The sequence below is a fragment of the Pseudoalteromonas rubra genome (genome assembly GCF_001482385.1).
Taxonomy (GTDB): domain Bacteria; phylum Pseudomonadota; class Gammaproteobacteria; order Enterobacterales; family Alteromonadaceae; genus Pseudoalteromonas; species Pseudoalteromonas ardens.
On sequence record NZ_CP013612.1, the window covers coordinates 115,343 to 346,028 of the forward strand.

General features: G+C 47.1%; 174 protein-coding genes and 5 pseudogenes (1 of these 179 only partly in view). 94 read left to right on the forward strand and 85 right to left on the reverse strand.

Annotated elements, in window-relative coordinates; translation table 11 throughout:
• Positions 1 to 326 precede the first annotated feature (326 nt).
• On the reverse strand, positions 327 to 1,316 hold the full coding sequence (locus tag AT705_RS19990; protein ID WP_058798141.1) for a tetratricopeptide repeat protein: 990 nt from the start codon (positions 1,314 to 1,316) through the stop codon (positions 327 to 329).
• A 90-nt stretch (positions 1,317 to 1,406) separates the two neighbouring features.
• Positions 1,407 to 1,862, reverse strand: coding sequence for a DUF6326 family protein (locus AT705_RS19995; protein WP_058798142.1), 456 nt, complete (start codon positions 1,860 to 1,862; stop codon positions 1,407 to 1,409).
• Between the two features lie 209 nt (positions 1,863 to 2,071).
• On the opposite strand from AT705_RS19995, the gene AT705_RS20000 reads away from it, so the two are divergent.
• Positions 2,072 to 3,262: a helix-turn-helix domain-containing protein gene (locus AT705_RS20000; RefSeq protein ID WP_058798143.1), complete on the forward strand. Its 1,191-nt coding sequence runs from the start codon at positions 2,072 to 2,074 to the stop codon at positions 3,260 to 3,262.
• Positions 3,263 to 3,295: 33 nt separating this feature from the next.
• Here the strand turns inward: AT705_RS20000 and AT705_RS20005 are convergent, their stop codons facing one another.
• The 6 genes from AT705_RS20005 to AT705_RS20025 form a co-directional block, all read right to left on the reverse strand.
• Positions 3,296 to 3,709, reverse strand: a complete 414-nt coding sequence (locus AT705_RS20005; RefSeq protein WP_058798144.1) for a GNAT family N-acetyltransferase — start codon at positions 3,707 to 3,709, stop codon at positions 3,296 to 3,298.
• On the reverse strand, positions 3,702 to 5,657 hold the full coding sequence (locus AT705_RS20010) for a methyl-accepting chemotaxis protein (RefSeq protein WP_058798145.1): 1,956 nt from the start codon (positions 5,655 to 5,657) through the stop codon (positions 3,702 to 3,704). Before AT705_RS20010 ends, AT705_RS20005 begins: the two co-directional genes overlap by 8 nt.
• 194 nt (positions 5,658 to 5,851) lie before the next feature.
• Complete coding sequence (locus AT705_RS25375; protein WP_156202323.1) at positions 5,852 to 6,007, reverse strand: hypothetical protein; 156 nt, start codon at positions 6,005 to 6,007, stop codon at positions 5,852 to 5,854.
• Between the two features lie 192 nt (positions 6,008 to 6,199).
• Positions 6,200 to 7,540, reverse strand: a complete 1,341-nt coding sequence (locus AT705_RS20015; protein WP_058798146.1) for a sigma-54-dependent transcriptional regulator — start codon at positions 7,538 to 7,540, stop codon at positions 6,200 to 6,202.
• A complete protein-coding gene (locus AT705_RS20020; protein ID WP_058798147.1) occupies positions 7,540 to 8,079 on the reverse strand; it encodes a hypothetical protein in 540 nt (179 codons plus the stop codon). The genes AT705_RS20015 and AT705_RS20020 overlap by 1 nt, the downstream gene beginning before the upstream one ends.
• Positions 8,076 to 9,542: a HAMP domain-containing sensor histidine kinase gene (locus tag AT705_RS20025; protein WP_058798148.1), complete on the reverse strand. Its 1,467-nt coding sequence runs from the start codon at positions 9,540 to 9,542 to the stop codon at positions 8,076 to 8,078. Before AT705_RS20025 ends, AT705_RS20020 begins: the two co-directional genes overlap by 4 nt.
• 227 nt (positions 9,543 to 9,769) lie before the next feature.
• Between AT705_RS20025 and AT705_RS20030 the strand changes: the two genes are divergently transcribed.
• From AT705_RS20030 to AT705_RS20040, 3 genes are read left to right on the forward strand one after another with little or no spacing between them, the layout of a single operon-like run.
• Positions 9,770 to 9,994, forward strand: a complete 225-nt coding sequence (locus AT705_RS20030; protein ID WP_237113863.1) for an EF-hand domain-containing protein — start codon at positions 9,770 to 9,772, stop codon at positions 9,992 to 9,994.
• Between the two features lie 26 nt (positions 9,995 to 10,020).
• A complete protein-coding gene (locus AT705_RS20035; RefSeq protein WP_058798150.1) occupies positions 10,021 to 10,248 on the forward strand; it encodes a hypothetical protein in 228 nt (75 codons plus the stop codon).
• Positions 10,249 to 10,258: 10 nt separating this feature from the next.
• Positions 10,259 to 10,465, forward strand: a complete 207-nt coding sequence (locus AT705_RS20040; RefSeq protein ID WP_058798151.1) for an EF-hand domain-containing protein — start codon at positions 10,259 to 10,261, stop codon at positions 10,463 to 10,465.
• 109 nt (positions 10,466 to 10,574) lie between these two features.
• Here AT705_RS20040 and AT705_RS20045 read toward each other — a convergent pair whose 3' ends face one another.
• Together AT705_RS20045 and AT705_RS20050 are read right to left on the reverse strand one after the other, a co-directional pair.
• Complete coding sequence (locus tag AT705_RS20045; RefSeq protein ID WP_058798152.1) at positions 10,575 to 11,132, reverse strand: GNAT family N-acetyltransferase; 558 nt, start codon at positions 11,130 to 11,132, stop codon at positions 10,575 to 10,577.
• A gap of 20 nt (positions 11,133 to 11,152) precedes the next feature.
• Positions 11,153 to 12,319: an MFS transporter gene (locus AT705_RS20050; protein WP_237113864.1), complete on the reverse strand. Its 1,167-nt coding sequence runs from the start codon at positions 12,317 to 12,319 to the stop codon at positions 11,153 to 11,155.
• Positions 12,320 to 12,426: 107 nt separating this feature from the next.
• On the opposite strand from AT705_RS20050, the gene AT705_RS20055 reads away from it, so the two are divergent.
• Positions 12,427 to 13,302: a LysR family transcriptional regulator gene (locus AT705_RS20055; RefSeq protein WP_058798154.1), complete on the forward strand. Its 876-nt coding sequence runs from the start codon at positions 12,427 to 12,429 to the stop codon at positions 13,300 to 13,302.
• Positions 13,303 to 13,393: 91 nt separating this feature from the next.
• On the opposite strand, the gene AT705_RS20060 is transcribed toward AT705_RS20055, so the two are convergent.
• Complete coding sequence (locus AT705_RS20060; protein WP_058798155.1) at positions 13,394 to 13,984, reverse strand: outer membrane beta-barrel protein; 591 nt, start codon at positions 13,982 to 13,984, stop codon at positions 13,394 to 13,396.
• A gap of 194 nt (positions 13,985 to 14,178) precedes the next feature.
• On the opposite strand from AT705_RS20060, the gene AT705_RS20065 reads away from it, so the two are divergent.
• Positions 14,179 to 16,362 (forward strand): OsmC domain/YcaO domain-containing protein, encoded by a 2,184-nt coding sequence (locus tag AT705_RS20065; RefSeq protein WP_058798156.1) that lies wholly within the window; start codon positions 14,179 to 14,181, stop codon positions 16,360 to 16,362.
• 128 nt (positions 16,363 to 16,490) lie between these two features.
• Here AT705_RS20065 and AT705_RS20070 read toward each other — a convergent pair whose 3' ends face one another.
• The 5 genes from AT705_RS20070 to AT705_RS20090 form a co-directional block, all read right to left on the reverse strand.
• Entirely contained in the window at positions 16,491 to 18,497 is a 2,007-nt protein-coding gene (locus AT705_RS20070; RefSeq protein ID WP_082669088.1) for a YcaO-like family protein, read from the reverse strand.
• A gap of 13 nt (positions 18,498 to 18,510) precedes the next feature.
• Entirely contained in the window at positions 18,511 to 19,263 is a 753-nt protein-coding gene (locus AT705_RS20075; RefSeq protein WP_058798158.1) for a phytanoyl-CoA dioxygenase family protein, read from the reverse strand.
• On the reverse strand, positions 19,256 to 20,404 hold the full coding sequence (locus tag AT705_RS20080; RefSeq protein WP_058798159.1) for an amidohydrolase family protein: 1,149 nt from the start codon (positions 20,402 to 20,404) through the stop codon (positions 19,256 to 19,258). The genes AT705_RS20075 and AT705_RS20080 overlap by 8 nt, the downstream gene beginning before the upstream one ends.
• A gap of 63 nt (positions 20,405 to 20,467) precedes the next feature.
• A complete protein-coding gene (locus AT705_RS20085; protein WP_058798160.1) occupies positions 20,468 to 21,193 on the reverse strand; it encodes a hypothetical protein in 726 nt (241 codons plus the stop codon).
• Between the two features lies 1 nt (position 21,194).
• Positions 21,195 to 25,322 carry a TOMM system kinase/cyclase fusion protein gene (locus tag AT705_RS20090; RefSeq protein ID WP_082669090.1) on the reverse strand — a complete coding sequence of 1,376 codons (4,128 nt, stop codon included), beginning with the start codon at positions 25,320 to 25,322 and terminating at the stop codon, positions 21,195 to 21,197.
• A 450-nt stretch (positions 25,323 to 25,772) separates the two neighbouring features.
• Here AT705_RS20090 and AT705_RS20095 point away from each other — a divergent pair, with 450 nt between their 5' ends.
• The 10 genes from AT705_RS20095 (at position 25,773) to AT705_RS20140 (ending at position 59,309) form a co-directional block, all read left to right on the forward strand.
• Positions 25,773 to 26,504 carry a beta-propeller fold lactonase family protein gene (locus AT705_RS20095; RefSeq protein ID WP_157576930.1) on the forward strand — a complete coding sequence of 244 codons (732 nt, stop codon included), beginning with the start codon at positions 25,773 to 25,775 and terminating at the stop codon, positions 26,502 to 26,504.
• A gap of 94 nt (positions 26,505 to 26,598) precedes the next feature.
• Positions 26,599 to 27,837, forward strand: coding sequence for a hypothetical protein (locus tag AT705_RS20100; RefSeq protein WP_058798162.1), 1,239 nt, complete (start codon positions 26,599 to 26,601; stop codon positions 27,835 to 27,837).
• A 9-nt stretch (positions 27,838 to 27,846) separates the two neighbouring features.
• Entirely contained in the window at positions 27,847 to 28,818 is a 972-nt protein-coding gene (locus tag AT705_RS20105) for a methionyl-tRNA formyltransferase (protein WP_058798163.1), read from the forward strand.
• A gap of 173 nt (positions 28,819 to 28,991) precedes the next feature.
• Positions 28,992 to 29,465: a hypothetical protein gene (locus AT705_RS20110; protein ID WP_058798164.1), complete on the forward strand. Its 474-nt coding sequence runs from the start codon at positions 28,992 to 28,994 to the stop codon at positions 29,463 to 29,465.
• A 165-nt stretch (positions 29,466 to 29,630) separates the two neighbouring features.
• Positions 29,631 to 30,245 carry a phage tail protein gene (locus AT705_RS20115; RefSeq protein ID WP_058798165.1) on the forward strand — a complete coding sequence of 205 codons (615 nt, stop codon included), beginning with the start codon at positions 29,631 to 29,633 and terminating at the stop codon, positions 30,243 to 30,245.
• Positions 30,246 to 30,382: 137 nt separating this feature from the next.
• Complete coding sequence (locus AT705_RS20120) at positions 30,383 to 51,448, forward strand: Ig-like domain-containing protein (RefSeq protein WP_058798166.1); 21,066 nt, start codon at positions 30,383 to 30,385, stop codon at positions 51,446 to 51,448.
• 263 nt (positions 51,449 to 51,711) lie between these two features.
• On the forward strand, positions 51,712 to 53,382 hold the full coding sequence (locus AT705_RS20125) for an O-antigen ligase family protein (protein ID WP_157576932.1): 1,671 nt from the start codon (positions 51,712 to 51,714) through the stop codon (positions 53,380 to 53,382).
• A gap of 156 nt (positions 53,383 to 53,538) precedes the next feature.
• Positions 53,539 to 53,859, forward strand: coding sequence for a hypothetical protein (locus tag AT705_RS20130; protein ID WP_058798168.1), 321 nt, complete (start codon positions 53,539 to 53,541; stop codon positions 53,857 to 53,859).
• Positions 53,860 to 53,875: 16 nt separating this feature from the next.
• Positions 53,876 to 58,252, forward strand: a complete 4,377-nt coding sequence (locus AT705_RS20135) for a hypothetical protein (RefSeq protein ID WP_058798169.1) — start codon at positions 53,876 to 53,878, stop codon at positions 58,250 to 58,252.
• Positions 58,253 to 58,373: 121 nt separating this feature from the next.
• The gene (locus AT705_RS20140) at positions 58,374 to 59,309 is read left to right on the forward strand and encodes a class I SAM-dependent methyltransferase (protein ID WP_058798170.1); all 936 of its coding nucleotides are present in this window, start codon (positions 58,374 to 58,376) and stop codon (positions 59,307 to 59,309) included.
• Here AT705_RS20140 and AT705_RS20145 read toward each other — a convergent pair.
• The 3 genes from AT705_RS20145 to rtcR all read right to left on the reverse strand — a co-directional run bounded on the left by AT705_RS20145 (position 59,306) and on the right by rtcR (position 62,730).
• Positions 59,306 to 60,049: a substrate-binding periplasmic protein gene (locus AT705_RS20145; protein ID WP_082669092.1), complete on the reverse strand. Its 744-nt coding sequence runs from the start codon at positions 60,047 to 60,049 to the stop codon at positions 59,306 to 59,308. The two genes, AT705_RS20140 and AT705_RS20145, sit on opposite strands and share 4 nt — an antisense overlap.
• A gap of 145 nt (positions 60,050 to 60,194) precedes the next feature.
• Positions 60,195 to 60,956, reverse strand: a complete 762-nt coding sequence (locus AT705_RS20150; RefSeq protein WP_058798171.1) for a hypothetical protein — start codon at positions 60,954 to 60,956, stop codon at positions 60,195 to 60,197.
• A gap of 178 nt (positions 60,957 to 61,134) precedes the next feature.
• Positions 61,135 to 62,730, reverse strand: coding sequence for an RNA repair transcriptional activator RtcR (rtcR, locus tag AT705_RS20155; protein WP_058798172.1), 1,596 nt, complete (start codon positions 62,728 to 62,730; stop codon positions 61,135 to 61,137).
• A gap of 316 nt (positions 62,731 to 63,046) precedes the next feature.
• Between rtcR and AT705_RS20160 the strand changes: the two genes are divergently transcribed.
• From AT705_RS20160 to AT705_RS20185, 6 genes are all read left to right on the forward strand, one after another.
• Complete coding sequence (locus AT705_RS20160) at positions 63,047 to 64,273, forward strand: RtcB family protein (protein WP_058798173.1); 1,227 nt, start codon at positions 63,047 to 63,049, stop codon at positions 64,271 to 64,273.
• 12 nt (positions 64,274 to 64,285) lie between these two features.
• A complete protein-coding gene (gene rtcA / locus AT705_RS20165) occupies positions 64,286 to 65,332 on the forward strand; it encodes an RNA 3'-terminal phosphate cyclase (RefSeq protein WP_058798174.1) in 1,047 nt (348 codons plus the stop codon).
• A 68-nt stretch (positions 65,333 to 65,400) separates the two neighbouring features.
• Positions 65,401 to 66,246 carry a nucleotidyltransferase domain-containing protein gene (locus AT705_RS20170; RefSeq protein WP_058798175.1) on the forward strand — a complete coding sequence of 282 codons (846 nt, stop codon included), beginning with the start codon at positions 65,401 to 65,403 and terminating at the stop codon, positions 66,244 to 66,246.
• A gap of 146 nt (positions 66,247 to 66,392) precedes the next feature.
• Positions 66,393 to 68,408, forward strand: coding sequence for a tetratricopeptide repeat-containing sensor histidine kinase (locus AT705_RS20175; protein ID WP_058798176.1), 2,016 nt, complete (start codon positions 66,393 to 66,395; stop codon positions 68,406 to 68,408).
• Between the two features lie 336 nt (positions 68,409 to 68,744).
• Positions 68,745 to 70,973, forward strand: a complete 2,229-nt coding sequence (locus AT705_RS20180; protein ID WP_058798177.1) for a M14 family zinc carboxypeptidase — start codon at positions 68,745 to 68,747, stop codon at positions 70,971 to 70,973.
• A gap of 360 nt (positions 70,974 to 71,333) precedes the next feature.
• Positions 71,334 to 72,392 (forward strand): hypothetical protein, encoded by a 1,059-nt coding sequence (locus AT705_RS20185; protein WP_058798178.1) that lies wholly within the window; start codon positions 71,334 to 71,336, stop codon positions 72,390 to 72,392.
• Positions 72,393 to 72,422: 30 nt separating this feature from the next.
• On the opposite strand, the gene AT705_RS20190 is transcribed toward AT705_RS20185, so the two are convergent.
• The 3 genes from AT705_RS20190 to AT705_RS20200 form a co-directional block, all read right to left on the reverse strand.
• The gene (locus AT705_RS20190) at positions 72,423 to 72,779 is read right to left on the reverse strand and encodes a gamma-glutamylcyclotransferase family protein (RefSeq protein WP_058798179.1); all 357 of its coding nucleotides are present in this window, start codon (positions 72,777 to 72,779) and stop codon (positions 72,423 to 72,425) included.
• Positions 72,780 to 72,919: 140 nt separating this feature from the next.
• Entirely contained in the window at positions 72,920 to 75,094 is a 2,175-nt protein-coding gene (locus AT705_RS20195; RefSeq protein WP_082669093.1) for a DUF6351 family protein, read from the reverse strand.
• A 62-nt stretch (positions 75,095 to 75,156) separates the two neighbouring features.
• The gene (locus AT705_RS20200; protein WP_237113865.1) at positions 75,157 to 75,375 is read right to left on the reverse strand and encodes a response regulator; all 219 of its coding nucleotides are present in this window, start codon (positions 75,373 to 75,375) and stop codon (positions 75,157 to 75,159) included.
• Between the two features lie 49 nt (positions 75,376 to 75,424).
• Here AT705_RS20200 and AT705_RS26025 point away from each other — a divergent pair, with 49 nt between their 5' ends.
• The gene (locus AT705_RS26025) at positions 75,425 to 75,760 is read left to right on the forward strand and encodes a GAF domain-containing protein (RefSeq protein ID WP_208856793.1); all 336 of its coding nucleotides are present in this window, start codon (positions 75,425 to 75,427) and stop codon (positions 75,758 to 75,760) included.
• Positions 75,761 to 75,779: 19 nt separating this feature from the next.
• Here AT705_RS26025 and AT705_RS20210 read toward each other — a convergent pair whose 3' ends face one another.
• From AT705_RS20210 to AT705_RS20235, 6 genes are all read right to left on the reverse strand, one after another.
• A complete protein-coding gene (locus AT705_RS20210; protein ID WP_058798182.1) occupies positions 75,780 to 76,562 on the reverse strand; it encodes a substrate-binding periplasmic protein in 783 nt (260 codons plus the stop codon).
• An 18-nt stretch (positions 76,563 to 76,580) separates the two neighbouring features.
• The gene (locus AT705_RS20215) at positions 76,581 to 77,318 is read right to left on the reverse strand and encodes a substrate-binding periplasmic protein (RefSeq protein WP_058798183.1); all 738 of its coding nucleotides are present in this window, start codon (positions 77,316 to 77,318) and stop codon (positions 76,581 to 76,583) included.
• A 142-nt stretch (positions 77,319 to 77,460) separates the two neighbouring features.
• The gene (locus tag AT705_RS20220) at positions 77,461 to 78,078 is read right to left on the reverse strand and encodes a hypothetical protein (RefSeq protein ID WP_058798184.1); all 618 of its coding nucleotides are present in this window, start codon (positions 78,076 to 78,078) and stop codon (positions 77,461 to 77,463) included.
• 157 nt (positions 78,079 to 78,235) lie between these two features.
• Positions 78,236 to 80,671, reverse strand: coding sequence for a TonB-dependent receptor (locus tag AT705_RS20225; RefSeq protein WP_058798185.1), 2,436 nt, complete (start codon positions 80,669 to 80,671; stop codon positions 78,236 to 78,238).
• 259 nt (positions 80,672 to 80,930) lie between these two features.
• Entirely contained in the window at positions 80,931 to 81,641 is a 711-nt protein-coding gene (locus tag AT705_RS20230; protein ID WP_058798186.1) for a helix-turn-helix transcriptional regulator, read from the reverse strand.
• Positions 81,642 to 81,698: 57 nt separating this feature from the next.
• Positions 81,699 to 82,016, reverse strand: coding sequence for a hypothetical protein (locus AT705_RS20235; protein ID WP_058798187.1), 318 nt, complete (start codon positions 82,014 to 82,016; stop codon positions 81,699 to 81,701).
• Between the two features lie 251 nt (positions 82,017 to 82,267).
• Between AT705_RS20235 and AT705_RS20240 the strand changes: the two genes are divergently transcribed.
• The 5 genes and pseudogenes from AT705_RS20240 to AT705_RS20260 all read left to right on the forward strand — a co-directional run.
• Positions 82,268 to 82,747, forward strand: a complete 480-nt coding sequence (locus tag AT705_RS20240; protein ID WP_058798188.1) for a DUF1203 domain-containing protein — start codon at positions 82,268 to 82,270, stop codon at positions 82,745 to 82,747.
• Positions 82,748 to 83,056: 309 nt separating this feature from the next.
• Positions 83,057 to 83,356 (forward strand): annotated as a pseudogene (locus AT705_RS25775) (transposase); the annotation flags it as partial.
• 91 nt (positions 83,357 to 83,447) lie between these two features.
• Positions 83,448 to 83,747, forward strand: a pseudogene (locus tag AT705_RS25780) (transposase); the annotation flags it as partial.
• A gap of 91 nt (positions 83,748 to 83,838) precedes the next feature.
• Positions 83,839 to 84,810 (forward strand): hypothetical protein, encoded by a 972-nt coding sequence (locus tag AT705_RS20255; RefSeq protein WP_058798190.1) that lies wholly within the window; start codon positions 83,839 to 83,841, stop codon positions 84,808 to 84,810.
• Positions 84,811 to 85,139: 329 nt separating this feature from the next.
• Positions 85,140 to 85,499: pseudogene (locus tag AT705_RS20260) on the forward strand (transposase); the annotation flags it as partial.
• 374 nt (positions 85,500 to 85,873) lie between these two features.
• On the opposite strand, the gene AT705_RS20265 reads toward AT705_RS20260, so the two are convergent.
• Both AT705_RS20265 and parS read right to left on the reverse strand, forming a co-directional pair.
• A complete protein-coding gene (locus tag AT705_RS20265) occupies positions 85,874 to 86,365 on the reverse strand; it encodes an RES family NAD+ phosphorylase (RefSeq protein ID WP_058798191.1) in 492 nt (163 codons plus the stop codon).
• A 19-nt stretch (positions 86,366 to 86,384) separates the two neighbouring features.
• The gene (gene parS, locus AT705_RS20270; protein ID WP_058798192.1) at positions 86,385 to 86,810 is read right to left on the reverse strand and encodes a type II RES/Xre toxin-antitoxin system antitoxin; all 426 of its coding nucleotides are present in this window, start codon (positions 86,808 to 86,810) and stop codon (positions 86,385 to 86,387) included.
• 348 nt (positions 86,811 to 87,158) lie between these two features.
• Between parS and AT705_RS20275 the strand changes: the two genes are divergently transcribed.
• On the forward strand, positions 87,159 to 87,779 hold the full coding sequence (locus tag AT705_RS20275) for a LysE family translocator (RefSeq protein ID WP_058798193.1): 621 nt from the start codon (positions 87,159 to 87,161) through the stop codon (positions 87,777 to 87,779).
• A gap of 3 nt (positions 87,780 to 87,782) precedes the next feature.
• Here AT705_RS20275 and AT705_RS20280 read toward each other — a convergent pair whose 3' ends face one another.
• Both AT705_RS20280 and AT705_RS20285 read right to left on the reverse strand, forming a co-directional pair.
• Positions 87,783 to 88,436, reverse strand: a complete 654-nt coding sequence (locus tag AT705_RS20280) for a hypothetical protein (RefSeq protein WP_058798194.1) — start codon at positions 88,434 to 88,436, stop codon at positions 87,783 to 87,785.
• Positions 88,437 to 88,512: 76 nt separating this feature from the next.
• Entirely contained in the window at positions 88,513 to 89,901 is a 1,389-nt protein-coding gene (locus AT705_RS20285; protein ID WP_058798195.1) for an aminotransferase-like domain-containing protein, read from the reverse strand.
• Between the two features lie 86 nt (positions 89,902 to 89,987).
• Between AT705_RS20285 and AT705_RS20290 the strand changes: the two genes are divergently transcribed.
• Positions 89,988 to 91,367, forward strand: coding sequence for a pyridoxal phosphate-dependent decarboxylase family protein (locus AT705_RS20290; protein WP_058798196.1), 1,380 nt, complete (start codon positions 89,988 to 89,990; stop codon positions 91,365 to 91,367).
• 50 nt (positions 91,368 to 91,417) lie between these two features.
• On the opposite strand, the gene AT705_RS20295 is transcribed toward AT705_RS20290, so the two are convergent.
• Positions 91,418 to 94,912 (reverse strand): PKD domain-containing protein, encoded by a 3,495-nt coding sequence (locus AT705_RS20295; protein ID WP_058798197.1) that lies wholly within the window; start codon positions 94,910 to 94,912, stop codon positions 91,418 to 91,420.
• Positions 94,913 to 95,308: 396 nt separating this feature from the next.
• Between AT705_RS20295 and AT705_RS20300 the strand changes: the two genes are divergently transcribed.
• Positions 95,309 to 97,357, forward strand: coding sequence for a winged helix-turn-helix domain-containing protein (locus AT705_RS20300; RefSeq protein ID WP_058798198.1), 2,049 nt, complete (start codon positions 95,309 to 95,311; stop codon positions 97,355 to 97,357).
• 49 nt (positions 97,358 to 97,406) lie between these two features.
• Here the strand turns inward: AT705_RS20300 and AT705_RS20305 are convergent, their stop codons facing one another.
• The gene (locus tag AT705_RS20305; RefSeq protein ID WP_058798905.1) at positions 97,407 to 99,593 is read right to left on the reverse strand and encodes a carbohydrate binding family 9 domain-containing protein; all 2,187 of its coding nucleotides are present in this window, start codon (positions 99,591 to 99,593) and stop codon (positions 97,407 to 97,409) included.
• Positions 99,594 to 99,762: 169 nt separating this feature from the next.
• Between AT705_RS20305 and AT705_RS20310 the strand changes: the two genes are divergently transcribed.
• The gene (locus AT705_RS20310) at positions 99,763 to 100,803 is read left to right on the forward strand and encodes a S66 family peptidase (protein WP_058798199.1); all 1,041 of its coding nucleotides are present in this window, start codon (positions 99,763 to 99,765) and stop codon (positions 100,801 to 100,803) included.
• 155 nt (positions 100,804 to 100,958) lie between these two features.
• On the forward strand, positions 100,959 to 102,173 hold the full coding sequence (locus AT705_RS20315) for an alkaline phosphatase family protein (protein WP_058798200.1): 1,215 nt from the start codon (positions 100,959 to 100,961) through the stop codon (positions 102,171 to 102,173).
• Positions 102,174 to 102,310: 137 nt separating this feature from the next.
• On the opposite strand, the gene AT705_RS25380 is transcribed toward AT705_RS20315, so the two are convergent.
• The 3 genes from AT705_RS25380 to hutH form a co-directional block, all read right to left on the reverse strand.
• Positions 102,311 to 102,457 (reverse strand): hypothetical protein, encoded by a 147-nt coding sequence (locus AT705_RS25380; protein WP_157576934.1) that lies wholly within the window; start codon positions 102,455 to 102,457, stop codon positions 102,311 to 102,313.
• 429 nt (positions 102,458 to 102,886) lie between these two features.
• The gene (locus AT705_RS20325; protein WP_058798202.1) at positions 102,887 to 104,899 is read right to left on the reverse strand and encodes a urocanate hydratase; all 2,013 of its coding nucleotides are present in this window, start codon (positions 104,897 to 104,899) and stop codon (positions 102,887 to 102,889) included.
• Positions 104,900 to 104,912: 13 nt separating this feature from the next.
• The gene (gene hutH, locus AT705_RS20330) at positions 104,913 to 106,406 is read right to left on the reverse strand and encodes a histidine ammonia-lyase (protein ID WP_058798203.1); all 1,494 of its coding nucleotides are present in this window, start codon (positions 106,404 to 106,406) and stop codon (positions 104,913 to 104,915) included.
• Between the two features lie 152 nt (positions 106,407 to 106,558).
• Here hutH and AT705_RS20335 point away from each other — a divergent pair, with 152 nt between their 5' ends.
• Entirely contained in the window at positions 106,559 to 107,494 is a 936-nt protein-coding gene (locus tag AT705_RS20335) for a LysR family transcriptional regulator (protein ID WP_058798204.1), read from the forward strand.
• A gap of 72 nt (positions 107,495 to 107,566) precedes the next feature.
• Here the strand turns inward: AT705_RS20335 and AT705_RS20340 are convergent, their stop codons facing one another.
• The 3 genes from AT705_RS20340 to AT705_RS20350 are packed head-to-tail and all read right to left on the reverse strand — an operon-like array spanning position 107,567 to position 109,170.
• Positions 107,567 to 108,166, reverse strand: a complete 600-nt coding sequence (locus AT705_RS20340; RefSeq protein WP_058798205.1) for a hypothetical protein — start codon at positions 108,164 to 108,166, stop codon at positions 107,567 to 107,569.
• Positions 108,167 to 108,169: 3 nt separating this feature from the next.
• Positions 108,170 to 108,874 carry a hypothetical protein gene (locus AT705_RS25385; protein WP_157576936.1) on the reverse strand — a complete coding sequence of 235 codons (705 nt, stop codon included), beginning with the start codon at positions 108,872 to 108,874 and terminating at the stop codon, positions 108,170 to 108,172.
• The gene (locus AT705_RS20350) at positions 108,871 to 109,170 is read right to left on the reverse strand and encodes a helix-turn-helix domain-containing protein (RefSeq protein ID WP_335339077.1); all 300 of its coding nucleotides are present in this window, start codon (positions 109,168 to 109,170) and stop codon (positions 108,871 to 108,873) included. The genes AT705_RS25385 and AT705_RS20350 overlap by 4 nt, the downstream gene beginning before the upstream one ends.
• A gap of 309 nt (positions 109,171 to 109,479) precedes the next feature.
• Here AT705_RS20350 and AT705_RS20355 point away from each other — a divergent pair, with 309 nt between their 5' ends.
• Positions 109,480 to 109,773, forward strand: a complete 294-nt coding sequence (locus AT705_RS20355; protein ID WP_058798207.1) for a helix-turn-helix transcriptional regulator — start codon at positions 109,480 to 109,482, stop codon at positions 109,771 to 109,773.
• Positions 109,774 to 109,884: 111 nt separating this feature from the next.
• Here AT705_RS20355 and opgC read toward each other — a convergent pair whose 3' ends face one another.
• From opgC to AT705_RS20380, 5 genes are all read right to left on the reverse strand, one after another.
• Entirely contained in the window at positions 109,885 to 110,991 is a 1,107-nt protein-coding gene (gene opgC / locus AT705_RS20360) for an OpgC domain-containing protein (RefSeq protein WP_058798208.1), read from the reverse strand.
• A gap of 662 nt (positions 110,992 to 111,653) precedes the next feature.
• On the reverse strand, positions 111,654 to 112,904 hold the full coding sequence (locus AT705_RS25785; RefSeq protein ID WP_237113867.1) for a M12 family metallo-peptidase: 1,251 nt from the start codon (positions 112,902 to 112,904) through the stop codon (positions 111,654 to 111,656).
• Between the two features lie 59 nt (positions 112,905 to 112,963).
• Positions 112,964 to 113,662 (reverse strand): hypothetical protein, encoded by a 699-nt coding sequence (locus AT705_RS20370; protein ID WP_058798210.1) that lies wholly within the window; start codon positions 113,660 to 113,662, stop codon positions 112,964 to 112,966.
• Between the two features lie 130 nt (positions 113,663 to 113,792).
• Entirely contained in the window at positions 113,793 to 115,208 is a 1,416-nt protein-coding gene (locus AT705_RS20375; protein ID WP_082669095.1) for a coniferyl aldehyde dehydrogenase, read from the reverse strand.
• Between the two features lie 243 nt (positions 115,209 to 115,451).
• Entirely contained in the window at positions 115,452 to 116,366 is a 915-nt protein-coding gene (locus AT705_RS20380; protein ID WP_058795072.1) for an IS5 family transposase, read from the reverse strand.
• A 684-nt stretch (positions 116,367 to 117,050) separates the two neighbouring features.
• On the opposite strand from AT705_RS20380, the gene AT705_RS20385 reads away from it, so the two are divergent.
• From AT705_RS20385 to AT705_RS20405, 5 genes are all read left to right on the forward strand, one after another.
• Positions 117,051 to 118,271, forward strand: a complete 1,221-nt coding sequence (locus tag AT705_RS20385) for an ABC1 kinase family protein (RefSeq protein WP_237113878.1) — start codon at positions 117,051 to 117,053, stop codon at positions 118,269 to 118,271.
• Positions 118,272 to 118,374: 103 nt separating this feature from the next.
• Positions 118,375 to 118,710 carry a hypothetical protein gene (locus AT705_RS20390; RefSeq protein ID WP_058798211.1) on the forward strand — a complete coding sequence of 112 codons (336 nt, stop codon included), beginning with the start codon at positions 118,375 to 118,377 and terminating at the stop codon, positions 118,708 to 118,710.
• A gap of 157 nt (positions 118,711 to 118,867) precedes the next feature.
• Positions 118,868 to 119,530, forward strand: a complete 663-nt coding sequence (locus AT705_RS20395; protein ID WP_058798212.1) for an ABC transporter ATP-binding protein — start codon at positions 118,868 to 118,870, stop codon at positions 119,528 to 119,530.
• Positions 119,521 to 122,049, forward strand: coding sequence for an ABC transporter permease (locus AT705_RS20400; RefSeq protein WP_058798213.1), 2,529 nt, complete (start codon positions 119,521 to 119,523; stop codon positions 122,047 to 122,049). The genes AT705_RS20395 and AT705_RS20400 overlap by 10 nt, the downstream gene beginning before the upstream one ends.
• Positions 122,050 to 122,267: 218 nt before the next feature.
• Positions 122,268 to 124,892, forward strand: coding sequence for a serine hydrolase (locus tag AT705_RS20405; protein ID WP_058798214.1), 2,625 nt, complete (start codon positions 122,268 to 122,270; stop codon positions 124,890 to 124,892).
• A gap of 45 nt (positions 124,893 to 124,937) precedes the next feature.
• Here the strand turns inward: AT705_RS20405 and AT705_RS20410 are convergent, their stop codons facing one another.
• The 3 genes from AT705_RS20410 to AT705_RS20420 are packed head-to-tail and all read right to left on the reverse strand — an operon-like array spanning position 124,938 to position 126,243.
• Positions 124,938 to 125,342: a hypothetical protein gene (locus AT705_RS20410; protein ID WP_058798215.1), complete on the reverse strand. Its 405-nt coding sequence runs from the start codon at positions 125,340 to 125,342 to the stop codon at positions 124,938 to 124,940.
• Positions 125,339 to 125,863, reverse strand: coding sequence for a GNAT family N-acetyltransferase (locus tag AT705_RS20415; protein WP_082669096.1), 525 nt, complete (start codon positions 125,861 to 125,863; stop codon positions 125,339 to 125,341). Before AT705_RS20415 ends, AT705_RS20410 begins: the two co-directional genes overlap by 4 nt.
• Positions 125,860 to 126,243 carry a DoxX-like family protein gene (locus tag AT705_RS20420; protein ID WP_058798216.1) on the reverse strand — a complete coding sequence of 128 codons (384 nt, stop codon included), beginning with the start codon at positions 126,241 to 126,243 and terminating at the stop codon, positions 125,860 to 125,862. Before AT705_RS20420 ends, AT705_RS20415 begins: the two co-directional genes overlap by 4 nt.
• Positions 126,244 to 126,348: 105 nt before the next feature.
• Between AT705_RS20420 and AT705_RS20425 the strand changes: the two genes are divergently transcribed.
• Positions 126,349 to 127,566, forward strand: a complete 1,218-nt coding sequence (locus tag AT705_RS20425) for a serine hydrolase domain-containing protein (protein WP_058798217.1) — start codon at positions 126,349 to 126,351, stop codon at positions 127,564 to 127,566.
• Here the strand turns inward: AT705_RS20425 and AT705_RS20430 are convergent.
• Both AT705_RS20430 and AT705_RS20435 read right to left on the reverse strand, forming a co-directional pair.
• A complete protein-coding gene (locus AT705_RS20430; RefSeq protein ID WP_058798218.1) occupies positions 127,550 to 128,125 on the reverse strand; it encodes an FMN-binding negative transcriptional regulator in 576 nt (191 codons plus the stop codon). The two genes, AT705_RS20425 and AT705_RS20430, sit on opposite strands and share 17 nt — an antisense overlap.
• Positions 128,122 to 128,697, reverse strand: coding sequence for a GNAT family N-acetyltransferase (locus AT705_RS20435; protein WP_058798219.1), 576 nt, complete (start codon positions 128,695 to 128,697; stop codon positions 128,122 to 128,124). Before AT705_RS20435 ends, AT705_RS20430 begins: the two co-directional genes overlap by 4 nt.
• A 130-nt stretch (positions 128,698 to 128,827) precedes the next feature.
• Between AT705_RS20435 and pdxR the strand changes: the two genes are divergently transcribed.
• From pdxR to AT705_RS20450, 3 genes are all read left to right on the forward strand, one after another.
• Positions 128,828 to 130,267, forward strand: a complete 1,440-nt coding sequence (gene pdxR, locus AT705_RS20440; protein ID WP_058798220.1) for a MocR-like pyridoxine biosynthesis transcription factor PdxR — start codon at positions 128,828 to 128,830, stop codon at positions 130,265 to 130,267.
• Positions 130,268 to 130,594: 327 nt separating this feature from the next.
• Complete coding sequence (locus AT705_RS20445) at positions 130,595 to 130,966, forward strand: hypothetical protein (protein WP_058798221.1); 372 nt, start codon at positions 130,595 to 130,597, stop codon at positions 130,964 to 130,966.
• 96 nt (positions 130,967 to 131,062) lie between these two features.
• Positions 131,063 to 131,434 (forward strand): hypothetical protein, encoded by a 372-nt coding sequence (locus tag AT705_RS20450; RefSeq protein WP_058798222.1) that lies wholly within the window; start codon positions 131,063 to 131,065, stop codon positions 131,432 to 131,434.
• Positions 131,435 to 131,465: 31 nt separating this feature from the next.
• On the opposite strand, the gene AT705_RS20455 is transcribed toward AT705_RS20450, so the two are convergent.
• Positions 131,466 to 131,939 carry a SixA phosphatase family protein gene (locus tag AT705_RS20455; RefSeq protein WP_058798223.1) on the reverse strand — a complete coding sequence of 158 codons (474 nt, stop codon included), beginning with the start codon at positions 131,937 to 131,939 and terminating at the stop codon, positions 131,466 to 131,468.
• 336 nt (positions 131,940 to 132,275) lie between these two features.
• Here AT705_RS20455 and AT705_RS20460 point away from each other — a divergent pair, with 336 nt between their 5' ends.
• The 6 genes from AT705_RS20460 (at position 132,276) to AT705_RS20485 (ending at position 139,644) form a co-directional block, all read left to right on the forward strand.
• On the forward strand, positions 132,276 to 133,532 hold the full coding sequence (locus AT705_RS20460; RefSeq protein ID WP_058798224.1) for an efflux RND transporter periplasmic adaptor subunit: 1,257 nt from the start codon (positions 132,276 to 132,278) through the stop codon (positions 133,530 to 133,532).
• A gap of 14 nt (positions 133,533 to 133,546) precedes the next feature.
• Positions 133,547 to 134,260, forward strand: coding sequence for an ABC transporter ATP-binding protein (locus tag AT705_RS20465; RefSeq protein ID WP_058798225.1), 714 nt, complete (start codon positions 133,547 to 133,549; stop codon positions 134,258 to 134,260).
• A 1-nt stretch (position 134,261) separates the two neighbouring features.
• Positions 134,262 to 135,575, forward strand: a complete 1,314-nt coding sequence (locus AT705_RS20470; protein WP_058798226.1) for an ABC transporter permease — start codon at positions 134,262 to 134,264, stop codon at positions 135,573 to 135,575.
• Positions 135,576 to 135,587: 12 nt separating this feature from the next.
• Positions 135,588 to 136,793, forward strand: coding sequence for an ABC transporter permease (locus tag AT705_RS20475; RefSeq protein WP_058798227.1), 1,206 nt, complete (start codon positions 135,588 to 135,590; stop codon positions 136,791 to 136,793).
• 196 nt (positions 136,794 to 136,989) lie between these two features.
• Positions 136,990 to 138,327: a sigma-54-dependent transcriptional regulator gene (locus AT705_RS20480; protein ID WP_058798909.1), complete on the forward strand. Its 1,338-nt coding sequence runs from the start codon at positions 136,990 to 136,992 to the stop codon at positions 138,325 to 138,327.
• Positions 138,328 to 139,644 carry a sensor histidine kinase gene (locus tag AT705_RS20485; RefSeq protein ID WP_058798228.1) on the forward strand — a complete coding sequence of 439 codons (1,317 nt, stop codon included), beginning with the start codon at positions 138,328 to 138,330 and terminating at the stop codon, positions 139,642 to 139,644.
• Here the strand turns inward: AT705_RS20485 and AT705_RS20490 are convergent.
• Positions 139,606 to 139,956 (reverse strand): hypothetical protein, encoded by a 351-nt coding sequence (locus tag AT705_RS20490; protein ID WP_058798229.1) that lies wholly within the window; start codon positions 139,954 to 139,956, stop codon positions 139,606 to 139,608. The genes AT705_RS20485 and AT705_RS20490 overlap by 39 nt on opposite strands.
• A gap of 104 nt (positions 139,957 to 140,060) precedes the next feature.
• On the opposite strand from AT705_RS20490, the gene AT705_RS20495 reads away from it, so the two are divergent.
• Positions 140,061 to 140,366, forward strand: coding sequence for a hypothetical protein (locus AT705_RS20495; protein ID WP_058798230.1), 306 nt, complete (start codon positions 140,061 to 140,063; stop codon positions 140,364 to 140,366).
• Positions 140,367 to 140,400: 34 nt separating this feature from the next.
• Entirely contained in the window at positions 140,401 to 140,664 is a 264-nt protein-coding gene (locus tag AT705_RS20500; RefSeq protein ID WP_058798231.1) for a response regulator, read from the forward strand.
• Positions 140,665 to 140,721: 57 nt separating this feature from the next.
• Here the strand turns inward: AT705_RS20500 and AT705_RS20505 are convergent, their stop codons facing one another.
• The 5 genes from AT705_RS20505 to AT705_RS20525 all read right to left on the reverse strand — a co-directional run bounded on the left by AT705_RS20505 (position 140,722) and on the right by AT705_RS20525 (position 145,825).
• On the reverse strand, positions 140,722 to 142,314 hold the full coding sequence (locus tag AT705_RS20505; RefSeq protein ID WP_058798232.1) for a hypothetical protein: 1,593 nt from the start codon (positions 142,312 to 142,314) through the stop codon (positions 140,722 to 140,724).
• Between the two features lie 245 nt (positions 142,315 to 142,559).
• Positions 142,560 to 143,048 carry a low molecular weight protein-tyrosine-phosphatase gene (locus AT705_RS20510; RefSeq protein WP_058798233.1) on the reverse strand — a complete coding sequence of 163 codons (489 nt, stop codon included), beginning with the start codon at positions 143,046 to 143,048 and terminating at the stop codon, positions 142,560 to 142,562.
• A 96-nt stretch (positions 143,049 to 143,144) separates the two neighbouring features.
• The gene (hmpA, locus tag AT705_RS20515; RefSeq protein ID WP_058798234.1) at positions 143,145 to 144,323 is read right to left on the reverse strand and encodes an NO-inducible flavohemoprotein; all 1,179 of its coding nucleotides are present in this window, start codon (positions 144,321 to 144,323) and stop codon (positions 143,145 to 143,147) included.
• A gap of 60 nt (positions 144,324 to 144,383) precedes the next feature.
• The gene (locus AT705_RS20520) at positions 144,384 to 145,601 is read right to left on the reverse strand and encodes an NnrS family protein (RefSeq protein ID WP_058798235.1); all 1,218 of its coding nucleotides are present in this window, start codon (positions 145,599 to 145,601) and stop codon (positions 144,384 to 144,386) included.
• A complete protein-coding gene (locus AT705_RS20525; RefSeq protein WP_058798236.1) occupies positions 145,601 to 145,825 on the reverse strand; it encodes a hypothetical protein in 225 nt (74 codons plus the stop codon). Before AT705_RS20525 ends, AT705_RS20520 begins: the two co-directional genes overlap by 1 nt.
• A 168-nt stretch (positions 145,826 to 145,993) precedes the next feature.
• On the opposite strand from AT705_RS20525, the gene norR reads away from it, so the two are divergent.
• From norR to AT705_RS20580, 10 genes are all read left to right on the forward strand, one after another.
• Positions 145,994 to 147,574: a nitric oxide reductase transcriptional regulator NorR gene (gene norR / locus AT705_RS20530; RefSeq protein ID WP_167552014.1), complete on the forward strand. Its 1,581-nt coding sequence runs from the start codon at positions 145,994 to 145,996 to the stop codon at positions 147,572 to 147,574.
• A 198-nt stretch (positions 147,575 to 147,772) separates the two neighbouring features.
• Positions 147,773 to 148,243 carry a bacterioferritin gene (bfr, locus tag AT705_RS20535; RefSeq protein ID WP_010380638.1) on the forward strand — a complete coding sequence of 157 codons (471 nt, stop codon included), beginning with the start codon at positions 147,773 to 147,775 and terminating at the stop codon, positions 148,241 to 148,243.
• 3 nt (positions 148,244 to 148,246) lie between these two features.
• Positions 148,247 to 148,732, forward strand: coding sequence for a bacterioferritin (gene bfr / locus AT705_RS20540; protein ID WP_058798238.1), 486 nt, complete (start codon positions 148,247 to 148,249; stop codon positions 148,730 to 148,732).
• Between the two features lie 151 nt (positions 148,733 to 148,883).
• A complete protein-coding gene (locus AT705_RS20550; RefSeq protein WP_082669097.1) occupies positions 148,884 to 149,720 on the forward strand; it encodes an ATP-grasp domain-containing protein in 837 nt (278 codons plus the stop codon).
• A gap of 42 nt (positions 149,721 to 149,762) precedes the next feature.
• Positions 149,763 to 151,019 carry an adenylate/guanylate cyclase domain-containing protein gene (locus tag AT705_RS20555; RefSeq protein ID WP_058798241.1) on the forward strand — a complete coding sequence of 419 codons (1,257 nt, stop codon included), beginning with the start codon at positions 149,763 to 149,765 and terminating at the stop codon, positions 151,017 to 151,019.
• Between the two features lie 83 nt (positions 151,020 to 151,102).
• Positions 151,103 to 152,317, forward strand: a complete 1,215-nt coding sequence (locus AT705_RS20560; protein ID WP_058798242.1) for an ABC transporter substrate-binding protein — start codon at positions 151,103 to 151,105, stop codon at positions 152,315 to 152,317.
• On the forward strand, positions 152,314 to 155,637 hold the full coding sequence (locus tag AT705_RS20565; protein WP_058798243.1) for a response regulator: 3,324 nt from the start codon (positions 152,314 to 152,316) through the stop codon (positions 155,635 to 155,637). Before AT705_RS20560 ends, AT705_RS20565 begins: the two co-directional genes overlap by 4 nt.
• Positions 155,638 to 155,788: 151 nt before the next feature.
• Positions 155,789 to 156,481 carry a hypothetical protein gene (locus tag AT705_RS20570; RefSeq protein WP_058798244.1) on the forward strand — a complete coding sequence of 231 codons (693 nt, stop codon included), beginning with the start codon at positions 155,789 to 155,791 and terminating at the stop codon, positions 156,479 to 156,481.
• Between the two features lie 78 nt (positions 156,482 to 156,559).
• Positions 156,560 to 158,740 (forward strand): exonuclease domain-containing protein, encoded by a 2,181-nt coding sequence (locus tag AT705_RS20575; RefSeq protein WP_058798245.1) that lies wholly within the window; start codon positions 156,560 to 156,562, stop codon positions 158,738 to 158,740.
• A 78-nt stretch (positions 158,741 to 158,818) separates the two neighbouring features.
• Positions 158,819 to 159,199, forward strand: coding sequence for a DUF1294 domain-containing protein (locus AT705_RS20580; RefSeq protein ID WP_058798246.1), 381 nt, complete (start codon positions 158,819 to 158,821; stop codon positions 159,197 to 159,199).
• Positions 159,200 to 159,266: 67 nt separating this feature from the next.
• On the opposite strand, the gene AT705_RS20585 is transcribed toward AT705_RS20580, so the two are convergent.
• Positions 159,267 to 161,402, reverse strand: coding sequence for a cation:dicarboxylate symporter family transporter (locus AT705_RS20585; RefSeq protein WP_208856798.1), 2,136 nt, complete (start codon positions 161,400 to 161,402; stop codon positions 159,267 to 159,269).
• Between the two features lie 253 nt (positions 161,403 to 161,655).
• Positions 161,656 to 162,147, reverse strand: a complete 492-nt coding sequence (locus tag AT705_RS20590) for a malate synthase (RefSeq protein WP_010380653.1) — start codon at positions 162,145 to 162,147, stop codon at positions 161,656 to 161,658.
• A 309-nt stretch (positions 162,148 to 162,456) separates the two neighbouring features.
• Here AT705_RS20590 and AT705_RS20595 point away from each other — a divergent pair, with 309 nt between their 5' ends.
• Positions 162,457 to 163,950, forward strand: coding sequence for a DUF3612 domain-containing protein (locus AT705_RS20595; protein WP_058798248.1), 1,494 nt, complete (start codon positions 162,457 to 162,459; stop codon positions 163,948 to 163,950).
• On the opposite strand, the gene AT705_RS20600 is transcribed toward AT705_RS20595, so the two are convergent.
• The 4 genes from AT705_RS20600 to soxR all read right to left on the reverse strand — a co-directional run bounded on the left by AT705_RS20600 (position 163,947) and on the right by soxR (position 168,321).
• Positions 163,947 to 164,408, reverse strand: a complete 462-nt coding sequence (locus AT705_RS20600; protein WP_058798249.1) for a GyrI-like domain-containing protein — start codon at positions 164,406 to 164,408, stop codon at positions 163,947 to 163,949. The genes AT705_RS20595 and AT705_RS20600 overlap by 4 nt on opposite strands.
• Before the next feature lie 454 nt (positions 164,409 to 164,862).
• Positions 164,863 to 165,837, reverse strand: coding sequence for a hypothetical protein (locus AT705_RS20605; RefSeq protein ID WP_157576938.1), 975 nt, complete (start codon positions 165,835 to 165,837; stop codon positions 164,863 to 164,865).
• A 172-nt stretch (positions 165,838 to 166,009) separates the two neighbouring features.
• Positions 166,010 to 167,797 (reverse strand): DUF885 domain-containing protein, encoded by a 1,788-nt coding sequence (locus tag AT705_RS20610; RefSeq protein WP_058798251.1) that lies wholly within the window; start codon positions 167,795 to 167,797, stop codon positions 166,010 to 166,012.
• Positions 167,794 to 168,321: a redox-sensitive transcriptional activator SoxR gene (gene soxR / locus AT705_RS20615; protein WP_420492126.1), complete on the reverse strand. Its 528-nt coding sequence runs from the start codon at positions 168,319 to 168,321 to the stop codon at positions 167,794 to 167,796. The genes AT705_RS20610 and soxR overlap by 4 nt, the downstream gene beginning before the upstream one ends.
• Positions 168,322 to 168,389: 68 nt before the next feature.
• On the opposite strand from soxR, the gene AT705_RS20620 reads away from it, so the two are divergent.
• Both AT705_RS20620 and AT705_RS25595 read left to right on the forward strand, forming a co-directional pair.
• Positions 168,390 to 168,851, forward strand: coding sequence for a flavodoxin family protein (locus tag AT705_RS20620; protein WP_058798252.1), 462 nt, complete (start codon positions 168,390 to 168,392; stop codon positions 168,849 to 168,851).
• 135 nt (positions 168,852 to 168,986) lie between these two features.
• The gene (locus AT705_RS25595) at positions 168,987 to 170,996 is read left to right on the forward strand and encodes a hypothetical protein (protein WP_058798253.1); all 2,010 of its coding nucleotides are present in this window, start codon (positions 168,987 to 168,989) and stop codon (positions 170,994 to 170,996) included.
• 297 nt (positions 170,997 to 171,293) lie between these two features.
• Here the strand turns inward: AT705_RS25595 and AT705_RS20630 are convergent, their stop codons facing one another.
• Complete coding sequence (locus AT705_RS20630; RefSeq protein ID WP_058798254.1) at positions 171,294 to 171,812, reverse strand: hypothetical protein; 519 nt, start codon at positions 171,810 to 171,812, stop codon at positions 171,294 to 171,296.
• Positions 171,813 to 172,040: 228 nt separating this feature from the next.
• Here AT705_RS20630 and AT705_RS20635 point away from each other — a divergent pair, with 228 nt between their 5' ends.
• From AT705_RS20635 to AT705_RS20660, 5 genes and pseudogenes are all read left to right on the forward strand, one after another.
• Positions 172,041 to 172,499, forward strand: coding sequence for a DUF4920 domain-containing protein (locus AT705_RS20635; protein ID WP_058798255.1), 459 nt, complete (start codon positions 172,041 to 172,043; stop codon positions 172,497 to 172,499).
• A gap of 84 nt (positions 172,500 to 172,583) precedes the next feature.
• Positions 172,584 to 173,795, forward strand: a complete 1,212-nt coding sequence (gene codB / locus AT705_RS20640) for a cytosine permease (protein WP_058798911.1) — start codon at positions 172,584 to 172,586, stop codon at positions 173,793 to 173,795.
• Between the two features lie 89 nt (positions 173,796 to 173,884).
• Positions 173,885 to 175,093, forward strand: coding sequence for a multidrug effflux MFS transporter (locus AT705_RS20645; RefSeq protein WP_058798256.1), 1,209 nt, complete (start codon positions 173,885 to 173,887; stop codon positions 175,091 to 175,093).
• 123 nt (positions 175,094 to 175,216) lie between these two features.
• Positions 175,217 to 176,184: pseudogene (locus AT705_RS25790) on the forward strand (sterol desaturase family protein).
• The gene (locus AT705_RS20660; RefSeq protein ID WP_058798259.1) at positions 176,181 to 176,438 is read left to right on the forward strand and encodes a hypothetical protein; all 258 of its coding nucleotides are present in this window, start codon (positions 176,181 to 176,183) and stop codon (positions 176,436 to 176,438) included. Before AT705_RS25790 ends, AT705_RS20660 begins: the two are co-directional and overlap by 4 nt.
• 99 nt (positions 176,439 to 176,537) lie before the next feature.
• Here AT705_RS20660 and AT705_RS20665 read toward each other — a convergent pair whose 3' ends face one another.
• Complete coding sequence (locus AT705_RS20665) at positions 176,538 to 177,224, reverse strand: LipL32 family surface lipoprotein (protein WP_058798260.1); 687 nt, start codon at positions 177,222 to 177,224, stop codon at positions 176,538 to 176,540.
• Positions 177,225 to 177,515: 291 nt separating this feature from the next.
• Entirely contained in the window at positions 177,516 to 179,579 is a 2,064-nt protein-coding gene (locus tag AT705_RS20670) for an alpha/beta hydrolase family protein (RefSeq protein WP_058798261.1), read from the reverse strand.
• Positions 179,580 to 179,763: 184 nt separating this feature from the next.
• On the opposite strand from AT705_RS20670, the gene AT705_RS20675 reads away from it, so the two are divergent.
• Complete coding sequence (locus AT705_RS20675; RefSeq protein ID WP_058798262.1) at positions 179,764 to 180,240, forward strand: methyltransferase family protein; 477 nt, start codon at positions 179,764 to 179,766, stop codon at positions 180,238 to 180,240.
• Positions 180,241 to 180,456: 216 nt separating this feature from the next.
• Here the strand turns inward: AT705_RS20675 and AT705_RS20680 are convergent, their stop codons facing one another.
• From AT705_RS20680 to AT705_RS20695, 4 genes and pseudogenes are all read right to left on the reverse strand, one after another.
• The gene (locus AT705_RS20680; protein ID WP_058798263.1) at positions 180,457 to 181,089 is read right to left on the reverse strand and encodes a hypothetical protein; all 633 of its coding nucleotides are present in this window, start codon (positions 181,087 to 181,089) and stop codon (positions 180,457 to 180,459) included.
• A gap of 141 nt (positions 181,090 to 181,230) precedes the next feature.
• Positions 181,231 to 182,457, reverse strand: coding sequence for a threonine/serine ThrE exporter family protein (locus AT705_RS20685; RefSeq protein WP_082669099.1), 1,227 nt, complete (start codon positions 182,455 to 182,457; stop codon positions 181,231 to 181,233).
• Between the two features lie 135 nt (positions 182,458 to 182,592).
• Positions 182,593 to 183,828 (reverse strand): glycosyltransferase, encoded by a 1,236-nt coding sequence (locus AT705_RS20690; protein ID WP_058798264.1) that lies wholly within the window; start codon positions 183,826 to 183,828, stop codon positions 182,593 to 182,595.
• Between the two features lie 66 nt (positions 183,829 to 183,894).
• Positions 183,895 to 184,842: pseudogene (locus tag AT705_RS20695) on the reverse strand (LacI family DNA-binding transcriptional regulator); the annotation flags it as partial.
• Between the two features lie 325 nt (positions 184,843 to 185,167).
• On the opposite strand from AT705_RS20695, the gene AT705_RS20700 reads away from it, so the two are divergent.
• Positions 185,168 to 187,618 (forward strand): alpha/beta hydrolase family protein, encoded by a 2,451-nt coding sequence (locus AT705_RS20700; RefSeq protein WP_157576939.1) that lies wholly within the window; start codon positions 185,168 to 185,170, stop codon positions 187,616 to 187,618.
• A gap of 2 nt (positions 187,619 to 187,620) precedes the next feature.
• Here the strand turns inward: AT705_RS20700 and AT705_RS20705 are convergent, their stop codons facing one another.
• A complete protein-coding gene (locus AT705_RS20705; RefSeq protein WP_058798267.1) occupies positions 187,621 to 188,469 on the reverse strand; it encodes an EamA family transporter in 849 nt (282 codons plus the stop codon).
• Between the two features lie 260 nt (positions 188,470 to 188,729).
• Here AT705_RS20705 and AT705_RS20710 point away from each other — a divergent pair, with 260 nt between their 5' ends.
• A complete protein-coding gene (locus tag AT705_RS20710; RefSeq protein WP_237113868.1) occupies positions 188,730 to 189,470 on the forward strand; it encodes a metalloregulator ArsR/SmtB family transcription factor in 741 nt (246 codons plus the stop codon).
• Here AT705_RS20710 and AT705_RS20715 read toward each other — a convergent pair.
• From AT705_RS20715 to AT705_RS20730, 4 genes are all read right to left on the reverse strand, one after another.
• Positions 189,467 to 190,252, reverse strand: a complete 786-nt coding sequence (locus AT705_RS20715; protein ID WP_058798268.1) for a class I SAM-dependent methyltransferase — start codon at positions 190,250 to 190,252, stop codon at positions 189,467 to 189,469. The two genes, AT705_RS20710 and AT705_RS20715, sit on opposite strands and share 4 nt — an antisense overlap.
• A gap of 97 nt (positions 190,253 to 190,349) precedes the next feature.
• A complete protein-coding gene (locus tag AT705_RS26030; protein ID WP_058798913.1) occupies positions 190,350 to 191,432 on the reverse strand; it encodes a methyl-accepting chemotaxis protein in 1,083 nt (360 codons plus the stop codon).
• A gap of 381 nt (positions 191,433 to 191,813) precedes the next feature.
• The gene (locus AT705_RS20725; RefSeq protein WP_058798269.1) at positions 191,814 to 192,650 is read right to left on the reverse strand and encodes a GGDEF domain-containing protein; all 837 of its coding nucleotides are present in this window, start codon (positions 192,648 to 192,650) and stop codon (positions 191,814 to 191,816) included.
• Positions 192,651 to 192,712: 62 nt separating this feature from the next.
• Complete coding sequence (locus AT705_RS20730; RefSeq protein WP_058798270.1) at positions 192,713 to 193,135, reverse strand: DUF3429 family protein; 423 nt, start codon at positions 193,133 to 193,135, stop codon at positions 192,713 to 192,715.
• Positions 193,136 to 193,355: 220 nt separating this feature from the next.
• Here AT705_RS20730 and ahpC point away from each other — a divergent pair, with 220 nt between their 5' ends.
• The 4 genes from ahpC (at position 193,356) to AT705_RS20750 (ending at position 199,781) form a co-directional block, all read left to right on the forward strand.
• Positions 193,356 to 193,925 carry an alkyl hydroperoxide reductase subunit C gene (gene ahpC / locus AT705_RS20735; protein WP_058798271.1) on the forward strand — a complete coding sequence of 190 codons (570 nt, stop codon included), beginning with the start codon at positions 193,356 to 193,358 and terminating at the stop codon, positions 193,923 to 193,925.
• 109 nt (positions 193,926 to 194,034) lie between these two features.
• Positions 194,035 to 195,606 (forward strand): alkyl hydroperoxide reductase subunit F, encoded by a 1,572-nt coding sequence (ahpF, locus tag AT705_RS20740; protein WP_058798272.1) that lies wholly within the window; start codon positions 194,035 to 194,037, stop codon positions 195,604 to 195,606.
• A gap of 295 nt (positions 195,607 to 195,901) precedes the next feature.
• Complete coding sequence (locus AT705_RS20745) at positions 195,902 to 196,435, forward strand: hypothetical protein (RefSeq protein WP_058798273.1); 534 nt, start codon at positions 195,902 to 195,904, stop codon at positions 196,433 to 196,435.
• 10 nt (positions 196,436 to 196,445) lie between these two features.
• Complete coding sequence (locus AT705_RS20750; RefSeq protein WP_058798274.1) at positions 196,446 to 199,781, forward strand: carboxypeptidase-like regulatory domain-containing protein; 3,336 nt, start codon at positions 196,446 to 196,448, stop codon at positions 199,779 to 199,781.
• A gap of 119 nt (positions 199,782 to 199,900) precedes the next feature.
• On the opposite strand, the gene AT705_RS20755 is transcribed toward AT705_RS20750, so the two are convergent.
• Both AT705_RS20755 and AT705_RS20760 read right to left on the reverse strand, forming a co-directional pair.
• Positions 199,901 to 200,092, reverse strand: coding sequence for a hypothetical protein (locus AT705_RS20755; RefSeq protein ID WP_010380704.1), 192 nt, complete (start codon positions 200,090 to 200,092; stop codon positions 199,901 to 199,903).
• 156 nt (positions 200,093 to 200,248) lie between these two features.
• Positions 200,249 to 200,839 (reverse strand): hypothetical protein, encoded by a 591-nt coding sequence (locus AT705_RS20760; RefSeq protein WP_058798275.1) that lies wholly within the window; start codon positions 200,837 to 200,839, stop codon positions 200,249 to 200,251.
• Positions 200,840 to 201,093: 254 nt separating this feature from the next.
• On the opposite strand from AT705_RS20760, the gene AT705_RS20765 reads away from it, so the two are divergent.
• The 4 genes from AT705_RS20765 to AT705_RS20780 all read left to right on the forward strand — a co-directional run bounded on the left by AT705_RS20765 (position 201,094) and on the right by AT705_RS20780 (position 205,993).
• On the forward strand, positions 201,094 to 202,167 hold the full coding sequence (locus AT705_RS20765) for an SGNH/GDSL hydrolase family protein (RefSeq protein ID WP_058798276.1): 1,074 nt from the start codon (positions 201,094 to 201,096) through the stop codon (positions 202,165 to 202,167).
• A 92-nt stretch (positions 202,168 to 202,259) separates the two neighbouring features.
• Positions 202,260 to 202,700: a carboxymuconolactone decarboxylase family protein gene (locus AT705_RS20770; protein WP_058798277.1), complete on the forward strand. Its 441-nt coding sequence runs from the start codon at positions 202,260 to 202,262 to the stop codon at positions 202,698 to 202,700.
• A complete protein-coding gene (locus AT705_RS20775; RefSeq protein WP_058798278.1) occupies positions 202,693 to 203,430 on the forward strand; it encodes an AraC family transcriptional regulator in 738 nt (245 codons plus the stop codon). The genes AT705_RS20770 and AT705_RS20775 overlap by 8 nt, the downstream gene beginning before the upstream one ends.
• A 304-nt stretch (positions 203,431 to 203,734) precedes the next feature.
• Positions 203,735 to 205,993: an ATP-binding protein gene (locus AT705_RS20780; protein ID WP_157576940.1), complete on the forward strand. Its 2,259-nt coding sequence runs from the start codon at positions 203,735 to 203,737 to the stop codon at positions 205,991 to 205,993.
• A 37-nt stretch (positions 205,994 to 206,030) separates the two neighbouring features.
• On the opposite strand, the gene AT705_RS20785 is transcribed toward AT705_RS20780, so the two are convergent.
• From AT705_RS20785 to AT705_RS20800, 4 genes are all read right to left on the reverse strand, one after another.
• On the reverse strand, positions 206,031 to 206,540 hold the full coding sequence (locus tag AT705_RS20785) for a 2TM domain-containing protein (protein WP_420492127.1): 510 nt from the start codon (positions 206,538 to 206,540) through the stop codon (positions 206,031 to 206,033).
• Positions 206,541 to 206,762: 222 nt separating this feature from the next.
• Complete coding sequence (locus AT705_RS20790; RefSeq protein WP_058798281.1) at positions 206,763 to 207,995, reverse strand: hybrid sensor histidine kinase/response regulator; 1,233 nt, start codon at positions 207,993 to 207,995, stop codon at positions 206,763 to 206,765.
• Entirely contained in the window at positions 207,988 to 210,390 is a 2,403-nt protein-coding gene (locus AT705_RS20795) for a hybrid sensor histidine kinase/response regulator (protein ID WP_058798282.1), read from the reverse strand. Before AT705_RS20795 ends, AT705_RS20790 begins: the two co-directional genes overlap by 8 nt.
• A 253-nt stretch (positions 210,391 to 210,643) precedes the next feature.
• Positions 210,644 to 211,099: a GNAT family N-acetyltransferase gene (locus AT705_RS20800; protein ID WP_058798283.1), complete on the reverse strand. Its 456-nt coding sequence runs from the start codon at positions 211,097 to 211,099 to the stop codon at positions 210,644 to 210,646.
• A gap of 342 nt (positions 211,100 to 211,441) precedes the next feature.
• Here AT705_RS20800 and AT705_RS20805 point away from each other — a divergent pair, with 342 nt between their 5' ends.
• The 4 genes from AT705_RS20805 (at position 211,442) to AT705_RS20820 (ending at position 216,015) form a co-directional block, all read left to right on the forward strand.
• Entirely contained in the window at positions 211,442 to 211,741 is a 300-nt protein-coding gene (locus tag AT705_RS20805; RefSeq protein ID WP_125557352.1) for a helix-turn-helix transcriptional regulator, read from the forward strand.
• Between the two features lie 3 nt (positions 211,742 to 211,744).
• Entirely contained in the window at positions 211,745 to 212,287 is a 543-nt protein-coding gene (locus AT705_RS20810) for a hypothetical protein (RefSeq protein ID WP_058798284.1), read from the forward strand.
• Between the two features lie 282 nt (positions 212,288 to 212,569).
• Positions 212,570 to 214,306, forward strand: a complete 1,737-nt coding sequence (locus AT705_RS20815) for a hypothetical protein (protein ID WP_058798285.1) — start codon at positions 212,570 to 212,572, stop codon at positions 214,304 to 214,306.
• Positions 214,303 to 216,015: a hypothetical protein gene (locus tag AT705_RS20820; RefSeq protein WP_058798286.1), complete on the forward strand. Its 1,713-nt coding sequence runs from the start codon at positions 214,303 to 214,305 to the stop codon at positions 216,013 to 216,015. Before AT705_RS20815 ends, AT705_RS20820 begins: the two co-directional genes overlap by 4 nt.
• Before the next feature lie 410 nt (positions 216,016 to 216,425).
• Here AT705_RS20820 and AT705_RS20825 read toward each other — a convergent pair whose 3' ends face one another.
• The 3 genes from AT705_RS20825 to AT705_RS20835 are packed head-to-tail and all read right to left on the reverse strand — an operon-like array spanning position 216,426 to position 219,011.
• The gene (locus AT705_RS20825) at positions 216,426 to 216,887 is read right to left on the reverse strand and encodes an NfeD family protein (RefSeq protein ID WP_058798287.1); all 462 of its coding nucleotides are present in this window, start codon (positions 216,885 to 216,887) and stop codon (positions 216,426 to 216,428) included.
• Complete coding sequence (locus tag AT705_RS20830) at positions 216,884 to 217,843, reverse strand: slipin family protein (RefSeq protein ID WP_058798288.1); 960 nt, start codon at positions 217,841 to 217,843, stop codon at positions 216,884 to 216,886. Before AT705_RS20830 ends, AT705_RS20825 begins: the two co-directional genes overlap by 4 nt.
• A 58-nt stretch (positions 217,844 to 217,901) precedes the next feature.
• The gene (locus tag AT705_RS20835; protein ID WP_058798289.1) at positions 217,902 to 219,011 is read right to left on the reverse strand and encodes an alanine racemase; all 1,110 of its coding nucleotides are present in this window, start codon (positions 219,009 to 219,011) and stop codon (positions 217,902 to 217,904) included.
• A 286-nt stretch (positions 219,012 to 219,297) separates the two neighbouring features.
• Here AT705_RS20835 and AT705_RS20840 point away from each other — a divergent pair, with 286 nt between their 5' ends.
• Positions 219,298 to 219,918, forward strand: a complete 621-nt coding sequence (locus AT705_RS20840; RefSeq protein WP_082669101.1) for a class I SAM-dependent methyltransferase — start codon at positions 219,298 to 219,300, stop codon at positions 219,916 to 219,918.
• Here AT705_RS20840 and nudB read toward each other — a convergent pair.
• On the reverse strand, positions 219,905 to 220,345 hold the full coding sequence (gene nudB / locus AT705_RS20845) for a dihydroneopterin triphosphate diphosphatase (RefSeq protein WP_058798915.1): 441 nt from the start codon (positions 220,343 to 220,345) through the stop codon (positions 219,905 to 219,907). The genes AT705_RS20840 and nudB overlap by 14 nt on opposite strands.
• A gap of 540 nt (positions 220,346 to 220,885) precedes the next feature.
• Here nudB and AT705_RS20850 point away from each other — a divergent pair.
• The 8 genes from AT705_RS20850 to AT705_RS20880 form a co-directional block, all read left to right on the forward strand.
• On the forward strand, positions 220,886 to 221,926 hold the full coding sequence (locus AT705_RS20850; protein WP_058798291.1) for a tetratricopeptide repeat protein: 1,041 nt from the start codon (positions 220,886 to 220,888) through the stop codon (positions 221,924 to 221,926).
• A 217-nt stretch (positions 221,927 to 222,143) separates the two neighbouring features.
• The gene (locus AT705_RS20855) at positions 222,144 to 224,012 is read left to right on the forward strand and encodes a M6 family metalloprotease domain-containing protein (RefSeq protein ID WP_058798292.1); all 1,869 of its coding nucleotides are present in this window, start codon (positions 222,144 to 222,146) and stop codon (positions 224,010 to 224,012) included.
• A 254-nt stretch (positions 224,013 to 224,266) separates the two neighbouring features.
• On the forward strand, positions 224,267 to 226,576 hold the full coding sequence (locus AT705_RS20860; RefSeq protein ID WP_058798293.1) for a TonB-dependent receptor plug domain-containing protein: 2,310 nt from the start codon (positions 224,267 to 224,269) through the stop codon (positions 226,574 to 226,576).
• Entirely contained in the window at positions 226,563 to 226,853 is a 291-nt protein-coding gene (locus tag AT705_RS20865) for a hypothetical protein (RefSeq protein ID WP_058798294.1), read from the forward strand. The genes AT705_RS20860 and AT705_RS20865 overlap by 14 nt, the downstream gene beginning before the upstream one ends.
• Positions 226,854 to 226,951: 98 nt before the next feature.
• A complete protein-coding gene (locus AT705_RS20870; RefSeq protein WP_058798295.1) occupies positions 226,952 to 227,773 on the forward strand; it encodes a substrate-binding periplasmic protein in 822 nt (273 codons plus the stop codon).
• Positions 227,774 to 227,800: 27 nt separating this feature from the next.
• Complete coding sequence (locus AT705_RS25805) at positions 227,801 to 228,871, forward strand: cache domain-containing protein (protein WP_237113869.1); 1,071 nt, start codon at positions 227,801 to 227,803, stop codon at positions 228,869 to 228,871.
• A gap of 125 nt (positions 228,872 to 228,996) precedes the next feature.
• Positions 228,997 to 229,464 carry a methyl-accepting chemotaxis protein gene (locus AT705_RS25810; RefSeq protein ID WP_237113870.1) on the forward strand — a complete coding sequence of 156 codons (468 nt, stop codon included), beginning with the start codon at positions 228,997 to 228,999 and terminating at the stop codon, positions 229,462 to 229,464.
• A 49-nt stretch (positions 229,465 to 229,513) separates the two neighbouring features.
• Positions 229,514 to 230,686 carry the 5' portion of an Nramp family divalent metal transporter gene (locus AT705_RS20880; RefSeq protein WP_058798296.1) on the forward strand. It continues 45 nt past the right edge of the window, so only the first 1,173 of its 1,218 coding nucleotides appear in the window; it begins with the start codon at positions 229,514 to 229,516; its stop codon lies off the right edge, out of view.

Below are 230,686 nucleotides of genomic sequence, written 5' to 3' on the forward strand. Positions count from 1 at the left end.
TTCAGAGCCCGAATCAATTGTTGTCGAATTGTAGTCTGAACATTAATAAATGGTCAAAGTGGCTGAGATAAACCGAATAGTTTTGCGATTAGCGACATAAAACAGAAAAAGTGGACAAGACTTATACGGAGATGACTGATGTCCCGCTGCCGAGTCGAGCTCTGTTTAAATTCCTCAAATGTGCACGAAGTGGATGGTTGCGGTTGGGGTCCTTTTGATTGTGAATTAGCACTCTTATCAATGTTTTGGATGTCTGATACCTGCATGTGTGGCTGATACTGGGGCTCTTTTGGAGCCCGTTGTGTTTTAGCATCAATCGGTGGTGGCTAGGCTCTGACTAACTTTTTCAATACGGAGCGCGCTTTTTTCTTCAGCTTTTCACTCAGCGTTTCTGTTATGACTTCGTTTAGCAGTCGTTGCGCGAGCGTGGTTTTCTTTTGTGCCATGGCTATCGAAGCTAACCTGAATTTGACCTGGTTTTTATCGGGCAGGTCGTAGTGATAGGCAGCCTCATTCAGATATTGCTGAAGCGCGTTTTGCCCCTCGTCGTAATTGCTCTCCAGTTGCTGGCTTAAGGTGCCAATCAACACCAGAGACTGATATCGGGCTTTTTCTTGTTTCAGGTTTTTTGCCCGTATATTAGCTGCACGTCTGAACTGATTTAACGCCATTTCAGGCTCTTCCTGATCAAGATAGATTTGGCCTAAAGTATAAAAAAAGCGGGGATCGGCGGAAAAGTTTTGCTGCCCTATCTTTATCAGGCGAGCAAACTCTTCTGGTTCATTTGACTTAGCGGCCAGGTGTAAGCGAGTCAGAAAAGCATCAAAGGGCGAGACTTTTTCCAGTGCCTGAATGTGCGTTAAAGCAGCCTGTTTATCACCACCAAACATGCTGGGCGCGTTGATGTAAAACTTGATCAGCGTACTGCGGTATTTACTATTGTCCGGTGCCAGTTCAACTGCTTTGATGAATGAGGCTTTGAGTTTTTTGATATAACCGGACACGCTGAAAATACTGGCTTGTTCGGCAATTTTAGCGACGACTTCGGCGTGTGCAAAATAGAGCTCCGGATTGTTTGGGTGCTGCTCTATGGCTGCTTCTAAGTGTTGTAGTGCCGTTTCGTCCTGATCGCTTCTAAGTGCTATGCGGGCCAGAAGCAGTGATTTTTGATAATCAGAGGTTTGCTGTTGCGACAAAATGGATTGCGCAAGGCGCAGATTACCTTTGTCGAATTCTGCCAGGCCCAGTTCAACACTGGCTGTGGTTATGTTGCAATAAACAAGCAGAGTAAGGGGAATAAGCAGTTTGCTTTTCATGAGTCTGTTTCCTTCTTAAATGTTCTAAATACAAATGTAATCTGCTGAATCCTTGGGTGTTTATGGTTCAGAGTCCTGTCATCTATCGATTCAACTTTGAGCTGTGCTTAACACTGCCGCTTCAGGTGCACGCCACCGTATGACCATCCAGGCTATGCTTAAAAGCAGGGTGAGCTGTATGCATGCCAGAAACAGGTAGAAAGGATCTGTTTCAATACCACCTAGTACAAACAGGAAAGTTAACGGGACAGCCACCAGGTTACACAGGCGGTTTAATCGATAGCTGAGACATTGGGACAGGAAAATCATCACGATGGGGATCTCGATGAGTATGGCTGAGACCAAAAGTAACTCCTGGGTGAGTTTAACCGAGCCTGAGTATCCGCTCATCAGAGTGTCTATTACCCCCGGAGTGATAAAGGCTGAAACAAAGGCCAAAATATCGGCATAAATCATATTCAGCATAACTAACAGCCACAGTGTCGCGATTTTGATGCGAGTGCTTTTATCCTGTGATGCGCCAGTGGTTAAAATTGCGTTTGTCATAAGCGATTCCTTAAGTCATATTGGATGTCCCTGCAAGGTGTGCCAAAAGGCATATGCCCTGTTTTATCCAGGTTATCGTCAGACTAGTCATTTTGTGGGGATACGTCGTCCTGGCGTAAAGGCGCGGACAGTCTTGGTGGGAAGGGAAATTTAAAAGCAGATAAAACAAAATATTATGGAAAAGTTTATTTTGATGTCAGGGGAGTTAGGTGACTGAATCTATCGTGATGGTGCTGATTGCTATGCTCATTGGGCAAATTGTGTTGAGTGTCCCTGTGCTGCTACTACCGCGAGCGACACGTGTTTATCGTATGCCTTTGGTACTTTTTCTTTGTGCCAGTGGAGTACTCGCACTCAATGCAATCGTGCCGGTGTTTTTACCCAGCTGGTATCAGGTATATACCGTTTTGGGTTTTCCCATGCTCTTTGTGTTGTGTCCGGCGCTTCGCTTGTACATTGAAGGTATTACCACACAAAAAAAGTGGGTACTTAACAGAGCTAAGTTAAACAAGTTTGTTTTGTTCTGGCCTGCCGTGCTGATTTCCGGTGCGGTTGCGTTTTTGCCTGCACAGCATCACAGGGCACTGTTCGTGACAGATGACATGCCAGCGGGTCCGTATGTTGTGGTTTTGGCTTGTGCGATGCTGGCTTTGATGTGTTTATGGCTGATTGAATGCGGGTTTACGCTACTGGTGATTATCAGGCGTCTGGCCAGATTCAATGCGCAGCTAAAAGAAAGTTATTCTAATCTCGACAGTCCCCAGCTCTCTGTTATCAGGAAGCTTATTTATATCGCCGTCTGTATTTGGGTTTTTGTTTTTGTGTCAGCTTTTGTATCTAGTCTATTTGATCATGCAATACTGTCGCGCAGCGCCGAAGTGTTTGTTGCACTGGTGCTTATCTGGAGCGTGACCTTTTTTGCAATGCAGCAGAGCGCGCCAATACTTCAATCACAACCTAATAGCAAAGTTGTTAGTATCGACGTTCCGCGCTTGTCACGTAGTGAAGGGACAGGGAACAAGTACCATAAATCAGCACTGGATGAGCTTCAGTCTACACGGATAGTTGAAAAAATTACGCAGGTTATGCAAAACAGTGAGCTTTATCTGGATGCCGATCTGACTCTACAAAAGCTATCACAGGCAAGTGGGATATCACCTAATTACCTGTCTCAGGCTTTAAACGAAACGCTGAAGATGAACTTCTTTGATTTTGTTAATCACTGGCGTATCAAAGCTTCGAAGTCCCGTCTATTGAGCAGCGATGAATCGGTGTTGAATATTGCCCTTGAAGTGGGGTTTAATGCGCGCTCTTCGTTTTATAAGGCGTTTAAGAAAGAAACAGGTATGACACCGGGTCAGTTCAGGCGTGAATATGCAAATCCACCAACATGCGATTAGTGTATCGATGCAGGCACCAGTTATAGTCAACAGCTAGTAAAACTTACACATCCCTAATCCCAGTTTTTCGCCGTCTCTCAGTGAATAACCGTAGCGCTGGTAGAAGGTTTCTTTGCCAGTTGCAGCCAACAAAGCGGCGGTCGCGCCGCTTTGGCAATGCGCCGCCAGATATTGCTCTATATTATCCATAATAAGGTGACCAAGGCCCTGGCCCTGGTGGCTCGGGTGCACAATGATATCCTGAATGTAAAAGTACATGTGCCCGTCGCCTACAATCCGGCCACAGGCAATCAATCTATCTGCCTTACGACACTGCACCCAGTAAAGTGACGCCGTAATGCTGGCCGCAATGATATCGGGCGCAGGATTTTGCCAGCCAGCACTTTCGCGCAGCGCGCTGAACTCCAAAGGAGCAGGAGGGGTATGCAAGATCTTTAGTTCAGTCATCGACATCAAACCTGTCAACCAGTTGATCCAGGTTGCGCGCCAGCTCAACCAATTGTGTTGCACCTGTATGCAGCGCATCGGCAGAGTTGCCCACTTGTTGTACTGACTGACTCACACCGTGAATACGAGATTGGGTGTCCTCGGCAGCCTGCCCTTGCGCATTGGCCTGCTGGGAAATGTCAGCAATGATCCCCTTAACGAGGGAAACCGAGCTGGCAATATCATCGAATGCCTGATGGGCCAGCTCCGACTGGTCAATGGCATGTTTTGATTCACCTACACTGGCAGTCATGCGCTCAGACACACTGCGAGTTTGCTCAATCAGCTTAGTTAACACCTGTTCAATATCCTGAGTGGCGTCGTGAGAGCGCTGTGCCAGCGTTCGTACTTCGTCGGCCACAACCGCAAACCCCCGGCCTTGCTCACCGGCACGGGCCGCTTCAATGGCGGCATTGAGGGCCAGCAAGTTAGTTTGTTCGGCAATGGTGCGGATCACCTCCAAAATATTGGTGATGTTGTTACTTTCATTTTCAAGCTTGCTCATGGCCGTCGCTGAGTCGCCCAGAGAGTCGTTAAGTTTAGCGACCTGAGCCACAGTGCTTTGGATCATCTGGTTACCAGTCTGAGTGTGTTGCTCCGTCGTCGAGATTTCGTTGAGTGCATCACCACAGTTGTCGCTTACTGTCATGGCCATGCTTGCCATGGATTGCGTGGTATCCGTCGCGGTTTGGGATGTTTTTTCCTGATGACGGCACTGGTTACGAATATCATTGATCCGCGACTGAGAGTTCTGGGCTTCACTATTCAGGGTTCGTGCATTGCCCTGAATGTCTTTCACCAACGCATTAATGGAGTTGAGGAATTGGTTAAACCAGGTTGCCAGCTCGCTTATTTCATCATTGCCAATGACCTGGAGCCGTTTTGACAAATTACCTTCACCCTGGGCAATTTCTTTTAGCCCGTCCGATACCATTTCAATGGGGTAAACGATTTTGTTGGCCAGCACAATGGCAATGACCACAAACAGCGCCAGCATGATGACGGCGATGATACTGATGCTATAGGTCATATTATAAGAGGAAGCAAGGATTTCATCCTCTTCAATGATGGCGATAAAGGTCCAGCCCAGCTCTTCAGAGCGATAAAACTTGGCATAAAAGGCTTTGTCCTGATACTCCAGCGTAATAAAAGCAGCATTCCCCGCGTTTCGTATAGCCTGATACCGGGCATCATTCAAATCACGAATGTTCTTAAAGTTACTGTTGGCGTTTTTCGGATCTGCCAGCACGGTGCCTTGGTTGTCGAGTAACAACAAATAGCCTGTGTTACCCAGTTTGATGTTGCTGACAATGTCTGTCAGTGTCGACAAGGTTACATCCAGAGACTGAACGCCGAACATTTGGCCGCTTTTCATAATCCCGGTTGCCACAGATACCATTGCCTGTCCGGTAACGCCTTGATAAGGCTCAGTGATCACCACCTGAGATGGATTGGAGCTGACTTGCTGATACCAGGGCCTTTTGCGTGGATCATAGTTGCCCAAAGGCTCGGCAGGATACTGAATAAAGCCACCCTCACGGGTGCCCAGATATACGAACAGTAACTCGGGGTGAGTTTTGCCAAAGGTGGTGTACAGGTCAAAAATTTCTGCTTCTGCCTGACCTGAGGCCTCCGGCGTCATCATTTTTTCTGTACCGAAATAGGTGGTTGTGTCCTTGCTAACGGATTGCACAGTTTTACTTTGCGCTAGGAATCGGGCATTACTTTTCATCTGGTCAAAAAAGATGATAAATGCATTCTCAATTTGTCTGATCTCGTTAACCGATGTCTCTAAGAATCGATCCAGTGACTCCTGTTTGGTGCGCGAGATACTCATGATGGATATTGCAAGAATAGGAATGATAACGGTCAAAACAAAGCTTAAGATCAGCTTTTTACGCATTCTCATGGGCAACCACCTCGTTTTTTATTCTAATAATAGTGTAGTTGTGAACGGAGCATGTTGCTCTGATATGATGTCAATTTATGACATTAATTCGAAGATACTATTGCAAACTTTGCACGTGAGGACAAGGGACATGGCTGAGGGATGTGCTGTTTTATGAACAAAACAGAGTTCTGAACTCAGAACTCTGTTTTGGCTTAACGGCAATAGTGGTACAAGGAAAACATATCACAAATTTTGCCTGATAATGAGGCGGCTACATCACCACCCGCGATTTGCGGCGTCGCCTGCTGAGGAAGTGAATTAGACTCCGAAAGGCGTTTTAAATTGGTTTTCTTTACCTTTATTTTCATGTTGTTATCCAGTTTTTGTTGTATTGGAGATCATAGGTTTTCAATCCCTGTATGATAATGATAAATAATCAGGCTCACTCAAACGTACCAAAAGTAAGCAGTGGTCCTGTGATTGAAGGGCTAAGCACTCCTTGCCTGCCTTCATATTCATTTAAGCGCATGCATAATAATTGGTCAAATGTTTATACTAATTTATTTTATATCGTGTTTTTTCATTAGCTTATAAAAGTCAGACCGATTTCTTTGAGCCAGTTTGGCGGCTTGAGGGACTCTGTTCTCGCACAGGGCGAGCACTTTTATCAGATAATCGCGCTCAAACTGACGCTTCGCGTCATTCAGTCCGACAAAGCCTTGCTTGTCGTCTTGTTCTGGCAGTGCGCTGATAATACTCTCTGCAGTGATTAATTTGCCGGGTGTCATTGCCACACAGTATTCAACTACGTTATGTAGCTGACGAATATTGCCTGGCCAGGCATAACTTAACAGCGCCGTAGTGGCGTCCAAAGAGAGGCGTTTTTGCCCAGCGGCGAGTTGCCTGATAAACAAATTTGCCAGTAGGGGAATGTCTTCCACTCGCTCACGCAGCGCAGGCAACTGAATGGCGACGACGTTGAGGCGATAATACAGGTCTTCTCTGAATTTTCCTTCGCTGACAGCCTGCGCCAGGTTTCTATGGCTGGCCGAGAGAATACGCACATCAACTGTTTGCTCATGCTGGCCACCGATAGGGCGGACCGTTTTTTCCTGCAATACCCGTAGTAGCTTGACCTGCAGGTCAAGCGGCATGTCTCCTATTTCGTCCAGTAATAATGTGCCTTTATCGGCACTTTGGATAAGCCCCTGTTTATCCGAAATTGCGCCGGTAAATGCGCCCTTTTTATGGCCAAACAGCTCGGATTCAAGCAAGTGTGCGGGCAGGGCACCACAGTTGATGGCGATAAAGGGACCCTGAGCATGACTGCTCGCCTGATGAATGGCGCGTGCGGTGACTTCCTTACCCGTGCCACTTTCCCCCTGGATCAATATATTGGCCTGGCTGGGAGCGATGGCTTTAATCTGCTGTACCAGCTGGCGCATGCTCAGGCTTTGGTGATACAAGCCATGAAAGTTATCGGGGTCTGTGAGCTGTGTCGCTCTGTTTTCAGGTAATGCTTTGTCGATCGCTGTCAGTAGCTCTTCGCTGTTTATTGGTTTGGTAATAAAAGCGGTGATCCCTTGTTCAATGGCATCTACAGCATCGGGGATCGAGCCATGCGCAGTCATCATGATCACAGGCAGGCCTGGGTATTGAGCTTGTAATTTCTGGTTCAGTGCCAGGCCGTCCATGTGTTCCATACGTAAGTCGGTGATCACCACATCAACGGGCCCATTTGCCAGTTGCCGTAGGGCCGCATGTCCACTGCTGGCCAGGGTGACGTCAAAGCCATGACTTTCGAGGCGTATTGCTAGCAGCTCGCTTAATGCCGGGTCATCGTCGACCAACAAAACAGAGGCTGCGTGAGTATCTGAGATAGACGGTGTTGTATAGGACATTATGGCTGCTCCGATGGTGTTTGAAGGGGGGAGTTCAGGGGAATGTCCTGAAGTCTTTGCTGCTCTATGTCGGCCAGCGCCTGTTTGAGCGTGAGTAGTGCCTGATTGGTTTGAGTCAGCTGCGTTTGGATCTGGCTCAATTTGGCATTGCTACGATGCAAGCGGATCTTTTGTCCCCGCAGTACTTGTGTCTGTTGTTTCAGGGTATCGAACCACAGATGGTAGTGTTCGGGCCAATGCTGACTTTGTTTGATCTTTGCAATTGCTTGCAATTGTCTGGTTGTTGAAACGGTATTGCAATAGCTATGTATGAAGGTCTCAATAGCGATCTGGCCGATATAAGGTTCAGGCTTTTGTTGCTCAACAACTTGATTGTTTTGACACAGCGTCAGGTAGCGTTGCAGTAGTAGCGCCAAAGAGGCGTAATCCGGCTCAAGCGTTTTACGTGGCCCGACAAATTGTGTGTTTTTCTGTGTCGGGCTCAGTTGGCAACCGCTCAGGCTGATAACGAGTGTGGTGATTAAAAGGAAGAGTTTCATCTGCTTTCTCCGTGTTTTGGCAGTGTCAGAGTAAATTCGCAGCCAGGCTGATTGTTTCGCCACTGTAACTGGCCACCGCACTGGCTGATACATTCGTGGGCAATGGCCAGGCCTAGCCCACTGCCTGCTATTTTTTGGCTGCTGCGGCCTCTGACAAAGGGTTTGAACAAGTGACTGGCCTCCTGGGGATCGAGCCCTGGCCCATCGTCCCGGATACTGATCTGCCAGTGGCTTGAGGTAGCCAAAAAGTCGATGCGGATCTGGCTGTGTGTATATTGAATTGCATTGCTGAGCAGGTGTGTCAGAGCCAGTTTGACAGGTAGCTCAGGTAAGTCTGTTAGCTGCTGCTCAAAGTGCCAGTGAACAAGGATACCCCGCCGCTGCAGCCGTTGTGCAAAGTGGTCTTCCAGTTGCGCTTTGATTGACCGGGCACTGCAGCGTGCCTGTTGGCTGTGCGGGTGGCTGGCAGCGCTAAACGTAAGCAGGTCGTCAATGAGCTGAGTGAGCTTGGCGACAGAGGTGTGGAGAATATCGGTTACGCGTCGTTGTTTGTCATTGAGTTGCCCGAGGTGCTCGGTATTCAGTAAGTCTGTGCCTTCTTTAATCGAAGCCAACGGGGTTTTCAGCTCGTGTGATACGTGGCGTAAAAAGGTTTCTTTTTGATGTTTACTGGCAGCGAGCTCCTGGCGCAATTGCTCAAGGCGCTCACCCAGCTGGCTGAACTCTCGGCTACCTGTCAGCTGGATTGGCGTAGTAAAGCTGTCTTCACCAATGACTTCTATGGCTCGCTCCAGCTGAAATAGCTGACGGGAGATCCGCCGGATCAGCCAGATACTCATGCCGACTAGGATAGGTAACAGAATGCTAAGTCCAATTAAAAAGCGCTGCCGGATGAGACTTTGTTGCAAGAGCGCATCCGTCAGTTGTTTGTCTAGGGTCTGTTGTAGCGGTTGTGACTGGCGAGTCAGGGCGTTGACCAGTGCCGACAGGGTGCTACTGTCTGGCGTTTGGGTGTGTTGGAGCAGGTGTTGCCAATTAGCAACTGTTGCATCTTTCTCAAGTCTCGCAAGCAGTGATATAAGCCTATTTTTTTGCACCTGCCAGCTTTTATTGATGCTTATTCTTAGTTGTTCGCTTTGTAGTAACTGATTGTTTTGCTGTGCTTTTAGAAGCGCCTGAAAGGCGTTTTTCAATTCACTGAATTCTGACTTAACCTTCTGATTATTAGTATAAATATCCTGAACTGTATGCTGCTGATATGCAACTGACTGAATAAACCACAAGGTTAACAGCAACAGAGGAACCAGGGCCAGCATTAATGCCATAAGTGCCTGTTTCCACAATGCCTGAGAAAAAAAGGGGTTGAGTGGCGCGTGTGAGCGTAATTCTGAGCTGGCATGGAGCATAAAGAGCCTGATAGTTTGCGCGCTTTTAATTGTCTGTTGCCAATTAGCGACAGCCATAAGTAACTGATTTTAAATAGTAAGCTAAAAACGCGAGTTGAATTTTGTCGCCATTTAGCAACAAATCGCCTTAATGTCCCCTGAACTTTTTTACCCAATAAAAACTAACTTATTGAAAATTAATATCTAATTAAACCTGGCACCAAAGTTGGAATAGTCTTGTCAAACGCAGCCTGCAAGCTCAGAACAGTTTCGCGGCGGCACACATTCAAAAACAGAAGGAAAATATGATGAAAACAGCAATGACAATGATGACAGCTATGGCTCTGACGGTGTTGGCGACACAGGCAATTGCAGGCGAGGGTTTTGAAAAGTATGACACGGATGGTGATGGCACCATTAGTTTGAATGAGGCGACGGCAAACTCCGCGCTCATGGGCCAGTTCAAAGTGCTGGATAGTAATGGTGACGGCTTGCTGAGCAGAAAAGAGTTCTCTGAGTTTAACGGCTAAGTCGCGTTTGAACCGGAGGATCTAATATGCAAATTACGTACGTTTTTGCGTTGACCCTGGGAATGTTCACCTGTGCATTAGCGTTTGCCTCTGAAGTCGATTTTGCACTTTTGGATGATAACAGCGATGGCCTGATCAGTCGCTCAGAAGCAGCTAAGGTCTCTCTGGTCGCTGACGCATTTAAACGCCTGGATACAAACCGGGATGGCGCGCTGAGTGCCAAAGAATTTAGACATTTTAACAAGCATTTATGAGGAACTTGATATGTACAAGCTTATGTTAAGCACCATTTTAATGGCAGCCAGTATTGGCGCGCATGCTGCGGACAGTTCGTTTTCAACTTTTGATGCCAATGGCGATGGGTTTATCTCTAAGTCGGAAGCGGCGGGATCGGATACATTGACGGTTATTTTCGATAAGCTGGACAGCAATGGCGACGGCAAACTATCGGAGCAGGAATTTAGTCAGTAGGACATTATCCTGACACCGTTTTCCTCTCCCAATTTTGTATTTTTACGCAACGATCTTCATGGGTCCTTCCATGAGTCAAGGCACCTGATAAGGGTGCCTTTTTCGTTTATCAGGCTGTTGCTGCCATGATATGTTCACTACGTAACAGGCCGTACATATAGCCATCATAGTAACCATGGCTAAATTTAAAGTGCTGACGTAAATGGGCCTCACGTTGCATGCCGAGCTTTTCCATCAAGCGCCAGGAAGCCTTATTTTCGACCGCACAAAATGCACAGACTTTATTGAGTCCAAATTGCGCAAAGGCAGCTTCAATCAGCCCGTTTGCAGCTTCAAACGCATAACCCTGGCCAATATATTTTTCATTCAGACGATAACCGATTTCGGCTGTTTTGGCGTTATGGCACAAAAACTTATACATGAGTTCCCCAACCAGCACATTGTCTTCACGTCTGATGATGGCCAGCAGCAGTCGTTCATGTTCTTTCGCCTGCCAGGGCGCAGTAGCCCGATCTATTCTGTCCTGAGCATCTTTTAGGGTTGCAGGCTCACCAATATACCTGGAGGTATCCGGATTACGCCTGCTCTCGTAAATGGCATGAAGGTCACTTTGTTGAAGCGGCCGGATAGTAAATCGGGCAGTGTTAAAGTGGAGTTTTTCGAACATGATTGATCCCAATATTATACTTATGTGTGTTCAAAATGAGGTCGCTGAATACGGATAGTACGCCAGCAAAGTAGCAACAGGGCGGCGCATACAGCAATGAGTAGTGCAATGGCTTGCGTGTTATCTGGCAGCCATTGATTCACCAGCCAGGCAATGACAGAAAATATCAGTAACTCAATTGCCCCGACCAAAGCGTTTGCGGTGCCCGCGTGAGTCGGGTGCAGTAAGCCAATCAGGTGCATATAGCTTGGAAAATATCCGCCAAATACCAACATAATGGCGGCATAGGCCAGTAATATCGCTATGGCGTTGTCGCTGGCTAATACGAAGGTCAGTGTACTCAGTAATAGTGAAGGCCACAGCCACAAAACAATTTTCATATAGCTAACGTGGCGCTGTAAGACTTTGGCAAACACAGCGCCCAACAAAAGACCAACCATAGGCAGCATCATGGCTTGTCCGGTCTGGCTGGTGGTGAAGCCAAAGCGGTCTTGAAGTAAAAACGGCAAATGCAGCTGGAGTGTCAAATACAAAAAGGTTGGCACCCATTTGAGACTGGCCAGCGATAAAAAGACCTGACAGCGAACCATGTTTTGATAGTGCCGGACCAGGCTCATTGGGTTAATCACAAAAGGTTGAGGTTCGCTGGCTTTGAGCAGACTTAGCCCGAATATGGTGATGAACAGGTAGTATGTAATGAGCACCAGCGACAAACCCTGCCAGCCAAACCAACTGCTTAGCATACCGCCGAGCAGGGGGGCAATAATTGCGGTGACGCTTGCCGAGATGGCCACGGTTGCCATGGCACTTTTTAATCTGGCCCCCGACAGTCGTTGAGCCAGTAATGTGCGGCTGATTAACACCGGTGAAGCGGAGCCCGCACCTTGCAAAATTCGTCCGAGTAAAAAGGTGGTGCTGTCTGGTGCAACCGCACATAGCAGTGTACCTGCCAGTAAGATGGCTTGCCCGGCGATAAACAGTGGCCGATCACCATATTTGTCGCGTAGCGGCCCAACAATCAGTTGAGAGGCGCCCAGCGTAATGAAATAACTGATGATCATTGCCTGACTCATGCCATTGGTTAGCATCAGGCTGTCTGCAATATCTGGTAAAACAGGCATATACACCTGGCTGACCAGCTGAGAGCAGGACATGAGTAAAACAGCAAACATGGTAAATAGATGCACGGGCACTCCAGCGCGAAGTAAATTTGACCCGGGCACTATACGCCGCTTTCATTGTCCTAAAAATAAGGTAATAATTAAAATACTATTTCATTGTGGGAATTAATTAAATGGATTGGTTAACGGCAACACGCAGTTTTTGCGTTCTGGCAGAGTTGGGTAGCTTTACTAAAGCGGCGGAACATCAAGGGGTTTCGGCATCTGCTATGAGTAAACGTATTGACTGGCTGGAAAGGCATCTGGGGCAAAGTTTGTTCATTCGCACCACCAGACAGGTTAATCTGACTGAGCAGGGGCAGCATTTTTTTCCTCGGGCCAGAGACTGGTTATCTCAGTTTGAAGCTCTGGTTGAAACGGCTCAATCTGAACACTGTGAATTGCAGGGGAGCCTGAAAATTGCCGCCACTCAGGCGGTAGGCAGTAGTGTGCTGATGCCCAAAATAGAGCAGTTTTTGGCACATCATGCACAGCTCACTATCCATTTAAATGTTCTGGCACCGGGCGAGCCGCCGGATCTGCATCATGATCTGGTGATCACCAGCTACAACGAATCATTTGACTCTGTGTCTCACAAAGGCACCCGGTTATTTGATTATCAGATGCAGCTATTTGGCGCGCCAGAATACCTGGACAGATGCGCAGAAATAACCTGTGTTGACGACCTGACCCAACATAAAATGTTGTTAAGTAGCTATTATCACAAAATTGGTGGCGTGGTACTCGAAGATGGCCGCTTGTTTGAATTTACCAATTATAATTTTGTGACCGATCATCTGGATGCCATTTTAAAGGCGGCGGTGCAGGGCATTGGCTTGTTGTTTATTGCCCCCAGCTATATTGAGCGCGAGCTTAAATCCGGGGTACTGGTGCCTATTTTGCCGGGTATTCGCTCCGAGGTTAAACAGCTCTGGGCTTATTACCCCAAGGCGAGTTATACGCCTCGTAAAACCCGGTTGTTTATAGAGCATCTTAAAACCGCCTTATAGCGCTGCTTGTTCAGGCCCGTGTGGTGTGCAGAGAAGTGTAATAACAGGTCATCCCGCATTGAGAGCGGGATGACTGAGCGGCCAACGTGTTTTAAAAGCGGTACGTCAGGCCAACATTTAACTGAACCTGGTTAAGCACATCGCCATCAAAGTGCCAGACGCACACATCTTTATCGCTGCCGTCACAACGTACTTTTGATGAGTTTTTAAGTACGGTTGCCAGCCAGCGAATCTCGGTTTGTGCGCTGAATCCGGCGCCAATGTCGTATTTCAGGCCGCCGTACAGACCCGAGGCAAAAAAGTGGTCTGCTTCTTCAAAGTTAGGCGATACCTTGTTCACACCAATCTGTGCGCCGATGTAGCTGTGCAGATTGTCGGTAATATCAATGTCGATGGCACTTTGGAACATCAAGTATTCCATGTCCACTTTCTGATTGGGCGCATCTTCGAATTCAGTTTCAACCATGCTGTAAAACAGGCCATAGCGTTTGTTGTTCAGATAGCGGTCAAAACTGATGCCTAAATTGCTTCCGTCGTCTAATTCAACTTCTTGATTTTTACTGGTACGTAAGCTTTGATTGGTGCTCTCGCCGCCATACAGGGTGACACCGAAGCCATTATTTGCCAGTGCTGAGCCAGAGAACAGCCCTAATCCAAGTGCTAACCACACGTAGCTGCGCATAATAAATCCTTGTTATCTCGTATGTTGTCGGATGAGTTAAGTTGCCAAGAAAGTAACATGCCTGTGAGGTTAAGAACAGGCATTTAGTGACTAAATTTGACCTGATGCGCTTATTTATGGTTTGAGCATTGGCACCACCTTGCAACCTCAAGTACAATGTGGGTTTTCGATTGCAATACACCGGAACCTTCCCAATGGAAATCAAAGTAAATTATCTCGATAATCTTCGAATTGACGCCAAATTCGATGATTTTTCAGTCATTGCCGATCAACCTATCCGCTACAAGGGTGATGGCTCTGCCCCCAGCCCGTTCGACTACTTTCTGGCGTCGTCTGCGCTGTGTGCCGCTTACTTTGTCAAAGTGTATTGTAATGCGCGCGACATTCCGACTGACGGCATTCGTGTGGCACAAAACAACATTGTTGATCCGGAAAACCGCTACAACCAGATCTTTAAAATTCAGGTAGAGCTGCCAGAGAGCATTTCTGAAAAAGACCGCCTGGGTATTTTACGCTCCATTGACCGCTGCACGGTGAAAAAAGTGATCCAGACTGGCCCTGAGTTTCAGGTTGAAGCGGTAGAGAGCCTGGATGACGACGCACAAGCCATGTTGATGGTGAACACGGAGTCGGATGCCAGCACCTTTATTCTGGGCAAAGATCTGCCACTTGAGCAAACCATTGCAAATATGACTGGTATTTTGTCTGATCTGGGTATGAAAATCGAAGTGGCATCGTGGCGTAACATCGTGCCTAACGTCTGGTCTTTGCACATTCGTGATGCCGCATCGCCTATGTGTTTTACCAACGGTAAAGGTGCAACTAAAGAAAGCGCGCTGTGCTCCGCACTGGGCGAGTTTATTGAACGCCTGAACTGTAACTTTTTCTATAACGACCAGTTCTTTGGTGAAGAAATTGCCAACGCCGAGTTTGTTCATTACCCCAATGAAAAGTGGTTTAAACCGGGTGAGAACGATGAACTGCCAAGCGAAATCCTCGACGGCTACACGCGCGAAATCTATGATCCGGAAGGCGAGCTGCGCGGCTCTAATCTGATTGACACCAACTCGGGTAACGTCGAGCGTGGCATCTGTTCTATTCCTTACACGCGTCACAGCGACGGCGAGACAGTTTACTTCCCGTCAAACTTGATTGAAAACCTGTTCCTGAGCAACGGTATGAGCGCGGGTAACAACCTGTATGAAGCCAAAGTTCAGTGTTTGTCTGAGATCTTTGAGCGCGCGGTGAAAAAGCAGATCATTGAACAGGAAATTGTGCTGCCGGACGTGCCTGAAGACGTACTGGCTAAGTTCCCGGGCATTGTTGCTGGCATTAAAGGCCTTGAAGAGCAGGGCTTCCCGGTTGTGGTGAAAGATGCGTCTCTGGGCGGTCAGTTCCCGGTGATGTGTGTGACCCTCATGAACCCGAAAACGGGCGGTGTGTTTGCCTCTTTTGGTGCTCACCCAAGCCTCGAAGTTGCGCTGGAGCGCAGCTTAACCGAGCTGTTGCAGGGCCGCAGCTTCGAGGGTCTGAATGATGTGCCAAAGCCCACGTTCAATAGCATGGCTGTGTCTGAACCGGAGAACTTTGTCGAACACTTCATTGATTCTACTGGTGTGATCTCGTGGCGTTTCTTCAGTGCCAAACATGATTATGAGTTTGTGGAGTGGGACTTCACGGGCACTAACGAAGAAGAGTGTGACAAACTGTTCGCCATTCTTAAAGATTTGGGCAAAGAGGCGTATATTGCAGAGTTTACCGATATGGGCACCGCCTGTCGTATTCTGGTGCCTGGCTACTCTGAGGTTTACCCGGCCGAAGACTTAATCTGGGACAACACCAACAAAGCCCTGCAATACCGCGAAGACATTCTGAACATTCACTCGCTGGAAGACGAAGCACTGGCCGATTTGGTTAATCGCCTTGAAGAAAGCCAGCTTGATAACTACATCGACATCATCACGCTGATCGGCGTGGAGTTTGACGAGAATACAGTGTGGGGTCAGCTGACCATTCTGGAGCTGAAGATCCTCATCTATCTGGCGCTGGGCGACATTGAAGCGGCCATTGAGCTGGTTGAAACCTTCCTGCAATACAACGACAACACGGTTGAACGCGGCTTATTCTACCAGGCTATGCACGCTACGCTGGAAGTGGCGCTGGACGAAGAGCTGGAAATTGAAGACTACATCCACAGCTTTACCCGCATGTTCGGTAAAGAAGTGATGGATGCTGTGATTGGCTCAATTAACGGTGATGTGAAGTTTTATGGCCTGACACCGACCAACATGCAACTGGAAGGCCTGGATAAGCACCTGCGCCTGATCGACAGCTATAAAAAGCTCCACACGGCACGCGCTAAGTTTGCTAAGGGGTAATGTGCACGATGTTACTCAAGCTTGCTGGGTTAATTGCCAGCGAGCTTGAGTTACTTAGGGTAAGGGGGCCTTGAGCCGGTGTCTTGTCACAAGTATTTTAGGCTATTCACAGCCACCGAGGGGCGTAGTTAAATATACAACCCTTGCTGATTAATCGTCTTTTCCGCCAATGCTTCATCCAGCCAACCGAGTTTGACAGGTGTCTCGTAAAGCCTTGAATTGCCTAGTTGCGGCCAGATGTGGCACAGTCCGGGTACAAAGACTTTAGCAGTGCTCAGTGGAATAGGCGAGCGGGAATAGTCCAGTGCCAGTGTTTCCATATCCAGGCTGTTTAACTGTTCAACAATGGCCAGAATATCATCCTTCAGATCACCGCTTTGTGTTAGCTGGTAGCTTGCACGAGATGCATTGGCCTCAGGCTGAAGGAAACTATCATCGGTAATGGCATCAAAATCAAAGGGGGCACCATTTTGGTCCCGGATAGGAATAAGCTGGCATAGCTCAGTAAGCGCGCGCTGCGCTGCCATTTCTGGTTTTAGGTGACAACCAAACCCAAATACATACCCTTGGGTTGTTTTGTTACGGCCAATCGCTGCCATGACGGGCACGCCGGTATCCACGGTGAGGTCCAGCACCCAGTAGTCGTGTTCAGCGGTGATTGTTTCGTGCAGCGGTGCCAGATAATCCGGGTCCAGACCACTTAACTCAAATTGCGGGCGCGGTAAGCGGTTGTACCACCAGATAGCGGTTGCATCGCGCTCAAGCAATTCAAATAAGGCCTGTAAAATGGCCTCTTCCAGATTATTACCAGCGGCACAGCCATTGGAATGCCATTTGCCAAAGCGGTCTTCCTCAAACGGCGTGTTGGCAAAACAACACACGGTGGGCACGTAGACCTTTTCATCGCGCGTGAGCGACCACAGAGCCGTCCAATTAACGGCTTCCCCAGTATAAGGCAACGCAGCTTGTTTACGCTGAGATTCAGAATCAGCGGGGTCCGCAAAGCGCGCATACTGCTGCTCGCTGTATGGTAGCAGCTGTGCAAAGTCATAACTGCGTGCATCAAGCTGTTGAGCCTGCGCCACCTGACTTGGCTCATCGCCAATATACTGAGCGTTTTTGCGTTCTATTGCTTCACACAGAGCACTGGCTTGGGATTGCTCGTGCGTGACGCCTTTGCCTAGGCAGGTTTGATTGAACTCATCGACATTGAGCGTTGGTAAGCTTTTGTTCGGGCATTTGAAAAATGCGCTACGGTATATTTTTATTGCTTTTGAATTACTCAGAGTTGAAAGCTCATTAATTAGGCCAATGCATCGGTTGATATAGGGAGAGATTTTGCTGTTTGTTAGCTCTGGTTTCATGCTTCTCGAGCCGCCATCACGACCAAAAACTATCGGGCAGTTTTCTAGTGCAATTTTTGTTGACCATTGCTTTGCATTCTCATGGCAGGAGCCAAATGGAAAAGTATCTATCTTTAAGTCATCAGACACGATGCATACTTGATCAGAGGACAGCAGCTGTTTGGACACAACTAGCGCGAGTGCCTTGTCAATAAAGTTGCTTGATTTACGGTAGTACCGTGTTGTTGCATTATCAGAGTTTTTTAAAAAATAGGAATTCATGGGCAGGTTATTGGCCCTGAGTTTTACATAATACTCAAAATCACTTGCTGATTTTAAGGGCGGGCTAATAACAAGCATATTGAAGAAGTCTTCGACTATAACCAGGCATTTATTATGTGCCTGAAACGTTTGTGCCGATAGTTCTAGAATATCTTTTGTTATAACTAAATTACAACCAGATAAGTCGGTTTTCCTGATATCACGGTTTTCAATAAGTGCAACCTCGGAGCACTCTATGTCCTGTTCCCACACTTCCTCTGGTCCTTGTAGTGATATTACAAGCCCTGCTTGGATCAGGTTATCAAGATAATAATAGAACAAGGCAGATTCTTTTGGATCGTTAGATTTAAGAGCAATCTCTTGGGTCGTGTGCTTACCATCAATGTACTGAAAAAGTGGAAACCGATTGCGCTCCAAGACATAATTTTGACTGTAATGTGTTAGAAATACATTCCCTTGTTTGTCCGTGATGACGGTAAACTTAGGGTTCCACATTATAAAACTGCTCATTAGTCTTTTTCTCTTATATTAATGATGGACAAAAGCGAGGGTTATTTAGTATGTCACTATACCCATAATCAGGAGCGCTTCTGTCTACACATAAATCTTCTGTATACACGCCAACGGATAAAGCAATTCGAGCTTTATCACCGGTATTTGCATCACTGCCATGAATTAGATCCCAGTGATGTAAAGAGAAACCTCCGAGAGGAACTTCCACTGGTGTTTCTAAGTATTTTCCGGTTGAAAAGTGTGAAAGGCGTTCAGTTTCTGCTTTCAGGTTAAGCTCCTGTCCTCCCAAAGGCTGAACGTACTCTTTTGTGTTTTGTGAACCGCCAATATATTTCAAACAGCCCGTATCCAAAGAGGTCGCAGAAAATGGGATCCACAAAGTTGCAACGCCTGATTTAAAAAAGGGCATATGCTGAGAATCTCGGTGCCAGCCAACGTTGAGTGAAGGAGAGTGACCTGGTGGCTTAATATAAAGCTGGCTGCCCCAAACCTTTAACTTGCGACATTTTAAAACGTCAGCGATCAAAGGTCCTATGTCGCTTTCAGTTAAGAGCTGATAAAACGCCTGGCTACAAAGATGAGGCTGAGCAATTCTAGTCAACGAGTTATTGTCGATGCCGTTTACAAGTCCCCAATGTGGCTGCCCAGTATCGCTGTGACCATTAATTATGCTACCAATTTGTTGGTGGGCTGAGTCAAGGAGTGTATGGTTAATGATTTGGCTATCGAAAATAACAAAACCCAATGTAGAGTAATTATCCACGGAATCTTCCAAAGCATTTTAGTGGGTTTACTTCTAGGATTTGATTAACAATTTCTTTGCTGAGAGATGTTTCTTGATATATACACTCTGTGTTTACCCCTTCATGATCAGGGTGTGGGAAATCAGAACCAAACAGTAGTTTATCACTTCCTATTAGCTTAACAACTTCGTTCAAGCAAGGCTCCTGAGGTTCAATACTCACCCAGCAGTTTTGTTTGAAATAATATGATGGTTTATTTGGCAACTTATCTTTGATTAATTCAGGAAACTCTTCATAACAAATGTTGTCTAGCCTCCATAGCCAGTAGGGGACCCAAGCGGCGCCGGCTTCAAGAAAAACGAACTTTAGTTTTTTATATTTCTCTAGCACACCACCTTCCAGTAAACTCAGAAAAGCGAGTTGTGCTTCCAAGGCATGTGAACAGGCGTGCAAGCTGAAACGAGAATTAAATCGGTCTGCTCCAACGGTTGGACCATGTAAATGAGTACCACCATGGAATGCAATAGTGACGTCGTTTTGTTCACATAATTGCCAAAAAGGCTCGTATTCTTCGCTGCCAAGGTGTAAGCCCATGATGGGTTCAGGTCTCAGGGTTACTGTACTAAAACCTTGCTCTAATATAGTTCTCAACTGATTTACAAGGGTGTGCGGGTCGTGTCTACTCACCACTGCGGCAGGAATCATTTTCTCGTAGTTCATTGCGCAGTAATTAAGAATCCACTTGTTGTAAGCCTTAGCATACTCTACCGATACAGATGCGGGCAATGCCTGATGGTTTACTATATAGCCTGTAAAGGTAGGGAATATAATTGCACGGTCTACACCGTCTTTGAGCATGCTTTGTAGTTGACCTAGACCACTGGTGGCAAGCTTTCGATCTTCAGTATTTCTTGGTCTTTTGGCGGTTTCCTGCTGTATGTCTGCTCCCCAGTTATTCAGAATAGGATGGTCACCGATACAATATGTTGGGGGGAGTTTTGCTGTCTTTTCGGCATTTTGAATGTTATCTAGAGCTGTTGCCTCAAGTGAACTTTCACTTCGAAAATAAACGGGGTACTCTTTAAAAACCTCTGGATGGACATAGTCTTGCCACAAATGTAGTGGCTCCATTACGTGCCTGTCACAGTCTATGAGTGTCATATGGGCCTTCTTTTGGGTTCAACTAGAAGCAGCTGTAGCTGCTTCTGCGTATTTTGATGCTTATTAGCAAGAGGTAAATGGCTGGCTTCTACAAATATCCATGAAGTCGCTAATAGCTTGTGATTCAACCATCGACTTTTGTGATTCGTTATCTATGTGTGATAAGTCTGGCTTTGGTGGAATGGTAACAATGAAGCAGCCCGTTAATTCGCTCATATCTTTGAATTGCCATCCATTGTGCAGTGGTGGAAGATCAGAGCCATCAGTGTGGCCGTCAAGTCCAAGCATTTCTATCAGCTTATCTTTGATTTCTTCATCTGAAGGTGGCTGTTCGCAATCACCACAAATGCTTGTTACAGATTCTATGTTACTACTAGTTTGAAAATCAGGATTATTTGATATGTAATCTGGGCACGGTTGTAATTGTTCTACAATTTGCTGAGTTTCTGGCTCACCAGCAACTGTTGCAGATATAGTACCCCCAGCATTTCGGTCACCATGTGTGAAAGTGACAGAGTCGCCTTTACGAATTACAAATCGAACCTTAGTTTGATAGGCTGGGATTTGTGGGAAAAAGCCAAATTTTGCTAAGTAATACTCAGGGAACTTTACGATATAATCTAGCTCTTGATCATTGTCCCAGTTTTTCCAAGTATATGCGATCATCCGGCTCAGGGCTGAGTGCCATGCACTAATTGCTAATACATTATCTACAGGAGTTGGCTCGGACTCCTCTACATGGCTACCAAAGCCATATCTTGTACCTAGTTTATGAAAATTGTCAGACATTTTAGTTTTCCTCGTTTAATAGTCTAGAAAGTTTGGTGAAAACAGGGCTATCTTCTAGTTGCTCGTTGTTCACAAACCAGTGATAGTTTTCTCTTAGTAGCTCAAAATTTTCTCTATCCTGCTTTAGAGAGTACAAATATAGACGGCTTTCGAGTTCAAAAAACTTTGCGCTTTGGCCTTTAGCTGCATCTATTGAAGAATGTAACAAGGAGATAATTTTCTCGTTAGCACTCCCTTGTTCCAGGTACATACACTCAGCTAGCGTTTTTTTAATAAATGGCATCACTGAAAGCTCTCCTTGGCGTTCACAGCGTTCGAAAGATGAAGTCATTAAGTCAAGCGCTTCACTCAAACCGCCTTCTTCTATATATGCTTCTGCTAGGTGTGTTACGTAGTACCCTGCAGCAAAAGTTTGTCCCGTTTCAATTTGTTTGTTCAGCGCCTCACGCGCCATTCTCGTGTCTTTGGCAGATGAATAGCTGTAGCACTCAAGGAAGTGTAAATGAAACACATTCCCCCTTGCTTGAGCACCATATAGCTCCTGAAAACGAGACCAATTATCGACAACTTTATCGTGTTGTTTCAGGAAAATGTGATAGAGGGCTACAAAAATATTTGCAAATACTATCTCTCCAATGGAGTTTAGGTCCTCTGCATAACGTGCAGATTCATAAGCACAATATTTAGCTTTTCTCAGTAACCCTAAATGGAGGTAGTTATATGATGCGAGAGATAAAATTTGAACCTTAATGTTCATTCCGTACTCAAGAGCGAGTGCGGCGTCTTGTTCATCATTGTATAGCTCTAGTGCCTCTTCATATAGTTCACTAGCAGATAAAAGATCGCCGTCGATATTGTATGCTTGAGCTACGTGGACGAGCACTACGATAATATCTTGTCTATTCCCTTTTTCTCTTACAGCTTCAAGTAAACTTTCCCCTAAAGCACGAGCTTTGCTCCTGTGCGAAGCATAATGTGCCGACATGAATAGAGTCCATTGACTTTTCTTGTACATGTCGAAGAGAGAGTCTTGTTGTTTGTCGTCGAGCCAAGGACTTTGAACAATTTCGGCAACCCGATTACCCCAACTTAAAACTCTTTCTGCACCATAGCCAAACAGAGTCATGATAGAAGGTAGCATGGCTTTGTGGAGGTCTAGTTCATTCAACATAGAGCCTTTGTGCTCTTTGTAGTTTTCAAGCCAGCTGAGAGCTTCGTCACCTATCACAATTGCTGATGAGTGAGCCGAACTTCTCACTTGCTTATTAATTGCTTTGGTTCGAAATGATACTGCGTTATCAATTTTATCTGCATTGTAGTAATGATTAGATATGACTAGCGGTTCATCGAAATTAGAATTAGCATATTCAATGCTGAGGGTGTCTCCAATTCTTCCGTGATTCCTGACCTTGTCTTTTGGGTTCATACTCCCATAAGCCGCATCTCTCACCAGGGCGTGTTTAAAGATATAGCTATCATTTTCAACTCGGCGTTGTTGAATGATCAGGTCTTTCTCAATCAGCTCGTTGAGGTCATTTTGGATCTGATCTTCACTGAGTGAAGACGCGGCGACGAGCAGGTCGTATTCGAATTCGCGGCCAATAGTGGCGGCAAGTTGGGCCGTTTCTTTGGCGTGGATCAGGCTGTCAAGTTTTTGCTGCAGTGACTCGCGCAGGCTGCTTGGGACCTGATCGAGTTTGTCTGGGCTGACGAAGTTGACTTCGCCACTTTGCTCGCTGACAAGTGCTTTTTGTTTCAGCATATCAACCAGCTCTTCGATAAATAGCGGGATACCGTCGGTGCGACTGACCAGGATGTCGCGTACGTTTTTCGAAACGGCTTTGCCTTCGAACAGTTGCTCGATAAAGTCTTCGGTTGCTTTGGCGGTGAGCTTGTGTAGTTCCAGCTCCAGCAATGTCAGGTCGTGCAGGCTGTCTGGCTTAGGCTGGCGCGAGGTGCTGATCAGCACGCTGCCATCGCTGAGGCTTTGTGCAAAGTGGTGGATAAACTCCAGCGTTGTTGTGTCGGCCCAGTGAATGTCTTCAATGATATATAGCTTGTGGTTGCTGAGGCTGAATTTGTGCGACAGTAACAGCGCTGTCAGGCCTTTGAACAGCAATTCTTTTTGTGCGTCCGGCGCCAGTGACGAGGGCTGCATGTCTTCGGGTAACTCAATGTTCAGCCACACCAGCAGGATAGGCAAAATGGTCTCTGTATTGAGCGTGCTGTCCTGCTCTGTATTGAGCGTGCTGTCCTGCTCTGTAAGCAAGGAGGTGAACAGCTCAATGACCTCGGTATTGCTGAGATTACTGGTATTAAACAGATAACGCACCAAAGTCAGCACAGGGTAGAGCGCGTTGTTTTGGTGCTCTGGCAAACATTGGGCTACCAGGTGCTGGTACTTGCTGGCATTGGCACGGATCTCCTGGAGCAAACGTGATTTGCCTATGCCAGCCTCACCATAAATATGGGCAACCCGGGTTACTTGCTCTTCGTTGTTGATGATCGACAGGGTTTTATCGAGCTCACTCTGACGGCCAATCAGCTTGTGATGGTGACGTGTGCCGCGCATAAAGCCAAAGGCTTCAACCCGCTTTTCACCCTTGAGGTTATAAATGGCTTGTTGCTCAAACACCATGCCCAGCGGCATATTGTCGAAATAGTCGAATTCACTGTAAGGCTCAAGAATGGCACGTGACTCTGCGGTACACAAAATTTGTCGCTCACCAGCAAGACGTGCAAGCTGCATTGCTGTATTGGCGATATGGCCTTCTGGTACGGCATTGGCATAAGTGACAAAAATACCTGAATGCAAGCCAATATGGGCATTCAGTTGCACGCCATGGGCTTCCTGCATCAGCGCATTACGTTTGCCCAATTCACTCACCACATCCAGCGCGGTACGTGCGCTCAGGCGAGTGTCGTTATCGCTGGCGACAGGATAACCGAAATAGAATAAGGCGGTATCGGCCAGGTTGCCGACATGGTATGCACCAAAACGGGTCGCAATATCGATACAGGTGTTACGTTGCGACTTAAACAGAGTGTCTATGACATCAAGATCTTTGGCGTTTTCATCCAATATTTTGGCGCTCAGCCTCAACGCCATGACGGTGATTTGCTTACGCTCAGTCAGCGTTGTGTAATCTTGCTGACCCGGGTGGCTGGGGTCGTCGGTGCGCAGTACGACGGTGGCATCGTCAAAACCATGTTGCGCTTGCTCATCGGCCAGTACTCCAACCAGGTTCGACACATTCATGGTATTCAGCTCTTTGAATGCCTCTTGGCCGGATATCACGCGCTCGGTGGCGTTTTTTTGTAACACCCGGCGTAATAGTCCGGATAGTGGGTGGCCAAGCAAAGCGCTGGGCAGTGGAATGTGCACATCGCTCAGCTGTTTATGGTAAATAGAAGCAATGCTTGAACCAGTGACTGCGGGTAAACCGGTCAGACACTCTAAAAACACCAGGCCCCACACATAGATATCGGTTTTGGCTGAAGCGGGTTCGCCACGTAGCTGCTCTGGCGCACTATAAGAAGGCGTACCGAGCGTTTCTTGTGTCAGCGTGAGTGTGGCAAAGTCCTGATGGCGGCTTTCCTGACTGAGTGTACCAATACCAAAATCGAGAATCTTTGCGTAAGTTTTGGCGCCCGCCTGGGTGAGCATGATGTTCGCGGGTTTGATGTCGCGGTGAATAATGCCTTGCTGGTGAGCGTGGATAAGCGCGTCCAGCACCTGGAGCATGATGTCGGCAGCGTCGACTGCGTTTAGGGCACCTTCCTGGATCAGGTGCTCACGCAGGGACTGCCCCTCTACATACTCAAACACACCGTATAGCAGGTTTTCGTCTACCTGGCCTTTATCAAGCAGGCGCACGATATGTGGGTGCTGTAATTGGCTACTGAGTGAGGTTTCGCGCTTGAATCGTTCTATATAACGGTGTTTCTTGGCTTCGTCCAGGTGAGGCTCAAGTGCCAGAAACTTAATCGCCACTATTTGATCGGTAATTTTGTTTTTGGCTTTATAGACCTTACCAAAGCCACCCTCACCGATTTTATGAATAAGCTCGTACTGTGTCGACTGAAAGCGATCCTGAATATAAGGATCAGAAAATTGAGTTAGTGGCATAGTATTTATTTTTATCTAATTTTAACAGAGATTAAACCTTGGTTGTAAATTATTGTTAACAATCGCGATTATTACAATATTTTTTCAACATCTTCGATGTAAATAACCTGTCATTTGACATGAAACAAATTTCACTAAGATGAAGGTTGTACTGACATTATCGGCAACCGGGTTCATAACATGAGTCACTTTTAGTACTTTGCCCGCGGTCAACGAGGCTTAATTCCCTAATTGTATGAGTTTGTAATCTTTACCGATTATCAATAAGGGGTCAATTGCTTCTAGATGAAGATTAGAAGAAATCATGTTTTAAACGTTATAAATTCTGATGTCTAGTGCACTTTATGGGACAAAATGGGTAGATTGTATTTGGTGTGTAATGTGATGTAATATCTAATTATTCAATAGTTTGTAATAATGACTTAGTTTTTCGGTAGCTAAAGGTGGTTAATGATGGAACGTCGTACTTTTCTTAAAACAAGTTCGTACTTGTGTGCGAGTGGTGCGCTGCCTCTCAGCGCATTTGCAGCGAATAGCACTCTATTTGATTTTTCAGAGCAGAATACACAACGCCTTGATGTTCAGACAGTGAACAAACTGGCGGTTAAGGCTCCGAAGATGTCGGTTGAAGCACCAAGCGGTGAACGTGTGTCTGTCACATTAAAGCCCGCAGTAGCCAGACGATATGATGCGCTGTTGTATGTTCATTATGAAATGAGCAATGAGATCACAGTATTCGATATTAATGGTGTTCAGCAGGGGACGATTGGCTTGCCTGATGGATTTGGTAGCGTGAGCGATTTTGCAATCGAGCCGTCTCAGCAACTTGTTTATTTGATTGAGCGTGGCCACCACCAAATTATTGTGGCTAATTTTTATGGGGAGCGCCTGGCACATATTGGTGAGTTTGGCACAGAGGTCGCAGCACAGTTAAATGGCCCCAGAAGCCTGACATTGGATGATGAAGGTCATGTACATGTTGTTGATTCTGGCGCGTCTAGCATCAAAGTATTCAATAACAACGGTGCATTTCTATACGCGTATGGACAGTCTCGGCTTGGAAAAGCACCTATCTACAGAGCACTAGATGGTACTCAACATGTTGTCGTTACTGGCGGCCAGTTGGGTGACAGAAAATGGTTCTTTGACAGCAGTATTCGCAAATTGTCTGCGCTCAACTAGACTGGATGATGCACGCTAAAAGGCGCTAAGAGAATACCGCTGGTTTTTAATTAGCGCTTTACAATCATGGAATTATTAACTTAGGTAGCGCCCTATGGAAAAACATCAGATGCGTAATGTGTCAGTGACAGATTATGCTGACCCAAAAGTCGATCAACTACTAAAGCATACTGTACGCAGCCAGCTTGAATCTTTACTCAAGGCTAAACTCACCACGGCTCAGCGACAGCAAGCGTTAACCCAAAGTTTTGTAGATGCGATGGCGTTAATATTCAGCACCACGCAAGCGACTCACGCTCAACTGACTGCTGCATTTGAGGCCATGTACGAACATGCCGTGCAGTCAATGACCCAGACAGAGCTCAGCGAAGACTTGTTAACCCGTCAATATATTTCTCCGACGGGTTTAATCATGTCGCCCATGAATTGCCGCCACACGATTAAGGATATTTATCGGATTAAGGGTTATGCAAAAGGCATTGATAAAGCAATACGGGGCATGCTGTCTCATAAGGGCTCTATCACTATTTTGTACCCTGCTTGCGGCCCATTCGCGCCTTTGTTATTGCCTTTGCTCAGTTACTACAAAAATCACAACGAGTTTAACCATGAGCAAATTAAGGTGCTATTTGTAGATACCCACCCTGGTGCCATAGTAACGCTAAAACAGCTGATTGATGACTTGCAATTAGGTGAGTTTGTCGCAGACATTATTGAAGAAGACGCCACAGTATATGAGCCCGAGCAGGCGGTGGACTTACTTGTGCTTGAAGCCATGCAGCATGGTTTTACGCGCGAAGGGCAGCTGGCCATTGCAAAACACTTAGTTAAATTCCTGACCCTAGATGGCTGGATGATCCCACGCTCCGTATCGATTAAAGGCATGATGATCCACGGCGAAACGGAATATAATCAGCAGTGGAAAGACGCTGAGTATTGTCACTCAGACCATTTGCGTGACAGCGCTATAAACGAGCGTGTTGAACTGGGTGAGCTGATGCGTATTGATAAGTCTGCGCTGTTAAAAATGACAGAAATAGAACTTGAGGATGATATCCGGGTTGTTGCAGCGAATACAATCACAATACCAACAGGCGTAGAAGATATGTCGACCCGTATTTTAGCGGTTTATGCTCAAATCAACACGTTTGGTGAAGAAGGGCTGGATCAATACGACTCAGGTATTACTCACCCTAAACCTGACATGAATTTTTACGTTGATGCCAAGCCCAAAGAACTTGAACACACGCATTTCGTGGCCAATAGTGGTGATACGGTGCAATTTTATTATCAGCTGAGCGGTATGCCCGGATTTGTTCCGGTAAAAGCATAGGAGATGACCATGGAAGTTAAATATGCTCTATTCAGCGGCAGTTGCTTATGCCTGAGCGCTGTACAGTACCTACTGCAAAGAGGTCAACTGAGCTGTGTTGTGTTGATTGAAGCTGAACCCAATCCGGATCTTGTCCAGTTGCAGCATTTTTTGCACCACCATCAAATTCCTATGCTGCAATATAAAACAGAGTCGGACGACTCCTTGATTGCCGATCTAGACAGGTTGGGAGCAAACAGTGGCATAGCCTATTTGTTCAAACATAAACTGCGCACCAAGTTGATAAACTTTTTTGCAGGTGACGTACTTAACATTCACCCCAGTGCACTGCCTGATTATCGCGGCCCAATGCCTGTGTTCTGGCAACTTAAGAATGGTGCAGATACTGTAAGGCTGACTTTACACAAGGTCGCTGAGCAGCTTGATACTGGCGATATTGCTACACACATTGATTTACCTGTACACCCTTTTGATACTTCACAGTGTTTTCATCAGAAGATAGCCCAGGCAGTACCCGCCTTGCTTGAACAGTTTGCTCAGCAGCAGGCCGCAGGGACTTTGAACTGGCAAAAGCAAAGTGAGCATATCGAAATTGATGGCGAGCAGTGTGAGCCTCGTTACGCAAAACACGTGCAGGTGGAAGATTTATTGATCGACTGGCGACATCATACCAGCACCGAGATTGTGAACCTGGCGCGTGCAGCAAATGCCGAATTGGGTGGTGCCCGGTTTAAATTTCGTGAAGGCATGCTGCAGCTTATGCAAGCCAGTAGTATGGAGTGTAAGCTGGCAGGCATTAAGCCTGGTACGATTTTAGAGCTCGACAGGAGCAAAGGGCTATTAGTTAAAACGGTTGATGGCGCGATTCGACTGGATACGATTTTAACCGAGCAAGGTATTTTTGATGGCTACCGGTTTGCCGTGCTGTTTGGACTGGAACCTGGTTTAGAAGTGGCTGCCTCATCTGAGCGTAGAATCTAGGAGCTCAAAATTAAGCATTCTGATTGAGGTATATCAATTACAAACCGATACCTTTGTACTAAATTTTACAATGGTAGCTTAGTTGAGAAGGACTTGTGAGTGGCCCAGCCGATGTACTTATTATCCTGCATTTCTAACTATGCTCTGAACTTTAACTCAGAAGCGAGATAGATATGAATATAAAGATCAATCTGACCAACCGATATGGTTATGATCTTACGCTGTTTCCATACAATGGAGGCATTACGCCTAGTAGTGAAGGGCAGCGTATTGCGAAAGTTGAAGGCACTGGCGAGATAGTTGTCGCACCTGGCGAGTGCAGTATTTTAGAAGTACCGGGGATGGGCAGTTTGTTAGTTCAGTTTATGGGAGATCAAAAGCTTGTAGACTGCCATGAAAGATTCTGTGATAGCCCCAGTGAATTTGATGGCTATCCTTTAATGGCACTCTTACGTTATAAAACCACAGAATTATACTGGCGGTTTTCAGATAGCGATGAACCCGCAGAATTGAACGTCAGCATCAATGATATCGGTACAGTTTGTCTTGATAAAGTATTGAGCGGAGAAGCGCGCAGAGTGCAGTTACCGGAGTTTTTTATCCCTCCTATTTTTACACCTCATTTACCAGAAGGAAACCCTGACTGATCGCGAGCAATGATTGCTCAGCAATACATAAGCCGTTCAGGCAAAGCAGTAATTAAAGTAGTAGGTGCGAACTCGTCGCAACAAGTCGATAAATCACTGAGTGAATTTAGTGGTACTGAGCGTTTATCGTTAAAGGGTATGTTTACGAATTAGAGAGGATTTTATATGTCTACTGACCCGTATATTGGCTCAATGGGTACCTTCGGCGGTGCTTTTACAATCAGAAATTTTGCAATGTGTTTAGGCCAGGTTATGGCTATTTCACAAAATCAGGCGTTATTTGCGTTGATCGGGACCATTTATGGTGGCGATGCGCGTACTACATACGCGTTGCCTGACCTGCGTGGTCGCAGTCCGGTAGGTCAAGGTGTACGCCCAGGTGGTTTGGACTATCGTCAAGGTGAAAGACTAGGTACAGAGTCGGTAGGTATTGAGATTATTCATATGCCTGCGCACTCTCATACCGCGATTTTTACACCGCTAGGCGGTACAAACCCTGTAAGTGGCACGCTACAGGTCGCTACTAATGCGGCAAATACTAAGATACCTGATACTAACTCGTACATCGCGCAGAATAACAGTGAAGGTTTCTTTAACCCAGGATTTTCGTCAGAAAATCTAACTACGATAAAAGGGCTGAGCCTATCTGGTGGTGGTTCTGCCGGAGGAACGGTAACAGTAACTAACACGGGTGGCTCAGCGCCATTGAATGTGTTAAATCCGGTATTACCGGTAAACTGGTTAATTGCGACAGACGGGGTTTTTCCACCGCGTAACTAATCGGTATTGGATACGGGCTGAGCATATATTGTGTCGGCCCGCTTTTGTGTTTGATAGTCATCAAATTGCGTTGAAATTGAAGTTAATATTAAAACAATAAAATGTCACTGGACCAGGTTAAATAACGGAGTAGTAGAATGAGATTAAGTAAAGTTGCCACCGCTGTTACATCGGCGGGTATATCCGCAGCATTGTTTTCCGGTAATATCTGGGCAGGTCAAAAAGTACTGAATTATGCCTCCGGCACGGGAAACCCTGCTGACGTGAGAGATGGCTCAAGTAATGTTCCGGACATTTCTCTTGATACCGCCGGTGCGGTTACCTTCATTCTGGATGGTGGTGTGAGCGGAGACAATTACACAGGAGACGACTTTGCTTTTGCATTCTCTTCAGCTTATGCTCCCAATTTTATTAGTAATTCAGGGGCCGCTGCAGTAGATAAGAGCTATAAACTACTAGAAAGTTCGGGTACACACTTTAGTTTTGACGCGATTACTTTTGTGCGTGCGACGACCACTGATGATGAACACCGGGTTAAACTTACCGGCTTCAAAGATAGTGTTCAAATGGTTTCGGTGGAACTGGCACCACCTGCTGGTTCAGGGACAGGTACAACGTTTAGCTTTTCCCGCAGTAGCGATTTTAATAATGCACTTTGGCAAGATATTGATACTCTGATTATTTCTTTCCCGGATGCAGACCCAGCAAGTACTTACGATTCACGCTTTGCAATACAAAGCATCACAGTGGATGATGCAACGGTCTCTGATTCAACGCCTCCTCAATTTGAAGGTGGTACTTCTACCCCAAATGACAACGCTACCAATGTTTCCCTTAGTAATAATATCATACTAGACTTTGATGAAAATATTGCGCTTGGCAGCGGTAACATCACTATCCGCAATGTCACTGACAACAGCGATTTTGAGGTGTTTAATGTTGCCACTGAAAGCGATGGGACAACGACCTCACCCGGTGCGGGGCGGGTCAGTATTACCAGTGATAAAGTTTACCTTAATCCAACCACCGATTTAACGGGCAACCGTAACTATGCGGTTCGCATTGATTTAGGCGCAGTAACCGATACTGCTGCGAATGATTTCACTGGGATCAGTGACGACACCACTTTTAATTTTAGTACCGCCAATACCACACCCGTTGTCGACCTAGATACCGGTAGTGGCAGTAGCGATAGCAGCGCCAGTTTTTCTGAGGGCAGCGGTGCGGTTAACATTGCCAGCAGTGCTTCAGCAACGGATGCAGACAGTGACACCATAAAAACCATAACTATTACTCTGACCAATGGTCAGGATGGTGCATCTGAAGGTCTGAATGTAACGGCTGCTGCGCAAAATGCCCTGACTGGTGTGTCGGGTGCATCTGATATTACGTTGCAAGATTCCATTACTATCACGGGTGCAACGGCAACGCCTGCTGAAGTCACAACTTTCCTTCAGGCTATTACTTATAATAATACTTCGAGTACGCCAAACGAAACTGCACGTACCGTGTCTGTTGTGATCAACGATGGCACTGCGAGTAGCACTACGCGTACAGCCACCGTCAGTGTCACTGACGTCACAGCTGCCAGTTCTACAGCCTCAGGCTTCAATACCTCTAATGGTACCAATCTGAATCCGGCTATTACGTTTGCCAGTGGTGATGAAACTCTGACTATCGCGGATGCCAGTCATGTATCAGGTTCAACGGCCAGTGGTGGTACGGGAACAGATATTCTGTCTGTTCCAACCAGTACGAATCTGGCAAATTTAACTTCCCTGAGTGGCTTTGAGACACTGACGCCAGATAGCGGAGCTTCAATCACATTGACTGGTGCTCAGCACGAATCTTTTACCACAATTAACGGAGCCGGTACCAACCAGTTTACCCTGAGCACGCCAGATGGCAGCGCCGTTATTACTGGTGATGCTGACATTGAAACCTATGTTTTAGGTGCCGGGTTCACCTTTACCTTGGGCGATGCTGCGCAAAATGTCACGGGCAGTAGCTCAGCTGATACAGTTGCAACGGGGTCGTTGACGGCAACGGGTACTTTGGCGGGCAGTGGGGGGACCGATGTATTACAGCTGAGTAATGGTGCCAGTATTGCTGGTGCAACAGTAAGTGGTTTTGAAACCCTGACCGTGGATGCCAACGCATCTGTGACTATGACTGAAGCACAACACGATGCTTTTAGTACGATTAACGGTAGCGCGACAGAAAGTATTACAATCTCTGCGGCAACCGATGGCCTGACGGCAGCGAGCGCAATCGAAACTTATGTGCTGGGCGCTGCAAACAGCATCACGCTGAGTTCCGCTGGGCAAAACGTTACCGGTAGCAGTGGCAACGACACCATAAACATAGCCGCTTTGACAGCAACCGGCACTCTCAATGCCGCCGGTGGCACAGACACGCTTTCTATGAGTTCGGGTGCCAGTATTGCTGGCGCAACAGTGTCTAACTTTGAAAACCTGACGCTGGCCAGTGGGGCAAGTGTCTCCATGACAGCCTCTCAGCCTGCACTCTTTGGTGGCACCATCACTGCGACGGGTACTGAAACCATCAATATTTCTGGCGATGGTGATTTTACTACGCTTTCAAATGTAGAGAGTTTCTCGGTCGGTGACTCTTCGACAAATAGTCGTACCATCACCGTAGGCGCCGCTGGCACCTCAGTGACTGCATCTTCTTCTAATGATGCCGTGACATTCAACGTGGGGGCGCTCAGTTATACTGGCACGCTGACTGGTGATGGCACAACGGCAGATACTGTGTCGCTGTCGTCTGGCGCGAATATTTCAGGTGGTACGCTTGCAAACATAGTTAACCTGACTCTAGCCAGTGGTGCATCCGTGACTATGACGCCTGCGCAAAATGCGTCTTTTAGCGGTACTGTCACGGCAGCGGGCTCGGAGACCATTACAATTTCAGGAGACGGTAACTTTACAACGCTATCGGGTATAGAGACCTACTCGGTTAATGATGACAGCACTAACAGTCGTACTATCACAGTGACCAATGCGTCAGCGACGATTAGCGCCACAGCATCTAATGACGCCATTACATTTGATATTGCAGGAAGTGCCTTTAATGGCTCACTTACGGGTGACGCAACGACCGGTGATGCAGTCAGTGCCTCTGATGGTGCTGATGTGAGCAGCGGTGGTTTTACTAATATTGGTACCTTGTCATTGGCCAGTGGGGCAACGGTCTCCATTGATGCGGCAAATGTGGCAAATGACTTTACTACGGCAATCACCGGTGCTTCGGGATCCGAAACCCTCAAATTGGTGGATGGGGGCACGTTTAACTTTGGTAGTACCAGCGTCTCTGAAATCGAAAACTTGGCGATTGGCACCAATAATATCTTTACCATTACGCTGACGGACAACTTTGACTCTAATGGCAACTCAGTCACCATTTCCAATGCCGTTGGCTTTGCGCTCAGCAACGCTATCACGCTAAACGCCAGCGCTCTGAGTGGTGACTCCATAAACATGACCGCGACTGACTTTGACGGTAGTGACATCATCACAGGTGGTAGCGGTACCGATACCATCCGCCCGGGTGGTGGTACCGACACGATGACAGGTAACGCAGGCAACGATAATTTTGTCGGCGACGCATCTGATCTCAATGGCGACACCATTACTGACCTGAGTGTGGGTGATATTATTACCATTACCGGTGTGACTGGCCTGACAACCAGCAATGTGCGTTTTAACGGTACGAGTACACTTCAGGTCGATACCAATGCGACTGACTTTAGCACCGCTGAAGTTGCCCTAAGCCTGACAAATTCGCCTGCTAATTCACTTGATTTTACGGTGGCAGACAATGGCGCAAATACAGATATCACCTTTATTACGCCGAACGATGTCCCAGCCTTTAGCAACCTCAATGGTGGTCAGACATTCACTGAAAATGGTTCGGCTGTTATCATTGATTCTGATGTGTTGATTGCTGACACAGAGTTAGATGCCTTGGATAGTGGTGCGGGTAATTACAATAACGCTACCCTGACCATTGCCCGCAACGGCGGTGCTAGCTCGCAGGATGTCTTTGGTAATAATGGCCTGTTGGGGACCCTTACCGAAAGCAGTACCTTTACCTATAACTCAACGACAGTTGGTACGGTAACAACGAATTCGTCAGGCACTTTGGTGTTGACGTTCAACACCAATGCGACATCTGCAATCGTTGATTCTGTGTTGCAAAATATTACCTATCAGAACAGCTCAGAAGCGCCACCGGCGTCGGTAACGCTAGACTATACCTTTAACGATGGTACGGCTAACAGTACCGGGACTAACCAGGCAACGGTTACTATCACCGCACAAAACGATGCACCAACTGATATTGCTTTAACAGCGACTACCATTAATCAGTCTGCAACGGGTGCGAGCGCAAACGTGGCCACTTTAAGTACCACAGATGTAGATACTAGCGACAGCCATTCATATACTTTAGTTAGCACTGGAGCGAGTGCAAATGGCACTTGTACGGCTGATACTAACAATGGCAGCTTCCAGATTAATGGAACGAGCTTACAGACACAGGCAGCTTTGTCGGCAGGTAGTTATGTGGTTTGTTTGCAAACCAGTGATACAACGACCACATTCCAAAAAGCCTTTACGATTACTGTTAATGATGATGTGGCACCAAATGCACCGTCAACTCCAGACCTTGATGCTGGGTCTGATACCGGTTCCTCGAATAGTGATAACAACACCAACGATACAACGCCGACGTTCAGTGGTACAGCTGAAAGCGGTTCGACGGTCAGACTATACAGCGATCAGGAAGGGGGCGGCACAACAGTTATAGGTACTGGCACAGCGACAGGTGGAAACTGGCAAATTACCACCAGTGCACTGAGCGCTGGCGTAACACACGCCATAACAGCGAAAGCAACGGATGCAAGCAGCAATGAAAGTGCGGCTTCTGGCAGCTTGAGTGTCACAATTGATACATCTGTTCCTAACGCACCTGGCACGCCAGATTTGTCTGCTGCCAGTGATACAGGTAGCTCAAATACCGATAATATCACCAACGATACTACCGCAACATTTACCGGTATTGGAACCAACGGCGATACAGTCACATTGATTTCCAGTATCGACGGCAGTGTCGGCAGTGCAACGGTAAGCGGTGGCATCTGGAGTATTACCACTTCCGCCCTGACGGCGGGCACGCACACCGTGACAGCGAGAGCGACGGACACCGCTGGCAATACAGCAGATAGTTCAGGTTTGTCTGTGGTGGTTGACACAAGTGTCAGTACACCAAGCATAACGACCCCAATTGAAGGGGATGGCCGCGTTAATGCGGCGGAAGATAATCATGTATTAATTGCGGGTACGGGGGCTGATGCTGGCGCCAGTGTGTCGGTGACGATTGTTGACGATAACAATAATACGACAACTCGCACGGTTACCGCAGATGGTTCAGGCAACTGGACGCTGAGTGGCAATGAAATTGATGTGAGTGGTTACAATAATGGCACACTGACCGTTTCGGCAAACCAAACTGATACAGCGGGGAATACCTCCAGTAATGCAACGCAAACTATAACACTGGATAATAGCGCGCCGTCTGCCCTGACCATCACCACGCCGATTGAAGGCGATGGCCGGGTTAATGCGACAGAGGACAATGATGTGCTGGTAGCAGGTACCGGGGCAGAAGCGGGTAACAGTGTGAAAGTGGTTATCAGTGACGGCGCCAATGAGGTGGATCGTACTGTGACGGCAGACAGTTCAGGCAACTGGACCCTGAGTGGCGTTGAGCTGAATGTCAGCGGCCTGACTAATGGCACCCTGACTGTAAGAGCGACACAGTTTGACAGCGCAGGCAATGAATCAACCGCGGCGAGCCAGAGCATCACGCTGGATAACAGCGCGCCGTCAGCCCTGACCATTACCACGCCCATTGAAGGCGACGGCCGTGTCAATGCCGCAGAAGATGATGATGTGCTGGTAGCGGGCTCCGGCGCAGAAGCAGGCAACAGCGTGAAAGTGACCATCAGCGATGGCGCCAGCTCTGTGGAGCGCACAGTCACCGCAGACAGTTCAGGCAACTGGACCCTGAGTGGCAGTGAACTGAATGTCAGCGGCCTGACCAATGGCACCCTGACCGTAAGAGCGACACAGTTTGACAGTGCAGGCAATGAATCAACTGCGGCGACGCAGAGCATTACCCTGGACAACAGCGCGCCGTCAGCATTGACCATCACTACGCCAATCGAAGGCGATGGTCTTGTTAATGCAGCAGAAGATAACGACGTACTGATCGCGGGTTCGGGTGCAGAAGCGGGCAACAGCGTGAAAGTCACCATCGGCGATGGTTCCAGTGAGGTGGAGCGTACGGTAACGGCAGACAGTTCAGGCAACTGGACCCTGAGTGGCAGCGAGCTGAATGTCAGTGGCCTGAATAACGGCACGCTGACCGTATCGGCTGAGCAGACAGACAGCGCAGGCAATACATCAACGGCAGCCACGCAGACCATTACGCTGGACAACAGTGCGCCGTCAGCAGTGACGATCACGACCCCAATTGAAACCGATGGTATCGTAAACGCAGCAGAAGATGACGATGTACTGATCGCCGGTTCGGGTGCAGAAGCGGGTAACAGCGTGAAAGTCACCATCAGTGATGGCGCGAATGAAGTCGAGCGTACCGTGACAGCAGACAGCTCGGGTAACTGGACACTGAGCGGCAGTGAGTTGAATGTCAGCGGTCTGACTAATGGCACCTTAACTGTGTCGGCAATTCAGACTGACTCAGCAGGCAATACATCAACAGCGGCGACGCAGACCATTACCCTGGACAACAGCGCGCCGTCAGTATTGACCATCACCACGCCAATTGAAGGCGATGGCCGTGTCAATGCCGCAGAAGATGATGATGTGCTGGTAGCGGGCTCCGGCGCAGAAGCAGGCAACAGCGTGAAAGTGACCATCAGCGATGGCGCCAGTGAGGTGGAGCGTACGGTAACGGCAGACGGCTCAGGCAACTGGACCCTGAGTGGCAGTGAACTGAATGTCAGCGGCCTGACCAATGGCACCCTGACCGTAAGAGCGACACAGTTTGACAGTGCAGGCAATGAATCAACTGCGGCGACGCAGAGCATTACCCTGGACAACAGCGCGCCGTCAGCATTGACCATCACTACGCCAATCGAAGGCGATGGTCTTGTTAATGCGGCAGAAGATGATGATGTGCTGGTAGCAGGCTCCGGTGCGGAAGCGGGCAACAGCGTGAAAGTCACCATCGGCGATGGTTCCAGTGAGGTGGAGCGTACGGTAACGGCAGACAGTTCAGGCAACTGGACCCTGAGTGGCAGTGAGCTGAATGTCAGCGGACTGAATAATGGCACGCTGACCGTATCGGCTGAGCAGACCGATACCGCGGGCAACACGTCAACGGCAGCCACGCAGACCATTACGCTGGACAACAGTGCGCCGTCAGCAGTGACGATCACGACCCCAATTGAAACCGATGGTATCGTAAACGCAGCAGAAGATGACGATGTACTGATCACGGGTTCGGGTGCAGAAGCAGGCAACAGCGTGAAAGTAACCATCAGTGATGGCGCGAATGAAGTCGAGCGTACCGTGACTGCCGACAGCTCAGGTAACTGGACATTGAGTGGCAGTGAGTTGAATGTCAGCGGTCTGAATAACGGTACCCTGACCGTGTCGGCTGAGCAGACAGATAGCGCAGGCAACACATCAACGGCAGCGACGCAGACCATTACCCTGGACAACAGCGCGCCGTCAGCATTGACCATCACCACGCCAATTGAAGGCGATGGCCGTGTCAATGCCGCAGAAGATGATGATGTGCTGGTAGCGGGCTCCGGCGCAGAAGCAGGCAACAGCGTGAAAGTGACCATCAGCGATGGCGCCAGTGAGGTGGAGCGTACGGTAACGGCAGACGGCTCAGGCAACTGGACCCTGAGTGGCAGTGAACTGAATGTCAGCGGCCTGACCAATGGCACCCTGACCGTAAGAGCGACACAGTTTGACAGTGCAGGCAATGAATCAACTGCGGCGACGCAGAGCATTACCCTGGACAACAGCGCGCCGTCAGCATTGACCATCACTACGCCAATCGAAGGCGATGGTCTTGTTAATGCGGCAGAAGATGATGATGTGCTGGTAGCAGGCTCCGGTGCGGAAGCGGGCAACAGCGTGAAAGTCACCATCGGCGATGGTTCCAGTGAGGTGGAGCGTACGGTAACGGCAGACAGTTCAGGCAACTGGACCCTGAGTGGCAGTGAGCTGAATGTCAGCGGACTGAATAATGGCACGCTGACCGTATCGGCTGAGCAGACCGATACCGCGGGCAACACGTCAACGGCAGCCACGCAGACCATTACGCTGGACAACAGTGCGCCGTCAGCAGTGACGATCACGACCCCAATTGAAACCGATGGTATCGTAAACGCAGCAGAAGATGACGATGTACTGATCACGGGTTCGGGTGCAGAAGCAGGCAACAGCGTGAAAGTAACCATCAGTGATGGCGCGAATGAAGTCGAGCGTACCGTGACTGCCGACAGCTCAGGTAACTGGACATTGAGTGGCAGTGAGTTGAATGTCAGCGGTCTGAATAACGGTACCCTGACCGTGTCGGCTGAGCAGACAGATAGCGCAGGCAACACATCAACGGCAGCGACGCAGACCATTACCCTGGACAACAGCGCGCCGTCAGCATTGACCATCACCACGCCAATTGAAGGCGATGGCCGTGTCAATGCCGCAGAAGATGATGATGTGCTGGTAGCGGGCTCCGGCGCAGAAGCAGGCAATAGCGTGAAAGTGACCATCAGCGATGGCGCCAGCTCTGTGGAGCGCACAGTCACCGCAGATAGTTCCGGAAACTGGACGCTGAGCGGCAGTGAGCTGAATGTCAGTGGCCTGAACAATGGCTCGCTGACCGTGTCGGCTGAGCAGACAGATAGCGCAGGCAATACGTCTACGGCAGCTACTCAAACCATCACCCTGGACAACAGTGCGCCGTCAGCAGTGACCATCACGACCCCAATTGAAATCGATGGGATCGTGAACGCAGCAGAGGATGATGACGTACTGATCGCGGGTTCGGGTGCAGAAGCGGGCAACAGCGTGAAAGTGACCATCAGCGATGGCGCAAATCAAGTCGATCGTACTGTAACAGCAGACAGCTCAGGTAACTGGACGCTGAGCGGTAGTGAGCTGAACGTCAGTGGCCTGAATAACGGCACGCTGACCGTGTCGGCTGAGCAGACAGACAGCGCAGGCAACACATCAACGGCAGCCACGCAGACCATTACGCTGGACAACAGTGCGCCGTCAGCAGTGACGATCACGACCCCAATTGAAACCGATGGTATCGTAAACGCAGCAGAAGATGACGATGTACTGATCACGGGTTCGGGTGCAGAAGCAGGCAACAGCGTGAAAGTAACCATCAGTGATGGCGCGAATGAAGTCGAGCGTACCGTGACTGCCGACAGCTCAGGTAACTGGACATTGAGTGGCAGTGAGTTGAATGTCAGCGGTCTGAATAACGGTACCCTGACCGTGTCGGCTGAGCAGACAGATAGCGCAGGCAACACATCAACGGCAGCGACGCAGACCATTACCCTGGACAACAGCGCGCCGTCAGCATTGACCATCACCACGCCAATTGAAGGCGATGGCCGTGTCAATGCCGCAGAAGATGATGATGTGCTGGTAGCGGGCTCCGGCGCAGAAGCAGGCAACAGCGTGAAAGTGACCATCAGCGATGGCGCCAGCTCTGTGGAGCGCACAGTCACCGCAGACAGTTCAGGCAACTGGACCTTGAGTGGCAGTGAACTGAATGTCAGCGGCCTGACCAATGGCACCCTGACCGTATCGGCTGTGCAGACAGATAGCGCAGGTAATACGTCTACGGCAGCTACTCAAACCATTACCCTGGACAACAGCGCGCCGTCAGCAGTGACCATCACGACCCCAATTGAAATCGATGGGATCGTGAACGCAGCAGAAGATGACGATGTGTTGATTGCGGGTTCGGGTGCAGAAGCGGGCAACAGCGTGAAAGTGACCATCAGCGATGGCGCAAATCAAGTTGATCGTACCGTAACAGCAGACAGCTCAGGTAACTGGACGCTGAGCGGTAGTGAGCTGAACGTCAGTGGCCTGAATAATGGCACGCTGACCGTGTCGGCTGAGCAAACAGATACCGCGGGCAACACGTCAACTGCAGCCACGCAGACCATTACCCTGGACAACAGTGCGCCGTCTGCATTGACGATCACCACGCCAATTGAAATTGATGGCATCGTTAATGCAGCAGAAGATGACGATGTACTGATCGCCGGTTCGGGTGCAGAAGCAGGCAATATCGTTCAGGTAACCATCAGCGATGGCACTAGTTCGGTTGACCGTACTGTGACAGCAGACAGTTCGGGTAACTGGACACTGAGCGGCAGTGAGTTGAATGTCAGCGGTCTGACTAATGGCACCTTAACTGTGTCGGCAATTCAGACTGACTCAGCAGGCAATACATCAACAGCGGCGACGCAGACCATTACCCTGGACAACAGCGCGCCATCTGCGGTGACCATCACCACGCCAATTGAAACCGATGGCATTGTAAATGCGGCGGAAGATGATGATGTGCTGGTAGCGGGCACAGGCGCAGAAGCAGGCAACAGCGTGAAAGTGACCATCAGCGATGGCGCCAGTGAGGTGGAGCGTACGGTAACGGCAGACAGTTCAGGCAACTGGACCCTGAGTGGCAGTGAACTGAATGTCAGCGGCCTGACCAATGGCACCCTGACCGTATCGGCTGAGCAGACAGATAGCGCAGGTAATACGTCTACGGCAGCTACTCAAACCATCACCCTGGACAACAGCGCGCCGTCAGCAGTGACCATCACGACCCCAATTGAAATCGATGGGATCGTGAACGCAGCAGAGGATAATGATGTATTGATCGCAGGCTCTGGGGCGGAAGCTGGCAACAGCGTGAAAGTGACCATCAGCGATGGCGCAAATCAAGTCGATCGTACCGTAACAGCAGACAGCTCAGGTAACTGGACGTTGAGCGGTAGTGAGCTGAACGTCAGTGGCCTGAATAACGGCACGCTGACTGTGTCGGCTGAGCAGACCGATACCGCGGGCAACACGTCAACTGCAGCCACGCAGACCATTACCTTGGATAACAGTGCGCCGTCTGCATTGACGATCACCACGCCAATTGAAATTGATGGCATCGTTAATGCAGCAGAAGATGACGATGTACTGATCGCCGGTTCGGGTGCAGAAGCAGGCAATAGCGTTCAGGTAACCATCAGCGATGGCACTAGTTCGGTTGACCGTACTGTGACAGCAGACAGTTCGGGTAACTGGACACTGAGCGGCAGTGAGTTGAATGTCAGCGGTCTGACTAATGGCACCTTAACTGTGTCGGCAATTCAGACTGACTCAGCAGGCAATACATCAACAGCGGCGACGCAGACCATTACCCTGGACAACAGCGCGCCATCTGCGGTGACCATCACCACGCCAATTGAAACCGATGGCATTGTAAATGCGGCGGAAGATGATGATGTGCTGATAGCGGGCACAGGCGCAGAAGCAGGCAACAGCGTGAAAGTGACCATCAGCGATGGCGCCAGCTCTGTGGAGCGCACAGTCACCGCAGATAGTTCCGGAAACTGGACGCTGAGCGGCAGTGAGCTAAATGTCAGTGGCCTGAACAATGGCTCGCTGACCGTGTCGGCTGAGCAGACTGATACCGCTGGTAATACGTCTTCAGCGGCGACGCAAACTATTACTCTGGACAACAACGCACCGTCAGCAGTGACCATCACAACTCCGATAGAAACGGATGGTGTTGTGAATGCAGAGGAAGACGATGATGTATTGATCGCAGGCTCTGGTGCGGAAGCAGGCAACAGTGTCAAAGTGACCATCAGTGATGGCGCAAATGAGGTCGATCGTACTGTAACAGCTGATAGCTCAGGTAACTGGACATTGAGTGGCAGTGAGCTGAATGTCAGTGGCCTGAACAATGGCACCCTGACCGTGTCGGCTGAGCAAACAGATAGCGCTGGCAACACGTCAACTGCAGCCACGCAGACCATTACCCTGGACAACAGTGCACCGTCTGCATTGACGATCACTACGCCAATTGAAACCGATGATATCGTAAACGCAGCGGAAGATGACGATGTCTTGATTGAGGGCTCTGGTGCGGAAGCAGGTAACAGTGTCAAAGTCACCATTAGTGATGGTTCAAGCTCAGTCGAACGCACTGTGACCGCAGACAGCTCAGGCAACTGGACGTTGAGTGGTAACGAATTGAATGTCAGCGGGCTAACCAGTGGCACCCTGACTATCACGGCTGAACAGACTGATACTGCTGGCAACGTTTCTGCATCAGCGAGCGAAACGGTCACTCTGGATAACACAACGCCTTCAGGCCATACCGCAGCGATCGATCAAACTTTAATAGATCGTAGCAATGAGTCTGCATTAAGCTTTACCCTGTCAGGGCTAGAGAGCACCGGGTCGTTCACTTATCAGCTCAGTGATGGCACAAATACAGTATCTGGTAATGGTTCTGTTGCTATTACATCGAGTAGCCAGCAAGTTACCAATGTGGATGTTAGCTCACTGGCTGAAGGGACATTGACTTTAACTGTCATAGTGGCAGATGAAGCTGGTAACTCGGCAGAGGGTGTGACTGCCAGCGTGACGAAAAAGTACAATGTTGCACCTGTATTATCTGGTACACCAGCAACGTCTATTAATGAAGATGAAGCATATAGCTTCGTGCCTACATTGACAGATTCAGATGATACAGATACGCATACATTCAGTATTGTAAATATGCCTGGCTGGGCAGCCTTTGATACAACAACAGGTGCTCTGACGGGTACGCCTACTGACAGTGATGTTGGTACTTATTCAGACATTCAGATCTCGGTATCTGACGGTACAGATCAACACACCCTGACGGCATTCAGTATTGAAGTGATCAATACCAATGATGCGCCGGTTGGCCAGAACTTTACCTTCACGCTGGATGAAGCCGCAACTCTCACCGTTACCGCGAATGACGGGTTGTTGAGTAATGCGACGGACGATGACTCAGATAGCGGTGATGCTTTAACTGCCAGTGCAGTAAGTCAGCCGCAATATGGACAGTTAACATTAAATACCGACGGCAGCTTCAGCTACCAGCATGATGGCAGTGAAAATCACAGCGATAGCTTTACCTTCCAGGTTGTTGACAGTAGCAATGCAACATCGGCGACCCAGACGGTTACGCTGACCATCAATGCGGTCGCAGACGCGCCAACAACGGTCAATGACACTGCAACAACAAATGAAGATGAAGCTGTCACTATTAACCTCCTTAGCAATGACAGCGACCCAGAAGGTGACATGGTTGCTTCTTCAGCGGCTATTGTTACTCAGCCAACGAAGGGCTCAGTGTCTATTGAAAATGGCGTAGTCACCTATACACCAAACGCCAATGAAAATGGTCAGGACACCTTTACCTATACCGTCAAAGATGCTGCGCTGAATACATCAAATGAAGCGACTGCGACCGTGACGATCACTGCGATTAACGATACGCCTACTGTTCAGAACTTTGCGGTTAATATTGATGAAGACAATGCCAGTGATGCATTAGCCGTGCGAGCAGGGGCAAGCGACGTAGAAGACGGTAACCCGACTGGTGACATTGCTGTTGCAACGCAACCGACCAAAGGTAGTGTTGCGATAGACCAAAATGCTGGCACATTAGTGTATACCCCAAGTGCCAACGAAACTGGTACGGATAGCTTTACTTACACTATTACTGATAGTGAAGGCAGCACTTCAGAACCTGCAACTGTGTCAGTGACGATTGGTGCGGTGAATGATAAGCCAATTGTTGCAGACGATAGTGTGACCACCAATGAAGATGTGGGCGTGACCCTGGCTATATTGGATAATGACTCTGATGTGGAAGATGAAGGCTTTAACGGAGCGAATGTTACGCTTGAAGATCAGGGTAGCGGGGCCGGAAGCTATGCTAAGGCTGATGTAAGTATTCTGGCCGATGGTAGCTTGCAAATTTCACCCAAGCAGGATGAAAATGGCACCTTTAGCTTCACCTACACGCTAACTGATAGTGAGGGATTAACCTCAGATGCCGCAACGGTTACAGTTACTTTGACACCTGTTAATGATGCGCCTGTAGCAGTGGATAACATCGCTGAAGTGGCAGAAGAAGGGTCGTTTGAAGTCAACGTACTGGGTAATGATACTGATGTAGACGAGAATGACAGTTTTAATCTATCCAGTGTGACAGTTGTGCAAGCACCTGCTAGTGGTCAGGCGCAGGTCAACGCAGCCGGAGCAATTGTTTATACACCAAATGAAAACTTCTCTGGCGAGGATACATTTACCTATACGGTCGCTGATGCAGCCGGAGCTGTTTCTAATGAGGCAACTGTCACTATGACAGTAACCCCGGTGAACGATGCACCGGTGATTTCCGGTACACCTGCTACAGAGGTTAACGAAGATAGCAGTTACAGCTTTACGCCGACGTCCAGCGACGTTGATGGTGATACGCTGACGTTTAGCATTCAAAATGCGCCTCAATGGGCAACTTTTGATACGAGCACAGGCACCTTGTCTGGTACTCCGTCAAATGATGATGTGGGTAGCTATCAGGGTATTGTGATCAGTGTGACAGACGGTACTGAAACAGTTAGCCTGACCTCCTTTGATATTACGGTATCTAATACCAATGATGCGCCAACTATTTCAGGTACACCTGCGACCAGTGTGGATGAAGACTCCGCGTATAGCTTTACGCCGAGCGCAAGTGATGTAGATTCAGACGATACGTTGACATTTAGCATTGCAAATCAACCTGATTGGGCAAGCTTCGATACACAAACAGGCACACTTTCTGGTACACCAGCTAATGAACATGTAGGTACTACGTCCGACATCGTGATCAGCGTGAGTGATGGTTCAGAAACGGTCGCACTAACTGGATTCTCAATCACGGTTGTCAATACCAATGATGCGCCAGTCATATCAGGCACTCCAGCAACCAGTGTTAATGAAGACAGTGGATATAGTTTTGTACCCAGTGCATCGGATGTGGATGCGGGTGATACGCTTACGTTCAGTGTGGCTAATCTGCCTTCATGGGCGAGTTTCTCCACATCGACGGGGGCGATCAGTGGTACACCTGGCAATTCTGATGTTGGTGTCTATCAGGGGATAGTGGTCAGCGTGAGCGATGGCACTGAAACTGTGAGTCTCGATGCCTTTGCCATTACCGTTGTTAATGTTAACGACGCGCCGATTATTACAGGTACTCCGGGTACCTCAGTCAATGAAGACAGTGCATACAGCTTCACGCCTGTGGCATCTGATATCGATGGGGACAACCTGACATTTAGCATTGCTAACAAACCGGACTGGGCTAGTTTTGATACTCAAACAGGCATCCTGTCAGGTACGCCTGTAAATGGTGATGTAGGCACCACCAATGATATTGTTATCTCGGTCAGCGATGGTTCTGTATCTGTGTCGCTTGCAGCTTTCTCTCTCACAGTTGTGAATATCAATGATGTACCTGAAATTAGTGGTACACCAGCGACCAGTGTTAATGAGGACGCAGTATATAGCTTTACGCCATCCGCATCGGATGTGGATGCAGGCGATGTGCTAACCTTTTCTGTCAGCAATAAACCAAGCTGGGCGAGTTTCAACACTGCAACAGGTACGCTATCTGGTACACCGACAGATGCCGATGTTGGTACAGATACCCAGATCGTGATTACGGTTTCAGATGGTACGGCTCAGCAGTCACTCAGTAGCTTTGATATTGAAGTAATCAATACTAACGATGCACCGATAGCACAAGACTTTAGCTTTGGCCTTGACGAAGGGCAGTTACTGACTGTTACTTCAACACTTGGCTTACTCAGCACAGCAAGTGATGATGATTTAGATAGTGGAGACAGCCTGTCAGTTAGCGCACTGTCACAGCCTCAGCATGGTGTGCTCACCTTAAACGCTGATGGTAGCTTTAACTATCAACATGACGGCTCAGAAAACACCAGCGATAGCTTTACCTTCCAGGTAACGGATGCGCAAAACGCAGCCTCTGCAACGCATACTGTGTCGTTAACAATTAACCCAGTTGATGAAGCACCGACAGCAGTTGACGACAGTGCAACTACGAACGAAGACACAGCGGTACAAATTGCCCTGTTGGATAACGACAGTGACCCTGAGGGCAATATGAATGCAGCTTCAGCTGTTGTTGTGACTGCACCGAGCAAAGGTGCGGTCTCCATTGTTAATGGTATTGCCACTTATACGCCAGCGAGTAACGAAAACGGTCAGGATAGCTTTACTTACACGGTTGCAGATACTGCTCTTAATACATCTGAACAGGCTACGGTGGTGGTGACTATCACCCCAGTGAATGACGTGCCTGTCGCAGCTAATTTAACGCTCAGCACAGATGAGGATACCCCTTCTGCTGCGCTAGCTGTACGTGCAGCAGCAACAGATATTGAAGATGGCGTACCTTCAGGTGTTGTGACACTGACCAGTACGCCGAGTCTGGGTGTTGTGTCGCTTGACCAGGATGCCGGTACTTTGGTGTATACACCAAATACCAATGAGGTGGGTGAAGAGACCTTTACTTATACCATTGCGGACAGCGAAGGCTTGGTGTCTGCATCGGCAAACATTACAGTCAATATTGGTGCTATCAATGACCGTCCTGTGGTCGGTGACGATGCGGTAACTACAGACGAAGATGTAACGGTTGTTCTGGATATTCTTGCCAACGATTCAGATGTTGAAGATCAGGGCTTTAACGGTGCTAATGTCACCCTGGAAGATCAGGGTAATGGCGCCGGCAGCTATGCCAAAGCCGATGTCACCATTTTGGCCGATGGCACCCTGGAAATTGCACCTAAGCAAGACGAAACGGGTACCTTCAGCTTTACCTATACACTTACTGACAGCGAAGGCCTAGCTTCATTACCTGCGACGGTAACCGTTACTTTAACACCGGTTAACGATGCGCCAGTAGCCGTCGACAACAGTGTTGAGCTCCAGGAAGAAGGTGCTTTCGAAGTTAACGTGCTGGGCAATGACTTTGATGTAGATGAGGGTGATAGCTTCGATTTAAGTAGTGTTACTGTGGTAAATGCGCCGCAAAATGGCCAGACAACAGTCACAGCGCAAGGCACCATTATTTATACTGCGAACACCAACTACTTCGGGGACGATAGCTTTACCTACACGGTGAGAGATCAGGCCGGCGCGGTGTCAAATGAGGCCACCGTTTCTCTGAGTGTTACGCCGATAAATGATGCGCCAGTTGTTGAAGGGCAAGTGTTGTCGCTCAATGAAGATGAAACCTTGCTAGTTACGCTAAGTGGTACTGATCCGGACGCAGATACCTTGATATACAGCATTGTCTCAGGCGTGTCATCGGGCGCATTGCAACAGCAATCTGACACAACCTGGATTTACACACCGAATGCAGATTTTAATGGCTCTGACAGCTTTAACTTTATGGCTAATGACGGGGCATTAGATTCGAATACGGCGACGGTGACGCTTACCGTTAATTCAGTGAACGATGCTCCGGTTATTTCAGGCACACCTGATACTTCGATTGTGCACAACACACCATACAGCTTTACACCACAGGCGTCAGATGTCGATGGTGATGCACTGACATTTGCGATAGCCAATCAGCCAGTGTGGGCTCAATTTGATACTGCAACCGGTACTCTGTCGGGTACGCCGAGCAGGGATGACGAAGGTGTCTACAGTAATATTGTGATCAGTGTGACCGATGGTACTGAGCAGACTGCCTTGAGTGCATTTGAGATTGATGTTCAGTTTGTCAATAATCAGCCGATTGCCAACAACATGGATATTGTGGTGAATGAGGATGGCACGACCAGCTTTGTGGCCGACACATCTGATGAAGATGGCGATACCGTTACAGTATCCATTGACCGTCAGCCAGTGAGTGGCCTTCTGGTACTCCAGGGCAATACCTTCACCTATACACCGTTTGGAAACTTCAATGGACTGGACAGTTTCAGTTACATTGCTAACGACGGTAGCCTGGATTCAGCTGCCGGTGAAGTGAAAATCACCATTAACTCTGTGAATGATTTGCCGTTGGCCGTTAACGACAGCTTTGTTTTTGAGCCGCAGGCTAACAATACCTATATTCTCGATGTGCTGGCTAACGATACGGACGCTGATGCAGGAGATGTACTCAGTATTGTCGGTGCCAAAGCATCTGTAGGAAGCGTTTCTATTGCTGATGGTACTTTGTCTTACCAGGCCCAGGCGGATACCCAAGGCTTAATTGTTATTGATTATTTAATTGAGGACAGTCAAAAAGCACGTAGTAAAGCGACCGCTCAACTGCAAATTAATTCTGCGCCAGCTAACACTCTTCCGGTTATCACTGTGCCTGCAGATGTAACGACCGATGCAATGGGTCTGTTCACTAAAGTAGCACTGGGTACGGCGACTGCTGTCGACGGTAATGGCAATACCATCGCGGTATCTTTGGTTGATGGTACAACCCTGTTTGCGCCAGGCACGCACTTTGTGTATTGGCAGGCCACAGATAGCCAAGGGCTGCAATCCATCGCGACGCAAAATGTGTTTGTTAATCCACTTATTTCACTGGAAAAAGACACCACGGTGGCAGAGGAGCAAAGCCATACAGTAAACGTATTCCTGAATGGTCCTGCACCGAGCTACCCTGTTACTATTTCATATACTGTTTCGGGCACTGCAGACGCTGCGGATCATGATTTGGTCGATGGTCAGGTTGTGATTGAATCAGGCACTTCTGCGCAAATTAGCTTCAATGTGTTTGGGGATGGAGTCGTAGAAGGTAATGAAAATATTGTTATTACTTTGGCTGACTCACTCAATAGAGGGGCAAAATCATCCTCAACCGTAACTATAGTAGAAGAAAACGTAGCGCCAACTATCTCTACCAGCGTCACTCAGGCGGGTGAAACGCGTTCTCTGTTGACAGTTAACGACGAATTGGTGACGGTGACAGTCACTGCCAGAGATGCAAATCCGCAAGACAATGTAACGCTGACCTGGAATTCTATTGATAATGCGCTGACTAATCTGAGCACAGAGGAAAATACTTTTGTCTTCAGTACTTCAGCGCTAGCGGAAGGCATTTATCAACTGACCGTAACCGCAACGGATGATGCTCAGCCTAGTCTTACATCGGTAAGCGACATTTACCTGGAGGTCGTTGCTGAACTTCAGGAATTAACACAGGTTGACACCGATGGTGACCTCATCCCTGATGATGAGGAAGGCTATGCGGATTCGGATGGAGATGGTATCCCAGACTTCCAGGATGCCATTACAGAGTGTAACGTGATGCAGGAACAAGCTGCTGAGTCGGCTCAGTATCTGGTTGAAGGTGAGCCGGGGGTCTGTCTGCGTAAAGGTGCTACCGTGGCGCAAAACTCCACCGGTGGTATTCAGTTGCTTGAAGATGAACTGCCGGGAGATGGGGATGCAATTAACATTGGTGGATTGTTTGACTTCATTGCAACTGGTCTACCACAGGCTGGCGATACATATAACATTGTAATTCCTCAGCGCAGGCCTATTCCCGCGAATGCAGTCTATCGTAAACTCAAAAATGACGAGTGGGTGGACTTTGTGGTTTCCGGTGGCAACGCTATCTTGTCCGCGGCTGGCGAACCAGGCTACTGTCCACCTCCAGGAAGCAATGAGTGGACTGAGGGGTTAACAGAAGGTGACTGGTGTGTGCAACTACAAATTGTTGATGGTGGTCCAAATGATGATGATGGGATGGCCAACCGCAGCGTAGTTGACCCGGGTGGTATCGCTGTACCAAAAACCAACAATACCTTACCTGTCGCCACGGCTGATGAAGTCACGATTGCTTCAGGTCAACAAATTACAATTGATGTATTGGAAAATGACACCGATGCAGACGGCAACACGTTAACCATAACGGGAGCGACCGTTGACTTTGGTGCAGTCAGTATCGTGGATAACAAACTGGTCTATATGCCACCAGCAACTTTTGTCGGCGTAGCAACGATCGAGTACAGCATTTCTGATGGACAGGGTGGTACGTCTAACAGTCAGGCCATTGTCAATCTGACCGTTAACAGCGCACCGACTGCAATGCTGGATGTCGCATCAACAGATGACAGAACAAGCCTGGTTATCGATGTACTTGCCAATGACAGTGATGCAGATGGGGATGAGTTATTCCTGATTAGTGCGGTTGCAACGCATGGCAAGGCAACGGTCAATATTGATGGTACACTGACCTATGAGCCTAAAGTGGGCTTCTCAGGGGAAGACATCATTGTATATCAGGTTAGAGATAGCAAAGATGCAGTGAGTAAGGGGATAGTCAAAGTGACAGTCTCTGGATATCAAACTGTGAATGTAGAAAATAAATCTTCAGGTGGTCTGGGAGGACTATTAGTGATAATGATGTCGGCATTAATTTTACGTCGTCGCAGAAACAGCAAGTTGCCAGCCTACACCTTGCTTACAACGAGCTGCTTACTGGCAGATCCTGTGTTGGCAGAGCAGTGGCGTGTTGAGGCTATGGTTGGTAAAGCTGAAGCGGACTATCAGGCCCCAACCTCTGTTGGTGGGCTAACTGTCGGGACGATTGATGATAGCAGTGAGTCCTGGTCAGCAGGGGCCTATTATGAGCTAATGCCAAAATGGGAAGTTGGGATCCGTTATATAGATCTGGGTCAGGGGCGCCTTGCCTTGACAGGTCAGTCTTTGACGCCGGATACAGCCCATGAACTGGTTGCCCGAGCCACGCCGGTATTGCCAGAAGGTTTTGCTTTACAAACCGGGTTTGAATTGCTTCGTCATGAGCGTTTTAGTGCAGCATTGTTCTTGGGCGCTTTTGACTGGGAATATCAGGTTGATAGTACACGAAATAGTAAACACTTGCTGCAATATGAAAAAGAAGGGACCAGCGCCTATGGTGGGATCACTCTGGGCTATGATGTTCTGGAAAACACGGCAATTAATGTGAGTTATAGTTACTACAATATCAGTGAAAATGCCGTTAATGAAATATCAGCGGGCGTAAGTATGAAATTCTGATAGTTTTATATCTAACCGGGGTTGTTTATAACAACCTCGGTTGCTTTATCTACATAGAAAAACGACAGCGAGTCATCTTTGCTGTGGCAGTTACTAAAATACCCACCTAACATCATCTATAAATTTGATACCAGAGTACTTATAAATACATTTCAATCATCGAGTGTGTTAGAGTCCGCATGGTAAGTACCGGTATGACCTACGAGTAAAGTAAACAATTCTAGTTTTCTGAGTGTAGTCGATTGTAAAAATGGAGAGTAATTTTGCGTAGTAATGGAATGAGTGAAGGCCTGCCCTGGATCGGTGTTTTAATTATTCTTGTTTCGGTGTTGATATCTTCAGTTTCTTCGAATGCGTTTTTTTATAAGTTTGACGTGCCCAAGTGGATTGTATTTGACCTTTTCATTTGTGCTTCCCTAGTTTACGCGTATATTAAAAAGGTTGATATTGAAGTAGGCGGCTTTGGTTGGCTGTGTATTGCTTTATTGCTCCCGATGTTCGTGTCATTGTTAAATGCCGTAAATTACTATGAAGGGGTGATGTTTATCCTCAGGTATGTGGGGAGCCTACTGATTGCTTGTTTTATGCTCAAGAGAGTGTGGCAAAGATATGGCATAAAGCTACTCTTCGATAGTATCATTTTTTCTTCTGTAATTTTTTCACTGATCTATGTTGAATCCCGTATAAACGATTACGAACTGATTCATGTAACGGCATTTTCTTCGTTTGGTTTCATTAATAACCTGGGTCAGGTTCTAAACATCTGGTTACCGGTTCTTGTTGCTGCGATATTGTATCAGGGCAAAGTAAATGCTCGTTCTGTTTTTGGCTTATTATCATTTATTGTCTGTATTTTTGCGTTACTTGAGTCAGGTACTCGCGGCACAATCTTAGGTTTACTTTTAGGTGAGTTGATTCTATTCCTGCTGATGTTTAATAAGCTAAAGCGCCAGGCGTTCACCTATCTTGTTATTACAGCGAGTTTAATTGTTGGAGGGATTGCATACAGTCAGCTAGACAGTTATTTAGATGGCAGGTTGAGTAAAAAAATACAAAGCATCAAAAACCTTGATACGGGAAGAGCAGAGTTATTTGCCAATACGTTTGATATGGTCCTTGAAAAACCACTTGGAGTTGGTGTAAATAATTTTGAGTATCTTCACCCGAAATACGCAAGGCTTGGTACCGAAGGTGCATCACCTAAGGTTGGACAAAGTAGCATTCTAAAAACGCCTCATAATATACTATTGAAATTTTACAGCGAAACAGGCTGGCTCGGCGGTTTAGTATTTTCTGTGATGTTCGCTCTGTTGTTTTTTAAATCAATGGTGAATGCATATTATGGAAGTCAGAGTGACAGATGGCTACTGGTTGCTGTGGTGTCTACTTTGTTTCATTCATTGTTTACGGCTCTTTTCTTGACCCCTGGAAGCCTGTTTTTTGCAATACTGCTATTCTCATTTGTGCTTTATAGAAACGAGCAGTTGACTGATAAAAAAACTACTAAAAAGCAGTTTGTCAGATTTAGTTGTTTACCTGTGTTACTTGTTATATATGTGGGGTTTTTCTCATCTAATCATTTAGCGAGTTACTATTCCCACACTGGGTATGTGTCGGGCAATGAGTTATACATGCAACGTAGCTTTGAATTAAACCCTTACGATAGTAAAGCGTTATTTGATTATTATATCCTTCAGAGACATTTGTACAAAGATAATGATAAGGCGCTAAGCGCACTGGAGAATTTTCTGTCTCTATACCCTTATCATACAAGTGGTCTCCTTGCGACTGCTGAACTAATGATACAACAGCATGACTATGCTGGTGCAATGACCAAACTAGATTTTCTTTTGACATTTTACCCTAGCCTGGCGCGTGCCCACGAAATGAAAGCCATTGCACAAAAACAATTGGAACCCTCCCCATCACTTTGAAGAATTCAGTGTGCTGGGGAGTTTTATTCCCATTAAGGTTTTGTAAAAACAGAAAAAAATGTTGTCCAAAAAGAAATGAGTTGATAGACTCTTCATGTTCTATGGACCGACAATAGTTCCAAATTTAAAAAATAATACCAATTCAGGAAGAAGAAAATGACTAAGGATTTACCTTCATTGTTGTTGGCGGTTGTTATGGCTGCATCGCTTTCAGCTTGTGGGTCAGGGGACAGTGAGGACACAACACTGCTAGATGGCAAAGATCGTAATGTCGATCAGCCAATCACACCTGAGCCCAAACCAAGTCCCACCCCAGGAAAGGCGATACATACAGTATCTCAAACGGCACAAGCTCAGCCGGTAATTCAAAGCGCTTCATCAGGACGTCATGATTTAAAAGCCTCAACGGTTATCGTGACTCAGAAAGCGAGTTCCAACAATTTCCAATTAGACAATGCTCAAACTGCTCTAGACTAACTTTTTAAGGGATATTATGTTTAAAGTTAACGCGTTAGCGGCAATGATTGCTGCTGCCAGTGCTATTTCTATGCCTGCTATTTCAGCTCAATTAAACCACCAAGGTACGTTGACCAATTCCAATACTCAAGAAGTAGTTAACGATACTCTGACTATCACATTTACGCTTTATGCAAATGATCAAAATCTCTGGCAGGAAGTCAGAGAAGTTCAGGTTGTTGATGGCCAATACAGTGTCCGTCTCGGTGAGAATAACGATATTGATGCCGCAATTTTTCAAAATACAGAATTAGAACTGGGCATTAAAGTTGGAGATGATATTGAAATGTCTCCTCGTTTGCGAGTTGACGCAGTGCCCAGCGCATACTATGCCGACGTATCTGGATCAGTAAAGGGTTCGGTTGACGCAACTCAAGTCTCTGTAGCAGGGATCCCTGTGATTAATGAAAACGGCGAGTGGGTTGGTTCAACCGTTGGTTTAAAAGGTGAACCAGGTGCTGATGGTCGTGACGGTATTGATGGTGCAGATGGCGCAGACGGTAAAGATGGCGCTGACGGCCAGGATGGCGCACCGGGTGCCAATGGTCTTGATGGTGCCAAAGGTGAAAAGGGTGATCAGGGTGAGAAAGGTGACCAGGGTGAGAAAGGCGAACAAGGTGAACAAGGCGAGCAAGGTGAAAAAGGAGATAAAGGTCTTGAGGTTAAAGGTGCCTGGACTGAACTTGCTGCCTATGTTGTTGATGATTTAGTTAGTTTCGATGGCAGTGCTTATATTGCCATTGCCGATGTTGCTGCTGTAGAAGAAGGCGGTGAAGCAAACCCGTCACCTGATGTTGCTGCTCAATGGCTACAGTTAGTGGCAAAAGGCGAGCAAGGCGAAGCTGGTGCTGATGGTAAAGATGGTGTTGATGGAGCCCAGGGCGAGAAAGGCGACCAGGGTGAGAAAGGCGACCAGGGCGAGAAAGGTAATCAGGGCGAGAAAGGTGACCAGGGTGAGAAAGGTGACCAGGGTGAGAAAGGTGATCAAGGTGAACCTGGTCAGAAAGGAGAACAGGGCGAGAAAGGTGATCAGGGTGAGCCGGGTCAAAAGGGTGACCAAGGTGCTCAGGGTGAACCTGGTGAAAAAGGTGAACAGGGTGAAAAAGGCGCTAAGGGACTTCAGATCCGCGGTGTCTGGTCGCAGCAAGATGCCTATGTTATTGACGATGTTGCCATCCACAATGGCAGTGCATACGTCGCGGTAGCAAATATCCCTTCTGCAGAAGAGGCGGGAAGTATTAACCTGTCTCCTGAAATCGCAACGGATCGCTGGTTGTTATTAGTCGCGAAAGGTGAACAGGGCGCTGCAGGTGAACAGGGCGAGAAAGGTGACCCAGGCGAGAAAGGCCAGAAAGGAGAACAGGGTGAGAAAGGCGACCCTGGTGCGAAAGGAGAGCAAGGCGAACGCGGTGAAAAAGGTGACGCGGGCGAAAAAGGTGAGCCTGGAGCAAAAGGTGACCAGGGTGAACAAGGTGACCGTGGTGAGAAAGGTGATCCGGGTGAAAAAGGCGACCAGGGTGCCAAAGGTGAGCAAGGCGAAAAGGGTGACCGCGGTGAGAAAGGTGACCCGGGCGCGAAAGGCGACCAGGGTGCTAAAGGTGATCAAGGTGAAAAAGGCGATCGCGGTGAGAAAGGCGACCAGGGTGAAAAAGGTGAGCAAGGCGAGAAGGGAGACCGAGGTGAACAAGGCGAGAAAGGCGAAAAAGGTGACCGTGGTCTGACCGTTAAAGGCGATTGGTCTTCGGAATCCGGGTATAGCGCAAATGATGTTGTTGTTCATGAAGGACAAGCCTATATCGCTCGGGTAGATATCATCGCCACGCAGGAATCGGGCTCAATTAATGAGGCGCCCGCGACTTCTAATAACTGGTTATCGCTATTCGCGGGAGTTGGTTCTGGCATGCCAGGTAAAGACGGCCTGGATGGTCAAGATGGTAAAGATGGTTTACCAGGACAGGATGGTGTGAATGGTAAGGACGGTGAGCGCGGTGAAAAAGGCGACCCTGGTGATAAAGGAGACAAGGGCGACAAAGGAGCGCAGGGCGAACAAGGTGAACGCGGCGAAAAAGGTGACCCGGGCGATAAAGGAGAACAGGGTGATAAAGGTGACCAGGGTGAGCAGGGCGAACGCGGTGAGAAAGGTGATAAAGGTGATAAAGGCGACCAGGGTGAAAAAGGTGATCGTGGTCTGACAATCAAAGGGGATTGGTCAGCAGAATCAGCTTACAGTAGGGATGACGTGGTTGTACACGAAGGACAAGCCTATATTGCGCGAGTCGATATATTAGCAACCGAAGAATCAGGTACGGTTAACCCTGCGCCAGCACTTTCTAATGACTGGCTGTCTCTGTTTGCTGGCATTGGATCTGGTATGCCTGGTAAAGACGGCTTAGATGGTAAAGATGGTGCCCCAGGTAAAGATGGTATCGATGGTGCTCCAGGTAAAGATGGTATCGATGGTGCCCCAGGTAAAGATGGTATCGATGGTGCTCCAGGTAAAGATGGTATCGATGGTGCTCCAGGTAAAGATGGTATCGATGGTGCTCCAGGTAAAGATGGTATCGATGGTGCTCCAGGTAAAGATGGTATCGATGGTGCTCCAGGTAAAGATGGTATCGATGGAGCCCCAGGTGCAGATGGTGCCGATGGTGCTCCGGGTAAAGATGGCGAACCTGGCGAGAAAGGCTTGCAAGTAAAAGGCGTATGGAGTGCTCAGTCTGGCTATGACATCGATGATGTCGTCACATTCCAGGGCAGTGCGTATATCGCTTCTGTTGCTGTTGCAGCAACCGATGGCACAAATATGTCACCTGTTGAGGATACACAGAGCTGGCATCTGTTAGTTGCTAAGGGATCAACGGGTATTAATTTTATTGCGTCTGGTTACCTGCTGACCACAGAATATGTGGTAGGCGATGTGATCAGTTACATGGGCAGTGCATTTATAGCGACTCAGGAAGTCATTGGTGTTCCGCCTATGGATTCTCAAGGCAATATTCAGCAGCCGTGGTCTATTTTAGCGAAAGGCGTAGATTACGATGAAGAACAACTGGTTAAACGTGCAGAACTTCCGAATTTTGATACGTTTGCGTTGAGTGCTGATGTAAGGGGAATGCTGGCCAGCTATGTGACCGCAACGCAGCTGACCCAGGCATTGGGCACCAAGGCAAATCAAAGTGATGTTGACACAGCGCTAGCGAACAAGGCTAACCAAAGTGATATGGCTACAGCGCTGGCAGCTAAGGCGAACCAAAGTGAAGTAGACACGGCATTGGCGAGCAAGGCGACTAAGGCCGAACTGACTACTGGATTGGCAGCTAAGGCGAACCAAAGTGATGTAGATACGGCACTGGCAGGCAAGGCTAATCAGAGCGATGTAGATACAGCACTGGCTGGGAAAGCGTCTACGGCCGAGTTGACAACTGGACTGGCCGCCAAGGCGAACCAAACAGATGTCGATACAGCACTCGCGGGCATGGCGACTAAGACCGAGTTGACAACTGGATTGGCCGCCAAGGCGAACCAAACAGATGTTGATACAGCGCTGGCAAGCAAAGCGACCAAGGCTGAGTTGACATCTGGATTGGCAACTAAGGCGAATCAAACTGATGTTGATACAGCACTGGCAAGCAAAGCGAATCAAGCTGAGATGCTAACGGCCTTAGCATCCACTCTTAAGTTTACGCCAACTAAGCTGTCCTGGGCTTCTGAGCATGCTTACCAAACTGGAGAAGTGGCGCGTGTTGAACTTAGCAACAGCCTTTATGTCGCAACGCAAGACATTGCCGCAAACTCTAATAAATCGCCACTTTTGGATACTGAGCGCTGGTCCTTGTTACTCAAAGGGTCTACATCTACGGTTAAAAACGTGATGTTTGTAACAAGTACTGAGCACAACGGCAATCTGGGAGGCGTTTCTGGGGCAAACAGTATCTGTAACACACTGGCCAATAGCGCCGATTCTAAAGTTCCTGCTGGAACTTACAGAGCGTTACTGGACTATACAAATAACAGGGTCGATAACTCTGCCAGTGTATACAGTATTAACGGAGAGTTAGTTGCAAATACTGGTGCAGATTTATGGAAAACCAATGTCACACCATTACAAGCTGGCATAGTGTTTGATGAAAAGGGCAATGATGTTTCCGGATCACGCGTATGGACGAATCTGACATCTGGAGGAAGTTCAGTGCATTGGAGTGCATGTAGCAACTGGAATAGCAGTATGGCTTTTGATAACTATTCGTATGAGGGAGCTATGACAGGTATTGCTGGTTCACTCAATTCTAGCTGGGTAGCAGACAGGACCTTGACTTGTGATTCTAAAGCTCGTTTATACTGTGTTAAACAGTAAAATCTGAACAAGCTCAATAGCACATAAGCCCGGCCGATTTAAGCCGGGCTTTTTTGTCATTTGCATCAGACAAAGAAACCCAAGTAAAATAGGGATCAATATTGAAAAATACTCAAAGTAAATGACAGCCACACCACTTTCCACTTTATTACAGCATCTTTCTCTACAAACATTACCCAATGAAGTGTGTCGCCTTTTCCATGGCTGGGGCCGCTGTTATCCGGGGCTGGAACAAATCACGGTTGATTGGCTTCAGGGGCAACTCCTGATCTCTTTATTTAAAGAACATGATCAGCAATGGCTTGACGCGTTAAAGTCTGAGTTACTGAAGCTGGTTGAGTCTCAACCATGGGCCGAGCGTGTTTCAGCTGTGATACTGCAACATCGCTATGCCAATGGTGCGCCGGTTGATCTTGTATATGGTGAGCTATCAGCTATGCCGGTTGTAAACGAACAAGGGCTAAAATTCGGATTATCACTGGGCGCTAAGCAAAACATGGGGTTGTTTTTAGATATGCGATTGGGACGTCAGTGGGTGAGAAGCCAGTCTGACGGCAAGCGCGTGCTCAACCTGTTTTCTTATACCTGCGGCTTCTCAGTCGCTGCGCTGGAAGGAGGCGCTGAACATGTTGTGAATCTCGATATGTCGAAAGCTGCGCTGAAGCAGGGCAAAGTAAACCACCAGTTGAATGGCCATGATTTGGGGAAGGTGTCTTTTCTTGGTCATGAGTTGTTTAAATCCTGGGGCAAAGTAAAAAAGCTGGGCCCCTATGACCTGATAGTCATTGACCCACCTAGCTTTCAGAAGGGCAGTTTTGCGCTGACAAAAGATTATCAACGGATTTTAAGACGTCTGGGTGATTTACTGACTGAACAGGGAAGTGTGCTGGCATGCGTTAACTCACCTGACGTGAGTGCCCAGTTTTTGATAGACGAAATGGCCAGGGAAGCACCGCAGATGCACTTTGAATCAAGATTGCCAAATCCACCAGAATTTCCAGACATCAATGAGGACAGCAGTCTAAAATGCTTGGTTTTTAATGCCAAAAGCGCTTAATTTAGCTGCCACTGGGAAAGAATTTGTTGATATTTCCCGGAGTCTTTCAGGCTTGCCAGTGCGCTCATTAGTTGGTCGGCCTGCTGCTGGTTAAAGTCCAGACTGGTTGCCAGATGTAGCTCCGATGGGAATGCTGACACAGCCAGCTTTCGTTCAACCTGCTCAGCTGGCAACCCAAGTGCACTGAGCTCTTTGTTGATGGTTTGTGCGTTGGTCAGTACCAAATCAGTGCGCCCCTTGAACAGCATGTGCCACAAGGTCTGGTAGTGTGAGACCAGGACTAACTCGTGATCTTCTGAGTAGCCAGCAGCGCGTAAAAATCGTTCACTGTAATACCCGCGAATGGTGCTAACGCGATGCTGCCTGGCACTGTTTAAATCCTGGAGAGAAAAGGTACGGTCTTTGAGACCAATTAAGTAGGCCTGAGCGTGGCACATGACACCCAGAAATCGATAGTTTTGAGCACGTTCCGGGGTCTTTAACCAGGACAACAGCAGGGTATTGTCTTTTGCCCGCATTTCATGCAGCGCACGTGCCATTGGCATGATCTCTATTTGGCCTTGCAATCCGGTTTGTGCGAGCAATTGTCGGGCAACCTCAACCAAGGCACCTGTGGGCTTACCTGTTGGGTCCAGATAATGATATGGAGGTAGGTCTTCTGCGACAAAACGTATGGTTGTGGTATGGCCGGATAAGGGTATCAGAGCAACAATAAAAACGAATAAAAACGTAAAACGCATAGACACACTACATACAACCTAAAACCTGCAGTGTGCCGTGTTTCTGAGCAAAAATCTAGCTCAGCACCTCAGACCACCTGATAAGGGTACGCTCGAAATGCTGAGTAGGGCAGGGCACGGCTTTCAGTGGTCAGCCCTGCGAGGTTTAGTTTCTAAGGCGAATTTCAAATTTATCCGAGTAACGTTCCTGAACGGCTTTAGCAGAACTACCGCTGGCATAGCTTGAGTCCACTGTACCTGCCCGAGTGCGGGCAAGGTGAAACTCTGCACTGCATTCCTGGCGGGTATTGATAGCGCTATCCTTTAACTCCTCGATTGCATTCAGGTCAATCACCAGCGTACCATCGTCAGTGAGCTGCTCGTTATTGACGTAAACAAAAATACTGTCGCCATCGTTTTTCTTACATTCAATAGTGAGTTTACTTTCAAATTTTGTGTCATCCTCTGTACCCGGCGTCCAGGTCAGTGTGAGTTCGTCATTCAGCGAAAAAGACTGGTTTTTTTGCGGGGTAATGATGTTAAACGGGCGAGGTAAGTTCATGGTTGTGGTCAGCGTTTTATTTTCTGACCCTCTGGTAAAGTCGACGGTAAACTGAGTGCCACCTGACGTCACATCAAAAATTGCGCGATAGTCCACGTCAAAGAGCTCGTCTTCTTCGCTCATAACCTGACTGATATTGGCCGCTCTTGCTACCAGCTTATCATTTGCAGTCAGTCTGATATTGTTACCGTTTGGACCATCAATATTGAGTTCTGCGATAACCCGGGACGTCTCACCTGTTGTTGTGACATAAATTTTAGACCAGATGGCCTCTGTTTTAACGTTCTCAGAGTTAGTTGTTTCTGTTGAGCATGCCAGCAGTGTTGAGCACGCTAACGCCAGTATAGAAAATTTAAAAGAATTCATGTTGTCCCTTACAGGTTAGAGTCATTACTGGCTTCATTCTAATCACGAACTGCAAAAGAAAACATGGTGTTTTACATTTTAAAACAAACAACGTGAATTTTTGAACATATTATTGGGTGTGGACTCGTGTTATTGAAAAGCCACAATATTATGCTCCACACCATAACAACGCTCTAATTTACTGTAACTGAGACCAGGTTAGCCCAAACTTGATTAAATACTTCTGTAATCGGGTCGAATCATTCACCTGTGATTTTTTAGTTCGGCTCACATTAAATAACTCCCGACCGGCAGACGCCATACTGGCGTGCCGCTTGCAAACCGAAAGTATGTGGTTAAGCTGTTGAATATCAAAGTTATCAAGTGATGAAATTTGTTCCTCAGAGAGGTAGTTGGGCAGTAAGTTCGGGCCTGATGTCTCTTCGGTGTTTTGCCATGCACTTGTGAGCCTGTGAATTTCTCCATTCACATCATTGATGGAAATACGTGAAGAATCGGCCAGGGTACACAAGCGGGTAATTGCAGAGCTCAGATCCCGAAAATTGGCAGACCAAAGTGCTTTATGTGACATTGCAAACTGTTCAAATGCCAGTCTGGCTTCTTTGTTAAACTGCACCCGTTGCGTGTTTTTCTGGGCATATATGTCAAGTTCATAATCAATATTGGCCGGAATATCCTCCAGGCGCTCGCGCAGTGCCGGCAACTTAAAGGTCCAAAGGTTGATACGTGCCAGCAGATCTTCCCTGAAGCGGCCTTTCGCGACTTCAAACGTCAAATCTTTGTTGGTGCCCCCGATTAACTGGAAGTCACTGTTGACTGTGCTGTCACTGCCAACAGGGTGAAAGGACTTATTTTCAATAGCATGAAGCAACATGGCTTGCTCTTCTAAACCCAGCTCGCCAATTTCGTCTAAAAACAACATGCCCTGATCGGCACTGAGCAGATAGCCGCTGCGTTCTTTTTGCGCACCTGTAAATGCCCCCTTGGTGTGGCCAAATAGGGCAGCCATGGCATTTTCACCTTTCAATGTCGCGCAGTTTACTGAGACCAAATCGCCTTTTAATTTCGACCTTCGCTTCTTGAGCTGAAAGATCCGAGTTGCCAGCTGGCTTTTACCTGCTCCGGTTGGTCCGGTCAACAACATGGGGTCACAAGAACGAATAGCAACTTTCTCTATTTGCGTAATGAGTTGGTTGAAGCCCTTGTTCTTAGTCTGAATGCCCCCTTTGAGAAATTCTTTACCTTCAAGGTGTTCATGGTCAAACCGGGTAGCAAGCTGGTCATATTTGGAGAGATCTAAGTCAATGATCTGAATACGCCCGATGGACTTGTTGTTATTCGCCTTGTCCGGCGAAGTCTGGATCAAGCGGCCTGGGAAGTGACGGCTTTCGGTTAGCAGGAAGCTACAGATCTGCACAACGTGCGTACCCGTTGTGATGTGGAACAGATACTCGTTATTGTCTGTATCGTACGTCTGTTGCTGGCACCAGTCATACAGTTTGGCATAGACCTCTTCAAAGTCCCAGGGGTCAATAAAGTTAATGTTATACAGCTGGACCTGGGTTTCCGGAGAGATACTTTCTATGTCTACCGCAACATTATTTGCTAAACGCTCAGAGTGGTTGTCATGTAACAGGTGTAGTTCATCGAGAACGAGATGTTCCTGGCTACACAGGCTAATGTTGGGTCGCCACTTGGACCATCGGTCAACTCGCTTACCAACAAAGTCCAGTTGTGAACCAATCAGGCTAACAGCAATCGTCTTTTTGCTCATATAGATGTATCTATATAGATATTTTCATATCTAAAATTCTACTTTTTATTCTCAATAAGTGCCACTGTGATAATGGTTTGAGTCGATGGTTGAGTTTTAAGTTTATTAAAAACAATGGTTTATAATTATTTCTTTTGAAGTGAGAAGCTTTGGCACATAGCTTGATATGTATAGGTTCAATGTTAAATAGCGGTGATTTACATATCACACTGGTCGCTGAGCTTTGTAGAGATGTATCCGGACGACAAACTCGCTTATGTCGTTGATGCTCCAGTGCACTGACGCTTAAACGTATGACAGATATTAGGAAAATAACATGAGTAGAAATTACAACGTAATAGAAAATGAGGGCATGGCCACCATTAAGGCATGGACTAAAGGGGTGCCATTTGAAGAGCAAGCACAACAGCAATTAAAAAATATAGCCAGCATGCCAATGGTGCATTCGCATATTGCGGTGATGCCCGATGTGCATATGGGCAAGGGAGCAACAATAGGGAGTGTGATACCGTCGGTTGATGCCGTGATCCCGGCTGCGGTTGGCGTGGATATTGGGTGCGGCATGGTGGCAACAAAAACCACACTAACCGCCAGTCAACTTCCGGATAATTTATCAGGTATTCGTCATGCCTTTGAGGCCGCAATACCCCATGGCAGAACGGGCAACAAGCGCAGGCAAAGAGATAAGGGAGCCTGGCATACAATTCCTGAAGTCGTTGCTGCGCAATGGAAAACGCTTGAAGCAAGGTTTGAGCGGATCTGTGAAAAGCATCCGGCGATACGTAGGAGTAATCATGTAAATCACTTAGGTACAATGGGTACTGGCAACCATTTCCTGGAGTTGTGTCTGGATGAAAACAACGCCGTGTGGATTATGCTCCATTCAGGAAGTCGTGGAGTAGGAAACCGTATCGGCACTTATTTCATCGAACTGGCTAAAAAAGAGATGGAACGGCATCAGATCAATCTGCCAGATATGGATTTAGCTTATTTATCCGAAGGTAACGAATATTTTGATGATTATGTGGAAGCAGTGGAATGGGCGCAGGATTTTGCCAGAAAAAATCGCGAGATCATGATGCTTAATGCGATTGCCGCACTGCGCAAAGCAATTCCGGTTGAGTTTTCTACCGCTGAGTTGGCCGTTAATTGCCACCACAACTACATCTCGCGAGAAGAACACTTTGGTAAAGCGTGTTTCGTGACTCGCAAAGGGGCAGTGAGGGCCGAAAAAGGAGAGATGGGTATTATACCGGGAAGTATGGGGGCACGTTCATTTATTGTCAGAGGGCTGGGTAATCCAGAGAGTTTTAATAGCTGTAGCCATGGTGCTGGCAGAGTAATGTCCCGAACTAAAGCGAAGAAAGTGTACAGCGTAAAAGATCAAATTGAAGCGACTCAGGGCGTAGAGTGTCGTAAGGACGAAGCGGTCATTGATGAGATACCGCATGCCTATAAAGACATAGAAAAAGTAATGGACGCGCAAAAAGATCTGGTTGAAGTGGTTTATACCCTGAAGCAAGTCGTTTGTGTGAAAGGGTAAGCAGGAGAGAAAATGCATTTTTTAGAGATTGATGGCGCACAGGGAGAGGGCGGCGGGCAAGTGTTACGAACCGCGCTTTCTTTGTCGATACTGACTAATACACCAATTGAGCTCAACAACATCAGAGCAAATAGAAGCAGGCCGGGGCTGTTGCGTCAGCATCTTACTTCTGTGAAGGCTGCGCAGCAAATTTGTGATGCTACGACAGAAGGGGTTGAACTGGGGGCGAGCCGGATCCGATTTACACCAGGAAAAGTAAAAGCAGGAGTATATCATTTTGCGATAGGGACCGCTGGCAGTACGGTGTTGGTATGCCAGACCATTCTGCCAGTATTGGCCTTAGCGGATGGACCCTCAAGTGTCACCTTTGAAGGGGGAACACACAATGGTATGTCACCCTCACTGTGCTTTTTTAAAGAGTCTTACCTGCCGGTCTTGAGGGAGATGGGGGTAATCAGTCAGACGCAAACCCGCACTCTTGGCTTTTACCCAGCTGGTGGCGGTCACTGGCAACTGACGATTGAGCCTGCAGCGGCTTTTAAGCCTGTGGTATTAACGAGCACGGACGGCCAGGTTGAGTTGAGTCAGGCGCGTTGTGGCTTTAAGGCACTTATGAGTGATTTACCAGACTCTATCGGTCAGAAGGAAATTGCGGCGGCACGAAAAGCGCTGGGTTGGCAAGATGCTGCAAGTAACGTTGAGCAACATCAAACAAATGGTCGGGGCAATAGTTTCCAGGTCAAGATCAAAGGTGACCACAATACTTGTGTGTTCGAGCAAACAGGTGAGCTTGGGGTTTCAGCAGAGCGGGTGGCCAAGCGTTGTGCGGGCAGGGTTAAGCAGTTTTTAAGATCCGGTGCGGCAGTTGATGCCTATCTGGCGGATCAGCTCTTAGTGCCAATGGCGTTAGCGGGTGGAGGAGAATTTACCACCACAGAGCCAAGTTTGCACACCAGAACTAATATCACTGTGATCAGACAATTTTTGGACATTGATATCGATGTACAACAAGAGACAGAGACGCGCTGGAAGATTGTGGTTGGGACCAAATCCAGTTGATGCAATGACAAGCGCGTGTCTTGCGAACAGCTCTAAAGAGTAGGTCGACGTAAAGTAGGAAGTAAGTAATGATACTAGGCAGAGCCGATAACAAGGGTAATGAACAACATCTGGTTACAACAGCAATAAATGCGGATATCCACGCCGAGATAATGCGCCGTATTGTCGCAGCGGAACAAGAACACGATGTCAAAGTGCTATTCGCCGTTGAGTCCGGAAGCCGGGCATGGGGGTTTGCGAGCCCAAACAGTGATTATGACGTGCGCTTTATATACGCGCATAAGAAAGCGTGGTATTTGTCTGTCGACCTTGAAGAGCGTCGGGATGTGATTGAGTACCCCATCGTGGATGAAATTGATATCAATGGGTGGGACATCAGGAAGGCACTTAAACTTTTCTGGAAGTCGAACCCGACATTGATTGAATGGTTACAGTCGCCGATTGTTTATGTAGATGATGGTCACTTTGCGTCAGCTGCCAGGGCGCTGTTGCCCCATATTGCTTCGTCTCATAAAGGTATTTACCATTATCTGAATATGGCGAAAGGGAATTACCGTGGTTACTTACAAACGGCAAAGGTGCCGTTGAAGAAGTATTTTTATGTACTCAGACCGCTATTAGCAATCAAGTGGCTGGAGGCCTACGATGAACCTGCACCTATTGAGTTTGAGGTACTGAGAAGACTGATTGCGGACAATCCGGTGCTGGATAATGCGCTCTCAGAATTGGTAGAGAAGAAGCGTATGAGCGAGGAAAAAGTGATGGGGCCCGCAATACCAGTGATCAATGCGTTTATTGAATCGGAGCTGGCTCGTCACAAAGCATTTTCGGCAGGCAATAGAAAGCGTGAAGTGAATTACGATGCGTTGAACGAGTTGTTGCGCGCAACTTTAAACAGGCTCGAATACCGATGACGTATGGTGAACACACATTTGGCTCTGGTAACTTCAGCAGGTATTCTTTTACTTGAGACTGTGTCTCGCATTTAGCTCGTGGGGTGTCGCACCGGGTTTTCCTGCTATGCTTTGAAAGTTAGGGCAGTTGCGGGAGCGGATGTTTGATGCTGATACGGTGTGTGATCTGGGTAGGGTTATTGATTAGCAATGCGGTATTGGCTGCATCATTTACAGAAGCGGAGTTTGAACAGATAAGGGCAGAGATCCGCACCACGTCAGCGCAGTCACCGCTGGTTGCGATCAAAGTTACCGACGAGATGCTTGCCAGGCACGATAAGCAACTTTCAACCAGACAAAAAATCAGGCTGCTGTATGGCAAAGCCTGGTTTCAGATCCAGACCGACAACATAGAAGAAGCCATTGTGACGCTGTCTCAGTGCAAAAACATGAGCGCAGAAGTGTCAGATCCTACCATTTTGTTTAGTTATTACAGTTTGACAGCCGGTGCGCTTACTCGGATGAGTATGTATGAGCGGGCGCTGGAAAACTACCTTGAAAGTTACCGGCTTGCCAGCCTGATGGACACTGAACTGTATCTCAGACAAACCGAAAACAACATTGGCAATGTGTATCTAAAGCTGGGCCGTTTTACGGATGCCAGGGTCTACTTCGAACGTTTTTATAAAGACGCCAGAGACAGAGAGTTACCGCAACAAATGGGCGTCGGACTAAATAACCTCGGAGAGGCTTACTTTGGTCTGGGAGAGTTTGATAAAGCTCTTGAATTGCATACCAACAGCCTTGCTCTCAGGGAGGAACACAACCTGACTTATCACAGCTCCTGGTCTCACCATAATTTAGGCAAAACGTACTTAGCGTTGGATAAACCGGAGTTGGCAAAGCAGCATCTGATTGCCGCGGTTGAACTGCGTAAACAGAGCAACGCAGAGGCAGACAGCATTGGTCCTCAGATTGAACTTGTCAGATTGAAAATTGCGCAAGGTTCAAAAGAAGATCTGGTCTCCTTGCTCAATGAAGTCATCGCATTGAGTGACAAATATGAGCGATTTCAGGAAAAAGTTGACGCATACCAGCTGCTGGTTGACTACTATCAGCAGATCCAGGATTGGAAAAGTGCGTTACAGGCTGCGGATTTGTACATGCAGAGCAAATTTGATTTCCTGCAAAGACAGGCTGAAACCGGTGTGGCATTTTACGCAGCTCAAATGAACCTGGCGATGAAAGAGCGGGATATTGCAAAGCTGACGCAAGAAAATGCGGTGTATCAGCTTCATACCCAGGCGGCGAAAGACCAACTGGTTTTAGTGCTGATAGCCGCGATAATCATTGTTGTGTTGATCTTGTACTTTATGCGCAGAATAAAGGCAAAAAATCAGGCATTAACAGAAACCCTGCAAAATCTGAAAGCAACCCAAAAGCAGTTACTGGAATCTGAGAAAATGTCAGCGATGACCACACTGGTGTCCGGGATGGCGCATCAGTTGAATACGCCACTGGGGCTGGTGGTTACTTCTGCATCTTGCCTTGAAGATAAGCTAAAAGAAATTAGCTCCTTACTGAGTGATCAAAAACTCAGTGCCGGGCAGTTGAAAGCATTTCTGGAAGAAGCCTCAGAGATGCTCACTTTGACGGCAAACAACTCCAGTCGGGCAGCGGAACTCATAGCGCGTTTTAAAATGGTTGCTGCAACGCTCGATTCGAGTGAAGCGGTACACTTCGATGTGCTGGAATACCTTAAGCAGCGCGCTGAGTTGATAGTTCAGAGCCTTGATAAGCCAACAGAGTTGGATGTATTTGGCGAGTCTGTTCAGTTATATTCTCATCCTGAAACTCTGCTCAAAGTTGTGTCTCAGCTAGTAAATAACTCCTGCTCACATGGGTTTATCAACCAGGCCAGTGGCAACATTTCGATAGAAATCATAGACGAAGGTGAAGTCATTAAATTGGTTTATCAGGATAATGGGGTGGGGATCAGTGAAACTGCTCAGCAGCAAATGTTCGACCCATTTTATACCAGCCAGCTCGGGCAAGGTAAGCTGGGCCTTGGGTTGAATATTGTGTATAACTCCGTGGTACAGGTGCTAAAAGGCGAAATAAGCTATGTACACCAAAGTGGTGGTGCCAAATTTGTCATTTTGATCCCAAAAACGCAGACTTAAAATCTGCCTTACAGTGGCATTTCGTTGCATGCGCTGCCAAAAGTGTGCCTATGAGCCTTCTCTTCTGTTAGTTCTTCTCTGCCTGGTCAGTCGTAAGGTCCCGCAAATTCATCATTATAGGGCTGCCGAAGTCTATTAGTGACTCAATTCAATGTCTGTCAATCTTTAGTGTTTATGTAATGGCATCGGGGTTATCAGCTTAAACTGCTGAGTGTAATAAATGAGCATTTTTATATTTCAGTATGTTTACACTTGGGGAGTTGTCTCAAATTAATTAACAAGGAATAAATGTTTGAGCGAAATTTTAAACACTCATAAACAACTGAAGGAAACACTATGAAAAAGAACTTATTGGGTATGCTTCTGCTGAGCACAATAAGCGTAGCGGCCACGGCACATAGCGACCCACACGTAGCAAATATCCAGGTATCTCCGGCCGACAATCACACTTTATCAACTTATCAGCTCGCCTTTTCCAGCGAAGCCCAAAAAGCGGAATATTTATCCCGGTTTCATACTGCTGTTCTGCAAGTGGCTAATAGTTATTTGGTGCTTTCTCTCACTCAGCAGGAGTTTGCTGAGTTACATAGTGCCGGTGCACTTATTTTTTCAAAGCCAGGCGAAAGCAATCTGCCAGAAGCCGCAGTGCAGGGGGCGATTAGCCGTGCGCAAAGCCCCGTGCAGGAGTCCGGGATTCCGAACTTTTCGTGTTACCCCACTTTGGCTGAAACACAACGAATGGCACAGACACTGGCGCAAACTTACCCCGATTTTGTCGAATTGAAGCATATCGGACCTTCCTGGGAGAAAAGCCAGGGGCTTGGAGGTCACGACTTGACCGTCCTGGTATTGAAAAATAAAAAGAAAAATAAATGGCGTAAGCGTCCGGCGTTGTACATGCAGGGCGCTTTGCATGCCCGTGAATACACACCCGGGGCAACCACATTGAAATTTGCCCAGTACTTACTTGAAAACCGTGAGACTAATGCCGACGTTAACTGGATCCTGAACCAGCGCGAAATCCACATCCTGCTCATTGCAAATCCAGACGGTCGGGTACTTGCGGAGCAAGGGCAATTCTGGCGCAAGAACACCAATACAGCATATTGCGCACTGGATGAGACATTACGTGGTGTTGACCTTAATCGTAACTTCGATTTTGCCTGGGCTTCCCCCATTGGCGGTTCGACAGATGACCAATGTGCAGCTACCTTTCATGGGCCGAGCCCCGCATCTGAGCCTGAAACACAGGCAATTCAAGCCTATCTCCATGAGCTGTTTAAAGACCGCCGCGGCGATCTACTGACCGATCCTGCACCACTCAATACCCAGGGAGTCTTTTTGGATCTGCATAGCTTCAGCCGTTTTGTGATGTGGCCCTGGTCGAGTGAGCTAACGCCGAGCCCTAACGCGGATCAATTGTCGATGATGGGTCATAGAATGGCGGCTTATAACGGGTACTGGGCGTTCCAGACTCAGGAGATATTTAAAGCCGGAGGTAGTGCTGATGGATATGCATATGGGCAGCTTGGTATTGCATCCTTTACTTTTGAATTAGGCAATGAGTTCTTTGAAAGTTGCGCCAACTTTGAAGGAGAGATCTTTCCAAACAACCTGAATGCACTGATTTACGCGGCTAAAGTTGCAAAGCGACCTTATAAACTACCTGCTGGCCCGCAGTTTTTTGATTTGCGCTTGAAGGGGGCTGGAGAAGAAGCGGTGCCTGCTGGTACGCCTGTGGAGATAATTGCTACTGTTGCAGATGATCTTTTTGGTCCTTCGCTGACAGGTCAGCTACCACCCAGCCAGGCAATCAGCAAAGTCGAATTGACCATCAAGAAAAAGGGCAAACGTGGCAGGAAACGCATCCTATTGCCAGCAGCCGATGGGGCATTTGATACGGTGAGTGAATCACTCAATTATACGCTGGACACACATCGTTGGCGTAATGGTCGCTATACATTGACCCTTCGTGCCCAGGACGCATCCGGCCAGTGGGGCCCTAAATATGCGAAATTCCTGACAATAGACAATGAGGCTATGCCTGGCACTCAGTCGCCTGTGGCTGACTTTATCGCTGATTGTCGAAAAGGCATTTGTGGTTTTGATGGCTCTGTAACGCAGGACGATCGCGATTCACTGACATACACCTGGGTGTTGCAAGGCGGCCAGTTCTTTAGGGTATTCCATGGTGAGCAGGTTGAAATAGAGTATACCTTGGCTGGCGATTACCAACTGACGCTGCAGGTTGATGATAGCCATGGTAATCGTGATGTGAAAGTCGTTCCGCTTGAACTGGATGGTGTCATTCCCCCTGTTACGCAGTTCAGCTATCAGTGTACTGGTTTGATCTGTGAGTTTAATTCCTCTGCTTCATACGATCCTGATGGTGAAATCGTAGAGCGTTTGTGGCGTATGGGGAACGAGCCTTATATATCGGGTGCTGAGACGGTTGTGCATACTTTCCCTGCACCAGGTGAATACATTGTGGTGTTTGTCGCGATAGATAATGATGGCCAATTCAGTCAGGTAGCGCAGACTATTCAAGTAACTAGCAATGAATAACTAAAACGCTAAGAGCGTGCGCCAGCGCGCTCTTTAACATGCCGTGTTAGCGCCAAAGTGACTATTGCGCTGAGGAGAGCACCTGTTCATGCGGTTCCTTCTTGCAAGGTTTCATTTGACGGTATTGATGATGGTACTGCTGAACAAGGTGAATATTATTATTGAACTGCCCCCTCTATTTTACTTACCCATAGGCACCCCATTGTGCAGAGGCAGTTTTAAATTGACTTATTACTTAATTACTCGGTATAAAGTTACAGTTTTAAATTAAACATAAACTTAACAAAAGTGTCGTTAGATTGTTGTTTTCATATACTACTTTTGCCTGCGCTAATAACCAAAAAAACAAGGAAAAAGTAGATGAAACAAAACTATAAATTAGCACTTTGCGTGGCCGCTGGTCTGGCTGCTCAATCGGCCAATGCGGGCGAAACAACGCTTAAACTGACTAAACCTTCAGGTAACCCTAATTCACCTCAAAAAGTGCGTACTGTGAATCTGGGCTCTGTGGCAGATAGCTTGTTCTCAGACATGAGGCAGCTTGAGTTAGAAACTGAAGCGGATATTCGTCGCGATCTGAATAACATGAGCGCTGTAAAATACATTTATAGTGTCGATCTTGATGCAAAAAATATCTCAGCAACCTTCACGGGTACAGATAACTATAAGATCCGTCTGACAGTAGGTAACCTTGGTTTTTATACAAAAGTGAAGTTTGATGGTGTTGGCGTATTTTGCCCAAGTGTCAAAGTTGCCGTTCGTCTTGAAAACCTCAGACCTACAGTTACTTACAACTACTATACCGGCGCATTGGAAAACATTGATGTTAACTATGGCCGCGATGTAGATGTAAGCTGCTCTGGTGGCATATTGTCTTTACCTGGTGTTAGCCAGTTTGTTAATTACTTTGCTTCTAATTATGCAACCGCGAAGGCGGATGATTTGATTAAGGCAAATCTAAGACAGTTCGCTTCACTGGAAAGACCTGGTGCGCTATTTGGTATGCAGGAAATTCTGGCGGATAGTCGGGTACGCGGTAACGTTGACGCAGCAGAGCGTTATCTGGGTATTGATATCAACAATATCATTGGCAATCTTGTAACTGGCATGAACCTGAATGTTAGCCTAAACAGAGACGCTAACGGTTATAATAAGCACCAGGCGCACATCGGCGTATACCAGAGTGCACCGACAATTACATCCGGCTGGCGTGGACAGTTTAATGCCAGTGCACCAGGTGCGAACCGTATCAGCAAATATGCACTTAGCGGAACATGGAGCAGCAGCAGCTGGACACCGGGTGTGTTGTATAACAACCAGTTTATAGGTGCTATTGCTTACAATCGAGTCTATGGTGTTCCAAGTTACCTTGCCCAGAAACAGGTGACACTTGGCAACTGTGGTAAGGCTTGCGAGTAATTTTATGTATGGAGTAGCAGGCTGAGCCTGTTACTCTTCTATCAAGTTGGCACTATCACTTGCCGCATAGATCCAACAGGTTTTTCCAGACTTCAGCTTAGCCTCCTGCCTGACATAATCTGCAACTTCATAGCTGTCAGCGCGTGCCAGCTCCTGCTGGGTGATAAAAAAGACGGAACCAGCTACCTGGTCGTCAGGATTGGCTGTATAGATCAAGATTGGATGGAGGGCTTTACCGCTACTTTTAAGCACCTCAGGATCTGTAATTCTGACTCGCCCCAGCCGGTAACCAACCAGATAATCTGCCTCACCATCGAGTAGCCGGCCAAAATTATCTAACTGAACCTGAGACAGTTGTAATGTCCCGTATGAAAAAAGTGCTTCCATTAGGAGTCCTTGCGTTTTTGTTTGTAACTTAATCAAATCCATTGGTGCTGTAAAGTGCCTGAGTAATCTTGCGTGGCGGACTGGCCCAAATGAGTGCCCATATTCGGCAGTACAAGCAGTGCGGCTATGAGCAGTGCAATTTACAGATCACTGGGTCTGCCAAGGTCTCGGCCGGTATAATCACACACCCCTTCAGGAAAAGTTGCTTTAAGTGTTTCCACATGTGCACGCGCATTAAAAGGCAAGTACCAGCCTTTCTCGATGGCTGTTTCAACACTTATGAGGGCGCATTTGAACAGATCGCCTCCCCAGCCTCCACCTGCCTGAATGCGACTTGTGCTAAACATGGGAAAGCGGCTCTGGCACAGACCCTGAGGTTTGTTATTCCATTGTCCGTCAAACACGCTTGAGCCCGAGGCATAGGTACTGCCGTCCTCGTTGAAGCAGGTATCCTGTAAAGACACTGGTTTGGCAGCGGCAGCACTGAGCTGCGGATTTTGCTTCATTTTGAGCAACCAGGCATCCATAGCGGCAAAGGCCGCCGTTGTTGGGTTGTGATCTTTATGTGCAACCCAGATAACATGGTTGTCGCTGTGCCCCTTGTGCTGAGCGATTCGAATGCGGCTGTAAAATGAAGCAGACATGTGGTGCATGTCCAGCTCGTTTTCCAGGTAGTGGCGGGCATCAATAATCGGTAAGTTGACTTTACCAATGAAGACTTGCCCAGAGCGATAGGCTTGTTCCATTGCGGGAATTGAACCTCTATGCCTTGATGCCGGGCCGTCTGATGCTTTGGTGATATTATGGTTGCCCCATAAAGTGAGCCATATCGGTATACGTGTGCCCAGCGGCAGGGCAATTTCTTCCTGACGCATTTCTGGCTGAGGCTTCCAGCCACCAATGTGGTGATTGATGTGAATAAATTCGTCAAAGCTGATATGGCCCTCGCGCAAAGCATTTAATCCATACTGGACGCCGACATTGTCCCAGGTACTTTCACCAAACCCTTGTTCGTCGGTACCAAAAATGTGTTTAAGATCTTGCCAGTAACTCCAGTGTGTTTGTGCAATCACTTCGTCAGAGAAAAAAGGGCGTAAAAAGCCTTGTCTGGGGTTGTTGATAAATGCAGACAGGCCAAAGTAACCATTGATGCATTCACTATTACCGTCCGGGAATGAGGGGGCAAAGCCCGCCATCAGCTGATTGAGAGGTTGTAAAAACCCGGCTTTTTGCGGGAACTCATTTATCGCGTTAAGACCTTCTATCAGCCTTCTTCGCTCCCAATCTCGCCATGCTTTCGGGTTGTTTGCGCGAAAGGTAAAATAGTTATTGAGTAGATCACAATCTAACGCATAGGTGGTCTGAGTGATCATGTCCGGGTAACTATATAGAGGGATTAGACCATCTAAAATGCCCTGGCTATTTTGACCAATCAGGTATTGTGCTAACCCACCTCCTGAGCCCCCAATGCCCACGGTATAAAGAGGCTCGCCGTAGAGGCTGATAAACTGCTGTTTAACGCGTCTGGCCGTATCTTCTGCCAGTAGCATGTTGTATGTGTAGCTGGTTTTATTGCCACTTGAGCTGACCACTGCATAGCCGTCCAGTAATTGCTGCGCCTGACGGGTCATCACCCGAGCGGCTTTTTGTCGGCCTTGTCGATAACCAATGCCTGAGCCGCCATTAAATTGATAAATTAATTTTTTGTTCCACTGAGACTGACCTTGCCTGTTGCCAACTTCCTGGCGGGAAATGGGCATGACCAGCGTGTAAATAAAACGATTGATAGTGCCTTGTTCTACTCTGAACAGAGGCGACGAGTGGTGAGAGCGGGCTGTCTCTTCATTAAGCCTGACGGCAGAGAAACTGCCACCTTGTTCAATGAGGGTGAAATAAAACAACTGAGATGGCAGGGAACAATCTTTGCTGTACCCGATAACCTGCTCGCCATCATAGATTGGGATCCCCAGGCCCTGCTGATTGTCTACCAGAGGTTGGCCAAGTTCTGACTCTTGCGTCATACAAAAAAAGGGGTATTGATTAGGACCTGAGTAGAGATTGGTCACGGGGCCCGTTTCGCCCAGCGCTATCGGAAACGCAAATGATTCTGCAGGCCTGGGCACATTAGACACATGGGGCGTAAAGTTCAGCAGCGTATTTGCATTAGGCTGCGCGATAGCTTTTATTTGTCGGGTGCTTGCTTCATCATAGTGTGGATAATATCGAAAGACTGCAACAAGGATTACGCCAAGGATCAAGGTGATCAGAAAAATGAAGCTCGTTTTTTTGCCCATAACTACCTCTGCGGTGATCATTGCTGCTCATAGTATTAAGTGTAGGGCGAAAGTACCGGAGGCATTGTTGTTTATTTGTTATTTCAGTGGACAGGGTTGTTACTGCTCTGAACTTTATCGATGGCTTTAAGAGTGGCCAACTTGGTTGAGGGTTTGGTGATATATCCCGTTAAACCCAGACTTGCCCATTTACGAATGAGCTCTTTGTTGCGGTTGGTAGACAAAGCAATAGTCGGTAGTTTTTTGCAATGCTTAAAAGTGCGTATGTTTTTGGTGGTGTTGTAGCCGTTCAGTTCAGGCATAAACAGGTCCATAAACACCATATCAAATTTCTTTTTCCTCAGAAGCTTAATGGCATCAAGACTGATGGCGCGGGCTCATGCGCGTCCAAAGCGGACTTCCCTGATTTTGTCTGAGCTGCCACTGCACTGCGAGGGACTCGCTTTTCAGTCAGCAAGGACAATAGTTCTGAGAGAGAAACTTGCTTTTGATAACCCCCTGGTAACAGGAGAGCTGAGTATCCGCTTTTATGTGGGTTGTCCACTCAAGCATCCCAATGTCTGTCAGGTAGGAACTTTGTGCCTGATAGATTTTGAGCCTCGGGAACTTAACGAGTTCGATGCCTCAATTTTGGCTCAGGTTGCTGCTGATGTGGTAGAGCGACTGATCAAATTAAGCCACGAATAGCGCATAAAAGGATGTGCTGTTAATATTGATATTGACTCTTAATAGATTGGATCAGGGGATCGGGCAGTGCTGCCATGGCTGCCTCAAGCTGACTGGCAAGACGAGCATTACTATGTCGATAACCTATGTACTGGGGTTCTGAGTGAAAGTCCTGCGCCAGTATCAGTACAGGTAAGTTAAACTTCTTAATCATATGCTGCGCCCATTGCTTATCGACCAATATGGCGTCGACGCGCGCTGTTGCCAGTATGCCAAAAAAGGTTTTTGCATGCTCGTCGTTTTCTTCATAGTAAGAACGCCTGACTAACCGGGCATTGAGTGCTTCTAATTTTCGATATACAGCTTTGGGATAAGGGTATTCTGTTGCCAGCATGATCCTGGGTGTATCAATACGATTGAAATCATTTGGATTTTTCAATCTGTCAGCGGATACAGCCAGACTCAGTTGCCATGATGTTGCAGAGTCTGAAAATGTTTCCAGTCCATCTGTTTTGTCCACATGCAGCGAAAAGTCTGTACTGCCAAATTTAACATTGGCGATACAGCGTTTGAATGGAAGCTCAGTGAATTCGACGCTACGATTTATGGATTTAGCCGCAGCTTTGAGCAGGTCAACTTCCATACCACGGGCAACACCATTTTGATCGATAAAACTAAAGGGGCGCCAGCGTTCAAAGCAGACAGTGATGGGTATCGGGTGAATGTCACGTTCAGGTTGTAATGTCCTGGCGGTACTACTCATTGATAACCCAAATTGGGTGATCATAAAAGACGTAATCAGTATTGATTTAAAGCGTGTCATTGGCTCCTCTGAAAAGCGCTAATATGATTGTGGCAAAAACAGTGACGGTGCATCTCGACGTAAACGTCGCAGTGCCTGATTCATACTGTGAACCCACTGAGCATTTACTTGCTTGTTACAGGCAAACCCCAGGTAGGAACGAGCTAATGGGAGGACGACTCTGTAGTGTGACGGATCAATACCAGCCCGTTTAAACTGAAAGCGGGCGATAATATCGCCATAAGCAATTAAGTCAATTCGTTTAAGTTTGAGCATTTGCACCAGTTCAAATCCTGAGGCCAGAAAAACAAGATTATCGTTATTGACACCAGACTGGCGCAGTAGCTGGTGGCCAATGTCGTTTTTAACAACGCCAATTTTATAGTTTTTTAGATCTGAGAGGTTTGACACCTCGTATTCGTTTTCTCTGTGACCAATCATGGCCACCTGATTGTCAATCGATGGACCGATAAACTGGAATAGTTTGGCCCGCTCCTGAGTGTAAGTAATAGAAAAAATACAGGTTTTAGGTGAGATCATGGTCATGCGATAGGCTCTGGGCCAGGGCACCAGCACGATGTCTTTTTTGTCCAGAGTCCAGCCTAGTTCCCGGTAAATGCCATCCAGAATGCGGATTGATAATCCTTCTATTTCCCCATTGATATGATAATTAAAAGGTGGGTAATCTTCAGTTACCCAGTCCAGATCGGGCGTATCATAGGTTGCGCTGAAGCTTAGCAGTGGAAATAGAGCCAGTAAAAGTACTAACTGATGCATTGCAACTCACCTCATTGTCAGGCTGGTGCTGAATTTCAGCAGAGATCTGCAAAATTACATAATTTCAGTATAGTACGTTGAGCACAATTGCATGGCTTGTTGGCCTTGTGTTGTACAAATTGACTGCAATGCCACGCATGATTTAAGTTGGTTGATATAATGAAAACACATCACTGGCGCTTCCACTTGGGTCGGCTTCTAATGGCTTGTCCTGACTGTCACCAAGCAGGTTGTCGATAGCCGCTTCCAGTCTGGCTTTGAGTTCATCGATTTTGTCTTTTAACTTGTCTTTTTCATAGCCCGGAAGCGTTTTATCATCGTGTATTTCTTGCTCTGTCAGGTCAAGCATCTCAATTCTAACAGTGAGCTCTTTGTAGGCCATAAAGTCAATGCCGAGGTTATTGAACAGCAAGGCTTCGTTGACTTCGTGGGGTTCGACTGTGACCTCGATTGGCATCGCCATGATTTCGTTCATGGTTTCCTGATAGAACTGGATTTGCTGCTGCTTTTCTGGCTGGCTTAAATCAACGCGTTTGTAGGCATTGTCTTTGGCAACCTGATAGTAATTTCTTGCCTGCTCAGAAATACTTTCATAATCAACCCCAACGGAAGCCGCAATATCGTTGTCCGGCTGTGTTCGCCAGGTTGCATTCAGAGCGCTGTTCAGTTGCAGTGTGAAGTGCGCCTGTTTGTTTAATTGTGCCTCATGCTGTGATGTGTACTGATTGGCGGAGAAGGCAGTTTGAGGGTTAATCTTCATTCAGTTATTCCTTTGCAATGGTGAGAATAACAAAGCAAAGACTGTACCTAAATTTGTTTTTCTGGCGGGATTATCAAAGTTGAAACTAAAAAAGCGAAATGAGCAGGCCCATTTCGCTTTGTGATCTTACTGTGTATCGGGCACATGGCCCGGCGTATTAGAACTGGTAGTTGACAGATAACTTAACGTTACGTTCGTTACCCGGTAAGCCGCCCAGGAACAGGGCTTTGCTGTAATAGCGCTCGTCTGTCAGGTTCTCAATATTCAGCTGGATCTGATATTTGTCACCCTGATAGCGTGCCGCAGCATCCCAGCGTGTATAGCTGTCAATGATAGCGGTAGGCAGACCGAACGATGCTGAGTTTACAGTACGCTCATCCACATAGTTGACACCCAGGCTGACAGTCAGGTTATTAATCACAGTTGCAGGTAGTTGGTAGTTTACCCACGCACTGGCCATTTTCTCAGGTACACCTTTTTTCTGCTCAGAGCGCTCTTGCGCACGGATCTCGATTGCATCCTGCCAGGTAGCATTCAGGTTTAAGTCAACCGACTCTGCCAGCGCCAGGTTTAGATCGATTTCTACGCCTTCTGACTCATCTTCATCGTCATAGAAGTATTGTGCGACACTGACGTTATACTCAGGATCTTTCGGATCATCGTTATATAACGGGTTGGTGTAACGCAGGTTAGTACGACTGGTTTCAAACCACACAATTGAACCCAGTAAGTCTTCGTCCAGCGCGGTGAAACGGATACCTAAGTCCAGTGATTCCGACTCAGAATCCGGGCGATTTGGTGAAGCAGTTTCATCAGACAAAGCGCCAAGAATACTGTAGGCTGTGCGACCTTTAGCAACATTTACAAATGCTGATAGTTGAGGGTGCACCTGGTAGTTAACGCCAAAGTTATAAGTCATGCCTGAGTCATCTGAGTCCAGCTCTTTACTGGCTTCTGGCGCACGGTCGCTGCCCTTATGCTGATACGCCTGCTCAATGGCAGAGTAGGCAAGGCCTGCACGTACAGTTAATTGCTCCGTCAGATACAAGACTTCCTGGAAGCTGATCCCATAAGCATCCAAAGACTTATCATAGTTGCTGCGCAATGACGGGTCATAATCCATGATATCGCCGGTTGCCCAGTTCGGGTTGCGAATATCCAAAATATACGGGATTGCATTGTCGCCTTTGGCGCTGTCGGCATCATAAACCGACCAGCTCTTTAGTGCCATTTCACGGTTTTCATAGTTAACGCTGACTAGGTGTTCACCCATGATGCCACCCAGGCTCCAGCCCAGTTGCAGGTCGGCAAAGTATTGCCAGGTTTGCTCCTCAGCAACCTGACGGCGATATTCCTGACGGCGCGCGGCGAAGGGGTGTAGCTCGCCATCAACGACTAAAGGTGCGCGAGGGTCGGCGTTAATAACACCACGGCGATCCCAGTAAACATAGTTATATGCGCCTGTCTGACGGGCAAACTCTGAATCATAGCTGCGCCATAAAACTTGTTGTGTCAGGGTTGAATCGTTATTGATATGCCAGTCGTGACGAAGCTTGACTCTCAGCTCTTCACCTTCGTTAGGTTTAGAAAGTGGAGAGATCAAGTTACCATCGCCCAAATCGTAAGGTCTTAGGCCATCGGTAGCCAGGATTGAAGTTGCAAGCTGTTCGCGTTGCTGTGCAGTCAGTTGAACACCTAAGTATTTTTTGCCTTCTTCGTCCATTTGGGCATCGTTTGGTAAGTCTGCTGCACTGATCATACCCGGTGTACCAGAGGTGCTGTCCCAGTTCATGATGCGAACGGGGTCACCAATCGAATCAATTTGCAAAGCATCATCAATATAAGCGGTTGAAAGCAGGAGTTTATGACTGTCATTTACGTCGAAGCTCAGGCTGGCATAAATTTCGTCTCTGTCTGATTGCAGGTCGCGATAGCCGTCGCTGCGCTCATGATTAGTGACAAGGCGGTACGCCCATTGATCATTCAGGCCACCAGTTGCATCAAAACCAATACCATAGCTGTTCCAGCTGCCAGCTTTAGCGCTGATCTCTAACGCGTCTTGTTGTTGTGGCTTTTTCTCAACTAAGTTGATTACACCACCGGCTGCACCGATGCCATATAAGCCGGTTGCCGGGCCCTTTAATACTTCAATACTTTCAACATTGGTCATTGAGCGGGTTGGGTTAAAGCTGTTACCCAAATCAGCACCGCCGTACATGCCATCATAAGTGTAATTCACACCCAGACCACGGACAGTTAGATTATCACCAATGCCGTAGTTGTTGCCTGCCTGTCCCAGACCACTGACGTTGCGTAGTGCTTCTTGCAAAGTCGTTGCATTTTGTGCTTTGAGCAACTCTTTATCAACAACCACAATGGCCGCCGGCGTTTGCATTAACGCCATGTTAGATTTGGTGGCTGTGCCTGATTCTAGAATTAGTTTGTTGTGTTTGCCGTACACACTAATTTTTTCGATGTTTTCGTCATCGTTTTGAGCAACAACGATTGTGCTGTTAACCGCGGCACCTAACAGGGCGACTTTAACGGCATTGGCCAATAGATTTGGTGAATTCTTTGAGCGAGAGAATTGCATTTTACACTCCATACAACTAAGGAACCCGGCTTCGGGACTGCAGAGGGAGCGCATACTAACAGCGATTTTAAATGATAACAACTCTCATTTGCGTTTAATAAATGTTGCTTGTGTGGCGAATTATTTGATCTGGTTGACTGGCTGAGAATGAATTATTGATAATTTATTAAATAAAAACAATCGAGTAAAAAAAGCACACAGATCAGATGAGTATTTACACTCGTTTGCTACTTAAACTGGATTGGATGGGCATCTGGGATTAGAGGTCCGTCTGATCCGGGTCATCAGCATATTTGGCCTTAACCAGAGCGATATAGTGCTGCAGGTTCTTTTCTTTAGTGAGTTCAAACGGGTGCGTTAACAGGGAGATGTCACAGACCCGATCGAGTCGAAACTCACGGTAATCGTTGCGTAGAAGGCAATGACCGATAATGGTCCATTTACCACCCCAGTAGACCAGCCCGAGTGGCTCTATGTCGCGTTCGCTATATGCCTCTTTGGCATCTTTATAGTGTAATCTGACCTGGCGTTTCTGAATCACAGCTTCACGTAATGTACTACTGAACCTCTGATGATCTTCGGTGTGGCCAAAACTGGCGGCAACATAGGGAAAGTCGTCCAGTTGTTGTTTTAGGTGGTCAGGAAGCGCCGCTTCAATTTTAGCCATTGCACTGCTGGCATGTTCCGACAAGACAGGATCAGTCCAGGCACTGGCCATACGGGTGCCTAACAATAAAGACTGTAACTCCGCAACGGTAAACATCATGGGTGGCAAGTCACACTGGGCTATCAGGTAACCAATGCCAGCTTCGCCTTCGATAGGCACGCCAGAGCTTTGAAGGTGCTGAATGTCGCGGTAAATAGTGCGCTCAGACACATTCAGCCGCTCGGCAAGTTGCTTAGCTGTGATGGCCAGGCGCCGTCCTTTAAGCAGGTTAACCAGCTGAAATAATCGCTCAGATTTATGCACTATGTTACTCCGTGGAAAAGCCGGGAATTTATCCCGGCATTGGTAGGCTGAGTCAGGTTACTCACTGCAAGGGGTTTGCGCAACCACCTCTGTCAGGGTGAGTGACAGGCTCTCTTTGTCAATCACTGCCGCAAACTGCTGACACACTTTCTCATGCTCAAATGCTTCCTGTACGCGCTTGGCATCTTCTAGCGTATTCCAGTATACAATGTCAGTGTAAACACCGGTTTCAGCATGCTTTGACACAGAGCGGTACAGCAGTCCCGGTTGTGTTTTAATGTAAGCCATAAAGTGTTCATTTTGAATCAGAAAATCTGCTTCGGTGACGCCGTTAGCTAATTTGAAGGTAGCGATTTCTACGATATTTGTACTCATGTTTTTGTCTCCTTGTTTAAGTTGGTGACAGTAAAACACGCAGTTTTGTCAGGGAGTGTCAGTAGGTTCTTTTTAGACTAACTACATTTGCTATCAATCTGTTGAGATGTAACATTATTTTTATTAGTGTATGATTTGAAATAATTTAAGGAGCTTTATTGGTTTGTCTATACATAGGTCACTTGTCACCTTGCAAGGTAGCGAATCTTGCAATGGCTTACCAATAATCTGTTAGCTATTGAGGGAGTCAAATGAAATATAAAATAGTACCTGTGAGAGCGGATTTCTTAGATAAAGTTAGAAATGTAGGTATAGACGATCAAAACCAACCTGTAGAAGTATTGGAAGCTAAAGGTGGTGAACCATGTCGAGATGTGCTTCGTGGTGCAAAGGCTGGTGAAGAACTAATATTAGCCAGTTATTGCCCTTTCACTAAAACAGGCCCGTATAAAGAGTATGGTCCCATTTTTGTGTTGGCTAACTCGAAGAGTCAGGAATTTGATGTTAACAAACTGCCATTGCCAAATGGATCAGTAACCGATTATTTAGGTCACACATTTGTATTAAAAGCATACTGTGAAAACGAGCGTATATTAGACGCGAAATTGACATCACCAGAACAAGCAGAGTCAGACCTTGAAGTGTTTTTAACCAATGAAAAGGTAAGCTTTGTAATTGCAAGGTATGCTGCTTATGGTTGTTACAGTTTCAGAGTTGAACGTGCGGCATAGCTAATAATTTGATTAATCGGAAAAGTTTACTGTGTCGCTTTATGCATTGCGCTTCGCTCGAACAGCCAAGCCCAGAAAAATTTGTAAATTATCAAAGCGCTGAGGGATCCCCTCATAATTGAGGCCTCCCAATCCGATGTATCAAGCGTGCGGAGTTGCAAGGACATCCACCAGAAAGTTGCAAGAGTGAAAAGTTGCAAGGACATTCACCAGAAGCCACAAGTTGCAAGGACATCCACAAGAAACTGGCGTATGTATGTTACACCGTCTACCTTTAGTTCAAACTCAATGGATTGAGGGTGACGGATTATGCCAACCGCAAGGAAGAGACAGGTTAGCTTATCAGATACAAAGTATTACCACTGTATATCCCGGTGTGTTCGCCGGGCATTTCTGTGCGGCGTAGACCGCGTAACGGGCAAGTCTTTTGAACATCGTAGAGATTGGGTTGAGGAAAAACTGCTGACCCTTGCGAAGGTGTTTTGCATTGATGTGTGTGGCTACGCGGTTATGAGCAATCATACGCATATTGTGTTGTATGTAGATGATAAGAAAGCACAAAGGTTAGCAGATAAAGCAATCGTTCTTCGCTGGCATAAGTTGTTTAAGCGGAGTTGCAAGGACATCCACAAGAAACTGGCGTATGTATGTTACACCGTCTACCTTTAGTTCAAACTCAATGGATTGAGGGTGACGGATTATGCCAACCGCAAGGAAGAGACAGGTTAGCTTATCAGATACAAAGTATTACCACTGTATATCCCGGTGTGTTCGCCGGGCATTTCTGTGCGGCGTAGACCGCGTAACGGGCAAGTCTTTTGAACATCGTAGAGATTGGGTTGAGGAAAAACTGCTGACCCTTGCGAAGGTGTTTTGCATTGATGTGTGTGGCTACGCGGTTATGAGCAATCATACGCATATTGTGTTGTATGTAGATGATAAGAAAGCACAAAGGTTAGCAGATAAAGCAATCGTTCTTCGCTGGCATAAGTTGTTTAAGCGGAGTTGCAAGGACATCCACAAGAAACTGGCGTATGTATGTTACACCGTCTACCTTTAGTTCAAACTCAATGGATTGAGGGTGACGGATTATGCCAACCGCAAGGAAGAGACAGGTTAGCTTATCAGATACAAAGTATTACCACTGTATATCCCGGTGTGTTCGCCGGGCATTTCTGTGCGGCGTAGACCGCGTAACGGGCAAGTCTTTTGAACATCGTAGAGATTGGGTTGAGGAAAAACTGCTGACCCTTGCGAAGGTGTTTTGCATTGATGTGTGTGGCTACGCGGTTATGAGCAATCATACGCATATTGTGTTGTATGTAGATGATAAGAAAGCACAAAGGTTAGCAGATAAAGCAATCGTTCTTCGCTGGCATAAGTTGTTTAAGGGCAACTGGTTGACGCACAAATTCATCAATGGTGATGAGTTGAGCGAGTCAGAGCGCAATATGCTTGATGGAGACATCAGTGAATTAAGAATACGCCTTGCGAGCATCAGTTGGTTCATGCGGGTTTTGAATGAAGATATTGCCCGCAAGGCCAATAAGGAAGATGCTTGTACGGGCCGGTTTTGGGAGGGGCGATTTAAGTCACAGGCTTTACTGGATGAAGCTGCACTGGCAGCGTGCCTGGCTTATGTTGACCTGAACCCAATCAGAGCCAAAATGGCAGAGACACCGGAAACGTCAGACTACACCAGCATTAAAAAGCGTATTGAGTATGCACAGCAAGGTAAGCAACCTAAGGGGTTGCTGCGCTTTGCAGGTAATCCAAGAAAACAAATGCCTAAGGGGCTGCCCTTTGAACTGACCTATTACATACAGCTGGTTGAGCTAACAGGCCGGTGCATGCGTGCAGACAAGCGAGGTTACACCAGCGATAATCAGTCATTGCTGACACGATTGCAAATAGAGCCGGATAACTGGCTCAAACTGACTAAGCAATTTACAAAGTTATTTCATGGTGCAGTCGGGCGAAAACAAGCGATGACAAATTACTGTGAGCACCTTCACAAAAGGCGACGAGCTAATATAACTCAGTGCGAGCGATTGCTGGGTTAACACCTTTCATTAAATACCATTTCGACTTATCCAAACTCAGGATTGGGTATGTTCTCGTATTATCTGAGCTTGACTATTTTGTAGGGTTTCGTGCTTAAACTTACGACTTTCACTGCTCAGAGCTTAAAGGAAGTGCAACATTTGATAGTCTCGCATTTCTTTATTAAACCTGAACACAATTGGTCTGTGATTTTACCGGTGGGTGTCACAGAACAGCCTTTCTGCTCAGAGCTTGAAGGAAGTGCAACATTTGATGTCTCGCATTTCTTCATTAAACCTGCCCCACAATTGGTCTGTGATTTTACCGGTGGGTGTCACAGAACAGCCTTTTTAAAAAGCGTATTGAGTATGCACAGCAAGGTAAGCAACCTAAGGGGTTGCTGCGCTTTGCAGGTAATCCAAGAAAACAAATGCCTAAGGGGCTGCCCTTTGAACTGACCTATTACATACAGCTGGTTGAGCTAACAGGCCGGTGCATGCGTGCAGACAAGCGAGGTTACACCAGCGATAATCAGTCATTGCTGACACGATTGCAAATAGAGCCGGATAACTGGCTCAAACTGACTAAGCAATTTACAAAGTTATTTCATGGTGCAGTCGGGCGAAAACAAGCGATGACAAATTACTGTGAGCACCTTCACAAAAGGCGACGAGCTAATATAACTCAGTGCGAGCGATTGCTGGGTTAACACCTTTCATTAAATACCATTTCGACTTATCCAAACTCAGGATTGGGTACGTTCTCGTATTATCTGAGCTTGACTATTTTGTAGGGTTTCGTGCTTAAACTTACGACTTTCACTGCTCAGAGCTTAAAGGAAGTGCAACATTTGATAGTCTCGCATTTCTTTATTAAACCTGAACACAATTGGTCTGTGATTTTACCGGTGGGTGTCACAGAACAGCCTCTGCTCAGAGCTTAAAGGAAGTGCAACATTTGATAGTCTCGCATTTCTTTATTAAACCTGCCCTAGCTATGTAAAATGTTTAGGGCACCAGAGTAACCGACTAAAGTGGGCACTTTCTGGCGTGTTAGAGCACTTAATACACAATTGTGGCGAAATTAAGTTTGATTTAGTGTGGGCAACAGCCTTTCGTCTACAGCTATGTCTATTCTCTTTGCTGCACCAGTGATTTCTGTGAACAGCGAATGCGCCGGGTTTAATACTATGTTCATGTCTTGTGGTACGACTGCACTAGGTACCAATATCGCTAGGTTTTCTTTGTTATTCAGCAACTGGTCTCCCAGTGCTTGGGTTACTGAATAGTCTTTTTTCTCCTTTTGCCATGTCTCTGGGAGTGACTCAGTGTTGAGCACAGAAACGAGTTGTTTGGGCACGGTTATCTCCCAAAGCTCAAGGTCACTTGGTAACAAGTCGATACTTGTTAAATGAACGAGTAACTCTAGTAGGCAGCCCGATACACATTCGGAGCAGTAAATTGCTTCTACCCCTTTTGAGTTCCAGCGCCCCCCTAATTTGGCGGTGCCCGTCGGATCGAAGGGCCGCCTTGTCGCTTTAACAATGCGGTAAACACGATATTCATGATTATCCACTGTGATCTCCTAATATCTGTCATAAATACACTCCTTCATGGAGCCGTTCAATTAGTAATCGCACCTCTTCAAATCCTGCAGTGGTTTGAATTAACTCGATTGGTTTTTTGCCCTCAAGAGCAAATGTCGGCCTATTTAGCCAGGCTTTAGCTTTTTCTTCGTCTGCGAAGTATTCATCAGCAAGTTTTATGATCTGGACATATCGATAGATTTTGTCTGACTCCTCCTTACTGAAACGTGTGTGTGACTTGAGTTTCTTAGTGAGTGTACTTCTGTGTATATCAGTCCCCCTTATGAATTCGGCTTGAGTTATGTTGAGCCGGTTCAATACCCTTTGATAAATTCCAACTTCAAAGCCATTCGTTACTTCTTCGAAAATTGTTGATTTTTCAAAGCCAACAGCCCTCCAAATAGGTTGGTTTGGCCTCTCACGAAGTTCAGCCATAGTTGTTCTCCTAACAAGGTAAGACAGCTAATGAGCTGTCGAAAAAAATGTCTAGTCCCAAACTGATGCGCCAGGCTAGACCGGATAATATGTATACTAGTACACATACTGATGTATCACAATGTACATATGTATATTGTGATACATTTGACTGAGTAATTTGGTGCATTTGTAATGTGCGTGAATTAAGAAGGTGTTTATGCACTAGGTCATTCCCAGTTTTTTGAGTTTGTCCCTAATAAATATAATCAGTGGTGCAGGTTGTTGCGACTATAAGAATGATTAAAACATTGGCCCAGACTATGAGCTCGGTTAGACTATGCGCTTTTTGATGTACGGGATAATGTGATGGAATTAACGGCTTGGTTGAGTTTGGCGTTTATATGTTGTGTGGGGGCTATGTCTCCGGGGCCAAGTTTGGCCGTTGTGTTGCGTTACAGCCTTTATCACAGTGCTCAGCATGGGATTGTTGCGAGTTTGTCTCATGGCTTGGGGGTGGGGATTTACGCCAGCTTATCTTTACTGGGATTGGCGAGTTTGATTGAGCAGTTTCCTCTGGTCTATCAAGGTCTGGTATATGCTGGTGCTGCCTATCTTGCCTATATGGGTTACAAAATACTCACGAGTAAAAGCAGTGGCATTAAGGTTGCTAAAGAGCATGATGCGAAGAGCTATGTTGCAGCGGCAAAAGATGGTTTTGCCATTGCCTTTTTAAATCCTAAACTGGCAATTTTTTTCCTCGCGTTGTTTTCACAATTTATCGATCCCGAAGCGCTCACTCTTAAGATCGCAGTGATTATGTGTATGACTGTGTTGGTGATTGACGCGCTGTGGTATTTCTTTGTGTCTGTCGTCACAGCCTCTGCCAGGGAGCGATTCGACTTAACTGCAAAACAAGCCATCATTGATAAGCTACTAGGCTGCGCTTTTCTGCTATTGGCTGCCCGGGTTGTTTATCAAACCATCTAGCGCTTAGTGCCAGCCATGCAACCGGACATAATTGCTGACCACAAAGACTTTTAGTGTTGGACTTACCACGGTGTAATGATCGAATTTCAACGCCAGTCGATGTGACCCCCGGCTGGCGACTGATGCGATATCCACATGGATACATTGTCCGTTTGGTAGCACCAGACTTGCGCCGCGCACAGTAAACATCTCTTCATACTGCGATGCGTTGAGCGGGAAAGTACAGATGCGGGCACCAGTGAGTGACAAAGAATCGACATGAAAAGATGCCCGGGGAAAGTTCAGCAATAACCGTACAGACGGATAGGGTGTAAATCGCCAACTGCGCGGCATGCCATGCCCTTCGACGATATGCGGCAGGTCGTCAATAATGGATAGCAGCGTTTGGTGATCCGGATGCCACTGACTGTTATTTTGACTAAACGCAGGGCTCATTGGTTGAGTTGGAAAGTCAACGATATTGGCTGTTTGCAAATGTGAATCGAGCAGACGCTCAGTTTGGGCGTAACTGGCCTCATGCTGGGCGAGTTCCTCAAGCAAGTCACTGGTAAAAGCCTTCAACTCATTACACAAATTGGCGTGTGCCTGAAATAAATCTAGCTGAGATGTTTCCACCACCAGGTGAATATAGTCCAGCTCATCCTGTGTCAGATCCATGATAGTAATCACCGCATAATTCGTAGTTTAAAAATTAAGCAGGTTTTGTACCAGTTTTAGTTTCATCTTTGACTGATTATTGACACCTATTCTGGATGGCGAGCTGAGCAAAACAAACAAGCTGTGATTCAATTTCTGAGCTCAGGCATTGACCAAAGTTAAGCCGAACATAGTTATGGTAGAGGTCAGTTGTCGAAAACGCATCGCCACAGAGGATATAAATCTGTTCATCACGCAGTTGTGCCTGAAGTTGCTGAGTATCGACCTGCGGCAACTCAAACCACAATACCAGCCCACCCTGCGGACGGTTAAGTTTGATGTTCGCTGGCAGCAATTGTATCAAAATCTGGATGTATCGGTTGCATTGTAAGGCAAGCGACTGGTTGAGTTTTTTCAGATAGCGGGCGTAATGCCCCGCGCTGATATAATCTGCCAGTGCCAGCTGGAGCGGTCGATTACACCCCAAAGAGCGAACCCGGATCAGGTCGCTATAGGTTTGGTGAAAACGTCCGGGTGCACACCAGCCAAGCCTGAACCCCGGCGCCAGTGTTTTGGAAATACTGCTGCACCAAATTATCCAGCCGTCTTCATCAAAATGCTTTACAGGCAGCGGCGTTGTGCCTGTGTGGCTGAGTTCCCGATAGACATCGTCTTCGATCACCGGGATTTGGTATTGCTTTGCCATCCATGCGAGAGACTGTTTTTGCTGTGTGCTGAGGCTGTGGCCAGTTGGGTTTTGAAAGTTAGCGCTGATCAGACAGGCCGCAATTTTTTGTCCGGCCATGGCGTTTTCTAACTGGACCAGATCTATGCCATCCTGGTTACTTGGGACTTCCAGCACTTGCCTGCCCATTACGCTCAGTGTATCCAGCAAGCCCGTGTAGCATGGTGAGGGTACTGCTATCACATCCTGTTCTTTGGTCGTGATCTCCAGCGCTGTTTTGACCGCATCCAGACAGCCCTGTGTGATGATCAACGCCTGTTCCTGCAACATAAAGCCTTGCATTTGGAGGTGCTCTGACAGTGCGCGTCTCAATGTTGGCTCACCGAGTGGGTCGCCATAATTAAACATGCTGAGGTTGCCTCGCATCGTCCGGTTCAGTGAGGAACGCAGTTGTTGCGTATCTATCAGGCTGGTGTCGAGTTGTGCGGTGGCAAACCCCGACCTGAGTCGTCGTGGTGGGGTTTTAGGTAACGCACTGATTTGGGCATCAAATTGTGCGTGTTCAGTGAGTGGTACTGGCGTATGTTCTGAGCAGGGAAAAAAGCCGCGTTTGGGATCTGCGCGAATGTAGCCGAGAGACTCAAGATACCTATAACACGCCAGTGCCGTGGTCATACTGACCTGATGCAGGGCACTGAGCTGACGTAATGAAGGCAATGGCTGATCTTGTGGATATTCCCCGTCGTCCATGGCGCAGATAAACTGCGCTGCTAACACTTTGTATTTTGCCTGCTTGCTCATCTGTTATCTAAAAAATCATATTTTTTGTATCTGTTACCTTTTTTCTATCACGTTACAGTGAGAGCGTAAAGTTAAAAGGAGCCATCATGCATTCATTATTTTCTCAGCCGTTACCAACCTATACGCAGTTGCTTGCTGCGCTGGAGCAAGCATGCAATGAGTTTAGGGACTCGCTTGATACCCGCAGGGTAAGTAATCCGAACGTTTGTCTGGAAGCACGAACGCTCGGCGAACAGCCTGCGGGATTCGAGGCATTCAGCCAGATTTTTAACGATGAAATCGCACCACAGCTTTCAGCCAGTAACGGCGGGCGTTACTGGGGCTTTGTCACTGGGGGTGCCAATCCTGTTGCGACTTATGCTGACTGGCTGGTCACCTTGTATAACCAAAATGTATCGAAAGGTGGAGATTCGGTTGCAAGCCAGGTAGAACGTCAGACTATCAAGTGGTTAACTGAACTATTTGAGCTTCCTGCGATGTTTGAGGGGGTGATGACCACAGGTGCGACAGCCGCGAATGTGTTGGGCGCAATGACTGCCAGACAGGAAGCCGGACTGAGACAAGGAATAGACGTTGCGAAAGTCGGAAGCAAAGATCTGGACTGTACTGTATTAGCCGCGACGCCGCATGCCAGTATGGTTAAAGCGCTTGGGCTGGCTGGGCTGGGCCAGGAAACCTGGGTCCAGATTGCCCGAGAACCCGGCACCGAAGCCATGGACATACACGACCTGGCCCGCAAGCTGAGTGAGTGTGATAGTCCGGGAAAAATCGTGATTGCCAGTGCTGCAACGGTGACAGGAACAGATTATGACGATCTTACTCAGGTAGCGCAGCTATGTCGCCGACATAAGGCCTGGTTACATGTGGATGGTGCATTTGGTATTTTCGAGCGACTACTTACGGGCCCAAATGGCAAAACACAGGGGATTGAACTGGCAGACAGCATAACACTGGACTGCCATAAATGGTTAAATGTGCCCTATGATTGCGGCGTATTTTTGACTCGCCATCCGCATACTTTGTTTGCAACTTGCAATGTGGATGCACCTTATCTGGCAAACAGTGAAGAGGCGTTTCCTTTTATGTCTTTGGGGATTGAAAACTCAAGACGCTTCAGAGCGTTGCCTGTCTGGGCTACTTTGCTCGCTTATGGCAAACAAGGTATCAAGGTGCAGATCCAACGTAATGTGGCACAGGCTGCGACTTTGGCTAACTGGATTGACGCCTCACCAGCATATGAACTGGTGAAAGCCTGTGAGCTGAATGTGGTTGTGTTCTCGGCCAGCGCAGCAAATGCTCATGATACGGAGGCTCTGTTAGCACAGTTAAACGAAGCTGGTCAGGTGTTTATGACGCCTGGCAGATGGCAGGGAAGCCCTGTGATACGGTGTGCATTTAGTAACTGGCGTACTGAACAACGAGATGTCGAGTTAGCCATTGCTGAACTATCCAGGTTAGCAAAGTAAAGGGAAATGGCGATCCCTTCAGATGTGAAGGGATCGCACATGGAGTCTACTTAGCGGCGCATATCTGCATCAAATCGCATATATGAGCTGGTTGGGTCGTTTTCAGTGGCTGGGTCCGGTTCCATCATTTTCAGCACAGACACTTTCCAGCCATCATCGAGCATTGAGCTTGGCGAAATGACATAACCTTCAGCACTGAGTCCGGAAGCTGGGGTGTTTGCCATCAGCATCAGTTGCCCTTGATTCACAGACCAGGTAAAGGCACGTGTTTTACCCTCTGTGACCATCTCGGCTAAGTTCCCGCTATGGAACTCCACATACATAGTCTGATCGCCATTGATAAGCGCATAGCGTTCATACATCAGAGTGTGGCTATCGAACATAGGTTGACCAGACATAGGTTTAACACGCTGTACTATGCCCAAGTCATTGCCATCTTTCCACTGGATCACATCGCCGTTCAGGAACATGGCGAATCGCGTGTCACTGTCTGCGAGCTGATTCAGTTCAAACGTTAACTCAGTTTGGCCCGTGCTGGCATCATAGCTAAAGCTACCATAGTTGATTCCAGCCATGGCTGAATCGGCGCTCTCATAGTCAGCCTCAAAAAACTTATTATCGGGCATAAATGCCGTTACCCAGATCCGACCCTGATCGAGCGGATACTCCACATAAGCACCCACCAAGGGGTTATTTGCGTCGGCCAGTCGGGTGAAGGTGAACGGGGGCTCACCCTCAACATCAACTGTCAGACTGTTACCATCGATCATCATGGTGTGTTTGAGCTCAGAATCAAATCCATACGAGCCATTAGCGTCAAAAATCATATCGACCATAAATTCGCCAGTGCTGTCATTCCAGCTGGCATAACCGACTTCCAGACCTGCCATCGCATCAGGTGTATCATCTGATTTAAGTTCCATATGGACCCATTTACCGTCGCGGATCACGACCACAAAGTCGGGCTCGTTGGGGTCATACCAGGCGCCGTTAAGTGGGTCGGTTGAGTAAACTGGCACAGGGTGGGTTATCATATTGGCCTTACTCGCTGCCTGACCATTAAGGTAGTAGGTCATTTCCTCACCTTGCTCGCAGTTGGTATCTAATGGGTAATTACAGACCTTAATATAGTCGCGATCAAAGCCTTTCAGGTCACTCACAGTGACCGATCCAGACTCATCAGAATGTAGCTTGCCTGATTTAACAGAGTAAGTGCCTATTTCGCTAAAGTTACTGTCGCGGATTACCCGGGTAAAGGTGTCTTCGTCGCTGTAATTCAGGAAGTAGTATTTTATCTCAGCCTGAAAACCGCCGTTCAGGATGTGGAAAATACGGTTATCCATCCACATATAATCAAATTGGGTAAAGGTCGTACCAGTTTTCACGTACTTGAGCATGTAACTGGAACCCGGGCCCGGATCAAATGAATTAGTAAAGCTATGGCGTACATACCAGCTGCTGTTATCCATAGAGATAACCTCATAGTGATTACTGCCAACGACTGAGCAGCTCTCGGGCGTTGCGCCTTCAGGGCACTGATGGACATTCCGCTGATTCATGCTGTCATAGTAGGTATTGAGCGACAAGGAGCGACCATCAATTTCCCAAACCTGAGTGTACTTGTTCAGCTGTAAATAGCTGACACCATTGACATAGTTGTCAAAGAAATAGTTTTGCGGCAGGTTTTCGCCATAGTAAGGCACAAAGCGCCCTTGTGCCATCGCATTGTTCAGGGTGACACTTTGCTCAGGCATTATGATGCCTGTGCGGTGGCGGTGCGTCATTGACGCCATTTTGTCTGGTTCAGTGGCCACAGCATCATCAGTGATGGCCCAGAATTGGAAGCCATTTTGCAGTGATTTTAACAACCAGTAAGTGAGCGTTTGTGCTTCCATAGTGTCAGTTTTGGCAAGCATCACAACCAGGTTATTGGCACTCACTTGCCAGCTAAAATCACGCTCGGTGCCATCTGGTAAGGTAGATTTGCCGGTGCCATCCTGGTTGAACATCATCTTGCCTGTTTGCGGTAGATAGTACTCGTTGCCGGTTTCACCCGCCATCAGGTAGTACATTTGGTCAAAGTGCCACACTCCTTGCATTTGCGCCGCTGTGGGGGTAATGGTGTTGCCACGCACAACCATAGTAAAGTCTTCAGTGTCAGATACATCCGCATTTAAAACAGTATCATCATCGGCTTTGATCTCATCTCGCACGCCAGTCAGGCTGATTGCTTTGGCAAAGTCATTGTCATCGTAAATGCTAAAAGTTGCAGTTTTGTACCGTGAGTAGCAGGTATAGTTCATGCCTTCGGTATTTTTACAACTGTGCCTGGGGGAGAAAATACCGTCACCAAAAACAATACTCACTGCTCCGTCAGTCGCCTGTGTCCAGGTGATGGCACCGCTGGTATGATCGGTGAACGTACCTGTGCCGTCCTCGTTTAATGTCATTTCTGTAAAGTGGCTGCGGAAGTATCGTGTTGAACCAATCAGGTAGGAACCAACAATGGAGCCTTCACCATTATCAACAAGTTTGTCGTCGTTTTTGATCGACTCTTTGGTTGTCTCAATTAACGTTGGATCGGAGTCATTGATTGTATTCGTTAGCTCATCAATAGCACCTTGGTTTGAAACCAGTTCGAAGGTATTGTTTACCCCCGTGGGCAATGAGAATTTGGTATCGCCGCTGCCATCGACAACCAGTTTTATCAGTGCTGATAAGGTCAGTTTTTCGTTGGCATCAACACCGACCAGGGCATTGTTCAGCTCGTCCGTGGTTTGCGGTACACCGCCCACTGAACGTGTAACCAATGCATACTCCGCAGTTGTTACATTGGTGATGTTCACACCAAAGTTTTCGCTGCTATTGACTATACCATCATCACCAGCCTGAGTAGCGACAGCTGCAAAACTCTCCAGCTGCGAATAGAATTCGACATTCTCCTGGTTGGTTCCACCATTGGCCTGGATGCGGATGAGTCGGTTAACGGCGGAATCATCAACATCAAGCTGAATGGTGTAAGTACCATCGTTACCTGCGGTCGCCGGGAAGGATTCATCGCCTACGTAGACCATCAAAGAGGCATTTGCGACCGGTGCATCGGTCACTATACCGTTAAGTGTGACTGATCTCACCAAGCGTTTTACTGTGAAACTTTTCGTGGCTGTGGAAGTTGCCCCATCGTCATCTGTTACGGTCACCGCAATAGTCATAGCGGTATCTGTGGTTACTTCGGGCGTAGTGAAGCTGACATCGCTGGTGGTGCTGTTGTTTAATGTCGTTGTCGGGCCTGATGTGATACTCCAGCTGTAGCTGGCGATTTCGCCATCGCTGTCTGTCGCATTGGCTTTAAGCGATACTGCCGTTTGCTCAAGTGCTTCGCTATCGCCAGTAATACTGACCGAGGGCGCTTGGTTTTGTACACCAGGGTCTGGGTTAGGATCTGGGTTAGGGTTGGGTGATGGGCCGCTATCTGATGAGCCACCGCACCCAGCCAATATGGCTGTCAAGCCAGAGGCTATTAGTAATAATTTGAGACTTTTCATAAACACACCTGTTTTATTTAGCGAAATGAACTCGCCTTTCCTTTGGTTATTTAGTGAGCAGGGTAAGCATAGTTTATAAGTCGAAAAAGTGAACTTTAAATGGCCAGAAATCTCAGTAATACCAGTGATACAGGCTATTGTATGCAATTTCCTTCATAGGAATTGAGCTTTGACCGAATTTTGTTCAGGTGAGGTGGGTTTTTGCAATGATTTTTCACTGGCGGGTTGCAAAGCAATGAGATGATCATAGACTAAACCCTAACGTGTTTCGTCATGGTTTCCCTCGCTGTCGGCGAGTGCAAAGACGTAATAGCAAAAGAATAATAACGAGCCCAAATTTGCCAGCTTTGAGCTACCTACTGGGTAGTGACATGGCAGAGGGTTGACGAGAAATCCATGGATTTTATACAAATTGGCGAGTTTCGCCTTTACCAACACACCAATGAGCTGATTAATGATGAGCACCGCATTACACTGGATCCAAGGCTGCTCTCATTACTGACATTTTTTATCAACAATCCCAATCGAATTATCGGACGGGATGAATTGCAAAACGCAATCTGGCAAGGCTCTATCGTAACGGATAATGCCATCAACAAGTTGGTGGCCAATCTCAGAAAAGTGTTTTGTGATGACCCTAAGGCGCCTCGATACATCCAAACCGTGCCTAAACAAGGTTATCGCTTTATTGCGCCCATCAATTCAGGTGTGGAGGACACTTCAGCTTCGTCGGTACACTCCGTTGCGCAAAAGCCTGCTCTATCGCGTTATTTGTTGCGGGGCATACTGGTGCTGGCTGGATTGCTGAGTAGTCTTGCCTGGATTTATGGTCGTTCACCGTCATTACAATATGGCGAGAGTCAGGCGCTGAGCCGGGTTAGTGGCGGCAAGATGTTTCCTATTGTGCTGGCATCCCAGTCTCATGTAGCTTTTTTAAATGTCACTGCGGATCAAGGGCGCAGTTTGTGGGTGGCCGATTACGAACGTGACAATCGTGCTTTACCGCGGTCTGTTGATGCCCCGGGTTATCATTTACAACAATTGCTGGGTAGTCAGGGCGAGTATTTGGTTTTTAAAGGCTACTATCAGCAGCAGTGTGGTTGGTTTAAAGCCAGGCTGGACCTGGCAGCACAGAAACTCGCTCCCCCCTCAGAAGCCTTGTATAACTGTGACCTTATCTACCATGACAGCATTTATGTTGCAGGCGAAGACCGCATATACTCACTGGCTCATGAACGCCGTTTCGAGCATAAAAACGATTTATATACCTTTAATTTCTCTGGTGAAATCAGTAAGTTGGTAACCGAGCTGGAATCGACATGGCGTCTGGCCTACCTGGATGCTCACCCGGAGACAAGTGAGCTGCTGCTGACAGCACACACCAATGACGGAAACAGCAGAGTGATCACTTATGATCCCGGATCGGCAGAGCAAGCCCTACAGATTGCCCGAACCGGCCTGATGCACGGCGCGATTTGGGACCACACCCACAGTGGGATTGTATTCTCCTCGTCTAGCCCGCGAACTCAGATGTATCATCAGTCTTTCACAGCTAGCCAGCCGACTTTGCTCAGTAGCCTCAGCGATAAAATCTGCTGCAACATTGCTCGCCATAGCAATGGTAAGGATTACATCTTCACAACTTACGATAAAGACATTGAGCTCCAGTGGCTGGAAACAGGCTTTGTACTGGATAACAGTAACGGGCTGGATCGTTCGCCCCGTTTAGCACATACCGACACAGGTGTGTATTTTATTTCTGACCGTTCCGGCAGCTCACAGGTGTATTATCAGAAGCCACAGGAGCAGGCCAGACCGCTCCCCAGACTACCCGATCACGCGCGTCTGAGGGACATGGCTTTGTCACCTGATGATGAGTTTTTGCTGATCAATCACGATAACCACGCCATGTGGCTGATCCCCACCAATGAGGCACAGCAAGGTAATACCTTATTTTTCGATGGCTATATTTATCAGCAAAGTTGGCTGAGTAATAGCTTGTTTGCGCTGTCTGTGAAGCAAAATGAGCTAAAACGCGTGCAAATTTACAATCGCCAGATGCAGCAAGTTGCGCAGCTGCCACAGGGTTGGATATCGGCATTTACGGATCCTGCAACGCCCGAGTATGTGTATGTGACAGACATAGAACATGTCCTGTATCGCTTTGCGTTTGCCAGTATTTTGAATGGCATTGATCAGGCGCAGGGAGAAAAAATAGGGGAGCTGGAGCCTTTCTCAAATCTGGAAATAGAAAATGGCATAGTGTATCTGATGACCAAAGAGTGGCACGAGCTGACCCGATATAAACTGAGCGATGAAGGGTTACATCCTTTGTCCCGCCAGGACATCGGCTCCTATATGGGATTTGATGTGCGTGACGGGCAAGTGATCTATGGTCGTAAAGCGGCTTTCAGAAGTGATGTTTACAAGACGGTAGCACGTTAACAGCAAAGCGCGTTGCCAGAAGTTGTGCAACGCGCTTGACGACCAATATCTACCATCTATAGGTGTAATTCAGTTTCACGGCAGTTTCAGAAAATACGGCCTTTTTATCGTGCCAGCCATCTTCTAAGTCATAGCCTTTGTTAATACTCAACTGATACAACTCATCTGGCGCTGGTTCATAGCGTAGTCGGCTAAAGAGTGAGAAACTGTCCGACTGAGTATTATGCTGTAATAGTGAGTTCCAGGACCACTCGCTGTTAAAGGCAATATTCACTTTTAGCCGAGTATTGTACATGTTGCTTTTCTCGCCAGCGCGTTCGTAGTAGTACATATGACGACCAAGTTGCACATATAAGTGTTTATTCGGCCGGGCGTTCAGTGTCATGCTATAGCGTGTCAGGTCCGCATCAAAAAAGTCGCCTTTGACAATTCGGCCACTGGCAAAGACCGGCCGATCGCTGGCTGTTTCATAAAACACCGTCCACTGATTGTAATCATACTCACCCTGGGCAAACTGAATGTTGTCACGAAACTTGAACGGGTCTTTGAGCACTTTGTTGTACATGTCGTAGCTGATGTGAAAATAGTCATGAGATTTGGTTTGTATTATCAAAGGTTGCAAAAACAACTGCTGGCCTTTCTTTTCGCCATCAGTATTTTCCCAGCGTTTATAATAGGTTCTGAACTGATAAAGGTTGAGGTTGTTACCCAGCCAGCCTGTTTGTGGGCGCACCCGGTAGTGGCTGGTAAGGTGATAGTATTTCAGGTCTGTGCGATTCACAAATCCCAGTGCCGGGTTAAAGTCCTTACCGATATAGCGATACTTGGCGTCCAGATAAAATCGGTCATTCGGCATTTTGAACGCCAAACCATACGCTTTACTGTCACTGTCGGGCAGGTCATTTGGCAGGTCAATAGACTGGTAAAAGGCGTTGGCAATCAATTGCTCCTCACCAAATATGATATCTTCAAATCGATAATCCATCCCACTGAGTGTTTGACCGGCGCTGTCATCGGTAGTGCCATGGGTGATAATGGCACCTAGTTGATGGCGCTCGCCAATGTGTTGCTTGGCTCTGGCGACACTGAGTTGAGTGGTTTCAGCTATGTTTCCGTCGCGTTCCTGGTTGACGCTCAATACGCCCAGATCGGTATTGCCAATTCGGCCTGTGAGTTTCGTGCCCCAGTTAATATCCAGTACACCCGACTGTGGGCCCTGACCAATACGGCGAGAATAAAATGGCATGCCGTTAAAATCGTCATCGTCCATGCCACCAAAACGAAATATCTGACTGTCCTGTAAAAAGAAGTCGCGCTTTTCACTGTAGTACTGGCCAAACCGGGTCATGTTCATTTCTATTTCGTCGACATCTGTGCCGGAGAAGTCGGTATTGAGCGTCAACTGACCGGTCAGGCTGGGGGTAAACCGGTAAGTGGCATCCAGCGAAGGCTCAAAACTGCTCTCCTCCAGTGAGTCTTTGTATGCCAGGCCGGGTTTTACTTCAATGCCTTTGCCCTGATCTAATTCGCGCAGTCCGGAAATCGGCGCGGTTTGTGATGCATGCCAGCCTGATGAGTTGGGGTTATTAAGGTTCCAGTATGATTGCACGTAGGGACTGGAGAGTTTATGGCGCAATTGTAACCCCCAGTTTGGGGCATCTGGGTCGAAAGACAATGACTGCATGGGAATGGCAATTTCTACCGTCCAGCCATCGTCCTGCTGTTGGGTTTTGGCGTACCACAGTGTTTTCCATTCTGCGATGTATTCAGTGCCATTAACCAGGCCATCTTCTCGTACGCCCGAAGGGGTAACATGAAACAAATAGCCATCGGATTTATCATGGTTGGTGTCGAGGATCAGGCCAAAATAGTCTTCGTTCCAGACTCGCTCCCCCTGGGTAAGCACTCTGTCCGTGATCGTGTCAAAGGGCTGCGTAATTTTAGCGGCAACGTAAAAGAAGTGTTCATCATAAGCCACATATGCTGTGATCGGGTACCTTGGGGTGCCACCAACCGTGGGACGGAATTCAACAAAATCTGTGACTACTCGCGCATTTTGCCATTCTGTGGCAGTCAGTTCACCGTCTATATCAGGTGCCACACTGAGGCGTGGGATTGTGGTGTCGTTTTGCGTAAATTGCTGCCAGGGACTAATAGTCTGGGGCGATTGTTGTGCGTTACCGCAAGCTGCGTATAGAGAGCAAAGGGCTAAGCTTAGTGCGTTCAACTTGTTCATTGTTTTATCCGTTTCGTAAAAAGCTGGCTCCATTGTTGTTGAGGCGAAAACAAAAAGCGTGAGAAAGGCGCGAAATAAGGTGACAAAGTGAGGAAATTATGTGACAAATACCTGCCTAACGTTATGAATTAAATGGTTTTAAATTTTAAGTATGTAAAAAGGACAGCTTATGCACTATCCAGCTCCTCTTATCTCAGGAAGTACCATTGCGGTTACCGCATTTTCCAGCGGTGTTGCGACACCTTTGCACCCCCGACTTGACCTTGTTTTAGGTGATCTGGCACTGCGTGGTTTCAAGGTACTCGAAGGGCACTGCTTACGTGAAGATAAGTTACATGTGAGCGCGCCGGTGGAGAGACGTGTGGATGAGTTGATGCGGTTTTTACTGGACGACCAGGTGGATGCGATTATGGCACCCTGGGGCGGAGAGATTGCGATGGATCTCTTGCCTTTGCTGGACTGGCAGGCCCTGCAACAGGCTCGACCTAAATGGTTGATGGGGTTTTCAGATATCAGTACTGTGCTCAGCGCGTTTTCCAGCAAACTGGGTTGGGCAACTTGTCATTGCACTAACCTGATGCAGTTGTCTTTGGCACAAACCGATGCATTGACGGCAGATACTTTCACGCATCTGCAAACGTCAACGGGTGGGACATTTACACAGCGTAGCGCGCCTTTCTATGAATTAGGTTACAGCAACTATGCGCAAGACAGTGAGGCGGTTTTTAATCTGGCTGAGCCAAGCCGTTGGCAAGTACTGAATGATAAAGCGCATCATGCCGGGCCTGTGTCGTTTCAGGGGCGTCTGATCGGAGGATGCCTGGATACACATATGTTGATGTTTGGCTCAGAGTATTTTGATCCTCAGGCGCTGCTCGAGAGGCACCCTGATGACAAACTGATCTTTTACTTTGAAAACGCCGAACAGTCTCCTACAGCCTACTATCGGGCTTTGCAGAGCCTGAAGTTACGCGGTGCATTTGATCATGCTGCGGGTATCCTCATTGGTCGCAATGCGGTAACGGACAATGCTGGTAAGGCATTTGATGGGAATACTGCGGTGAAAATGGCCTTGGGAGACCTGTCTGTGCCTGTTATTACGGGTGTTGATGTCTCCCATATTGCGCCTAACATGGTGCTGATCAATGGGGCACTGGGAGAGGTGAGTCGTGATGATGAACATTGGACCCTGGTTCAGCATTTGCGTTAAACAGACAGTGTCAGTCCGGGGCGAGTGTGGCTCGTCCCGAAAATATGTTGCTGGTCGAAAATCCCTCTTTTTTCGGCAAAAGGTCCTTCATTTCATTCATATTTTAGTTTTATTGTGCCCACGCTGATTTATTGTTTCAGGAACAAAAGGGTATCATGATTAAACACGCGTTATCGGTTTTACTCCTCTTTATTACGCTTATGTCTACACTGGCCTTGGCCAAAGGGCAGGGAGCAGAGCAAAGTGTAGTGATGATTTCACTGGATGGATTCCGCTGGGATTACATTGAAAAACACAAAGCAAAGAACCTTGCGACGATTGCTGCACAAGGCGTCAGAGCCGAATATCTTGAGCCTGTGTATCCGACCAAGACCTTTCCCAATCACCTTTCTATTATTACAGGCTTGTTGCCATCTAACCACGGCATTGTCGGCAACCATTTTTGCGATAAAAACCGTAACCAGTGTTATAAAATGGGCTATGGTCAGGACGACAGCTCCTGGCTAAAGGGGATCCCGCTTTGGAACCTCGCTGAAATGCAGGGGCTTAAGGCTGCAACCTACTTCTGGCCTGAATCAGATGCTCGTATTAATGGCATGACGCCCAGCTATTTTTACCATTACTCACAGCACAGCGATTACCAGCAGCGTATTGATCAGATAGTGCAATGGCTCAAGTTGCCTACGCAGAAACGCCCGCGCTTTGTTGCAGGCTACTTCTCGCTGGTGGATACCATGGGACATGAATTTGGCCCGGATGCACAGCAAACCTATCAGGCTGTCCAGAAGGTTGATAAGTTGGTTGGCCAGCTTGCAAGGCGCATTCAGCGTGAGGTAGAGCAGGACGTTAACCTGATCATTGTGTCGGATCATGGTATGGCTCAGCTGGACCCGGACAAGAGTTTGCAATTGTCAGACTTGGGAGTGGATCTGAGTAACTTTATCGTTAAAAACAGTGGCACTCAGGTCTGGTTATATAAAAAGCCCAAAGCCCGTGTAAACCTGGATGCGATGCGTGCTCAGTTGCTGCGCAATGCCCGTGGTCGTTATGACATCATCAATGAAGAAACACTCAAAAGCCGCGGTGTAACAATCAATGAAACGACTGCGGATATTGTGGTTGAAACTCAGGCGCCGCGTTATTTTGCTTATGATGAAAAAGACCAACACTATGGTACTCATGGTTTTGCCATCACGCAGGATATGCATGCAACCTTTGTTGCCATGGGCCCTGCCTTTAAACAGGGTACACAGATTGGTCCGGTGAAAAACCTCGATATCTATCCTGTCGTGGCGCAGGTCCTGGGTCTTGAACTATTGTCTGACATAGACGGCACAGGTGCGTCTTTACTCCCCGCATTACGTCATTAATGGGTATAAATGGAGGTGTCTGCGGTGGCGATTTTTGCCCTGACGTCACCTCTGTGCTGAATTTTAACGCGGATGGTGGAGCCTGGCTCCTTTATTCCTGAGTTACTAACAAGATAACCACAAAATCTGTGGGTAAGTTAATCAATGTTAGCTAAATCAATGGGATAGTCGCCTTCGGTTAGTGTGTTCAAGCCGCTTCTTGGCGCCAGACTTATCTCTCCTGAAGAAGATACAGCGATCACCTGCTGTTCAGTCATCAAATCTATTACGGTTTGGAGGGTCATAGTGTCTGTTTTGACACCCTGAAGCCTGAGCGACGATATGGGCAAAGGGGCTGGATGGCAGCTTAACAGGTCAGCGAGGATTAAGCGGTACAAAAGCTTTTCTGCGCGAGTCATAGCGTATAGCCCCATCAATATCATAACAAAGCTATGTTAGTTCATACCGTCAGCTTCTACCATCTGTATTGTATAAAAAAGAGCCAGAATCTGGCTGGTGGTCTGATAATACATGACATAATTGGATAATGTCGTTGCACATAATGTTTGCGCGATGTGGCAGTAAGATGCGTAAACAATGACAGTTAAAAGTCGCTATCAGGCCAGCTCCGCGCTGAGTGTTGATTGAAACGCATGTACTGCACTTGGTTAAGTGCAACGGATACAAAAATGGCTACCCAAGGGCAGCCATTTTTTCATACTGATCATCAGCGTTTAGAGCGACAGATTATTTAAAATTTCATCGTCCACACCATTTGGCAGTGTTACTTTAAGCTTAGGTGTGCGAGCCATTTCGCGTTTAATGGCGAAGTTAGCTTCTTCGTTGCGGGCCCAGCTACGACGTGCAATACCATTGTTCACATCGAACAGGAGCATAGACTTCAGGCGTCGCTCAGCATCACTGCTGCCGTCCAGCACCATACCAAATCCACCGTTGATCACTTCACCCCAGCCAACGCCACCGCCGTTGTGGATAGAGACCCAGGTTGCACCACGGAAGCTGTCGCCAATGACATTATGAATGGCCATGTCCGCTGTGAAGCGGCTACCGTCATAAATGTTCGAAGTTTCGCGGAATGGTGAATCAGTGCCACTCACATCGTGGTGGTCACGACCTAACACAACCGGACCAATCTCGCCGCGCTCGATGGCATCGTTAAAGGCCTTGGCGATTTCCATACGCCCTTGTGCGTCGGCGTACAGAATACGGGCCTGTGAGCCAACAACCAGTTTGTTCTGCTTGGCATCTTTGATCCAGGTGATGTTGTCCTGCATCTGCTGCTGGATCTCTTCTGGAGATTCCGCCATGATCTTGTTCAGCACCTCTGCCGCGATGGCATCGGTTTTGTCCAGATCAGCCGGATTGCCTGAGGCACACACCCAACGGAATGGGCCAAAGCCGTAGTCAAAGCACATCGGGCCCAGAATATCCTGCACGTATGATGGATATTTGAAGTCGATGCCGTTTTCGGCCATCACGTCGCCACCGGCACGAGATGATTCCAGCAAGAAGGCATTGCCGTAATCGAAGAAATACGTACCACGGGCAGTGTGCTTGTTCACCGCATCAGCGTGACGCTTAAGCGTTGCCTGTACTTTTTCTTTGAACACTTCAGGCTCTTCGCGGATCAGTCGGTTTGACTCTTCAAAGCTGATATCGACCGGGTAGTAGCCGCCTGACCAGGGGTTATGCAGCGACGTTTGGTCTGATCCCAGGTGAATGAAAATATCCTGCTCATAGAAGGTTTCCCAGACATCGACAATGTTGCCGATGTAGGCAATTGATACCACTTCTTCGTTCGCCTGTGCTGTTTTAACACGGGCAACCAGTTCATCCATGTTGTCGATGAGTTCATCTACCCAGCCTTGCTGGTGACGTTTGGTGGCAGCAGCGGGGTTAACCTCGGCGCAAACGGTAATACAGTTCGCAATGTTACCCGCTTTTGGTTGGGCGCCACTCATGCCGCCCAGACCAGCTGTCAGGAAGATCTTACCTTTCGGGCTGTCGCCTTTTTCGAGGACTTTACGGAACGCGTTCATTACTGTGATGGTGGTGCCATGAACAATACCCTGTGGGCCAATGTACATGAATGAACCTGCCGTCATCTGGCCGTACTGAGTGACACCCAGTGCATTGAACTTTTCCCAGTCATCAGGCTTTGAATAGTTCGGGATCATCATACCATTGGTAACGACCACGCGTGGTGCGTCTTCGCTTGACGGGAACAAGCCCATAGGGTGACCAGAGTAAATGTGCAGTGTCTGGTCGCTTTCCATCTCGCTCAGGTATTTCATGGCCAGCAGGTATTGAGCCCAGTTTTGGAATACCGCGCCGTTACCACCGTAAGTGATCAGCTCTTCCGGGTGCTGAGCAACTGCCGGGTCCAGGTTGTTGTCGATCATCAGCATGATAGCCGCGGCTTGCTGACACTTCGCCGGATAATCGCTGACCGAGCGCGCTTTAAGGTCATAGTTAGGCTTAAAGCGGTACATGTAGATACGGCCAAAACTTTTTAGCTCTTCGGCAAATTCAGCCGCCAGCTCCTGATGCCATTCTTTCGGGAAATAGCGTAGCGCGTTACGCAGCGCCAGTTGTTTTTCGTCGGCTGATAAAATGTCTTTACGCTTCGGGGCGCGGTTGGCGTCAGCCGGGTAAGGCTTAGGCGCAGGCAACTCGCTGGGGATCCCTTGCTTGATTTGGTCCTGAAAACTCAGTGTGGTGGTCATTGTTATTTTCCCCTTAGTTAACCGTAAATGCTTGTGACTTAACCAATGTTACCATGTGATCAATGTCTGGCTTAAGCAGTCTGTCTTCTTCAAGTTTGGCGACTTTGCTGCGGATCAGCGCAAAGTTTTCTTCGATCAGGTCTGAGCAGGTATTAGGTCGTCTGAACTCAATGGCCTGGGCTGCATACATCAGCTCAATGGCAAAGATTTTATCCAGGTTACCCAGGATCTGGTTCAGTTTACGACCTGAAATACTACCCATAGATACGTGGTCTTCCTGGCCCATAGAGGTTGGTACACTGTCTGCCGATGGTGGGAAACACAGTGATTTGTTCTCGGTAACCAGGGCTGCGGTGGTGTACTGCGGGATCATCATGCCCGAGTTGAGGCCGCCAGAGGTCGTTAATAAGCGTGGCAGGCCATGCAAACCTTCAAGTAGCAAATAACAACGACGATCTGAAATATTGCCCAGTTCCGCAGCGGCGATTGACGCGTAATCCAGTACCATGGCCAGAGGCTGACCGTGGAAACTACCACCTGAGATAGCTTCTTCGCTGCTGATCACAATGGGGTTGTCAGTGACTGAGTTCATTTCAATTTCAGCCAGCTCTTTCAGGTGGTTGTAGGCGTTACGAGATGCACCATGTACTTGTGGAATACAGCGTAGTGAGTACGGGTCCTGTACGCGGTCACATTCTTCGTGGTCCGCCATATTCTGAGAATCCTTAAAGAAGCGGCGCATGCGCTTGGCCACTTCCAGGTTACCAGCGAAAGCTCGGATCTGGTGCAGCTCTTCACGGAATGGCGACTGACTGCCCTGCATGCCTTCAATACTCATTGCACCGGCCAGATCTGCCAGGTCCAGCAAATAGCGCATTTTCGTAAGCGCTGTGATGGCATGTGACAGAATAAACTGAGTACCATTGATCAGGGCCAGACCTTCTTTTGCATGCAGCTCCATTGGTTCAAGGCCGTGTTCTTTCAGCGCTTCGGCTGCGGGTACGATTTTGTCTCTCTGCCAGAATTCACCTTCGCCCAGTAAAGGCAGGAATAAGTGAGACAGAGGCGCAAGGTCGCCTGATGCGCCTACGGAGCCTTGCTCTGGTACGACTGGGATTAGGTCCAGCTCAATGAACTTTAGCATCCGCTCGACGGTTTCCAGGCGGATACCTGAGAAACCCTGGCTCAGTGCATGGACTTTGGTGATCAGCATGAGTTTAGAGATCGGCTTAGCAATTGGTTCGCCAACCCCAACGGCATGGGTGATAAGCAGGTTTTTTTGCAGCAGATTGGTTTCTTCTGGTGAGATTTGCGTGTCGCACAGCGGGCCAAAGCCTGTGTTAATACCGTACACAGCCTCGTCGGATGCGGCCATCACGTCAACATTGCTACGGCTGGTGTTGATTTTATCCAGCGCTTCCTGACACAGCTCGGCTTTAATGCTGCCATCGGCAATGCCGTTGACTGTGTCCAGGTCCAGACGATCGATACCATATCTAAACGTCATTTTATTCTCCTAAATATCATCTTGTTACATGCAGATGTTGTTTTTATCCCGCAATCCTAACTTGCTGTGGTAGTTTTATAAATGCATAATTATCGTAATTCATTCCGGTATTATCGAACTAAAAGTATCGAACTCAATGAGGTGAGTATTTAATGCAGGTACAAGACGTTGATTTAAGGCTGCTGCGGATCTTTGTCGCCATTGTGGAGTGTGGTGGCCTGTCGGCCGCTGAGTCGCGCCTGAATATAGGCCGTTCAACCATTAGTTCGCATCTATCGGACCTGGAAGTTCGTCTGGGTCTGAAACTATGCAAACGCGGGCGCAGTGGTTTTGAGTTGACCGAGCCGGGCAGGGTGACCTATCAGGCATCTTTAGAGCTGTTACAGCAATGCGAAGCGTTTGCCAGCACAGTGGCCAGTTCTAAAAACGAGCTTTCAGGACGGGTAACCATTGCCACCATAGATACTATGGTCAGCGATCCCCGTTGCGGCGTGGCACGGGCCATTTCGGCACTCAAGGCGCGTGGGGGTAATATCCAGTTTGATATCCATGTATGTGAAGCCCGTGAAGTTGAAACTTCTGTGGTGAACGGGCGCTCTCTGGTGGGGCTGGGTGTGAGCCGCCATCAGCTGCGTGGCCTGGATTATTACCCGCTGCATAATGAGTACAACTATTTATACTGTGCGCAGGGGCATCCCTTGTTTGATTTGATAGAAAGTGATTTGGTGGAAGGTAATGTGGCCAAAAGCGACAGTGAAAAATTAGAGGCATTACTTGCCGAAGCTGAAGTGATCACCAGTAACTACCTGCGCGATAAAGAGGTGCGTAATGATGGCCTCAACTATCAAAACAGCGCCATTGCCTATCATGACGAAGGCATTGCCCATTTAATTCTCTCCGGCGAGTTTATCGGTTACCTGCCCGAGCACTACGCCAGCTACTGGGTTGATAAAGGTATATTCAGAGCCATACAGCCAGAAAAATACGCCTATCAGATCCCAGTGATGCTGATCACGTCAAAAAGCAATACGGCATCGCCCTTAGCCGAGGCTTTAATTGAAGAGATAAAGCGGGTGCATGCAAATTAGCATGCTTGCACAAAAAATAATGCCAGTCAGTTTTGTTGACTGGCATTTGGTGGTTGAATGTCTAAATCTGGTTTAAGATGCGCGGGATGCCTGAGTACCACCCTCTCTTGCGGACAGGATCATCATGGTCAGCAGTGCGCCACAACATAGTGCCCAGGCTATATAAATTAGTCCCTCAAAATTATCATAGATAAAGGTCCAGGATTTCATTTCAAAGTAAGACCAGGCGATATTTTCTAATAGCGCAAGCAAATAAATGAACGAAGTGTACATATAGAGCCAGTGGAAAACACCATCGAAGTGAGTGAGCTGTATGTTAGGTGAATTGGATAATTTCCTGGAAAGTTGCACTCTGAAAATCAATACTATTACGATTGCTAAACTAATTAATAACTGAATCCCATAGATCATTGTTCCTTGTAATAGTTTGTTTTCTGCAGGTGTCATGTAGTCAATTAGTCCGGTTTCAAATATGACAGGTGAAAGCGCCGTCAAAATAAAGATAAAACTGGATATATGAGTCATATTTATATCTTTTTTATAGTGACCATATACAATTCCTGCACCTAAAAGAATCAAGTACAGCGGTGTTACAATTGTGGGATTCCACAATTGAATATAGAAAATTGCCATTGCAGCTATGCTAATTAAAATTAGGTTTGAGAGTTTCATTTACTATCCTTGAGAACTTTCTACCGGAATAATGGGATCTGAGTCGATGTGTATTCGAGCAACTCTAGGAGGTTTGTATGCTCCGCTTCCACCATATATACAATTACACATTTTTAGAGTCAGCTCTTGGCTAGCAGTAGAGTTTTTAGGAAAGGTTGGGGCAGATAACTCTCTCGCTACTCTTGGTGGTTTGTAGCCTGTAGTGCCTCCGGATATATAAGTGCAAATATCAGTCTCTATTCTGTTTGAATTTAGGCTTATTTTTGAATGGTCAGGCTTGGAGTTATTAGATGAAAAACTAGCAATTTTTTCTCTGGGTGGCTTATATCCTGTACTGCCAGATATTGAGCTGCATGTGCGCTTAGAAAGCTCATGTATATTTTCTGTTTTAAGCGAAGACACCTGATATATACCTGCTGTCATAGAGCGAGGTGGTTTCTTCGCTGTAGTTCCACCCATTACTCCCATACTTAAATCTTCAGAAAGAACTTGCACGGCATTAACCTCACAAGCTCCAGGCCTGACCGGCTTATAAGGCCCTTTAGCACTTGGTTTATCAGACCGGTAGAGTCCGCAACCCGCCACAAACTTCTTTTGCCCACCAAGTAAACTCTTATCATTACTCAGGTCTCGACTCATTTTACGGTCAGTAAGTTTTACCAGAGAAGCCAATTTAGTTAGAAGTGTGAGTGGGCGTATCTTTTTCATTTTTCGTCATCCTGTAACTTTGACGCATCATGGCGGTTTAAACTGCCACTAATTTGTCTGATTTCATTGAGTAAAGATCGCGTATCTATTTTGCATAGCATCAGCCAGCGAAAAAGCTGCCTGGATTTTATGTCACTGACACCCTGCTCATAGTTACTGATTGTTTTACGGTCGCACTCTAACTTTTTGGCCATCAGCTCCTGGGATATGCCGGCGTTTTTCCTCATTGCCTTTAAATCATCGCCATCAATCACGTCCTTTTTTCCTTTTTTATTGTAATGCGGAGACTTTTCCACATTCGAACGAACATAATCTTAACAAGAAAGTCGCAATGTTAATACAAAAAGGGAACATGTCAAACTGACGCAAGTTAGAGATATCAAGTTATCTCGTTGCAATAGCAACACTAACAGCCGTGCGGGACTGTGAGTTACACGATATTTCTTAACGTTAAAAAGGTCAACAGGGCGTTTACATTAGTTGCGATTTTTCTGACAGTTGAAACCAGGGATATACCTGAAACGGTATTTTTCAGGTGTACTCTTTTAATAAATCAGGTCAGCATTTGGGCAAGCTGACACACAAACGTGTAAAAGGATTAGGCGATGAAAAATGATGCGTTTGCCAGGAAACAGCGGATTGATAAACTGATGAGGCGATTGCAACGCAACCTGCGGCAATTAAGGTATAAAAATAAGCTCTCTCAGGCGCAGCTGGCTGCCAAGCTGAATGTTGATCAATCCACCATCAGCAATTTTGAATCGGGCCGCTCAGTGATGACCATAGAGCTGGTATATGAGTTATACATACTGTTTGGCGATGACTTTTCCTGCCCAGATATGCTGTTTGCACAAGCCAAACCCGCTGAAACAACTGAGACGGAGCGGCTTCAGGATTAGAGGCGATACCACAGCGCATCTTTAAACGAGTCAACTTAGCCCTGTATTTATATGCGTTATATGAGGTGCACTAAGTTGTGTGCTGTGCGAGCTCAACTAGAGAGCACGATATTACCCAGCTCTCGCACTTTGCCTTGCCTCTGGCCTTGTGTTTTTAGTGTGTGCTCGCCAAAGCTGATCAAGCTTAGCCGGAAGTGCGAGCAACGCCACAAAGCAGGCACATATCAACAGATCCCAGTACCAATGTGCAGTGGTGTATTCATGGCTCCACGGCAGCAGAAAGTAAATCACTACGCAGTGAAAGGAAAAAACGGGCAGGGCATGCTGGCCGATAAATACCGGATATCTGAGCGTAAAGAACCACCGAAAACGACGCATCAAATGCATTACCAGATACACGCTCAATAGCAGGTTAAACTGATAGAGCAAAGAGGCGCTGCCGTGGCCAGCATAATAGGGCCGCATTAATTGTGGATAGCCATGCTTGAGCAGTAAAAAGAAGCCTATACCGCTCAATAGCAACACCCGTACCGCAGGTGTAAATGTAAAGGTATGGCTTTTATCAAACTTCAGATAACTCAGCACAACCCCCATAAAAAAGTATATCTGCCAGGCGAATGGGTCAAAGTGACTTACGTTTAACTTGATGTCATTAAACACCAGACTAAATGGGCTTGTTAAAAATTCTGCGGTGACAAACTGGGCCAGCAACCAGACTAAAAACGAAACTTTCACGACATACATCAGTTTACCTTGTTTGAGGGCCACAATAGCCAAAGGTAGAAATACCATAGGCACTAAATAGAGGATCAGGATATCGTGAAAGCCCGGGTGCTCGAGTAGTAAGATGGCCGACAAGGCGCTATGTAATGGATTGCTAAACCAGTTAGCAGCATTGAAAAACCCCGACCAGTGCGTGATATATAAAGGAAGTGAAAGGACCAGCGAAAAGCAAACCAGGATGGCACTCAAATGAAATCCATAAATCACCAGACAACGCCGCCACACTTTACGCCGCAACTCGGTGCGATTGTTTTCCAGCCGACCATATACCAGATAAGCAACAAACCCGGATAAAAACACAAACCCCTCGGCCGCTGAGACAAATCCCAGCGGCGTGCGGGTAAATTGCGTGACAAAACTGCCAAACAAGTGGTTGCAGGCAATAACGATAAGCAGCCAGCCTCTGAGGCCATCATAGCTTAAATCTCGGCTCATGTTCTCTCCTTAAACCTCAACGGCACAATGGGTAAATGGGGAGCTGATATTGCCGATTTACAGATTTAGGTACCATTGACCAGTGATATATTTATTATTAGGTACAAAACTTATCGTATAGGCTAGGGAAGCACAATTGAGATTCTTTAATTTGACTCACTGTGTAGCTGGTATTCGGGTGAGTACAGGCACCTGATAGCTTGGCAAATGCCCCGGTCTGACTTGAATATACTGGCGTTTACCATAGGTTTGAGCGGCTTGTGCGTGGTTACATATCCCAGAACGACCGGCGCGATACCAATAATTTGATGGTGTAACAGGAAAAAGTGCTCAAACCTGAATGCGGTTCACGCGCAGGTTGACAGTGAGATTGCCGGAGTAAAAACTCAAATGTGTGAAACAGGCTGGATACTAACTTGCGCTAGCATCCAGCTTTTGATTTCACTTTTGGCCCATCACCAGTTAACACTGGAAGTTGTCAGGCCAATCAGATTACGCGTTATACCAATTTGCTTAATTAAGTGATCTATTTTGAGGCGAGAAAATAGGGTCGATAACAAGGCGAAAATTTTGCTATTTAGTTGTTCTAAATGAGAAATTTTTAACACTGTTAGCGTCCTATTTGCTCCTTCAAATAGACCAGGTATTAAGTGAAATTGGTATTATATCATCGCTATAGTTGAAACCAGCGCTGCAATATTCAAACAACGCTCAGGGCGTATCAGGTTTGTATGTGTTTGCTCCAGTTCATCAAGCTGATGGCAGCTGGCAACATCATTGCCCTGTAAGTTGATTGTTGAGTCGGAAGATAACTGATACAAGGCGTCAAGGTTAACGATCCGGTTATCACTCAAATCAATAAACGGTGATTCAACGACTGGCCATCCTACCGGAGTTGGTCTGACGATGGTTGAGTGTAAACCTGTGATGCCCTCGAGGCCATCAATAGAGCCAATATCAGATGCCGCACAACTGATACTCGTAATGCGATTGATATCGTACAAACTACTACCAGGCGTGTAGGGGTAAGTCTGTGAGATACACGCGCGTAAATTTGAATCACTGTAATTCAGCGTGTGTACGTCTGGTGTCGCGTGAGCGGCGAAATTAGTACGAAAATCTCTTATCGTTCTGGCTGCATTCCCCAGCAGCGCATTACCACAAGGGCTGGCGGAGCCATTTTCGCCGCAGGCAACATCGACTACGTCCGGGTTGGAAAAAATACCCACAAAGGTTGTCGCGTTGCGTCGACTCCAGTATTGCAAGTAGTTCCCGACCATGATGGTACCATATTCACCATCATCACGTACTTCGTCTTCGGAAGAGTCTCCAACAGAAGCCAGGGAGACAATTCGTCCCCATCCTTTAGAGTATGAATGGTAACTCGAATTATGACTTGTGCTGCCCAGTGCTTCGGCAACCTGAATACCGTGAGATAAGCCGAAAACATGGCCAAGTTCGTGGGCAAATGTATCTGTGCTACAGTCGTAGTCAACGATGACGGTAGAATCCATAAAGTCCACCGCATTAATTTCATTCATATTTGTGCTGACTGTATTGGCGATTCCGCAGTAAGCTTGTCTGTCGTCACCTGTCAGGCCATTGTCTAATCTCGGGACTACGGCAATGGTATAATCGGCACCAATCTCATCGGCTCTGTTTTCAAGGTTATTAAAACCATTGATTTCACGTCTCATATTGTTAAATATGACGCTTTCATCTGAGTCAGCAGCCATATCGCTCATGACTGTCTCAGCTGAGTATAACCTCATGGCAATGTTTGAGTCGGAGAGCATTGTATTGGTCTCAAGAATCCATCGTTCCAGTTCGTCCCGAATGGTTTCTTCTGAGCGCCAGCTGGTGATCAGCGCGTCATCTACGACAAAGCGGACACCCACCTCTACATTTGCCAAAACGCTTGTGGAGGCTAAGCAGAGTCCTGAAATAACTGAGTTTATTATACTTTTTTTCATCATTTTCTAATCTTTTCCTTATGGTTTTCAAGTCCGTATAGTTCTATATATTCCTTGTGAGACATCATCAGTATTTGATTATCGACTGACTGAATATGGTATCGAGTGCCATCAATTGTAATTTTGCCCCGGATACCCGTATTACTGTAAGTAAGCATCATATTGGTCAAGTTACTGCCATTGTTGAGCTTAAATGATAAATGTTGATTACCACTGCGGGCATGGTTTGCCGCTTTTAGAGTGGCTTCAATCTGCGTGTTTAACAGAGTCAGCTTTGCCTTTTCACCCACTTGTAAAGTGGTTAACGGCATTAAATCCCCAGAGTATCTTAACGCATGCGCACTGAAGGCTGGATCGATATTAGGCAGCGGGGTAATCGCATTTGAAGCAACGGTATTGATTTGCAAAGAGGGAGCTGATGCGCTGTCAAATTCATCATTAGCTGCATCGCTGTGCGCTGTTTCTGGCACATGATTAGATGACGCAGCGCTCTGTTCACTGACATCTTTGTCAGAGGCAACTGGCAAAGAAGCTGACTCGTTATTATGTAATTGGTTTGATGACATTTTGTCGGCTTGCAAAGCCGCTTGCCCAATAACAGCAGACTCATCAACAGCAGGCTTATTGGTAGCATACTTTGACAGTGCAACCATGGCGAGCACCAATACTGCAAAAGCAGATAAAACAGTTTTTTTCACAATCCTTTTGTCCAACTCTGGTAAGTAAATGCTAATTTTAGTAAGGCGTAATTATCGGGATCTTAATGGTAACACTGTAGACCGATTTTTGGAACGGCCTTTGATTTAACGTATATAAATGGATGCCCTGCTATCTCAAAACATACTTACGGAGCACTTTTAACACCCAATCCCGGTGCTTGAGTACAAAGCGATTTTTAGGTAGCCAGCTGCTAGAATACAGAACCGTTTTAGCCTTGGAAAAGGTTAAAAATCCTTCGTAACCATGGTAATGGCCCATCCCTGAATGGCCCACACCACCAAAGGGCGCGTCGTCGGCAACTACATGCATGGTGGTATCATTAATACTAATTCCACCGCTGTGGGTATGGCTGATCAGGCGTTCAATCAGTGCTGAATTATTTGACATAATATAGAGCGCCAGTGGACGCGGCCGGGCCGTGATGTAGGCTATGACCTCATCCACTGTGTCGTAGGTCATCACAGGCAGCAAGGAACCAAATATCTCTTCTTTTAAGACTGCCATATCCTCAGTAAGGTTGGTCAGCAGGTGCGGGTAAAAGCGTTTGCCATCTCCGGGCTCAGCTGCTTTGACGGTATGTACAGTCGCGCCTTTGGCTTTAGCATCGTCCAGCAGTTGCAACAGGCGGGTATGCTGACGCTCGGTAATGATATGGCTTTGTTGATTGCTGTTGTTGCTCTGCAGATGATATTCCCTATAGCGGGCAATAAAAGTATCGATGAACGAATCAAGGCGCGCGGCGGGCACAAAAATGTAATCCGGGGCCACGCAGATCTGCCCGGAATTGATAGACTTGCCCATAATCACCGCATCCACGGCAACCTTCATATCTATGTCCTGGTCAATGATGGTAGGCGATTTTCCCCCCAGCTCGAGTGTTATTGGGGTCAGGTTGTCTGCGGCCACTTTTGCGACCAGCTTGCCCACTGCGGTTGAACCGGTAAAGATCAGATGGTCGAATGGCAGGGCGGTGAAAGCCGCACCAATGTCTGCATCCCCTTCTACCAGGTGAACATGATCGCTGATGTCCTCCAGTATGGTGCGCAGTACCTGATTTGCGGCAGGCGTATACTCACTCATTTTGATCATCACACGATTTCCCGCGGCCAATGCCTGAACTGTCGGGCCCAGCGCAAGGTAAAGAGGAAAGTTCCAGGGGGTGACAACACCCACCACACCTAGTGGTTGATAGTGCACTTTCACTTTGGAGGGAGCGAGCATGAGTCCGGCATGACGTTTTGAAGGCTGCATCCATTTTTTCAGATGTTTAATGGCATATTTAATGGTTGCTATGGTTGGCATTAGGTCGGCAAAAAACGTATCGAACTCACTGCGATAGCCATAATCCTTTGACAAAGCCTGATAGATCTGTTGTTCATGATTGATGAGTGCACGTTTTAGCTTTTTGAGTACAGCTATACGCTGCGCATAGTCAGGTGCCGGATCGCGGCTATAGGCAGACTGCATTGCCTGAAAGTTCATTTCCAGCAATGTGTGTCCAGATACTGTGCTCATATTCGTCATGGGTGCAGGCCTTGTTTTGGCGAGTTTTGCAAAGTGATTTACACGATAATAACGCCGTTACGAAGATGTGGAAATAAAAGTACTAAAATTGAACAAAAAATCATTTCGGCTTTTTAGGGTATTTGTATGCCTAAAGAGACAAGCGAGATCGCGCCGGGTATAGGTTTAATACGGCGTTCACGAATTGGTGCAAGTGTATGGCCTTGTTGATCAAATCCAGATAACTTAGGTAACACCGAGATTTCAACTGCTTCCCTGATATTCAGGCATACCTAGCCTAGTCATTCTATTGAGTACTTTCACTTTGATCATCGCTTCAGTGTGTTGCTGATTGAATCCACGACTGACCAGCTTGTCACCCATTAGCTGTTTGTATCGGTACATTGCCGTTTCCGCCAGTGAACGTTGATGGTAGTTCACACATTTTTTCCACTCACTGCTGCCTATATGCTTTGTTAAAATGACCGCGCTGTTGCGAGCATGTCCATCCTCCCACAACTGTGCGTTACTCCTTGGTGGGATCACTGCTTCGGCCTTTTTAGCTGCTACTTCGGCATAACAGCCTCTGGTATCATAGGCACCATCTGCTTTAACTGAGCTGATCTTCCTGCGCAATGGTCTGAGTAGGTCACCCAAAACTTCTGAATCAGCTACAGACACTGTGGACAACTCAGCGCCTACGATTTGGTGTGTATCTGGATCAACTGCCAGGTGTAGCTTTCGCCATGTTCGGCGCTTGTTTGCACCATGTTTTCTTGCATGCCACTCACCATTTCCGTACACCTTCAAACCAGTGCTATCAACCACAATATCAATGCCTCCGGATGCACTGGAGTGTGGCCTATAGCGAACTGCCAGCTCTGCACTACGCTTGCACAAACAACTATAAGTTGGCGTATCCAAATCAAGCTTCATCATTGATATTAGTGACGAAACAAAACCCTGTGCAGCTCGAAGAGACAAGCGAAATACAGCCCGCAAAGTCAGGCAGGTCTCAATTGCCAGTTCAGAGAAATGATTAGCCCGGCCTTTACCGCCGTGATGTTGCGTGTTGTTCCACTGTTCAATCGCGTCCTCGGAAAACCAAAGTTGGATGTTACCTCTGGCGATAAGGGCTTTGTTGTATTCGCGCCAGTTGGTGATACGCTTTTCTTTCAAAGTTCAGCCTCTGTGTTTGCTTTCGAGATCTGATCACATAAGGCTAAATTAGTTCAATGATTTAGGAAACAACGCCCAAGTGTATGTGTGACAGGCCCATCTGTAAACCATGCGCTGAGTGAGGGAAAATGACGATATACTAACGTCTGTACAACCAACATGACCGAATCCCGTGATTTTTACACATCGTTGTTCGCGTTTGATGTCAGGTATGATAGTGACTAGTTTATTCATCTGGTTTCACAGGAATCGGGCCTTGAGCTCGGGATTATTTTAAAGTCTTACCCCATCGTGCCCGAGCAGGCACGACAAAGCTCGCCTGGCATGTATCTGACTTTTGTCGTCGACATGGTTAACCCCATCTATGATAGAGCAAAAGAGCTTGGCTATGAGGTAGTTCAAGCTCCCGAGGCGACAGAGTATGGACAAATGCGATTGTTACTTTTAGCCCCTGAAGGGACGCTCTGTGATATCTCATCACCCATCGAAGCGCGATAGGAATATCAACAAATAGGCCGATTTTGCCTGCTATCCTGAACGAAATGGGTAAACTGTGCGTATTGTAAGGATAAATCCAAATACAGGGGTAGCGTGTTGAACAACAAATCGCGTCGAGTTCCGTCCAGTCGTCTGAGCAGGTTGGCTCACTTTGGCGGGCTGGCAGGGAAAGTGGCATCCAATGTCATGATTGCTGGTGCTAGGCAGGCTTTGAGTGGCCAAAAAGCTAGCCGATCAGAATTGTTACTCCAGCCGGGCAACATACAGGCCGTTGCTGATAAACTCTCCCATTTGCGTGGTGCGGCTATGAAGCTTGGGCAGCTGCTGTCAATGGATGCCGGGGAACTGTTACCTGCTGAGTTAGCTGCTTTGCTGGAACGGCTCAGAGCGGATGCTGCGCCTATGCCACATAAACAGTTGGTTGCGACGTTTGAAAAGGAGCTCGGCTCAGGTTGGCTGGACAAATTCAGTCATCTTGATTTGAATAGTTTCGCCCGAGCTTCAATAGGACAAGTACATAAGGCGACCTCTGAGCAGGGTCAGGCACTGGCCATTAAAGTGCAATATCCCGGTGTTGCCGACAGCATTCATAGCGATGTTGATAATGTTGTGAGCCTGATTAAACTGTCTGGTTTGTTGCCAAAAACCCTAAACATAACGCCTTTAGTTGAAGAAGCCAAAGTACAGCTGCTGGCTGAGACTGACTACCTGCAAGAAGCCAATTCACTCGCGGCGTTTGCAAAGGCGCTGGCAGGTAATCCTCACTTTAAGGTACCACACAGCTATCCAGCTCTGAGTACTCAGCATTTACTGACCATGGAGTTTGTTGAGGGTAAACCCCTTGAAGACATGGTATCCCTGCCTCAGAACACCCGTGATGAGCTGGCATTTCGTTTAATTGAGCTGTTTTTCACTGAGATGTTTGAGTTGGGTATGATCCAGACCGATCCGAACCTGGCAAATTACCAGTACAACCCAGACACTGGGCAGATTATTTTGCTCGATTTTGGTGCAACCAGAGTCATTTCACCGGCATTAAGTCAGAGTTACAAAGCTTTGCTTCTGGCTGGTGCTGAAGGCAACCTTCAGGCTTTAAAGCAAGCAGCCTGTGAGATCGGGTATTTTTCTCAGGACATAGATCCGGCCTACCAGCAAGCCGTATTGTCTTTGTTTGAGCTGGCAATTTCACCATTGCGAGCCGAAGCTCCGTTCGACTTTGCAGCCAGTGGATTGGCAAAGCAGATAAGTGAACAGGGCAGACAATTGAGTATGCAGTCCAGGCAGTGGCATACGCCGCCAGTAGATGCTTTGTTTATTCATCGCAAGCTTGCGGGATTGTATCTGATAGCTGCCAGGTTGAAGGCGAGAGTTGATCTTCGGCCTTTGCTGAGTGTGTTGAGTCGCTAACATACCCCGGTGTATTGTTTAAGGGTTGTTTGTAATAAAGAAACAATTGAGTCCATTCTGTAGATATTTTATAGTTTACACTTTAACAACAAAGAGAATGATTATGATCAAACGGATGTTGGGAGCGACCCTGCTGGTTGCCTCATTTGCTTCTTCTGCGGTCACTGATATTGGGCTTGGTACATTACAAGGCGTTAAGGTATATGACTTTGCCAGCAGTAAAGAGATTCGATTGTATTTTGGCAACGATGTACAGTACGAGATGGCTGGTTGTAACAAAACCGCAACAATAACGTACAGCAAGCACAGCGCGGATAAAATGGATCACTTTTTGAGCCTGGCTTTAGCTGCTTACATGTCTGGTAAAAAAGTACGTTTAACATCGGCTTCAGATACCTGTGAAGTGAGCCTGATGTCACTTCAGGAATCGCGTTTCTAGCGCACCAACGCTAAGCCGTTCACTGTAAATTAGTGGGTGGCTTTTACTAATAATGTCTTAAAAATCAATTCTGGCTTGGTGTCTTCTTCTCTTTCACATCCCCTTCACAGTTTGTAGAACATGCTGAACTCTCGATAATTCACTGAGGGATCCAGATATGGCTCTGTCACTCGAGGTCAGTGACCTTAATCACAGTATAAAACTGCACAATGGTACACAGCTGGCATTAATAGAAGCTCTGTCGCTGCACATTGAAGCCGGCGAGCACATTGCGATAGTGGGGGCTTCCGGGTGCGGTAAATCAACATTGCTATCTTTATTAGCTGGCCTGACACCTGTGCAGTCAGGGCAAGTAACTTATCGCGCTAAAAACCTGATGCTGAATTCCAGCGAAATACTCGCACACAGCGGCTTTGTATTTCAACAGTTTCATTTGTTACCTGAGCTCAATGCGCTTGAGAATGTTGCACTGCCTTTACAGCTCCGAGGCCATCGTGATGCGGCTCAGCAAGCAACACACTGGCTGACGCAAATGGGGCTGGAGCAGCGGCTCACGCACAACGTGACTCAGTTAAGTGGCGGAGAACAACAAAGAGTGGCCATTGCCCGTGCCTTATGCGTCAGGCCACAGGTGCTGTTTGCGGATGAACCCACCGGCAATCTGGATGAAACCACCGCGGAGCACGTGATTGATTTGATGCTGAGTGGCGCCAGACAAAGCGGCACCTCACTGCTGTTGGTAACGCATGATATGGCGTTGGCAAAGCGGGTAGATAAAGCGTTTCGTCTTAGTCACGGGAGGCTTATGTTATGTCAATAGAGCAGGCAGCAACAAGTTACCCCCTCAGGCAGCAAAAAGTCTCGCCCGGTTATGCTGTGTTTGCATTTGCCCTGGTGCTTTGGCGGCAGGTATTGCAAGGCAAATACTGGCTCACGTTGGGCGCCCTGAGTATATTGTTTTTTTACTTGCTACTCAGCAGTTTACTGGGTCAGGGCGTTGAGCGGTTTTTGGCATACAACCTCCAGGCTACTTTGGGTGCCGATACACAAGTGACGGTGCGACGAACCTGGCAGGAGCCGGAGCTAACCTGGGTAAGGGCACACAGCGACTCCCACAGTTTGCAGTCTCAATACCGTGTTACTCTGAGTCATCAGTCGCATCATCAGCCTGTGCTTCTCAAAGCCGTTGATAGCAATTACCCGCTTCAGGGCGACATTCATATAAGTCTGAGTAAAGCGCTCAATACACAGCGTGTGCAACAGGGGCCGTCACGCGGAGAAGTTTGGTTGGAACCCAGGCTGGCGGTGGCTCTGGCGGTTGAGTTGGGTGATACCATCATGCTGGGGGCGACGCAATTACGTGTCTCTGCGCTGTTGCAGCTTGAGCCCGACCGAATATTAGAAGGCTTTGGCAGCGATATGCGTGCCATGGTATCTGACGCCAGTTTGCGCCCCGAACAACTTACTCCTCATTTCAGCAGAGCGTTAATGTTACACACCAGGTTGTCTGATGAGGAAATTACCCGATTTCAATCCAGTTCTCCCACCGCGCAAATAGTCAGTAAGTCGCTCAACAATTACCCACTGGCAAAAGTCTGGGAGCGGGTGCAGAATTTTCTCGGACTGCTGAGCTTGATCATTGTCTTATTGAGCGTGTTGATCCTGTGGCTGTGTAGCCAGGTACAAATTCAGCCACTGAAGAAAAGCGTATCGGTTTTACTGGCCTGTGGCATGTCACGGCGTATGTTGCCGGTGCTGGCGGTCATCGCAGGCGCGATGATCTTAATGTTGAGTTTACTGCCTGCGCTTATCTTGTCGTTACTGGCAAGTCATGGGGTCAGCCATATTGCGCACGCATACATTGACGGGTTTAGCCTGCAATGGCAGTGGCAAGATTTACTGGCTGCCTGCGCATTGGCCACTGTTGTGTATGTTTTCATCGCATTACCTGTGTGGCTGTCTTTGCTTCAGGGAGACATTCGTTTGCTTCTGGAGCAACGGACCGAGCCTAAGCGCTGGCGTTGGCTGGCCATGCTAAGCCCTGTGGGGCTGCTGGCAGCCCTGGTGGTCAATTACACCGACAACTGGTTGCTCAGTGGCATGTTGCTGAGTGGGCTGGGTGTGTGTGTGCTATTGGTGCTTTTCGTGACCTGGCTGGTGCTGCGGTTTGGTGGTTATCTGTTGCCAAGTTCCTGGGTGCTGTCAAAGTTCAGTCTGTTGCTGTTACGTAAGCGTATGTCGGTCAAGCTGGTGCAAATCACAGCGCTGGGCCTGAGCGTCACTTTATTACTGCTGTGTTTCAACATGGGGCGAGATGTGACCAGCATGCTGTCACTGTATCTCTATCAGAATCAGGGCAATGTGTTTGTCAGCCGCGCAGATGATGAGCAAAAAGCAGCGCTGGAATCTTTTGTAGGTCGATATCAGGGTCACATTAAAGAGATGAAGCCCTTTCAGTTGGCGCAGGTAACGCACATCAATGGCATAGCAATATTAGCGAGGGATGTTCAGCCCAGTGATACTTTGCGTCGTCTGGAGCAACCTGTAAACCTGCATTGGCGGGCACAAACACCTGAAAATGTGCAGATCACACAGGGGGCATGGACTGATGCCCCTGCCCAGACGGGGGTTTCTGTCGATCAGGAGGTGTTTGAAGATTTGTCGCTCTCAATGGGTGACAGGATACAGCTTGTCGTTGGTAGTGAGTCCGTTGAAGCCAGTGTCACTGCCGTTCATCGGCATAAGCCCGGTGGCAGCTCAGTAACATTTTGGTTTGTATTGCAGCAAAGCCGGCCGCCCAGTGCCGCAGAGCCCATCTATCATATGGGCGGTGTCGAGCTAAATGCGCAGGGCGTAGCGGCAATCGGCGCGTTGTGGCGTGCACATCCGCAGTTGCGCCTTGTTACGGTGGACGCTTTGTTGGAGAAGATCCGGGCGCAGGTTCAGGCATTGATAACACTGGTTCTGAGTTACGCTGCGTTTATTGTGTTGCTTAGTAACCTGCTGCTGGTGGCTGCTATTCAGACCCATATGGAAAAAGACCAGATACGCAACGGACTGCTGCTTAGCTTTGGGTTGTCACCAACACAAGGCCTGAAGATCCTCCTGTTTGAGTGGCTGACGGTGACCTTGATCCCCGCTTTATGCGCTGTTGGCGCAATCTACAGTTTTATAGACGCATTTTATCAACAGAATTTGGCAATGCCTTATCAGGGCAGTCTGATAATGATGCTGGCTGAGGCCTTCGCTATTGCGTTGGTGGTCGCCGTTAGTGGTATTTTACTCAGTCGTAAGCAATTGCGTAGCAGCGCCATGGAATTACTAAATGAAGGCGGTTAACTCCTGGGCTAACAGCGGCTATGACAACAAGATGAACGATGCGTGAAGAAATGCAAGCAAACCAGGGGAAGCACCACATTTAGGTACACTTACTGACAGTTCGCAACAGGGTTAAACATCCTTGGATAAGCATTCTACAGAATCGAGCAACGCATTCATCTAGCCTTAAGTCTCCTCATAAGGACTGGCCCGGATTGTCTGGGCTGGAAGGCAATCAAATGGAAAAGGACGAAGGTATGCTTGACTTGATGGGTAAGAAAATGGCGGGGTGGAAACCGCTGAGCGTGGTGAGTGCAGCTTTACTTATGGCTGGTTGTGGTAATAGTAATGATGATCATGCGCTTGCTAAGCATCGGGGTGTATGGGTGCAGCAGGGTACTGGTAATCTGTGGCAGTTTGATACAGATAATTTAAGGCGTTTTCAATACAACAACTATGGATGTGTGCTGATTGAGACGCATCCATACAAAGATCTGAATGACCTGGATAAGTATCTTAAAAGTGATAAGAGTACTCTGACGCTGACTACTCATGCGACAAATGACTGGGTGTTTGCAAAGCAATCTGAAATGCGTGAGCAGTGCAATCCGAAGCAACGGCTCAGCGGTGACGACCCCATTGCCAACTTTGAGTACTTCTGGCACACATTTAATGATTACTATGCGTTTTTTGAACTCAGAGAAATAGACTGGCAGGCGGCGTATTCGGCATATCGGTCACAGATTAATGCTGATACCACGCCAGATCAGCTTGCAAACGTGTTTGAAGCTATGCTCGAAGACTTCGATGATGCGCATGTGTCACTGACTGATGACAAGCGCTTTGAGATCTCAGGTGAGGGCGATACAGAGTTGTATGAAGATTTAGCCTGGCTTATGCAGCAACACCATGGGGATGACTGGGAGGCGCACATTGATCTGGCCTACAACAATCAGTTAAGTGCATTTTCTGAAATGACTAATTTGTATCTGTCGGGCAAACAACTAACCCGATATGAAAACAGCAATGCGCTGGGCTGGGGGAAACTGGATGGTAACCTCGGCTATATTCGCATAGACCGTGAGTCAGCTATGCTGGCCAGTGAAGAAACCGATGCAGACAGCTTCTTTGATGTCATTTCACAGGCAAAGCAGGATATCGAAGACACCCAAACGTTAATGCGTGAAGTGATGGAAGACCTGGCTGACAGCGATGGTATCATCATTGACCTGCGGGTTAACGATGGGGGATTTGATGGCGTGTCATTGGAAATCGCACGCTTCTTTAATGCTAAAGAGCAGACAGTGGCATATAAGCAGATCCTCAATGCTGATCATCAGCAGGATAAACAGGCGCTAACACTTAAAGCCGCACCCGAGCAGGCATATACTAAGCCCGTTTATGTACTGACTGGCGAATTGGCTTACAGCGCAGGTGAAGTGTTAACTCAAACTCTCAAATCCTTAGAGCATGTAACGCTAGTCGGCGGGGCAACTAACGGCGCGGTATCTGATGCGTTGGATTTTACATTGCCAAATGGGTGGACTGGGTCGTTGAGCCACCAAACCTATTCTGACCTCAATAACCAGGTACTTGAAGCCGCTGGGGTAGTGCCGGATATCGCGGTGCCCGTCTATACGACAAAAGAAGTTGAATGGTCGTCGGATAACGTGCTCGATTACGCCATTCAGGCAATGGGCGCGACGCCAGGCCGGGATTTCGATTTCACCTCAGTTGACCAGGCGTTTACGCAGGGCCTGGCGGATATGGACATTCCAGGGGTTGCTGTGGCGGTCATTAAAGACGGCCAGATCATTTTTGAAAAAGGCTACGGTATCGCAAATTTAGAGACCAATCAGCCAATGACCGTTCATGCGCCAATGAATGTAGGCTCAGCCAGTAAAGCGGTAATGGGGACAGGCTTCATGCAGTTGATAGAGCAAGGTCAGCTCAGTCTGGACACGCCGCTGGCGCAAATGAATTTGCCATTTGATATCACACATCCGAATACAGGACGCGATATCACTCTGCGCCACTTAGTGACACATACCTCAGGCATTAGTGATACACAGCTATACAATTGCAGCTACTACATCCACGGCACCAACCTGTCTTTGTATGCTCAGGGCGGACATGAGCTATGTGAAGACACCACGCTGACAGATTCGACTGAGTTCTACCAGGCATATTTACTGCCAGGTGGCCAGTATTTTACGGAGGATGTCTATCTTGGTGAAGGCAGTGTGCCGGCGGGCAGCATTCATAGCTACAGCAATGTAGGCGCAGGTCTGGCTGGATATGCGGTCGAACATTTGCTTAATATCAGCCTGGTTGACCAAATGAAGCTGAACTTATTTGCGCCTTTGGGCATGAATAATACCCATTGGGATTACACGCAGTTGCCAGAAGAAAACCCTAAAACGCCTCAGTATACGATAGATGGCGATGGGGTTGCGCAGTACGTGCCTGAGTTCAGCTATCCGACCTTCTTTGACGGAGATCTGAATTCGTCTGCTCACGACCTGGCACGCTTGTTAATTGCTATCAGTCAGGGCGGCACACTGGATAATGTCAGGGTGTTGAGTGAGCAAAGTGTTACGGCTATGCTGTCTGTGCAAACAGAAGTACCGACGTACTGGATGGACACACAAGGGCTCTTTTGGTTCTGGCAAGGCCCATTTGTGGGTCATGACGGAGGAGATCCGGGCACCCATACAATCATGACCTATAACCCCTACACTAAAACGGGGATTGTGGCGCTGTCGAATGCTGAAGACGGCCACTATGGAGATGGCTCAAATATGTTGCGTTTACAGACTCACCTGGCTGCGTTTTACCGTGCCGGCGTGGCACATCAGGAGTAACACACAATAGTGATACCTAAGTAAGGAGGGCTTATGCCCTCCTTATTATAACAGGGTAAACCCTTGGGGGGCTTTTGGCGCTTCAAACTGATACAGGTTGACATAAATGGTCACCGGCTTTTTCTGACCTTGATAGCTGAGTTCATACTTATCCAACATACCACCGCCAAATGGCATAGATTTATCTTCAAACGGACAACAGCTGCCAAGCCGCTTTACCTGCACAAGCTCGCCATTGGGGCCCGAGAGGCTCTGAAAATACTCTATATGGCTGCCTTCATACATAGAACCACGTAAAAAGCCGCCAAGTTTGACAGGTTTATGGGCGACATAGCCATATTGAGGATCGCTTGCGGTAAATGCAGCCTCTCCCTTGATGCCAGGATAGCGTGAAGTGCTCTGACAACCGCTTAACAGCGCTAAAAATATGACGAGGAATGCGTGTTTCATATCAGATTTCCTGTGGTGAATTTATAGACGTTATTATTGATTGTATTGCCAAATGCTTCAAAACTGAGAGTACCTATTTGTTTTGCGCCAAGCCGATGGTAAAACTGGTTCGCGGCGTTTTCTGTCCAGGTGTAAAGCCACACAGGCGTACCAAATTTCCTGGCGGTCTCCTTTAATAAGGCACGCCCTACACCTGTGCCCTGACATGACTTGAGCACATAAAGCGTGTCAATTTCATAGCCATTGTGCGGCGTCTGATAGTGGCTGGCCAGGTTAAGCAGAATATAGCCTTGTAACAGGCCACTTTTTTCTCCAACAAGTAGTTGATAATCAGGCTGTTCGAGTAATGACTGAAAATAGGACACTTTGAAAGTGCTGTTTACGTATTCAAGGTACTCTGAACGGAGCCCGTCTATGGCGTATGTGTCCAGCCAAACCTCAGCAGACAGCTGGGCCAGGTTCTGACAGTCCTGCACTGTAGCATTGCGGATCATCAGGGCAGCTTTGTTGTCTTTATTCATCGCTCCTTGACCTGTTTCGACGGATGGGTAGGTAGTAATAAAGCGCTCAGCACAATCAGGGACAGGTTAGTGGTTACCGGATTAAATGCTTGGAACAAAACTACAGGTTGTAGTACTGCAACCGCCAGTAGTAATCCAACTAATACTAGAATATTGAGGTAGATAATGGCTGGTGTTCGATACCAGATGTAGAACACAGCGGCCCAGATTATTTCTCCAATGCCCGCAAAGCGTATCAACAGATGCGTTAAATCGTCTTCCAGGCCCAGGCTGGAAGAAATCTGCCATTCAAGTGGCGCAATATGGAGTAATTTGGGAACTAAGCCGTGATAAAACCAGGCGAAAGCGATTGTTAAACGGGCTAATAGAGTAATGGGCATAGGGAGTAACGTATAAAATTCATATAGATATATTACCCAGTGTATGTATTTGTTCCGGAATTTAAAGTAATTTGAACAAACTTTACTACGCAGGGAGCCAAATAAATGGATATTAGGAAGTTACAAATCAGCGTCTGGCTTGTCGTACTGCTCCTGTTAGTCAGTGGTTGCAGCAGGGGTCAGACGATAGACCCTGTTAAAGCAGAATATGCTGACAGTGACTTACATCAACACATGGATCTTTTGCTCGCGGGTTTAGTATCGGACTTTATTCCCGGCGTGAGTGTTTATATTGAAACGCCGAATGGCGAATACGCTGCCAGTGCAGGATATGCAGATCTGGATACACTGGCGCCTATGACCAGCCAGAGCCGGATCCCTAATGGGAGTGCGGGAAAAAAGCTGATTGGATTACTGGGGGCCATACTGGACGATAAGCAGTTATTTAGTCTCGATGAGCCGGTATTACCCTGGGTGCCCAAAGATATGACAGGCCGCATTCAGAATCTTGAACTCATGACATTGCGTCGGCTGCTTAATCACAGCTCTGGAATCTATGAGTACAATGATGTGGGGGAGCTGGATTTTATTCGGGCGCAACTTGCAGACAAAGTACATCGCAAAGGCAACCGGTTTGCACTGCAGTTTGTTCTGGATCAGTCACCTTATTTTGAACCAGGTGAGGGTTTTGCCTATTCAAATTCCGGCTATGTACTGGCAGGCATGGTGATCGAAAACAAGTTAAAACAGCCTCTTGGTCGACTATTGCACGAGCATGTACTTGAGCCGCTGGGTTTAACTGAAACCTTTATTAAAGGGTATGACAGTGCGGCTGATGACGTAGCATCTGGTTATTTTTTCAATATGAGTGAGCCTGACTTTGTGCTGCCATACCGTCAGCGATACAACACCAGGCAATTGATTGTGAATACGGCATTGGCAGATGCGCCGGTTGCATCCAGTGCGCAGGATATGGCAAAGCTACTCAAATCCATTATTGTCAAAAAGCAGCCTGTTAACGAACGTATTTATCGCAATATGGTCGGTGACAGGCATCTACAAACGGCCCGTTGGTTGCCTATTTTTATGGATGGGGCTTTGTATTATGGTTTAGGAGTGATGGTTGAAAAGCATGAAGACGGCGTTTTATACCATCATGGCGGCAATGAGTTTGGTTATATCACACAAAGTGTTTATCTGGCCGAGCAGGACGTGGCGATTGGGCTGATCGCCAATTGCGGTGCGCAGGATGAGTGCGATGAACCGGTTATTACGCTGACTCAGGCACTGATCACGCATTTTATCGCTAATAATAGCGACTAAGTGGGTTCCCCTGAGTTTCTAGCAGGTGTGCTATGTTCTGTCGGGTTTCGTCACTTTTATTCTGGCTCAGCTTAAATGTGCCTGTGATTGACTCAATCTCAATTTTGAAAAAAAACAGCTGCGAAAATAACTTCGTGATTTGATTTTCACTGAGCATGGACATATCCCAGGGGTTAACGGGCGACTCAAATTGTTTTAGCTGTTGGCGTATTGCTGAGCGTTTCTCCTCTGGGTTTGTGATTTGTGTGAGTTGTCCTCTAATATGCGCTGTGGCGTAGTCCCAGGTTGGCAGCGGCAGGCCTTTTACCTGACCGGGAGATAAGTATGCATCCGGCCCTCTGAACAACACCTGTAGATGGACTTTATCCTGTTGTGTAAGCGGGTTCGCTGGATTTGAATGCCCTAACAGGTGGGTTTTGTCATGGTTTAGGCTCAAAGACATGTGAACAAAAGGGGTGTCTGAGTTTGGGATAACTAAGGTTGCCAGTGGATGTTCATCTATCAGTTGCCAAAGGCGTTCGGTATTTTGCTCTGCAAAAGCGTTGCGTGGATAACTCATAACCAGCCCTCCAGTTTACTTTTTACGTCAGGCCACATGTCATCAGTGATCACAAACTGGGCGGTGTTACGAAAGGCATCAGGTGCGACACGCTGATCTTTGAGTATAATTCCTTCAAATTGTGCGCCCAGGCGGGAAATTGCTGAACGCGATGTCTGATTGTGTTCGTGTGTGCGCAGTTGCACGCGCACCAGACCCAATGTTTCAAAGGCATGTTTCAGTAACAGATATTTTGCATGGGTATTGATATGGCTACGTTGCCATTGTTCGCCAATAAAGGTGTGGCCTATTTCAGCACTGAGGTTGGTTTTGTGTAACCTGAATAAGCGGGTGCTGCCTGCTACCTGGTTGCTGTGTTTGTCGATGATCACCAGAGGCAACTGAACATCTGGGTCAAATTGCGCTGAGTGTTCAAACCAGTGTGTTAGCGCTTCATCCGACTTGCAGTAATTGTCTAGTACCCAAGTCCATAACTTGGTCTGCTCAGCGAAGCCACGTAAATGTGGCAGATGTTCACGAGAAAGTGGCTCTAGTCGTACTTTGTCTGATCCCAGCGTAATTTGCTTCAACATAAGTCTTTACTCCAATAACTGTGTTTCAACTAGGCTCAGCTTAGTCTTTTCTGGTAGGTTATAAACAACCAGAATTCTATTTTTAACTAGACCAGATTGGTTTATTCCAGACTTGGTTGGGAGAAAAAGCATGTTGACCGGTGTACCACTGACTCAGGATTCACCCAAGCACATACAATTGGCCGAACAGATCTGTGTTGCAATTAAGCTGGGGCATCTGCGGCCTAACGATCCGCTGCCATCGGCCAGAAAGCTTGCGCAGTTATATGGCATTAATCGCCATACAGTGATGACCGCATTGCAAAATTTGGTGGCTCAGGGTTGGCTGTCCTCCGAGCAAAGGCGCGGTTACCGGGTTAATCAGGCCTTGCCGATTGAGTCCAGTCAGCACATTGCAAAGCCAAGCGCGCAGGCCAGGGACATACAAGCTGATTTTGCGTTATCGCTGTCGGCAGGCGAGCTAAGTGAAAGAGAAAATACTCAGTATGAGTATAGTTTTGCCGGAGGCCTGGCTGATCTGATGGAATTTCCCTACGATGAATTTCGCCGTCATCTTGGTCAGGCTTGCCGTGCCGTAAATGTTGCGCAACTGCACTACGGTAATTGCAGCGGTGAGCCGGCTTTGAAGCAACAGCTGCGCCACTATCTGCGCCGTGCTCGCGGCTTAGAATGTGATGATCTGCTGGTGTGTAATGGCTCTCAGGAGGCGTTGTTTTTGATTGCCAAAGCCTTTATCAGAAGCGGCGAGGGCGTAGCGGTGGAATCACTGGGCTACCCGCCGGCACATCGTGCGTTTGAGGCATGCGGTGCGACATTGCACGGTATTGCCCAGGATAAAGAAGGGCTGAGTGTCGACAGCCTGCGCACCTGCTTCGAACAGAATCGGATTAAACTGCTGTATTTAACGCCCTTGCACCAGTACCCGACTATGGTGACCTTATCCATTGGACGCCGGATGGCGATTTACCAGCTATGTGCAGAATATGGTGTGTTTATCATTGAGGACGATTATGACCATGAGTTTCATTATCGCTGCCCACCGTTGCAGCCAATGGCTGCGAGTGATCCTCATGGGATTGTGATTTATGTCTCGACGTTTTCGAAAATCATGTTTGCCGGCGCCAGAATGGGCTATTTGGTGGCCAGAGCGGACGTACTGAGTGAATTGATATCACTAAAGCAATTGATGAATCACAAAAACGATATCCTATTGCAAATGGCTTTAGCAAACTGGATGGCCAGCGGTGAGTTTGAACGTCATTTAAGACGTATGACCAAGCGCTATCAGGCTCGATGTGATGCATTGGCGTCTGAGCTACAACGCTATCAGCAGTCCGGGTATCCATTGACCTTTACTGTGCCAGATGGCGGTATGGCATTTTGGGTGAATACACATCAGGATGTATCTCGTTTGAGTGCCCGTGCCGCTGAGTTGGGGGTTTATGTTCAGACCGAAGCTGAATTCTGGCGGTTTCCACAACAACACTATACCCATATTCGTCTTGGTTTTGCCGGACAAAATGAAGACAAAATGCGAACAGGGTTATCGCGCATCATCTCGTTACTTTGAATGCTGAATGACGTTCAATAAATCGCTGGCATATGAAATTCAGACCCGATTATAACCCGGAGTGCTCAATTATTAGTGCAATGAATAATATATTCATGCCAAGCAATAATTTAATGAAAAATATTTCCGTTAATCGTAAGTGTTTGAGGGGGTGCAATTGATGAGTGAAAATATAACCAAAGTGTAACCAATTTGTTTTTATTGTGTCCTTTGGTTTTTTAAATGTTGACTTTTGCGCGTTGTTGCAGCTATTTTCATTAACGAATGTTGAAATTATTGTTTCATTTCAATGTCAAATGGTTCACAACAATGATAAGGATAATAACTATGAAGACAACAATAAAAGCTTTCGCGCTCGTCGCAGGTACTCTGTTTGCGGGTTCTGCCTTTTCTGCACAGGTTGTATGTGACGTCTACCCAAAATCTAATGGCAGCAGTTGGGGTAATGGTACGGCTAACTGCTCTGGCTTTGATTATTCATTCGGCAGTTCAACCAATGGTCGTTATTACTTGAAAGACGTAACTAAGTCTATCCAGGAAGTACGCTGGGAAGGCGATGCGCGATGCACCGGTGGTACTAGCTGCAACGCGACGATTCGGGCGTACGCTAATAATAGCGCATCAGCACTGATCCTATATAAAGACGGCACCTGGGAAAGAACTAACTCGGCAAATGCGTTTTACGAAACGGGTCGCTAGGATATTGCCTGACATTGTCGCAATGACGTGGTGAGCGCCTATTAGCGCGGCAATGAATAGCTTTGTCTCATTCTACTATCAATAAGGAATATATCTATGAAAACAACAATAAAAGCGTTTGCCCTGGTAGCAGGAACATTTTTTGCGGGTTCTGCATTCTCTGCACAGTTGGTATGTGATGTTAACCCTAAAAGCGGCGGCCACAGCTGGGGTAACGGCACAGCAAACTGCTCTGCTATTGATTTCTCGTTCGGCAGCTCTACGGGTGGAAGTTTCTATCTGAAAAATGTCACTAAGCCTATCGAACAAGTAAGCTGGAGTGGAGATGCCCGTTGTTCTGGAGGCACAAATTGTAATGTCACAATCCGTGCATACAGCAACACGTCTGCTTCGGCATTGATCCTCTACAAAGATGGTACCTGGGAGCGCACCAATACTGCCAGTGCGTACTACGAAACAGGTCATTAACCTCTGATAAGAGGCCCAGTGCTACTGGGTCTCACTCATTTGAATCTTGCTCTTCCAATACGGCTTTATCATCGTGCCAGCTCACGATAAACACCTTATGAAATTCATCCTCGCGAATACTGACAGCCTGTCCACTCAGTAACTTTACCAGCTCCGGTGTGGTGTTACTGTGACCCGCAACCACAATGGTCCCCGAGTAGGTTTTGAGTTGCGTAGCAAAATCAGCCAATGCCCGTGGGTCATACAATTGCACTGGTACTGAGGTCGCAGTGCTCAACGGCGCCAGAGTCAGTTTTGTCCGGTTGTAATCGGTTGAAAATAAATGGTCCGGGTTCAAAGGGGTCAGCAAGGTGGCGAGTCGTTGTGCCCTTTGTTGGCCCTGCGGCGTGAGTACAGGATCCTTGCCTTTCATTTTTTCTGCGTGGCGTATTAAAACAATCTGCTCTGGTTGCGCATATACAGTAACCGAAGCGAGCGTTATCAGTATCAGGAGTAGGGTTTTCATTAGATTTATTATCCTTAAAACTAAAGTCGACAGTGTGTCTAATTTTGTCCCTGATAGCAAATTGCGTCAGTCTGGGTCGTCCTGTCCGCTTTAGTTGATCTGTCCGATTTTGCTTAAAATAGCGGACACTTTTTCCGTCCGCGGACACATTTCTTCATGTATAAAATTCATCAAATCATTTAAAAACAATGGGTTAAAAGTTGGTACAACTCTGGTATTCATTTTACCAAACCGATGACAGGACACTTCGACATGCACAGGGGTATGGTTTGGCCACTGAGCAATGTTGAAAGCAGAGCCTGGCAGTGACGAAGTGAATAAGATTAAGGAGTACCCATGATTAAAGACACCAGTCAACAGGATTTAGTGGTGAAGCCCGCAAGAGTGAGCTGGAAAAAGGCCGTTGGTGCGATTGTGCTGATTGGTGCTTTAGGCGCCACCGCACGTGCCATTTCTATGGCTGATACCTCAGGTCGCTCATTTGAACTCAGTGCTTTGCAGGTAGCAACGGTATCGCAAGGAGAGTTTGTACGCGATATCCTGGCCAGTGGCAGAATTGTTGCTGCGAATGCACCGCAAGTTTATAGCCCCGAAGAAGGCTTTGTTGATTTACTGGTAAAAGCGGGTGATACCGTAGCTGCCGGTGACGTCATTGCCAGGGTAGTCAGTCCGACGCTGACTAATGAACTAAAACAACAGCAGGCTGAGCTGGCTCGTTTGAGCGATGGTCTGGCACGGGAGCAATTGGAGGTCAGACGCGAGACTTTGGCACTTAATCGCAGTCTGGAATTGGCTAAGGTGACACTGGATGCTGCCGAGCGAGAGAACCGTCGGGCCCAGCTTTCCATAAAGAAAAACCTGATCAGCCAAATTGACCTTGAAGAAGCGGTAGATGATTTAGCACGTGCCAGGCTGAATTACCGTCATGCTCAGCAGGAGGTTGCGCTGGGTAAAGATACCCTGGCGTTTGAGCTGGCCGCGGCGAGTAACCTGGTAGAGCGACAGCAACTGGTTGTGGATGAACTACAGCGTAAGGTGAATGCATTGGATATCAATGCTCCGGTAAGTGGATTGGTTGGCAATTTGTTGGTTCAGACTAAGGCTGCGGTCTCAGCCCAGCAGGCGCTGATGACCTTAGTTGATTTATCCGCCTATGAAGCGCAACTACAAGTGCCTGAAAGTTATGCTAATGAGCTCGGTCTGGGCATGAGTGTGGTACTGCAAGTTGGTGCCAGTGAAGTGTATGGTAAGCTCTCTGCGATTTCTCCGGAGGTCAGCAATCGGGAAGTGACGACCAGAGTACGTTTTGATCAAAGCGATATTGGTGGGATCCGTCAGAATCAACGTTTGTCTGCTCGCATTCTGTTGGATCACAAAGAAGATGTAATGAAAGTGCGCCGGGGTTCATTTATGAATGCAGGAGGAAACGTTGTTTACCGCATTGAAGGTGAAGTCGCGACGCGTCTGGATGTGCGTACTGGTGCATCCAGTGTCAATGAAGTAGAAATTTTGGATGGCCTGAAACCGGGCGATCAAATCATAGTGTCTAATTACGAACAATTTGAACAAGCACCTTTAGTGCAACTGAGATAAAAAGGATAACAACAATGCTAGATATGAAAGCGATCAGTAAAGTTTACCAAACTGACATGGTACAGACTCATGCACTTCGGGATTTTAATCTGCATGTGGCTGAAGGAGAGTTCGTGGCTGTGACCGGTCCGTCGGGCTCAGGCAAAACCACTTTTTTAAATATTGCGGGGATGCTGGAGCCTTTTAGTGGCGGGCAGTATTGTCTGGACGGCGTCGATATCGGCAAGCTTAACGATAACGCCAGAGCTGATCTAAGAAACCAGAAAATTGGCTTTATTTTCCAAGGCTTCAACCTTATTCCAGACCTTAACCTGTACGAAAATGTAGAAGTACCTTTGCGATACCGTGGTATCAAGTCGGCAGAACGTAAACGTCGGGTAGAGGAGTGTCTTGAGCTGGTAGGCCTGGCTGGGCGGGCCAAGCATTTACCTCAACAATTATCAGGGGGTCAGCAACAACGTGTTGCAATTGCCAGAGCGTTGGCAGGGCGACCGCGCTTTTTACTAGCGGATGAGCCGACCGGTAATCTCGACAGTTTGATGGCACGCCAGGTCATGGAGCTACTGGAGCAAATCAACCGCGAGGGCGCAACCATTGTGATGGTAACCCATGATCCTGAACTGGCACGTCGGGCACCGCGCAATATTCAGATTGTTGATGGTCGGGTGACAGACTTTACCCTATATCAGGGCCGTTCATCTGAAGCGCCGATAGCAGCAGGAGGTTAATATGTTTGTTCATTATATTGATCTGGCCTGGCGCAGTTTGCGCCAAACGCCCATGGTGACCTTCTTGATGATATTAGCCATCGCAATTGGTATTGGGGTGACGATGACGACTTTGTCTGTTTGTCACATGATGTCCACGGACCCGATCCCACATAAGAGCGATCGTTTATTTGCGGTGCAAATGCAAACGATGGATGACGGTGAAACATGGCGAACAGACGACGATATTCCTTATCAGTTAACTTATCCGGATGCCATTAATCTAGCGGCGTTGCCAGGTGACTTTGCGCGTGCGGCGATGATCCGCTCAGGCTTTTCTGTTCATCTCAATACAGCAAGGAGTAAGCCCTTTATTGAAAACGCACGGCTGACCGGACGTGATTTCTTTAGCATGTTTGACCTGACTTTCATTCACGGCGGGGCCTGGACAGAAGCACAATCACGTGATGCAGCACCTGTGGTCGTGATAGATGAGGAAATGGCACAACAGCTATTTGGTAAGACAGACGTTGTGGGGGAGTCGTTGTTTCTTGGTGAGCGTCGCCAGGAAATCGTGGGCGTGACACAAAAATGGCGACCAACTATTAAATTCTATGACCTGAACAATGGCAGCTTTGGTAAGGCAGAGCGACTATTTGTCCCTTTTAGCCATGTGAAGGCCTATGACGTTGATACCTGGGGTAATACCAATGGCTGGAAATTTGAAGAAACCCGTGACTTTAACGACAAAATGAACTCAGAAATGCTGTGGATCCAGTTTTGGGTGCAGTTAGACACACCGCAGCAACGTCAGGCGTTTGGCGACATGCTGATGGCCTATATGCAACAGCAACAAAATCAGGGTCGTTTTAATCGAGACACACTGGAGTATTCATTGCAGGACGTAAACGCGTGGATGAATTACAACGATGTCATCAGTGAAGACAATAAAATCCTGGTCGGATTAAGCTTTATGTTTCTCGCCGTGTGCGTGGCCAATATTTTGGGATTGCTATTGGCCAAGTTTATGCGCCGTGCCGCGGATGTGGGTGTAAGGCGAGCGCTGGGTGCCAGTAAGCGACAGGTATTTTATCAACACCTGGTAGAAGTTGGCTTGCTAGGCCTGCTTGGCGGCTCGCTGGGGGTATTGTTTGCACAGTTGGGCTTGCTGGGAGTACGTCAGACTTATAACTATTATGAAAGCCTGGCCAATATGGATTGGGTGATGTTGCTCAGTGCGCCCGCTATCGCGATTTCGGCCTGTATTCTGGCGGGGCTTTATCCGGCCTGGCTTGTTTGCCGAACCACACCTGCTACCCACCTGAAAGTGCAATAAAAGGAGTGTCACATGTTTGAATTAAAACCGACCATTAACGCACTGATGCGTTCTAAGCTGGGGGCTGTATTGTTAATCCTTCAGCTTGCAATCACACTGGCGATTGTCAGTAATGCGGTATCCATTATTCAGGACAGGATGACCTATCTCAATAAAGAAACAGGTTATCCGGAGGACGACATTTTTAAGTTCAACTCACTGAACTTTGATAAGCAATTAGACCTGCTGCAACAGGTGGAGCTGGATGAGCAAAGCTTGCGTGGCATCACCGGTGTTATTGACGCCGTTGCCATTAGCTCAGTACCCTTGTCGGGCAGTGGCAGCTCCGGTGCCATGCAGCTCAAACCCGAACCCCAAGAGAGTAAAAGGTCTACTATGGGCTATGTTACGGGCGACGAGCACATCCTTAATACATTGGGGTTGTCTGTTTCAGAGGGACGTGATTTTAACGAGGCAGATGTGGTCGTAATAGATGAAAGCGATGCCCGTCCTTCCGTCGTCATTGTCAGTCGTGCGCTGTCTGATGAGCTATTCGGGGCTGGTAACGGGTTGGGTGAAACCATTTATTGGGGAGCCGATCCACTAAGCATAATAGGCATTGTCGAAACCATGGCTAATCAGTGGCCTAAAAGCAGTTTTGGCGAGAAAGCGGCCATTATTCCGATGATCCGAGTGGGTAATTTCCAAAAGTACTTGGTCAGAACCGCGCCGGGAGCACGCGCCCAGGTAATGCGTCAGATTGAAGAATTGATGTTGTCTAGTCATCGCGACCGGGTAGTGAGTGATATTACAGGATTAGATCAGAAAAAAGCACGTTACGATGCCAAGGATGTATTGATGATGCGCATGTTGATGACGCTGATTGTGGTGCTGGTGGTAGTCACCGCGTTAGGTATTTTTGGCTTGTCGACCTTTAATATCAGTAAAAGAACCAAGCAGATTGGCACACGTCGCGCGCTGGGTGCCAGAAAGTCAGCAATTGTACGCTACTTTGTCGTGGAGAATGCACTGATATGTACAGTGGGGCTCATGCTGGGAAGCGCGGCGGCAGTGCTCCTTGGGCAGAAGTTAATGCAGTGGTATTCCGTACCGGCGCTGGGTTACTCGTTTATTGTTGTAACGGCAAGCTTACTGCTAGTGATGAGTTTGTTGTCGGTGCTCATGCCTGCGCTGCGTGCGGCTAATATTTCTCCAAGCATTGCGACACGGAGTGTTTAATTAAGCTAATTGGTATAAATCAGGCTTCCGGCGGTCAGATACTGATTGTCGGAGCCTGTTTAAAGGACAAAGTAGCGGGTCATATGTTTCGTTATTACCTACTGATATTAAAAGGGATCATGCTACACTGGTTAACAGGCGTCACGATAATGGAAATGACAGACTCCACGGATATTATGCGAGCACAATAATAATGATGAATAAAATACTCGTCGTCGATGATAACCAGGCTGTGTTAGATGCACTTTCACTGTTACTGGAACTCCATGACTACCAGGTCGAAACGGCTTTAACACCCTTTGAAGCGCTTCAGATAGTGCGCTATCAGCGTATCGCTTTGGTGATCCAGGATATGAACTTTACTGCCGACACAACGTCCGGAGAAGAAGGCAAAGCTCTGTTTCAGGAGTTGCGGGCGATTAATCCGCACTTACCTGTGATCCTGATCACTGCCTGGACCGAGCTGGAAATGGCTATTGAGTTGGTGAAAGCTGGCGCTGCGGATTATTTGGCCAAGCCCTGGGATGACCAAAAGCTCATTACGTCGGTTGCTAATCTGATTGCTTTAGGTAAGGCAAAAGAAAAAAATGAACAGCATGAACGTATTGCACAGCAGCGTGAAGCCCTCAACGCTGGTGCCGACTTGCGTGGTTTAATTTTCCGCAGTGGCGCGATGCAGCGTGTTGTGGACATGGCGGTGCAAGTTGCGAAATCCGATGTAGCGGTGTTGATCACCGGAGACAATGGCAGTGGCAAAGAAAAAGTGGCAGAGATTATTCAGGCCAACTCAGTGCTCAAACAGGCGCCATTTATAAAAGTAAATGCCGGTGCATTGCCACAGGAGCTTATAGAGGCTGAGCTATTTGGTGCAGAAGCCGGCGCTTATACCGGTGCAAATAAACAACGTATCGGGCGCTTTGAAGCCGCCGATGGTGGTACTTTGTTTCTGGATGAAATTGGTAATTTACCGTTATCGGGTCAGATGAAGTTGCTTAGAGTACTTCAGACCGGAGAGTTTGAACGGCTGGGTTCAGTTGAAACCCGCCGCGTAAATGTCAGGGTTATCTCGGCCACAAATGCAGATTTGTTGACTGACATCCAAAGTGGCCGGTTTCGCCAGGATTTATATTATCGACTCAATGTCATTGAACTGAATTTGCCCCCGCTGAAATCGCGCAGTGATGATATTTTACCGCTTATCTCACATTTTTTACCTGATCGTGAATTGAGCCTGAGTGCGGAAAGCGCACTGTTGAGTTATGACTGGCCCGGTAATGTCAGGGAGCTGGAAAATGCCTGTAAGCGTGCCGCAGTGCTTAATTCGCAGGGGGTATTGGAAGTAGGTGACTTCGGCTTACAACCCATAAGCGCGCCTGCTCAGACACCAGAACCGAGCAAGCAAGAGCCGGGAAAAGCTGAACTTGAGGCGGCGATGAGACAATTCCAAGGGGTGATAGCGAAAGTAGCACGCCATTTTGGCATGAGCCGGCAGGCCTTGTATCGGCGGCTGCAAAAACATGGTATTGACTATTAAATGAAGATACCTGGATTCTCTATCGCGCATAAACTTTATTTGGCGCTGACTCTGACCCTGATGGTCGTCAGCCTGCCGTTGCTGAGCTTAATGGCATGGCAATCCTGGATGGCAGCACTACTGACGGCGATTTTGCTGGGGTTCGTCATACTTCGACTACTAACTCGCAAGCTATTTGCCGGTTTGCAGGCACTGGAAAGTGGTTTGCTGAACTTTAAAGACAGCGATTTTTCGACTTTACTGGCGTATCAGAATGACGATGAGCTGGGCCGATTGTGTCAATTATATAATGAATCGGCAGCGCAACTCAGAAATGAAAAACAGTGGATTTATCAACGTGAGCTAATGCTGGATAAAGTGCTGCATAGTGCGCCTCAGGTATTGCTACTGACCGATGATAAGGGCATTGTGGTATTTTCAAATCACAGTGCGAAGGCGTTGCTTAATTGCGAGCACAACCTGGAAGGTATGAAACTGGAAGAACTTGCTCGACAAGCAAACCCGGCTTTGTACAATGCTTTGTCAGAAGCCACGGATGGGTTGTTTGAGTTGCAATGCAATGAAGACGACAAGCAGACCTGGCATTTATCCAACGGTGAGTTATTGCTCAATAATCAGTTTCATCGGCTGTACATCTTTAAGCAGCTTACTCGTGAATTAAATAGACAAGAAGTTGCGGTATGGAAGAAGGTGATCCGTATCATCAGTCACGAGCTAAATAACTCGCTGGGTCCAATTTCTTCTATGCTACATAGTGGTAAAATACTGGCCAATAAGTTGGAAGATACGCGGCTTGAGCGGGTGTTTTCGACCATAGACGAGCGGATCAGCCATCTCACCGAGTTTGTGCAAGGGTATGGAAAATTTGCCAAACTGCCCTCTCCCAGACTGACTCCTGTCGCATTGCCTGAGCTATTGGCACAGTTGCAAGCCCATTGGCAATTTAGTTACACGCAGGAGGATGCGCTGCCTCAGAGCCGGCAGCTGCTTGCTGATGCAGCTCAATTGGAACAGCTACTGATTAATTTACTTAAGAATGCTCATGAATCAGGCAGTGCCCCAGATGCGGTCGGAATAGAGGTGTACTTTTCGACTCAGCATGTTCAGATCCGTGTTGTGGATTCCGGGCAGGGGATGACAGAGCATATTATGGCCAATGCCTTAGTCCCGTTTTACTCTACCAAATCAAGTGGCACGGGTTTAGGCCTGGCATTATGTCGCGAAATCGTGGAAGCACATCATGGCCACATTCAGTTGAAAAACCGTGCGCAAGGCGGCTTATGTGTCGAGATCCGCTTGCTGCTCACGACCATTTGATTGGGGGGCTGGGCTCGCCGGACAGCCCTTTGCCTTTTCCAGCCAGGATACTGTGTTAGCGGCAATGACTATGGTACCAGATACCACAAGGCTGGCAGCACTGGCTAACCCGAAACCAGCCAAAACCAGAGCACAGGCATCCCCGCGGCACTGACTGACAGCGTGTATTTGAGTACTGGTCAGTGTTTTCTTGCGCAACATCATTTTGCACTTTGGGTCGTAATATTGCGTATCTTGTGGGGCAAACATGCAACCACTGACAAAGAATATACTCAGCAACCACAAGCCCGCGATGGGCTTTAAACGTGTCATGTGGACCTCTTTTGGGTGAAAGTCATGCCAAAGTATGGCTGGAATTGTATTGCCTGGCTCGAACTAGATTGAAAAATGCACATACTCAAATAAGTAGGGTATGAATGACGTTTTGGCAGATTATGGTTGAACTGCTCAAACAGGTAAAGCAACTTAGAGTCAAGTTGCTGTTATTGTTAGTTATTGTGTTTGTGGCACTAGTAGCTATAGTGCCGTTTGTGATCTCCAGTTTAAATGAACGCAATGACCTGAATTCACATATCGATTTAATCAAAAAAATAGCCTGTGAAATCATCTACTATGAAGAAGCTCTGACCATGTCATCGCGGATGTATACCTTTACCGGGGATGAAAAATGGTCACAGCGCTATCTCAATATCGCCAACACGCTCGATAAAACCTTGTTATAAGCCAAGACGTTAGATCCGTGATACCGGGATTGGTATGAGCGAGCGCGAGCTCACCAAAGATAAGATGAATTCAGAAGTTCGTTTGGTTCTGATGGACATTCAGACGCCGGTGATGGGCGACATAGAGGCATTTCAGGTCATCAGAAATCAGTGGCCAAGCGTGCCTGTGATAGCGGTAACCGCCAATGTGTTTGATAGCGATATTTCACACTATGCGGATCTGGGCTTTGACGCCGTTGTGGCCAAACCCATTTCTAAATTGGAATTGACTGATACTATTCTCACCAATTGTGTCTGAAAACAGAGCCGCTGCTTGACAAGCGGCTCTGTTTGTTAATGTCCGAATGGGTCGATATTAGTTTGCCTCAAACTCTACGCGTAGTGTCTGATTGGTACTTAATGCGCGGAAGGTATACTCACTGACAGGGCCAATATCAACACCGTTGATGATGACTTTACTGATGTGCGCACCGGCTGCCGGCGTAAAGTAGAAGGTCTTTCCTTCGTTTGGTGCGATGAGGACGTCGCCATAGGTGTCTCCGTGCGGTGACACTTCACCTAAGTGTTTAACTTTAGTTGCTTGTGCGCGTGTGATCAGTGTCCAGGGGTCATAGTCGGGCTCCTGCGTGCCAGGCGCGCTGCTGGCATACCATTTAGCTTCGAAATATTGTCCGTTGTGGTAAACCTGGTTTCCTTTGTAGTAAATGGTGCCCGCATTGTATGTTGGGCTGGCACCCACGCTTTGTACCGTTACAACTTTACCATCATTGAGTGGCGCGGGGTGTCGCATCCATTCCACAATGTCTTTAAATGGTACAATCCGCACAACAGGCTGGCCGTTTACTTTCAGACTCAGGGCGTACTGAATAAACTCCTCAATTGCTTCCTGGCGTTCACGAAATAGCGTGGCGCGATCGCCATTGTCATAGGCTGATGCATAGATGTCGGCGTGGGCACCAAACATTAATGGGGCCCGATTGCCCTGCAGGCGCAAGTGCAAGTTATGTTTAAGTATCGCCAGCACCTCTTGTTTACTCATGGCGCCACCAACCCACATATTGGTATCAAAGCCCACCATCTTACCGCCCAGTGGCTTTTCAAAGACATTGGATGGCAGTTGCCAGAGCCCGACGAAGTGGCCAACATCTGGTTTGCCAACGCGTTTGGTTGGCGTCCCCTGATTTAATGTATAGGGCCAGGGGTTATTGGTGCCATTATATTGTTGCCCCCAGCCTTCTTCGATGCTGGTGTCATAGACAAACTGGTTGGCTTTTAATACAGAAAATAAAGCGTTATTGTGATTTAGGTACGGCGTTCTGAACCCTGTCATATCGCTAATGGGGATCCCGGGGCCGGCGTTGTCGTTTGGTGCGTCATCTTGCTCATTGGGATCAAAAGGTTTGTTAAGCCAGGTCCGTGTCACGAGGATTTCTTCTTCCCACATTTGCTCTGAAAAGTTCCCCGTATCTGGTCCGCCATCATGATGACTCCAGGTATGATTGCCTATCTCGTGGCCGTCCAGCCAGGCATTGCGCCAGGCACGTTTGATACCCACAGGATCATTGGCAGACGAGTGTATGTAGGCGGCGGTGTTAAAAAAGCTAAAGCGAACTGGCGCCCCATCATAGGTGGCGGCATTATTACTGCCAGAGGCATTTTGCAAGTGACGGGTATAGCTGGTTATCCAGTCCATCCCTTCCTTAGAGCCATTATCATCAAAGCCGATGGACACAAACAAAGGGACCTGAACTGGACGTAGCGCCGCGGGTGGCATCTGGCTCCATGGTTGATTGTCTGAATAGTCATAATTTTGTGTTTCTGCGCTGTGGGCGATGTTTGTATAGGGCAAAGGCGCAGCTTCAATGCTGGCGTTCTGGGCCATTGAGAGGTGAGAAAAAGACAAGCCCGATAAAATGCCAAACGTCAGTGCTGAAAGTGTAAATTTCATGGCGATTTCCTTTTAATGAGTTAACGCTAAGAGTTGTATTTAGTGTACTCAAAAGGGGTATTTTGTGGAGTGGTTTCGCCTTGATTCAGCACTCAGTTTGATGTGCCACAAACTTACAATGAGAAATAATATAATCAAATTAATCATTGATTTAAGTCAATGCGGATGGGGAAGGAGTTGCGTGTTGATTGGCAGCAAAGCCACCGGGTGGTGCACTTTGCTGATGGGTTATTGCGTGTGCTTGTTTAACCGAGCTTGCTTAATTTGGTGATAATATTATTACTCGCTTGTTCAACTAAATCGAGCACCAGCTCAAATCCGTCTCCGCCACCATAATAGGGGTCTGGCACTTCGTCATGCGGCTGCTCACCATAGCGTAAAAACAAGGCAAGTTTGTGTTGGTATTGCCCGGGGCATTTAGCGTGCAGATCGGCCAGGTTTTGCTCATCGGCGCATAGGATCAAATCAAAATACTCAAAGTCCTGTGGCTGAACTTGCCTGGCCCTGATTGATGACAGGTTGTACCCTCGTTTATGCGCAGCTGCTGCACTGCGCCTGTCAGGTGGGTTACCCTGGTGATAGGCAATGGTGCCCGCAGAATCAACCTCAAGATTGACTCTCTGTTGCGTTGCTGTGTGCTTTAATACCGCTTCCATCGTGGGAGAGCGGCAGATATTGCCCATACAGACGACTAATACTCTGGCCGGCTTAGTATCATGAAAGAAATCACTCATAGAAGGGTCCTTTTACAGTTAATTAAGGGCTGCCAGAGCACCACAGCCCCAAGTGTTCTCCATCATATCAGACTTTTATGGCAATACCTGGATGAATCACAGGCTCTCATGCGGGCCAAATACTTCATACAATATCCGTGAGTTATCAACACCCAGCGCAATCAGTTGTTGTTTAATATCAGCCATGAAAGGCGTTGGACCACACAGGTAAAACTCTCCATGTTCAATGGGCAGTGAGGCACTCAGCGGCGCAAGGCGCATACGCCCGGCATGAACTTTTTCACAGATCTGATCATGCTCATTTTCTTCGATCCAGGTATGGGTCGTGAGCATCGACAGCGATTCAGCCGCGCAGGCCAGTTCTGCTTGAAAACTGTGCTGTGCCGGGTTGCGGCACGCATGAAGGAAGTACAGTGGTTGATTAAATGCCTGCTCTGCCAGTGTATGTAACATCGACATCATGGGCGTAATACCAACCCCAGCGCTGATTAATACCTTAGGTACAGGTGTTTGCCTGAGTACAAAGTCCCCCGCAGGCGGCATAACGTCCAGTTCATCACCCTCACGCAAACGATGTAAATAGCCTGAAACCAGGTTATCCCGTTTGACGGAAATGCGGTAAAACTGCGAATTGGAGGTATGCGACAAAGAGTACTGCCGGATCTGCTGATGATTTTCTCCCGGGATATGACATTGAATGGCAAGGAATTGTCCTGCCTGATAGGGCATTACAGGCCGCGCATCGAGGGGTTTTAGGTAAAAACTCTTCACCAGCTCAGATTCGCTGACAATTTTACTGATGCAAAAACGACGTGTGCCTCGCCAGCCACCGTTGAGTTGTTCAGCTTGTCGATAAATGCCTTCTTCCAGGGTAATGAACAAATCGGCCAGGAATGCATAGGCTTCAGCCCAGGCTTGTTCTACCTCTGTTGTAAATTGTTGCGGAAACATCTCACGTAAAGTAGCGAGCAAGTGCTCTCCGACAATGGGGTAGTGATGTGGTTGTATGCTGAGACTGGCATGTTTATGGTTGATCCGGGCAATAGCGTCAGTCAGGACCTCGGGTTGATCCAGGTAGGTCGCATAAGCGGCCAGGGCATTGAAAAGCGCAAACTGCTGTCTGCCTGAACGTTGGTTGCTGAGGTTAAAAATATCGAGTAGCTCAGGATTGTGAGCGAACATACGTTGATAAAAGTGTTCTGTAACCTCAACACCAGCGTTAGCCAGTAAGGGAATAGACTGTTTAACCAGGGTAATTGTTCGTTGAGAAAGCATAAAAACTCCTAATGAATTCACTTCACAGTGAATAGGTATACATACATAAAAATGAGAAAATTAACCGCGACGTCCATCTGCGCGTTTGCGCACCAGCATGGGGCCATAGAAAAAGACAAACAGCGCAAAACCGGCAGACCAAATCAGGGCACTCAGTTGCCAGGCCATATGTGGGCCAATGTGATCACCAAGCAGGCTTCGGAACAGTGCACTGAGTGCAATAAGAAGGAATGCCACTGATATCAGAGGATGCGGTGTTAAAGGGCGGGCCGTATGGCCTAGTGCTACCCGAGACATCATTGCCAGGATCATCATGCCCATACCGCCCACAGTGATCAGATGAAGGGCATCTTTGGCCTGCCAGACACTGCTAAAGTAGGCTGCGCCGAATCCAACCAGGCCTATAGCCATCATCAGATAAGCCAGATACAGGGACCAGAGTAAGGGTACTGTGAATATGCGGTGCTGAAACCACATGACAGCGCGTATGAGGTGTAACAGTCCAGCCAGGATAAGCAGATAACCAGGTACAACAGTGAGCTGAAGAAAATGGTGAGCAAAAAAACCACCAAGACCAGTCAGTGACACTAACATGAGTAGTTTATCGAGCTTTGGTGTACGCTGCTGTTGCTGTAATCCCAAACCGCGAGAGATAAAAAATGGCACGACGCGACCACCCAGTATGCTGATCAGCAATGTAAAACCTAACACAGCCATTTGACTAAGCAGGCCTGCTAGTTCAAAAGCGTGCTGGTCGAGCATCACAATAAACACCAGGTTCAGTGTTGCCAGCAGTGCCAGTACAGGCACAAACAGGTAATTTTTGCTGTTATGTACCTGAAGCACCACCCAACTAAAATGGCAGATGGCAATCAGCCAGAATACACCTTGTAAGATGATCAGCCACAGTAGTGGCTGATCAGCGCTGAATGCGACAATTCTGGCGCTGATCCATATCAGGCAAAGCCCCAGCAAAGGCCAGCCGCTCAGTGTGCTGACGCCCGTCCAGTTCTTCGCTGCTGTAAATAAAAAGCCGATTGCAATGGCGCTGGCAAAACCAAACAGCATTTCATGCGCGTGCCAAAGCGTAGCTGGGAAGGAATTAGACCAGCTAAGATTGCCATTTAGTATGGCAAACCACAGTAGCATAGCGATACAGGCCCACAGGCTGCCAAGTAAAAACAGCGGCCTAAATGCAAGCATAAGCAAAGGGGCATGCTGAAGCTGGTACCATTTTACCGTGTCTGACATTGGCTCTTCGAGGTTAAGCAGGGCCATTAGCGCACCTCCAGTCCAAGGTTGTACTGGCACAAACAGCGTATTACGTAGCTGATTTTAAGCAGGGTTGCGAAAACAATTGTACTGACGTGAGCCGTAATTAGTGCTGACAAAGACAGGTAGTGGTCGAAGGCATAGCTGGCAAGTACTGCAAGTAAAAAACCAGTTAGGCTGAGTATCAGGCACTGGTTGGCATAGGGAAGTGTTTGGCGATAATGTTTCATAGTTACCTTTACATAGCAGAGTGAGTCAAACTGGTTATATAAATGGCATGAAGCGTGCCAGATTTAATTTCTAATTAAAACAATGGGATAGTTTTTTAATGTTTGCCTTGATGGGTCAAAATGACCTATACTGTATGGGTCTATAAAACTTTAATAGGTCATTTTGACTTGGATCAAAGAACGTTATCGCATTTGCTTGGTATCAGTACCGAGTTGGCACGGCAACTTCCCCGCCTGAATGAGGGAGGTATCAGCGTGTTTGGCCACGCTTTGGTGCGCGCAGTACAGGGGGTGGTCACAGCCGATGCCATAGCAGTATTACGCTGCGAGCAGGGGGTTGCTTTTCCGCTTGCATGCTCGGGGCTAGCGCCTGAGGCCATGGGGAGGCGTTTTGTGATCAATGACCACCCCAGGCTGGCGGCCATAGCCAGCGCGACACAGCCTCAGGTATTTGCAGCAGGGTGTGACTTGCCGGACCCTTATGACGGACTTTTACTGGCTACCACCGGGGTTTTGCCCGTACACGCCTGTATGGGCTTTTCGCTTTATCAGGATGAACAGTTACTGGGTATGATCACCTTTGATAGTCTTACCCCCAATGCCTTTGAAGGAGTTGCACTGCCTATGTTAGCGATGTTGCAATCGCTGGTTGCGGCGCATTTTGCAACTGCGCTGAACCTGGCAACTCTCTCTGAGCGGGCCCGACACGGTATGGCGATGCTCAGAGAGATAAGTCATCAGCGCTTTACTATGGTAGGTGAGAGTGAGGTGATGCAAAGGCTTAAGCAGGATATTGATTTGGTCGCTAATTCTGAATTGAGTGTGTTGATCCAGGGGGAAACAGGCACAGGCAAAGAGCTGGTGGCACGGCGTATTCATGAGCACTCATCGCGTTGTCAGGGTCCGTTTGTACAGGTTAACTGCGCCTCTTTAAGTGAAAACTTGGCCGAGAGCGAGTTTTTTGGCCACCGTAAAGGGGCGTTTACCGGTGCAGACAGACACCGCGAAGGTAAGTTTCTGGTTGCCCATGGCGGCACTTTATTTCTTGATGAAATAGGAGAGCTGCCTCTGAGTATGCAAAGTAAATTGTTGCGGGCACTGCAAAGCGGCGAGATTCAACCCGTTGGCACGGACAAGCCCCAGTATGTTGATGTGCGGATCGTTGCTGCAACCAACCGGGATTTGCGTCAGGAAGTCGAGGAAGGCCGCTTTCGGGCCGATTTATATCATCGCCTGAGCGTCTATCCGTTGCAGGTTCCGCCACTTAGAGACAGAGCGCAGGACATCGAGCCCCTGGCAGGATTTTTTATTGAGCAACTGCGCAAAAGGCTGGGTGTACGCCAGTTAGTGCTCTCTGCACGCTTTCTTAAGCAATTAAGAGAACATGATTGGCCCGGCAATGTACGTGAGCTGGAACATGTCCTCAGCCGTGCTGCGTTGAAGGCAAAGCATCTTACCCGGGAGGAGGCTATTGTCGAGGTCGATGTCACGCATAGTGTTCAGTGGCGTGAAAATGGTACAGATGTGCTGGCAGGTGGTCAGAATAAGGACGTTGCATCTGTGCAACTCTCCTCAGCACAAACGCTCAAGGCAGCTACAGAGGCGTTCCAGAAGAATCTGATCAAGGCCCGCTTGCAGGCCAATGCACTTAATTGGGCTGCAACTGCGCGCGAGCTGTCGGTTGACCGGACTAACCTGGTGCGTCTGGCAAAACGTCTGGGAATAGAAACAGTCAAAAAGCTGAATTGATCAGCTACGGGTGTTTTTAAAAATGAAGTAACGAAATAAGGACTGTTATTCGCAATGAAAATTGTTCTTACTAAGTTTATAAGTTGTTTATTTTAAAAGAATATATTAAGTAATTTATTAGTTTTAATCGGTCTTGCTAAGTTGTGATTTTGTTCTAATTTTATAAGGCGTCTAACTATTCCTTATTGAGGGGGCCCTATGCAGGGTAGCAAGCAAGTAATAGCAGCACTAAATCAGGTTTTAACACTCGAGCTGACATCTATTAACCAGTACTTTTTGCACGCACGCATGTGGAAAAACTGGGGCATTGAAGAGCTCAATGAGAAAGCCTATAAAAAATCCATCAAAGACATGAAGCAGGCCGATGATTTAATAGAGCGGATCTTGTTCCTGGAGGGCCTGCCAAACCTTCAACACCTGGAAAAGCTCCGCATTGGTGAGCATACCGAAGAAATGCTCAGCTGTGACATGGCGTTTGAAATGGAACAGCTTCCGGTGTTACGCAGTGCCATTGAGTTGTGTGAAAAAGAGCAGGACTATGTCAGTCGCGAGTTGCTCGAAGATATCCTGGAATATGAGGAAGATTATGTTGACTGGCTGGAAACTCAGCAATTCCTCATCAAAAACTGCGGCATAGAAAACTATCTGCAATCGCAAATTGAGGAGTAAGACATGCAAGGTTCTCAAAAAGTAATTGATTTACTCAACAAACAGCTGACCCTGGAGTTGTCGTCAATGGACCAATATCTGGCTCATTCCAAAATGTATGAAGACTGGGGCCTGTCCAAGTTGCACCATAAGCTGGCACATGAATACGAAGAAGAGTTGGATCATGCAAAGCGGATTACTGAACGCATTTTATTCCTTGAAGGCACACCCGATACCGCTTCAAGGGCACCGATCAAAGTCGGTGAAAACGTCCAGGAAATGCTGGAAAACGATCTGGCCGCAGAGATTACCGTTAAAGATCACCTGAAAAAGGTGATTGCGGTGTGTGAAGAAGAGCAGGATTATGTGTCTCGCGAGATGCTTGAAGCGCTGCTTGATGACACGGAAATGGATCATATTTACTGGCTGGAACAACACATTGGCCTGATTAAACTTGTGGGTTTACCTAACTATATTCAAAGCCAGATGTCAGGTGGGGATCCTACCTGAGCATAAGGTTACAACGCTATCTATAAGGAGGCTTTGCCTCCTTTTTTCATGCCCATTTAAACTCAGTCATGGGCTTGCCAAACGGCGGATTCGCAGGGATACTTGCCGCCATGACAACAGGTGGCATAGCGCCCCGAAACGGAGAAGTAAATTGGAGAGACAGGTCGCCTGCCTGATTGAGGCATGTAAACAGCTGGGGATGAGATACGAATGCATCGATAACGAACAAAATCTGGTTAGGGTGTACTTTAATCATGGCGCCGAGTACTTTGAACTAAATAAAACCCCGTTTAACTCCGAATCCATCTACGGTATATGCAGGGATAAAATGCACTCTTATCAGGCGTTTAATCAAGTTGTCGCTATGCCTGAAACACTTTCATTTCTCGATCCAAATGTGCCGGATGAGTACAAGCACTATCTGCAATATCAAACCATGGATGAGATTGTTGTGGCCGTCGAGCGCCAGTTTGGTTACCCGGTGGTGGTGAAAAGTAACAGTGGTGCACTGGGGGTGAATGTCCATTTGTGTCGCGATCAGGCATCACTTATTGCCGCCTTTACTGAGATATTTAATGGTCAGTCAAAGCACTATGATTACCTTGCGTTGGCGCAGGCATATGTCGAAAACAAGGCCGAATATCGTCTGGTTTGCGGTTTTGGTGAACCTTTACTGGCATATAAAAGAGGGATGGCACAGACGTTTAATGTGCGCTATTGGGAAAAGAATGAAGTGGCCACGCTTGAGCAAGACGAGGCATTGATCACCGCCTTGTTCGAGTTTGTTAAGCCTGTGTTTGAATTGGCAAATATCGGGTTTGTTGGTTTTGATATTATTCTCGGGCAGGATGACCAATTTTATCTGATTGAGCTAAACTCCTCTCCTAAATTCAATCACTTGATTATAGATAATCCAGAACTTGGCCCCTCGGCGGTCGCCAGCATGTACAAAAACATGTTGCTGAAGCTAAATAATCGCGTCACTTAAGGCTAAACTGTTGGTAATCCTGCTAACGTGCCGAGCTGATTGATGAAATGGTTAAAGGACATAGACAGCAGTTTTGACAAGCTGCTGACCGATTGTTATCAAAGACGAGAAATGGAGATGGAACTCCATGTGAACAAGCTGCGTTTTTATGGCCTGATTGCCTTGTTTGTTACAGAGCTGATAATTGGTTTATACAGTATTGGCTGGGACACAACGTTGGTGGTAGTCGACTTAGTCACCATTGCGGTGGTGATCTGCTGGTGTGCCTTGGTGGTGCACTGGGCCAGTTCTGAAGGATATAAACCCTGGCTAAAATATGTGTCTATTCTGTTTGATTACGCGATCATTCTCGTCGTTTCTCTCGAGGTCGAGTCTTTAGACGTTTTTAAGCATTTTTTGCAGGATCTGCACCAGACCGAATTCGAACTAATGCTGGTGAGCGTACTGTTACTATTCAATATTATGAGTGCGTTTCGTCAGGGTAAGTTGATTATCTACTATTCTACTTTGTGCTGTGTTGTCACAGGAACCTTGGTGCTGGAGCACAGTCACACTGCCAGAGCGATTGAGATCCATGAGCAAGTAATCATGATCTGTTCCGGGTTTCTTGCGTGGTCTCTGTCCAGTTATATCACCGGAACTTATACCAAATTACGCCATCGTGAGCGGTTACTGCGTTATTTGCCTGAGCAATTGGTTAAAGCTGTTGAACGCGGTGATATAGACATCGAACCTGGCGGAGAGAAGCGTAATGTCACTGTATTGATGGCCGATATTCGGGGCTTCACTCGGCTGTGCGAACAGCATGACCCGGAAGTGATAACACGACTGCTTAATCGTTATTTTTCCCGAATGAGCAGTGTGATTTTTATTCATCGAGGCATGATAGATAAGTTCATTGGCGACGCCATTATGGCCGTGTTCGGTACACCTCAGGAAGAAGCGAACAATGCCAAAAATGCCATTGAGGCCGCTAGGGAAATGCTGCAGGCTCTGGCGCTGCTAAATCAAGAGTTTATTGCAGAAGGACTACCCGCCATTAAAATTGGAATTGGTATACATAGTGGCGTTGCCATAGCGGGTAATGTCGGGAGCAGCAGTTGTATGGACTACACTGTGATTGGCGATACCGTGAATGTCGCTGCACGCATTGAGAGTAAAACCAAAGAGTTGAAGCATCCACTGCTTATCAGCGAGCAAAGTGTAAAGCAGTCGCAGCTAACGCAACTCAAACGGGTTGCTGAAGTCGAGCTCAGTGGACGCAGTCAGCCGATAGAGGTATACCATTATCCCGACTAAAAAGATTGATAAGGTGTTGCACTAAGCAATCTTTTTGAAATAGTCTAACTTTAAATAATCAGTTACTTAATGCGTTAATTTATATGGAACGTATACTGTTAGTCATTTTACTTTGCACCTTATCTGTCAGTACTTTTGTAAACGCGGATGATCGGCCGGTTCTGCGTATTTACCATGATTCTGACTACAGTAGCCATAACGCCTCAGCAGAGGCCATAAAGATGGGCTTCAATAGCGCACTCAGGGAACGTAATTTTGAGGTTCAGGGGTTTAAGCTGCAGTTGCTTGAAAAAGACCACCGTGGTAACAGTAATCGCAGTTTATTGACTATGCGGCGTTTTTTGCAGGATGACAGTGCATTATTGGTACTTGGTGGCTTGCATTCACCTCCCTATATAAAGCATCGTGAATTCATTAACCAGCAGGGTATTTTGCTGTTGGTCCCCTGGGCTGCAGGCGGGCCGATAACACGTTATCCGCACGCCAGTAACTGGGTGTTTAGATTGTCGATTGACGACACCAAAGCCGGAGTGAGGCTGGTAGAGTTTGCTAAGCAAAAGCAGTGTCGTTCATCACATATGTTGCTGGAGCGTACGCCATGGGGGAAGTCAAATTATCAGACCATATCCCGTACCTTAGGACAACCGGAAGCCCCCGTGACTTGGTTTAACTGGAACATGAAAATGAATGCCACCAAGATCATGTTGCGAGAGATTGTTGCAGCAGGTCATGACTGTGTGATTTTTGTGGGTAACGCGCTGGAAGGCAAGCAGTTGGTTAAAGCCATTGTGCAAATACCGCAAGCGCAGCGCCCGGCCATAATCAGCCATTGGGGCATAACAGGCGGTAACTTTTTTGCGCAGGTAGCTGATGAGTTGCGCGCGGGTACTGACTTACACTTTTTGCAAAGTTGTTTCTCTTTCCAGCAAAAATTACACTCTGAGTTTGCCGCTAAGGTCTGGAAGCAGTTAGTGGCTTCATATCCCGACAAAGTGATCAATGGTGAGTTTATTCAGTCACCCGCCGGGTTCATTCATGGCTATGATTTAGGCCGGGTGATGCTTAGCGCGCTTGATCAAATTGCCTTAAGTGGTGATGTCAAAAAAGACAGAGCGGCGTTGCGTGATGCGCTGGAGAACTTGACGAAGCCAGTCCAGGGTCTGATTAAAGTGTACAAACAGCCTTTTTCTCCCTGGACAAAGTCACAGCCTGATGCGCATGAAGCATTGGGCCTCGATGATATCTGTATGGCCAGTTATAACGCTGACGGCAGTATCAAGGTACAAAACAATCAATGAATAATAATGCCGTGAAGTCGCTATTTAAAATGAGCTCTGACAAAGCATTCTATGCATTTTTATTGTGCAGTCTGGTTTTGTCTGTGTCTTTAAGTCTGGTTATGCTCAGTAACCATGCTGATACTGCCATTAGAAAGGTGCAAACTGAGGTCCGTCAGACCGAAGCTCGGTTAGGAGTCAGTAATCTGGGACAGTTTTTACGCACCCGCCTGGTACTTCTTAAAGATCTTGCACAATACCCTATTCTTGCCAATGGCGTTATGGGGTCAGACATTTCGCGTGCTTCTTTGTCTGACTTTCTGGCTGAGTATCGTATCCTGGGAAAAAGGGAGCCGATCTCTTTGTACAATGTCCTTGGCGAGCCCGTGTATCGTAGCAGTCAGGTATTAGATCCTGAGAAAGAAGAGCGTGAATGGCTGGAGCAGTTACTTGATGGTCGACTGTCTCACGCCGTGATTTTGCATCGTAATGAGCAGTTATTTAGTTTTGTTATTGCTGTGCCCATTGAATATAACGGATTCACGGAGGGCGTACTGGTTGCTGAGTTTGATACGGATCTGGCCAATCTTCTGGCGCTGGATCTGAGCAGTCAAGCTCTGGCGGTTGAGTTGTCCGGGCAATGGGTTGGATACAGTAATGCAGCGCCCGGTTCTGAATACGTTGAGCTGCACAATGCACAAATACAGGGCACGGACATTCATGTCAGTCTGATGATCAGTCAGTCAACCATAGATGATAGCGTCTCTGATTTTATCGTAGAGCTCGGTCAAGCCATTTTTATTGGTTTGTCCCTGTCTTTTCTGCTGTTACTATTTTTTGGTCGTCAGTTACTTCTTAATCCGTTTAAGCGACTTCAGACGTCAGAGCAAAAGATTAAGAAAAGTGAAGAGCGCTTTAAGTTAGCAATTGAAGGCAGCCACGATGGGATTTGGGACTGGGACATTGAAAGTGGCGATGTATTTTATTCACCGCGTTACAGAGAGCTATTGGGTTACAGCGCCTCTGACCATACTGGCTTTCCAGATCGTTTTGAAGTACTTGAGCAACACTTACACCCAAAAGACAGAAGCATCACATTTTCTGCATTGCAAGAGCATTTGAATGGCAATGGCGGCTTTGATGTGGAGTTTCGTTTGCGGACTAAACAAAACGATTACCGTTATTTTCGCTCTAAGGGGCTGGCACTGAGAAATGACTCAGGAAAAGCCATTCGTATGTCTGGTTCTTTGACCGATATCACAGATCAGAAAATGTACCAGGAGGCATTAAGTCAGGCAAAAGAGCACAATGACCTGCTCGCCTATGCCATAGAGTCCTGCGATGTGGGCATTATTATTTCGGATGCGAAAGTACAGGGTCTACCACTAGCCTTCATCAATAGCGCGTTTACCTCTATTACTGGTTATGGCGAAGACGTACTAGGCACCAACTGCAAGTTCTTGCAAGGTCAAGAAACGGCACCTGAAGCGGTAGCCAACATGATTGAGGCGATTAAAGAGCGCAGAGCACATCGCACCGTTATTCTTAATTACACTAAGCAGGGTAAGCCATTTTGGAACAATTTGCACATTGCTCCGGTGAGCAATGATCAGGGAGAGTTGTTGGCTTATGTGGGGATTATTCAGGATATTTCTGAGGAAATTGCACAGGAAAGGGCACTTGCAGAGGCTAAAAGTCAGGCAGAGCAGGCTAGTCGGGCAAAAAGTGAGTTTCTTGCCTCTATGAGCCATGAGATCCGTACCCCAATGAATGGGGTGTTGGGTATGCTCAATTTACTACTAAGCAATGAGCTCGACGAACAACAAACACACAGAGTAAAACTTGCTATGAGCAGTGCCAATTCACTGCTTAACCTGATCAACGACATACTTGATTTTTCAAAAGTAGATGCGGGTAAGCTTGAACTGGAAATGCTCGACTTTGATTTGCGAGGTATGTTTGAAGACTTCGCCGAAGCCGCAGCGTTACAGGCCCAGTGTAAAGGGCTTGAACTTGTGCTGGACACGTTAGATATCGAAGAAAGCATGGCCAAAGGCGATCCGAGCCGGATCCGCCAGATCCTTGCTAACCTGGTTGGTAATGCCATTAAATTTACTGAGCAGGGCGAAGTCATCATTCAGGGGAAACTGATTGAGCAGGATAATAATGTGCTGCGCCTCGAGTGCGCTATTACGGATACTGGCATAGGGATCCCTAAAGCAAAAAGCGCGGCCTTGTTCGATTCATTTTCTCAGGTTGATTCGTCCACGACGAGAAAGTACGGTGGAACGGGGCTCGGACTTGCGATTGTCAGAAAACTGTGTCAGCTGATGGGCGGTGATGTGTCGGTTCAGAGCATCGAAGGCGAAGGCAGTACCTTTACTTTTATGGTACTGCTGGAGAAAAGTGCTCAGTCAAAACAGGTGCTTCCAGACTTGGACATGTCCCAGCTAGAGTTACTGGTTGTGGATGATAACCAGACCAACCGCACCGTATTGGGTCAGCAGCTCAGGCACTGGGGCGCCCAGGTATTTGAGTCCTCTTCAGGAATAGCCGCGTTAGCTGAATGCGAAAAACGCCATCATGATGGTGAGCGTCGAATGTTTGATATTGCATTACTGGATATGCAGATGCCCAATATGGACGGTGCGCAATTGGGCAAAACCATAAAAGAAGATAAACGCTTCCAGGGTATCAAACTCATAATGATGACGTCGATAGGTCATCAGGGAGATGCATCCTTTTTTGCTGATTTGGGCTTTTCTGGATATTTCCCTAAGCCAGCGACAACCGAAGACCTGTTTAATGCGCTGTCAGTGGTTGCTGATGATGGTGAGGCGCTCGCTAATGCTAAGCCTTTGGTTACAACGCATTATCTAAAAAGCATGAAAGATCCGCATCAGGATACTACACCGGTAAAATGGGCACCAAAGCCACGCATCTTGTTAGCAGAAGACAATCAGGTTAACCAAATTGTGACGGTAAGCATGTTGCAAAAGCTTGACATTGAATCTGTCGATGTTGTTAGTGATGGTAATGAGGTGTTGCGTAATCTAAGAGAATACCAATACTCAGAGGGGTATTCGCTGGTTTTGATGGACTGTCAGATGCCTGAAATGGACGGCTTTCATGCCACCAAAGCCATTCGCAAAGGACAGGCGGGTAAGTCAAACACAGACATTACCATAGTGGCGCTCACTGCCAATGCGATGGTGGGTGATGAGAAGAAGTGCCTCGAAGCCGGTATGAATGATTATTTAAGTAAACCTGTATCAATAGAGGCTTTACTGACTTGTCTGAAAAAGCACCTCGACTATGAACATATCGTGGTAGAAGAATAATGTAATAGCCTCCTGTCAATATACTTACGTAGCATGCGTGGTGATTTGACTCTTGTTAAGTTACCTGAATAGTATACGGCTTGGGATCATTGGGTAGTTTACTAAAGCGGCTACTCTGGTGACGATATTGCAATCAGTTGTGGGAAAATAAGTGAAGATAGTTAAGTTAGTCGCTGTTGTTTTAATCTCATTGTTTGTTGCGGCCTGTGGTTTTTTCAAGAAAGAGGCAATTGCTTGCGAACTAATAGGCACTACTGATTTCAATGAAGTGTCTCCCAATTTATATATTGATCAAAGTATCGACAGCCGACAACAAGTTAACCTGGCTCATGCTATCCAGAGTGCTGTACAAAGAGTGTCCCATGTTTATGGTGCACCTACTTCTGGCCCCAGAATTATCGCGACCGCAGAAACCAAATATGCAAAGTTTGGGTTTAACCCGACAGGCATGCAAAGTACTGGCTTTTTTAGAGAGTGTATTTTTCTGGGTCCCAAGGGGCTCAATGCAAATGTTGTCGCCCATGAGCTTGTCCATGCTGAAGTCAGACACCGAACAAACCTGCTTGTTGAGTTCACTCAATTACCTGCCTGGTTTATTGAAGGAACAGGGATCCAGGTGGACTATCGTTCCCCATTTTTATTAGAAAACATCGACCTGACACATGATGAACTTGCTGAGATTAAGTCGGTGTTTTATCTGAGTGACTTCCCAAATACTAAGGTTGAGTACTATCAGGCATCATTAATGGCTGTTAAACCGATGAACCCAAAGACCATGTACAGTGGCTTAGAAAGATTGAATAATGGAGAACAATTCGAGGACGTTTTTAACGAACTCTTTTGATGATTACTTAACTTTGAAGCGCCATTTTCCTCAGCACATAAATGAAATCGCGCTGAGGCCACTTAGAGTCGAGAGTTTATGTTAAAAGCGTTACCAGAAAAGTACTATCTTACCCACTTCTATGAATTGCAGGAATTTATTTCAAAAACCAGTATTCATTTGCTAACACCATCGCAGCAGTCGCTGTTCACAGAACTACGCGCCCTTGATGAGAATTGCCTGTGTTTGCTGCTGCGTATTATTAATCGCAAGCGGGTATTTGTAACCCGAGCACAGCTGAACTACTCAGAAATTAAGGATATTGATGCGGCGCTGAGAGAGTTGCAGAGCAGGGGATTGATTAATACAGCGCATGCGGAGGATAGCGGTGCACTGCTGGATGAACTGACGAAAGAGCAGTTGCAGAGCATTGTCGTCGAACTGGCATCATCAGGAAAAATAACGGGTACGGCTCCGACTAAATCTGCAAAAAAAGCGCTGTGGATTGAATTTGTCCGGACACTGAGTGCAAGCGTTGCCCTGACTGGCACATCGGTGTTTGAATCGCACATTTGTGCACCAATCAAAGCGGAATTTGAATACTGGTTATTCCTGTTTTTTGGCAAACTCGGGGGGACGTTGCAGCAGTTTTCATTACGAGATCTGGGTGTCATGCAAACACGTGAAGGCATATCGACAGGCAACGCACACTTTTCTGAACTGGCTGAGGCGCAAAGTGCCTATTTTTATCTAAGTCAGTGTAAACATTTGAATAATATAGATATAGAGAGTAAAGCACTGTTGGCTGAGCAGATCAGTCAAGCGCGGGTGCCAGCTGCAGAGGGACCAATGGCCCATGCCAGGCGAGATGATCTGACACACAAGCTGGCTTGTCAGCTGGAGCCAGATAAACCTGAGCTCGCAATGGCCATGCTTGCGCTCAGTAACCATCCCAAGTCACAAGAAAAGTATATTCGTGCCTTATATGCCGCCGGGGAACATGATGCTTGCCGGACTCAGCTGGAAGCGGTGTTGTCCTGTCCTCAAAATGAAGAGTTGCTGTTATTTGCCGAAGATTTCTCAGCGCTGAAGTTTACTACCAAGCGTACCTCTGTACTGACAGATATGCTGCGTCAAAGCGGCCCGCCTATCGCACTCGATGAGGCCTATGTCGGGTATCCTGAACAAGGGGCAATTGCCTGGTATCATCGTCAGGGCTGCAATGCTTATCATGGTGAAAATCAGTTCTGGCGCATGTTATTTGTTTTAGCCTTCTGGCCTGTGCTTTATGAATCCACAGCCAGTGCGCCGAGTAATGAATTTGATTTAACGCCGCGAAGTTTGAAATATAATCAGTTTTATGAGGTACATAGCGAGGAGATTGAGCAGATCCTCGGCGCAATCTTGGATAACCAGAGTTTATTTGATTGGCTGCTGCGTCAGGCCACTGCGCACTTTGGCAAGCCGAACAGGTTGGTCTTTTGGCATCGCTCAACACTGGATCTCGTGCTGATGGTGGCCCGGATTATTCCTATCGCAGCACTTAAAACGCATCTGCTCGCAATGTGTCAAGATTTTAAAATGCTCAGGGATGGTTATCCGGATCTGATCTGTATGAATGGCGATGATGTCTCATTTGTTGAGGTCAAAGCACCCGGAGATAGTCTCAGACGCAATCAGCTGGTGACAATTAGGCGGCTCATGGAGTCCGGATTTAAGGTGGATATTCAGCAAGTATGCTGGCAGATTGCACCACAACAGGCTTATGTCGTGGTCGACGTTGAAACCACTGGAGGTAAGAAAGAGTTTGATCGTATTACCGAAATTGCCATGGTGAAGGTCGTTGATGGTCAGGTCGTTGATCAATGGCAGAGCCTGGTTAATCCAACACGTAGGATCCCTAAATACATCACTGAGTTAACGGGTATTAGTAACGAGATGGTCGCAAATGCGCCATATTTTTCTGACCTTGCTAAGCAAGTAGAGGACTTTATGCAAGATGCGATATTTGTGGCGCACAATGTGAATTTTGATATGGGCTTTATTAAAGCGGAATTTGCCCGTCTTGAACAATCCTTTCAAAAGCCTAAATTGTGCACTGTTCAACAGGCCAGGAAGTGGTTGCCGGGGCTGAAATCATACGCATTAAATAAAGTCTGCGCTGAATTGGGGATTTCGCTGACTCAACATCACAGAGCCATGGCTGACGCGCAGGCAACGGCAGAGTTATTTATCATGATTAACGCTCAACGGCTTGATCAACAATTGCAGCCTTCATAACAAAAGGCGTGCAGGGGATATTTGTTTAAGGTGTTTCGTGTAAATTTCTCGCCATGTTCTGAGTGAGCTGTCGTTAGCATGTATAAAAAGTATTTTGTGTATTCTTTATTACAGGTGTCCTGGGGGTTGTCTGCAATACTAATGGTATTCGCCATTACGCCCTGTGTGATTGCGCTGTCCTTACCTGCCTGGTCTATCCCTGCATATCTGTTGCTATCCTGTGTTATCGTACTTGGGGTGTATGGAAGAGACAAAGCGCTGTCTAAAAAAGGCACAGAACGAATCTCGGAGCGTTTGCTGTTAATCGTGTCTGCCAGCTCGTTACACATGGCGACTTTGCAGATCATGTCGGTTTTAAGGCATAAAACCATCAAGCTTCCGTTTTTATTAAAGTTATTGACCCTGCAACTGCTTCAGGTGATTGCTTTTGTATGTGTGCTGATCAGCTACTTGATGTAATGACAAGCGCTGAATTGAATCTGTCTGTTGTCAGGAGGGTGACAGGCAAAGGCCTGCCACCTGTTGATTAATTGAGTTTTAAGTCAAAGTCGTAGTCCAGCTCGTCCATTAAAGACCAGCGATGTTGTTTGTTTTGGGTTCCTTTTCCGAGGATCCAGTAGTCGTAGCTTTTGTCTATTTGTCCCTGGCTTTTCTGTATGCTCAGCCAGGCATCAACATAGCTCAGAATATCCAGATTGCGCTTCGCAACTGCAAAGCCCACTGGGTATTTTAGCTGCGCGCCTTTAGGCACAACCACACCAAATTCGGGGTAGAACATGCTCCAGGCAAATCCAGCCTCGGCGCTGATCACCATGGCATCGAACTGTCCGTCAGACTCGAAGAAGGCCTGGTGATTGGATAATGCGGATACCTGAATGTGCGGATATTTTTTTGCCAGGTCCTGCATCAACGGGGTGTACTCTACGTGTGCAAGGCGCAGTTCATTATAGTTTATCACTTGCTCCCGGGTTGCTAGCTGTTTAAGCCGGTGGTCTTTGGCAATTAAGGCTAACTGTAATTCCAGGACGGGATCACTAAACCTGATCTGGCTGAGGTCCGCAACGTTGATTTCCAGCCCCGACATCGCAATGTCAAAGAAGCCTTTGTTAAGATATTCTGCAAGCTGGGCTTTTTTAAAGGGAATAAACTCAACTTTGACATTCAGATCAGCCGCCAGTTTGTGTGCCAAACTGATATCAAATCCGACTAGTTCACCTTTTTGATTGAAGTAACTGAATGGAACGTTATCGACCAGGTAACCCACTCTCAATAAATTCCGTTTCTTGATCACCTCTATGTTCGTCAAAGACAGCTCGCCGCTTTGGTAGGCTTTAGGCACATGATTGAGTACTTCGGCGGGAACCTGATCAGAGACCACCATATTGGCAATGATCTCATCCGCTGCCTGAGTATCACGGGCCAGGTGGTTGTTGGCCGTGAAGCTCAGCAGCATAAAAACGGGTAGCAGGGTGCTGAGCAAAGTCAGGTAATAGAGGGAGCGTATCCGCTTCAAATGTAGCTGACGTTTGGTGTAAAAGATGCTCAGTAACACAAAGGAAAAAATGTAAATCACAGTTGTTGGCGACACTATTTTGGCTGTCAGCACTGACATTGACAGATAAAGCTGATAACTGTCTGCCGGAATTTTCAGGCTGTCCAGCAGGTAAGGGATGGCGATATGTACGTTTGCAAAATAGCTCAGCATGGCAGACAGCGTGACGTTGGGGATCTGTTCCAGGGTAACCGGGCTGCCGGTAAGCCAGGCTGCAAAGGTAACAAACATCAATGTTGTCAGTTTGCCGAGACTCGGAAAGGTATAGGCGATGGGCACCAGCACCTCTGCAATGTGGTCTGACTCTTCATCACTGCGCTTTATTTTTGCCAGGTGCGTTTTTATTCCTTCAGTGATCACTGGGAGGACAATAAAGACATTGCCCGTACTGAATGCGGTGATCCAGGCATTGCGCATCACCATAACGAGATCGCGATATTTTACCGGGGTTAACGCCGCGACTAGCATAGGCAGCAAGGCAAACATCAGATAAACACCCAGGCAGGTGACCAGAACCAGATAAATCTGTAAGTTGTTCAGCTCTTCCATGCTGATGGTACCTGCAGTGCTGGCGGTCATCGCAAAGATCCCGATAGGAAAGAGTTTAATGATTTTCTTCGAAATCAAGGACAATCCCTGGCCAACAACTTCCAACACATCCAGCAGATTGTTCTTTTTTCCGTTGGAAATTAAAGACAGCCCCAGCGCAATACAAAATATGACCAGTGCAGGCACATTGCCTTCAGCCATAGAAGCAAAGGGGTTGGCGGGAATGTACTGGCTGACAAAGTCAACGTCGGGGGCACTGGCGACCAACGCTGGAGAGAAAAAAGTGCCCGCATCATGGCTGGGTAAGGTAAGTGAAAACGCCCAGATAGCAGCTAAACCAACCAGCCAAAGGCTGATCATGACTGTGGTTGCTTTGATTAAAATAGATTTAACCTGATCCGGGTTAAATTTGCCCAGGCCTACTACCAGACTGACAACGATATAAGGGAATATGGTGATCTGCATGAGTTTGACAAACCCTTCGCCGAGTGGCTTTAAAAATGCCACCCGTTCACCAAAAATAAGGCCACACACTATACCTAATAACAATGCCCAGAGCATCCAGTTAATGCTTCTTAACCAATCGATAACGAGTTTCATAATCCCCATGTGCGCAATAAAAAAGAGCGAGATTATATTGAGGTTAGCTGAAATTAATCTGAATGCGTTACTGACATCTGAGGTTTTTGTAATTGTAACTGGCTGAGGAGCGCAACGCTTTAGGTGGGGTTAACAAAGGCTATCAGCCGTGTGCTCGCATGATTGCGAGCACTTTACTTATGTCCGATCTGGCGGAAAGTCTAACTTCACTGGGTTATAGCTGATAATCCTCGCCATTTTTGGCGCGATAGCATTTACGGTCTTGTTGTGTCACTAAGGTATATTGCACGCCGGACACAAAACTCATCCACATACGACTGCCTGCTTCACCTTCTCCAGTTACGGCACTGAGTGGTGTTTCGTACTGAACATCGTTCAGGTGGGCGCGGTCATGATGACGAGGCTCACAGCCCGTGTCAAAACTCAGTTCAATGTGCATGCCGTCCGCTTTTTTCAACAATAGCGCACTGGGAGATTCACGATGACCACATAAAGCAACGAATTGCTTGGAATTTTTGAGACCACAATGTTGGCCATCGGCAAAGAACACCATTAAATGGTTGTAGTAAACGACGTAAGAGCTTACTTCTTTATGAGAGCCGAATTCTAAAGGACAATGCTGATCCAGGTACTGCTTTGCGACGGTCAGCTTTTGACATTCTGTGCTGGTGTTTTCTAATTCTGTTTGCTGAATTTGTGCTTTCATGTGTGTATTCCCAGTTACCAATGTTACCCGATATAAGCTTGGCTGTGTGCGGTGATGACTTAGTTGTTGGTCGAATCACCTGTTGTCGTCACAAGGCAAAATATCGCTACTATTATTAATTACCTGCTTAGTCCCGGTAGGGCGCAGAAGCTTCTGTTGACAAATTCAGTGTATGAAAAAAAATCGATAAATTTCACAAAAAGAATTTTACAGTGTAAATTTTACAAAAACTGGTCTGACCATGTGCTGTGGCATAGTAGTGAGGCATAAGCGTTCAGGCACCCTACAGACGTAAACAGGAATGAAGCGGTGAAAAAAAATTCAGAACTCATGAGAAAGTCACACTTTCTGGGCACCAAAATTCGTAATTTACGCAAGCGAAATCACTTAACACTTGAGGATCTATCTGCCCGATGTATTCGCTTTGATCCACAATCGGCGCCATCGGTATCCTATCTGTCTATGATTGAGCGAGGTAAACGCACGCCCAGCAGTGATATGCTTGAGAATCTGGCTGAGGTGTTTCAAAAGCCAGTAGAGTGGTTTTTGGACAATGAGCCTGAAGTAAATGAAATCACGCCACAAAAAGGTCGCCATGGTGGGATCAGTGGCATGGCATTGGAACCTAACTTTTTATTTGATAATGAAATTTTACAAATAGCCATCCCGGAAATGTTGTCTCAGACCGGGATTAGCGGGCGCCAGTTTGCTCATCTGCTGATCCGCGCTCATCAGGAACATCACCAAAATCACTTTCCCGATCTTGAACGTGCAGCAGAAGAAGTTGGTGGTAAAGATCTCTATTTGAATGTGGATACTCTGCTGAGCATGCTCAAAGCACAGGGTCTTGTGGTGCATTGGTTTGATGAAGCGCCGGGAGAGGTTATCGATGAAAGTGGACATATGTTTCAGCGTGTCATTACCTCTTATTTTGCCCCGCCGAATGAGGTACATGTCAATCGTATGTTATTGCAAAACCAGCCCAGACTTAAATACGACTTGGCTGTGCATTTGGGTCATGCGGTGTTACACAACAGAGATGGACTGCAATGTGTGCTCGGCTCTGGAGGAGTGAGTGGCGGAACCAATGCGGATGAGTCTGCGCCAAATGCGCAAGATATTCTTTCTGCGTGGCATGATTTTGAGTCCAGCTTTTTTGCCGGTGCATTGTTGTGTCCTAAAGTGGCTTATCGACAATTGTTAGATTCATATGGCTATGAAACGCACATACATCAGGCGCTGGGGATCTCTCCCTCGGTGGCTATGCGCAGGATGACCGTTGCTTCGCCTTACCCACATTGGCATTACTTTGACGCCTATTTGCCTGGCAAACTCAAAGCGGTATATCGCGGCAATGGCATCCCCTTGCCCTGGGGAAATATGCGCAGTGTTGCAGATCCATGCCAGCACTGGGCTGTGTTTCGCAAATTTCAGGAGCAGGCCATGCAAGCCAGCGCACAACTGTCTGTGCTCAATGTGAATAATCAACCCCGGCTTTATTGCTGTGAGTCTATCAAAGTGAATGACGTGGCGGATAATCCCCATGTGCTTTGTGCCGGAATAGATTTAAACCCGGCGATTGCAGCGCAGGGGCTGGATGCGAATGAAGTGGTACAAGAGCTGCAGGCACTGTGTATTAAGCAAGGCGGTGCGAGTGTGGTACCCTGGCACTTGAAAAAGCAATTGCAAAGTGTGGCTAAAATCTTAAATATCAAATGGATAGAACGGGGGATAGCGAATGATGTACGCGTGATTTGTACACGTGGTAAAGCTTGCCCCCGACAACCAGGTTGCTATGACTAACGGATAGAGATAGCAATTTCTACTTCATCACTTTGGTGATAGATTTCTATATCCTGATGGTAGGCGCGTTGGTATGGGCAGTCACTTTGTTCGAAGTAGCGCCAGACAAGCTCCCACAGGCGAATGACTGTTTGCGGCATTTCGCCCTGGGCCGCAAAACTCAGGTATCGTCCGCCATCTAGCTGCTGGACTTGTAGTGTTTTATCTGTGTCAGCATGTGCCGTCAATAAAGAGGCATCGCAGGCAGCCATAGCGTCGAAGTCTCCATGATGATCTGACTCGTAGCCTGAATAGATGCCATAGAGTGTGCTGCCTTCTGGTAATAAAGGGGCGTATTGTTGGCTAAATGTTTGCCAAAGCTGGGCTATTTGACCTTCTCCTTCGGTCTGCTCATAGTGATTATTGGTGCGGGTACTGATCCCCACTAATTGGCGTGAAGTGAACGTTTTAACTTCCATTAGATTCCCTGGTTACTCGTCGTATGTCGCGAAAATTGCTTTACTCCGAATATCTGTCCTTGTCTTCTGACACAGTCACCCATTTAGCATGACTATTAGCCTTTCCCAGGAGAGGCGGAGAGTGCAACTTAAACCAATCCACGTAATGAAATAACCAATTTTGCCAAGACACTCTTTGTGACAACCGGGTAAAAATGTGGCGAGTCCAGGCTCGTATGACAAGTTAAAACTGAGACGTTTTTACACAGTGACCTGCAGAATTAACCTTTATTGGTCGAGCATTAAGATAGATTAGTATTATATGTATATTTAATAGTCACTTAGACTACTAATAAGACGGTCGAATATTAACATAGTGTGGGTTTTAGGCAAGCTACTGGGGAATAAAATATCCATAATGATAATTTCATCAGGGACCGCAATGGTCCCCACACCATGATTTTGCTAATCAGTATTATTGGCCATGCCAATCCCAATCCGGATAAAAAACGCCGTTCACTGTTGCATTGTGACCCGAGATGATTGAGTTTGGCTTGTCAACGGATTGCCACCCGGTCGCAGAAGAGTGCTCCAGTTCGAAGACTACATTGCCCCATAGTCTGTAGGGTCCTGTGATGTTCGATTGTCTATATGCCGCGAACAGAGTCTGGCCACCCATCATGATTTCATTAACCGAGCTTTGGTTGTTCACTTCAGCCACGCCTTTACTCCAAATCTTAAGCAGTTTAATGCTGGATTGGTTGTCACCCAGAAAATAGCCGTTACCTGACACTTCAACATCATCAAATTGATTACTGCTGGTTGAGCGGGCCATGGAAGTATCGGTGACATTTAATGCCACCTGACGGTTGCCCTCCATGAGGTTAGCTGCTGAACTGCCGGATACCTTTAACTGTAACCCTCTGTGGTTCTTCACATGGATCGTGCTGTTTTCATCCGCAAAAAAGGGGTAAAAAGGAGCTTTTGGGTCAAAAATATGTGCTGTTGTAAGTCCATCTATTGCGACGGTTGCATTGGCGTCAACGTGCAATGACAGCGCATTTTTTGGAGTGTCTATTGCAAAGTTCCTAAGTGTGGATATTGCTGATTTGACGCGTATTGCACTTTGCTGTTCATCGCTGTCGCTGAGCTTGACCGACGCTGCTTGTTGATCCAGGCCCGCCAGTGTTATCCCATCACGTTCGATGAGAATTGGCCCCATGCACTGACCCGAAAATTCGACCGTCATGTCAAATGACAGGGCATGAAGATAGTCGAGCATGCGCCTGAGTGCCTGCTGATCATGTTCACAGCTTACGGTGACGGTATGGTCGGTGCCTTGGAGTGCCAGTTCTGGGATATTTTCGGCGTTGATTGGATACGCTGTAATGGTACATGCACTAAGAAATAGCGGGAGCAAAGTTCGGGTAAGTGTATTTATAGGGGTCATTCCTGTGGCCTTACATGTTGTTTTAATGAAAATAAAATGTAGCGCCGGTGATGTGTTTGGTCAATTATTTTGACTAATTTATTTGGCGGAGCAGAGATGAAGACGAATATTTGTGGGGTATTAATTTCTAAATCAATGGTTTATGCCGGATCTTTCAACCCGGCATCAGGGCTTAGTTCATCAGTTGACGTATGAACTTAACTGGCGCACTGCCGTAACTGAGAAACTCTTCATGGAAGGCTTTGAGGTCAAAATCCTGGCCCAATTGTTTCTTTTGTTCTTCGCGCAGATCGTAAATTTCGCGGAATCCGCTGTAATAACTGGTAAGCTGAACCTGACTGAGCGTTGCCCGGCGCCACTTTCCTTCGGCTTCAGCTCGCTCCTGAAACGCCCCGTTCATTAACAGATCCAGACCTTGTTCTTTGCTGAACCCTTTAACCTGAATGCCATAATCCAGGATAGTGTTGCAGATAACACGCAAGTTCCATTTGTAATACATTAGCCACATTTCAGGCTCGAAATTGCCGTATCCTTCTTCGAGCATCATGCGTTCTGTATACACAGCCCAGCCTTCAACCATGGCACCGTTACCAAAGATGCTTTTCACCAGGGATGGAGAGGTATTAGAGTAAACCAGCTGAGTGTAGTGACCTGGGACTGCTTCATGAATATTCAGAATTTGTAAAATCCAGTGATTGTATTCACGTAGCATTGAACCTGCCTGCTCATCCGTCAGTCCATCCAGTGGCTCAACGTTATAGTAGGTGTTCTCTTTTTTCTCGTAAGGTCCCGGTGCCGAAATCGACGCCAGTGCAAAGCCACGCATATAATCTGGTGTCTGGCGCACAACCAGCGGTTTCTCAGGATCTAGTGTCAGTAAGTCTTTTTCCATCACAAAGCGTTCCAGTTCGGGGATCTGGCGTTTGATTTCGTCAACAAACTGAGATTTCTCGACATGGCGCTGAGACAGGTGTTTGATGAGGGTGGCGATGGCTTCGGCATCATTTTCCGGGCGTGTTGTATTCGGAAAATACTTGGGCCAAAGTTGCTCGGTTAACTTGATCATTTGTGCTGTAACGCGGGCTTTGTCCGCAAGTGCCTTTTGGTACATTTGCTTTGCCGTGTAACCCGACTGAATATCAAACGCAAACTTCTCTTCGTAGAGTTCTTCACCGATCCGGAAGCTTCGGGTTTTGCCAGTAGATTGCATCTTTTTCTCAACCGCAGTCAGAAAATCTATGTAGCTATGAATGGCTGTTTTGGCATTGGCAAAGCGTTGTTTGAATTCTACTTTTTCTTTTTCGCTAAAGGTGCTCAGCGCATCGACCCGGGTCAACAAGTCGTCAGTTAAAACGCTAAATGCCCCATTATTTTGCTGGATCCCAAGTTGGGTATATTCCAAAGTAGGATCGTTAATATTGGCTTGTGCTGCGTGATAGTACGCAGGTACATAATTGAGTCGATCAAAGACCAGGCGAAGTTTTTCATCTTCAGACTTAAAGCGGCTGTTCAGAATGGTCGCGAAGCCGTACGAGACATTGTAGCGACTGGGGTTCCATTGCCAGCTTTTGAACTTTTCGATTTCCCACCGGGTACTTTTGAGTCTGTTTTCTATCAGGTGATAGTCAATTTTGAGACTAGCACTGAGCTTTGTTAAGTCAAAAGTGTGTAGTTTTGCTAACTGCGTATCTATAAAGGTCAGGCTGGCTGTACGACTCGCAGCATCCGGGATGGTGATGACATCATCATATTTACCATAGCCATAGTACATAGATTGTTCTGGATATTGTTGCCAGTATTGTTCAATAAACTGATCTGAAAACGCTTTGAATGCTGTTTCATTGGTTTGTTGATTGGCTACTGAACTGGCTTGCTGAGCATCTGTTTGAGTCGTAGTCTGAGCACAACCAGTCAGTGCAAAAATGGCTGCCAGAGAAAGGCTGAGCGCCGTTTTTTTCATTCGCTTGTTCCTTTATTGTGATTTTCCATATCATAACAAGATTTCACGTTTTTTGCCTGTTCTGGGTTGTCGATGAGTACAGCCCCATTGCCCGCCTGGGCAACCATATCGTCCGGGTTATACATCGGGCAGCGGCTCATAGATAAGCAGCCACAGCCAATACAGCCATCAATCATGCTGCGAACCCGTTGCATGTAGGCAATTTTTTCATCAAGTTGGGTGCGCCAAATGCTGGACATTTTGGTCCAGTCATCTTTGCTAGGTGTGTCGCTATGTGGCAGAGACATCAAGGTTTGTTTGATTTCAGCCAGCGTGATGCCCATTTTCTGACCTGCTTTGATAATGGCGATACGTCGCAACACATCTTTTTTGTAACGCCTTTGGTTACCGTTATTACGCCAACTTCGGATTAGCCCTTTGTTTTCGTAAAAATGAAGTGCAGAGACGGCAACATCTGCACGCTTAGCGACTTGCCCGACGCTGAGTCTGGGCTCATCTCGTTCCGGTGTGTTCATTACGCTCATCTGAATACTTTACCTCAATATTAGTTGAGGTTTTAGACTAGCAGCAAATAACACAAAGGAGAACCACAGTGACGTCCATTATTCTTTATTCCAGCTCAAATAAGCAGGGTAACACTGCGCAATCGGTGCGAGCGCTTGCGCAGCAATTAGAGGCCGATGCTTTGTATCTCGATGATTATGACATTAACGACTATTGCTATAACCGCACCAATTATAATGATGACTTTCGTTCATTATTTCGCACATTGCTGAACTATGATCACATTGTTTTTGCATCCCCGGTATATTGGTATGCCGTTACACCGAGAATGAAGGCATTTTTCGATCGCATCACCGATTTTATGGATGATGAAACACTGCGGCCCGAGCTGAGAAAGCTGCGCACCAAGGAGTTTTCCATATTATCCAACTCGATTCATGAGACTGCACCTGCTTGCTTCACTGAGATGATCCAGAAAACCTGTGAGTATCTCGGGATGACCTGCCGTGAACGTATTCACCATCAATACCCTTATGAGGGAGACAAATAAAAAAAGGATTTTTTGGTTAAAAAATAGGCGTTAACTATTTCGTTAAACTAAACTGTTGTTGCTGTGGCGTGGTGAGGGAGCCAATCCTTTCTGTGCCAGAGCAACTATCAGTAACCGTCTAAACCAGGAACTACCATGAAGATATACAAGCTGCGCAACTGGCTTGTCATATTGTCTGTTTTCATACTTGCCTCCTGCCTGGGAGATGATGACGACAATAACAACACGCCAGATCAAACTGCACAAACCACTGAAATCAAAGTGAGCCCGGCATTGGGATTAACCAAAAATGCAAATGTCAGGCTCATTTTACTCGCCACTAACACGCCCATTGAAGGGGCCACGGGCAATACCGGAGAGACAGGTGTTGCTACCATCACATTGGCTTCTGCCATTACCGAGCCGTTTATTGTTGAGGTATTGGGAGGAGGTGACGCTGAGTACTTCGATGAAGCCAAAGGCGTTTTTCTGGCTCTTGGCGCCGATACAACGCTTCGCGCTGTGCTGAGTTCTTTTAAGTCTGAAGTGGGCGTGACGACACTCACTGAAATTGCCGCTACGGCAATTTTAAATACCGGCGCGACCAGTGCTGAAGCCGTTAACCTTGTCAATGAACAGGTTCGTGTGGCGTTGGCCCCGGCTCTGACTGATATCACAGTGCCTCCGCAACTGATTGATGCAGCCAGTGGAGTCACTGCGAGTAGTGATCAGGCCGGTATATATGCGGTTTCTTTGGCTGCGCTGGCACAAATGGGCAGCTCAGCGAGTTCACCAGCGCTGGCGATTGTTGATGCATTACGTGCTGATTTTTTAGATCTCACCATAGATGGCAAGGTAGGCGACCAGGCTTTTGAATCTCCTTTGTATAATGCCAGTAATTTTATCAGTGAGTACACCAGTGCAATTCAGGCGTACGCGCAGCAAGTGGGTTTAACCGACGACCTGAGTGCGACGTTTTCCCTGGACAACATTAAAAAGACTCTGGAAGGGCTGAGTGACATTTTTGCCAGTTTGGATCTTGGGTCTCTCGAATTGGATTTTGTTCCCGGTGGGTTATCATCTGGTTCCGGCGGAGATTCTGATGATGATGACGACAATGACGACAATGACGACAATGACGACAATGATGATAACAACGGTAATGATGGAGAGGGCAATACGCTAACCATTACTGGTACATCAACTGTCGCGGGTATTACTACTGAAATTCCTGCAATTACAATTAATAACGTACCTGCACCTGATCCCAGTGATCTCGAAACCATTAAAAAACAGATTGAAGACTCATTTGTTCAGCAACAGCTGACGGTGAATGATCTGGCGTTTGAGCTGGTGAGCAGCTCGGATACCGAGATTGTGGTTTCTGTGCGTTACTCTGTTACCACTCAGGGGGTCACTGTGACATCAGACCTGACCTACACCTGGACGCTGACCGGAAAAGACGATGACGACGATGATATGGATGATGATGTCATGTTGCCTGAAGTGCTAAAAGGTAAGGTGTTTGATATGGTGTTTAAGCTTTCGGACAGTGGCAGCAGCTATGCTGATGGGCAAAAAGTACGGTTCACATTCTCCAGTTCGGGCATGATGTTTATAGATACAGATCCGGATGCCAATAATGGTGACGAAATGTCGCTTGATGATGTCATGATGGAAGGCAGCGAATACGTATATAAAGATGACGATGGTGGATTTGTCTACAAAGTGTCTGTGACCGCATCGGGGTTGAATGAAATCAATCTGTTTACCATGGAAAATATGCTACTTGGTTCGTTCATTATTGATGGGGGTGACGAAATTGCTGGTCTTGAGTTAGTCACAGCACGAGCCGGGGAATACAGAGTTGTAGGTGAAGGCCATTCACGCGGCACTGTGGTGATTGGCTCAGATGGCGCTATCGATTTTGACACAGGTGTCAGTTATGCCCAAGGTGATATCATGGCCATATTTGATCGCACTAACCTTGAGGAAGAAAAACGTATACAGATTAATTACGGCGCAGACGATGATGGTCCGGTCATTAATCTATTCTTGTCAGCAGATGGTAACACTATCACTAGTATCCAATACCGTATCCGAACAGATGAGGTGGATGTTATGGTGACTGTTGAAGGTACCGTTACTGGTGGAGGCGGTGGCTAATCAGGCAAACTGTGATAAAGCGGGTGAGGGCCCGCTTTATCTTTTTATGTGTTGGTCTGGTTCAATACCAATTTCACTTAATACTTGGTCTATTTGAAGTAGCAAATAGGACGCTAACAGCGTTAAAAACTTCTCATTTAGAACAACTAAATAGCAAAATTTTTGCCTCGCCTACATGGATGTAGGTGCCTCAGCGATAGCAGGACGCGAGAGCGGTGTTATCGACCCTGTTTTCTCGCCTCAAAATAGAACACTTAATTAAGAGAATTGGTATAACAGGCCGACTGCCTGGTGTGATTACCACTTAAACAGTTTACATCTTTGCTGGGTATTACCCTGATAATTGGAAACAACCACGTGCCCAACTTTTGACTCACGGATTGGATCAAAGCTAAATGTATTCATGTTAACGTCAATCGTCCCGTTGCTATCCAGCTTATAGGATACTTGCAACTTAGTGCTGCCGACTTCAAACAGGCTTAAAAACTCATCGTTTAGCAGGTACTGGTCAATGACAACGCCATTGTTTTCATCGATGGCATAATGGCCCAGGTTTTCGTTGAGTGTCAGCAAGCTGTAGTTGCGAACGTTTTTGCGTGCGCCTTCTCCGTAGGTAACTATCCAGTCAGCCTTGTTATCGACTGATGCGCCAATCTCCAGTGACATTGGAAATTGATAAAGCGTGCCGCGAGCCGGTGAGATCACTTCACACTGACCTTTGTAATACCCTTGCCATTGCTCAGCTGAAGCCTGGGCCGTTGTACTCAGCATTGCCAAAATCGAGAGTGCTAGAGAAGATTTAATCATCTTATTCATATTATTTTCCTTTTTGTTAGTGTGGTTTACCCATTCAAGGTAATTACATCTTTTTTAAGATGCAAGACGGTATGTAATGTATTGTAAGCAGGTTGCATCTGGGGTGTTTTCATGTGTAATTAATTTGTGTATATTGAGGGGTTTTTTGCTTTGTTTTTAGTGAGGGTTTGTTATGATTGGACTATCTTCAAAAACGATATCCAAAAAACGTCTAACCTGGAGAATGGTATGTTAAATAAACTGGGTCTGAGCTTGTTTGCTTTGCTATGTGTCATGCCTGGCCTGGCGCAGCCGACAGAGTTTGCCGGTGGTGCTGACAAAGCTAATGTTATTGATGCCACACGTTTGTTAACTCAGGCGCAGCAATATCATCAAACAGATGTCACGGTGAAAGGGGTCGTGACGAAAGTGTGTAAAAAGCGCGGCTGCTGGATGACACTCAAGGTGGAAAAGGGGGAGCAGATCACGGTGAAAGTGCGTGATGGTGAGATGGTGTTTCCTATGACGGCGGTTGGTAAAACAGCGCTGGCTACAGGCCGGTTTGAGGTGTTTGAGTTGACGTTAGAAAAGTCGCGGCGCTACCTGGCTCACAAAGCAGAAGAAAACGGCGAAGTCTTTGATTCTAAAGCTTTGAAAAAACCAATTACAGTATACAGGTTAAAACCCAGTGCGGTGACTATTCTCTGATCCGGAGCCTGATATACTCCATAATTTTTCCACTGTTGTGTGCTGTAATAAGGTATCAGTTTGTTATATCAAAAAGGCCACAAAGTGACTGAAGACAGTAATTATGGACTCAAGCCCGTTCCGGAATCAGCCAGAAAAGGCGGCGTAGCGTTATCCTTGTTGATGCTGGGGTTGACGTTTTTCTCCGCCAGTATGTGGACAGGGGGAACCCTGGGTACCGGGCTCTCATTTAACGATTTTTTTCTCGCGGTTTTCATTGGTAACTTGTTACTCGGCTTATACACTGCTGCGCTCGGTTATATAGGGGCATCGACCGGGCTGTCTACACATTTACTCGCGCGATTTTCATTCGGTGTTAAAGGATCCTGGCTTCCTTCTTTGCTGTTGGGCGGCACGCAGGTTGGCTGGTTTGGCGTTGGGGTAGCCATGTTTGCAATTCCTGTTCACAAAGCAACTGGCATAGATACCAATGTGCTGATCATCGTGGCAGGTCTTGCCATGACAACGACGGTTTATTTTGGTATTTCAGCGTTGATGGCGTTGTCTGTGATTGCTGTTCCGGCTATAGCATTGCTCGGAGGGTACTCTGTATGGTTGGCGGTGCAAGATGTTGGTGGGATCAGTCAATTGCAGTCGCTTGTACCGACAACGCCACTGCCCATCAGCGCAGCAATTGCTCTGGTGGTTGGGTCGTTTATCTCAGCGGGCACATTAACTGCTGATTTTGTTCGCTTTGCCCGCAAGCCCGCCAGTGCTGTATTAATAACGCTGATTGCGTTTTTCCTTGGAAACAGTCTGATGTTTATTTTTGGTGCGGCGGGTAGCGCGGCAACCGGTGAGTCTGATATCGCTCAGGTATTGATGTTGCAAGGCCTGTTGTTGCCCGCAATTGTTGTGTTGGGTCTTAATATCTGGACCACCAATGATAATGCACTGTATGCATCTGGACTCGGATTCGCCAATATTACAGGCTGGTCAAGTCGTAATCTGGCAGTGCTCAACGGCATTATTGGTACGCTTAGCGCATTATGGTTATACAACCACTTCGTTGGCTGGCTGACTTTTTTGTCTGCCGCGCTCCCCCCAGTTGGGGGGGTGTTGATCGCAGATTATATTTTCAACAGGGAGCGTTATCACGCATTTGAGCACATGCAATGGCAAAGTGTGCGTTGGAGCGCTATTGCAGCAGTCGCTTTGGGCGTCCTGGCAGGTCATTTTATGCCTGGGATTGTTCCGCTAAACGCAGTGTTAGGGGCCGCCGCGAGTTATCGCATTTTTTCTCGCTGGGAGAAGTAGTTAATGCGCTGAATAGGGCAGGGGGCGAGGTGCAGATTGATACTTAAACTGATACAATCGACGCCTCCTAGCTTTGTATTTGGAATGTCATGGACGATTCTGCACGCGCTTTCAACACCCGAATTCTACTCCCCTTGCTTGCCAGTATTGTGGCAATTACGCCGCTGGCAATCGATATGTATTTACCAGCAATGCTAGTAATTGCAAATAGTTTAGGCACAACTATGCCGCACGTGCAGCTTTCGCTGAGTATCTATCTCGCAGGTTATGCGCTTGGCATGCTGGTATATGGCCCCCTGGCCGATCAACTTGGAAGACGCAAGCTGGCCTTGTTTGGACTGGGCGGGTTTGCACTGAGTTCATTTTTGTTGGCGTTCAGCAGTGATATTTCGCACCTTTGGGGGCTCAGAGCGACTCAAGCTTTTACAGGCGCAGCTGCAACGGTTGTGGTCCCAGGCATTATTCGTCATATCTATCAGGCTAATACAGCCAAAGGTATGTCTTATGTTTCTATGATCATGATGCTGGCGCCTTTGGTTGCTCCCAGTGTGGGGTCGGCTATTCTGGGCCTGGCCAGTTGGCAATGGATTTTTCTGACCCTGGCAAGTTATGCGCTTGTCGTGATGGTTCTGGCTTATCTCTATCTGGTGGAAGTGCCCATCTACAAAAGTGATAAACGTGGGCTCCATTTATTTTTTGACAGTTACGCCACTGTACTTTCTAACCGTGCGGCATTGCCAGATATTGTCAGCTCAATGCTGGTCTCGTTTGGTTTTTTTTGCTTTCTGACCTCTGCACCTTTTATCTATCTTGATTATTTTGATGTCTCAGAGCAGCTGTTTGGTGTGCTTTTTGCCTTTAATGTGGTTGCCCTGATGCTGGGGAGCTTTGCAAATACCCGTCTGGTGCCTAAGTTAGGTTCCAGAAAGATGCTCTATCTCGGGCTGGGGCTTGGTGTTGCGAGTGCTACTGCATTACTTGTATTCAGTCTGTTTGACCTATCCTTGTATTATATTGTGTTTAGTATTGCGCCATTGATGATGAGCCTGGGGATCGTTGCAGCCAATGCGGATGCCCTGGTTTTACTGGAATTTGAAAAAAACAGTGGAACAGCGACGGCGGTTATCGGCACTTTACGTTTTGGCAGTGGGGCCTTGGTGGGGCTCTTGCTTGCGCTCCTGCATGCAGATAACACACTGCCATTTGCGGGAATAATGTTTGCGGCTATCTTGCTGACAGCATTGGTGCAATACGGGCGTTCCCGTCAATGTAAAGACGAAAGGACTGTCCGAAGTTAGCTAACTGAAGCTAGACAAAGCCAAGACTCAGCTCATCTGAACATGATTGTTGTGGACAAGTGAATACTTTTTGTGTAACGTTTTTCTCATGTTTTTGCTAAAAAAACAACAATAATGCAATACATGGCGGAGCTGATATTTGAATTTATTCGGGCTATTGAGCTGTTGCTTGTCTACCCTGTAGCCGAAATTCTGTCTAACGAGAGTGTGTTTGTCGCAACCAATTTATTGATTGCGATTGTGTTCTTGTATTACAAAAAGCGCAAACAAAACAGGCGTGTTAACTGGAAAACCCTGAAAGGGGCCTTTCTTTCCACCCGGATCTGGTGGAGTCAATCCAGTCGTATCGATTATGTTTCTTTGATTGTCAATTCTTTTTGCCTAGCCAGTGCTGCGTTGCTGATAGACAGGTACCTGAGCGGGGGAGTGATAAACGACAGTCTGTTTGTCTCTGCATGGCTGGAGTCGATTGTCGGTCCCAGTGAGTTAAGGGTGACACCACAGGCCTCAGTGGCCGTGACCACCCTCATTGCTTTTGTGGTATTCGACTTCTTCAACTACTGGTATCACAGAATTTTGCACCAGTATCCATATTTATGGCGTATTCACAGCCGCCATCACAGTGCAACCAATCTTACGCCTTTTACCAATTTCCGGCTCACCCTCTCGAAGCGATATTCCGTCTGCTAGTCACCTATTTTGCCAGCATGCTGGTGGCTGGGCTATGCAGCTATTCGCTTGGGCAAGATGCATCAGAAATGTTGATTCTGGGCACTAATTTATTTGCGTTTAGCGTGTTACTGCTTGGCGGTACGTTAGTCCATTCACATACTTTTTTGCGATTTCCACGCTGGCTTAGTTATCTTATCGTGAGTCCGGCCATGCATCAGGTACATCATAGTTGCAAGCCGGCGCATCGCAACAAAAACTATGGCAGTAATCTGGCCATCTGGGATTGGATGTTTGGTACCTTATACCTGCCAGACAGTGCGGAGCCGGTGTTGTTTGGATTGTCACAACACAACCGAACGCAGCAGAGTACTCACGCCTTTTTCTTTGGTAACAACATGATTAAACAGGAGGAAAGATGAAAAAAATAGTGCTAGGCACTGCCGTTGTCGCGGCGTTCGGCTTGATGTTAAGTGGTAAAATTGAACGCAGTACAGACAGTTTTGTAAGTAAGCAAAATGTGGTTGAAAATTATGGGGTCGAAAACTTCAGTTCAGGCCGTTCCCGTGCAAATGGTAACCGGGCTGCCGGAAGTTCGCTGGTTAAGCAGGGAGGCTGCTCAGCGATTTTACGGCAGGTCGACAGCTGGTTCGGTCTGAGTAAATGTCAGGCCTGAGCATAAAGATAAAGTAGTACGAGTGATAAATTAAAATGCCAGCCCTGACAAAACGAAGCAGCGGCTGGCATGACTTAATTGGCTAGGGATGGAGCTGGATTACAGCTTTTTGTTTACCAGTGCATCCAGCTCGGACAGAGAAGCGGCAATCTTTACGCCCGGAACATTAGTACCGATTGTTGCTTCAAACGAGCCTTCAACAGAAGAGCGGAACGAGGTAAATCCAATACGATAGACACCACGGACCAGTGCTTCAGTTGGGTTATTCATAGAGGTTGTTTTACGCAGCAAAGAATTGTAGCTTGCGCCACTTGGGTTAGCTGGTAGCTCACTACTGTCGTCATTACGGCCCAGGTTTTGTAACACTTTACCACCATCAGAGATGCCGTTGCTGTCTATGATGTTCATGCGATCCAGTACGATATAAGTGTCGAAAAACTTATTGGCATCCTTCGCCATACCTGGTTTAAAGTTTGCGTGAACAAAGTCGTTGTCACCTGGTGTAGCGACTGCAGGTGAAATCATAGAAACACCAATTTCATCGACTGCCGCAGGGACCCAGACGTACAGGTAATATGTATCTTTACCTTTGTACTTGCCTTCTGGTACTACCGACTTATCAACGTAACCGAAGTAGTTACTGTAATTGGCGTAAGGCAGACGCGCTTCTATACCAGCTACACCCTCAGAGACAGAGCTCTTTAAATGTGGACCAGTGCTCATACAGCCTGCAAGAGTGGTTAGCGCAATTAGAGGGAGGATCTTTCCGGATAACTTCATTTTCATTTTGTTGACTCCATGTCACCATTTTTAAATTCGTTCGAATTATAGGCGTGTACTGCGGAAAATAAAACAGTTTTTTACACATTTATCATGAAGTCAGTGTCACTCGATTATTATTAATTTTGCGGACTATAAAATGAGGTGTAGCGGTAGCTGACTGTTTAAGGCAGTCGCTCTTCATTGTTAATCCAATGATATCTAAAATGCAGAGTGCTGCGTTTATGAGAGTCGATTTTGCTTGAAAGGCTTGCCAGAGTGGCAAGCCTTTTGTGTTTTTTGATAGTAAAAAAATGTTTACTTGTTTTGCTCTTTCACCGCTTTTAATTTTGCGGCGTGGTCAATTTCATACGCTGGCATGTCTTTGTTGCCGTGGATCAGGTAGTTGTCCATCCAGCGCATTAAGCGCAGGCTGTAGTCATACTGAGCGGCGACCTTGCGGTTACCATGGCCTTCACCAGGGTAGTAAACCAGACGTACGTCTTTGTCTTGTACCTTCATGTAGCGGTACAGTTCCATAGACTGAGCAGGGTGGACGCGCGGGTCGTCTTTACCATGCATGATCAACAGTGGTGTTTTCGACTGGCCAGCCCAGTAAATCGGGCTGCGTTCAAGGTACCACTGCCATTTCTGCCACGGGTAAGAGCGGGCATGTACCAGGAACATTTCGTTTGAGATGTCGGTCGTACCAAATTTAGACAGCTGGTTGGTTACACCTACAAACATCACACTGGCTGCAAAGTGCTCGGTCAGTTTAGTTGCGCCCCAGGCTGAAGCGTAACCACCGTAAGAGCCACCTGTGATACCAACACGCTTGGTGTCAACTAGGCCCATGTTAACCAGGTACTCTTTCATGTCGACCAGATCGTCAAACTCTTTGCCGGCATAGTCGCCCTGACCCAGTTTAGAGTAGTCAACGCCTTTACCTGTTGAGCCGCGGTAGTTCGGGTAGAACACCGCATAGCCACGTGCTGCACCCATTTGACCCGGATCTGAGTAGCTGGTCAGCCAGCCGTTTCTGTCATGGCTTTCCGGACCACCGTGCACCGCCATGATGAGGGGATAACGTTTGCCTTCCTGGTAATCCAGTGGGTAGATAAGCACACCGCCAATTTCCACACCGTCACGGGCTTTGAAATTAATTGCTTCTTGTTTTGCCAGGCGTTTGTTGTCTAACCAGGGGTTTGAGTTGGTTAAACGGGTTGGCTTTTTAGAACGAACCATAAACACTTCACTTGGGTGTTTTGGGCTCTCTGCACGTACGCCAATTGTTTTATCTGAGTCTGATACGGACAGGCTTTGAGCGATAAACTTGCCTTCTTTAACCAGCTTTTTGTACTTGCTTGAACCAACTTTCACTTGCGCGATGAAGGTTTCAGCGCCGACATCAGCAATAAAGTTCAGAACATTTTTGCGGTTTGACCATTCAAAATCTTTGAAATGGCCCATAAAATTCGGGATCCACTCTTCCACTTTACCGGTTTTGGCATTGGCCAGATACAAACGGCCTTTGGCTGGATCGTGCTTGTCTTCCGCGCCTAAAATGGCAATGTACTTACCATCATGTGAGAATTCAGCTTCACCCAGCTTACCTTCGGTTTTGAATGAAGTGGTGATCTTCTGTGTCGCTACGTCCATTACATGCCACTGAGACTTCATGTATTGATCGTCGATCAGGGCAGTCGGTTGTGTCTTCACCAATAATTTGCTGGTATCATCAGACCAGTTGATGTCACTCACGTAACCCTCAACAGGGACCACGGCAGGAGTCAGGGGTTTATTTGTCTGTGCCAGGTCGAACAAATGCAGCTGCTTGTTTTTCAGGCCAAGCTCATACACTTCAGCCATAAAGCCAAGCTTTTTAAGCTCTTTCTCGCTTGCATCTTTGGCAGGCATAGCCAGAATAGCGACCTGCTTACCGTTGGGGCTCAGGCGATACTTGCTGATAGAGGTGCCTTTCAGAGACAGTACTTTTTGTGCCTCACCACCATCTACTGCAATGCGGTAAAGTGAGGTGAATTTGTCTGCTTTTTTCTTGGCCGTAAAGTAAATGAATTTACCATCTGCTGACCATTCAATTTTACCTACGTTGATTTTACCTGTGACGAAAGGTACTTCATTACCTTCGTCATCAACAACATACAGCTCGCTGTAGTTCTTACCGTTGCGGTCTACATACAGCTCACGGGGGACAGAGCGACGAAATGCAACTGACTCCCCATCAGGGCTAACGGCTGTTTGGATAACGCGTTGAATTGTAGGAATATCTTCAACTGTGATTGTGTCATTTGCCGATGAGGCAAAGGTGCTGGCACTGGCAAGGCCAATGGCAAGCGCGAGCGAGGTTTTAATTAGTTTCATAAATGTTCTCTGGGATTACGCTTTCTTATAAACTAGACCGCGAAGTGTAGTGCTAGTGAGTAATATTTTACTTTAGCGCTGACTGAAAACCAGTGTTTGCGATTAACTGTCTGCTTTATGGGATAAATAATTGCGGTATATCAATCAAGTGACACATTTTGCTGATAAGGAGTGCGAGACCAGCATGTCAGATACCAAGATTCACCCGTTAGATACCCGGATCCCGCCTATAGTCGTACTCTTGTTGCATCTGATCCTTAGTTGGGGGCTGGCACAGCTATTCGATCGTGTGGAGTTGAGTGAGGTGATAAGGCTTTGTGGGGCTTTTTTACTGAGTTCTGTTGGCGTGGGAGTCGCATTGGCTGGCGTGATTGCATTTCGCCGCCACAAAACCAGCGTCGATCCGGTGCATATCGATAAAGCCTCAACTCTGGTGACCAGCGGCATATATCGCATTACCCGAAACCCCATGTATGTGGGCTTCCTGTGCTTACTATTGGCATTTAACTGGTATCTCGCTGCGCCAGTGGGGGGGCTTGCAGCATTGAGTTTTATTGGTTATCTAACCCGTTTTCAAATTAAACCTGAAGAGCGCTTCTTGCATAACTGCTATGGACAAGCATACAGAGACTTTCTGGCCACAACCCGGCGCTGGCTCTAGCATGATACCAAATTCACTTAATACCTGTTCAATTGGAAGGAGCAAATAGGGTGCTAATGGCGTTAAAAATTTCTCATTTAGTACGACTAAACAGCAAAATTTTTGCCTCGCCTATATGGACGTAGGTGCCTCAGCGATAGCTGGACGCGGGAGCGGTGTTATCGACCCTATTTTCTTGCCTCAAAATAGAACACTTAATTAAGCAAATTGGTATGACTACTTTGTTGCGACTTGCCTGAATTGCACTCTGATATCATCTGGCATTCCCCAGGAGTACTGCGTCAAAACGGTATCAAACACAGCTTGCCAGGCGGTGTTTTGGCTATCCTGTAATTGATTTTTCTGTTTGCTGAGTAAGCGCTTTATTTCGGACACATTATGATAATCGGGCCAAATGGCCTGAGCTGCGCTAAATTGTGAGAGGGCTTCGGAAACATCTCGTGCCAGGATAGCGTTAAATCCAGCCCGCTCATATTGGTCGACCTGTGCTTTTCTGTTCGGTACAGTCGGCGTCTCTGTCAGTAATACGGTCTGTTTTACGCTGGACAGTTGCTTGGCCAGGTTAACCTGGATACCGTCTACTTTTTTTAGGAGTGTTGCCGGTTCCTGGCTGGCCTCAATGTCTTTTTTGAGCTGTGCTATCTGTGCCTCGTAGTTGCTGCTGATATCTTCAATTTGCTTACCCAGCTTTAATCCAAACGCATCTACCTCTCGTTGCTCGATGATTTTGAATAGCTTATCGCCATAGACAGCGAAGGCCAGGATCAATATAGCGGGCCATAAAAAGACTTTGATGTATTCAAGCACCAGCCGGTAGGCTGCCAGTTTTTGTTCTGTGTGGTCGTTCATGGTGAGCTCCTTTGCACCAGAGTGTGACTTTGATTGTCACCCAAAATGCGTTTGAAGCAAAGGAGAGATTGAGTAGCCGCAACTACAGGCAATGAAGTCATTTGGCAACACCCCGACTGCTTAGGTGTTGCCAAACACGATTTACAGGCTTTTCTTAGGTGGCAATGCTACGTTGGCAAAGATAAGGCCGGCAATCAAAGACATGAAGATCAAAAAGGTCTGCTGGCCGATGTGATCGGCTGCCACAAAGTTCTGCCCTTCAATTAGCGAGTTTAAACCAATATAGGTTTTTGACCCGGGTACCAGCACAATCAACCCCTGCATCGCGACAATCGAGGCGGGTGCGTTGACGGTACGGTTAAACACATTACTGAACACACCTACGGCAAATGCGCCGACAAAAGTCCCCAGTGAATAGTCGAGGTAGATAGCTGAGCCTATGCTGGCTGCATAGGCAATAAAACCCGACGCAATTGACCAGCTGGCGTGTTTCAGCTTAGTGCGGAAAATCACAATCAGGCTGCTACACAGCAGCAATATTGCCATCCAGGCTGTCCATTTCGGGAGCGGGGCAGGCTGAACATAATCGCTCTGTCCAAACAGGAAGAAGCCAATACTGATACCTAAAAACGCACCAAAGTACAGCTTAAACAGCAACATAATGGCATCCATGACCCGAGCTGTCCCTGATACCAAGTGGCGTGCTGATAGCTCAGCAAAGCCAAGAGCCAGTGCCAGGCCGGGTATAAATACAATTATCGCCGAAAGTACGACCAGTCGGATATTAACCATAGGGTCCAGATACGACGAAATCGCACAGGCAGCCAGCGCAGAAGCGATTGCCACCACGGGCTCCAGCATGTGTGTTACGCGCTTTGAGCGAGTTGACCAGAGGACGAAGATAAAGACCAGAATCGACAACACCGCAGACCAAAGCACATCATTCCAGCTAGTGCCCATTAGCATTGCAAAGGCACCTCCTGACACCGCAAACGCGACACCCGTAAGTAGCCGTCCATAGGGATCTTTTGCCTGAGTTATGGCATCCAGATTCTGATCGGCTTGCTCGACACTGAGCTCGCCTGCCAGCATTCGATTCACAACATCATCTGTGTCGGCCAGTGAACCAAGGTTGTGGTCACCGGGTTCTACGCGGGCAACATGGGTGTACTCATCCTCGTGTCCTTCAGTCCAGATCACAAAAGTGACGGACGTTGGAGACATAACAAAGGACGACTTAAGCCCCAGGTGGGTGGCAACTTCCATCAGGTGGGCTTCCAGGCGATAAGCCGGGGTTCCGTATTGATGAAGCATTTTGCCTAATTTAACAATAAACTTACGCTTTTGTGTAAAGGTGGCTGAGTTCAACGGCGTGTAACCTAATTATAAGTAAAAATCGACAGCGACTTAGTGAGTAAGGAAGCTAACAGCTTGTTTCGCCTCCCTACCCAGTTTAGGCAATAACCTAAGTTGCCGCGAATTCTAACCACTTCTCACGTAAATTCAACGCATTTTATTTGCATTTTTTGCTTCAATCCATTGGGACATATATTGGGTACTGCGAAGCGTGTGGTGTTTCAGCATACTGCCGATGAAGTTTGCCCGCCTGTGTGGGCCCAAATTGGTCAGTAGATTGGTAATCTTTTGTTTTAGTTGAGACTCTAAAGGTTGCTTATCATAACGCGCCTGTAGCAGGGCCAGTCCGTTTTGTTGCGCCTGCAGATAGCGTGCTTCATCCCGGTATAAGGCCACCGCTTCGGCAGCAAAGGTTTGTGGGCAGTTGCTTATCGCACCGTGCCAGGGCAGGTCGCCATGCATGCCCTCTGAGCCAATCTCGGTGGTCACGCAAGGTGTCTGTGTGATCATCGCTTCGAGCAATTTACCTTTGATTCCGGCCCCAAAACGCAGTGGGGCAAGGCACACTTTACTTTGTGCCATTACGCTCAGTGCATCTTTTGCCCACCCTTTGATCAAAAAGCCGGTTTTAGGATTGTGTAATGCGGTTGCCTTGGGTGGCGGGTAGGAGCCATAAATGTGTAGCTCTGCATCTGGCAGTTGTTTATGGATCATCGGCCAAATTTTCTGCAGGTAAAGTACCGCATCCCAGTTCGGGGCGTGGCGAAAATTACCTATGGTCATAAAGTGCTTGCGGGTTTGAAAGTCTGGCGTTGTATTATCGAGTGCGCTCAAGTCGACCATAAATGGTAAGTGGTGCAATAGGTCGGAGGATACGCCAAACTGAGTAGTGAGCAATTGGTGCTCAAAATCAGAAATGATCAGCGATAAATCGCAACGCAAAATTGCGGCGATCTCACGCTTAGCCAGCTCACTGTCGAGCAGGCTGTCCAGGGTGAACGCTTGCTGAGTGCGATGTGCCGCATGACGTGCGTTGCGAAGACATTGCAGGTCCTCGGTGTCGAGGATTTTAAGCGCATCGGGTGCAAATTTATCGACCCGCCAGCCAAACTGTTCTTCCATCATAAAACGGTCAAACATCACGATATCAGGCTTAAGTTGCGCGATATAGTCGTCAAAACTACTGCAATTGAGGGCGATGGGGGTACAGGTGATCTGTTCCTGGCTTAAATCGGCCATATGCTCTGTTTGCTGGGCCGGGCTGGCAAATTCAACTTGCCAGTTCTGCGCGCGGAAAAAGCGCAGTAAGGACATCATATGACTGCCGGCGGCTGACGAATTCGGCTCCGGCCAGACATAACCTATTACTAAAACTTGTGTCATTTAAATGGAAGATTCTCTGAGTTGCAGCGATACATCCACTAGGGTCCGTACCGCAGGTTGCGATTAATTCATAATTTCTGCCAGTGCCTGGCAGGTGCGTTTACCGATATCATCAGCATCAATTCGCACGGATGACAAAGCGGGTTTCATTAATCTGGAATCGGCCAAATCATCAAAACCAACCACTTTGATATCTTTGCCTGGAGTGAGCCCGTGCTCTCGCATTGCTTCCATTGCACCATAAGCAATGACGTCACTAAAACAGACGATGGCCTGAGTATCCGGGGATTGCGAATACAGAGTATTAAATGCTTCGCGACCTCCCTGGCGGTTGGTCTGAGCGGTAATTTCAGGCATGGGCTCGGGTACTTTGCGTAGCGTGAGTGCGCTGCGAAAGCCAGCTAAACGTTCATGGTAATCCGAAATCTCGGGTGTACCACCGACAAAGGCCAGGCGCTCAATCCCCTGTTCGAGTAAATGCATGGTGGCCAGGTGTGTGCCTTTTTGATTGTCGGGCAGAATACAGGGGGCGTTACTGTAAGGGATCTCCCGCATAATATTGATAACAGGGAAACCAGAATCGACGAGTTTATTGACCCACTCCATGGTTGTGCCCGGTGCCGGCACCATGACAAACGCACTGACATTGTACTCTTTGAGCGTATTGACGACTTGTTGCTGACGCGTCAAATCTTCACTGGTATTCACCAGCATAGGCACCATACCCAGTGCATAAATGTGTTTTTCAAGGCCTACCGCCAGCTGTGCGGAATAAGGGTTAGTCAGGTCGTTGATCACCAAGGCGACCAGGTTGGAGCGCTTACTACGAAGTGCTGCGGCATCACGGTTATAGACGTAGCCTAATTTTTCTATGGCAGCGAGTACCTTTTCCCGGCTTTTGTCGCTGACTTTGTCGGAATGGGTAAGGACCAGAGAAACGGTTGATTTTGATACTTGCGCTTCTCTGGCAACATCGAAGATGGTTACTTTGTCTGGCTTTTTATTGTTGTTCATAATGGCCTGAATAGCTGCTCAAACGGTTGACGAACCCTTAGTTTACCGTAACTTCGCGCCTAGATGCACGTTATACCACTAACATTAGTGCATAACCAATCTGAAGGCTTTAATTGATCGCTAACGATATTAAAAAAATCTCATTCAGAACAACTAAGTATCAGATATTTTTGTAGTTATAGCGACGAAAATCTTTGTGCTCCGGGTTAGCCTGAGAATTGACCGGATTGTTATCAAACTAGTGCACATTTAGGTAATTTCGTTATATCATGAGAGGTTGAGATAAGAATTCAAGGGTAGAAAAGTGGTGAAAAAGAGCCCGGCTTTGCTGTTTTTTTTAGCTTGTTGTTTGTGGATTAATGCTGCGCTGGCGGCATCTGATGGTTATCAGGTGCCAAGAGAAGAAATTGCGCAACTGGTAGGCGTGCCGCCAATGCCAGAGGTGTTGCTCAATGAACAACATGTCTGGATGGCGCTACTAACCAAGCAAAAAAGCGTGCAACGGCCAGATGAAGCAGGTCTGCGTTACGGCGATTTACACTTCGATCCCACTACCTTTATGCGGTTGGGCGTGGTGACCTATTCAGGTCTGAGCTTTAAACATGTTGCGACGGGTGCCGAAGTAAAAGTAGAAAACTTGCCACCTGGTGAAGTATTTGCTCCACGGTGGAGTGCAGATGGTCGCTATCTGGCCTTTATCTTGCGCACCGAGCAGGATGGCCGTTTATGGGTCTATGACATCAAGCAGCGAGAACTACGCGCTGTGTCTCGTTTTCCACTCAATGGCGTGACCACGGAAGTCCCTTATCATTGGCTGCCTGACAGCTCCGGACTGGTGGTCAATAGTGCTATAAACCATACAGGAAAACGACAACAAACTGTTCTTCAATCTCGGCTGAGCGGACCGGTTGTCGCGCAATCGCATGGTGCACTCAGTGTCGTGACTGACACCACAAAAAACCTCTCTACAGAAGTATTCGCGCATTATGCTCAGGGGCAGCTAATTAAAGTGCCTTTGCAAGGTCGGCCCGTAGCCATTGGTGGCCCAGCTTATTTCCACCATTTTACCCCTTCACCGGATGCAACTAATCTGCTGGTGGCTATGTCTTTACTCGAAGCGCCACAGCAGTCACAATCGCTACAACGCTCGCTGGCGAATCACCCGAGTGTCTGGCAGGTTTGGGGAATGACTGGGTTTGCCTTGTATGAATTGTACCGACCGGTAATGCCTCCCGAATCGCTAAGTGAAGAACAAAATGTTCTGGCGGCTATTTCAACACCTCCGGCTGCTCCAATGCGTAGTCATTTCCAGTGGCGTGCAGACAAGGGAGCAACTGTTGTCTGGGCGCAAGAAGGTGATGCTGAGAACGCGTATGGTCTGTACCATATCTCGTCGCCATTTAAGCGCGCCCCTCGATTGTTTATGGCACTTCAGGAGCCTTTGGTGTCTCTGAACTGGGGCGATTCTAATATTGCCATACTCACTCAGGCAGAAAGCGAGCGTTTCTGGCGGACTTCTGTGATCAACCCACTGGCACCGCAACGCAATCCCCTGGAGGTCGCGAGATATAAAGTCGCTGATGCGCAGTCTGAGCAGTGGCTGATGACCCGCAACGATTTGGGTGCCCCGGTTTTGAAAGTTGTGGGCAGCAGATATTTGTTTATTCAGGGAACAGAAAGAGTGCAGGGCGAGGAGTTACCCTTTCTCGACCGGTTTGATGCCAGAGCCAATACGCGAACCCGGATCTGGCAATCTGAGGCCCCTTCTTTTGAGCAGTTTGTGGCGTTACTGGATGATGAAGGCATGCGCTTCATCACGTTGAGGCAATCTAAACAGGATCAGCCAAATTACTTTGTGCATGATCGGACATTTAATTCTCAGGAGCAGATCACACATTTCAGACATCCGTACCCTGCGTTACGCGGTTTGTCCCGTGAGGTGCTGAGTTTTGCTCGTGGGGATGGCACACAAATAACCGGTACGCTCTATTTGAATACAAACTATGATCCCAGTCTGGGCCGGGTACCAGTCTTGATGTGGGTAAAGTCGCCGGAGCAGACAAAACAAGCATTTAGCTCCCCTCATTATTTTGTGCCTCTGGATCATCTTGGTCCTTTGCCCCATCTCTCACAAGGTTATGCGGTATTTGAAATTGACGGGTTCACTTTGCCAGGTGAGCAGAATGCGGCGCAGTTAAGGCAGCAATGGCAGTCTACTGCTCAGGCTGCGGTTGCGGTGTTAGCACAACAGGGGATTGCAGATGTCAGTAAAGTAGCAATTGGCGGGCAGGGTGCGGGAGCAACTGTGGTCGTTGATTTGCTGGCTCATACGGATTTATTTGTTACCGGTATGGCACGCAGTGGCACTTATAATTTTACACTGGCGCCTTTTGCCTATGAACAACAAACGGGCACTTTATGGCGAGATCCTCAAGCTTATCTGGCCGCGTCACCCATTGCGTATGCGGACAAAATTACGGCGTCGTTGCTTCTTATCCATGGCTATCAGGATCGTCAGCCTGGTCGCTTTCCAGTGCAAAGCGAGCGCTTATTCAGCGCATTGAATGACTTGGGTAAACGCGCGCGCCTGGTGTTGTTGCCAGAGACAGATCATGACTACACAAACCGACAGGATGTGTTACACATGTTGTGGGAGCAGCAAAGTTGGCTGCAACGCCATTTTGATCCATTGCCGTTGATTGAAGAAATCAACCAGGTGCCAGAGGCGTTGCGATTTGAGCTGGCGCCCGAGTCTGTCACGCCCTGGCCGATGTAATTCTATTGTTTGGCGGACAACGAGCTACCTAATGAAGCGGCGATCACCATAAAGATCGCCAGCCACTGCCAGGTACTTAGTAGTTCTCCTAAGATCACTAAGCCAGCCAGCGCTGCGATGGCCGGCTCCATACTCATCATAATACTAAAGCCCTGGGCTGGCATTTTCTTTAACGCAACCATTTCAAGGCTGTAGGGCAAGGCACTTGATAATAATCCAATCGCAATACCAAGAGGGATCAAAGACCAATCAAGCAATGCCATTCCCTGTGATACGACCCCAACGGGTACAACGGCAAATGCCGCAACACTCATACCGATTGCGACTGTCGCACCGCCACTCCCGTGACCACCACTTTTCTTGCCAAACAGAATATAACCTGCCCAACACGCGCCGGCGGTGAGTGCAAGCAATACGCCGATCGGGTCCAGGCCATCTACTTCGCCCATCTGCGGCAGTAACAGCAATATGCCTGCAAGCGCCAGTGCTACCCAGAGGTAATCTCGTTTACGTCGGGATGAGAATAATGCCACCGCAAGTGGTCCGGTAAACTCCAGTGCGACACCAATGCCAAGCGGGATGCGTTCTATCGCATAATAAAATGTCAGATTCATAATACCCAGGCTTAGTCCATATAAAATCACTGGACGCCAGTTTTTGGGCAAATGCCGCCAGGGCCGAAAGACCAAACATAATATCAGTGCCGAAAATCCCAGGCGATAAGCCGTCGTGCCCTCTGGCCCGACATGAGGAAATAGCTGTTTGGCAATTGAAGCACCAGACTGAATGGTAACCATAGCCAGTAACAAGCACGCGATGGCATACAGAAAGCTTTTGTTTAAAACATGCATCGAGAAATCTCGCTATAAATAAAGGCCGCCAGTCTACTTATCAAAATGGTACTGCTCAATAGTTTTGTATACATTATTCCGTAATTTCCGATTTTGAATAAATCGAGGTGACTTTAATTTAAAAATCATTACCAAGTTGTATTTTTTTCTTATAAATGGTGTGTTCATTTTAGTTTAAGATCCTCGTATTTTTGTGCCCGGATATTAACTGTCCCTCAGTTTCATTATATAATCATATTCGTATATAGGAGAGCCGTGCAGTGAAAAGTATCTATTTGAAAGGTGAAAATCCAGACCTGATTTGGTTAGTTGGTGCTTTGTTAAAGCATCATAATCCAGATGTCTTGCTGGGTAATACGATGACCACGCAACAGATCAGTTTTGGGGCAAAACAAGCGCTATCCGAGTTTGGACTGAGCAGAAACCTGAGTTTCAGCCAAAACGACGTTAATGAGGAAGAGTGCGATATTATGCTTCACCTTTCTCAGGGAGCATGCTCTGAACAGGAAGGAAAACAAACACAGCAAACACTGTTCTGGCAACTTGCTTTAGAGGACGTTGATGAGTCTTTTAACCCATATCGTAAGGCTCTATATGAGTTAAATTGCAAAGTACGTAATCTGTTAGCTGAGCCGCAACATATCGAGCCCATTACCCCAATGGCTTTTTATAAAGCCATGAGTGACGAGTTAAGGTTGAAAACGCTGCTGCTGATTTTGCAGGAGCAGGAGCTGTGTGTCTGTGAGTTGATGGTGGCACTGGATGAGCCCAGTCAGCCTAAGGTGTCCAGGCACCTGGCACAACTCAGAAAAGCGGGTATTCTGACTATACGAAAGCAAAGTCAGTGGGTGTACTATGCATTGAATACAGAGTTACCAGGCTGGATGCAGCAAGTTTTACAGCGTACTTTGCTTGGAGAACCCGCTTGTATTGAGAAGGAACTGGCCAGGCTGGACCTGATGGGAGACAGGCCAGCGCGTCAACAAAGCTGTTGTGCCTAGTACGTACTGAGGTAGGCAAGCCAGTCTTTTTCATGCCTGAGCATCATAGCATGTTTTTTTGACCTCAAATGTGCGTGTTTATCTTGCTCGCTCAGAAAGGGTCCAGCACGACACATAGCACAGTGATTTTGTGTTAAATAGGGTGGCAGATAAAGCGATTCACGCAAAACTGCGTGAGGCTTTGCTGACCAGCAATAGGTGATACCGCTGGTATCTTTAACATGTTTATCTCTGTCGACATTGCGGATCCGATAGCCCTCGAATGCCTTTATATTGAACTCACTCTGGCCCAGATAATGATAGTCCAGCCCGTTACATAGCGAGTCCTCTAGATTCCACTCGCAGTAAGGTTTGACATCTTTCGAAGTGATCAATGCGAGCATTGGGCCTGCCGGGTCAAGTGCAAAGCGGTGGCTGAAGTCGATAAAATTACGTAACAAACGTCGATTCAGTGTGTTTGTCGATAGTGGCTGAGCTTCAAATGCTTGCTTGCTGGGGAATGCAGGGATTAAAGGAAACTGGAAAATCACCGCGTCAAACTGCTTTCCTTGTAAGGCTTCCCAGCAGCTTGGGTTATTGACGTCAAACTCGCTCAGCACAGGTACATTTGAATCGCGTAAGCTGTCCAAAGCATGAAGCTGGTATTTGCTTCTCAGGGTGGCTTCATCGTCATAGATACTGGCACATAAATGACCGGGTTTTAACTGTCTGCTCAGTGATAAGGAAAAGCTCAGATCACCATCACCCACGGTCAATATGCGCCAATTTGCATCTATTATCATAACATTACTACCCAGATAAATAACAAAGGCGCGATGATAGCAGATGCACAAAGGGGGATAAACCGGGCGACTCAGATCTGAACCACCCGGGATAAAACTAGTGTGTTACTTCATCAAGTAATCTAAGCACGTCACGGCTGGCCTGTTCCATGCGATTAAGCTCGCCGATAGCTTTTTGTTTTTCGCCGGCAATAAACAGAGTCATCGCTTCGACACCGGCACGATGGACCTCTCGATGCGGGCCGTCAATACGATTGGGTAATCCCGATTTACTTATCACTTTGCCCGCTTCACCACTGAGCCACTTACCCAGGCGGCAGCTCGTGTGGTCGGCAAACTCTGTGATTTGCTTGTTACTATTGCCTGCAATAACGCCGTATACTTCACCCTTCCATACAACATGATCGAGCTTTGCTGTCTGCACAAAAGTTTGCAGCGATGCTGAGACAATAGTCTGCTTCATAGAGCCGCAGCAACTGACAATATTACCGTATTCATCGTTGAGGTGGGCAATGCTCGAAGATAAATCGTTGTTGGAGTTTTGAATGACATTCACTCCGTCGACCGTGAGCTGAGTTGTATCTATGATCTTTTTAACCAGATCTGAAACTTCGTTCGCCGACTCGTTGGTGTTGTTTGCCAGCGCCCGAACTTCATCGGCAACTACACTAAAGCCACGGCCAGCTTCACCGGCTCGGGCTGCCTCGATAGCGGCATTGAGTGCAAGAAGGTTGGTTTGATCAGAGATTTTTGAAATCGTGGTGACAAAAGTGTTGATGTTATCTGCCATATGCGAAAGGCCAGAAATATTGTCGGTCATGCTGGCCATATTGGTTGACAGACTGGACATGCCTGAGAGGATCTTTTCCAATGATGACTCTGAGGTTTCAAACGAGGCACTAACCTGAGAAATTGAGCTGCTTTCTTCCTCTATCTGATGCAGACTGCGCAGCACGGCGTCACGTACTTCGTGGATCTGACCAAGCCCGGAAAGTGCACATTGCAAAAGCTGATTGTCCGTGTTGTCGTTTAATTGCTGTTGTGCTTCAACAAGCTCATTTTGCATTGCTTGTTTTTCTGCCTCCAGTTGCTCATATGCCTGTCGTTGTGCGGCCAATTCTGCTTTCAACTGTTGGATTTCCGATTGTTGACTGGTATTGGCAAAAAGATTCTTTAACACTGAGGTTCCCTCGACTATCAAAACTGCCAGCAGCATAACAGTCAAGCCACTAAAGTGCTATATTTATGTAAATAAACAATGAGCTACATAAAAAATAAGTAAAAAGAATCGGGTTCGGGCGTGGCTAAAACACCGAAAATCACATCGTAATACCAATTTGCTTAATTAAGTGTTCTATTTTGAGGCGAGAAAATATAGTCGATAACACCGCTCTCGCGTCCTGCTATCGCTGAGGCACCTACGTCCATATAGGCGAGGCAAAAATTTTGCTATTTAGTTGTTCTAAATGAAAAATTTTTAACGCTGTTAGCGTCCTATTTGCTCCTTCAAATAGACCAGGTATTAAGTGAAATTGGTATAAATACTCAGCGCTTGTCGGTGTTATCTGACTGAGGTGCGGATACTTTTACTGGCTTTGTTCTCATACATACCTATATCGGCCTTGTGGAGTAATACATCCGGGTCTTCAGCTGGGTCGGCCGCAGTTCTGCCTATGCTCACTCCAACACCATATTCAAAGATCTCTTCTAACAGTTTTGCCCGCAGGGCATCTTCTTTTATAACTATCTCACTGGTAAAGGCCACAAATTCATCGCCACCTATTCGAAAGCAGGCATCAGCAGTGAACTCTCGCATCATCGCTTCAGCCACTTTTTTTAGTATCTTATCACCAATATTGTGACCATATTTATCATTGGCTTGTTTAAAGTTATCCAGATCGAAGTAATACAGGTAAGCACTGGAGGTACACAAACGCTCAAATTGTTCAAAGCAAGCCCGTCGATTTCCCAATCCTGTCAACTCGTCGTGTGTTGCATCAAACTTTAACTTTTGTTCCAGTTTTTGGCGCTCTGCGATTTCGAGGTTGAGTGCAGAGATGGTTTCGCGTTTTTGCGTAAGAATGGTATGCATGCCATAGCACACCAGTATAAAGCCCAAATGCTTCAATGACGTGTCAAAGGTGTTGACAGGGATAAGCTCAATGGTCATCAATTCATCAAGGAGATCCAGTAACAGGCCAGTGCAGTAGATCCCCCAGGCGTATAAAAGCAGCTTATGCTGTAGATGAGGCAGGCTGAACATCAGCACAGTTAATGAAATAGCAAACCATATAAGCTCTTCTACCGTTTCCCCAAAAGAGGCATGGTTGCCGTAGAGTATGATGATAACGCAAGCCGTTACAAGCCAGATCAGAGCCAGTAGTAATTTTTGACGCATATGCAACCCTCCGTATCCCCTTTAGTTATAGCAGGTTTTAAACGGGCTGTAGCACTGTGAGTTTATCCGGCAAGCTCGATTGCCTGTGCGACCATGAATAAATGGCTGACAAAGACAACAGAAGTTAGCGTGAAGCGCATTTTTTGATAATCCTGATGCGTCTCCTGCCAGGCCGGAGCGCTGCGTTCAAAAATCAACACCAACCAATAAGCCACTGACAGGTAGCTTAGCATCACAACCTGAGAGGCAACGGCGAGCAACGGGAAAGGGACGATCACCAGAATGGCGACTACGGCACGCTGTTGTGATTGCTCCCCAGGCCGCCATAAGCTGCCAGCCAGAAATGCCAAAACGCCCAGGCTATAGTAGCTAAACGCGTCGATAATGGCCGTTGAGCTGCCAACCATTAATGTGAGTGCCACACAGAGTAAAAAAGGAATAAAGCCAATGTAGGCCAGCATAATGTGGTTAAAGTATGGGTGCATCTAGTTCTCTTAAAAGTTTGTTCTGACTATTGTTTTAATTATATCTGATATACGCATAAACTTTGCCAAAGTTTCATCAATTTTTTGGATTACAGTAATCCGAACAATCCATTTTAATAATATTTCAATTCTCTCTATCTTAGTAATCACACAGAGACGACATGGCTGATACAGCATCAGGCCTGTGACCCTTTAACTTAAAAACTGAGAGAGAAAAAACATGACTACCTCTTTGATCAATACCCAGATCCAACCTTTTAACGCAACCGCTTTTCACCATGGTGAGTTTGTTGATGTGAGTGAAAAAGACCTGCTTGGCAAATGGTCTATTGTCTTTTTCTACCCGGCCGACTTTACCTTTGTATGTCCTACCGAGCTTGGTGATCTGGCTGACCATCATGCACAGCTACAAGAGATGGGCGTTGAGGTTTATTCCGTGTCTACAGATACACACTTTACGCACAAAGCCTGGCATGACGCGTCAGAGACCATCAAGAAAATCCAATTCCCAATGATAGGCGACCCGACAGGCAAAATTACTCGCAACTTCGGTGTGATGATTGAAGAAGAGGGTCTGGCGTTACGCGGTACTTTCGTCATTAACCCGGAAGGCGAAATCAAGGTGGTTGAAACCCATGATCTGGGTATTGGTCGCAGTGCCAAAGAGCTGGTTCGTAAAGTTCAGGCGGCTCAGTACATTGCCTCACATGACGGTGAAGTTTGTCCTGCTTCATGGCAGCCAGGTGAAGAGACACTTGCGCCGTCGTTAGACCTGGTTGGCAAATTATAATCAGTCACGGTGTTCGGGCCGAGTTGGCCCGACTCTGTTAACCCGCAGCAAACTCACCCTGGGGGTCGAAGAAAACGGTCTATTGGCGTAAATTTCGAGGATGTACAGAATGTTAGACAAGCAAATTAAAAGTCAGCTGCAAACCCATTTTGCTGCACTGACCGACCCAATTGAGCTGATTTTAGCGCTAGATGACAGTGCCAAATCAGCAGAGGTGGCGTCACTGGCACAGGAGTTAGCCTCGCTCAGTGATCTGATCACCCTGGAGCAGGCGCAAAGTAGTGAGCGCGCACCCAGCATGACCATATACTCCCCAAAGAGAGATACTCGGATCGAGTTTGCTGGGGTGCCCATGGGGCACGAATTTACCAGCCTGGTGTTGGCGCTGCTGCACAGCGGCGGACACAAGGCAAAAGTGTCTGAGCAGGAACTGGCAGTGATCCAGTCACTGCAAGACGAACTGCATTTTGAAGTTTATATATCGTTGAGTTGCCAGACTTGTCCGCAAGTTGTACAGGCACTCAATCTAATGGCCGCACATAACCCTAAGATCAAAGCCACTATGGTTGATGGCGCGCTGTTTCCTGACGAAGTTGCGCAGCGCAACGTGCTGGCGGTACCCAGTGTATTTTTAAATGGTGAGTTGTTTAGTCAGGGCGCCATCACATTGAGTGATGTACTTGCCAAGCTGGATAACACACTTGGCGAACAACAAGCCGAGGCGCTTGGCCAAAAGTCGGTATTCGACGTACTGGTTGTTGGCGGCGGGCCGGCAGGTGCTGCGGCAGCCATTTATGCAGCTCGTAAAGGTCTTAATACAGGTGTTGTGGCAGAGCGTTTTGGCGGTCAGGTCGCAGATACTATGAGTATTGAGAATTTTATTTCTGTGTCAGCTACGCAGGGGCCCAAACTGGTTGCTCAGCTTGAAGAGCATGTGAACGATTATCAGGTGGACGTGATGAAAAACCAGCGTGCCAGTGGCTTGTCTATGGGCAATAACCTTGAGCTGACGCTGGAAAATGGTGCGACACTAAAAGCCAAATCTCTGGTGATAGCGACGGGTGCACGCTGGCGCACAATGAATGTTCCTGGTGAACAGGAGTATAAAGGGCGTGGTGTTGCATATTGCCCGCATTGTGACGGACCCTTGTTCAAAGGTAAATCTGTTGCGGTCATTGGTGGTGGCAACTCAGGTATCGAAGCGGCCATTGACCTGGCTAATCTGGTTGAGCATGTCACTGTGCTGGAGTTTGCAGACTCGTTGAAAGCCGATGAAGTGTTAATTAAAAAGGCACACAGCCTGAACAATGTGACCATTATTACGAATGCGCAAACGACCGAAGTGCTCGGTGATGGCCAGAAAGTCACTGGACTGACCTACATGGATAGACAAAGTAACCAGCAACATCAGCTTGAACTTGCCGGGATATTTGTACAAATAGGCCTGATCCCCAATACTGAATGGCTGGAAGGCAGCGGTATGGCATTGACCCCGTTTGGCGAAATTGCCATTGATGCAAAGGGGGCGACCAGTATATCCGGCGTATTTGCCGCAGGTGATGTTACCACTGAGCCTTATAAGCAAATTATCATTGCGATGGGCGGGGGAGCGACAGCCAGTCTGAGTGCATTTGACTATTTGATCAGACATCAGTCAGATTTGGCTGAAGAGGCGGCCTGAAGAGCACATAGATAACCCAAATTACACCCAAGCCTGTACTCATCTGAGTACAGTTAAGCCACAACTGGATTTGCACTGGTTGTGGCTTTTTTGTCTCTGAACTTTACAACCTCGAGGTTGGACTATACTTGCGGGTGTACTTCTATGTGTTGACGCTAGGTCACTTTGATTATTGGGCTTGCGCAGGTCGGACAGTATGCAGTAAAAGTGAGCACAGCACCTGAAGAACATGGTGATATAGCAAGGTATCAGTACAGTGCTATATCAGTCTGCATACGTATACAAGGCTGCAACAATGAAAACCTCAATCGCGTCTGGTGCCCCGCGAAATACCTTAGGTCTGGTTTTTTGCTCGTCACTGTTACTTGCGCTGGCTGGATGTGGGGTTGACTCCCCCAGCTCAAGTACTACTAACACTCCACCGACTCAATCAGATCCACCACAGTCTGATCCACCTCAATCCGATGCGCCTACAACAAAAGGCTACAAGGTAGAACTGAGTGCAACTCAGTCGATATCGGCTTATGAATTAAAACTGGACTTTAGCGTTGCGCCCAATGAAGGGTCAATGTCAATGAGCAACAGTTTTATTGTGTCTGACGGCACTTTGGTTGCCCTGGGCCCTGTGTCGGCACAGGAAGGTAAATCTCTGCACTTTGGTGCACTTACTTATGGCAATAGTAGTGGTTTTACAGGCTCTGCTGAAGTGCTGACATTCGAAGTCAGTGTCGACTCAGGTACGACGCCTGAAGTGTCCAGCACTAAAACACTTTGCATGAATCGACTGGCGCAACAAGTAAGTTGCAGCATTTCGGTCAGTGAACAGTGAGGGCGTTACAATGAGATATTTATATATTATAGCGCTACTAAGTTTGCTGAGTGCACCTGCTTTCGCCACTGAGGGGTCTACGGCAGGTGAAAACTATGACAAATCACTGGCACGTCCTGTACCCGTGCAACAAGCTGCGGCTGTTGGCATGACACCGATTACTTTCAGCGAATTTCCCAATGGCACAGCGATTACCAATCAGTATGCTGATCGAGGCATTATATTTGGTGGTGATGCGCCGTTCATTACATCAGACAGTGCGAATCCAACAACCCCTGTGTTAAGCGGTTCCCCGAGGTTTAATGGCGCCATTGAAGGGCGTTTTGTTGACCCTCAAACAGGCGAGCCGACAACCGTAAACAGTTTTTCTTTAGATGCCGGGTACTTTGATAACTTAAGCTCGACCCGGTTACAGTGGTTTAACCCGGAAGGTGATTTGATCCGAGAAGTGTTGGACTCACAGTTTGGGATAGAGCACTTTTCGATTCGGGACGAAAACATAGCCTCATTTCGGATAGAGATCATTGCTCAGGAAGACGCCGGTTACGCAATTGATAATGTGGCATTTAATCTCATGGATGCCGCGTTTGACCATACCTTTAATCTGGATAAGGTCATTTTGTCACCAGGCTCTCTTAGCGCAAACCAATTCTCTGTGTATTTTAAAAACCTGGAAGCGCTTAACGGCGCGGCACTTGCTGATGTGTGTAACTATCAGTTTCATGCTGAAGATAGCAGTTTGAAAGTCACGGCGCAAAACTGTGATGTCAGCACGGACAAAAAGACCTTCCGAATTGATTTTGCCCTGACTCAGGCGCCTTATAATCTGAGTGGCGCTCAGGTTTCGGTGTGTAAAGAGGAAGAATGTGAAGTGATTGATGATGTCAATAATTTGAATGTGTACACCACGGCATTTAATGTTTCTACAGATGGCTTTTCTTTCCAAAATGGCGATTGGAACCGCTTTATGCTTACCGAAGTGAAAGACGTTTCTTTGTCTTCATTCTTATGCTGGAAGTTTGATCGTTGCACACCCGACCAGTTGTCTTACCTGGGCTTCATGCGCAAAGTCGCAAGGTCTTTTGCACAATTTCTGGCGCCGGCAAACAAACGCAAAGCGTATGATGTGATTGGTTATTACCGGCTGAAAGATTATACCCAGGGTCTGAACAGGCTTGACCGCCGGTTTCTCGGCGTATGTCATGGTATGGCAGCATCAGCGATTGCCAACTATAACAATGCCAGCGAAGGGGTAGCCTGGGGAGCTAACATTGATGCGACATTAACGCGTGCTCAGATCACGTCAACTTTCCAGAGCCACTGGGACAACCGCAATAGTGAGTCGCCCAAGCCCTATGTTAAGGCTGTGGGTAGTTACGATGTGAAATCGGATGCTGCGGATGCTTTTCATGGCTTGTCTAAAATCGGCTATTACTATTTGTCGCAGTCTGCGTTTAAAGGCAGTGCCTGGATAGGTTCTCACCCACGGACCATATTCCCGGGGATATCTGCAATGAATGCGTTTTATTCGCCGCACTTTATGGAAAACAAAATTGCCAGTCTGCGCTTTAGCATTAACCGTCCGAAAAGACGAGGTGGGCATTCTATTCTGGCTGCTGGCTTGATCCAGTATAACGATGTGTCTTTGTACATTACCCATGATAATAATTTCCCTGGTGAATATACCATGATGGAATTTACCAATGGGCTGACATTGAAGCACTTCATATTCTTGGGTACGCCACAAAGCGACAGTGAAAAGTATGATCAACATGGCGATTTTAAACTGACAAACTACTATAGCGCGTCGAGCTACGCGCAATTTGGTGCTTATACTGATGTGACCGATCAGCTGCGCATTTATGGCCAACCGGGTGCCAGTGAACGTGCTAATGATGTTCAAAATGCAGAGGATGAGACACCTGTCAGTGTGGTTGAGCTGGAGCATCCACAGCATATTACAGTGTTAATCGCCGGGGGACGGCTCGTTGGCGTTAATAAAGTGAGCGACCAAAGTGCTGTAGTATTGCAGCCGATCCTGGACGAGCCCGACACGATGCAAGCCTATCTGAAAAACTCTGAGCTGGTTACAGAGTTTATTTTGCCCTTAACGGATACTTACTCAATTCAGGTAGAGAAATATCCCCAGTATCCTGAAGTTGAAGTGTATGTCACCATTCCACAAACCAATGGCAAGGTATTGGTACTTAACTATGAGGATGTACTGACCCAGAGTGACGAGGACAGTGCCACTGTGCAACTGACCGTTGGTCAGGAAAATGAGAATGCCAATATTAGTATTAACGGCGTAGCTCAGGCACCGACGTATGCTGAGGAAAGCAGCTTTGTAGTGGCGCAGGTTTCTGCACTCAAGGCCATTGTGAATGGACGTGTTGTTTCGCTGAGTTGGCAAAACCCGCAAGGCAGTAACCTGAAGGAAGTGGTGGTGACCAGAACGGTGAACAGTTTGCCCACCTCTATTGATGATGGTGTCAGGGTATTTACCGGTTTAGAGTCGGAGTTTATTGACAGTGCTTCTGCCAATACACGCTACTACTACAATGTCTATTCGGTTGCTGATGACTCAACTTCTGAGCCCAACAGTATCTATGTTGATACCCACCAGGCAACCTTGCACGGTAAGGTTGCAGATGCCAGTGAAATGGGGATCGCCAGTGTCGAAGTGGTGTTGACCAATGGCGTTGGTCTGAGTCAGGTAGAAATTGCGCGTCAGCTGACAGATTCCAATGGCGTTTTTAGCTTTGCGAATCTAGCCAAAGGCTTGTACAAGCTCAGTTATAGTCACGCTTCTTACCGTTTTGACGTATCAGACGATGCGGTTAATCTGACCGAGCCCAGCCAACAGGTGAATCAGCTTGGTGTGGCGGTGCCGGTTCTGTTAATCAATGTGGAGAATGCCATCGGCTCTGAGCAGCAGGTTAGTATCAATTGGTCGGGATTACATATCGCTGATTCAGACACCGTTGATATTGTTTATCAGGTGGGAGAAGAGACGACTGAGATTGCCACTGGCGTAGCATTCTCTCAGGGTCGCTACTTGTGGGATGTATCTGCCCCGGGTGATACATCGGTATCAGTGCAAATTATGCTGAGTGAGGACAAAACCGTGAGCAGTGAACAACAGGTTTTTGTTCTAAAAGAAGTGAGCCCGTTTGATTTTAGCGGCGATAGTGTTTTATCCGCGGATGATGTGACAACGATTGTAACCGGGTGGTCGGCTACGACGGGTGATACGCAATTTGATCCGCGCTTTGACCTAAACGAAGACGGAGAGATTGATCTAAAAGATATTATGCAGGTAGTCGCTGCGCTAAATCAGGAGTAATTCTTGGAGTAATCCATGGAGCAAACACCTCGCATGTGTTGTTTGTCTGTGTCGTGCCTGCATCTAAGTTGAGATTGCAAGGCAGGTTTCACAGTTTACAGCACAGCGAGACTTATCAATTAACCCCAGATAATACAATCCGGTCGATTGTCTTTGAACGTCCAGCAAGCATTTATTGAATTGCAAAAGTTAGTATTCGGGCAGTTAGGCAAGCCTGTCGCTGCGCCGCCAATCTGAGGAGTCTGCTGAGGTGACAGCTGGCTGTTCTGGGATAGTGACTTGATTTTTTTCTTGTTTAAATTGAGTTTCATGCTCATTTCCTTTGTAGTGAGAAAAGCCCAATGCCGGGCTCCGTTATGTTGACCTCCCGCGCACTTCGAAGCGAGCTGGAGGGTGTATACTAACCCTGCATATTAATGCGCCGACCTTTGAAAGTAAGCCATCAATAGGGTTGGTATTAATTCCTGTTATTGTGTTGTGTTTGTCTCCGGTGCGACTTCATGCCAGGAGAACTCGTCGTAAAAGTTGGTGCAATTTAGGGTGACCTCAGCAGCATTTACCAGATAAAGCTGACTCGTATCCGACTGAGGATAAGTAAAGTCGTTGCTACACTGAGCGCTTTGAACTGGGCCGAACAATACTTGAGTGCCTGCTTTTAAAGTGCAACGCACCAGCATATCCAGTGGTGAGTACTTGGGACAAAGATTGAATTCGGACCGGTATTGTGCAACCCCTCCGAGCGGTTTCTCCAGTGACCACCACTTGCCGAATTTAGATCCTTCGTAGGTACTGTTCCAGGCTCGCCAAATAATGAGATCTTTGCTTACTTCATAATTGCGTGCGTTACAAAGTCCACCCTGGCCGCGCGGGGCAATCACATTTTCAGGTATGCTCTGGGCTGGCTGTGGCATCAGGTTTGGGTGTTTTAGCTCCACGAGCGGGCAGCTCGCCTCAACACTGACGTGTGTCAACGGTGTTGGGGCTGGTAGCTGGCTGCAGCCCGTGAGTATCAGCAAGGAGACAGGCGTTGCTACGCCAACCTGAATTTCCCAAATCATTATATTAATCTAAATGCAATCTTTTAATAACTATATGGTGTTTTAAATAAGAATAAAAGAGCGTTTTTATAATTGAGTTAGTGGTTTTTTCTTATTTTTTGGCTCGCAAGAACGATTTGGCGCTCTGAACGTGATGAACGGATACGAAAGGCAATCAGCTGAGTCTACCTGATTTAGAAAAATTCAACTTCTCTGGCTTGAGGAGTTGCGGTTTAAACACTAGGTTTACTTTTTTAACAAAAAAGGAACTGTCTATGTGTCGCTTAATACTTATTCTGCTCGGACTGAGTATCAGTTTTAGCTGCTTCGCTACCATTTTGCCCGCTACGCACCATGCGCTTATTTATGAGGGACGGGTACATAAGAACTATCAGCAAGGGAGTGTGGAGTTTAACTGGCCAGGTACGGCCATCCACACTCAGCTGGTAGGTAAGTCCATCGCAGTCAATTTAGTCGGTAATGGTGACCAGTTTGATGTACTGGTTGATGGTCGATTGCACCAAAAAATCGTGACGGCATCAACGGGTGAAGCCCAGCGCTTTGTGTTGTTTGAACAGGCAGAGCCAGGGCGGGTGCTTATCGAAGTGGTGAAGCGCTGGGAGCATTATGGTGCACGTACTCAACTGCTGCAATTTGAGGTCGATGGGGCTTTGGAGGGGGTATGGGAAACACAGCCACATATACTGTTTATCGGAGACTCTATCAGTGCGGGATTCGGCAGCGAATCGACTAAACGACAATGTGACTGGCAGGAGATAGTTAACACCAGTAATGCACGGCTGGCCTTTCCTTATGTTGCGGCGCAACAATTAAACAGTACGTTTACTCAAGTGTCGTATTCTGGTTTGGGTTTGATCCGCAACTGGAATGGCAACCAAACACATCACACCCTGGTAGATTATGTTGATCAGATATCCGCAGTTTATGAGGATGATTTACCATATCAGGAACGCTTTCCTCAGTTAATTGTGTTGGAGTTTGGGACCAATGATTTTAGTACCGACCCTCAGCCACACGAACCCTGGCAAACAATAGAGGAAGTAAAAATGGCCTGGGAAGAAGCCATGGTGGAGTTTGTTTATTCGCTGCGGAGCCGCTATCCGGATGTTGCTATTGTAGTGATGCCTCGCCCTGCGTACCCCTATGACTTTATTATTCCGGCAACACACGCCGCGTTGCGACAGCTTGCCAATGAGGGAGTTGAGGATGTGTATGCCAATACTTTTGTATCTCCACTGGAAGGCTGTATCTGGCACCCTACGGCACAGGAGCATGCGAGTATTGCCAGTGAACTGGCCACATTTATCAAGCAGCACAATTTGCTCTAAACGTTTTGGGGCGCGAAAGTCGTTTTTCTTCAATCTTGTAGTGGAGTCTCTGGGTAGTCTGCTAGTTAAGAATAACACTTCAGGAAAAAACGATGAAAAGAGCAAGTTATTTACAATGTGCCCCAAAACTGATGCAGCACTTGTTTACTCAGGAGCAATTATTGAATGAAGAAGTAACACGTACACTGGACACGAAACTCTGGGAGCTGGTTAAACTCAGAGCATCTCAGTTAAACCAGTGCGGCTATTGCATTACTATGCACAGCCGTCAGGCAATGGAGCAGGGTGAAAGCGCCCAGCGCATTATTGCCCTGAATGCCTGGCGGGATATGTCAGGATTTACTGCAAAAGAGCGTCTGGCACTGACTTTGTGTGAACAATTGACAAACGCTCAGTCGATTGATGATACTTTATACTGCGCTTTATCTGAGGAGTTCAGTGACGATGCTTTGGTTACCCTGACGGTTTCCATTAATGCCATCAATGCCTGGAATCGAGTTGTCAAAATGTTTAAACCTGAGCCAGATGAATAACGAACTAATGTTGCAACGCCATCAACCGGATGGTATGTCCCAGCAGTATGTGCAAGCTGTATGGTTTGCACGCAGCCAGCACTCAGGCACTCGCTGGTTGCCCTGCGATGGCGCACAAGGGATAGTCTTTGTGCTCAAAGGTGAGGTGTCACTGGATGGGCATAAACTAACGGCACCTTTTCACATTCAGCCGCCTTCAAAGCATGCTGTACAACTTTCTTACAGCGCTGATGCTGAGTTTGCTGGGATCCGATTGTATCCAGCCAGATTGAAGGCGCTCCAGCAGGCTGTATATCCCTTGTTATCTGCGCACGGATTGTGTGCGCTCGCTGAGCAGCTTCGCCAAGCGCCGACCTTGTGTACTTTAAAGCAGTGGTTACAAACTTTGTCGAGTACTGCGCCTGACCCTAGTTATGCCATGCTGCATACCTACCAGCTCATCAGTGCGCTGATGCAGTTACATCCCCTGGAAGACGCTTATCGCGGCGTGCCACTGGGCATACGCCAGCTGGAGCGACAAGTCAAAGCGCAATCTGAGCTAACGCCTAAGTATTTGGCACGCATCTACCGGGTCCGGTATGCACAACAGCAACTCAGACATAACCCACTGATAGATTTGGCTCAGTTGGCGCAGATAAGCGGCTTTTCTGACCAGGCGCACCTCACTCGTGAGTTTAAACATATTCTGAAGATCACGCCGGGAAAATATGCTCGTCAATTATCTGCGTAAGTCACGATTTATTGATTGCTAGCAGCACAAATAGGACTTTGTCTTTAAAGTGACCAAAATATAAGGTCTGGCCATCAAACAGATTGAAGTCAGCCGCGGGTAAAGTCAAAGGCATTATTTGCGATTGCCATCTCGCAGAGCCTGCCCGGACCGAATGATATTGTAATAGAACAAGGCGCCCGACTGTAGTTGCAATGGGCAGTTTTCACTGCCTTTACAACCTCGCTTATGTCTTCTAGAGTTTTGAATATCCGTTAATTTTAGTGGAGCCGCGCAGTAACATCGGCTCTCTGTCGAGCGAGCAGTGCAATTATCTACACCTTCTCTATTGCTGATGGCTGGTGCCGGGGTGGTTGCCTCGGCACTGGCCTTGGTGTTTATGTGGCTGGCAAACCGAGATGTTAAAGCGACGCTTTACTGGGCGTTGTCGCCCATCTGTCTGGCATTGAGCATGATATTGTTCGGGGTGCAAAATGAGTTGCCATTGAGTGTACGGTTTTTGTTGCCAAACTTATTTGGTCAGGCTGCTTTAGTACTGGTATTGATTGGCTGCTACCATGCGTGTGAAAAAACGGTGCCGCTGCGTCAAATCAGCTGTTATTTTGCGGCGTTCTTATTCACTCATTGCATCTTTACTTACGTCATATCAAATTACGCGTCACGACTGATCCTGGGTATGATCACGCTGACCATCACTTCAGGTTGGATCTGGGTGTGTTTGTATCGTTTTGGCCGGCCTCTTTATGCAAAGTCTTTTGTACTGATCAGTCTGAGTCTGGGGTTTGTTACTATTTTTGCGCTCGGAAAAGCGTTTGGTGTTTTATCTCACCCCGGGACTACCAGCCTCCAGCAAGATCACACTCTAAAGGCACAGTTGTTTGTTGTGTCTCTATTTATGAGTCAATTGGTGTTTAACTTTGCATTTGCGATCATGATCGGAGAGTATCGAAATGCTAAAAACTGCGAGATTCAGCGCCAGTTACTGGAGTCCAACCAGGCGTTACAGCAGGAAAAGCAACGCGCCGAGCAGCACTCGAAAATGAAGTCGGAGTTTCTGGCTAATATGAGCCATGAGATCCGCACCCCAATAAACGGCGTGATAGGGGGTCTGAACTTGCTACTGAACCACGACCTGGATGCGCAGCAAAAACAATATGCCAAACTGGCGGACGCCAGCGCGCATTCATTGCTGGGGGTGATTAACGATATTCTGGATTTTTCTAAAATCGAATCTGGCAAACTGGAGATTTCCCCTGACTCCGTTGACCTCTATGAGCTGGTTGATTCCGTAGCAAAATCATTTGCCATTCCATTAGACAAAAAACAACTCACACTTTTGGTGGACTGTCATGGGCTTAAGCATCGTTTTGTGCGCCTTGATCCGATCAGGGCACGTCAGATCCTGACCAACTTATTGAGTAATGCCGTTAAATTTACAGAGTCAGGTACACTCCAGCTTATCGTGAAGTGCGATGAAGTGGATGTTACAGCAGACAGTCATCCGGTTACAGTATTGCAGTGTGATGTTATTGATTCTGGGATAGGTATTAAACCTGAGGTCAGGCACAAGCTGTTCAACTCATTCAGTCAATGTGATGCGTCCACAACGCGCAAATATGGGGGGACCGGGCTTGGGCTCGCTATCGTTAAACAGTTGTGTCAGTTAATGAATGGCGATATTGAGCTGGTTGACAGTTCGGAGCCTGGTGCTCATTTTCGTTTTCATTTTCAGGTTGAGGCGCAAAAGGGCGGCATATGGGGCAGGGGTATTCCTCGTGAGAACGCTCAGGTGGCGGTGTTGTCTATGCAGTCCCGGTTGGCACAAACGCTTTGCAGTCAGCTCGAAGTGCTGGGGTGTCAGCCACAAACGTTAATGCTTCCGCTTGAAGCCGAGCTGTCTCATGACATACTGATCGCTGATTTGTGCGATTCAACGTATCAACATAAACTGATTGATGCACTTTCCAGTTTGTCGGGTAAGCCACGGATCCTCGCTCTGTGTAATATGCAATGCGAAATCCAACACGATCCTGTTTTTACTCAGCATCAGATTACAGTGGTTTACCCACCGGTCACAGCCAAAGATTTGGTACAGATGTTTACAGATGAGCATAAACCGAACTCACCAGAACCTGCTAACGGGGTGTCACCTTTGCGGGGCGTGCGTGTTTTACTCGCGGAGGATAATCCGATAAATCAAATGGTTGCAAGTAAGATACTTGCTGCATGGGAAGTGGAAGTGCAACTGGCTGAGTCGGGTAAGCAAGCCGTAGATATGCTGAGGGAAATGCCAGAACATGGATTACCAGATTTGATTTTGATGGATTGTCAGATGCCAGAGATGGATGGGTATGAAGCAACCCGGCATATTCGTACTCATCCTGAACTGGAAGCTTGTCGGAACTTACCTATCATTGCGCTTACTGCCAATGCGATGCAGGGTGAGCGAAAAACGTGTCTGGCTTGTGGTATGAGTGGTTATGTCAGCAAGCCTATTCAGGCTGACTTATTGCAAGCAGAAATGCTCAAAATGCTGGTGGACAAAGCCGCAGGCCAGGCATAATTGGGACCTGGCGGAGATTGGCTTTGTCTGTCTTTATTCAGAGTTTTCTCCCCAGGCGTTTTTCAATCTGGCGCTTCTCCCATTTTGCACCGAACAGATCGAAGACTTCAAACGCGCTTGCCCAGTGACTGAGCAGCCCTATACCCCAACCGAGTGCAGGCCAGAAGGCCCAGAGATAATCAGGACTGGTAAACATATTTATGGCAAAAAGCCCGCTGTTGACTAAAACATAGGTAATTAAGTGCGAGTAAAAATCTTTAATTGCACGTACCTGTTCTATAATACGTTGTTCCTGATGGGTTATCGTTTCATGGCTCATATCATCCGACTCCTCTTTGAGATCTGCAACAGTAGTTTCAAAAACAGCAGCTAATGACTTTAATGATTCCAGGCTGGGACGCTGACCACGCTCTATTCGCTGAATGGTACGAACACTTAATCCGCTAAGCGTTGCCAGCTGCTCCTGCGACCAGCCGCGTTGTAACCTGAATTTCCTGATAATCATTACTGTTTTCCCATTTGCTGCTCCGCCACTTGTTTTACGCATATTCTCGTCGACAGAGTACGTCAGCGTAACGACATAGCAATGACAAAGTATATATTTCAACAAGTTAAGTAGAAGGTGATATGTTTGCTCTGTGCCACTAAGTAGTGAACATTATCTTCACAGTATAATATTATTTGCGAATTTAAGTACACCGACCTATTTATGGTTTGGCAGCAATTACGAGTTTGACAGCCCAATGGGTAGATAACAGCCAGACACGGATTAGTTTTCCAACGTTTGCGGGATCACGATACTAAATACCGTGCCTTCTCCGGGTTGACTGGATAAGGCAATATTGCCTTTCAAACGGGCTTCAACCAGTTTTTTTACTATATATAAACCGAGACCGCTGCCGCCTGTACCGACGCGTGTTGTATAGTACTTGTCGAAGACTTTACTGGTCCTTTCACATTCAATGCCTTTACCGTTGTCTTTTATATACAGAGCTATGTTGCCATCCTGATGTTCAACGTGAATATCAATTGTACCGGTGAAATTGTCCTCAAAGGCATGGATCAGGGCATTGTTGATTAAGTTGATGATGACCTGAGACAGTGCGCCAGTATCAGAAACAATGTGCAATGTTTGCGGGCAGTTTATAGACACCGTATGTGGTGTACGTTTTAATTTGGGGGTCAGGACATACCGGATATTGTGCAGGTAATCATGCAAGTTACACTCTGAGATTGTGCCACTGAATTCGCCCACAACTATGTGCTTAAAGCTATCGATGAGGTGCATAACATTGTCCATGCTGGAGAGCACAATTTCACAGCTTTGTGCTGTGTTATCAATAAATGTGTTTAGCTCTTGCTTGGCCAGTGACTGTTTTTGAACTTTCAGAGCAAGCTCCTGCTGCTTTTCATTCAAGTGTGAAATAGCAGTTTTGACGACGCTGAGCGGTGTGCCAAGCTCGTGAGTAAGTTCTCCTACCAGTTCACCAATGTGGCTAAAATGTTGAGAAGTTTCAAGTTGCTGCTCTTTGAGTTTAGAGAGCTTTTCCAGTTCAAGGGTTTTATCTCTAAGTGTTGAAATGAGCTCGTCGCGTAAATTGATCAGAGCCTGTAGTTGCAGGTGAGTTGTCACGCGTGCCAATAGCTCTTCTTGCCGTATGGGTTTAGTCACATAGTCTACGGCGCCCACACTAAATGCTTCGACGATGTCGCTTAGCTCACTTTTACCCGTGACAAAGATTACAGGGATCTCTTTAACTTTGCCGAGAGATTTGAGCCGGCGGCAGGTTTCAAACCCATCTATGCCTGGCATCATCACATCGAGTAAAATTAAATGAGGGAGGAAAATGGTTGCTATATTAATGGCTTCTTTACCAGAAGTGGCGAATGCGACCTCGTATCCTTCGGGCTCAAGAAAATCAGTCAGCAACTCAAGGTTTTCAGCCTTGTCATCAACAATTAAAATTTTGCAATTGTTCAGTGAAACCGCATCATCATCCATCTTGCACCTCGTTGAGCGCTGCAATAAAGCCTGTCATATCAAACCTACTTATAAATTTAGCCAAGTATTTCGTAAGCTGCCTGTTATTTGGCTGTTGTGCTTCAATTTCTTTGAGTGTTTGCTTTATCCGAGAGCTGTTGTTGACCTGAGCATAATTTATCAATAGGGCCCGCTGTTCAGCGGGTAATGAATAAGCGGCAAGTTTAATTTCATCTGATGGCGCGTTATCTGGGGACGCTGAACTTGTTAACTCAGAGCTTTCAAAGTGATCCGGAAAAAAAGATAACAATGAGTCGAAAATCTGCTCGATTGTAAAGGGCTTACCAATAAACTGGTCGAAGCCGATACTGAGATAATGCTGTACTTCATGATGTAAGCTAAAGGCTGAAATGGCCACGCATTTAAGCTCAGACAAACCCAGATCATTACGAATAATGACGACGGCCTCATCGCCACGCATGACGGGCATTAACAAATCCAGAAAAACAATATCAAAAGTACTTTGTTGAACGAGATCAATGGCTTGTTTTCCATCTTCAGCATAATCTACTTCAATACCGCATGCCGTAAGTGTTTGGCCAAGTATCTCGCGGTTATAAGCAACGTCATCGACACACAAAGCACGAAGTGTTTTGTCCCTACGCACACTTATCTGTTGCAATGTCTGTTTTTGGGAGTGGGTGGCGGTTACCTGGGCAGCTTGTAGTGGCAAAACAAAAGAAAAACAGCTGCCTTTGCCGGGCTCAGAGCTCACCTCTAACTTACCCCCCATCATTTCTACTTGCCTGGACGAAATGCACAACCCCAGCCCGGTGCCGCCTTTCTCTACGCCAGCACTGCCTTGCGTAAAGCTATTAAACAGGTTCTCCAGTTCTTCAGGCAAGATACCAGGACCGGTATCCAGTACTTCAAAGCGATGTGAACCTACGCTTGGTTGTGTGTAGCGCAGCTTAATTGTCCCGCTGTCTGTAAATTTGACTGCATTACCCAGTAAATTGATAAGTACCTGACGCAGTTTACCCTGATCTCCATGAACCCCTGTTGATTCACTCAGTGTGCTGTCCAATTGCCAGGCAAGTTGCTTTTGCTCACACTTGAGCTTGAACATGCTCCCCAAATCTTCCAGCAGCGCATTGAGTTCAAAGTCAATGGGGTTGAGTTTACTAGAGCCGGCTTCAATCTTTGAAATATCCAGCACGTCATTGATTATGTCCAGTAAGTGGTTGCCAGCTCTGATAATTTTGTTCATGGTATTTTTGTGGCTGGCATTGAGATCTTTTGCCCGTTCGAGTAGCTGGGCAAAACCCAATACCGCATTGAGTGGTGTACGGATCTCATGGCTCATGTTTGACAAAAACATGCTTTTTGCGAGGTTGGCTTGCTCGGCACGCTCCCGTGCCGCTTGTAATTCTGCTGTACGCTCTTCAACTAAGCTCTCCAACTCAATGTTATTGTTGCTGAGCCTTTCCTGTAGCTGAGTATTGCGCCAGGCAATGCCTAAATTATGGCCCAGGTTCAGCAATAATTGCGCCTCCTGAACCTCGATTGGATTACTGTAGCAGGCAATGGCGAAAATAGGGGACCCGTCTGCCTTATCTCCCAGAAATAGCACCGCATAGTTTTCTATTATGGCACTACGTTCTGACTGCGCGTTATATTGCGCGATAAACTGTGTTTTCACGGATTCCGGTATGGTGAGGGTAACGTTCTCCTGAGGAAAAAGCTGCTCAAAGGTGTCGGTGTCAAGGTCCAGTTTGACAACAAACACACACATGGGGGCAGGCTCAAATTGCTGGCTTAGCGGTAAGGTTTCAGTCAGGGTCTGAAATACCCGCAGTTCAAATTCAGCCAGTTCGGAGTCGCTTAGCAGGGCATTGGTACAGGTGATGATCTTGTCTAACCCGGATTGTACCTGCTGTGTTTTATCCAGGTGCGAATAGGTTCTCAGAGCAACTAACACGGAGGCTTTGAGTTTGCTGCTGGTTAGTTCCGTCTTCGTTTTGTAGTCGTTAACATCGTATTCCCGGGTAATGTCTGATTCCGGCGCCATGCCAGGTTGACCGGTGCGCAGAATAATACGCACTTTATGATTCTGAGCCTCTTCACGTACGTATTTGGCAAAATCCAGACCTGCTTCGGCTGTTTCCATCACGACATCGAGCAAAATCAGGGCGATGTCATCATGCTCTGCCAAAACCTGTTGCGCCTGAGTGCCGCTGTAGGCATTGAGAAAGGTAACACCCCGGCCATCCAGTTCCATTTGTTCCAGCACTAACCTCGAGATTTGATGAATGTCTTCTTCATCATCGACTAACAAGATTTTCCAGGGCGGCAGGCTGGGTGACTCTTCAGGCTCGTCGTCAGAGCCAAACAGGAGCGTGTCATCGTCGAACATATTAGATCCCACTTAACGTACTGAACTTAAAGTGTAGTGAATGATCACCAAAAACGACCAGTGATTTGCGTGTATTCGTTCAGAAAGGGATGAATATTGAGAGCAGTGACTCTGTTATATATAACGTGAAACCAGCCGGGCTGGTGGATTCAGTAATAGCAAGTTAGTCGGCACGGGGGTGATAAAGGCTATTTAGTATAATGACCTAAAGTGTTCACACTCGCAAACCTAACGGGTGAACACCTGAGCGCAATTAATGGGTTTCAGTTAACCAGGTTTCCATCGGTTGATATACAAGACCGCCAGACTCAGCAATCTCTCCTGCCAGTGTAAAGCCATAGCTTTGGTAGGCGCCTACGGATGGTAGTGACGCCGACACTGTAATCCTTGGCTCCGTTGTCAGCTTAAGCGCTGCTGCAACCAGAGCTTTGCCAACGCCCTTGTGCTGTGCTGACGGTGAGACAAACAGCATCGCGATATGCCGGCCTGCTTTTAGTTCAATCATGCCCACGGGCTGCTCAGCTATTTCGGCCAGTAATATCTGGTTGTCTTCTGTCAATCGTGTTGCTAGCGCTGCTGGCGAGGCAACAGCTCTGAAGGTGTCACAGCCCTCGCTTGACAATGTCGCTGCAAGCGCGGAGTTAAAAGCTTCCATACAAATCTGGCTGAGAGTATCTAAATCCTTGGGTTCCGCGGGTCTTATGTGCATTGTATTCCTTGGTTTTTAGGTGACAAAATTTTATTGTGGTAATGCTGATTTATCTATTCGAACGCAATTAGTGCTTTCGCCAATTTATGCCGCTTGCGGCCTGTTTTACAATTTGCATTCTTTGCAAAATACCAAAGCAGACTTATGTCATCCAGCCTCTTTATTCAATTCATGCAAAAAATGATGTGTTTAAAATGCGTTATTTTCACACTGTGAACTCACTCACCATAAAATTTTTAATAAAATGCACTGAAAAGAGCAAAACGAACCTATTTTTCTTGTTAGCAATATGTATTTATTGTTAAATCTTGCTTTCCATCCTACAGGGAGATAGCTATAGGAATGAAAAACAATAACGCATCAAGGACAAGAAAAGTTGAGAACTTTAAGCTTCAGGTTCAGCGTTCTATTCGCCTAATAAGGCAAGAACTAGGGCTGTCCCAGGAAGAGCTGGCCAGGAAGCTTGGTATAAACCAGGCCACGATTTCTAATTATGAATCAGGGAAAACTGAGATGACTATTTCTCAAATGTTTGAGCTATACCTTGTCTGCGGTAAAGATCTATCAATAGGTAACATAAAAAACATTCTGTCAGATGACAGCAAAGACCTTCAACCAGAAAACAAAGATTCAGGAGAATAATAAATGGACTATTTGTATATGATTGTGGACTACTCGCCAATCTTCGTTATCTTGTACGGTCTTTATATGACTTGGCGATTTGAAACGGCTCGGTGGTTCCTACTTACGCTAGGGGTTGTGGAACTCGTTGATGAGTTGTTAATAAGCGTTGCGTTGAATTGGCAAGTACATTACTATGTTTACGCAGCAGCAATGAACTTAGCTTTCCTTTTGCCAATAATGTATAGGCAGAAAATCGCCTGTTGGCTTTACGAACGCTCTGGCCATGATTTTTTTAATAATGTTGTAAACAAACACTATATTTCCTTGCAAGAGCTTTCTGTATTGCTGGTCCTTGCCGCTGTAGCAATAATCAACGTTGTTACTTGGTGTGAAGTTTTGCTTTATAAGTACAAATTCATTACTAATGCGCCAATTAAGCTATATGTGCGAGACAATACCGTAGCCATTTTGCATTTGTTGTATATAGGTGCTCTGGTTAAGTACGTATTGAAAGCCGAGTTCAGAGAAGGATATTTAACCAATGAGAAAGAAATTACTCCCTGAAAAGTTGCTGTCGAAAGTGGTTGGTGGTGCCGGTGGCGGGTCACAATCCCCATCTCTACCAACTGTGGCCTACTTTGCCCCTACGGTTACTAAACCAACTCAGCAGCCATAGCTAGCTGTTCTTATCCCCGAAATTTGTTCAATCTTTCTTGAGCAAATTTCGGTCACGGATCTAGAAGAAAGATCTTGATGCGCAATAGAATTCTCTGTCCGCTTCCTCTCTTGGTACTCATTTAAATGTCACTCTCCGGTAAAAAAAGAGTCAAACATAAAGGTTTAAATATGGAAGGCCTCAAAAAGCAGCTTATTCAAGCATATAAGGATGAAATTTTTTTTGAGCTCATTCAAGAGATTTACTATCAGGATAGAAAAGGCGACAAGCTATTGGCTTCTGTTTTAATTGAAGCTCACAATAATACAGAAATTGATCTAATAGCTCTGTTTAGTATGCTCAAAAACTCACCTGAACCGCATGAATTCTTTTTAGTTATAAGAGTGCTCGAAGAAGTTCTTCCTGAGCTGGATGCTCCAGTTATTATTACTGCAAACTGTGTTAAACACTTAACGCTAGAGGCAGGACAAGATATGGCTGCGGGTATTCTTATCTCTCCTTTTATAAGTTTTTGCGCTAATAAACCAACTCGGCCTACGGAGCTGCTAAAACACGCACTGGCTACAGGGGATAAAGAGTTTGATCATGTCTCTAATGCGCTGATTGCAGGGGCTAAAATTGACAGTGCGGATTATATGGGGCAAGCGATTAGTTTAATTAGTGGAGAGTGCGAACTAGTTAAGCAAAGGGCTATCTTTGCTCTTGGTAGAATGAATTTTGATAACGAAGAACAAATCACAGCTGCTGTAAATGCGATAATGGACTCTACAAAAGCGTCTAAAAACGACCAAATTCTTGCGACTAGCTTGCGCGCGTTGTTTGCTCTTACTAGTAGAGTTAATAATTTAGAAATGCTTTTTTTAAGTTTTCTTGATTGTCATTCAGAGCATCGTGGAGAAAACTTTATTCATGCTGCTTCTGAAACTCTCTTTTATGACTCAGAAAAAGTTTCTCTTAACGTTGAAAAGAGGCTACTTGATATATGTATTTATACTCCAGAAAAAAACAGCGGAACAATAAGAAACCTGGATTATGCTCTTGAGAAAATTTTGAAACGTAGTGATTTTGAGGTATGCATTAAGTTTTTTGACGAGTTATTTCAGCAAACCAACTATAAGGTTTCCATAGAGAGGTTCGATAGTTTCATTAGAGAGCTGCACAACTATAAAGATACGTATTTATCAACACTAATAACTAGGTGGCTACTATCCCAAAATATTTATCTATGCAAATTTAGCTTGGACCTTGTTCGAGATTTTGACAAAGGATTGTCTTTGAGTTTTGATGCAAATTGTATCCCTAGTGATAGTGAAGGTGTATACGTATATTTAGCTCGAAAGGCTTGTGGTTGGTTTTTTAATCAGCCTAAAACAGCAATTAATCTTATTGAATCCTTAATTTCAATTTCGCCGGATTCAGAACTGAATGAAATAGAAAAAGTTGTATTTAACCCTTTGTGCATTAGCTATCCAAAAAGCATAACTGAACGGATGGAGAGTTCAAAAGATGCTGAATGCAAAAGACTTGCACAGTTCGCGAATAATGTTTTGGCGTCTTACGAAAATTACCAGACTTCCATTAGAGCTGCGGTAGAAATAGAAGAGCTGAAACCAAGTGAAAGTGACCGACACACTTATTGGCGGCATCACAACAAACTCATGGATGAATCGATGAAAGAAGCTCGCAGTAAATCGCTTTTCACCAGTCTTTTTGCAGGCAATGAGTCCGTATTGCTATATGGAAGCAAGTCTATTCACTACATTCATCATGGTGATCAGAAAACGAGACAGGAAATACCACTACAAGAAATCAGCCACTCTTTTGAGTTTGCTTCAATGCATAACGTAGACCCTCACGGCTTAGAAAATATTTTATGGCAGTTTAAAGCAGAGGGATGCCAAGCATGAAGTTAGTTATTAGACAATACTTAGCATCATTAAAGGAACGCGGTGAGCTTGATGCTCTTCTGCCTGATCTCTTGTCGCAGATGGGCCTTGAAGTATTTCTAAAGCCAGGGGTTGGAAGTCGTCAATATGGTGTTGATGTTGGGGCATATGGAAAGATAGATGGCGATTCTGTCAATAAAGTTTATTTGTTCTCTGTTAAATCCGGAGATTTAGACAGGAAAGATTGGGATAGTGGTAATCCTCAAGACCTTAGGCCATCAATAAACGAAATAATCGACGTATTCATTCCTAGTCGTATTCCATCAGAGTACAAAAGTGAGCCAGTCGAAATCTGTCTTTGTTTTGGTGGAGACGTAAAAGAGGAAGTAAGGGCAAATGTAAGTTTATTCTTAGAGCGTAGAAAAAACAGTGATTTAAGCTTTTCGGAATGGAATGGGGATCGTTTGGCTGCTCTCGTTGAGAAATTTATGCTTCGAGAGGAACTGCTCCCAGAAGACTGCCGTGGTCTTTTAAGAAAATCCCTGGCAATGATCGATGAACCCGAAACATCGTTCAAGCATTTCTCTCAGTTGGCCATAAGGCTTACTGACGTAGAGGGTGCAAAACCCAAAAAGATTTTAATGGGTATTAGACAACTTTATCTTTGCTTGTGGATTCTATATTCGTGGTCTAGAGAGCAGAATAATATTGAAAGCGCGTTTTTATCTGCTGAGTTTGTCCTATTAAATGCTTGGGATGCCGCCAAGTTTGCATTTGATAAAAAGAACAAAGTAGCCATTTCTACATTGACCACGTTAGATTCGATTTTTAGATTGAATTTACAAATCTCTGGCCAGTACGTAGAAGAAAAGATAATTCCACATGCTGATAACCTTTATGCATTATCTCACGCCGTAAGGCCGTCATGTGCTGTTGATGTCAATCTAAAGCTCTTCGATGTTTTAGGGCGGTTGGCACTCAGTGGCTGCTGGACCTATTGGTATTTATCACAAATTAAAGACGAAAGTGACCCAAACATTGAATCGCTTAACCACTCTGTATCAAATCACCAAGAATCGATTAAGAAATTAATAATAAATAATCCAATTCTGTTTTCTCCGTACAAAGATGATCAAGCTATTGACCTGGCTCTGGCTGTTTGGTTTTTATCTTTAGACCCTGTACATTGGAATGACATAAATTCCTGGCTTATAAATATCGCAAATGGGGTTTATCAAGCATTTAAGAAAAATGATAAGTACCCATCAATTCTTAAGAGCTACTCTGAATTGATTGAACATCCAATAGATAACTCTAGCGAGTACTTGAAAAGCGTTACAAAAGGCTCAGTTTTGTATCCAGTCATATCTATATACTCATCGGTCTTGGGGCTTACTGAGCCACACAAGATCATTAAAAAGCTAAAACAAGACTTCTTGGAACATTGCAATTTTCAAGTGTTTTTCTTTGACGAATCATCAGAAGAGCATTTCTATCGCCATAACAAAATGCACGGTGCAACATTGTCTCATATTTGCATTGATGGAGAGCCTGACGATTTAATCGACCAAATAGAAAAAGAATGTGAAGAATCAAACAAGGTATACGAAATGAGTGCATTTAAGTATTCATTTTGGCCAATAATTCTAACTGGGTGCAGACATTACAGGCTTCCTATACCTCCACACTTTGCTATGGATATCCATAAACAGAGACGAGCACAACAATAACTGTCACCTGGTGATATTGAAAACCTTTACCCATAATTGACTAATTTATTTATTAAATTAGTAGTTTTAGCAGAGGTTGAGGAGAATGCAGCTGAAGAGGTAGCTGCATTAATCATGTAGCCAATTTTAAAGAAGAGTTTAGTGTCAAAATACAAGCTGGTTAAACTTGGTTATGACTTTACTCTTTCTATCCAACGCGAATTATTGGGTTTAATTTAGAGGTGTTAAATACCAAGAGCACATACTAAGTCGCTATATAATTAGCTTTTTGTCAATTTATGATAAAACAGACATTCTCTTTTTTGGGGCAGTAACAGCACCACATAGACACTGAGTGAAGTAATGCCTTGTTGCAGGGTCTAGCGGTCTTCCCTAACCTCACTTCCTCGCGCTGCTAAAAGATGTTTCTGTCACTCGTCACCGAGTGCTGCCACCCATAATACCCCGACGCTTTTTTTGACCACTTTGACTGTGGTGCCTTTTGCAATAGGCGTTTCGCTTTTTAGCTGCCAGGTGATCCCCGAGTAAGCATAGGAGAGTTGGCTTTGCTCGTTGAGGTCTTCGCTGAGTGTAAAGGTGATATCAGCAAAGTCGCTATTAACTTCTGTGCTCTGGGTTTTGGCCTGCATGCGCTTGAGCGGTTGCCACAGCAAGCCGGCCAGTGCCGCTGTGAGCACAGCATTAACCCACAATGCATTCATGAGTGTTGCGTCCAGCAGGCCCACAGACATCATCAGGCCACTCAGGACTAGTGACAGACCCAGAAAAAACAGCACAAAGGTGGCAAAGCCCAACACGGCAACTTCAACAATTAAGGCCAGTAATCCGAGTACAATCAGGATCTGACTCAGGTGCTCAACCAAGAGTGTCACAGTTGCTCCTTTTGTTTTTTATTCAAGCTGTTAATAATTGACATGCCCTGTGCAACCAGAGAGCTGGGGTCAGTGCCGTTTTCAGGGAGCAGTACGACGGATGATTCCCGGGCGATGGCTTCTTTAGCGACAATGGCTTTACTGGCCAGGTCAAGCTGGATGGCTTTTTGCCCTTGTTCTGTGTTGGCTGCTTCACCGACTTTTCTGAGGGCATCCGCCTGGGCTTCTGCAACGGCAATAATGGCTTTTGCCTCACCTTCGGCTTTTAGGATTTGCTCAGCTTTTTCTGCTTCTGCGGCCAGTACCTGAGCTTGCTTCTTACCCTCGGCGACATTGATGGCTGCCTGTCTGTCACCTTCTGACTCCAATATCTGCGCGCGTTTAACACGTTCGGCCTTCATCTGTGCTTCCATCGCTTCCATCACCGAGTTGGGTGGCACGATATCTTTGATTTCATACCTAAGTACCTGAATACCCCAAGGGTCGGATGCTGCATTGATGGCAGAGACAATATTGGTATTGAGCATATCCCGCTCTTCAAAGGTTTTATCCAGTTCCATTTTACCCAGCTCACTACGCATCGTTGTCTGGGCCAGCTGAGTGACGGCAAAGATGTAATCATCGACGCCATAAGTGGCTTTGTAGGGGTCCAGCACCCGAAAGTACAAAACGCCGTCGACAATTAAAGAGATATTGTCTCGGGTGATGGCTGACTGAGAAGGGACATCAACGGCTTGCTCTTTTAGGCTGCGATCGGCAGAGACCTGATCAATAAAAGGCACAATAAAGTTCAGGCCGGCCTCTTTGGTTGACTGGTATTTACCAAATCTTTCTATTATCCAGGCGCGATTCTGCGGGACAAATTTAATGCTCCCTTTGAGCACAAAAATGATAAAAATGAGCAGAAACGCTTCAACCGTTAGCAGGTAGTCGAGAGTGAGCGTAATTGGGTCCATGTTTATTCCTTATTTATATCCGTTTATTTACTATAGCAACAATGCGTAAAGTGGACCATCACCAGCCTGAGAAGCGTGGCCAGTAGTCCATTTCATCATCACAGATAACGTAATAGCCCTGGTGCTGAGCAGCGGTTGCACAGGCATGATTGGGCAAAATACGCAACAAAGTACCGATTGCAAAGTGGCTGGTGTCGAGTGTATCCGGAAGCGCCACAATGCCATGCTCCTGGTTAACACTAGTGATGCACAGCCCGGGCAAAACGTCGCCCTCACCATTACATACCAGTCCGTAACCGCATGGCTGCGATGCAAGCCCCAAATCGCGCGACAGCGCCATCCATCCAGCGTCGAGGATCAGCCAGTTTTTTTCGCGATTATGGCCTATCACCCGGGTGAGCACACTCAAAGCAATATCTTGCGGTTGACATACGCCTAGTCCTGTCATGACCAAGTCCATACTGGCATATACCCCGGCGCGTACTTCTGTTATGTGCTCAAATCCGTCTCCCAGTAAAGCCGTTGGTGTGGATCCGACGCTGACGACGGAGCAGTCTATGTGTTGCGAGCGCAGTGTATCGGCCGCTATTTGCACTGCGCGTTGCTCCTGTTGCGCCATAGCACGAATTTCATCCAAATTATGGCAGTCATAAGAACCTCCTGCATGAGTCAAAAGGCCTGTAAACAGTCCGGATGAGTCCAGGATTTTAGCAATCGCAATCAGTTGCGGATCCCTGGGTTTGACACCGGCGCGTTTGCCATCGCAATCTACTTCTATGAGGCAACTGAGCTGACAGTCATTTTCCTGACAAAAGGCATGGATAAACTGTGCCTGCTCAAAACTGTCCAGCAGAATATGTAAGGTGACTCCCTGGTTTTGTATATCCAGAACTTCCACAAGTTTATGTTCACTGATCCCCACTGCATAAGTGATATCTTTAAAGCCCGCTTTAGCGAACTGTTTCGCTTCTTGCAGAGTCGAAACTGTGCAAGGGGCTGATTGATCCGCCAACATATGCCGCGCAACATCCACTGACTTAAGCGTTTTGAGGTGCGGCCGTAATCTAACAGCAAACTGTGACAGGTGTGTATTGAGCCGTTGAATGTTGTTTAGCAGCTTCTTTTTTTCCAGTAACAAACAGGGGGTGTGTAAAGCATTGAGTGACATAAAAACTCCTTGTGTAATGGATCACTGACGCAAACTATTTCGGCTTATTAAGGGACTAATCCCTGCATGTTTCAGATGTTCTGGACCCAGGTTACTTGTATTGGTAAACACTGTGTATTTACACTGCGGTGTGGCAACCAATGTATACGCATTTGTCCCTAAATCAAAGTGTTAATCATCACTGAATCTCAGCCATGTTTAACCAAATTGTCATAATTGTGCCTTGATTATTGTCTATGATGGTTTTGAATCAGGAACAAGTGACATTGGTTGGAGCGTAGCAACTATGCCTATGCAATATTATGAAGACAACGCATTACAATTAGCGAAATTGTATCAGTCTTACCGCTTTGAACTGCTGCATGCTTCATGGCTAAAATTTGTTACCCCTTTAATGGAAGAATCGGGTCTAAAGTTTTTGGATATCGGCGCTGGAGCAGGCAGAGACGCGAAGTTTTTTGCTGAACAGGCAGAGCAGGCTCAGGTAGTCGCAGTAGAGCCGGTGTGTTCGTTAAATCGCCTGGGACAGGCCTACACACGAGACATGCCGATCAGCTGGTATCAGGATGAATTACCTTGTTTGTATAAGGTCCGCAAGAATCACCAAAGTTTTGATGTGATTTTGGTGAGCTCTGTATTTAACTATCTGCAATCCAGTTCAGGCCAGCAAGCGATGCTGACCTTACGTAATTTGTTAAGCCCCAAAGGGCTGCTGGTGATTAAGCTGCGCCACTGTAATGATGAAGAAGCACTCAAATTGCGTGGTATGCAAAATTGCGCTGTGGATTATTTATTGGATATTGCACAAAAAGCCGATTTCACTTGCCTCGAAGTAACCGAGCCCGAAGAAGACGCTCAAGGCCGAGTATCCGTCACCTGGCAAACCCTCCTGTTTAAGCCAGCTTAATAGATAAAATTTCCTGGCTGTTACTGCTTGACCAGGCTTGCTCAGCAGCATGTTGCTGAGTAAGCCAGCGATAAGCCAGATGCTCTCCTGGTGCAAGCTGCACGTCACAGTTTTCCGGTACGCAGACACTAAAGACATACTCAGTATTGACTTTCGCACCTGCTATATACCTGTGTCGCCACTGCTCTCTGATGGTGTACTGATTGCATTTTTGATGATCGTTAATAGTCAGCCCGAGTGCTTTGGCGTCAACCCCGGTTTCTTCCAGTAATTCTCTGTATGCGGTTTCAATGGGCGCTTCTCCGGGGTCAATTCCACCTGTTACGGATTGCCAGAAGTCAGGGTCATCGGCACGTTGCAACAGTAAGAATTCATTGTGGCTGTTATATATGATGACGAGTACTGAGTGGGGGTGTCTGAGTGTCATGGTATTAGTCATGCTGTTTTTAGCAAATTTATCCAAATACAAGCCATGTTGGCAAGTAAAATGGACCGGGAGCAAAGCAAAAAAAAAGGCAGGAAATGTCCTGCCTAACCTCCAATAGCAACAAAAATTGTGCCAGGAAATACCCAATAAACCAACATCCTTGTTGGTAAGCTCTACTTCTCGGGAGTTCAATTGGAATGACTTGTGTGATGAGTCATGCCCTAAGGAACACCCACATGCTATCGCAGTGTTTTTCAAATGTAAACAAGAAAATGAGAATTCTCATATTAATATTTTTATATTTGTGTTTTTTGCCTATTTTTTGTCAATAAAATTAATTGTTTCTTGTTTTGTTCTCGTTATGGGTAGAAATGTAAGTTGTAATTTTCGTTAACATATATTGTTTTTTTGTATTGGTTTCTTGAGGGTTGTTTGACCAAATTGCATTAATACTGACCAATCTGCCGGTAAATTGTTCTCTGGTATATTAATTGTATCTGTACCATGCTTAACCAGATTGTAATGAGGTGTCACTGACTTATGCTCACAAGCTTGTTGTTTTCCGCCGCTGTCGCTTTAAGTCCAGCGGAGCTATTTAAAACGCTTAACCAGTTGAAAGAGCTGAACGATAAAAACCCGGCTCAGGCGGTTGCACTGTTTCATCAGATACAGGAAAGATTGCCGACAGAACCCAGCAAAGGCCTGTTAAAGGTTTACCTTACGGGGCTTGAATCGGGCGTGCGGGCCTACGACTATGACGCGGTATCTGATATTGTTGCGCAGCTAAGTCGAGACCCGTGGCAGGCATACTTACAGGGAGAGCATATTCACGTCATTGGCTCTGTCGCGATTTATCATCGTCGCATGCATGATTATGAGTATGCTGAGCAGCTAAACAAATGCGCGCTGAATTATGTTGCCGACGAAAAACAATATGCACGCATAGCCAATAATCTGGCGGTGGTTTATCGCTTTACAGGACAACACAAAAAGGCAACCGGTATACTCAAAGAAGCAATGATGCTCTCGGATGACAGGGAGATAATTGCCAATATTAAAAACAACCTGGGTAATCTCTATTTTGACAGTAACAGCTATCGAAATGCCCAGCTAATGTATATTCGGGCCTTTTTATTCCATTCCGAGACTGAGCAATTTGGCCATGCGGCCGGTACGGGCCTGAATTTGCTTAATACTCAAATCCATTTACGTGACTGGGGCGGCTTTTTGCGCTTTAAGGCATCGGTTGCTGTTCAGGTAAGTGCCAGTGGTCAGCCGGTATTCAGTGACTTTTATCAATGGCAGCTGGCAGTGTTTGATACTGTGGTTGAAAATCGACAGTTGCAAGGGGCAACGCAACAAAAGCTGATTGCTTCCATGCCAACCCTGATCGGCTCAGAGTTGACTCCGTCGGTCGATCTATACGTTCAGCTGCTTAACAATATTCCCATTAGTGAAGCCTGGCGAAAGGCAAAAGCGAAGCAGCAACCTGCGCAGCTCAACAAGTCCAATGGCGGTCGCATTGTGATAAAGCGGTGGTGCAATCGCGGTGTTAGTTCAACAATGCAGAGCTGGGGTTAAGGGTGAGTTGTGTTACTTAGCATGTCAAAGCCCCAGGTTTTATGATGATACTACGAGGAGTATTGGTTCTGAACGTGCCACCTGGTGTGACTGCTGATGAGATAGTAACGAAAATTTAAATTTGATCACTTGTAAATTTACAGTTAATAATTAAGTTCCTATTTTCATATCTCTGCTGATATGAAAAAGGAATACTCACATGTAAAGGAACTTAATTATGAAAACACTACAATCATTGTGTGCCATTGGTGCACTGAGCGTTGCTGCACTTGCCCACGCAGGAATACCCTATAACAATACACCTTACGAATTCACTCAGCCTGACGGTCAGGTGATTAGCTTATTTCTGCAAGGTAATGATTATTATGCAGAGCAAAGAACCGCAGACGGCCGTTTGGTGGTCTACGATGAAACGTTAAAAGGGATGGCTTATGCAAAGGTCAGTAATGACGGCACTGAGCTGGTGTCTACCGGAATACTGGTTGGTAAACAGGGTAATATATCGGCAAAAACAGTCAGTGAGCCCCAGGCTGGACTAACGGATGCAGCCAGAGCTACGCAGGTAGAGAAAATGCGCGCACGGATGCTCGGAAGTCATGAGGCGTTTCACACTTCGATGCTTGACACTCAAAGTGGTGAGGAGATCAGTGGTCAGGTAAAAGGGCTGACAATTATCATTGATTTTCCGGATGAGCGGGGAACGATTTCAAAAGCTCAGGTCGAACGATTTTTGAATGATCTCAATTATAACGAGTTTGGTAATGCGCAGTCGGTCCGTGGCTATTTTCGCTCAGTATCCGGCAATAAACTGGATTACACGAATACAGTCACTCAGTATTACACGGCGAAAAAGAACAAAGCATATTATGCCGATTCCAGCCTCAGCTCAACGGTACGTTCTCAGGAGTTAATCAATGAGGCATTGCAATGGCTGGAGTATCAGCAAGGGTTTGATTTTTCTCAGTTAACGACGAACAGTAGTAAGCAGATCCGTGGTCTCAATATCTTTTATGCCGGTAACTCAGACAGTGCCTGGTCGAAAGGGTTATGGCCCCATATGGCGAGGCTTAGCCCGCGTTTCTGCGCCGACGGAGTTTGCTCCGATCGCTATCAAATCACAGATATGCGCGCCAGCCTGGCCATTGGCACGTTTGTCCATGAATCAGGGCATTTGATCACTAACTGGCCTGATCTTTATGATTACGATGGCAGCTCCGAAGGCTCCGTTGCCAGCTTTGGTGTGATGGGTTATGGCGCTATCGGGACAACGAATCGTTACAAGCCGACGCCTCCGGTGGCACATTTTCGTGCTATTGCTGGCTGGGACACAGTCACAGAGCTCAACCCGGCCATTAACGCGAATGCACCATCAGGTCGATTAAGTCACACCTCGCACAGCGGTACTTCATATAAATGGACCAACCCGGCAAACAGCAATGAAGCTTTTTATATCGAAGCCATTCATAAGTCAGGTCAGAATTCTGAGCAACTCGATCAGGGCTTAGCTGTCTGGCACGTCGACAGCCGTGGCAGCAATTCCAATGAGTGGTATCCGTATATTCAGATGGAACATGGTGATGGTAACCGTGACCCGGAATACAAGCGCAATCGCGGTGATGGGAGCGATCTGTTCGATGTGGCCGGAGAGTTTACCCATACTTTACCTAACTCTCAAACGTCTCGCGGTACCAACGGACTGTGGTGGAATGGCAGCGACTCGGGGCTCAGAATCACCAACATTTCAGACCCGGCGCAAACTATCTCTTTTACCATTGAATCTGAGGTTCAGCCAGACCCGGACACCTATACCGGGACTCTGAGCGATAAGCAAAGTGTGATTGAACCAAATGGTAGTTGGTTTCAGTATGGCGGCGGCACCATTGCGCTGGCCCTGAGCGGACCTGCAAGTGCTGACTTTGATCTGAAAATAGAAAAGTGGCTGAGTGGCAGATGGCAACAGGTCGCCATATCCGAGACGCCAACGTCTACTGAGTCCATCAACTACACTGCCTCATCGGGTTATTATCGATTTATTGTTTATTCATATTCTGGCGCAGGCAGTTATACATTGCGTGTGAGTAAATAAACACAGGGTGTGAGCTTGTCCAGGCCGCAGGCTTGGGCAAGCCGTTAAGCATTGGTTATAACAGGCAAAAAAAGTAGCCAGTTTTGCCATTACTTTGAAATCTGCGACTATTATTAAAACAGCAATATTAAATGCTGTTGGAGTGGTACTCCAGGGACACATAGCACTGAGAAGTTTACCGTCAGAGACAATAAGGTGAAATCATGTGCAACTCCTCGCTCAGAGTCCAATCGGTGCTATTGCGGACTCTGCCTATGCTACTCTGCCCAGTGTTGGCTGTCGCTGAAACGCAGACTAATACACCTACTAATGACCAAGGTGCCATTGAAACGATTGCTGTAACAGGAACGCGGATCAAGCGCTCTATACAATCTGACAGCGCTTCTCCGGTATCGAGCACCGAACTGAGTGATCTGACCGATATAGGCGCGAACAACATCAGAGACCTGATTGAAGTTTTACCTTTTAATGCCGGGTCTCAAAACAATTCGGACAACTTGTCGCAAAACTTCACGGTGGGAACCTCAAACGTCAACCTTCGAGGGTTGGGGGTCTCTTCAACTTTGGTACTACTCAATGGGATCCGGCAAGTTACGTCAGCGGTAGTGACCGATCAGGGCGCCAGCTTTGTTGATACCGCCTCTTTGGTCCCGACGCTGGCAATTAAACGGGTCGAAATATTAAAAGATGGCGCTTCTGCCATTTACGGTTCGGATGCGGTCGCGGGTGTAGTCAACTTTATTACCCGGGATGACCTGGAAGGTACTGAGCTGCAATACGAGTACCGAACCCGCTGGAGTGATGGCGATCAGGATGACACCAAAATTGATTTTGCCCATGGCGGATATGTCGGTGATACCGGACATATGTTATTTGCGGTCAGTTTTCTTGAACGCTCAAGCTTGTTGCTTGATGAGGTCGACTGGCTGCAGCCGGCAACCAGTAGCTTTGGTAACCCGGGCAGCTTTGTCATTCCGTCGATGGCAGATGAAAATAACCCCAATGGTTTAACGGTTGCGGATCCAAATTGTGTGGCCAATGGGGGAATTTTTTCCGAAGGGAGCAATGGCAACTCGTTCTGTCTGTTTGATTTTGGCCCGCAAATCACGGCGGTCCCAAATGAAGACCGACTACAGGCTTATGCCCGGGCTACCTGGGACTGGAGCGATACGACACGTTTGTGGGCTGAATTTGGTTATGCCAGAAACAAAATTACCCGCGAGGTTTCGCCGAGCTTTCCGGTGTTGAATGCGCCTAGTGTGCTTGCCAGTCATCCGGATAACCCCTACGGCGAAGATATCTTCTTTCGCGGCCGCCCCTATGGCGTAGGCAAACCAACCGAAATTAACTATTACGATCACACGACGTCTCGGTTTGCGTTTGGCGGAGATGGTGAGCTAACCGAAGGGGTATATTGGCAGTTCTCATTTGTTGCAGCAGCGAATGACGCCATACTGAATCCCAGAGATGTCATTACCGATAATTTTCAAGCCGCTTTGCATGGCTTAGGGGGGATAAAATGCAGCGGCACAACCGCCGCTGAGGCTGGAAAAGGGGAGTGTTATTACTTCAACCCCTTTGACCCTCAAGACCCTGATAATGAGCTGCTGAGAGACTTCATTATCGGCGACTACCTCGGCGATGCCGAGTCTGAAATGCGCGTTTACGAAGCCGTGATAACCGGAGAGTCCTTGTTTGAAGTCGGTGGGGGAGATGTCGGGTATGCGCTTGGCCTTCAGTACCGGGATGAGTCCATCAATAATGTCTATGATTCCTTTACCCAGCAAGACAGCTTTGCCTTTTTGATTGGTAATCAGAACTTTTACGGTGAGCGTGATGTGAAAGCCTTGTTTGCTGAGGTACTGGTGCCCCTGACCCTGGATTTGGAAATTGGTGCGGCGGTGCGTTATGAGGACTACGGTGAGTTTGGTGGCGATACGACCAATCCAAAAGTGTCTTTCCTCTGGCTTGCGAATGACTTGTTTTCGCTCCGTGGTACCTACAGTACATCTTTCAGAGCCCCTTCTGTTCACCAGTTACAGGGAGTGCAGACCAACTTTGCCAACATTACAGATCCGGAGGATGGCTCCACAACCTTTGGTGGTAATCGAACTGTGGGCGACCCGGATCTGGTGCCGGAAACCTCACAAGCCGTTAATCTGGGTTTATCCTTCTCTTTAGATGAACTCTCTGTTGATTTAGATTACTGGGACTTTTCTTTTGAAGATGTGCTTACTCGTGAGAGCCACCAGGCCGTGGTGAATGCGAATCCTAATGATCCGACTCGGGTGATCCGTACTTCAGCGGGCACCATTTCAATCGTGAATACCAAGTTTATTAATGCAGAAGCGATTGATACCTCAGGGCTGGATATCAGCGCAACGACCATTTGTCGCACGGATATTGGTGATTTCAGGCCACAACTGAAAGCCTCTTATCTGTTGAGCTACGATTTAATGGACGCATCCGGCAACACCAGTGATGGACTGGGTAAACTCAACCGTAATACGGTCGGCAATCCTGCGCCAAGGTTACGTTGGCTGCATTGGTATGAACTGGTCTGACGGAGAGCACAGTGCAAATATCTATCTACGTCATGTTGCCAGCTATGAAAATGACGTAAGTGGTGAATCTATCAGCTCTTTCAACACCATTGACCTGCAATATAGTGTCAATCTAGGTGAAGTAGTCAGAGAGAACTCAGAAACCCGGCTCATTGCAGGCATAGTCAATGCGCCCGACGAAGATCCGCCTTTTGTGGCCATAGCCGGCAGTTATGACCCCAGAACGGGCGATCCACGGGGACGCCGGGCTTATATAAAAATTCAGCTGAGCATTTGATCTATGACTAACTGTGTGCGGGTGCTGCAACGCGTACTGAATGCCAGGTTTGCCTGCCATGCTATGTGGCATATAGCCTGGCAGAGAGTCGTGCCTCTATGATTATTCGCAGGCTGTTTCATGTTTTGATAATGCTCTGTTTGCTGGGTGCCAGTGTGCCAGAAGAGCGGGTGATCAAGCTGGTCACGCTCGAATATCCACCTTATGAATTCCAGGGGAAAAATGGCCCCAGTGGCATAGCCGTGGAATTAGTGCGCGAGGTTTTCAGGCGCATAGAACAGCCCTACATAATTGAGATCCTGCCCTGGGGCAGAGCGATTAGAGAAGTCGAGATTGGGCGCTATGATGGCATTTTCACCATTTATAAAACTCCACAGAGACTGACCTTTTTGGATTATGCGGACGAACTCCTGATAGAGCAATCAATTGCCTTGTTTACGTTGAGAAAAAACAACATTCACTTCGATGGCCGGCTTAACTCACTGGCACCTTATCGGGTAGCGGTGATGCACAAAGTGAGCTACGGCTCAGAAATTGACACTGCGCTAAAAAGGGGGGTATTTGAGAACGTGGTTACAACGGATACGGGCAAAAAGAGTTTTGAATTACTGCTAGCTGATCGCGTTGAAGTGGTCGTGATAAACAGGCTGGGGGCGCTTGAAATCATTAAGCAGCTGGGGATTGAAGACTTGGTTGCAGAAGTGCCGAGCTACCGATATGAGATACCCAGCTATATTGCGTTTTCTAAAACCCGCACACTGGACAAAACCAGGATGGAAGTAGAACAGACATTGCGAGAAATAAAAAAGGACGGTACATACGACAAAATATTGCAAGAGTACCTGAAGCACTACAACAAGGAACAGTCCATTTACGATACGTCACCACAAACAGGAAAAGCAGTTGAAGAGCGCTCTTAAACCAGCGCAATAAAAAGGCTCAGTCACATGAAACTCAAAATAAAATCCAGATTGATCTTGTTGTCACTGATCCCCGTGATCATCATTTCATCGGTTGTGACCTTAATCACGTATCTGGAAGCCAAAAAGCTTAATGAGGTGCAGGTCGATTTGAGCCGAAAAGAGATGATGCGGATGAAACGCGTCGAGCTTAAAGCCTACCTGGAAATTGCAAAAACAGTCCTGACACCACTCATACAGGGAGACCATGCAGAGTCAGAAGCCATTGCATTGCTTAAGAATATTAAGTTCAGCGGGACCGGGTATTTATTTGGCTTTAAGCCCGACGGGACGCGTGTAATGCAGGGCGACAGCGATCAGGGTATTGGTAAAAACTTCATAGACTTGCAGGATAAACGAGGTAATTACCTGGTTCGAGACATCATTACATCGGCGCAAACGGGAGATGGTTATTCGGTTTACTATTTTCCAAAGCTGGGTCAGACGGAGCCATTACCTAAGCTGGCCTACAGCATTTATATCGCTAAATGGGATCTGATTGTGGGCACCGGTTTTTACACGGACGATGCAGATGCGCTGGTTAAGTCAATGCGAGACGAAAACGAAGTACGGCTCTATGAGAGCATCGCGAATATACTGGTGTTTACTTTAGTGGTGTCTGTCGGGGTTGCCGGGTTAGGTCTGATGATCAGCAAAAGCATCACTGTACCTTTGTCTAAATTTGAAGACACCATTCACATTTATGCTGCCAGAGATGCCGATTTAACCGTGCGGATCCCGGATTTTACTGTGCCTGAGTTTGATAGTCTGAGTCGGGATTTTAATATCTTTCTGGGGCAGCTCCATGAACTCATCAAGAAGGTGGCAAAGCTTACCAATGAAGTGGTGGATGAAACGCGTCAAATCTCCACTGCGTCGGGCAACATCAACGCAATATTACTGCGCCAACAAACGGAAACCGAGCTGATAGCCACGGCAATGACTCAACTTACGGCGTCTGCTGAAGAAATCTCCCGCAATGCCAATGAGGCCGCGAACTCGGCTAAAAATGCGACAGCAGCGCGAATGATACCCGCCACTCTGTCGACGAAGCCATGAACTCAGTGAATACGCTGGCCGAAAAGCTGGATGAGGCCAGTAGTGTGATCTCAAAACTGGAAGGGGATGTTCAGGGGATTTCCGGGTCACTATCTATCATTCAGGAAATAGCTTAACAAACCAACTTGTTAGCGCTAAATGCGGCCATTGAGGCGGCACGCGCAGGAGAACAGGGTAGAGGGTTTGCAGTGGTGGCCGACGAAGTCAGAGAGCTGGCTACCCGGACGCAAAAAAGCGCATCTCAGATCCTGGGTGTGATCAACACACTTACTGACGGCTCAAAAGACGCGGTACGCGCAATGGAGTCGAGCAAAAGTTACAGTGCGACCACCGTTGATAAAGCAGCTTCTGCATCCGAATCGCTCAAACAGATAGTGCAATTTATCAATGAAATCCTCAGTGTCAATGAGCATATCGCTGATGCAACCAAGGAGCAAAATATCGTCGACAAGGAAGTATCAGAGCGCACTGACTCTATTTCACAGCACAGTAAAGAGTCGGTGTCGATTGGTACAGAGAATTTAGCTGTCAGTACTAACCTGAGTGAAAAGGCGGGTGAGCTGGCCGCAATCGTCAATCGCTTTAAGATCTGAAATGAAGGAGCTCAGCGGATGTCAATGTACCTGTTAGGAAAGTGAAATCATGCTAAAGAAACTTAAAAACCTGGGACCTGGCGTGATTGTGACCGCCGCCTTTATAGGTCCCGGCACTATTACCGCGTGTACGTTAGCCGGGGCTCAGTTTGGTTATGCTTTGTTATGGGCGTTGATTTTTGCAACCCTAGCGACCATCATTTTGCAGGAGATGTCAGCCCGCGCCGGGATAGTAACACAGCAGGGGCTGGGGGCCGTGATCCATCAATCGCTGGCCGACTCAATTTGGAAATGGCCATTGTTTATCCTGATCATTGTGGCCATTTGTGTCGGGAATGCAGCGTATGAGGCGGGCAATTTAGTGGGGGCTGCGCTGGGTATTGAGGCGATCACGACGCCGGGCAAGTGGGTCTTTCGTGGTTCCATTATTGCCTTGACGGCGGTTGGTGCCGTGATTTTAATCCTCGGAACCTACAAACAAATAGAGCGCATCTTGATCACTCTGGTGGCAATTATGGCACTGGCTTTTGTTGTTACCTTTTTCCTGGTTGACCCAGATTTAACGGCGCTGCTAAAGGGCATGGCAACCCCTCAATTGCCCAAGGGGTCTTTGCTGACAGTCATTGCCCTGATAGGCACAACTGTGGTGCCTTACAACTTGTTTTTGCACGCATCGGCTGCTAAAGCGCATTGGTCGAATCCGGAGGATATCCCACAAGCGCGTGCAGATACCGCCATTTCCATAGGTCTGGGTGGGCTGATCGCCATTCTGGTGACCTCTACGGCAGCGGCGAGTATCTTTACCCTCGGGTTGAGTGTTAATAATGCCGTTGATATGGCCAAAGTATTCGAGCCCCTGTTTGGCAGTTTGTCTAAGTACCTGTTGGGCATTGGCTTGTTTGCAGCGGGATTGAGCAGTGTTATCACGGCACCACTGGCAACCAGTTATGTGGTCACCGAGTTACTGCAATTGAACACCGAAGTAGACACCCGGGCCTTTCGTATGATCAGTGTCACTGTGATAGTGATTGGTGCCGTTTTATCTATGGCCAATATTAAACCCATAGAGATCATTCTGTTGGCTCAGTTTGCCAACGGCCTGTTATTGCCAATTATCGCCGGTTTTTTGCTGTATGTTATGAACAACAAACGGATGCTAGGGAAATACGCAAATACTACGGTTTCGAATATTCTGGGCTTTTCTGTGCTGCTCTTTACCGCC

Bases quoted from the DNA above. Each gene is read 5' to 3' on its own strand.
- AT705_RS19990 (WP_058798141.1), bottom strand. From the start codon at position 1,316: ATGAAAAGCAAACTGCTTATTCCCCTTACTCTGCTTGTTTATTGCAAC.
- AT705_RS19995 (WP_058798142.1), bottom strand. From the start codon at position 1,862: ATGACAAACGCAATTTTAACCACTGGCGCATCACAGGATAAAAGCACT.
- AT705_RS20005 (WP_058798144.1), bottom strand. From the start codon at position 3,709: ATGACTGAACTAAAGATCTTGCATACCCCTCCTGCTCCTTTGGAGTTC.
- AT705_RS20010 (WP_058798145.1), bottom strand. From the start codon at position 5,657: ATGAGAATGCGTAAAAAGCTGATCTTAAGCTTTGTTTTGACCGTTATC.
- AT705_RS25375 (WP_156202323.1), bottom strand. From the start codon at position 6,007: ATGAAAATAAAGGTAAAGAAAACCAATTTAAAACGCCTTTCGGAGTCT.
- AT705_RS20015 (WP_058798146.1), bottom strand. From the start codon at position 7,540: ATGTCCTATACAACACCGTCTATCTCAGATACTCACGCAGCCTCTGTT.
- AT705_RS20020 (WP_058798147.1), bottom strand. From the start codon at position 8,079: ATGAAACTCTTCCTTTTAATCACCACACTCGTTATCAGCCTGAGCGGT.
- AT705_RS20025 (WP_058798148.1), bottom strand. From the start codon at position 9,542: ATGGCTGTCGCTAATTGGCAACAGACAATTAAAAGCGCGCAAACTATC.
- AT705_RS20030 (WP_237113863.1), top strand. From the start codon at position 9,770: ATGATGAAAACAGCAATGACAATGATGACAGCTATGGCTCTGACGGTG.
- AT705_RS20035 (WP_058798150.1), top strand. From the start codon at position 10,021: ATGCAAATTACGTACGTTTTTGCGTTGACCCTGGGAATGTTCACCTGT.
- AT705_RS20040 (WP_058798151.1), top strand. From the start codon at position 10,259: ATGTACAAGCTTATGTTAAGCACCATTTTAATGGCAGCCAGTATTGGC.
- AT705_RS20045 (WP_058798152.1), bottom strand. From the start codon at position 11,132: ATGTTCGAAAAACTCCACTTTAACACTGCCCGATTTACTATCCGGCCG.
- AT705_RS20055 (WP_058798154.1), top strand. From the start codon at position 12,427: ATGGATTGGTTAACGGCAACACGCAGTTTTTGCGTTCTGGCAGAGTTG.
- AT705_RS20060 (WP_058798155.1), bottom strand. From the start codon at position 13,984: ATGCGCAGCTACGTGTGGTTAGCACTTGGATTAGGGCTGTTCTCTGGC.
- AT705_RS20065 (WP_058798156.1), top strand. From the start codon at position 14,179: ATGGAAATCAAAGTAAATTATCTCGATAATCTTCGAATTGACGCCAAA.
- AT705_RS20070 (WP_082669088.1), bottom strand. From the start codon at position 18,497: ATGAGCAGTTTTATAATGTGGAACCCTAAGTTTACCGTCATCACGGAC.
- AT705_RS20080 (WP_058798159.1), bottom strand. From the start codon at position 20,404: ATGACACTCATAGACTGTGACAGGCACGTAATGGAGCCACTACATTTG.
- AT705_RS20085 (WP_058798160.1), bottom strand. From the start codon at position 21,193: ATGTCTGACAATTTTCATAAACTAGGTACAAGATATGGCTTTGGTAGC.
- AT705_RS20090 (WP_082669090.1), bottom strand. From the start codon at position 25,322: ATGCCACTAACTCAATTTTCTGATCCTTATATTCAGGATCGCTTTCAG.
- AT705_RS20095 (WP_157576930.1), top strand. From the start codon at position 25,773: ATGATGGAACGTCGTACTTTTCTTAAAACAAGTTCGTACTTGTGTGCG.
- AT705_RS20100 (WP_058798162.1), top strand. From the start codon at position 26,599: ATGGAAAAACATCAGATGCGTAATGTGTCAGTGACAGATTATGCTGAC.
- AT705_RS20105 (WP_058798163.1), top strand. From the start codon at position 27,847: ATGGAAGTTAAATATGCTCTATTCAGCGGCAGTTGCTTATGCCTGAGC.
- AT705_RS20110 (WP_058798164.1), top strand. From the start codon at position 28,992: ATGAATATAAAGATCAATCTGACCAACCGATATGGTTATGATCTTACG.
- AT705_RS20115 (WP_058798165.1), top strand. From the start codon at position 29,631: ATGTCTACTGACCCGTATATTGGCTCAATGGGTACCTTCGGCGGTGCT.
- AT705_RS20120 (WP_058798166.1), top strand. From the start codon at position 30,383: ATGAGATTAAGTAAAGTTGCCACCGCTGTTACATCGGCGGGTATATCC.
- AT705_RS20130 (WP_058798168.1), top strand. From the start codon at position 53,539: ATGACTAAGGATTTACCTTCATTGTTGTTGGCGGTTGTTATGGCTGCA.
- AT705_RS20135 (WP_058798169.1), top strand. From the start codon at position 53,876: ATGTTTAAAGTTAACGCGTTAGCGGCAATGATTGCTGCTGCCAGTGCT.
- AT705_RS20140 (WP_058798170.1), top strand. From the start codon at position 58,374: ATGACAGCCACACCACTTTCCACTTTATTACAGCATCTTTCTCTACAA.
- AT705_RS20145 (WP_082669092.1), bottom strand. From the start codon at position 60,049: ATGCGTTTTACGTTTTTATTCGTTTTTATTGTTGCTCTGATACCCTTA.
- AT705_RS20150 (WP_058798171.1), bottom strand. From the start codon at position 60,956: ATGAATTCTTTTAAATTTTCTATACTGGCGTTAGCGTGCTCAACACTG.
- rtcR (WP_058798172.1), bottom strand. From the start codon at position 62,730: ATGAGCAAAAAGACGATTGCTGTTAGCCTGATTGGTTCACAACTGGAC.
- AT705_RS20160 (WP_058798173.1), top strand. From the start codon at position 63,047: ATGAGTAGAAATTACAACGTAATAGAAAATGAGGGCATGGCCACCATT.
- rtcA (WP_058798174.1), top strand. From the start codon at position 64,286: ATGCATTTTTTAGAGATTGATGGCGCACAGGGAGAGGGCGGCGGGCAA.
- AT705_RS20170 (WP_058798175.1), top strand. From the start codon at position 65,401: ATGATACTAGGCAGAGCCGATAACAAGGGTAATGAACAACATCTGGTT.
- AT705_RS20175 (WP_058798176.1), top strand. From the start codon at position 66,393: ATGCTGATACGGTGTGTGATCTGGGTAGGGTTATTGATTAGCAATGCG.
- AT705_RS20180 (WP_058798177.1), top strand. From the start codon at position 68,745: ATGAAAAAGAACTTATTGGGTATGCTTCTGCTGAGCACAATAAGCGTA.
- AT705_RS20185 (WP_058798178.1), top strand. From the start codon at position 71,334: ATGAAACAAAACTATAAATTAGCACTTTGCGTGGCCGCTGGTCTGGCT.
- AT705_RS20190 (WP_058798179.1), bottom strand. From the start codon at position 72,779: ATGGAAGCACTTTTTTCATACGGGACATTACAACTGTCTCAGGTTCAG.
- AT705_RS20195 (WP_082669093.1), bottom strand. From the start codon at position 75,094: ATGATCACCGCAGAGGTAGTTATGGGCAAAAAAACGAGCTTCATTTTT.
- AT705_RS20200 (WP_237113865.1), bottom strand. From the start codon at position 75,375: ATGCCTGAACTGAACGGCTACAACACCACCAAAAACATACGCACTTTT.
- AT705_RS26025 (WP_208856793.1), top strand. From the start codon at position 75,425: ATGGCATCAAGACTGATGGCGCGGGCTCATGCGCGTCCAAAGCGGACT.
- AT705_RS20210 (WP_058798182.1), bottom strand. From the start codon at position 76,562: ATGACACGCTTTAAATCAATACTGATTACGTCTTTTATGATCACCCAA.
- AT705_RS20215 (WP_058798183.1), bottom strand. From the start codon at position 77,318: ATGCATCAGTTAGTACTTTTACTGGCTCTATTTCCACTGCTAAGCTTC.
- AT705_RS20220 (WP_058798184.1), bottom strand. From the start codon at position 78,078: ATGAAGATTAACCCTCAAACTGCCTTCTCCGCCAATCAGTACACATCA.
- AT705_RS20225 (WP_058798185.1), bottom strand. From the start codon at position 80,671: ATGCAATTCTCTCGCTCAAAGAATTCACCAAATCTATTGGCCAATGCC.
- AT705_RS20235 (WP_058798187.1), bottom strand. From the start codon at position 82,016: ATGAGTACAAATATCGTAGAAATCGCTACCTTCAAATTAGCTAACGGC.
- AT705_RS20240 (WP_058798188.1), top strand. From the start codon at position 82,268: ATGAAATATAAAATAGTACCTGTGAGAGCGGATTTCTTAGATAAAGTT.
- AT705_RS20255 (WP_058798190.1), top strand. From the start codon at position 83,839: ATGCCAACCGCAAGGAAGAGACAGGTTAGCTTATCAGATACAAAGTAT.
- parS (WP_058798192.1), bottom strand. From the start codon at position 86,810: ATGGCTGAACTTCGTGAGAGGCCAAACCAACCTATTTGGAGGGCTGTT.
- AT705_RS20275 (WP_058798193.1), top strand. From the start codon at position 87,159: ATGGAATTAACGGCTTGGTTGAGTTTGGCGTTTATATGTTGTGTGGGG.
- AT705_RS20280 (WP_058798194.1), bottom strand. From the start codon at position 88,436: ATGGATCTGACACAGGATGAGCTGGACTATATTCACCTGGTGGTGGAA.
- AT705_RS20285 (WP_058798195.1), bottom strand. From the start codon at position 89,901: ATGAGCAAGCAGGCAAAATACAAAGTGTTAGCAGCGCAGTTTATCTGC.
- AT705_RS20290 (WP_058798196.1), top strand. From the start codon at position 89,988: ATGCATTCATTATTTTCTCAGCCGTTACCAACCTATACGCAGTTGCTT.
- AT705_RS20295 (WP_058798197.1), bottom strand. From the start codon at position 94,912: ATGAAAAGTCTCAAATTATTACTAATAGCCTCTGGCTTGACAGCCATA.
- AT705_RS20300 (WP_058798198.1), top strand. From the start codon at position 95,309: ATGGATTTTATACAAATTGGCGAGTTTCGCCTTTACCAACACACCAAT.
- AT705_RS20305 (WP_058798905.1), bottom strand. From the start codon at position 99,593: ATGAACAAGTTGAACGCACTAAGCTTAGCCCTTTGCTCTCTATACGCA.
- AT705_RS20310 (WP_058798199.1), top strand. From the start codon at position 99,763: ATGCACTATCCAGCTCCTCTTATCTCAGGAAGTACCATTGCGGTTACC.
- AT705_RS20315 (WP_058798200.1), top strand. From the start codon at position 100,959: ATGATTAAACACGCGTTATCGGTTTTACTCCTCTTTATTACGCTTATG.
- AT705_RS25380 (WP_157576934.1), bottom strand. From the start codon at position 102,457: ATGACCCTCCAAACCGTAATAGATTTGATGACTGAACAGCAGGTGATC.
- AT705_RS20325 (WP_058798202.1), bottom strand. From the start codon at position 104,899: ATGACCACCACACTGAGTTTTCAGGACCAAATCAAGCAAGGGATCCCC.
- hutH (WP_058798203.1), bottom strand. From the start codon at position 106,406: ATGACGTTTAGATATGGTATCGATCGTCTGGACCTGGACACAGTCAAC.
- AT705_RS20335 (WP_058798204.1), top strand. From the start codon at position 106,559: ATGCAGGTACAAGACGTTGATTTAAGGCTGCTGCGGATCTTTGTCGCC.
- AT705_RS20340 (WP_058798205.1), bottom strand. From the start codon at position 108,166: ATGAAACTCTCAAACCTAATTTTAATTAGCATAGCTGCAATGGCAATT.
- AT705_RS25385 (WP_157576936.1), bottom strand. From the start codon at position 108,874: ATGAAAAAGATACGCCCACTCACACTTCTAACTAAATTGGCTTCTCTG.
- AT705_RS20355 (WP_058798207.1), top strand. From the start codon at position 109,480: ATGAAAAATGATGCGTTTGCCAGGAAACAGCGGATTGATAAACTGATG.
- opgC (WP_058798208.1), bottom strand. From the start codon at position 110,991: ATGAGCCGAGATTTAAGCTATGATGGCCTCAGAGGCTGGCTGCTTATC.
- AT705_RS20375 (WP_082669095.1), bottom strand. From the start codon at position 115,208: ATGACGAATATGAGCACAGTATCTGGACACACATTGCTGGAAATGAAC.
- AT705_RS20385 (WP_237113878.1), top strand. From the start codon at position 117,051: ATGATTGCTGGTGCTAGGCAGGCTTTGAGTGGCCAAAAAGCTAGCCGA.
- AT705_RS20390 (WP_058798211.1), top strand. From the start codon at position 118,375: ATGATCAAACGGATGTTGGGAGCGACCCTGCTGGTTGCCTCATTTGCT.
- AT705_RS20395 (WP_058798212.1), top strand. From the start codon at position 118,868: ATGGCTCTGTCACTCGAGGTCAGTGACCTTAATCACAGTATAAAACTG.
- AT705_RS20400 (WP_058798213.1), top strand. From the start codon at position 119,521: ATGTCAATAGAGCAGGCAGCAACAAGTTACCCCCTCAGGCAGCAAAAA.
- AT705_RS20405 (WP_058798214.1), top strand. From the start codon at position 122,268: ATGGAAAAGGACGAAGGTATGCTTGACTTGATGGGTAAGAAAATGGCG.
- AT705_RS20410 (WP_058798215.1), bottom strand. From the start codon at position 125,342: ATGAAACACGCATTCCTCGTCATATTTTTAGCGCTGTTAAGCGGTTGT.
- AT705_RS20415 (WP_082669096.1), bottom strand. From the start codon at position 125,863: ATGAATAAAGACAACAAAGCTGCCCTGATGATCCGCAATGCTACAGTG.
- AT705_RS20420 (WP_058798216.1), bottom strand. From the start codon at position 126,243: ATGCCCATTACTCTATTAGCCCGTTTAACAATCGCTTTCGCCTGGTTT.
- AT705_RS20425 (WP_058798217.1), top strand. From the start codon at position 126,349: ATGGATATTAGGAAGTTACAAATCAGCGTCTGGCTTGTCGTACTGCTC.
- AT705_RS20430 (WP_058798218.1), bottom strand. From the start codon at position 128,125: ATGAGTTATCCACGCAACGCTTTTGCAGAGCAAAATACCGAACGCCTT.
- AT705_RS20435 (WP_058798219.1), bottom strand. From the start codon at position 128,697: ATGTTGAAGCAAATTACGCTGGGATCAGACAAAGTACGACTAGAGCCA.
- pdxR (WP_058798220.1), top strand. From the start codon at position 128,828: ATGTTGACCGGTGTACCACTGACTCAGGATTCACCCAAGCACATACAA.
- AT705_RS20445 (WP_058798221.1), top strand. From the start codon at position 130,595: ATGAAGACAACAATAAAAGCTTTCGCGCTCGTCGCAGGTACTCTGTTT.
- AT705_RS20450 (WP_058798222.1), top strand. From the start codon at position 131,063: ATGAAAACAACAATAAAAGCGTTTGCCCTGGTAGCAGGAACATTTTTT.
- AT705_RS20455 (WP_058798223.1), bottom strand. From the start codon at position 131,939: ATGAAAACCCTACTCCTGATACTGATAACGCTCGCTTCGGTTACTGTA.
- AT705_RS20460 (WP_058798224.1), top strand. From the start codon at position 132,276: ATGATTAAAGACACCAGTCAACAGGATTTAGTGGTGAAGCCCGCAAGA.
- AT705_RS20465 (WP_058798225.1), top strand. From the start codon at position 133,547: ATGCTAGATATGAAAGCGATCAGTAAAGTTTACCAAACTGACATGGTA.
- AT705_RS20470 (WP_058798226.1), top strand. From the start codon at position 134,262: ATGTTTGTTCATTATATTGATCTGGCCTGGCGCAGTTTGCGCCAAACG.
- AT705_RS20475 (WP_058798227.1), top strand. From the start codon at position 135,588: ATGTTTGAATTAAAACCGACCATTAACGCACTGATGCGTTCTAAGCTG.
- AT705_RS20480 (WP_058798909.1), top strand. From the start codon at position 136,990: ATGAATAAAATACTCGTCGTCGATGATAACCAGGCTGTGTTAGATGCA.
- AT705_RS20485 (WP_058798228.1), top strand. From the start codon at position 138,328: ATGAAGATACCTGGATTCTCTATCGCGCATAAACTTTATTTGGCGCTG.
- AT705_RS20490 (WP_058798229.1), bottom strand. From the start codon at position 139,956: ATGACACGTTTAAAGCCCATCGCGGGCTTGTGGTTGCTGAGTATATTC.
- AT705_RS20495 (WP_058798230.1), top strand. From the start codon at position 140,061: ATGACGTTTTGGCAGATTATGGTTGAACTGCTCAAACAGGTAAAGCAA.
- AT705_RS20500 (WP_058798231.1), top strand. From the start codon at position 140,401: ATGAGCGAGCGCGAGCTCACCAAAGATAAGATGAATTCAGAAGTTCGT.
- AT705_RS20505 (WP_058798232.1), bottom strand. From the start codon at position 142,314: ATGAAATTTACACTTTCAGCACTGACGTTTGGCATTTTATCGGGCTTG.
- AT705_RS20510 (WP_058798233.1), bottom strand. From the start codon at position 143,048: ATGAGTGATTTCTTTCATGATACTAAGCCGGCCAGAGTATTAGTCGTC.
- hmpA (WP_058798234.1), bottom strand. From the start codon at position 144,323: ATGCTTTCTCAACGAACAATTACCCTGGTTAAACAGTCTATTCCCTTA.
- AT705_RS20520 (WP_058798235.1), bottom strand. From the start codon at position 145,601: ATGGCCCTGCTTAACCTCGAAGAGCCAATGTCAGACACGGTAAAATGG.
- AT705_RS20525 (WP_058798236.1), bottom strand. From the start codon at position 145,825: ATGAAACATTATCGCCAAACACTTCCCTATGCCAACCAGTGCCTGATA.
- bfr (WP_010380638.1), top strand. From the start codon at position 147,773: ATGCAGGGTAGCAAGCAAGTAATAGCAGCACTAAATCAGGTTTTAACA.
- bfr (WP_058798238.1), top strand. From the start codon at position 148,247: ATGCAAGGTTCTCAAAAAGTAATTGATTTACTCAACAAACAGCTGACC.
- AT705_RS20555 (WP_058798241.1), top strand. From the start codon at position 149,763: ATGAAATGGTTAAAGGACATAGACAGCAGTTTTGACAAGCTGCTGACC.
- AT705_RS20560 (WP_058798242.1), top strand. From the start codon at position 151,103: ATGGAACGTATACTGTTAGTCATTTTACTTTGCACCTTATCTGTCAGT.
- AT705_RS20565 (WP_058798243.1), top strand. From the start codon at position 152,314: ATGAATAATAATGCCGTGAAGTCGCTATTTAAAATGAGCTCTGACAAA.
- AT705_RS20575 (WP_058798245.1), top strand. From the start codon at position 156,560: ATGTTAAAAGCGTTACCAGAAAAGTACTATCTTACCCACTTCTATGAA.
- AT705_RS20580 (WP_058798246.1), top strand. From the start codon at position 158,819: ATGTATAAAAAGTATTTTGTGTATTCTTTATTACAGGTGTCCTGGGGG.
- AT705_RS20585 (WP_208856798.1), bottom strand. From the start codon at position 161,402: ATGCTCTGGGCATTGTTATTAGGTATAGTGTGTGGCCTTATTTTTGGT.
- AT705_RS20590 (WP_010380653.1), bottom strand. From the start codon at position 162,147: ATGAAAGCACAAATTCAGCAAACAGAATTAGAAAACACCAGCACAGAA.
- AT705_RS20600 (WP_058798249.1), bottom strand. From the start codon at position 164,408: ATGGAAGTTAAAACGTTCACTTCACGCCAATTAGTGGGGATCAGTACC.
- AT705_RS20605 (WP_157576938.1), bottom strand. From the start codon at position 165,837: ATGACCCCTATAAATACACTTACCCGAACTTTGCTCCCGCTATTTCTT.
- AT705_RS20610 (WP_058798251.1), bottom strand. From the start codon at position 167,797: ATGAAAAAAACGGCGCTCAGCCTTTCTCTGGCAGCCATTTTTGCACTG.
- soxR (WP_420492126.1), bottom strand. From the start codon at position 168,321: ATGAGCGTAATGAACACACCGGAACGAGATGAGCCCAGACTCAGCGTC.
- AT705_RS25595 (WP_058798253.1), top strand. From the start codon at position 168,987: ATGAAGATATACAAGCTGCGCAACTGGCTTGTCATATTGTCTGTTTTC.
- AT705_RS20630 (WP_058798254.1), bottom strand. From the start codon at position 171,812: ATGAATAAGATGATTAAATCTTCTCTAGCACTCTCGATTTTGGCAATG.
- AT705_RS20635 (WP_058798255.1), top strand. From the start codon at position 172,041: ATGTTAAATAAACTGGGTCTGAGCTTGTTTGCTTTGCTATGTGTCATG.
- AT705_RS20645 (WP_058798256.1), top strand. From the start codon at position 173,885: ATGGACGATTCTGCACGCGCTTTCAACACCCGAATTCTACTCCCCTTG.
- AT705_RS20660 (WP_058798259.1), top strand. From the start codon at position 176,181: ATGAAAAAAATAGTGCTAGGCACTGCCGTTGTCGCGGCGTTCGGCTTG.
- AT705_RS20665 (WP_058798260.1), bottom strand. From the start codon at position 177,224: ATGAAAATGAAGTTATCCGGAAAGATCCTCCCTCTAATTGCGCTAACC.
- AT705_RS20670 (WP_058798261.1), bottom strand. From the start codon at position 179,579: ATGAAACTAATTAAAACCTCGCTCGCGCTTGCCATTGGCCTTGCCAGT.
- AT705_RS20675 (WP_058798262.1), top strand. From the start codon at position 179,764: ATGTCAGATACCAAGATTCACCCGTTAGATACCCGGATCCCGCCTATA.
- AT705_RS20680 (WP_058798263.1), bottom strand. From the start codon at position 181,089: ATGAACGACCACACAGAACAAAAACTGGCAGCCTACCGGCTGGTGCTT.
- AT705_RS20690 (WP_058798264.1), bottom strand. From the start codon at position 183,828: ATGACACAAGTTTTAGTAATAGGTTATGTCTGGCCGGAGCCGAATTCG.
- AT705_RS20705 (WP_058798267.1), bottom strand. From the start codon at position 188,469: ATGCATGTTTTAAACAAAAGCTTTCTGTATGCCATCGCGTGCTTGTTA.
- AT705_RS20715 (WP_058798268.1), bottom strand. From the start codon at position 190,252: ATGATAATAGATGCAAATTGGCGCATATTGACCGTGGGTGATGGTGAT.
- AT705_RS20725 (WP_058798269.1), bottom strand. From the start codon at position 192,650: ATGCGTCAAAAATTACTACTGGCTCTGATCTGGCTTGTAACGGCTTGC.
- AT705_RS20730 (WP_058798270.1), bottom strand. From the start codon at position 193,135: ATGCACCCATACTTTAACCACATTATGCTGGCCTACATTGGCTTTATT.
- ahpC (WP_058798271.1), top strand. From the start codon at position 193,356: ATGACTACCTCTTTGATCAATACCCAGATCCAACCTTTTAACGCAACC.
- ahpF (WP_058798272.1), top strand. From the start codon at position 194,035: ATGTTAGACAAGCAAATTAAAAGTCAGCTGCAAACCCATTTTGCTGCA.
- AT705_RS20745 (WP_058798273.1), top strand. From the start codon at position 195,902: ATGAAAACCTCAATCGCGTCTGGTGCCCCGCGAAATACCTTAGGTCTG.
- AT705_RS20750 (WP_058798274.1), top strand. From the start codon at position 196,446: ATGAGATATTTATATATTATAGCGCTACTAAGTTTGCTGAGTGCACCT.
- AT705_RS20755 (WP_010380704.1), bottom strand. From the start codon at position 200,092: ATGAAACTCAATTTAAACAAGAAAAAAATCAAGTCACTATCCCAGAAC.
- AT705_RS20760 (WP_058798275.1), bottom strand. From the start codon at position 200,839: ATGATTTGGGAAATTCAGGTTGGCGTAGCAACGCCTGTCTCCTTGCTG.
- AT705_RS20765 (WP_058798276.1), top strand. From the start codon at position 201,094: ATGTGTCGCTTAATACTTATTCTGCTCGGACTGAGTATCAGTTTTAGC.
- AT705_RS20770 (WP_058798277.1), top strand. From the start codon at position 202,260: ATGAAAAGAGCAAGTTATTTACAATGTGCCCCAAAACTGATGCAGCAC.
- AT705_RS20775 (WP_058798278.1), top strand. From the start codon at position 202,693: ATGAATAACGAACTAATGTTGCAACGCCATCAACCGGATGGTATGTCC.
- AT705_RS20785 (WP_420492127.1), bottom strand. From the start codon at position 206,540: ATGCGTAAAACAAGTGGCGGAGCAGCAAATGGGAAAACAGTAATGATT.
- AT705_RS20790 (WP_058798281.1), bottom strand. From the start codon at position 207,995: ATGGATGATGATGCGGTTTCACTGAACAATTGCAAAATTTTAATTGTT.
- AT705_RS20795 (WP_058798282.1), bottom strand. From the start codon at position 210,390: ATGTTCGACGATGACACGCTCCTGTTTGGCTCTGACGACGAGCCTGAA.
- AT705_RS20800 (WP_058798283.1), bottom strand. From the start codon at position 211,099: ATGCACATAAGACCCGCGGAACCCAAGGATTTAGATACTCTCAGCCAG.
- AT705_RS20805 (WP_125557352.1), top strand. From the start codon at position 211,442: ATGAAAAACAATAACGCATCAAGGACAAGAAAAGTTGAGAACTTTAAG.
- AT705_RS20810 (WP_058798284.1), top strand. From the start codon at position 211,745: ATGGACTATTTGTATATGATTGTGGACTACTCGCCAATCTTCGTTATC.
- AT705_RS20815 (WP_058798285.1), top strand. From the start codon at position 212,570: ATGGAAGGCCTCAAAAAGCAGCTTATTCAAGCATATAAGGATGAAATT.
- AT705_RS20820 (WP_058798286.1), top strand. From the start codon at position 214,303: ATGAAGTTAGTTATTAGACAATACTTAGCATCATTAAAGGAACGCGGT.
- AT705_RS20830 (WP_058798288.1), bottom strand. From the start codon at position 217,843: ATGGACCCAATTACGCTCACTCTCGACTACCTGCTAACGGTTGAAGCG.
- AT705_RS20835 (WP_058798289.1), bottom strand. From the start codon at position 219,011: ATGTCACTCAATGCTTTACACACCCCCTGTTTGTTACTGGAAAAAAAG.
- AT705_RS20840 (WP_082669101.1), top strand. From the start codon at position 219,298: ATGCCTATGCAATATTATGAAGACAACGCATTACAATTAGCGAAATTG.
- nudB (WP_058798915.1), bottom strand. From the start codon at position 220,345: ATGACACTCAGACACCCCCACTCAGTACTCGTCATCATATATAACAGC.
- AT705_RS20850 (WP_058798291.1), top strand. From the start codon at position 220,886: ATGCTCACAAGCTTGTTGTTTTCCGCCGCTGTCGCTTTAAGTCCAGCG.
- AT705_RS20855 (WP_058798292.1), top strand. From the start codon at position 222,144: ATGAAAACACTACAATCATTGTGTGCCATTGGTGCACTGAGCGTTGCT.
- AT705_RS20860 (WP_058798293.1), top strand. From the start codon at position 224,267: ATGCTACTCTGCCCAGTGTTGGCTGTCGCTGAAACGCAGACTAATACA.
- AT705_RS20865 (WP_058798294.1), top strand. From the start codon at position 226,563: ATGAACTGGTCTGACGGAGAGCACAGTGCAAATATCTATCTACGTCAT.
- AT705_RS20870 (WP_058798295.1), top strand. From the start codon at position 226,952: ATGATTATTCGCAGGCTGTTTCATGTTTTGATAATGCTCTGTTTGCTG.
- AT705_RS25805 (WP_237113869.1), top strand. From the start codon at position 227,801: ATGAAACTCAAAATAAAATCCAGATTGATCTTGTTGTCACTGATCCCC.